This is a genomic window from Nocardioides lacusdianchii, assembly GCF_020102855.1.
Lineage (GTDB): Bacteria > Actinomycetota > Actinomycetes > Propionibacteriales > Nocardioidaceae > Nocardioides > Nocardioides lacusdianchii.
Map to the genome: position 1 here is coordinate 1 of NZ_JADHZD010000006.1, position 225,861 is coordinate 225,861.

Here is a 225,861-nt window from a genome sequence, read left to right on the forward strand (position 1 = left end):
AACTCCGAGTCAGCCCGACTCGCGGCTCTGCCAGCATGGGTCCACGAGTACAACCACCACCGGCCCCACTCAGCAATCGGGAAGGCCACACCCATCACCAGGTTGGACAACCTGGCTGGGCATCACAACTAGCTCGCGCAGGGCGGCGCCCCAGGGGTAGCGCGCGACGACGATCGCGTCGAGCTCCGGCACGATCCGGGTCAGCGCGCGCAGCTCCTCGTCGCAGAACCACGCCGCGCGCAGCCGACCGCCGGGGGTGCGGTTGAGCGCGTCGACGGTGTTGGCCACGCGGTAGCGGAACGTGCTGGTGTCGGGGGTGCGGTAGAGGAAGGCCACCCGGTGCTCGCCGTCGAGCATCGTGCCGACGCGCTCGGCCATCGAGCTGTCCCAGAGGTCGCGGACCTCGTCGGGGGGCTCGGGCAGGTCAGTGAACATCCGGGACGATGCTCTCTTCGCCGGCGCCCTCGGGACCGATCACGGTGCGGAAGCGCCTCTCCACCCAGTCGACGACCGGGACGAGCGTGGCCTCCCAGTCGCGGTTGATGTGGTCGGCGGCGACGTTGGCGGCCCGCTGCTCCGGGTCGCGAGCGAGCTCGACCATCTCGCGCAGGCCCTCGAGCAGCCCGTCGACCGTCGACGGCGCGACGACGATGTTGTCCGAGATGTCGGACAGGTCGGTCTTGATGCCGTGGGAGTTGGTGAGCACCGCGGCGCCCACCGACGCGAGGTCGTAGGGCGGGTACGACGGGTGCGGGGTGTCCATCAGGACCAGGGCGGCGTCCATCGAGGCGACGAAGTCCTGGTAGTCGGTCCAGCCCATGCCCTCGGTGATGGTGACGTGGACGTCGCGCGGCAGCGTGAGGTCGGGGGTGCCGCGACCGACGAAGTGGAACTCCCACTCGTCGGGGTCGAGGATCCGGGCCTCGACCGCACGGGCGATGACCTGGGCGCCGCGCCAGAACAGGTTGCGGGCGTTGAGCGGGCGGGAGTAGAAGAACAGGTTGCGCTTCGCGGTCCCGGAGCCCGCGGGCACGACCGAGGCGTCACGCGTGGGGAAGGCCGGCTCGAGCGCGATGGCGCTCTCGCGCAGGTGCGGCAGGCCGCCGGGGCCGGAGAGGTGCTCGAGCAGCCGCGAGGTGTTGACCACGACCGCGAGGTCCGGCTCGGCGAGGGTCTCCTGGCAGAGCAGGCGCTCGTCGCCGTAGGCGTAGAACATCCGCTCGTCCTCCTGGAGCAGGTAGAGCACCTGCTCGCGGGGGATGTCGCTGTCCAGCACCGCGCGGGTCGTCCACCACGACGTGGTCATGACGATGTCGCGGTCCGTGAACTGGAGCCGCTGGCTGCCGTCGACCGAGACCTGCTCGAGCTCGAGGATGCCGTCGAGGCGGATGCCGGTGGCCTCCTCCAGCAGCGCGATGACCTGGCCGTCGGGCTCGTCGGTGCGCGTCACCAGGCGCAGGGTGCCGTTGCCGAGGCGGTTGGCGATCTGGACGCCCAGGATGATCGCGGTGCCGACGCCGCCGAAGAGGCTGTGCGGGGCGACGCTGTCGGTGACGATGCTGATGCGGTGCTCGCCACCCGGCAGCCGGGTCACCGGCATCGGGGCGATGGCCTGCCAGCGCTCGGCGTAGAGCGCGTCGACGTACGGCTCGCGCAGGGCGCCGCGGGGGGCGATGCGGCCCTCGGCGCGGCCGTGGCGCAGGTAGTGGACCAACGGGTTCCAGTGCGTCTTCGCGACGTCCGGGTTCTGGCGCATGTAGCCGGAGGTGGAGAACTTCTCGCTGGGGTCGAGGCCCTCGCGCGCGCCGAAGCGGATGAAGTGCTTCACCACGTCGCGGTCCGCCGGGAGGTCGGGGCGGAAGTGGCGGTAGTAGTCCTCGTCGAAGAAGCCGGACTCGCGCACCAGGCGGGCGTCGTCCTCGGCGGGGTTCAGCGAGCGGCCCTGCGCCTTGCCGTGGCGCAGGTAGTGCACGAGCGGGTTCATCTCGCCGACGTCGGGGTTGCGACGCAGGTAGGCGTTGGTCGAGAACTCCTTCGACGGGTTGCGTCCGTCGCGGGCCCCCTGGCGCAGGTAGTGCAGGACCGGGTCGATGCCGGACGTGCGGACGTCGGGGTTCTTCCTGAGGTAGAACTCGACGTCGAAGAGATCGGATGCGCGTACCAGGTCGGCGTCGCTCGTCTTGTCGCTCAAGTCCTGCCCTCCCGTGGCCTTCACGTGCCGGGCGAGCATAGTCGAACCCCGGGTCGGTCCTGTCAGTCGATGGCGTCGAGGAGCGCGGGCTCGAGGTAGGGCGCGAGCGTCGTGACGTAGGTCGCCGACAGGTGGTTGTAGTCGGCCCACACGATGACGCCGCCCACCACCGGCTGGCAGGTGTCGGGCTCGCAGACGTGCTCGTTGAGGTCGAGCGTGCTGACGGCCGGGTCGTCGAGGGCGACGGCGGCATCGGTGAGCGGGTCCTGGCGGATCCAGTCGGCCGGGCTGCCGGCGCAGGCCTCCGGGTCGTCGAGGTGGTAGGCCAGGCAGGTCGGCGTGTCGTTGGCCGGGTCGAGCGGCGCGGGGGTGTCGCGGACGACGAGCACCTCGCGGCCGGCGTCGACGAGCTTCTGGAGCGTGCGCTCGTAGACCGCCGGGTCGGCGGTGTCGTGGTCCATCGTCGACATCACCACGAGGTCGTACGGCGTCTCCGCGATCGTGTCGAGCACGTCGGCCTCGAGCCGGTCGCAGTTGTCGATCTCGCTGGGCATGACGCTCGGGGTGAGGTCGTTCTCGGTCGTGGGCTGGCACACGCCCACCACGAAGGTGTCGACCTGCCACTGGTTCTCGCCGGCGATCCGCTCGAGTGCCGGCTGCCACTGCCCGGCGTGGGAGTTGCCGTAGAGCGCGATGCGCACCTTCGGGGCCTCGGTCTCCCCGAGGGAGCACGACACCACCTCGCCGAAGGGGGGCCAGTTGAGGCACTGGCCGACCCTGACGCTGCTGGGCAGGTCGGTCTTGGCGAACTCGGGCGTGGTGACCAGGTCGGGCTCGGCCGGGCAGTCGAGGGAGTCGTCGAGCGCGCCGGCGCCCAGGCAGGTCACCTCGAGGCCCGAGGTCGGCAGCGCCTCGACCGCGCGGGCGTTCGCGCCGGTGGCGAGCTCGACCCGCAGCAGCATGGCCGCGCAGAGGGCGACCACGACGACCGAGGAGACGCCCCAGACCTTGCCGGCCCGCCGCAGCAGCCCGGCGCTGTCGCGACCGGGGCGCAGCGGGTTCTCGACGAAGGTCGTGCTGAGCCACGACAGCACCAGCGCGATCGGCAGGAGCAGCAGGGCCAGCCACCACGTGCGCTCGACGCGCAGGCACAGCGGCACCAGCACCAGCAGCGGCCAGTGCCAGAGGTAGATGGCGTACGACGTGTCGCCGACGAGCTGCACGGGCCGGGCGTGCGTCACCGGTCGCAGCGACCAGCGCCCACCCGGGTCGGCGGCAGCGATGAACAGCACGGCACCGACGGTCGGGAGGAGGGCGTTGTAGCCGGGGAAGACCGACTCGCCCGACAGGACGAACCCGGACGCCAGCATCATCGCGACACCCAGCAGCGCGACGGCGTTGCGGCGCGCTGCCGAGCCGAGCCGCTCCGCCACGGTGGCGCCGCTGACCGCGAGGAGGCCGCCCAGGCCCAGCTCCCAGACGCGGGCCGGGGTGGAGAAGTAGGCCAGCGAGGGGTTGGACCACGAGATCGACAGGCCGTAGAGGAAGGACGCGACCACGGTCAGCGCGACGCCCGCCAGCAGGGTGCGCCGCAGGTCCAGGCCGGCGCGCCTCGCGAGCAGGGTCAGCAGCCCGATGACCAGCGGCCAGCCGACGTAGTACTGCTCCTCGACCGAGAGCGACCAGAAGTGCTGGAAGGGCGGCTCGGCACCGTTGGCGGCGAGGTAGTCGGTGGAGATCAGCACCAGGTGCCAGTTCTCCAGGTAGAACATCGACGCCAGCGCGTGGCGACCGCCCGAGCGCCACTCCAGCAGCGGCAGGAAGGCCGCGATCGCGACGAGCGACACCACCAGGGTGAGGACGACCGCCGGGACCAGCCGCAGGATGCGCCGCGCCCAGAACTCGGCGAGGTGGCGCCACCGCGACGGCGGGCGGCGTACGAGCGCGCCGGTGATGAGGAAGCCGGAGATCACGAAGAAGATGTCGACCCCGACGAAGCCGCCGGGCAGCAGCGAGGGCCAGAAGTGGTAGACCACGACCATCGCCACCGCCAGTGCGCGGAGCGCCTGGATGTCGAGGCGCGGGGCGTGGCCGTCGCGCTCGACGGCCGAGGCGTGGTGCGCGTCGACCGGCTGGGGCGGGTCCGGGTGCGGCGAGGGCTGGACGTGGGTCACACGCGCTCCTCCGCGTGGCGGCCCTCGGGGGCGTGGTCGGTGGTGGCGGGCGAGGGCACGGCCACGAGCGGGCGCAGCACGGCCCAGGTCACGGCGGCGAAGCACGCCGAGCCCACGAGCCAGAAGAGCGTCGGGGTGGGCAGGCCGTCCCACCACCACTCCTGCTGCTTGCCCAGCCGGAGCCACGAGACGTCCTGGCCGGAGATGTAGCGCCGCATCTGCACGTGCAGCGCGAGGGAGTGGGCCACGCCGAGGGCGGCGACCGCGGCCCACAGGCCGGCGGGCGTGAGCCGCAGCGCGACGCCGCGCGGGGCGAGCAGGACCAGGCCGGTCAGCAGCACGAGGAGCGGCAGCAGGTAGCGCGGCTGGACCGCCTCGCCGACCAGGACGTGGGTCTGCACGAGCAGGTAGAGCGGGTGGACGAAGAGCGCGGCCACGACCAGTCCGACGCCGAGCGCCTTCGCGGGGAACATCCGTCGCAGTCCCTGGGCCACGACGAGGAACCACACCGCGATCACCAGGACCGGCACCAGCTGGGGGAAGCCGGTGTCGAGCCAGCCGGCGCGGCCCATCGGGCCGGCGGCGAAGCTGCCGAGCCAGAGCACGGGCAGCGCCCCGGTGTTGACCATGACGAGCTGCCACTTGGTCAGCACCGCCGCCGCGGTCTCGGCGGCACGCATGTCGCCGTTGATCACCACGGCCTGCCCGGCGCTGAGGAAGTAGTAGGCGGAGATGCCGAGCGCGACGAGCGAGGCGGCCACCAGCACCGGCGACGTACGCAGGTGGCGCACGCGCAGCATCAGCACGAGCACCACCGACATCGCCGCGAACAGGCATCCGTCGGCGCGCGCACCGCTGGCCAGCGTCGCGGAGAGCACCGCCACCGCGGCCAGGCCCCACTGGCGGGGGCCGCGGGTCTCGAAGGCGACGTAGAGCGCCGGCCAGAGCGTCGCGATGCCGAGGATCGTCCAGCCGCTGGGGTTGGTCGAGGGCAGCAGCGACATGCCCAGCGGGATGCTGGTCAGCAGCAGCGGCACCGTCGCGAGCGGGCGGCGGCGCCGGGGCAGCAGCCCGGCGAGGAGGGCGACGAGCCCGACGGCCAGGGCGGAGGCCACCAGCCGCATGACGACGATCGCGCGGGGCACGTCGACGCCCACGAAGGTCGACATGAACTCGTAGTAGAGCGGGGGATAGGCGCCGGTCCAGTTGCCGTGGACCGCCGGGTAGTCGGCGCCGGAGTCGGGGAAGGCGTCCTGGCAGGCCGCGCTCGCCGACGGGTCCGTGGCGTAGCAGAGGCTCGCGCCCGACGCCCGCGTCGGGACCACCCGCACGTCGTCGGTGTCGCCGGCCTCGCAGCGGCCGGCCTCGAAGCCGTCGGCGCACCAGATCGACGCCATGTGGTAGTCGTCGTCGGGCGAGGAGCCGGGCGGGGAGGCGAGCGACCAGGCCGCCAGGCAGCCCCACGCCGCCAGCGTCACGAGGATCCAGGGCAGGACGCGACGCACGGACATGGCGGGCACACTAACCGCTGACGCGCGACCGACCGGAAACGCCGGGACCCCCGATCCGCCTAGGATGAGCGCGACGACGGGTCCGTCGACCAGGAAGGCCACACCTCCATGTCCTCACGCTGCCGCGTGTGCCGCACCGCGACCGTGCCGTTCGCCGAGGGCCAGGTGCTGGGCCACGTCGAGGTGACCTACGAGCGGTGCCCCGCGTGCGGTCTCGTGATGGCCCTCGAGCCCACGTGGCTGGAGGAGGCCTACGGCTCGGCCATCGCCAAGCTCGACATCGGTCTGCTCGACCGCTGCCAGATCCTCGCCAACGTCACCGGCACCGTGCTGCGCGCGGAGCGGTTGCGCGGCGGTCGCTTCCTCGACTGGGCGGGGGGCTACGGCACGCTCACCCGCCTGATGCGCGACCGCGGCTACGACTTCACCCATTCCGACCCGCTCGCCTCCAACGTCTTCGCCGAGGGGCACGAGACCGCGGCCGTCGCCGGCGAGCGCTTCGACCTCATCACCGCCTTCGAGGTGCTCGAGCACCTCGTCGACCCGGTCGAGGCGCTGGCGGACGTCGCCCGGGCGACCGATCGGCTGCTGGTGACCACCCAGGTGCTGCCCGACCCGGCACCACGGCCGGGGGAGTGGTGGTACTACACCCCCGAGTCCGGCCAGCACATCACCTTCTACACCCCCGCCTCGCTGCAGGCGCTCGCGCGCGAGCTCGGCTTCGACGGCGTGGTCACCAGCGACCTCGTCCACTACTTCTTCCGCGGCAAGGCCTCGCCCGTCACGCGTGCGGCCGTGCGCCGCCCGGCGGTGGCCTACGGCGTGGGGCACCTCGCCGCCGTCCTCGACCGCCGTCACTCGCTGCTGCAGTCCGACCTGACCCGGATCACGGGCTGAGCGCCCCCGGAGGGCCGTCCGAGCCGGTGCCGACGCCCGGCCTAGGATCTTCTCCCGTGCCCCACGACGCCCCGGCGCGCCCCCGCTCGACGCTGTCGGTCCTGGCGGCCGCAGTCACGAGCGGCCTCGCGGGATACGTCGTCCTGGTGCTGGCCGCGCGCGGCCTCGAGCCGGCCGTCAATGCCCAGTTCCTCGTCTTCTGGGGCGCGGTCTTCGGGTTCTTCGGCGTGCTGATCGGCGTCACCACCGAGACCACGCGCACCGTCTTCGCCAGCCGTGGCACCACCGGGACCACGCGGGTCTTCCCCGTCGTGCTCGGCGCCGGCGCGGTGCTGGTCGCCGTCGTCGCGGCGTTGGGCCCGGTCTGGGCGCCGCCACTGTTCGGCGACCCGTGGCCCGGCCTGCTGGCACCCGTCGTCGTCGGCATCGTGCTGTTCCTCGTGCACGCGACGGTCGCCGGTGCGGCGGCGGGCACCGGGCAGTGGGACTCCTACGGGCTGCTCGTGGGCCTCGAGTCGGTGGCGCGGCTGGTCGCCGTCGCCGCCGCGGTGGCCCTGGGCGCGCACGTGGTCGGCCTCGCCTGGGCGGTGGTCGGCGCCTGCGGCACGTGGCTGCTGCTGTGGCTCGCCTCCCCGCGCCAGCGCGCCCTCTGGCACGTCCGCGCCGACGTCACGCCGGGAGGGCTCGTACGACGCCTCGCCGCCGCCGCGACCGCGTCCGGCGTATCGGCGCTGCTGCTGGTGGGCTACCCGGTGCTCCTGAAGCTCACCACGCCCGAGGACGTGTTCGCAGGCGCCGCCCCGATCATCCTGGCCGTCTCGCTGTGCCGCGCGCCGCTCATGGTGCCGCTCGGCGCCTACCAGAACGTGGTCGTCACGCGGGTCGCCGCGCACGGCGTACGCGCCCTGGTGCCGGTCGCGACGGGACTGGGTGTGCTCACGGTCGTGGGGTCGCTCGCTGCGTGGCCGATCGGCCCGTGGGCCCTGCGGGTCGTCAACCCGGCCTACCACGTCGACGGGCCGGTCTTCGCGGGGCTGGTGCTCGGTGCCGGCCTCGTCGCGCTGCTCACCGTGACCGGCGCCGCGGCCGTCGCGCTCGACCACCACACCGTCTACCTCGTCGGCTGGGTCTGCGCGACGCTGGCCGCGATCGCCGTCCTGCTCACGCCCTGGTCGCTGGAGACCCGCGTGGTGGTCTCGCTGCTCGTCGGTCCCGTGGTCGGGGTCGCGGTGCACCTCGCGCTGAGCCGCCAGCGGATCGGTTAGGCTCGCGCACCCTGCACCCACCCGGGAGGAACCACCGGTGCCGAAGCGCCCCCTCGTTCTCGTCGACATGCTGTCCTACACGGGCACCAAGGGCGGGATGGAGACCTACACGCGCGAGCTCTACCGCGCCCTCGGCCGGATGGACACCGGGCTCGACTTCGTCGCGCTGGCCAGCAAGGAGGGCGCGCGCCTGGACCTGTCGTGGTTCCCCGGCGAGGTGATCGAGTCGCGCATCAGCGGCGAGAACCGCTTCGTGTGGGCCTTCGGCGAGCTCGTCGCCTCGAGCTGGACGGCCCGGCGCCGCCGCGCCGACCTCGTGCACTCGCCGGCCACCCTGGGGCCGGCGTGGACCTCGATGCCCACCGTGATCACCATCCACGACATGCTCTACTGGAGTCACCCAGAGCTGATGACGACCCCGCTCTACACGCGGCCGGTCATGTGGATGGAGAAGCGCGGAGCGGCCAACGCCGCCCACGTCATCACCGACAGCCAGGTCTCGGCCGACGAGATCGTGAAGTACCTCGGCTTCCCGCGCGAGCGGCTCCACGTCGTTCTCCTCGCCGCCGAGCACCCCGCGACGGACCCGGTCGTCGCGCCGCGGACCGAGAACCTCGTCGTAGCCAGCGGCCAGCGCCGTCCGCACAAGAACTGGGACCGCCTCATCCGCGCGCTCGCCCTCGTCGAGGAGGACGTGCGACCTCGGCTGGTCATCACCGGCGCCCGCGGGGAGGACCCGCTGGCGCCCGTCGTCGCCGAGACCGGCATGGGGGACTGGGTCGAGCTGCGCGGCTGGGTGGACGACGCCGAGCTGGCCGACCTGCGCTCGCGCGCCCGGGCGATGGCGTTCCCGACGCTCGCCGAGGGGTTCGGCCTGCCCATCCTCGAGGCGATGGCCGAGGGCCTGCCGGTGATCGCCTCCGACCTGCCGGTGCTCCGCGAGGTCGGCGGCGACGCCGCCCTGTGGTTCGACCCGCTGGACCTGCACTCGATCGCCGACGCGCTGCGCACCGTCGCGGTCCGCCCCGAGGTCCTGCCCGGCATGGCCGCGGCCGGCATCGAGCAGGCCCGCCAGTTCAGCTGGGAGCGCGTCGCGCGCGAGACGCTCGAGGTCTTCCGGACCGCGCTCGCCACGTCCCGCTAGGAGCTCAGCGCTCCAGCGCGTGCGCGAGCAGGGAGCGTACGGCGGTGCGCTCGCGGCGACGCGCGGCCGTGGGCAGCAGCGTCACGGCGTGCAGCCGTGAGGTCCAGCGGATGCGCGCGGTCCGCGCGGCGCGGGTCCAGCCCCGTCCGGCGGCCTGCTCGGCAGCCGCGGCGTAGTAGCGGCGCTCGTCGGAGAAGCGGTTGCCGTGCAGCAGGCTGGTGGCGGACGCGCTCTGCGTGTGGCGGCGGTAGGAGAAGCACACCGTCGGGTCGACGACCAGCGTCTCCCCGGCCACGGTCATGTCGATGAGCAGGGCGAGGTCCTGGATGATCGGCAGGCCCTCGCGGAACGGGTAGGCCCGCACCCGCTCGGTGCGGAACACCAGGGCCGGCCAGTAGTGCCACGCGCCGCGCAGCAGGCTCGTCGCGAGCGCCTCGCCGCCGAGCTCGGTGCGCTGCGTGATGCGTCCCCGCACGGCCCGCTTGACCTTGTCCGTCAGTGGGTCGATGGGGGCGTCGTGCTCGTCGATGACGCGTACGCCGACCTGGATCGTCGCCGCGTCCGGGAACTCGCGGTGGGCGGCCTTCACGGTCTCCACGAAGGTCGGGTGCATCAGGTCGTCGCAGCCCATGAACATCATCAGCTCGCCGCTAGCGAGGTCGCGGCAGCGCTGGTAGTTGTCGGTGATGCCGAGGTTGGTCTCGTTCCGGACGTAGCGGATCCGGGGGTCGGTCTCCGCGGCGAAGTGCTCGGCGACCGAGGGGTCGGGGTAGCAGTCGTCGACGACCACCACGGTCCACTCGGGGTCGGTCTGCGCCTTGACGCTCTCGACCGTGGCGTAGAGCAGCGCGGGGTCGCCCCAGAACGGGACGAAGACCTCCAGCGGCCCGGGGTCCGGCGCGCTCACTCGCTGCGCTCGTCGGTGGGCTCGACGGGGCGTACGCCGCCCGTGGCGTGGCGGTGCTCGTCGATCTCGAGGCGCAGGAGCGCGATCTCCTCGGCGAGGGTGCGGGTGCGCTCCTCGAGCCGGCCGAGCTCGGAGCTGTGCTGCAGCGTCAGCACCATGATGACCATCGAGGCGACGAAGAAGAGCAGGTTGGCCGGCACCTCGAGGCCGATGGCCTCCGAGACGCGGATCAGCAGCGACGGGAAGGCGGCCACGGTCACGATCGCCAGCGCGACCAGCGCCCAGATCAGGGCGTACTTCTCGCGCAGGCGGTGGCGGCGCATCATCTCGAAGAGCGCGAGCAGGATGAGGACCGAGCCGGTCAGGCCCAGGATCGTGACGCCGCTCATCGGCCGACCTCCCCGGTCGCGATGTCGACGAGCGCCTCCTCGGAGGTGCCCTCCTCGAGCTGGGAGGGCCAGTCGCGCACGAGCGCGAGCAGCAGCGCCACGATGGCGCGGAAGAGGTAGACGGTGGCCTTGATGGGGGAGTGCGAGGCGCGTCCGGCCACGCGGGCGCGCATGGTGACCGGCTCCTGCGTGATGACGAGCCCGGCGCGCGCGGCGATCACCAGCGACTCGACGGTGTCGCCGAGGTACTCGGCCGGGTAGTGGGTGGCGAAGACCGAGATGGCGCGGCGGTTGGAGACCCGGAACCCCGAGGTCACGTCGGTGAGGCGGGTGTGGGCGAGCCGCGAGAGGACCCACGCCAGCAGCACCATCGCCCAGCGGCGCGGCCCGCGGACCTTGTAGGGGTCGTCGGGGGTGGCGAAGCGGGCGCCCACGACGATGTCGGCCTTGTCGTGGCCGTCGAGGCGCTCGAGCAGGCGCGCGAGGTAGCGCGGGTCGTGCTGGCCGTCGGCGTCGATCTGCACGGCGGCGTCGTAGCCGTGGCGCAGGGCGTAGCGGTAGCCGGTGCGCATCGCACCGCCGACGCCGAGGTTGAAGGGCAGGGGGCACACCGTCGCGCCGGCCTCGCGGGCGCGCTGCGCGGTGCGGTCGACCGAGCCGTCGTCGATGACCAGCAGGTCGGCGTCGGGCACCACGGCCCGGATCTCGCGGATCGTGCCGGTGATGGCGTCCTGCTCGTTCCACGCGGGGACGATGATGAGCACGCGATGACGTGAGGGACCCCCGGACATGCGCCCGATGCTACTCGCGGCGGGCCGTCCGGCTGGTGTCGGGGACGCGCGCCGCCCGTGCGCGTCGGGGCCGCCGCCCCTGCGTGCCTATAGTGACGCGTCCGTCCGCGCGCTGAGGAGCTGAACAGGTGTCGATCGACCGCCCCGCGGAGGCCGGGACCGTACGCCGCAGCCTCGCCGCGACGCGCTGGGAGGTCGTCGTCCCGATCGTCCTCTACGTGCTCGTCTCGCTCGCCGGGATCTCCCTGTCCTCCATCGGCATCTCCGAGCTGCGCGAGGACCCCGCCGAACCCACCGGCGTGATGCTGGGCGACGCCCAGGCGATCCGCGCCGACGAGTTCCTGACCGGCACCCCGATCCTGCTCGGCGTCGAGGCCACCGGCCGCACCGACGACCTCAACCCCCTGACCGCGCCCCAGCAGCTGCTGGCCGTGCTGCCGGCGGGGCCGGTGACGTCCGTGCTCTACCCCGACGGCACCGCCCTGCGCCTGGGGCCGTACCTCCCCGACAGCGTGCTGCACTCGGCCCGCGCCTGGCTCGGCACCCTCCTGCTGCTCCTCGCCGCGCCGGCGTGGTTCCGCCGGCTCACCGGCAGCCGGTGGATCGGCTGGTTCGCCGTCGCCCTCGTCGTCTTCTCGCCGGCCAACGCGTGGTGGTCCAACAGCCACGCCTCGATGCTGGGCTTCGCCTTCGCCGGCGCGCTCGCCCTGGCCAAGGCCGTGGACGCCTCGCGCGCCTCGCGGTGGCCGGTGGCCGCCGGGTGGGGCCTGCTGAGCGCCGCGCTGCTGGTGCGTACGCCGCTCATGTACCCGCCGTGGGCCGTGGTCCTCGTGCCGACCGTGGTGCTCGCGACGGTGGCCGCCTGCCTGGCCCGACCCGAGGCGCGCCGCCGGACCGTCGCCACGATCGCCGCCGTGGGCGCCCTCACGCTCACCTTCCTCGCGCTCGTGCTGTGGGAGAGCTCCGCAGCCCTCGAGGCGGCCGGCGGCACCGTCTACCCCGGGGACCGTGCCTCGTCCGGGGCGGCGAGCGCCTTCCAGCTGCTCTTCGGTGCGACCAGCCTCGACGAGCTCGCCGACGGCGCGGCGGTCGTCGGGTCGAACGCCTCCGAGATCTCGTCGGGCTTCACGATCGCGCTCGTCCTGGCCGTCCTCCTGCTGGTGCGGGGGATGCGCTGGCAGGTGCCGGGCCAGCACTCGGCCGTGGTGGCCGCGGCGGTGCTCACCGGCTTCTGGACGCTGTGGGCCACGGTCGACCTCGGCGACCTCGGCGCCCGGATCCCCGGCATCAACATCGTCCCGCCCGCCCGCGACGCGCAGGTGCTGGGCCACCTCGGGGTGATCCTCCTGTGCCTGGTGCTCCCGGCGGCCCAACGACGCGCCTCGCTCGCCGTGGCCGCCCTCGCGGGCGGCACGACAGCCGTCGTCGCGGCGCACGCAGGGTCGCTGCTGCGCACCCAGAACCTGCCGGAGATGTCGCTGGCGGACGTGTGGCTCGCCGCCGCAGCGGTGGGCGTGGTCGTCCTGGTGCTCGTGCGGTGGCCGCGGCGACCCGCGGGCTACGTCCTCGGCTCGGTCCTGGCCCTGTCGCTGGTGTGGAACGTCAACCCGGTGCTGTTCGGCCTCGGCGACCTGCGCGGCACGGAGGCGGCCGACGCGATGCTTGCCGACGGCGAGGACGCCCGTGCCGACGGCACCGTATGGGCCTCGGACCACTACTCGGTCGACGCCCTGATGATCGCCACGGGGGTCCCTGCCCTGTCCGGGCGGCAGATGTCGGGGCCTGACCGTGCCGTGTGGGAGCGGCTCGATCCCGGGGGAGTCCACGAGGAGGTGTGGAACCGCGGCGGCGCCTACATCTGGTTCTCCTGGTCCGGGCGCAAGGAGCTGGTGATGGACAACCCCAGCCCCGACGTCATCCACGTCACCGGCTCGCCGTGCGAGGTCGCCGAGCGGCTGCCGCGGCTGGGCACGATCGTCGCCCGCCAGGAGCTCGACCTCGACTGCTTGCGCCCGGACGGCACCTTCACCTGGGGGGGCGCGACCCGCTGGGTCTACGCGATCGACGGCTGACCGCGTCCGCGGCGACGGCCCCGGATACGGTTGCGCGGTGTCACGTCAGCAGCCCGAGCAGCAGGCCCCGCCCGTCCAGCGCCTCCGGGTGCGCTACGCCAAGCGCGGCCGGCTCCGCTTCACCAGCCACCGTGACTTCAGCCGCGCCTTCGAGCGCGCGGTCTTCCGCGCGCGGATCCCGATGGCGTACTCCTCGGGCTTCAACCCGCACCCGCGCATCTCCTACGCCGGCGCCGCCCCGACGGGCTCGGCCAGCGAGGCGGAGTACCTCGAGCTCGCGCTCGCCCAGGTCGTGGTGCCGCGCGACGTCCACGCGATGCTCGACGAGGCGCTTCCGCCCGGCCTCGACGTCCTCGAGGTGGTGGAGTCGTCCGGCGGGTCGCTGTCGGACCTGCTCGAGGGCAGCCGCTGGCGCATCACGGTCGACGCCGACTCGGCCACGGCGACTGACGCGGTCAGTCGCTTCCTCGCTGCCGACGAGGCGCTCGTGGAGCGGATGACCAAGAAGGGCATGCGCGAGTTCGACGCCCGCGGCGCCGTGGTGTCGCTGGTGGTGCTGGACCCCGAGAAGGGCGACGCCGGGCGTACGACGCTCGACGTGGTGCTGCGCCACGGCACCCCCTCCGTACGCCCCGACGACGTGCTGCGCGGGCTCGAGACCGTCGCCGGGCTGGTGGCGGGGGAGGCTCCGCTGATGACCCGGCTGGCCCAGGGGCCGCTGCTCGACTCCGGCGACGTCGGCGACCCGCTGGCGCCTCGGGCATAGCGCCGGGCCGGGGTCGGTGTGCGATACTCGCCACGTTCGACGCCCTGGCAACCGTCAGGATCCGTCGAGCCGACGACGTTCTCGCCGGTCACTCCGATGTGGTCGGCACCCCGGGTGGGTGGACGTCACCGGACCGCGACGCGGCCACTGAGTCGGTGACAGCGACTCAGCAGTGGCCCGGCGACCGCGGCAGGTGGCGGACAGCCTCTCGGAGACGCACACGCGGAGGGTGTCGCCGCCACAGAAGCTTTGCGTCTCCCGTGATCGCCGATCGAGAGCGGTGGACGCCGTATCGGCACCACCTCGGTGCCCGAGGAGCACCACATGCTCGATGACGACCAGCCCGACCGCACCACTGAGACCGGCGCCGACACCGGCGCGAGCACCCCGGAGGCGCCACCCGCGCCCGTGGTGACGAGGCGTACGCGCAAGGCGCCCGTCAAGAAGGCCGCTGCCGCGCCTGCGGCCGCTGCCCCGGCCGAGGCCGCTGCGCCCGCCACCGAGCCCGCCGTCGAGGCGGCCGAGGCCTCCCCCGAGGCCCCGGTGGTGAAGAAGACCGCACGCCGGGCGCCCGCGAAGAAGGCCGCGCCCCGCAAGGCGGCCGCGAAGAAGACCGCCGCCGACGAGGCGCCGGCCACCGAGGCCGCTGCGCCCGAGACCGCTGCTGCCGGCGACGAGGCCGCTCCTGCGGTCGCCCCTGCCAAGCGCGCCCCGCGCAAGCGCGCCGCCAAGAAGACCGCCGCGCCTGCCGCGGAGTCCGCTGCTCCGGCCGACGCCCCTGCCGCCGCCGAGGAGTCCGCCGACGACGCGGCCCCCGCCGTGCTGTTCCAGGCCCCGGTGGTCACGACCACCACGCGTCGTACGCGCAAGAAGCCCGCGCCCGCTCCCGTCGAGACGGTCGAGGGCGACGAGCCCGCGACCGCCGAGGCCGGCGAGGCCCCCGCCGAGGAGGCGGCCGCCCAGCGCCCCGCCAAGAAGGCGGCAGCCAAGAAGTCCACGAGCAAGGCCGCCGGCAAGAAGGCGTCCGGGTCCGGCAAGGGCAGGGGCAAGGCCGCGGAGCCGGTCGCCGAGGCCACCGCTGCCGAGGTGCCCGAGGACGAGGAGGCGACCGAGGAGGCCGCGGCCGCCGAGGGCGTGACCGAGGAGACCACCGAGGAGACCACCGCTGCCGACACCGACCAGTCGGCCTCGGTCGACGACGGTGACGACGGCGAGGGCGGTTCCGCCCGCCGCCGCCGGCGCCGCGGTGGCCGTCGCCGCCGCAAGTCGTCGGACTCCTCCGCCGACAACGGCGACACCGGCGACCAGGACGCATCCGACTCCTCCGACGACGCAGGGGACGCCACCGCGTCGGGCGACGGGGACTCCGGCTCCGACTCGGGCCCCGACTCGGGCCAGGACTCGGGCGAGGGCAACGGCGAGGGTTCCTCGCGTCGCCGTCGTCGTCGCCGCCGCTCGGGTGACGACGGCGAGTCGTCCGACGACGAGCCCAACACCGTCACGCGCGTGCGCCGTACGCGCTCCGCCGAGGACCAGATCACCTCCGTCCAGGGCTCCACCCGTCTCGAGGCCAAGAAGCAGCGTCGCCGCGAGGGCCGCGAGGCCGGTCGCCGCCGTGCGCCCATCGTGAGCGAGGCCGAGTTCCTGGCCCGCCGCGAGTCCGTGGAGCGCGTCATGGTGATCCGCCAGCGCGAGGACCTGACCCAGATCGGCGTGCTCGAGGACAAGGTGCTCGTCGAGCACTACGTCGCCCGCGAGTCGCAGACCTCGATCATCGGCAACGTCTACCTCGGCCGCGTGCAGAACGTGCTGCCGTCGATGGAGGCCGCCTTCATCGACATCGGCAAGGGCCGCAACGCCGTCCTCTACGCCGGTGAGGTCAACTGGTCGGCGCTCGGTCACAAGGAGGGCGCGCCCCGCAAGATCGAGTCCGTGCTGTCCAGCGGCCAGATGATCCTGGTCCAGGTCACCAAGGACCCGATCGGCCACAAGGGCGCCCGCCTCACCAGCCAGGTCAGCCTGGCCGGCCGCTTCCTCGTCTACGTCCCCGACGGCACTACCTCGGGCATCTCGCGCAAGCTGCCCGACACCGAGCGCAACCGCCTCAAGAACCTCCTCAAGGAGATCGTCCCCGACACCGCCGGCGTGATCGTGCGCACCGCGGCCGAGGGTGCCAGCGAGGAGGAGCTCACCCGCGACGTCGAGCGGCTCAAGGCGCGCTGGGAGGACATCGAGAAGAAGTCCTCCAACCGCGGCTCCGGCCCGCAGCTGCTCTACGGAGAGCCCGACCTGACGCTCAAGGTGGTCCGCGACCTCTTCACCGAGGACTTCGCCAAGCTCGTCATCGAGGGCGAGGCTGCCTGGGAGACCGTCTCGGCCTACGTCGAGTCGGTGGCCCCGGACCTCGCCGAGCGTGTGCAGCGCTTCGAGCGCGGCAGCACCGGCGGCGACATCTTCGCGACCTACCGCGTCAACGAGCAGATCCAGAAGGGCCTGGACCGCAAGGTCTGGCTGCCCTCCGGCGGCTCGCTGGTCATCGACCGCACCGAGGCCATGACGGTGGTCGACGTCAACACCGGGAAGTTCACCGGCTCCGGTGGCAACCTGGAGGAGACGGTCACCAAGAACAACCTCGAGGCGGCCGAGGAGATCGTGCGCCAGCTCCGGCTGCGCGACATCGGCGGCATCATCGTGGTCGACTTCATCGACATGGTCCTGGAGTCCAACCGCGACCTCGTCGTGCGTCGCCTGGTCGAGTGCCTCGGCCGTGACCGCACCCGCCACCAGGTCGCGGAGGTCACCTCGCTCGGCCTGGTCCAGATGACGCGCAAGCGCATCGGCACCGGCCTGCTCGAGTCGTTCAGCGAGAACTGCGAGCACTGCCACGGCCGCGGCGTCGTCATCAAGGACCAGCCGGTCGACCCCGACGCGAAGTCCGACGACGGCGAGGGCCGCCGCAGCGGACGCCGTCGCGGTCGCCGCGGCGCCAACGACGACAACGGCAACGGCAACGGCGGTGGCAACGGGGGAGGCAACGACTCGTCCTCCGACCAGCACAGCCACGCCCCGTCGCCCAAGGACGTGGCCGCGATGGCGCGCCACGAGAAGCCTGCGGACGACCAGCCCGAGGACGAGAAGCCGGCTGACGAGAAGCCGGCCGACGAGCCGGCTCCCTCCGCGGAGGAGCCGACCGTGGCCACCGCTCCCGAGGCTGCTCCCGAGGTCCCGGCCGAGGCCGCCGCTGAGCCTGCTGCCGAGACCCCTGACGAGCCGGCTGCCGAGACCCCGGTCGAGGCGCCTGCCAAAGGGGCTGCTGAGGAGCCTGCTGCGCCGGCTCCCGTCGAGGACGAGAAGCCGCGCGTCGTCACCCGCACCCGACGCCGCTCCGCGAGCCGTCCGGCCGGTCCGCCGGCCGCCGTCGCAGTGACCGAGCCGGTCACGGTCCCGGGCGTGCTCTCCGGCGCTGCCGGCACCGTCCCGGAGTCGGGCGCGGTCGAGCCCGGCACCGCCGACTCCGAGCCCGGCGACGCACCCGTTGTCGAGCACGTACCGGTCAAGAAGAGGGGCTCGCGCAAGCGCTGAGCACCGGGGGACGGGGACGGCCGGACGTCGTTTTGCCGGTCGTCACCCGATCCCGTAGTCTTGACCCTCGGTGTTCGACACACCATCCCTGCGCGCCCGCCACGCGGCGTACTCGCCCTTCCAGGCGGTGTCGTGCGCAGGTAGAAGTTCCCCCAGTTTTCCGCAGTCTGATGAGGAGAGTGGCCGTGTACGCGATCGTGCGCGCTGGCAGCAAGCAGCAGAAGGTTGCCGTGGGCGACGTCATCGAGATCGACGCGATGGGCGCCGCGGGCGACACCCTCACCCTTCCGGTGGTGATGGTCGTCGATGGCGAGAAGGTCACCGCGACCGGCCTCGACAAGGCGAGCGTGACCGTCGAGGTCACCGGCCGGACCAAGGGTCCCAAGATCATCATCCAGAAGTACAAGAACAAGACCGGCTACAAGAAGCGCCAGGGTCACCGCCAGAAGTACACCCAGGTCAAGGTCACCGACATCTCCCTCTGAGCGTTCGCTCGAGGTCGACACGTCTCCCAGCTCAATTCGTCAAAGGACTGAACAATGGCTCACAAGAAGGGTGCCGCGAGCACCAAGAACGGTCGTGACTCGAACTCGCAGCGCCTCGGCGTGAAGCGTTTCGGCGGCCAGGTCGTCGGCGCCGGCGAGATCATCGTCCGCCAGCGTGGCACCCACTTCCACCCGGGCACCGGTGTGGGCCGTGGCGGCGACGACACCCTGTTCGCCCTGCAGGCCGGCGCCGTCGAGTTCGGCACCCGCCGCGGTCGCAAGGTCGTCAACATCGTCCCCGGCGAGTGACCTCCCCGCGACACTGAGCACTTCTGCGAAGGGCGTCCCGATTCCGGGGCGCCCTTCGTGCTTTCACCCACCGATGCAAGGAATCTGATGGCCATCCCCACGTTCGTCGACCAGGTCACGCTGCACCTCGCGGCCGGACGAGGTGGCAACGGCGTGGCCTCCGTCAAGCGCGAGAAGTTCAAGCCGCTCGGCGGTCCCGACGGCGGCAACGGCGGCCAGGGCGGATCGATCATCCTGCAGGTGGACACCAGCGTCACCACGCTCGTCGACTACCACCACAGCCCCAAGCGTCGGGCCGACAACGGCGGCCAGGGAGCCGGTGACCACAAGAACGGCGGCAACGGCAAGGACCTCGTGCTCGTCGTCCCCGACGGCACCCTGGTCAAGGACGCCGACGGCAACGAGCTCGCCGACCTCGTCGGCCACGGCACGACGATGGTCGTCGCCCAGGGCGGCCGCGGTGGCCTCGGCAACGCGGCGCTGGCCTCCTCCAAGCGCAAGGCCCCCGGCTTCGCGCTGCTGGGCGAGCCCGGCGACGAGCTCGTCGTACGCCTCGAGCTGAAGGTCGTCGCCGACATCGGCCTCGTGGGGTTCCCGAGCGCCGGCAAGTCCTCGCTCATCGCCGCGATCTCGCGGGCCCGGCCCAAGATCGCCGACTACCCCTTCACCACCCTGATCCCCAACCTCGGCGTGGTCACCGCGGGCGAGACCACCTTCGTGGTCGCCGACGTCCCCGGCCTGATCGAGGGTGCCGCGGAGGGCCGTGGCCTGGGCCACGACTTCCTGCGCCACATCGAGCGCTGCGCGGCCCTGGTCCACGTCGTCGACACCGCGTCCATCGAGCCCGGCCGCAACCCGCTCGACGACCTGGAGGTCATCGAGGGCGAGCTGGCCCGCTACGGCGGTCTCGAGGACCGCCCGCGCCTGGTCGCGCTCAACAAGGTCGACGTGCCGGACGGCCAGGACATCGCCGACATGGTGGTCGAGGAGCTGCGCGGCCGCGGGATGCGTGTCTTCGAGGTCAGTGCCGCGTCCGGTGCCGGCCTGCGCGAGCTGACCTTCGCGATGGCCGAGATCGTCGTCGCGTCGCGCGAGGTCGCGCCCGACGCCGCGCCCGAGCGGATCGTGCTGCGGCCGAAGGCCGTCGATGCCAGTGACGACTTCGAGGTCGTCCGGACCGACGACGGGTGGCGCGTGCGCGGCACCAAGCCCGAGCGCTGGGTGCGCCAGACCGACTTCAGCAACGAGGAGGCGGTGGGCTTCCTCGCCGACCGTCTCAACCGGCTCGGCGTGGAGATCAAGCTCGCGCGCATGGGTGCCGAGGAGGGCGACGCCGTCATCATCGGCCCGGAGAACAACTCCGTGGTCTTCGACTTCAAGCCCAGCATCGAGGCGGGCGCCGAGATGCTCGGTCGCCGTGGCGAGGACGAGCGGCTCCGGGAGAACCGCCCGGCTCGTGAGCGCCGCCGCGACATCGCCGAGGCGATGGAGACGAAGAGCGAGGAGGAGGCGCGCGCCGACGTCGCCCGCCGCCTCGACGAGGAGCGCAAGAAGAAGGGCCCCAACCGCAGCAGCGGCAGCTCGGGAGTCGGTCCCATGTCCTACGAGATCGGCAGCAAGGACGACCCCGACTGGGACGGCAGTGACGACTGACCGCTCGACCCTGGTCCGCGCCGCCCGGCGCATCGTGGTCAAGGTCGGGTCGTCGTCATTGACCACGGCCGCGGGCGGGATCGACCCCGCTCGCGTACGCCGTCTCGTGGAGGTCCTCGCGACGGCGCGAGGCACCGGCGCCGAGGTGGTCCTCGTGTCGTCGGGCGCCATCGCGGCAGGCCTCGCGCCGCTCGGTTTCAGTGCCCGCCCGCGCGCCCTGGCGGCGCAGCAGGCGGCGGCGTCGGTGGGGCAGGGCCTGCTGGCCCACCGCTACCAGGAGGAGTTCGCCCGGCACGGCATCGTGACCGGACAGGTGCTGCTCACCGTTGACGACGTGGTGCGCCGTGCCCACTACCGCAACGCCCACCAGACCCTCGCCAAGCTGCTCGAGCTCGGGGTGGTACCGATCGTCAACGAGAACGACACCGTCGCCACGTCCGAGATCCGCTTCGGCGACAACGACCGGCTGGCCGCGCTGGTGGCGCACCTGGTGCACGCCGACCTGCTCGTCCTGCTCTCCGACGTGGACGGGCTCTACGACGGTCCGCCGAGCCGTCCCGGATCGACGCTGCTGCCCGTGGTGCGCTCCGAGGACGACCTCGCGTCGGTGACCATCGGCGCGGCCGGTTCGTCCGGCGTCGGCACCGGGGGCATGACCACCAAGGTCGAGGCTGCGCGGATCGCGACCGGCGCCGGCATCCCGGTCGTGCTGACCTCTGCCGAGCAGGGTGCTGCGGCGCTCGCGGGTGCCGAGGTCGGCACCCTCTTCGAGGCCACCGGCAAGCGTCGCCCGGCACGTCAGCTCTGGCTGGCGCACGCCACCACGGGCCTCGGCTCGCTGACCCTCGACGCCGGAGCCGTACGCGCCGTGGTGTCCCGCGGCGCCTCGCTGCTGCCCGCCGGCATCACGTCCGTGGCCGGGAGCTTCGTGGCCGGTGACCCGGTCGACCTGCTCGACCCGGACGGGGGAGTGGTGGCCCGGGGCCTCGTCAACTTCGACGCCGACGAGCTGCCCGCCCTGCTGGGGCGTTCGACCGGTGACCTGAAGGAGTCGCTCGGAGCGGCGTACGAGCGCGAGGTCGTGCACCGCGACGACCTGGTGCTGCTGCGCTAGCAGGCTGCATCACTCACGTTCGTCACCGCGGGTGAGCCGTCCACGTGCCGCTCCCGGGATCGGGCAGGGCGAGGTCGTCGGGCAGGGTGTCCGTGGTGGACGGGTCGAGGCAGTAGTCCGAGTAGACGGCGAAGCCCTCGTGCGGCCGCAGCGCGAGCAGCGTCTGCTTGACCCGGTCGAAGGCCGCGTCGACGCTGCCGTGGGCGACGCTGAACATGTCGCCCACTGCTCCGGCGTCATCACGATGGTCACCGGTCGGCGTCCGCCACCGTCCTTCGGTATCAGCACCCGGATGCGCCCGGGTGCCACCTCGGTCGCGGAGGACCATCCGTCGAGGTCGCGGACGAGACGTCTCCAGTACTTCATGGGGTCCACATGAGAAGCATGACGGATGTGCGGCGGATCCCGATGGGTTCTTGATCGAACATGTGTTCTATGTATGCCTTGGGTGGCGTAGGGTGGGCGTCACGTTCCACAGTCACCGGGTAGTCGTGATGCCGAGCTGGTGGGGCGAGTTGCGAGGGTGAGTAATAGTCCGGTGATCCGGGCCTCCAGGAGCGACGACCGTTGGTTCTCACGCATGTGCGTGAGCCGAGTCGTCGTCGAGAGGAGGCAGTCCGTGAACCACCCGATCTTGGCTGCTGCCTCCGACATCCGGAGTCTGCTGAAGGGCGTGGCGGGTGCAAACCCGACGTTCATGTCCACGACCGACAAGGCAGCAGCACTGCGTGAGCTGGTCGCAGCGGAGGCGCAGCTGGTGGAGCTGCGGTTGCGGGTCCTGGCCGACGCCGGCGACCTGGCCGACGCCACCGGCGCGAAGGACGCCGCGGGGTGGCTCGCGCACCAGACGCGTACGCGGTTCGCTGACGCGCGCGCCGATCTCGCGCTCGCGTGTGCGCTGGATCGCGAGCGGCCGGTGCTCGCGTCGGGGATGCGCCACGGCTCCGTGACGCTGGCTCAGGCGCACGTGATCCGCCGGTCCCTCGATGCACTTCCTGCGGCGGTGGATGCGGACACGGTCGACCGTGCGGAGGTGCACTTGGTCGTGTGTGCGGGTGAGTTCGGGCCGAAGGAGCTGGGTCGGATCGGGCGTCGGGTCCTCGACGTGGTCGCCCCGGAGGTCGCCGAGCAGGCCGAAGCGACCCGGTTGGCCGACCTCGAGACTGCCGCGGCGGAGCGGACGCGGATGACGATGCGTCGCCATGGTGACGGCACCACCCGCATCAGCGCGCTGGTGCCGGATGCGGTCGCGACCCGGCTCGCGACCTACCTCGAAGCGTTCGCCAACCCCCGCGCCCAGCGAGACACGACCCTCAGCAGCGAGATCCAGGACGCCGGGGATCCGTTCATCCGGTTGCCCTACCCGCGCCGCATGGGCGAGGCATTCGCCCGCTTCCTCGAGACCGCCGACCCCACCCGGCTCCCGATCCACGGCGGCGACGCCACCACGGTCATCGTGACCATCCCCCTGGCCTCCCTGCGCGCTGAGCTCGCGACCGCCGACCTCATCGGCGCCGGACTCGTGTCCGGTGATGACCTCACCGGCGACCGCATCACCGCCAGCGAGGCGCGCCGGCTCGCGTGCACCGCGAAGGTCCTGCCCGCGGTCCTCGGCGGCACGGGCCTCCCGGTCGATCTCGGACGTGCGAAGCGGCTGTTCACCCCGACCCAGCGCAAGGCGCTGCTGATCCGCGACCGCACCTGCCGAGCCGAGGGCTGCGACACACCCGGCACGTGGTGCGACGCCCACCACCTCGATCCCTGGCACAACAACGGTCCCACCGACCTCGACAACGGGATCCTGCTCTGCCCGCACCACCACCATCGAGCCCACGACACCGGCTACCGCACCGACCGCCTCCCCAACGGCGACCTCAGGGTTCCACCGACGGACGTAGGAGCCGGCCTTCCTGCGGAGATCTATCGGCTCGTCCGCGGATCAGCGCCGGCCGCAGCTGGCATCCGGCTTGAATTAGTCTCACCTTGTGAGCGAATTCATCTCGAACAGTGGTCACCAAGGTCGATACACGCACGGTCATGAGCAGGCCACGCTCGCATCGCACGGTGCCCGGACTGCCGCAAACTCCGCCGCATATCTTCTCCCGGTCCTCAAGCCGGGAATGGCCTTGCTTGATGTGGGGTGCGGTCCTGGGACGATCACTCTTGACCTCGCCGAGGCCGTGGGTCCGGGGATCGTGATCGGAGTTGAAGATGTCGAGGAGCCGCTGACGGCTGCACGAAACGCAGCGACGCGACGAGGGGACCAACGAACTCGGTTCGAGCTGGGCGACGCAATGGCACTGCCGTTCGAGGACGACTCCTTTGACGTGGTGCACGCCCATCAGGTACTCCAGCACCTGGCTGATCCGGTCGGGGCGCTGAGGGAGATGGTGCGCGTCTGCAGGCCCGGTGGCTGGATTGCGGCCCGCGATGCCGACTACGCCGCCATGACCTGGTTCCCAGAACTGCCCGAGCTCGAGGAGTGGCGCACGATCTACCGAGCCGCAGCTCGGGCGAACGGCGCTGAGCCTGATGCTGCGCGCCGCATGCGCACGTGGGCCATGCGTGCAGAACTGTCGAGTGCTCGCTACACCTCCAGCGTGTGGAACTATGCCGACTCAGAGATGTGCCGCTGGTGGGGCTACAGCCAGGCGGACCGTCTGGTTGGGACAACCTTCGCCCAGCAGGCGGGCGAACAAGGAGCCACGTCGCTCGACCTTCAGCGGATCGCCGACGGATGGCGAACGTGGGGAGACGCTCCCGACGCCTGGTTTGCCATCCTCCATGGCGAGGTTCTCGCGCAGTTGCCCGCCTGAGGGTCGTCGCGCGCTGTAGTCAGTCCGCTGGCGCCGACAGGCTCTCCTCGAGCTCGTCCATCGTCGAGGTGAAGGCACCGGCGAGGTCGACGTCGTACGCGTCGGCGAGCGTCAGCACGCTCCACAGGCAGTCGGCCAGCTCGTGGGCGAGTGCCTCGTCCAGGTCCTCGCGCGGGCGCACGCCGGCCTTGCCCTGCACGAGCTTGGCGAGGTCGCCGACGTCGCCGAGGAAGCCGAGCATGATCTCCTCGGTGGTCCACGAGCGGCCGTAGGTGGCAGCCTCGGCCTCGGCGTAGCGCGAGCGGACGGCGCGGGCGCGGTCCTGCATCTGGTGGAAGTCCATGCCGCGATCCTGCCTCAGGCGAAGGTGCGGGGGAGGCCGAGCGCCCCGGCGAGCCGGTCGGCGTACGGCTCCCGTTCCTGCGCCGTCACCCACCGCGTCGAGCGGTGCTGCTCGTAGAGCCGGTCGTCGCCGTGGCGCGGGAAGACGTGGACGTGCAGGTGCCACACGTCCTGGTTGCCGGCGGGCTCGTTGTGCTGGCGCGTCGAGGTGCCCTCACAGTCGTACGCCGTCCGCATCGCGACCGCGACCCGCTGGGTCAGGTCCCAGACGGCGTGGCCGACGTCGGTGGGGATGGAGTAGAGGTTCTCGTGGTGGCCGCGGGGGATGACCAGCGCGGCGCCGGGGTTGCCCGGCCACCACTTCGGCGAGATCCGCGCGTAGGCGAGGTCGGTGACGGCGACGACGTCCCCGGGCTGGTTGTGCTCGTCGTGGCCGCCCCGCTGGATCCGGCAGAAGGGGCAGTCGTAGTCGTCGGGCTCGTGGGTGCGCACGCAGAGACCCTGCCACGGCGTCGACCGCTAGCGTCGGCGCATGGACGACGCGCGCGAGCCGCTGCAGCGGACAGCGGAGGAGATCGCGGAGGACGAGGAGTTCTTCCGCCGGTACGGCCCGTGGGCGCCGCTCGACCCGGACGGACTCGTGGACTTCATGGCCGGCTTCGACCGTCCGTGGTGGATCGTCGGCGGCTGGTCGATCGAGGCCTTCACCGGTGTCCGGCGCGAGCACGAGGACGTCGACCTGTCCCTGCTGGCCTGCCACCTGGGGGCGTTCCGCGAGCACGTCGGCGACCGGTGGCACCTCTGGAGCAACCACGGTGGCACGCTGCGTCCCTTCGACGACCGCCACCCCGAGGTGCTCGACGTACGCAGTCAGGTGTGGGTGCGGCGCAGTGCGCTCGACCCGTGGGTCATCGACCTGGTCATCACGCCCGACCGGGACGGGCTGTGGACCAGCAAGCGCGACCCCGACCACGTGGCGCCCCTCGACGACGTGACGTGGGTCGACGACGGGGGAGTGCGCTGGCTGAGGCCGGAGATCGCTCTGCTCTACAAAGCCGCGCTGCACCGACCGAAGGACGACCGCGACCTGGCAGTGACCTGGCCGCTGCTCGCGGCGGCCGAGCGGGAGTGGCTGCGTGAGGCCGTCGCACGGCTCTACCCCGGGCACCTGTGGCTGGAACGGATCGGGTGAGCCGGCTCAGGCGGACCGGGCCCAGGCCAGGGCCTGGGTGCTGAGCTCACCGGTCGAGAGGCCGAGCTCGCGCCGCACGACGTCCTCGGACTCCGCCCACGGGGAGAACCGCGCGGTGCGGAAGGTGCGGACGAGGTCCCACAGCACCGCCTCGCCGCGGGTGGTGGCGAGGTAGTCGCACACGAGCGAGGCCAGTGCGTAGTTCACGAGCGGGTCGCGGGTGTAGAACCGTTGGCTCGCCTCGAGCGTGCGACCGACGACGCCGCCGAGCTCGAGGGCCGCGATGCGGCGCCGGTCGTCGACCGGGAACGTCGAGCGGGCGACGTACTGCGCGACCCCCTCCACCAGCCAGAGGGGGGACCGGTCGTCGGTGGTGCCGAGGGCCACGTGGACCAGCTCGTGCCGGAAGACCTCGCCACGCGAGATGACGTCGCCGACCACGGTCGGGTTGACGGCGAAGCGGTAGGCCACGACCGGTCCGCGCTCGTCGGCCATCACCGGGAACGCCACGGCGGCGGTGTCGTCGACCGTCATCGCGCTCATCCGGTCGATCGCGGTCACGTCGGAGATGCCGTAGGCCACGAACTTCCCCGACCACTGCGGCAGGTGGCGGCGCACGACCCGGGTCGCCTCGGCGAGGTCGCTCATCACGTAGGTGCCGTGCTCCGCGGTGTCCTCGTCGAACACCGCGAGGATGCCACCGGAGCGGCGTACGTCGATGTGGGCGAGGTCCCACGGCGCCGGCGTCCAGCCGGTCTGCGCGTCGATCTGGGTGTTGCGGTCGTCGACGAGGAGCGCCTCGTCACCGCTGCGGACGAAGGTCCACACCATCCGCTGGGTCACCGGCCGCCGGTCGAAGCCGCGCAGCCGCATCGTGAAGTCGACCGGGAGCTGGAGGTCGCCCTCACCGGAGACCCGCGTCATCACGTCCTCGTCGCCGAGCTCGTAGGACACGTCGGTCACCGGCAGCTGCGCCAGGTTGTCGAACCAGCGCGCCTGCGTGGCGGAGAAGCCGAGCTCGTCGGGGTCGACGGTCGCCAGGAACGCCTCCCGGTCACCGGCGACGAGCGCGCGCTCGCGGGCCTCGACGACCTCGAGCGCGGCGTCGCGCAAGGATTGGTCCATCCCGGCCGGTGCCCCGCTGCTGTCCGGCAGGTCGCGGGGCGAGGGACCGTCGTCGGCGGGTGCCTGCGCCTGGCAGGCCAGCAGCGGCACCAGCAGGAGGCTGCTCAGCCAGGCCCGGGACATGCGCACGCCGCGAGCCTAGGCGCAGGCGGGGACATGCGGGGCGGGTTCGCGCAGGGAGGCCCCGTAGGCTTGGCAGGTCATGACCCAGCCGCTCGTCTACCTCGACCACGCCGCGACCACGCCCATGCTGCCGGCCGCGATCGAGGCCATGACCCGGCACCTGACCGGCGTGGGCAACGCGAGCTCGCTGCACGCGTCGGGGCGCGGGGCGCGACGGATCGTGGAGGAGTCGCGCGAGACGATCGCGGGCGTCGTCGGCGCGCGGCCGGGCGACGTGGTCTTCACCTCCGGCGGCACCGAGTCCGACAACCTCGCGCTGAAGGGCATCTTCTGGGCCCGGCGCGAGCAGGACCCGCGCCGCACGCGCATCCTGTCCACCGCGATCGAGCACCACGCCGTGCTCGACCCGCTGGACTGGCTGGCGACCTACGACAACGCCGACGTCGAGCTGCTGCCCGTCTCGTCCGAGGGGATCCTCGACGTCGAGGCGCTCCGCGCCTCGATCGCAGGCGACCCCGAGTCGGTTGCCCTCGTCTCGGTGATGTGGGCCAACAACGAGGTGGGCTCGCTCCAGCCGATCGACGAGGTGGTCGCGATCGCGGCCGAGCACCAGGTCCCCGTGCACACCGACGCCGTGCAGGCGCTCGGGCAGGTGCCGGTCGACTTCGCCGCCTCGGGCGTCGACGCGCTGACCTTCACCGGCCACAAGGTCGGCGGTCCCTACGGCGTGGGCGCGCTCGTCGTACGCCGCGACCTGGCCGTCAGCGCGCTCGTGCACGGAGGCGGGCAGGAGCGCGACATCCGGAGCGGCACCCTCGACGTCCCTGCGATCGCGGGCCTCGCGGCCGCGGTGGAGGAGTCGGTGAAGCACCAGCACGACCATGCCGCCCGCGTCTCCGCGCTGCGCGACAACCTGCTGCGCCGGGTGGTCGAGGTCGTCCCCGACGCCCACCTGCACGGCGCTCCGACGGGCCCGCTCCGCCTGCCCGGCAACGCCCACGTCGGCTTCCCCGGCTGCGAGGGCGACTCGCTGCTGATGCTGCTCGATGCGCGCGGCATCGAGTGCTCCACGGGGTCGGCCTGCTCGGCTGGAGTCCCACAGCCCTCCCACGTCCTGCTCGCGATGGGGTGCGACGACGACCAGGCCCGCCACTCGCTGCGCTTCTCCCTCGGCCACAGCACCACCCCCGCCGACATCGACCGCCTCGTCGAGGCGATCGGCCCCGTGGTGGAGCGCGCGCGGGCCGCCCGGGCCCGATGAGGGGGCTCCGATGAGGGTCGTCGCCGCCATGTCCGGCGGGGTGGACTCCGCCGTCGCCGCGGCGCGTGCCGTCGAGGCCGGCCACGACGTCACCGGCGTGCACCTGGCGCTGAGCCGCAACCCCGCGTCGTACCGCTCCGGCGCGCGCGGCTGCTGCACGATCGAGGACAGCAACGACGCCCGGCGCGCGGCCGACGTCATCGGCATCCCGTTCTACGTCTGGGACCTGTCCGAGCGCTTCCACGAGGACGTCGTGGAGGACTTCATGGACGAGTACGCCGCCGGGCGCACGCCCAACCCCTGCCTGCGGTGCAACGAGAAGATCAAGTTCGCCGCGGTGCTGGACCGGGCCCTGGCGCTGGGCTTCGACGCGGTGGCGACCGGCCACTACGCGCAGCTGCGCACCGGCGCCGACGGCCTCGTCGAGATGCACCGGGCCACCGACCACGGCAAGGACCAGTCCTACGTCCTCGGCGTGCTCGACCAGCAGCAGCTGCGGCACTCGCTGTTCCCGTTGGGCGACACCGCCAAGCCCCTCGTGCGCGAGGAGGCCGCCCGGCGCGGGCTGCTCGTGGCCGACAAGCCCGACTCCCACGACATCTGCTTCGTCGCCGACGGCGACAACGCCGGCTGGTTGCGCGAGAAGCTCGGCGACCGGGCTCCCAACCACGGCGGCGACATCGTCGACGCCACCACCGGCGAGACCGTGGGCACCCACACCGGCACCTACGGCTTCACCATCGGCCAGCGCCGCGGCCTGCGCCTCGGCACCCCGGCCCCCGACGGCAAGCCCCGCTTCGTGCTCGACATCGAGCCCGTCAGCGGCACCGTGACCGTCGGTCCGCGCGATCAGCTCGCCGTCGACCGCGTCGAGGGCATCCGGCCGCGCTGGTGCGGGACGGTACCCGAGCGGGTCGAGGGCACCGTGCAGCTGCGCGCCCACGGCGCCGAGCACCGCGCGGTGGTCGTCGTCGAGGGTGACCACGTCGTCGTCGACCTCCTCGACCCCGCCGAGGGCATCGCCCCCGGGCAGGCCGTGGTGATCTACGACGGCACCCGGGTCGTCGGCTCGGCCACCATCGCCGCCACCCGCCCCGTGGGGGCCCGCGCGTGAGCGCCCTGGGGGAGAGGGCCGGTGAGCTGCTCGGACCGAAGCACACGACGTACGTCGTCGCGCGGGTCACGCCTGCCGGCGCCGAGGTCGACGCGGTGGGCGCGGGCGTGCACGACGACGTCGAGCTCGGGTCGGTCTCCAAGGGCGTCACCGGATTCCTGTGGCGCGACGCCGTCGCCCGCGGGACGCTCGGCGAGGAGGCGCGCCTGGGCGAGCACCTCGCCGTCCCGCCGGCGCTGGCGGACATCCGGCTGTCCTCTCTGGCCACGCACACCTCCGGGCTGCCCCGCCTGGCGGGCGGCTCCGAGATGCTCCGGCGCACCTGGGACCTCTGGCGCGCCGGGCGCAACCCCTACCGCGAGGACCTGACCGGCCTGCTGGCGCAGCTCGACGGCGTGAAGCTCGGCAAGCCCAGGCCGGCCTACTCCAACCTCGGGTTCGAGCTGCTCGGGCACGCGGTCGCGTCCGCCACCGCGACGCCCTACCCCGACCTCGTCGCCCAGCGGATCGCCGAGCCGCTCGGCCTGGTCGACACCTACGTCCCGACCTCCGCCGACCGGCTGCGCCCGGGCGCGGTCACGCCGCGCAACCGCGGTGGCCGCGTGGTCGAGCCGTGGGCCAACGAGTCGATCGCCCCGGCCGGCGGCGTACGCGCGTCGGCCACGGACCTGGCGATGCTGCTGCGCGCGATGCTCGACCGCGAGGTCGCTGGCGCCGAGGCCCTCGAGCCGGTGGCGCCGTTCGTGGGCAAGCAGCGGATCGGGGCGGGCTGGCTCACCGGGCCGATGCTGCGCCGCACCGTCACCTGGCACAACGGCGGGACGGGTGGCTTCCGCTCCTTCGTCGGGATCGACCGCGACCACGGCGTCGGCGTCGCGCTGGTCAGCGCCTCGACCCGGTCCGTCGACGGCGCCGGGGCGCGGCTGCTGGCCGAGGCAGGTGACGCATGAGCACCGCGACCGGCGTCGGGTCCATGCCCGGCACGTCCGACGACGACTTCGCCGAGACGACGCGGCTCGTTCTCGGCGAGCTGCCCGGCCTCCCGCACGTGCCGGAGCTGCCGGGCCGTGGGGTGGGCGCCCAGATGACCGGTCGCAGCCTCGCCGTGGTGGCGGGCCTGGCTGCCGACCTCCAGCCCGCCGGCTGGCGGCTGACCGACGCCAGCGGTGCCGACCACCGCCGCGCGCGCTCGCTGCTCGCCCAGGACCTCGACACCGTCGAGGAGCTCGCGCAGGACTACGTCGGTGCCTTCAAGACGCAGGTGGCCGGGCCGTGGACGCTCGCGGCCACCGTCGAGAAGCCGCGCGGCGACAAGGTCCTGAGCGACCACGGCGCTCGCCGCGAGCTCGCCCAGGCGCTGGCCGAGGGCATCGGCGAGCACCTCGCCGACCTGCGCCGGCGCCTGCGCGGCGTCGATCGCTGGGTGGTGCAGGTCGACGAGCCCGCCCTCGCTGCAGTCGTCCACGCCCAGGTCCCGACCGCCAGCGGGTTCGGTCGTCACCGCAAGGTCGACCTCCCCGAGACGTCGGCCCACCTGGAGTGGGTCGTCTCGGCGATCATCGCCGCCGGTGCCGAGGCCTGGGTGCACTCCTGCGCGCCGCAGGTGCCGTGGTCCCTGGTCGCCGGCACCGGGGTGAGCGGGCTGTCGGCCGACCTCGACATGCTCGGGGCGGTGGACCTCGACACCTTTGCGAAGGTGCTCGAGTCCGGCGGGACGGCCGTCCTCGGCGTGGTGCCGTCGGCCGACCCCGGGGCGACGCCGTCCGACGCCCGGATCACCGGGCGGGTCCAGCGCTGGCTCGACATGCTGGGCCTGGACCCGGAGGTGGTGGGGGAGCAGATCGTGGTCAGCCCCACCTGCGGGCTCGCGGGGGCGACACCGACCTGGGCGGCTCAGGCCGTACGCCTCTCCGCGACGGTCGCGCGCAACCTCTGACCGGTCGAGGAGCCTGACGGAACGGGTGACGCCCGACCCGGACGTGCGTCAGTGCTCGGGCGAAGGGACGTGGCTGCCCAGCACGTCGAGCGTGGCCCCGATCGCCCAGTCGTGCCACCGGCGAGAGCCGGTCAGCATGTAGTGGCCCAGGGCGCCCATGTCCTGGAGGTCGGCGCCGACGGCGACGGACCGCGCCCGCTCGACGTAGCGGGCGGTCTCGTGGAACGACGTGATGCGGTCGCGGCGGCCGTGCGCGGCCCGGAGCGTGCGCCCGGCGAGCGTGTCCACCGGGTCCTCCGCCGACCACCACGGGGCCAGGCCGACGACGCCGACCACGGACGGGTCGTCGGCGACGTGCACGGCGACCCGCGCGCCCATCGAGTGGCCCAGCAGCACGACGGGAACCTCGCCGTGCGCCTCGCGCACCGCGTCGAGGGCCCAGCGGGCGTCGGCCGCACGGTCGACACCGCCGTTCCAGCCGCGCTGGCGGTAGCGCACGAGCCAGACGCCGGCCCCGGCCTCGTGCGCCCGGTCGGCGATCTCGCGCTGCAGCCACAGCGCACGACGCCACGACGCGCTGCGCCCGTCGATCGACTGCGCCGAGCGCGGCTTCCCGCCGTGGAGCACCAGGATCATCGCGCGGGCGCGTCCGTGGGCGTCGTACGTCGTCAGGTGCGGGTCGGTCACGACTCTCCTTCGGTGCCGATGGCCGGTCGGATGGGGAGCGACGACGCCGACCCGCCCGCGCGTGGCGAGGGGTCGGCGTCGGTCGCGTGGGTGCTCAGCCGACGTGTACGCCCTCCGGGCCGTCGGTCGCCAGCTCCTGGTGCTTGACGTCGAGGAAGACCCAGATCACCACGGACGCCGCGAGCATCAGGATCGAGCCGACCAGGAAGGCCTGCGTCGATCCCTCGGTGAAGATCTGGTTCTGGGCGATCAGCTGGAGCTTCTCGAGCTGCTCGGGCGACGGCTGCGGGCCGCCCGCCTGCGCACCGGCCTCGGCGAACTCACGGCCGCGGTCGGTGAAGGTCTGCGTCGCGACCGTTGCGAGGACCGCGAGGCCGAGGGCGCCGCCGACCTGCTGGGCGGTGTTGAGCACGCCCGACCCGATGCCGGACTCCTCCGAGCGGAGGTGGTGGACGGCTGTCAGGGTCACCGGCACGAAGGTCAGGCCCATGCCGAAGGCCATCAGGACGATGAAGGGCATGATGTCGGTGACGTAGGTCCCGGTGACCTCGGTGGCCGGGAACGTGGTGTCGTAGGGCAGCCGGGAGAAGCCGAACAGCGCGCCGGCCGCGAGCAGCGTGCCCACGCCCGAGATGTAGCGCGGGTCGATCCGGTTCACGAGGTTGGATGCCAGCCCGGCACCCACCACGATGCCCACGGTGAAGGGCAGGAACGCCACACCCGCCTTGAGCGGGCTGTAGCCCATGACGTTCTGGATGTACTGGCTGAGGAAGTAGAACATCGCGAACATCGCCGCAGGAGCGAGGAACATCGCCACGAAGCTGGAGGCGCGGGTGCGGTTGGTGAAGATGCGGAACGGCAGCAGCGGGTGCTGGACGCGCATCTCGACCACGATGAAGAGTGCCAGCAGCGCCACGCCCGCGACGAGGCTCGCCACGGTCCAGGTGTCGGACCACCCTTCGGTGCCCGCGCGGGTGAGGCCGTAGACGATGCCGAGCAGGCCGAGGGTTCCGGTGACCGCGCCGGGCAGGTCCAGCTCGCCCTCGTGCGACTCCGACTCGTTGAGGAAGCGCGGCGAGAGCAGGGCGGCGACCACGCCGATCGGCACGTTGATGAGGAAGGTGAGGCGCCAGCCGTCGATGCCGAGCGGTTGGTCGAGGCCGGTCAGCCAGCCACCGAGGATCAGACCCACCGCGGCGCCGGCGCCGGACATGGCGGCGTAGACCGCGAAGGCCCGGTTGCGCGCGGGGCCGGCCGGGAAGGTGGTGGTGATGAGCGCGAGTGCCGCGGGAGAGGCCAGCGCGGCACCGAGGCCCTGCAGGCCGCGAGCCGCGAGCAGCAGCGGCTCGTTGGTGGCCAGACCGCCCAGGAGCGAGGCCACGGCGAAGATGACCAGGCCCACCATGAAGATGCGGCGGCGGCCGTAGAGGTCGGCAAGGCGCCCACCCAGGAGCAGCAGGCTGCCGAAGGCCAGGGCGTAGCCGGTGACGATCCACGACAGGTTGGCGTCGCTGATGTCGAGGTCACGCTGGATGTAGGGGAGGGCGATGTTGGCGATCGTGGCGTCGAGCACGACCATCAGCTGCGCGATCGAGATCAGGACGAGCGCCCACGTGAGGTTGAGCTCACGCTGGGGCGGCGAGACCGCTCCCGGGGGCGGGGTGGTGCTGTCGGTGCTGGTCATGGGAATCCTTCGGAGGAGCGGGTCGGGTACGAGTGGAGCAGGAGGGTCCGACAGTCGGTCGGACCACGTGGTCAGGCGACGGGGCCGTGGAGGGCGGCGGGAAGGATGACCTCGTCGAGGATGCGGCCGACGAGGTCCGGGGTGACCTGGTCACCGAGCAGGAACGCGCGGTGCAGCACGATGCCGGCCAGGGACGGGGCGAGGATCTCGAGGTCGGAGTCCGGGTGCACCTCGCCGCGGACGCGGGCCCGTTCGTAGATGACACGCGAGACCGCGACCTTGGGGCCGATGAAGTCACGTCGGTAGACCTCGGCGAACTCCGGGTCGCGTCCCATGGCGATGACGACGGCCGAGAGCACGGACTGCGCACGACGATCGTCGATGCCGCCGGTGCCGCAGTAGGCCGCGAGCAGGTCCCCGCGGAGGGTGCCGGTGTCGGGCACCTCTGCGGTACCGCTGTGGTGGCACATCACGGCTGCCACGACGAGCTCGGGCTTGCCGCGCCAGCGTCGGTAGAGAGTCGCCTTCGACGCCTTCGCGCGGGTGGCGACGGCATCCATGGTCAGCAGGTCGTAGCCGACCTCGGCGAGCACCTCGAGGGTGGCGGCCAGGATCTCCTGCTCGCGCTCACCCTCCACGCGCGGTCGCGTGCCGGCCTCGGTCGGGGTCATGTCTTCCTCTCGGGCTCTCCAGGTGACGATGGTCACGATGGAACGAAACGGTTTCGTTCCCACCAACAGGACGGTAGCCCGATCTATTCCGATGGAACAAGGGAGTTTCATCCGGTCCAGACCGGCCTCGCGGCGCGCGGCCGGGCCCGCCGGTTAGTGTCGGTCGCGACCGGCACAATGACCGCATGAGCACGTCCGACGCAGCTGACCGCGACACCACCGTCGCCTCCGCTCCTCCCGAGGCTCGTGAGCGCCACCGGGAGCTCAGCGAGCAGGTGGACGACGCCCGCTGGCGCTACTACGTCCTCGACGACCCCACCCTGTCCGACGCCGACTTCGACGTGCGCCTGCGCGAGCTCGAGGCGCTCGAGGACGACTACCCCGAGCTCCGCACCCCCGACTCGCCGACGCAGAAGGTCGGGGGAGCGGTCTCGACGGAGTTCACCGCGGTCGACCACCTCCAGCGCATGGAGTCCCTCGACAACGCCTTCTCCTTCGACGAGCTCGCCGCCTGGCACGCGCGCATCCTCCGCGAGGGCATCGACGCCCCTGCCCTGCTGTGCGAGCTCAAGGTCGACGGCCTCGCGATCAACCTCCTCTACGAGCAGGGCCGCCTCGTGCGTGCGCTGACTCGCGGCGACGGGCGTACGGGTGAGGACGTGACGCCCAACGTCAAGACGATCGCCTCGGTGCCGCACCGCCTCACCAGCACCGACGAGCACCCCGTCCCGGCGCTCGTCGAGGTCAGGGGAGAGGTGTTCCTGCCCACCGACGCCTTCGAGCGGCTCAACGCCTCGATGGTCGAGGCAGGCAAGCCGATGTTCGCCAACCCCCGCAACGCCGCCGCCGGCTCGCTGCGCCAGAAGGACCCGCGCGTCACCGCGACGCGCGACCTCGGCATGGTCTGCCACGGCATCGGTGCGCGCGAGGGCTTCGAGCCCACGGCGCAGAGCGCGGCGTACGACGCCCTGGAGGCCTGGGGGCTCCCGACCTCCGAGCAGGTCCGGGTGGTCGCCACGCTGGCGGAGGTCGAGGAGTTCATCACCCACGTCGGGGAGCACCGCCACACCATCGTCGGCCACGAGATCGACGGGCTCGTGGTGAAGGTCGACGACGTCTCGCTGCAGCGCCGACTCGGATCGACCAGCCGGGCGCCGCGGTGGGCGATCGCGTTCAAGTACCCGCCCGAGGAGGTCAACACGCTGCTCAGGTCGATCGAGGTCAACGTCGGCCGGACCGGCCGCGTCACCCCCTACGGCGTCATGGAGCCGACGAAGGTGGCGGGCTCGACGGTCGAGAACGCGACCCTCCACAACGCCCACGAGGTCAAGCGCAAGGACGTGCGCCCCGGCGACACGGTGATCCTGCGCAAGGCCGGTGACGTGATCCCCGAGATCCTCGGACCGGTGCTGGCCCTGCGACCCAAGGGGCTGCGGCCCTGGCGGATGCCGACGAGGTGCCCCGCCTGCCGCACCCCGCTGGCCCAGCAGAAGGAGGGCGACAAGGACCTCCGCTGCCCCAACCACGAGAAGTGCCCGGCGCAGGTGCGCGAGCGGGTCTTCCACGTCGCGGGCCGGGGTGCGTTCGACATCGAGGGCCTCGGCTACGAGGCGGCGGTCGCGCTGCTCGATGCCGGCGTGATCACCAACGAGGGTGACCTGTTCGACCTCGACGAGGCAGCCCTGCTGCGGGCGCCGCTCTTCACCCGGGCACCGAAGAAGGGCGAGGAGGGGCAGCAACTGTCGGCCAACGGTGCGCGCCTGCTCGCCAACCTCCGCGAGCGCAGGGCCGCCGTGCCGCTGTGGCGGGTGCTGGTGGCGCTCTCGATCCGCCACGTGGGACCCACGGCGGCCCGGGCGCTGGCCACCGAGTTCGGCTCGATGACCGCGATCCGCGAGGCGTCGGAGGAGGCGCTGGCGGCGACCGACGGCGTCGGGCCGACCATCGCGGCGTCGGTGCGGGAGTGGTTCCACGGCGCGAGCGTCGGCGACGCCGAGTCCGAGGAGGTCGGTGACAACGCCGACTGGCACAACGCGATCGTCGACGCCTGGGCCGCCGCCGGGGTCTCGATGGCAGACGAGCGGGACGAGTCGGTGCCCCGCACGCTCGAGGGCCTGACCATCGTCGCCACCGGCTCGCTCGAGCACTACACGCGCGACTCGGTCAAGGAGGCGATCATCAGCCGCGGCGGCAAGGCGGCCGGGTCGGTGTCGAAGAAGACCGACTACGTCGTCGTCGGCGAGAACGCCGGTTCGAAGGCGGACAAGGCCGAGCAGCTCGGGGTCCCGGTGCTCGACGAGGACCGGTTCACGGTGCTGCTGGAGCAGGGGCCCGCGGGCCTGGGGTGAACCGGACCCGGATCCGAGGGCCGATCGAGGTTTGGGACGGCGCCATCGGGGTCAGGAGACCCTGAACGATCCAATCAACGGGAGTCAGCATGCGCATCGTCCGATCACTCGTCCCGGCCCTCGTCGCTGCGGCCGGCCTCGCCGCCCCGCTCGCGGTCGTCCCGGCCGCGCAGGCGGCCGTCACCTGCGGTGGCCTCAAGGCGACCATCGTGGGCAACAACAAGGCCAACGTCCTCACCGGCACGGCGCGGCGCGACGTGATCGTGGCCCGCGGCGGCAACGACACCATCCGTGGTCTCGGCGGCAACGACGTGATCTGCGCCGGTGACGGCGCGGACACCGTCAACGGGGGCGACGGCGACGACCGCCTCTTCGGCGAGACCGACTCCCTGCGCATCGACCAGTTCGGCCGGGTGCTCAAGAAGGGCGACACGATCACCGGCGGCGCCGGCGACGACACCATCGACCTCGGCTACGACCCGCGGGCCGCCTCCGACGGGACCCGGGTGGTCCTCGACGGGGTGTCGTACGCCGACGCCCCCGCCCCGGTCGTGGTCGACTTCCGGGCCGCCACCACCGTCCCGATCGCCGCCGACGGCAACGACACCGTCACCGGCTACAACGGTGGCGTACGCATCGTCGGGACCGCGCTCGGCGACACGATCAAGGGCACCAACTCCGACGACGCGATCTTCGTGCGCGGCGGTGACGACACCGTCTTCGGCCGTGGCGGGGACGACACGATCGCGGCCGACGCGTCCGGGGCCACCGGCAACGACCGGCTTTACGGCGACGCCGGGGACGACGACCTCAGCGGCACCCTCGGCAACGACCAGTTCGTCGGCGGCAGCGGCAACGACACGATCACCTCGGCCTCCGAGCTGCACCAGGTGATGCGGGGCGGGAGCGGCCTCGACACGATCACCTTCCCGATCCCGGCGGAGTCCGGCTTCATCGCCAAGGGCTACGGCGGCCAGGACAAGCTGCGCCTGCTGCCCAACTCCAACCCGGCGATCAAGCCCACGGTGCGCATCGACCAGACGAAGAAGACCAGGATCAGCGACCTGCCCTTCACGATCGAGGGCGTCGTCAACGGCTTCAGCGACGTGGTCCTGCCGGCGCGGGCGCTGTCGATCTTCAAGGGCAGCAACGAGTCCGAGGTCGTCACCGCGCACCCCGACTACCGCGCGATGATCTACGGCCGCGGCGGCGCGGACGTGCTGACAGGCTCGGACGAGCCCGACCGCCTCGAGGGGGGCAACGGCTTCGACATCGTCCGAGGCCGCGGTGGCAACGACACCTGCAAGTCGGCCGAGAAGCGCTCCAGCTGCTGAGCCGCGCCGGTGCCGCGCCACGGCACCGGAGCGGCGTACGCCCCTCCGCCCGGGTCCCCGCGGGAGACCCGGGCGGAGCCGCGTCGCGAACCTCCCTAGGATTGGCCCCATGCCCGAGATCACTCGCGAGGAGGTGGCCCACCTGGCCACCCTCGCCCGCATCGACCTCTCCGACGCCGAGCTCGACCACCTGGCGCCCCAGCTGAGCGTCATCCTCGAGTCCGTCGCCTCCATCAACGGGGTCGCCGGGGACGACGTGCCGCCGACCTCGCACGCGATCCCGCTGACCAACGTCTTCCGCGAGGACGTCGTCGTGCCCGGCCTCAGCGCCGAGGAGGCACTCTCCGGCGCACCGGCCGTGGAGGAGCAGCGCTTCTCGGTCCCGCGGATCCTGGGCGAGGAGGCCTGATGAGCACCCACGACAGGACCCGATCGACCGCGGCCGAGCTGGTCGACGAGCTCGCCGCCGGCACCGTGACCTCGGTCGAGCTGACCGAGGCGCACCTCGACCGCATCGACGCCGTGGACGGCGCGGTGCACGCCTTCCTCCACGTCGACCGCAACGGCGCGCTCCTCCAGGCTGCTGCCTCCGACGAGCGTCGCGAGCGTGGCGAGGCCCGCGGTCTCCTCGACGGCGTACCGATCGCCGTCAAGGACGTGCTGGCCACCCGCGGCCTGCCGACCACCTGCGGCTCGAAGATCCTCGAGGGCTGGATCCCGCCCTACGACGCGACCGTCGTCGAGCGGCTGCGCGCAGCGGGCCTGCCGATCCTCGGCAAGACCAACATGGACGAGTTCGCGATGGGCTCCTCCACCGAGCACTCCGCCTATGGCCCGACCCGCAACCCGTGGGACCTCGACCGCATCCCCGGCGGGTCCGGCGGTGGCTCCGCGGCCGCGGTCGCCTCCTTCGAGGCGCCCCTGGCCATCGGCACCGACACCGGCGGCTCCATCCGCCAGCCGGGTGCCGTCACCGGCACCGTCGGCGTCAAGCCGACCTACGGCGGGGTGTCGCGCTACGGCCTCGTCGCGCTGGCCAACAGCCTCGACCAGGCCGGACCCGTCACCCGGACCGTCCTCGACGCCGCGATGCTGCACGACGTCATCGGCGGGCACGACCTGCGCGACTCCACCTCGATCAAGACCGAGTGGCCCTCCTTCACCGAGGCCGCGCGCCACGGTGCCACCGGCGACATGACCGGGGTCAAGGTCGGTGTCATCACCGAGCTGGCCGGCGACGGTTGGCAGGCCGGGGTGATGAACCGCTTCGACGAGTCGGTCGAGCTCCTCGTGCAGGCGGGAGCCGAGGTCGTCGAGGTCTCGTGCCCGTCCTTCGTGCACGCGCTCGCCGCCTACTACCTGATCCTGCCGGCGGAGGCGTCGAGCAACCTCGCGAAGTTCGACGCGATGCGCTTCGGCCTGCGGGTCACCCCGGAGGGCAACCCCAGTGCCGAGGAGGTCATGCGCGCCACCCGCGACGCCGGCTTCGGCGACGAGGTCAAGCGTCGCATCATCCTGGGCACCTACGCGCTGTCCAGCGGCTACTACGACGCCTACTACGGCCAGGCCCAGAAGATCCGCACGCTCATCAGCCGCGACTTCGACGCCGCCTTCGCCCAGGTCGACGTCCTGGTCTCGCCGACCGCGCCGACCGCGGCCTTCCGGATCGGCGAGAAGCTCGACGACCCGATGGCGATGTACCTCAACGACCTCGCCACCATCCCCGCCAACCTCGCCGGCGTGCCGGGCATCTCGGTGCCGAGCGGTCTGGTCGACGAGGAGCCGCTGCCCGCGGGCTTCCAGGTGCTCGCCCCGGCGCTCGCCGACGACCGCGTCTACCGCGTCGGCGCCGCGCTGGAGAAGCTGCTGACCGACAGGTGGGGCGGACCGCTGCTCGACCGGGCGCCCGCCCTCGACACGAATGAGGTCGTGCGATGACCGAGAACCTGATGTCCTTCGACGACGTGCTGGCGGCGTACGACCCGGCGCTGGGCCTGGAGGTCCACGTCGAGCTCAACACCGCGTCCAAGATGTTCTGCGGCTGCCCGGCGACGTTCGGCGGCGAGCCCAACGCGGGCGTGTGCCCGACCTGCCTGGGCCTGCCCGGCGCGATGCCGGTGGTCAACGCCAAGGCCGTCGAGTCGGCGATCCGGATCGGCCTCGCACTGCACTGCGACATCGCCGAGTGGTGCCGCTTCGCGCGGAAGAACTACTTCTACCCGGACATGCCGAAGAACTTCCAGACCTCGCAGTACGACGAGCCGATCTGCTTCGACGGCTGGATGGACGTCGACCTGCCGACCGACGACGGCGGGACCGAGACGTTCCGGGTCGAGATCGAGCGCGCCCACATGGAGGAGGACACCGGCAAGTCGCTGCACGTCGGCGGCTCCACCGGTCGGATCCACGGCGCCGACTACTCCCTCGTCGACTACAACCGCGCCGGCATCCCGCTCATCGAGATCGTCACCCGCCCGATCATGGGCGCGGGGGAGCGCGCACCCGAGGTCGCCAAGGCGTACGTCGCCCAGCTCCGCGAGCTGATCGTGGCGCTCGGCGTCTCCGAGGCCCGGATGGACCAGGGCAACCTGCGTGCCGACGTCAACCTCTCGCTGGCCCCCAAGGGCAGCGGCACCCTCGGCACGCGCACCGAGACCAAGAACGTCAACTCGTTCCGGTCCGTCGAGCGGGCCGTGCGCTACGAGATGCAGCGCCACGGCGCGATCCTCAGCGGCGGCGGCACGATCCTGCAGGAGACCCGCCACTGGCACGAGGACACCGGCATCACCACCAGCGGGCGCGAGAAGTCCGACGCGGAGGACTACCGCTACTTCCCCGAGCCCGACCTGGTGCCGGTCGCCCCGAGCCGCGAGTGGGTCGAGGAGCTCCGCGGCACGCTGCCGGAGAACCCGACCGCCCGTCGCGCGCGGCTGCAGGCCGAGTGGGGCTTCAGCGACATGGAGATGCGCGACACCGTCGGTGCCGGTGCGCTCGGGCTGGTCGAGCAGACCATCGCCGAGGGCGCGGCCCCGCAGGCCGCCCGGAAGTGGTGGCTCGGCGAGCTGGCCCGCCGCAGCAACGAGGACGGGGTCGACATCGTCGACCTCCCCATCACGCCCGCCCAGGTCGCCCGCATCCAGGCGCTGGTCGACGAGAAGGTCGTCAACGACAAGCTCGCCCGTCAGGTCTTCGAGGGCGTGCTGGCAGGTGAGGGCAGTCCCGACGAGGTCGTCGAGAAGCGCGGCCTGGCCGTGGTCTCCGACGACGGCGCCCTGGGGGCGGCCGTCGACAACGCGATCGCGGCCAACCCCGACGTCGCCGACAAGATCCGCGACGGCAAGCACGCGGCCGCCGGTGCGCTCATCGGTGCGGTGATGAAGGAGATGCGCGGACAGGCCGACGCGGGCCGGGTGCGCGAGCTGATCCTGGAGAAGCTGGGCTGAGCCGACCCCCCGGGGGAACTTCTCGACCTGTCTAGACAACTTGTTAGGGTCGAGGCGAGTCACATTGGTCACATCACCAACCAACGCTCGCACCACCCGGGGGACGGCGGCGTCGTCAGACGTCGACGTGCGCCTTCCCCTCGCGAGCGGGAAGGACGTCATGCACCATCGCATTCGACCCATCCGATCGGCCGCGGTCGCACTGTCGACCGTCGCCCTGGGCGCCGGCCTGCTGGCCGCCCCGCCGGCCTCCGCGGAGCCCTCGCCGGCCCTGCGGTCCGCCAAGGCCGCCGTCAACACCGACAGCACGCCGTCGACCATCGCCGCCGAGTGGATGGCCGGGGAGCTCCAGAACGGACTGGTCGAGACCGGCTCCGGCCCGGACTTCGGCCTCACCATCGACACCGGCATGGCCCTGGCGACCGTGGCCGCCCAGAGCGGCACCGTCACGGCGATCAACAACTCCCTCGAGCCGCGCATCGCCGAGTACGTCGGCGACGGGACCAAGGAGTCCTACGCCGGCCCGCTGGCCAAGGCAGCGGCGTTCGCCCGGGTGGCCAAGAAGAACCCCACGAGCTACGGCGGGATCAACCTGATCACCCGCCTCGAGGAGCGCACCGCGGACGTGCCGGCCGACCCGGCCGCCGAGCCGCAGGCCGCCGCCTTCGCCGGACGGATCTTCGACAAGTCCGAGTTCGGCAACTTCGCCAACGTGATCGGGCAGTCCTACGCCGTGCGCGCCCTGACGCTCGCCCGGTCGACCGAGGCGGCCGCGGCGCGTGACTTCCTGCTCAAGCAGCAGTGCGCCGACGGCTTCTTCCGCGCCGGGTTCGACAAGGCCGACGTGCCCAACCAGTCGTGCACCCAGGGAGTGGCCGGGAGCGAGGCCGACCCGGACACCACCGCACTCGCGGTGATCAACCTGGTCGAGTCGGGTGACAAGAGCCCGGCCGTGGCGGGCGCCCTCGCCAAGGCCGGCACCTGGCTGGCCGACCGGCAGCGCAACAGCGGTGCCTTCCGCGCCGCTGCGCCGGTCAGCAAGATCAACACCAACTCGACCGCGCTCGGTGGCTACGCCCTCGGTCTGCTGAAGAACCGCGACGCCGCCCTCAAGGCAGCGCTGTGGATCCGCAAGAACCAGCCGGTCGACAAGTACAAGTGCCGCACCGCCCTCACCAAGGACACCGGAGCCGTCGCCTACCGCAAGGACCGGGTCAAGGACTCCTCCACGACCGGGATCCCGGCCGCGGCCCGTGACGAGTGGCGCCGCGCCACCGCCCAGGCCATCCTCGGCCTGCAGTTCGCGCCGGCCAGCAAGGACGACCTCAAGATCGTCTCGGTGCGCAAGAGCGCCCGTGCCGGTGAGCGCGTCCAGTTCCGCGTCTTCGGCCTGGCTCCCAGCGAGAGCGCCTGCATGCAGGTCAAGGGTGACTTCGTCCGCGTGAAGGGCAAGAAGTCCGGCGAGAAGATCGTGCGCAAGCTGCAGCTGCCTGCCGGCAACCAGCGACGCGTCGGGCTCGTCAAGACCTCGGACGACGAGGCGCGTACGTCCCTCCGGGTCCGCAACTGACCCACCTGCTCCACCTGTCACACCGCCTCGGCCCGGCGTCCACTGGTTTCATCCCGTGGCGCCGGGCCGAGGTGCGTCCGGGGCAGGACGGGGGTTACGCTGCGACCGTCGCACCCGTCCGGGTCGGCACCACACACGCCCGAGGTGGGGAAAGCCGGTCCGAATCCGGCGCTGACCCGCAACCGTAGGCACGGGAGAGATCCCGTGCGAGCCGGAACACCCGCCCCGACGCGTCATGACCACCATCGCTGTCGAGGAATGCAGCGGGGCAGACCGGCGCACGCCGTCCTCCCTCGCTGTCGCAGCGAGGAAGGAACCATGAAGCTCACCTCGTCGTCCGTGCTCCGTCGAGCCGGCGCACTCGTGGTCGCCACTGCGATCACCTCCACCACCCTGCTCGCCGGCACCGCCCCGGCGCAGGCGCACCCCGCGGGTACGCGCGCCCTCAACGTCGGCGGGGCGTGGCTCGCGGCCCAGCTCGAGGACGGCCTGCTCATCGGGGAGTTCGGCCCGGAGTACGGCCCCTCGATCGACGCCGGCCTGGCGCTCGCCGAGGCCGGCAACGCGACGGGCCTGTCCGCCGTGGACACGGCCCTGCGCGGCGCCATCACCAGCTACATCACCGGCGAGGCCTACGGCGACGTCGGCAGCACCTACGCCGGCGCGACCGCCAAGGCCGCGACGTTCGCGACGGTCGCGGGTTCCGACCCGGAGTCGTACGGCGGCGTCGACCTGGTCTCCCGTCTCGAGGACGTCGTCAGCACGACGGCACCGATCACGGGGCGCATCGAGGACGTGTCGTCCTACGGCGACTACGCCAACGTGATCAGCCAGTCCTTTGCCTCCCGCGCCCTGACGACGGTCGGCTCGGACCTCGCCGACGAGGCGACCGCCTTCCTGCTCGACCAGCAGTGTGGCGCCGGGTACTTCCGCTTCGGCCTGACCACGGACAAGACCAGCCCGCAGCAGGGCTGCGTCGCGGGCGCCGCCGACAGCGCCGCCGATCTCGACGCCACGTCGATCACCGTCATCAACCTGCTGTCGACGCCCGGGGCCTCCCCGGACGCGATCGCGGCCGCCCGCTCCGGCGCGGCCTGGCTCGAGACCCAGCAGGCGGCCGACGGCTCGTTCGGCGCGGGCTCCGACGACGGCGTCAACGCGAACACGACCGGCCTGGCCGGCTGGGCGATGGGCGAGGCCGGCAAGGCCTCCGCTGCGACGGCTGCGGCCGGGTGGCTGCGGGGCGTCCAGGTCGCGGACCTCGCCCCCTGCGCCACGACCCTCGCGGCTGACAACGGCGCCATCGCGCCGAACCCCACCGATCTGGCCGCGATCCGGACCGCCGGTGGCATCCCCGTCGAGAAGCGCTTCACCTATGCCTTCGCGACCGCGCAGGCACTGCCCGCCCTTGGCAACGTGCCCAGTGGTGCGGCCGTCGCCCTGTCCGCCCCGTCCACCGCGGTAGAGAAGAGCGCCGTCACCGTGACCGTCACCGGCCTCGGTGCAGGCGAGCCCGGCTGCGTCACCTTCGGCTCGGACGCGAAGAAGGTCACCGGCACGGGCTCGCCCGTCCCGGTCACGTTCGCGCTGCCGGCGGGTGCGGCCACGCACACGTTCCGCGTCGCCACGCTGACCGGTTCCACCACCGCCACCACGGTTGCGACCCTCACCCCGGTAACGCCCCCGGCGCCGGTGGAGCCCACGGTCGGTGACCTCGCCGTCGCGAAGGTGGTCAAGGTAGGCAGGAAGAACACGCTCAAGGTCGCGATCGACTGCGACTCGACCGTGGACTGCGTCGGCAAGGTCAAGGTCCGCACGGTCGGCAAGATCATGCGGCCCAATGGCAAGAAGAAGGTGCTGCTCGTCGCGAAGTCGGCGTACAGCGTCGACGCCGGTGACACCGCGAAGCTCACCCTGAAGCTCACCAAGCCGGCGCGAGCCGTCCTCGGGAAGAAGCGGATCCGCGTGGTGGCCACCCAGTCCGTCCGCGGTGCCGAGCCCGTCGCCACGAAGTTCTGGCTGCGTCGGAAGTGACATCGATGGGTGCCCTCGTCCGGCGGGTCGCCGCCACCTTCACCGTCCTGGCCGCGGGCCTGGTCGGTGGCGGCGTGGTGCTCGGTCTCGGGCCGGTAGCCGTCCTGCCCGCGGCCGGAGCGGCCACCTGCACCTCCGGTGGGGGCGTCAGTGTCGTCGTCGACTACCGCGAGCTCGGCGGGGGAGCGACGGCGGCCTGCGCAGCGGACGGCGGCGGCAAGAGCGCCACGGCGATCGTCGCGTCCGTCGGGGTGAGCCTGACCTACGCCCAGCGCCAGCCGGGGTTCGTGTGTCGCGTCAACGGCGTCCCGACCAGCGACCCCTGCCAGAACGCCTCGCCGGCCGACGCCTACTGGGGCCTGTGGTGGTCCGACGGGACGTCCGGCTCGTGGGTCTACTCGTCCTCCGGCTCGGGCTCCCTGACCGTCCCGGCCGGGGGCTCGGTCGCCTGGGCGTGGAAGCAGGGCAGTGGCAGCGCCGCACCACCTGCCGTCGCCCCGCCGGTGTTTGCGGCCTCTCCGTCGCCGACACCGTCTCCGTCCTCCGCGCCGACGAGCGCGCCGTCCTCCTCGCCCACGTCCTCGCCCACGTCCTCGCCCACGTCCTCGCCGACGTCGGGCAACGGCGGCTCGAACAGCGGGCCGGGGGGCGGGTCGCAGTCCAGCAGTCCGTCGCCCAGCGCACCGACCTCGGCGCCCGCGGCGACGCCGTCGGAGTCCGCAGCAGCCGACCCGTCCGAGTCGCCCCTCGCCCCTGAGTCTCCCAGCGACTCACGCACCGAGAAGGGCTCCGAGAAGCGGTCGGAGAAGGAAGGGCGCGAGGGTGGCGAGAGCCCGAGCGCGGACCCCGAGGACCCCGAGGTCGGGGCTGAGTCTCCTGGAGACTCAACCCCGAGCGGCCCCGCCGACGCGGCCGCGCCGACCGCCGACCAGCCGGCCCGCGTGCCGGCCGCGGTCACTTGGGGAGTCGTCGCCCTGATCGCTGTTGCGATCGCGGTCAGTGGCGTCGTGGCGCGTCGCAGACGGGGGGTCTGACGCGTCGTGACCGGACCGGCTGCGCCGTTGTCGGGGCTGCCGCGTGACCTGCACCCGATCGCCTGGTGGACCTGGGCGATCGGGCTGGCCACTGCGGCATCCCTGACGACCAACCCGCTGTTGCTGCTCCTCGTCATGGGGTCGGTCACGGTCGTGGTGATGGCGCGCCGGTCCGGTCATCCGTTCGGCCGCTCGTTCCGCCTCTACGTCTGGCTCGCCGTGCTCACCGTCGTGCTGCGGGTGGTCTTCCGCATCGTCTTCGGCGGCCAGGAGCTCGGTCACGTCCTGCTCGACCTGCCGGAGGTCCCGCTGCCGGACTGGGCTGCGGGCGTGCGACTCCTGGGGCCGGTGACGCAGGAGGCGCTGCTCGCGGGGCTGTACGACGGGCTCCGGCTCGCCGCGGTCATCCTGTGCGTCGGGGCCGCCAACTCGCTCGCCAACCCCAAGCGCCTGCTGGCCTCCGTGCCGCCCGCGCTCTACGAGATCGGCACCGCGCTCGTGGTCGCCGTGACGATCTTCCCCCAGCTGGCCGACAGCGCCCGACGCGTCCGGGCCGCCCAGGCGCTGCGCGGAGGTGCGACCTCCGGCGTCGGTCGGCTGCGCCGATTCCTCGTCCCGGTGCTCGAGGACGCGCTCGAGCGCTCCCTGTCCCTGGCCGCGGGCATGGACACCCGCGGCTACGGTCGCTCCGGCGGAGCGACCCGGAGCGAGCGCCGGGTGACGGGCTCGCTGCTCCTGCTCGCGCTCATCGGCATCTGCGTGGGGACGTACGCCTGGCTCGACCCGACCGCGCCGCAGGTGCTGGCCCTGCCCATGCTGGGCGCCGGGGTCGTCGTCGCGGTCCTCGGCATGCTGAGCGCCGGGCGTCGCGTGCACCGCACCCGCTACCGACCCGACCCCTGGCGTACGCCGGAGCTGCTCACCGTGGGCACCGGCCTGGTGGTCGCCGTCCTCGGCTGGTGGGTCGGGCACGCTCAGGTGGTCGTGGCCTACCCCGGCGTGGACGTCGCGCCCTACCTGTCGCCCGCCGCGCTTCTCGTCGGCGTCCTCGGCATGGTCCCGGCGGTCGCGACCCCGGTCCCCGCCAGCGCCCCGACCCGTGCGCCGGTCCGCCGGGAGGCGCTCGCATGATCGAGCTGCGCGGCATCGGCCTCCGCTACGACGAGCGCGAGGTGCTCCGCGACGTGGACCTCACCCTCGAGGAGGGCGAGCTGGTCCTCGTCGCCGGGCGCACCGGCGTCGGCAAGTCCACGCTGCTCGGGGTCGTGACCGGGCTGGTCCCGCGCTTCACCGGCGGCGTGCTGACCGGGGACGTGCTCCTCGACGGCACCAGCATCGTCGAGCAGCCGCCGCGCGAGCGCGCGCACCTCGTGGGATACGTCGGTCAGGACCCGCTCGCCGGGTTCGTGGCAGACACCGTCGAGGAGGAGCTCGCCTACGGGATGGAGCAGCTCGCGATCGCGCCGGAGACGATGCGCCGCCGCGTCGAGGAGACGCTCGACCTCCTCGGCATCGCCGACCTGCGCTCGCGCGACCTCCGCACGCTGTCGGGAGGGCAGCAGCAGCGAGTCGCGATCGGCTCCGTGCTGACCACCCACCCGCGGGTCCTGGTGCTCGACGAGCCGACGTCTGCCCTCGACCCCACGGCGGCCGAGGACGTGCTGGCCACCATCACCCGCCTCGTCCACGACCTGGGCCTGACCGTCCTGCTGGCCGAGCACCGCCTCGAGCGGGTCGTGCCGTTCGCCGACCGGATCGCCCTCGTCACCGGTGACGGGAGCATCCGCGTCGGCGCCCCCGAGCAGGTGCTCGCCGACTCGCCCGTCGCCCCGCCGCTGGTCGAGCTCGGCCGGCTGGCCGGCTGGGAGCCGCTCCCGCTGACCGTGCGCGACGCCCGGCGTCGTGCACGCGAGCTCCCGCCGCTGGCCGCACCGGAACCCGTCGCGGCCCGCGAGTCCGCACCGCTCCTGACCGCCGCAGGTGTCACCGTCGTCCACGGCGGCCACGTCGCGGTCCGCGAGGTCGACCTGACCCTGTCGGTCGGACAGGTCACCGTGCTGATGGGCCGCAACGGCTCGGGCAAGTCGAGCCTCATCTGGGCGCTGCAGGGGACCGGCCGGCGCTCCTCCGGCAGCGTCGACGTCCACGGCGAGGACCCCGCCGCGCTGGCGCCGGCGCAGCGGCGTACGCACGTCGGGCTGGTCCCGCAGACCGCCGCCGACCTGCTCTACCTCGAGACCGTCGCCGACGAGTGCGCTGCCGCCGACACCGGCGCAGGATCCGCGCCCGGCACCTGCCGCGGGCTCCTCGACCGCCTCGCGCCCGGGATCAACAACGCCACCCACCCGCGTGACCTCTCCGAAGGCCAGCGCCTGGCGCTCGCGCTGTCGATCGTGCTCACCGCGCGTCCCCCGGTCGTGCTGCTCGACGAGCCCACCCGCGGGCTCGACTACGCCGGCAAGGCCGAGCTGGCGCGGATCGTCGCGGACCTGGCCACCCACGGCCGCGCGGTCCTGGTCGCCACTCACGACGTCGAGTTCGCCGCCCACGTCGCCGACGAGGTCGTGGTCCTGGCCGACGGTGAGATCGTGTCCAGCGGTCCGCCGCGCCGGGTGCTCGCCGAGTCGCCGTCGTTCGCCCCACAGGTCACCAAGGTGCTCGGCCCCCCGTGGCTGGTCGTCGAGGAAGTGGCTGCCGCCCTCGCAGGAGGTGCCCGATGAGTGCGCTCCAGAACCGCCCGAAGACCCTCACCGACGTCGCGATGCCGATCGGACCGCGGACGGCGGCCGTGCTCGTCGTCGCCTCGCTCGCCGGCCTGATGATGCTCTGCTGGCCGCTGCTCCTGGTGGCACAGCCGGGCGAGCGGGTCGAGCCGCCGTTCCTCTTCCTGGCCCTGCTCCCGCTGGTCGTCGTGGTGGTCCTCGCCGAGATGGGGGAGGGCGGCATGGACTCCCGGGTCCTGGCGGTCCTGGGCGTGCTGTCGGCGATCAACGCGGTCATGCGCGGGCTGGGCGCGGGGACCGCCGGCATCGAGCTGGTCTTCTTCCTGCTGGTGCTCGGCGGGCGCGTGTTCGGGGCCGGCTTCGGCTTCGTGCTCGGCTGCACGTCGCTGTTCGCGTCGGCGCTGCTGACCGCCGGGGTGGGCCCGTGGCTGCCGTTCCAGATGATCTGCGCCGCGTGGGTCGGGATGGGCGCCGGCCTGCTGCCGCGGCGGGTCGGCGGACGTGCGGAGATCGCGATGCTGGTCGCCTACGCGGTCGTGGCCTCCTACCTCTACGGCCTGCTGATGAACCTCAGCTCCTGGCCGTTCGCGTTGGGCATCGTGGTGCCCGGCCACGAGGGCTCGCTCGCCTACGTCGCGGGCGCACCGGTGCTCGAGAACGCCCACCGGTTCCTCGTCTACACCCTGCTGACCTCGACCGGCGGCTGGGACACGGGCCGCGCGATCACGACGGGGGTCGCGATCGTCGTGCTCGGACCGGCGATCCTCACCACGCTGCGCCGGGCGGCGCGTCGCGCGGTCGTACGCCCGGGCTGAGCCCGTCCGGCCTCGTCAGGGTCGGACGAGGATGATGCGGTCGTCGGCCGGCGTCGGCTCGCCGCGTCCGTCCTGGTTGGACGTGGTGAGCCACAGCAGGCCGTCGGGCGCGGTGACGACGGTGCGCAGGCGTCCGTAGTCCTCGGTGAAGAAGGCGGTGGGGGCCGACGCGCGGCCGCGGGCCGAGACGGCGATGCGCCACAGCCGCTGCCCGCGGAGCCCGGCCATCCACAGGTGCCCGTCGGCGTACGCCAGTCCGCTGGGGGAGGCGTCCTCGACGGGCCAGACGACCTGCGGGTCGACGAAGCGCTCGTCGTCGCCCTTGCCCTCGACCTCGGGCCAGCCGTAGTTGCCGCCCTTCTCGACGAGGTTGAGCTCGTCCCAGGTCGAGTCGCCGAACTCCGAGGCCCACAGCCGCCCCTCGTCGTCCCATGCCAGGCCCTGCACGTTGCGGTGACCGAGGGAGTAGACGGGGGAGTCGGGATCGGGGTTGCCGGGAGCGGGCTCGCCGTCGGGCGTGATGCGGAGGATCTTGCCCGCCAGGCTCTCGGGGTCCTGGGCCAGCGCGGGGTCGCCCGTCTCGCCCGTGGTGACGTAGAGGTGGCCGTCGGGTCCGAAGGCGATGCGGCCGCCGTCGTGGATGAAGCCGGCGGGGATGCCGTCGAGGACGACCGTCGGCGTCGCGAGCGACGACCCGTCGAGCTCGGCGCGCACGACCCGGTTGTCGGTGCCGGTCGTGAGGTAGAAGAAGAGCGCGCGGTCCTGCTCGAAGTCCGGGGAGACCGCCACCCCGAGGAGCCCGGCCTCACCCTGCGGGACGACGGCACCGATCGCCCCCAGCCGGCCTAGGTCACCGTCAGACGTGACGCGCAGGACCCGACCGGTCATCCGCTCGGTCACGACCGCCGCTCCGTCGGGGAGGAAGTCGACGCCCCACGGCACCTCCAGCAGGTCCACGAGTGTGCCCTCGGCGCGCGGCGGGCCGTTGCGTCCGCCGCCGTCACCCTCGGTCTGCTCGGGCTGCTCGGTCGGGGTCGGCTGGCTGGGCAGGTCGGTGGGCTGGGTGACGCGGGGGATCGGCTCCTGCGTGTTGCCGGAGCAGCCGGTCGCGGCGAGGGCGACCAGCGTCAGCGAGCACAGGGCCAGGCGCGGTCTCATGTGGCGATTGTGCCGTGCGCCGCCGAACGGTCCTCGTCCGTGGCCCCCGGTGGCTCGCCCGGCGAGGCTCCCGAGCGGGTCGCCCCGATCGACGCGGCCACCACGCAGGCGATGGCGAGCCACTGGAGCGTCGAGAGGTGCTCCTCGAGCACGACGATCGCCGCCAGCGCGGCGGCGGCGGGCTCGAGGCTCATCAGGATGCCGAACACGGCGGGCCGCAGGCTGCGCAGCGCGACGAGCTCGCAGCTGTAGGGGATCACCGAGCTCAGCAGGCCCACGAGCGCACCGATCAGCAGCACGCGGGCGTCCCAGAGGCCGGCGCCCGCGCTGATGAGCGCAGGGAGCGTCATCGCCGTCGCCCCGACGATGCTCGCGACCGCCAGCCCGTCGAAACCGGCCCAGCGCCGACCGGTGCTCGAGCTGAGCAGGATGTAGGCGGCCCACGCGACGCCGGCGAGCAGGGCGTACGCCACGCCGACGAGGTCGAGGTCGCTGCGCTGGAAGCCGAGCAGGGCGACGCCCACGGCGGCGAGCCCCACCCAGACGACGTCGCGGGCGCGTCGCGAGCCGAGGACGGCCAGCGTCAGCGGTCCGATGAACTCGATGGTGACCGCGATGCCGAGCGGGATGCGCGCGAAGGACTGGTAGATCGCCCAGTTCATCGTGGCCAGGCTGGCGCCGAAGCCGAGCACGACGACCCAGTCCTGCCGGCTCCGGCCGGAGAGCCGTGGCCGGGCGAGGGCGGCGAGGACGAGTGCGCTGGTGGCCAGGCGCAGCCACACCATCGCGGTCGGGGAGATCTCCCCGAAGAGGCCCTTGGCGATGGCGGCGCCGATCTGGACCGACAGGATGCCGACCAGCACCAGGCCCACGGGGCCGAGCAGGGCGGAGCTCGGTCGGGTCGTCACCACGCCAGCCTAGGCAGTGGCGTCGGTGTCCCCGGGACCGGTCTCACCGAGGCTCGCCAGGGCCCGGTGCGTGTGCCGGCGCTCGGCGTCGAAGTAGTCCAGCCCCCACTCGGCGACCAGCGACGGGAACCTGAACGGCTGTCCCGGCTCGTCAGCCCCGCGCAGGCTCTCGCGCACCTGGCCGAGGTCGACGAGCGCCTGGTCGAGCTCGGCGACGTACTCGCGCAGCATCTGGCGGGTCTGCTCGGGCTCGGTCACGTGGCCGACCAGCAGTCGGAGCAGCACCGGGTGCTTGAGGACGGGGAAGCCGGCCGGGGTGGTGTCCATCCATGCGCGCAGCGCGGCCTGGCCTGCACCGGTGATCGCGTACGTCGTCACGTCCCGCCCGCCGTCGGTGCGGACGTCGGCCGTGACGAGGCCGTGGTCGCTGAGCCGCCGGAGCTCGGTGTAGATCTGGCTCATCGCGGGGGAGACCCAGTAGAAGCGGAGCGTGACGTCGGCGCGCTGCTTGATCTCGTACCCCGTCAGCTCGTCGCCGAAGGTGAGGAGGCCGAGGATCGCGTATCCGGTCACCGGGATGTCTTGACTCATCTCCCGTCGAGAGTAGTGTTCCTAATCGGAATAGTCACGGCGGCTCCCCGCTCAACCCGGTCCTGGAGGTCCGATGTCGCGCACGCTGCTCATGGTCGGGACCCGCAAGGGCATGTGGCTCGGCACCTCCGACGAGGCGCGCACGTCGTGGGAGTGGAGCGGTCCGCACTTCCCGATGGAGGAGGTGTACTCCGTCATGGTCGACACGCGCGGCGGGGCTCCGCGGCTGCTGGCAGGGGCGTCGTCGAGCTGGCTCGGTCCGCAGGTGTGGCGCTCGGACGACCTCGGGGCCACCTGGGACGAGACCCCCAACGGTGCCGCCCGGTTCCCCGAGGACACCGGCGCGACGCTCGCGCGGGTCTGGCAGCTGCAACCCGGCCTGTCCGCGGACGGCGGCGACGAGGTGGTGTGGGCGGGCACGGAGCCCGGAGCGGTCTTCCGGTCCGACGACCGTGGGGAGACCTTCTCCCTCGTCCGCGGGCTGTGGGACCACCCGCACCGCGAGGAGTGGAACGAGGGCTTCGGTGGCCAAGCCTTCCACACGATCCTGCCCCACCCGAAGGACCCCGACCGCGTGCTGGCCGCGCTGTCCACGGGCGGCGTCTACGTCACCTCCGACGGTGGGGAGAGCTGGACTGCCTCCAACACCGGGGTGAGGGCGGAGTTCTTCCCCGGCGAGCGCAACTACCCCGAGTTCGGTCAGTGCGTCCACAAGGTCGCCCGCGACGCAGTCGACCCCGAGCGGCTCTACCTGCAGAACCACGGCGGCGTCTACCGCTCCGACGACGGCGGTGCCTCCTGGCAGGACATCGCCCCCGGGCTGCCCACCGAGTTCGGCTTCGCGATCGTGGGGCACCCCCACCGCGCCGACACGGCGTACAACTTCCCGATCACGGGCGCCGAGGCGCGCTGGCCGGTCGACGGCAAGGCGCGGGTGTACCGCACCACGGACGCGGGCGCGTCCTGGGAGCCGCTGGGCGAGGGCAACCTCCCCGACGGCTACTACGCCGCCGTCATGCGCGACGCGATGTGCACCGACGACCACGAGCAGGCCGGGCTCTACTTCGGCGGACGCAACGGCGGCGTGTGGGCGTCCCCGGACGAGGGCGCCACGTGGCGCGAGATCCACAAGGACCTGCCGGACGTCATGGTGGTCCGCGCCGCCCGGATCGACTGACGACCGAATGGCCGACTTCTCCCTCTCCCGCAGCACCCGCGTCCGCGCCGACCCCGCGATGGTCCACGCCCTGGTCGATGACTTCCGAGAGTGGACGAAGTGGTCACCCTGGGAGAACGTCGACCCCGACCTGCGGCGCGACTACACCGGCCCCGTGAGCGGAGTCGGATCGACGTACAGGTGGTCCGGCAACCGCAAGGCGGGCGAGGGCATGATGCGCATCACCGGGTCGACGCCCACCTCCGTCGTGGTCGACCTCGAGTTCCTCAAGCCGTTCAAGGCCACGAACGTCACCACCTTCGGCCTCGTGCCGGCCGGCGATGCCACCGACGTGACGTGGACGATGACCGGGACCCGCAATCCGGTGATGGGTCTGATGGGCAGGCTCTTCTTCGACAAGGCCATCGGCCGGGACTTCGAACGAGGTCTCGCCTCGCTCAAGGCCGAAGCCGAGCGAGCCTGATCCAGCCCGGCCCTGTCTGGGCTCGGACGGCTTCTCGCCTGCTCCTCCCTGCAGCTCCGGGTCGAGTCGCTCAGAGACTCAACCGCCAGTGGGGCGAGTCGCGCTGACGCCCGGCCGTGTGTGACCACGAACCGTCCACAGGCTGGCCGTTCCCCGCGCGGGCAAGGCGGCCTGTGGACGACGAGCGCGACGTTGTCGCCACCCCTCGCTGGGATGGAGGGAACGACACACACGCGACCAGCCAGGGGGCAACGATGGACACGACGGGGACCGTCACGCAGTTCGCGACGAAGGAGGAGCTCGAGTGGCTCGAGATGGGGCCGTTCGACGGGGGCATCCCCGGGCTCGTACGCCGGATCAGGCGGATCCTCGACGTGTCGCAGCGGGGGCTGGCCGCGCGGATCGACGTCTCCCAGTCGGTCGTGGCGCGGTGGGAGACCGGGCGCACCAGCCCGCGGGCGAGCGTGCTGCACGCGCTGCTGAGGCTTGCCGGTCTGGTGCCGAGTGTCCACAGCGCCGAGACCGGGGAGGAGGTCGGGCCGATGCGCGACGACGGTGCCCGGCAGCACGGCGGCAACAGGTACCCCGCCCACACCGACCTGCGGGTGACCGGGTGGTGGGTGCCGTCCGGGGTGCCGTCGACGTCGAGCAGCTACTACGACTGGATCGACCGGTCTCGGGCGGCGAAGGACCCGATGATCAGGTTCCGCACCTGCGCCCACGACCGTCGGCTCGAGCGCATGGTCCGGGGTACGCCGGTCGACCATCCGTCGCTCCGCCAGCTGGCGGCCGAGGCGGAGCACCTGGACGAGCAGCGGGAGTCCATGCGAGCCGTGTGGGCCCGCAAGGCGCCTGCGGCGTGAGCGCACGTTGAGACGCTGCTCCCCGGGCCGGGAGCCGCGCACTAGCCTGACGGCATGACCCATGCCGCCAACGGACCCGACATCAAGCCCCGCAGCCGCGCCGTCACGGACGGCCTGGAGGCGACCGCGGCACGGGGCATGCTCCGCGCGGTGGGCATGGGTGACGACGACTGGGAGAAGCCGCAGATCGGCGTCGCGTCGAGCTGGAACGAGATCACTCCCTGCAACCTGTCGCTCGACCGGTTGGCCAAGGCAGTGAAGAACGGCGTGCACGCGGCCGGCGGCTACCCGCTGGAGTTCGGCACCATCTCGGTCTCCGACGGCATTTCCATGGGCCACGAGGGCATGCACTTCTCCCTGGTGAGCCGCGAGGTGATCGCGGACTCGGTGGAGACGGTGATGATGGCCGAGCGACTCGACGGGTCGGTCCTGCTGGCCGGGTGCGACAAGTCGCTGCCCGGCATGCTGATGGCGGCTGCCCGTCTCGACCTGGCCAGCGTCTTCCTCTACGCCGGGACGATCATGCCGGGTCAGGTCGACGGCAAGGACGTCACGATCATCGACGCCTTCGAGGCCGTCGGCGCCTGCCTGGCCGGCAGGATCACCCGCGAGAAGGTCGACGAGATCGAGCGGGCCATCTGCCCCGGCGAAGGTGCCTGCGGTGGCGCGTACACCGCCAACACGATGGCCAGCGTCGCCGAGGCGCTCGGGATGAGCCTCCCGGGCAGCTCCTCGCCGCCGGCGGTGGACCGTCGCCGCGACGGGTTCGCGCACAAGTCCGGTGAGGCCGTCGTGGAGATGCTCCGCCAGGGCATCACCGCGCGCCAGATCATGACCAAGCCGGCCTTCGAGAACGCGATCGCGATGGCGATGGCCCTCGGCGGCTCCACCAACGCCGTCCTCCACCTGCTGGCGATCGCCCGCGAGGCGGAGGTGGACCTGACGCTCGACGACTTCACCCGCATCGGCAAGAACGTCCCGCACCTGGCTGACATGAAGCCGTTCGGCCGCTTCGTGTGGACCGACTTCGACCGCGTCGGCGGCATCCCGGTGCTGCTGCGCGCCCTGCTCGACGCCGGACACCTGCACGGCGACGTGCTCACCTGCACCGGCAAGACGATGGCGGAGAACCTCGCCGAGATCGACCCGAAGCCGCTCGACGGCGAGATCCTGCGCCAGCTCGAGCGCCCCATCCACGCGACCGGCGGTCTGACCATCCTCAAGGGCTCGCTCGCCCCGGACGGTGCTGTGGTCAAGAGCGCCGGGTTCGACGACTCGACCTTCACCGGCACCGCCCGCGTCTTCGACGGCGAGCGCAAGGCGCTCGACGCCCTGACCGAGGGGCAGATCAAGGCCGGCGACGTCGTGGTCATCCGCTACGAGGGCCCCAAGGGCGGTCCGGGCATGCGCGAGATGCTCGCCATCACCGGCGCGATCAAGGGCGCCGGCCTCGGCAAGGACGTCCTGCTGATCACCGACGGGCGCTTCTCCGGCGGCACGACCGGGCTCTGCGTGGGCCACATCGCCCCCGAGGCGAGCGACGGCGGCCCGATCGCCTTCCTCGTCGACGGCGACCAGATCACGCTCGACGTGGCCAACATGACGCTCGACGTCCACGTCGACGAGGCCGAGCTGGCCCGGCGGGCGGAGGGCTGGGAGCCGCTGCCGCCGAAGTACACCCGCGGCGTGCTCGGCAAGTACCGCAAGGTCGTGCAGTCCGCGGCCCACGGCGCGGTCTGCTACTGACGCGGGGCGGGACGTCGCGGCGTCGACGGATAGGTTGCGGAGCGTGAGCACCGCAACCGACCTCGACGTCGCCGACCCGTTGGCGCACTTCCGCGAGCGCTTCGTCGGCGCCTCCTCCGACCTCGTCTACTTCGACGGCAACTCGCTCGGACGTCCCGTCGCGGCCACGGCCGAGCGACTCGGCGCGTTCGTCGTGCAGGAGTGGGGCGGGCGCCTGATCCGCGGCTGGGACGAGCGCTGGATGGACCTCCCGACCACGCTCGGGGACGACCTCGCTCGCATCTGCCTGGGTGCCGCGGCCGGCCAGACGGCGATCGGCGACTCGACGACCGTCTGGCTCTACAAGCTGATGCGCGCGGCGGTCGACCACGTCGCTCGCACCGAGCCGTCCCGCACCGAGATCGTCATCGACACCGACAACTTCCCGACCGACCGCTACGTCGCCGAGGGGATCGCCGCCGAGCGCGGCCTGTCCCTGCGCTGGATCGAGGTCGACACCTCCGCCGGGGTGACGCCCGAGCAGCTGCGCGAGGTCGTGGGGGAGCGCACGGCCCTCGTCGTGCTCAACCACGTGGCGTATCGCTCGGCGTGGCTGGCCGACGCTCCCGAACTCACCCGGATCGCCCACGACGCGGGCGCGCTGGTCCTGTGGGACCTGTGCCACTCGGCCGGCGCCGTCGAGGTCGAGCTCGACGCGTGGGACGTCGACCTCGCCGTCGGCTGCAGCTACAAGTACCTCAACGGCGGCCCCGGCTCGCCCGCCTTCGGCTACGTCGCGGAGCGCCTCCAGGGCGAGCTCACCCAGCCGATCCAGGGCTGGATGGGCCACGCCGACCCGTTCCTCATGGGGCCGGGCTACACGCCGGCTGGCGGCATCAGGCGGTTCATCTCCGGCACGCCCCCGATCCTCGGCATGGTCGCGATGCAGGCGATGCTCGAGCTCGTCGAGGAGGCCGGCATCGAGGCGATCCGCGCCAAGTCCGTCGCGCTGACGTCGTACGCCGTCGAGCTCGCCGACGCACACCTGCCCGAGGTCACCCTCGCGTCGCCGCGCGACCCGGCCCGGCGCGGCGGCCACGTCACGCTCCACCACGACCAGATGCGCGAGGTCACCGCACGCCTGTGGGAGCGCGACGTCATCCCGGACTACCGGGACCCCGGCGGTCTGCGGATCGGCCTGTCGCCGCTGTCCACGTCGTTCGACGAGGTCGAGCGCGGGATCGCCGCGGTTGCGGAGGCACTGCGATGAGTCAACCCGTGGGAGTGCGGCTCTCGGCGACCCGGACCCGGAGCACCAACGACCACGGCCAGCGCATCGGCCGCCCCGTCGACTGGACCCCGGCGAGGGTCCCGGCCGGGGACACGGTCCTCGAGGGGCGCGGCGTACGCCTCGAGCCGGTCGGCCCCCAGCACGTCGACGACCTGTTCGCGGCCCTGTGCCGCTCCGACGACGACCCGGTCTGGACGTACCTCTTCTGGGAGCGCCCCCGCGACCGCGACGAGCTGGCGCGGATCCTCGACGCGACCCGCGAAGCGGGCCAGGTCACCTTCGCCATCGTGGCCGCCGAGACCGACCGCGCGGTGGGGTTCTGCTCGCTCATGCGCATCGATCCCGCGATGGGCTCGATCGAGGTGGGCGGGATCGCCTTCGGCCGCCAGCTCCAGCGCAGCCGTGCGGCCACGGAGGCGATGGCGCTGCTGATGCGCCACGTCTTCGACGACCTCGGCTACCGGCGCTACGAGTGGAAGTGCGACAGCCTCAACGCCCCGTCGCGGCGCGCCGCGATCCGGCTCGGCTTCATCTGGGAGGGCCGCTTCCGCAACGCCGTGGTCTACAAGGGCCGCAACCGCGACACCGACTGGTTCTCGATCACCGACCTCGAGTGGCCACGGGTCAGCAAGGCCCTCGACGACTGGCTCGACGACAGCAACTTCGACGACGCGGGACGCCAGCGCGCACGCCTCGCCGCACGCCCGCCCGAGAAGACGGAGGACTGACATGGACCAGCGCGTCAGCTTCATCACCCTCGCCGTGGCCGACCTCGGTGCCTCGCGGCGCTTCTACGTCGAGGGGCTCGGGTGGGAGCCCGAGATCGACGAGCCGGACGAGGTCCTTATGTTCCGGGTCGCCGACAAGGTCGTGCTGAGCCTGTGGGACGAGCGCGGCTTCACCGCCGAGATCGGGCACCCGCCGGCGCGCGGCGGCGTACCCCCGATCACGCTCGCCCACAACCTCGCCACCGCCCGCGGCGTCGACACGGTGCTCGAGCAAGCCCGGGTCGCCGGGGCGAGCGAGGTGGGCGAGGCCGCGGAGCGCGAGTGGGGCGGCTACACCGGCTACTTCGCCGACCCGGACGGCTTCCGCTGGGAAGTCGCCTACAACCCCGGCGAGATCGGGCAGTCTGTCCTCCCGTGAGCCAGCCCCCGACGGTCCCCGGCTGGGACGACTACTTCCTCGGCATCGCCTCAGCCGTCTCGGCGCGCGCGAAGTGCACGCGCCGCCGCGTCGGCGCGGTGCTGACGATCGAGCACCGCATCATCGCCACGGGCTACAACGGCGCTGCGCCCGGCGAGGACGACTGCCTGGCCGGCGCCTGCCCGCGCGGCCGCCTCGGGTACGACGACGTGCCCGGGCTGGGTGACTACGACCGGCCCGGCACGCCCGGGTTCTGCATCGCCATCCACGCCGAGGTCAACGCGCTGCTGTTCGCCACCCGCGACACCAAGGGCGCCACGGCCTACATCACCGACCCGCCGTGCCCCGGCTGCCGCAAGGCGCTCGCCGCGGCCGGCGTGGTGCGTGCGGTGTGGCCCGACGGGGAGCACGACCGCGAGGGCCTCACTGCCTGGTGACTACCGCACCCAGACCAGCTCGTCGGACTCCCACTTCGCCAGCGCCACCGGCACCAGGCTCGCCATCGCCTCGCCGGGGGTGAGCGGCCGGAGGTCGGCGGCGTGCTCGGCGCCGTAGGCCTGGCCGACCTCGTTGTTGTGCGCGTCCACCCGCGAGTCCTTCCGACTCGGAGTGCCGGCCTCCTGCGCGGCCGCGATCGTGCGGGCGGCGTCGAGCCCGAAGCGCGCCGTCAGGACGGCCTGCCACATGAAGTGCCGCATGGCGTTGGCGCGTCCGGGCACGCCCCGCCCGTGCTGGGCGGCGCTGGTCATCGCGTCGCGGGAGATGCGGAGCGCCTTGAGCGCGTCCGAGGTCCCCAGCCCTGCCTTCCGTGCGGCGACGTAGAGGCGCGGCACCGCGCTGGAGGAGTGGATGGCCTGGCCCAGGACGTCACCGAAACCCATGGACACAGGGTGGCAGACTCCGGGGATGGACATGCCGCTGCGCTTCCCGCGCCCGCTCCGTCCCGGCGACCGCATCGGTGTCACCTCGCCGTCGGCCGGGGTGGCGGGCGCTGCCGCTGCGCGCATCGACTTCTGCGTCGGATGGCTCCGCGAGCGTGGGTACGACGTCGTGGTGGGGGAGTGCATGGACGGCACCGGCCTGACGTCCGCGCCGGCGGCTGCGCGCGCCGCCGAGCTCACCCGGATGCTCGCCGACCCCGACGTCGCGTGCGTCGTCCCCCCGTGGGGCGGCGAGACCGCCATCGACCTGGTCGACCTCCTGGACTGGGACACCCTCGCTGCGGCCGAGCCGACGTGGCTGGTCGGCTTCTCGGACCTCTCCACGGTCCTGCTCCCGATCACCACCAGCCTGGGGTGGGCCACGGTCCACGGCGACAACCTCGCGGACACGCCGTACGCCGTCCCCGACGGGCTGCTGCACTGGCTCGACCTCGTCAGCGGCCCGGGCCCGTTCGTCCAGCGCGACTCAGGGGTCGTCACCGACTGGTGGCGCTTCGAGGAGGACCCGCTCGCCACGACGTGGAAGCACGTGGGCACGGGCGCCTGGGAGCTCCACGGGGGTGGCAGCCTCGACACGTCGGCGAGGCTCGTCGGCGGCTGCATCGAGACGATCGGCCACCTCGCCGGGACGCCGTACGGCGACGTGCGGGCCTGGGCGGAGGCGCTGGACGAGCCGACGATCGTCTACGTCGAGGCCTGCGAGGACCACGCCGTCGACATCTGCCGCTTCCTGCACGGCATGAGGCTGGCGGGCTGGTTCGACCGCGCAGCGGCGGTGCTGGTGGGCAGCACCAGGGCGCCCGACCACCCCGACCTCACGCAGCGGCAGGCGGTGCTCGACGCGTTGGGCCGGCTCGACCTGCCGATCGTGTGGGACCTCGAGATCGGGCACGTGCCGCCGCACCTGCCGCTGGTCAACGGCGCCCTGGCGCGCGTGGTGGTCGACGGTGACCGCCACGAGATCACCCAGACCCTGGCCTGATCCCGGCGGGGGTGGCCGCTGTCGGTGGCCCGTGGCAGGGTCGGTCCCATGAGCGACCCGACCGCTGACCCGAAGGCACGCCTGTCCCACGACGACCTCCTCGCGGCAGGCCTCGACGACTGGCGCGTGGTGCTCAACCGGCTCCGGGCACGCTTCCGCACCGGCGACTTCGCGACCGGTGTGGCCCTGGTGGACCGGATCGGCGCGGCCGCCGACGAGGCAGACCACCACCCGGACGTCTCGCTGACCTATCCCGAGGTGATCGTCACCCTGTCCAGCCACGACGTCGGCGGCATCACCAGCCGCGACGTCGACCTCGCGCGTCGGATCAGCGGCTTCGCCGCCGAGCTGGGCGCCACGGCGGACGTCTCCGGGCTGACCCAGGTCGAGCCCGGGCTCGACACCGTGGACGGCGAGCGGCTCGCTCCGTTCTACGCCGCGCTCATCGGTGGCGAGGTCAAGGACGGCGAGCCCGTCGACCCGAGCGGTCAGGTCTCCACGCTGTGGTTCCAGGAGCCCGCGACGAGCGAGGACGAGACCGGGCCCGAGCTGCCCGAGCAGGACCACGACCAGCGCTGGCACCTCGACGTCTGGGTGCCGCACGACGAGGGGGAGCGGCGGCTGCAGGCCGTCCTCGACGCCGGGGGACGGCTGGTCAGCGACGCCGCTGCCCCGTCGTACTGGGTGATCGAGGACGCAGACGGCAATCGCTCGTGCATCTGCACCCCGCTGGACCGCTGACCACGCCCGCCTTGCCACATCGTGGGACTCGTGTTCCACATGTTGGGACGACTGTCACACTTGCTTGACGCCGGAGGCTCCCGGCGACGACGGTTGTCGCATGCGCACCGAGATTCTTGTACGCACGCGACGCGTGAGCTGAGGCCCCAGGCCGCAGGCACACGCGTCACCCCTCGTCGCCCACCGGGCCGAGGGGTTTTTTGTTGGGCCGAACACGACGGAAGAAGAACCATGACGGAGCAGGGCGGACAGGGCAGCGGATCGGTCACGGGAGCGCAGAGCCTCGTGACGTCCCTGGAGGCGGCCGGCGTGACCGACATCTTCGGCATCCCCGGCGGCGCGATCCTCCCGGCGTACGACCCGCTGATGGACTCCACGCGGATCCGGCACATCTTGGTCCGCCACGAGCAGGGTGCCGGGCACGCCGCGCAGGGGTACGCCTCGGCGACCGGACGCGTCGGGGTCTGCATGGCCACCTCGGGGCCGGGCGCGACCAACCTGGTGACGCCGCTGGCCGACGCGCACATGGACTCGGTGCCGATGGTCGCCGTCACCGGCCAGGTCGGCGCCGCGATGATCGGCACCGACGCCTTCCAGGAGGCCGACATCCGCGGCATCACGATGCCGATCACCAAGCACAACTTCCTGGTCACCAACCCGGCCGACATCCCGCGCACCATCGCCGAGGCCTTCCACATCGCCTCCACCGGTCGCCCCGGCCCGGTGCTGGTCGACGTCGCGAAGTCGGCGCTGCAGGCGCAGACCACCTTCGCCTGGCCGACCGAGCTGCAGCTGCCGGGCTACCGGCCCGTCACCACGCCCCACGCCAAGCAGATCAAGGAGGCCGTGCGCCTGATCCGCGAAGCCCGGCGCCCGGTGCTCTACGTCGGCGGTGGCGTCATCCGCGCCCGCGCATCGCGCGAGCTGGCCCAGCTGGCCGCGCTCACCGGCATCCCGGTCGTCACCACGCTGATGGCGCGCGGCGCCTTCCCCGACAGCAACCCGCAGCACCTCGGCATGCCCGGCATGCACGGCACGGTGGCGGCGGTCGCAGGCCTGCAGAAGAGCGACCTCATCATCAGCCTCGGAGCGCGCTTCGACGACCGGGTGACGGGCAACCTTGACTCCTTCGCCCCCAACGCGCTGGTCATCCACGCCGACATCGACCCGGCCGAGATCGGCAAGAACCGCCACGCCGACGTGCCGATCGTGGGCGACTGCCGCGAGGTCATCGCCCAGCTCGTCGCGCTGCTGCAGGCCGAGGGCGCCGACGGTGACTACGAGTCCTGGGTCGCCTTCCTCGCCGGGCTGAAGAAGAGCTACCCGCTCGGCTACGACGCCCCCGCCGACGGCTCGCTGTCCCCGCAGTACGTCATCGAGCGGCTCGGTGCGATCGCCGGGCCCGAGACGATCTTCACCTCGGGGGTCGGCCAGCACCAGATGTGGGCGGCCCACTTCATCGACTACGAGCGGCCCAACACGTGGCTGAACTCCGGTGGGCTCGGCACGATGGGCTTCTCGGTGCCGGCGGCCATGGGCGCCAAGGTCGGGATGCCCGACTCCACGGTCTGGGCGATCGACGGTGACGGGTGCTTCCAGATGACCAACCAGGAGCTCGCTACCTGCGCGATCAACGACATCCCGATCAAGGTCGCGATCATCAACAACGAGTCCCTCGGCATGGTGCGCCAGTGGCAGACGCTGTTCTACAACGAGCGCTACTCCAACACCGACCTGCACTCCAAGCGGATCCCCGACTTCGTCAAGCTCGCCGACGCCTACGGCTGCGTGGGCCTGGCGTGCGAGTCTCCCGAGGAGGTCGACGCCACGATCGAGAAGGCGATGGCGATCGACGACCAGCCGGTCGTGGTCGACTTCCGCGTCCACCGCGACGCGATGGTGTGGCCGATGGTCGCCGCCGGCAGCAGCAACGACGAGATCCAGTACGCGCGCGACCTCGCGCCCCAGTTCGACGAGGATGACCTGTGATGAACAAGCACACCCTGTCCGTCCTGGTCGAGAACAAGCCCGGCGTCCTGGCCCGCATCGCGGGGCTGTTCTCGCGCCGCGGCTTCAACATCGACAGCCTCGCCGTCGGCCCGACCGAGCACCCGGAGATCTCGCGGATGACCATCGTGGTCAACGTCGAGGAGTCCCCGCTCGAGCAGGTCACCAAGCAGCTCAACAAGCTGGTCGAGGTCATCAAGATCGTCGAGCTCGACGGCTCCGCCTCGGTCAACCGCGAGCTCCTGCTCGTCAAGGTCCGCGCCGACGCCACCACGCGCGGTGCGGTCCTCGACGCCGTCCAGCTGTTCCGCGCCAAGGTGGTCGACGTGGCGCCGGACGCCGTCACCGTCCAGGCCGTCGGCAACGCCGACAAGCTCGCCGACCTGCTCCGCGTGCTGGAGCCCTTCGGCATCCGCGAGCTCGTCCAGTCCGGCATGGTGGCGATCGGTCGCGGCTCGCGCTCGATCAGCGAGCGCCCGCAGCGCACCGTCACCGTCCCTGCCCCCGTTTCCGCGATCACGATCGCTGGTTGATCCGATCTCCACACGCCGCTCCGCGCGGCTGCTCGATCACGAGTTCCACCCCAACCCATGAAGGAGAGCCCCCAGTGGCTGAGATGTTCTACGACGACGACGCCGACCTGAGCCTGATCCAGGGCAAGAACGTCGCGGTGATCGGCTACGGCAGCCAGGGCCACGCCCACGCGCTGTCCCTGCGCGACTCCGGCGTCGACGTCCGGATCGGGCTGCAGCCCGGCTCGAAGAGCCGCGACAAGGCCGAGGCCGAGGGCCTGCGCGTCCTCACGCCCCGCGAGGCCGCGGAGGAGGCCGACCTGATCGTCATCCTCGCGCCCGACCAGCACCAGCGGAAGCTCTACGCCGAGGAGATCGAGCCCGCCCTCACCCCCGGCGACACCCTCGTGTTCGGCCACGGCTTCAACATCCGCTTCGGCTACATCACCCCGCCCGCCGGCGTCGACGTCTTCATGGTCGCGCCCAAGGGCCCCGGACACCTCGTGCGTCGTGAGTACGTCGACGGGCGCGGCGTGCCGGTCCTCGTCGCGGTCGAGAAGGACGAGTCCGGCAAGGCCTGGGACCTGGCGCTGTCCTACGCCAAGGCGATCGGCGGCCTGCGCGCCGGCGGCATCAAGACCACCTTCACCGAGGAGACCGAGACCGACCTGTTCGGCGAGCAGGCCGTGCTCTGCGGCGGCGCCTCGCAGCTCGTGCAGTACGGCTTCGAGGTGCTCACCGAGGCGGGTTACCAGCCCGAGGTGGCCTACTTCGAGTGCCTGCACGAGCTCAAGCTCATCGTCGACCTGATGTACGAGGGCGGCATCGCCAAGCAGCGCTGGTCGGTCTCCGACACCGCCGAGTTCGGTGACTACGTCTCCGGCCCGCGCGTGATCACCCCGGACGTGAAGAAGAACATGGAGGACGTGCTCGCCGACATCAAGAACGGCGCGTTCGCCGAGCGCTTCATCACCGACATGGACAACGGCTCGCCGGAGTTCACCGAGTTCCGCAAGAAGGGTGAGTCCCACCCCATCGAGCAGACCGGTCGCGAGCTGCGCAAGCTCATGGCGTGGGTGAAGTCGCACGACACCGACTACGTCGAGGGCACCGCCGCGCGCTGACGCGACACCCGCGCACACCTCGTACGGCGCGCCGGGCAGGACCGACCTCCTGCCCGGCGCGCCGTCGTCGTACCCGGGCCTACGATTCAGCCATGAGCGACACAGCGACCAGCGGCACGGGCCTCGAGCAGACCCGCCGTCTCGGCTTGGAGACCACCGGGATCGAGATCATCGAGGAGTCGGCGCGGACCGCACGGCCCCGCGACCTGTTCTGGCCGTGGTTCGCCGCCAACGTGTCGGTCTTCGGCCTGAGCTACGCCTCGTTCGTCCTCTACTTCGGGATCTCGTTCTGGCAGGGCGTGCTGGTCTCGGTGGTCGGCATCGTGGTGTCCTTCGCCCTGTGCGGGGTGATCGCGATCGCGGGCAAGCGCGGGTCCGCGCCGACGATGATCCTGAGTCGCGCGGCGTTCGGCGTGCGGGGCCAGAAGGTGCCCGGCGTCATCTCGTGGCTGGTCTCGATCGGCTGGGAGACCTTCCTCGCCATCCTCGCGGTCCTGGCGACGTCGACGATCTTCACGCGTCTCGGGTGGGGCGGCGGCACCGGCACCAAGATCGTCGCGGCCGTCGTGGTCGCTTCGCTGATCGTCGCGGCGAGCGTCGCGGGCTACCACGTCATCATGCGGATGCAGTCGGTGCTGACGTGGATCACCGGCGCCGTGACCGTGCTCTACATGGTGCTCACCCTCGACGACATCGACTGGTCGGCGGTGCAGGCCATCCCGGCCGGCTCCACGCAGGCGGTGATCGGCGCGCTGGTGATGGTGATGACGGGCTTCGGCCTCGGCTGGATCAACATCGCGGCCGACTGGTCGCGCTACCAGAAGCGCACCGCCTCCGGGCCCTCGATCGTCGCGTGGAACACCTTCGGTGGCGCGCTGGCGCCGGTCGTGCTGGTGCTCTTCGGCCTCGCCCTCGCGGGCTCCTCGACCGAGATCCTCGACGGGGTCGCAGGCGACCCGATCGGCACGCTCGCCACCCTGCTCCCGACGTGGTTCCTCGTCCCGTTCCTGCTGGCCGCGGTCCTCTCGCTGGTCAGCGGCGCCGTGCTCGGCATCTACTCCTCGGGCCTCACGCTGCTCTCGCTCGGGGTGAAGCTCACGCGGCCCCAGGCCGCTGCCGTCGACGGCGTGCTGCTGACGCTCGGCACGTTCTACGTCGTGTTCGTCGCCGAGGACTTCGCCGGCCCGTTCCAGAGCTTCCTCATCACCCTCGGCGTCCCGCTCGCGGCCTGGGCCGGGATCATGATCGCCGACCTCGCCCTGCGTCGCCGCGACTACGACGACGAGGCGCTCTTCGACGCCTCGGGCCGCTACGGCGCCGTCGACTGGACCTCCATCGCCACGATGGTCGTCGCCTCCGTCGTCGGGTGGGGGCTGGTCATCAACTCGTTCAGCGACGACGCCTCCTGGAACAACTGGCAGGGCTACCTCCTCGGCCCGCTCGGCCTCGGCGGTCGCGACGGCGCGTGGGCCTTCGCCAACCTCGGCGTCCTGTTCTCGCTGGTCATCGGCCTGGCCGGGGGCTACCTCCTCCGTCGGCGCACCGTCGCCCGTCAGGAGTCCTGACCTCCGCCTCCCGGGCGCGACACGCCCGGGATACGGGTTGAGTCTCCCAGCGACTCAACCCCGAGGACGCGCGGGAACACCCGGGCCGACGCCGGTGTTGGGGCACACGTGTTGATCGAGATCTGGTCCGACGTCGTCTGCCCCTGGTGCTACATCGGCAAGCGCCGCATCGAGAACGCCCTGGCCGCGTTCGACCACGCCGACGAGGTGGAGGTGCGCTGGCGCTCCTACCAGCTCGACCCCGGCGCACCCACCGAGCCGACCGAGCGGGCGGTGGAGATGATCGCCCGCAAGTACGGCCAGTCGGCCGCCGGCGCACAGCAGATGCAGGACCGCGTCGAGGCCGTCGCGGCCGAGGAGGGGCTGGTCTACCGGCTCTCGCAGACCCTCCACCTCAACACCGTCGACGCGCACCGCCTGATCCACCTCGGCCACGCCGAGGGTGGCAACGAGCTGCAGGGGCAGGTGAAGGAGGCGCTGCTCGCGGCGTACTTCACCGAGGCACGCAACGTCGCCGACCACGTGGTGCTGCGCGAGGTCGCGGTCGGCGCGGGACTCGACGCCGCGCGCGTCGACGAGGTGCTGGCCTCGCGTGAGTTCGAGGCCGACGTGCACGCCGACGTCGAGCAGGCGCAGGCCTACGGCGCCAGCGGGGTGCCGTTCTTCGTCATCGACCAGAAGTACGGCGTCTCCGGGGCGCAGCCGACCGAGACGTTCACCCAGGTGCTCGAGCGGGCCTGGTCGGAGTCGCACCCCCAGATCGAGGTGCTCGCCGCCGGCGGCGACGGCGCCGCGGAGTGCGGCCCCGACGGCTGCCCCGTCTGAGGCACGGCCGAGGAGCCTAGGGGCGGGACTTCTCTCCCCGGGCCGCCTTCTCGGCCGTGGCGGCCACGCGCGCGGCCCGGGTCTCGGGACGCTTGGCCAGGACGACCCACGTCAGGATCATCTTCTGCGCGGCCGCCGACCACGAGTCCCAGTGCGCGCGCGAGCCCGGGTGGCGGTCGAAGGCCGCGGCCAGGTCGTCGGGCACGACGCAGTCCTCGACGGCGTCCATCAGCGTCCACATGCCCGTCTCCTTCGCCACGGTCACGGCAGCAGCACCGGCCGGCTCCATCAGTCCGGCCTCCTCGAGGCGCGCGACCCGGCCCTTGTTGATCCGCGTCCACATGCTGCCGGAGCGTCGTGGGGCGAACCACTGCATCGAGCGGTGCTCGTCGACGGGTCGGACGGTCGAGTCGACCCAGCCGAAGCGCAGCGCCTCCACCACGGCCGCCTCGTAGGAGAAGGGGCGGTCGCCGGCGCGGCGAGGGCTCACCAGCCACACCCCGGACGGCTGGGTGTGGTGGTCGCGCAGCCAGGCGCTCCACTGCTCGACCCCCGCCGGCTCGAGCTGCTCGGCGTCGTCCATCGCACCCATCCGGTCATCGTAGGAGCGCCCACCGACAGCGGTGCGGGACCGACATGACGGGCCCCGCGACCTGAGGAGTGGGACGGGTTCGGCCCGCACCGGACTCGCGGGTAGTGTGGGCCGGGCACAGCGTCGTGCAGTCCCGGATCTTCCATGATCGTCCGTGATCTTCCACTGAGGAACCCGCTGTGAACGCACCCGCCAAGCCCGTCGTACTCATCGCCGAAGAGCTGAGCCCCGCCACCATCGAGGCGCTCGGTCCCGACTTCGAGATCCGCCACTGCAACGGCGCGGACCGCGCCGAGCTGATCCCCGCGATCGCCGACGTCGACGCGATCCTGGTCCGCTCCGCGACCAAGGTCGACGCCGAGGCCCTCGCCGCGGCAGCGAAGCTCAAGGTCGTCGCCCGCGCCGGCGTCGGCCTCGACAACGTCGACGTCAAGGCCTCCACCCAGGCCGGCGTGATGGTCGTCAACGCGCCGACCTCCAACATCGTCAGCGCCGCCGAGCTCGCCGTCGCGCTGATGCTCGCCGCGGCCCGCCACATCAGCCCCGCGCACGCGGCGCTGAAGAACGGCGAGTGGAAGCGCTCGAAGTACACCGGCATCGAGCTCTACGAGAAGACCGTCGGCATCGTCGGCCTCGGCCGCATCGGCGTCCTGGTCGCCCAGCGCCTCAGCGCCTTCGGCATGAAGGTCATCGCCTACGACCCCTACGTCCAGGCCGGCCGCGCCGCGCAGATGGGCGTACGCCTCGTCGACCTCGACACGCTGCTCGCGGAGTCGGACTTCATGAGCGTGCACCTGCCCAAGACCCCCGAGACCGTCGGCCTCATCGGCGCCGAGCAGCTCGCCGCCGCCAAGCAGAGCCTCGTGCTGGTCAACGCAGCCCGCGGCGGCATCGTCGACGAGGCCGCCCTCTACGACGCCCTCAAGACCGGCCAGATCGCCGCCGCCGGCCTCGACGTCTTCGCCAGCGAGCCCTGCACCGACAGCCCGCTCTTCGAGCTGGAGAACGTCGTCGCCACGCCCCACCTCGGGGCGTCCACCGACGAGGCGCAGGAGAAGGCCGGCATCGCGGTGGCCCGCTCGGTGCGCCTCGCGCTCAGCGGCGAGCTCGTGCCCGACGCGGTGAACGTCCAGGGTGGCGTCATCGCCGAGGACGTACGCCCCGGCATCCCGCTGACCGAGAAGCTCGGCCGCGTCTTCACCGCGCTGGCCGGCGAGGTCGCGAGCGCGCTCGACGTGGAGGTGCGCGGCGAGATCACCGAGTACGACGTCAAGGTGCTCGAGCTGGCCGCACTCAAGGGCGTCTTCGCCGACATCGTCGAGGAGCAGGTCTCCTACGTCAACGCGCCGCTCCTCGCCGCCGAGCGTGGCACCGAGGTGCGCCTGGTGACGGAGTCGGAGAGCCCCGACCACCGCAACCTGATCACGCTGCGCGGCACGCTCGCCGACGGCACCCAGGTCTCCGTGAGCGGAACCCTCGTGGGTCTCGCGCAGAAGGAGCGCCTGGTCGAGGTCAACGGCTTCGACGTCGACATCGAGCCCACCACCCACCTGGCCTTCCTCACCTACGAGGACCGTCCGGGCATGGTCGGCACCGTCGGCGGCATCCTCGGCGCAGCCTCGGTCAACATCGCCGGCATGCAGGTGTCGCGCCAGGACAAGGGCGGCGCCGCCCTCGTCGCGCTCAGCGTCGACTCGGCCATCCCGGCCGAGACGCTGGCCGAGATCGAGACGGCCATGCAGGCCGCCTCGGTGCGCGCGGTCGACCTGACCTGACCTACGCGACCATCACCCGGCCGGCACCTTCGCGGCGCGAGCGGCTCGACGCCGGCCGGGTGGTGGTCGACACGTGCTCCCACGCGCCGGCAAGTCGGCGTACGGCCTCGGTGAGGGTCTCCGGCGACGCGGTCCACGGGATCCGGACGTAGCGGTCGAGGCCGCCCTCGACGGCGAAGACCGGCCCGGGGGCGACCACCACGCCCCGCCGCTCGGCCTCGGCCGAGGTCGCGGTGCCGAGCGCCTCGGGCAGCTCGCACCACAGGGCGAGACCACCGTCGGGGACGCGGAAGCGCCACTCTGGGAGGTGCTCGCGCACGGCCGCCACCAGCGCGTCGCGCCCGGCGACCAGGCGCTCGCGGTGCAGGGGGAGCACCTCCTCGGAGTGGTCCATCAGGTCCGCCAGCACGAGCTGCTCGAAGACCGGCGCGCCGAGGTCGAGGCCGATGCGGGCGTGGATGAGGCGGTCCATGTCGGCGAGCGGCGCGCGCACCCAGCCCAGCCGAAGCCCGCCCCAGAAGGACTTGCTCGCGCTGCCGATGGTGATCGCGTCGTCGGCGTACGCCGCCAGCGGCCGCGGCATCGCCGCCGCGAGCCCGGGCGTGAGCGCGAGGGCCTGGTGCGCCTCGTCGGCGACCACCACCGTGCGGGTGCGGGCGAGCGCTGCGGCGAGCTCCTCGCGCTGCGCCTCCGACATGAGGTGGCCGGTGGGGTTCTGGAAGTCGGGGATCAGGTAGGCCAGCCGCGGCGACGACTGCCGCAGCGTCGCCGCGAGCGCGTCGAGGTCCCACCCGTCGGGGTCCACCGCTGCGGGGACCAGTCGCGCACCCGCGTGGCGCACGGCCTGGGTGGCGTTGGGGTAGGTCGGCGACTCGACCACGACGCGGTCGCCGGTGGAGGTGTAGGCCTGCGCGACGATGGACGCAGCGGCGAGCGCGCCGGCGGTGACCATGACCTGCTCGGGCACCGTCGGCAGTCCGCGGGCGTCGTACGCCGCCGCGATCCGCGCCTGCAGCGCCGGCACGCCGAGCGGGAAGTACCCCGGGCCGCTGAGGTAGGCCGGCAGCTCCTCGGTCGCGCGCTGGTAGGCCTCCACGAGCCCGGGCGGTGCGGAGTGCGCGGCGCAGTTGAGGTCGATGATGTCCTCGCCGCCGGTCCCGGGCAGGAGCGATCGGTCGTGGGCGCGACGCTGCCCGCCCGGCACGGTGGTGAAGGTGCCCGACCCGCGCCGCGCCTCGGCGTACCCCGCCTCGCGCAGCACCTCGTAGGCCCGCGTCACCGTCGTGCGCGAGACGTCGAGCGCCCCGGTGAGCTCGCGCTCGCTCGGAAGCCGTACGCCGATCCCGATCCGTCCGTCGCCGATGAGCACCCGCAGGCTCTCCGCGAGGCCGAGGTAGGCGGGGGAGCGGGGGAAGTCGCCGGCCAGACTGGCTACGCGCTGGGCACTGATCACCGGACTCATGCAGGCCACTGTTCCACGATTGGCTATGTCGGACAAGGCCAATCGCGTCCATGATGGAGGCATGAGCACCACGCCCTGCGACGTCCCCACCGGCACCGTGATCGCCCCCCGCGGCGGGCTGGTCGACCTCGGCCCGCTCGCGCAGCTGCGCGCCGGACGACTGGCGCGACGCCTGCCCCAGCTCTACGTCGGGCTGTTCCTCTACGGCGTCTCGCTCGCGATGATGGTGCGCGGTGCCCTCGGGCTCGCGCCGTGGGACGTCCTGCACTCCGGCTTCGTGCGCCACGTGCCGATGTCGCTGGGCCTGGCCGTCGTGCTCTTCAGCTTCGTGGTGCTGCTGCTCTGGATCCCGCTGCGCGAGGTGCCCGGGCTGGGCACCATCAGCAACGCCTTCGTCGTCGGCCTCTCCGCCGACGCGACGCTCGCCGTGCTCGTCGAGCCCGACGCGATCGCGGCGCGCATCGCGCTCATGGTCGGCGGCGTGGTGCTCTGCGGGATGGCGAGCGCCCTCTACATCGGCGCCCAGCTCGGCCGCGGACCGCGCGACGGGCTGATGACCGGCCTGGCCCGTCGCACCGGTTGGTCGCTGCGGCTGGTGCGCACCGGTCTGGAGGTCACCGTCGTGGTGATCGGCCTGCTGCTCGGCGGGGTGCTGGGGATCGGGACCGTCGCCTACGCCCTCGCGATCGGTCCGCTCACGCAGCTGATGCTGCCGTGGTTCACCGTCGACCTGGACTGAGGCCTAGCGTGCCGCCCAGTGCGCCGCGACCCGGGTCGCCGGCAGGGTGGAGTGGTAGATCGCGACGTTGTCGAGGTCGCCGTTGAACGCCGGGGTGTTGAGCCACCCGATGCTTCCCTGCCCGACCCGCCAGAACCCGGAGTAGCTGAGCAGGGTGGACGTGGTGCCGCTCGCGACCGCGGCGCCGTCGACGTAGATCGTGGTGGCGCGGCCGGCCGTGCTCGTGACGACGAGGTGGTGCCACGCGCCGTCGTTGTAGGGACGCGGCGTCGTGATCGCCGTGCTGCGTCCGGGCCAGGTGCCGAAGGTGAGCCTCCCTGACGACTCCATGGTGACCGACCGGTCGGCCTCGGAGCCGAACAGCGAGTAGCTGGCGTCGCGGTCGTCCTCGAAGCCGGCGAGGTAGCTGCGCGACGTGGAGGTCGTGCGGAACCACAGCTCGATCGAGTACGCCGACGGCGCGGCGACCGCCTGCGTGCCGAGGACCGCCCGCCCGCCGGTGTTGTCGACCGCGGTGCCGGGGTTGCGAGGGAGCCCACCGGGGGTGCCGAGTTGGAGCGAGCCGTAGAACTGGCCGGTGCGGTTGTTGCCCGAGCGGTCGGCGGCGTAGGTGGCTCCGCGCGGCTCGTCCATCAGCCAGAAGCCGTACGGCGCGTCGGCGAGGACCGCGCTGACGTAGGGCTGCGCCCAGGGGCCGGCGGTCCACGTGGACCCGCTGTTGCGGGTGTGGCCGGTGAAGCCGGCGCTGGCGGTCGAGGCGAGCGTGCCGACGACGACCAAGGAGGCCACGGCCAGGAGCGGGGTGCGCGAGCGGCGTACGCCGTCCCGTCCGTGCGTCGTGGTCGCGGACCCGCCCGGACCCGACGGCCGGCCGGAGCCGGACGGCCCGTCGGGAGGGGGACGAGGGGAGAAGCGGTCGCGGACGAGCCGCAGCAGCCGCCACCGCGGTGGCTCGCCCTCCAGCCTCCGGCTGGCGAGCGCGAACGCCGCCGCCGTCAGCAGCAGCCAGGCGGCCAACGGGAGCCACTGGCCGGTCTGGAACCACGTCACGGGCAGGCCGACGTGCGGGACCAGGAGCACGGCGGTCGCGCGGATGTCGCTGCGGGGGAGCGGGGTGACGTCGGTGAGATCGTTGGCGTCGCCCGCGGTGGTGTAGTCGCCGTCGTCGCGCAGCTCCACGATGCGGTGGACCATCAGGTGCGGTGTGGTCGCGGCGGGGGCGTCGTAGACGAAGACCCGCCCGACCCGGACGCGCTGGTCCTCGGTCCAGGGCTTGGCGACGACGACGTCGCCGACCTGGATGGAGGGCTCCATCGACCCGGACCGCACGACGTAGGACCCCCACCCGAGCACGACGGGAGCGACCGCGATGAGCGCCAGCCCGAGCAGGAACGTCCGGTACATCCGGGCCAGGAGCACCGCCGCGAGACGGGTCCAGTCGCGGACCTCCGACGCGTGCCGCGGCGTGGCGGCAGGGCGCTGGAGGTCCGCGTCGAGGACGGACGTGGCGGTCATGGGAACGTCAGGGCAACGGGCGCGGTGCCGGTCAGTTGCTCTGCATCTCCCACTGCATGTCGATGCCGGTCTTGGCTCCCTGCATGGCGTCGACCTGGGCCTGGGTCATGCCCTCGGTGTCGAAGCGCCACGTCAGGCGGTAGGTCTTCGACGAGACGCCCGTGGGGACCGCCCAGCCGCCGAAGCCGGCCTCGAAGGTGTTCACCTGCGCGATGCTCGACAGGGGGACGTCGCTCACGTGGGGTGCGCCGACCGCGGCGAAGCCGGTGCAGTCGGCGAACGACCCGCCGTTGCCGGACTCGATGGTGACCTTGACCCGGTCCTCGAGCTTCGCGGTCGACGTGACGGGGTTGATGGCGTAGCCCTTGACGGTGCTCGGGACCGAGGCGTCGGCGGTGACGGTGATGCACTTGGTCTGGGTGTCGCCCGGCAGCATGTTGGCCACGCGGAAGCGGGCGGCGCCGTTGTCGTCGTCGGTCAGCTTCACCGAGCCGGTGGCCCACTCGTTGCCCGAGTTGCGGGTCTGGCCGGTGAAGGCGGCGTACGACGCCTGGTAGACGGACGCGCCGAGCGCGACGAGGGCGAGGGGGGTGGCGACGACCGCGAGGACCTGGGTCGTCTTCTTGCCGGGGGACTTCATGGTGGCGGATTCCTTCGTGACGCGGATGGCGGCAGCCGGTGCTGCCCGCCGGGGCAGCCACACCCTAGGAACGGGACGGCAAATAAATCCGCCGAATGAGTAATAAACGTCACATCGGACTTGACAACGACCCACCCGGTCCGGCGAGCCCGGGTCGCGGGTGCTAGCGGCGGATGAGCCGGGACACGCCCTCGCGCCGCGGGTCCGCAACCGCTTCGAGGTGCCCGTCGGCGCCCGTGAGCGCCGCGCCCACCCCGCCGTAGTACATCGACGGCTCGTCCTCGACGCGCACCTCCTCGTCGGGCAGGCCGGCCCGGTGGACGTGCACGCGCGGGTGCGCGACGGCGGCCGCGAGGTCGAGGCCTCCGTTGACGAAGCCCGCGAGCGCCGACACCACGGCCGTCGTGATCCGGTCCGCACCCGGCGAGCCGATCGCCAGGGTGGCGCCGTCGTCGTGCCGGCCGACGGTGGGCGCCATGTTCGACAGCAGCCGGGACCCGGGTGCCACCGGGCGTCCGGGCGGGTTGAGCTCCTGCTCGCCGAGGCAGTTGTTGAGCCAGATGCCGGTGCCGGCGGCGATCATCCCGGCGCCGTAGCCGGACGACACGGTGATCGAGCAGGCGGCCCCCTCGGCGTCGGTGACCGACACGTGCGCGGTCGAGCCCGACTCCAGCACCGCCCGGTGGTCGGCGTCGACGCGGTCCAGCCACGCCCGCGACGCCGCGTCCAGGTCGGACGCCGTCTCGAGCACCTCGCGTCGGTGGCCCAGCACCGCGCGCTGCACCCGCACGAGGTGCGCCACGTCGGCGTCGTCCCACCCGGCGAGCGGGTGGCCGTCGAGCAACCGCAGCATCGAGGCCACGACGACGCCGCCCACCGACGGGGGAGGGGTGGTGGCCAGGCGCCAGCCGCCGACGCGGGTCGTCAGTGGCGCGCGCACGACGGGCGCGTACGCCGCCAGGTCGGCCGCGCCGAGCAGCCCACCGCGTGCCTGCAGGTCCGCGGCGAGGAGAGCGGCGAGGTCGCCCTCGTGCATCGCGCGGGCCCCGGCGTCGGCGACGTGCTCGAGCGTGCCGGCGAGGTCCGCGACCACGACCCGGTCTGCGGTCACGCGTCCGTCGGCGTCGTGCAGCGCGTCGTGGCTGGCCGGGTCCCAGCCGAAGACGGTCTCGTGGACGTGGTCAAGGTAGTAGCGCGACGCCGAGCCCAACCGGAAGCCGCCGCGGGCCACGTCGACGGCGGGCGCGACGAGCTCGCGCCACGGCAGCCGTCCGTCCCGCGCGTGCGCCTCGCCGAAGGCAGCGAGGGAGCCGTGCGTGGCGACCGACCCCGGTCCGATCGTGATCGTCACCCCGCCGCCGTACGCCGTCGTCACGTCCCAGGTGCGCGCCTTCTCCGCGTCGGGCGCCCGCCCGATCCCGGGGCGGTCGACCCAGCCGTCCACGGTGTACGCCGACCCTCCCGCCGGCTGGACGGCGACGAAGCCGCCCGAGCTGAGCGAGACGAGGCCGACCTCGTTGACCATCGCGACCAGTGCGGCGGCGATCGCGGCGTCGACCGCGGAGCCCCCGGCCCGCGCGACCTGCTCGGCGGCGTCGGCCGCGGCGGGGTTGGGGGCAGCGATGGCCAGCCCGGTCATGGTCCGGTCACGGTGCGGTCAGCGACGCGTCGCGATCACGGCCGAGGCGTCGGGGGCGACCATCACCTCGACCGCGGTGAAGCGGTCGTCGGTGAGCCACTGCTCGCGCAGGGTGTCGACGCGGCCGTAGGTGATCGGCGGCCACGACTCGCAGGGCGCGAAGTCGTCGAGCACCACGATGCCGCCGGGCTCGACGAGGTCGATCACCGACTCCACGCCCACCTCGGACGGGGAGCCGGAGTCGAGGAAGAGCAGGGAGAAGGGGCCGCGGTCGCGCAGCACGTTCCAGTTGGCCGCGAGCACCTCGACCTTGGCGTCGTCGTCGAAGATCTTGGCCGCGGCGCCGGCGAGCGACTCGTCGAGCTCGGCGGTCAGGATCCGCGCCCCGTTGCGTACGCCGCTGCGCAGCCACGCGGTGCCGACGCCGCAGCCGGTGCCGAACTCGGCCATCGTGCCGCCGCGCGTCGCGGCGAGCGTGGCCAGCAGTCGACCGGTCTCGTTGCGGCAGAAGGCGACGTAGCCGGCCTGGCGGCACACGTCGAAGGCGCGCTGGACGACGTCGGGGAGATCCGGGGGAGCAGACATGAGGTCGCCGAGTCTGTCACCCATCAGCGCCCATCTCGGTGACCGGGCGTGAGTCTCACGATCTGACACATTCCCGGAAAACGGATGCGCGCGTCCGCTGGGCGGTCGTACAGTCGTCCCACCATGCGGAGCGTCTTCGTACTTATCGTTCGCCGCGGCGGGGCCTGACAGAAGGCCACCTCGTCGCGGTGTTCGGCGTTGACGAGGTTCCGCCGCCCGGCCTTCTTCGACTCAGTCGAGCTCGAAGCCGCCGCCTCTGCGGCGGGTCCGCCAGTCACGCGTGATCCGCCCTCCTGCCGGCCGGCAGCCGGGTGTCCGGGCGATCCCCGCACTCCCGCTCCCTCACCCGCCGCGGTGTCGGTGGCTTCGGGCTCACGACCTTCCAGGAGTGAGACCCATGTACGACCTGTATCCCGACGCTTGGGGCCCGGCGGCCCACGACCCCGAGAACCCGCGCAGCCTCGAGAACACCGCGGCCGCGCTGCAGACCGCGCTTGACCTGCGAGACAACGGCGGCATGCGCCCGGACGACAACTAACGTTCGCCGCATGCCAGACACCCCGCAGACCGTGTCCGACACCGACAGCCCCCGGAGCCAGACCCTCGCCGTCATCCCCGGCGACGGGATCGGCCCGGAGGTGACCGCCGAGGCCCTCAAGGTCCTCGAGGCGGCCTCCCCGGTGACGTTCGAGTCCACGCGCTACGACCTCGGCGCGGAGCGCTACCTCGCCACCGGCGAGGTGCTGCCCGACTCGGTGCTCGCGGAGATCCGCGAGCACGACGCGATCCTGCTGGGAGCCGTCGGCGGCAAGCCCAACGACCCGAACCTGCCTCCCGGCATCCTCGAGCGCGGGCTGCTGCTCAAGCTGCGCTTCGAGCTCGACCACTACGTCAACCTCCGCCCGTCGCGGCTCTACCCCGGCTCGGCCTCACCCCTGGCCGACTCCGTCCTTGAGCGCGGCGAGATCGACTTCGTCGTCGTGCGCGAGGGCACCGAGGGCCCCTACACGGGCAACGGCGGTGCCCTGCGCGTCGGCACCCCGGCCGAGATCGCCACCGAGGTCTCGGTCAACACGGCGTACGGCGTCGAGCGGGTCGTCCGCGACGCCTTCGCCCGCGCCGAGAAGCGGCCGCGCAAGAAGGTTACCCTGGTCCACAAGACCAACGTGCTCACCAACGCCGGCTCGCTGTGGTGGCGCCTGTTCCAGTCGGTCGCCGCGGAGCACCCCGACGTGACGACCGACTACATCCACATCGACGCGGCCATGATCTTCATGGTCACCGACCCCGCCCGCTTCGACGTGATCGTCACCGACAACCTCTTCGGCGACATCGTCACCGACCTCGCCGCCGCCATCACCGGTGGCATCGGGCTGGCCGCCTCCGGCAACGTCAACCCCGACCGGACCGCGCCGTCGATGTTCGAGCCCGTCCACGGATCCGCCCCCGACATCGCCGGGCAGCAGAAGGCCGATCCCACCGCCGCGATCCTCTCCGGCGCGCTGCTGCTCGACCACCTCGGCCACCCCGAGGCCGCGGCGCGGATCGAGACCGCCGTGCTTGCCGACCTCTCCGAGCGCACGCCCGGCACCACCCGGCGTACGAGCGAGGTCGGGGACGCCATCGCCGCCCGAATCTAGGCATCGTCGGTCGAGTGGCCCGAGGAACGAGGGCCGTATCGAGACCAACACCCTTGGAATAGGTTGATCCCCATGCAGATCAGCACCACCGCGACCACCACGCCCGTCGACGACGCCCGCCTGGCCGAGATCCTGGCCAGCCCGGGCTTCGGCCAGCACTTCACCGATCACATGCTCACTTATGTGTGGACGCCGGAGCAGGGATGGCACGACGCGCGCATCACGCCCTACGGCCCCCTGACGCTGGACCCCGCGACCGCGGTGCTGCACTACGCGCAGGAGACCTTCGAGGGCATGAAGGCCTACCGCCACGACGACGGCTCGGTCTGGACCTTCCGTCCCGAGCAGAACGCCGCGCGGATGGTGCGGTCCTCGCAGCGCCTGGCCTTCCCCGAGCTGCCGGTAGACGACTTCGTGGAGTGCGTCGACGCGCTCGTGGCGGCCGACCAGCGGTGGGTGCCGGGCAGCGAGGGCGAGAAGTCGCTCTACCTGCGGCCCTTCATGTTCGCCTCCGAGACCTTCCTCGGGGTGCGCCCCGCGCAGCACGTGACCTTCATGGTCATCGCCTCGCCCGCTGGCGCCTACTTCAAGGGCGGCGTCAAGCCGGTCAACCTCTGGCTCTCGGAGACCTACACGCGTGCGGGTCGCGGCGGCATGGGCGCGGCCAAGACCGGTGGCAACTACGCCGCGTCGCTGGCCGCGCAGCGCGAGGCCATCGAGCAGGGCTGCGACCAGGTGGTGTTCCTCGACGACCAGGAGTTCCGCTACATCGAGGAGCTCGGCGGGATGAACCTCTTCTTCGTCCACGCCGACGGTCACATCGTCACCCCGGAGACCGGCACGATCCTCGAGGGCATCACCCGCGCCTCGATCATCGAGCTCGCAGGCAAGCTCGGCCACGCGGTGGAGGAGCGGAAGTTCTCCCTCGACGAGTGGCGCGACGGGGTCGCCTCGGGCGAGATCACCGAGGTCTTCGCGTGCGGCACCGCCGCCGTCGTGACCCCGGTCGGTGAGCTCCGCTCGCCGCAGGGCGTGACCCCCGCGCCGGCCAGCACCGAGCTGACGATGCGGATCCGCGAGGCGCTGGTGGGGATGCAGTTCGGCCGCGCCGAGGACACCTTCGGCTGGATGCACCGGGTGGTCTGACCCCCGGGCCTGCCCCTCGGCGGTCGAGGTGCGAGCGGAGCGAGCCTTGAAACCACCTCGTCCGATCGGCCGATCCTCCTCCGGCCTCGAGGCCGATGCGCCGTACGCCGGTCGCGACGAGGCTCGTCGGTATGACGACCACGACCGCCCGCCCCACCACCCCTACCCGCGCCCGGCGCGACTGGTGGATCCCGGCGAGCCTGCTGCTGCTCGCCGCGGTGCCGTCGGCGTCCGGCGTCGCCCGCCTGGTCGACCTGTCGGGCGGGCGGACCGAGGAGAACGCGCGCTTCTTCGACCTGCCGCTGCCGATCCTCGTGCACATCCTCGGCGCGACGACCTACCTCGTGCTGGGCGCCTTCCAGCTGATGCCGTCGCTGCGGCGCAGGAGGCCGCGCTGGCACCGGTGGAGCGGCCGGGTCCTCGTCCCGGCAGGCGTGGCCGGCGGGCTGAGCGGCATGTGGATGGCGGCGTGGTCGGACCTCCCGGCCTACGACAACGAGGCACTGATGTGGCTGCGGCTGCTCTTCGGCGCGGTCATGGTCGGCGGACTGGTGCTCGGTCTCCTGGCGATCCGTCGCCGTGACGTGCGCACGCACCAGCGCTGGATGGCACGGGCGTACGCCGTCGCGCAGGGTGCCGGGACCCAGGCGCTCGTCCTCGGCCCGGTCGTCGTGGTCGCCGGCCAGCCGAGCGGCAACCTGAAGGCCGTGGGCATGGGTGCCGCATGGGTGATCAACCTCGCCGTCGCCGAGTGGCTGGTGCGGAGGTCGGAGGCGAGCCGCCGGGGCTGACGGGCCGGGTCAGGCGCCGTCGTCGGTCAGGGTCGTGGCCGGGAGCCAGTCGGCGCCGAGGAGCCGGGCGACGTCGGCGAGGCCGGTGGTGTCGCCGCCCACGGTGTCGGAGGCCGCGGCGATCCGCTCCACCATCACCTTGCCGACCTGCTCCTCGACGGTGCCCTCGGCATAGGCGATGTGCCACGGCGAGACCTGGTGGTCGCGGTGGGTGCGGCCGGTCACCTGCCGGCCGGCGATGCCCGAGAAGCGGGCCTGGTGGAAGACACCGACCCGCGGCTCCCCGGTTGCCCGGCGACCGTCGGCGAGGGTCTCGCCGGCGTGCAGGCTCATCGACGCGACCGCGGTGAAGACGCACACCTTCGCCTCCCCGGTCTGGAACCGGAGCCGCTCGGCCTCCGGGTCGAACCGGTCACGGCCGTAGATCGTGGCGACCTCGATGCCGGAGTCACGCAGCCGGTCGGCGATCGGGTCGGCAGCGGTCCCCACGAACTCGACCGAGCACGCTACCTGGCGCTCAGCCTCGACCTGCTGGGCGATCCACGCGACCGTCGAGTCGACGCGCAGCAGCCCGGCCTTCTGCCGGAAGCGCAGCAGCGCGGCCCGTCCCTTCGCGACGTTGCGCCCCCGTCGGGCGATGTCCATCTCGCGGCAGAACTCGCCCCACTCCGCCTCGTACGCCGTGCGCTCCGACGGCGTGAGCGTCACCGGCATCCCGGAGATCGGCACCGGACCCCACGGTGCCGCCCGGTGCAACATCGCCGCGGGCCGCTCGTCGGCCAGCCACCCGCGCACGAGCGTGAGGTCCGCGGCACGGCGCTCGGGGTCGGTCGTCCACGCGGCGCCGTAGCGTCCGCGCTCCACCCCGACGCCGTGCCGTTCGAGCGCGTCGGCGAACGCCTCACCCGGCCTGGTCGCGGAAGTCCACTCCTTCACCGGCTCGCCCAGCACCTGGGCGTACGCCGGGGCGAGGTAGGGCAGCTCGAGCGGCGTGTGGCCGGGCGTCGCGGTGGTCGCGATGACGAACGGCGCCCGGTCGTGCGGCTTCCCGTGCCCGGAGATCCGTGCCCACAGCTTCCACCGCTTCGTCGTCGTACGCCGCAGGGCGTGGGCCTCGTCGGCGATGATCACGTCCCAGGCGTGGTCCACGACCTTGTCCAGCCGGTCCCACGTGATCACCACCCACTCCAGTCCGCCGCTGCCGAGCGCGGTGATCGTGCGGCACCAGTGGCCGATGGTGATCGCCGCTGGCCGGTCGGCCACGACGAGCACCCGCCGCGCGCCGCGGAGGTCGCCGACCGCCGTCGCCCCGAGCACCGCAGAGATCGTCTTGCCCACGCCCGGCTCGTCGGCGAGCAGGAAGGCCCGTCCGCCCGCGGCGGCACGCTCCGCGATCGCGTCGGCCGCCTCGAACTGGATCCTCCGCGGCTCGAGCGCGTCGGTCGGCTCCGGCTCGGGTGTCGGACTGTCGGGGTTCAGGGCGTTCTCGACGAAGCGGCCGAGCGTCCAGGGGCCCGGGGCGTAGGGCTGGAGGTGCGAGGGCAGCGCCCGCCCGACGTGGAGGTGGGTCCGGACTGCGGGGTGCCAGGTGGCGCCGTCGACCTGCGTCCCGTAGGGGACGTCGAGCACCCACAGCCGCTCGCCCGGCCCGGCGACCGGCAACGGCCGATCCTGCCGTCGGCTGCCGCCTCGTCGAGCCGTGGTTCGCCGGGAGCTGGTTCGCCGGGAGCTGGGCACCCGCGGACGCTACCGGGCCCGGCTGCGGGGCGAGGGGCGGCTCACCCGGCCGCCGCGCAGCGGATGCAGAGCCGCGCAGCCGGGAGCGCGTCGAGCCGGGCGGCGCCGATCGGTGCGCCGCAGCGCTCGCACGTGCCACAGGTCCCCGCGTCGACCCGCTCGAGCGCCGCGTCGACCTCCGCGAGGTGGTGGCGCACCTGTCGGGCGAGGGAACCGATCTGCGACCGCTCGAAGGCGATGGTGGCGCCCTCGGGGTCGTGCTCGTCGTCGGCGTTGGTGTCCAGCGACGCCGCGACCACGGCGTCGTGGTCGGCGGTCAGGCTCGCCAGCCGCGCGAGGGTCGTGCTGCGCTCCTCGGCCAGGCGTCGGCGTACGTCGTCCACGACCCCATCCTCGCGCGCCCCTCCGACAGTGGTCACGGCGACAGCGCGCCGGATGAGGGGCTCCGGGGCCCTCCGGCCGTATCCTCGTGGGCGTGACGACGTCCCCGAAGGCGCCGCCGCCGGGTCTGACCGTGGGCGGCTACGCGCTGCGTGCCCGCCTCGGCGAGGGCGGCATGGGCGTGGTGCACCTCGGGCAGAAGCCGGGGGAGCGGCCTGTCGCGATCAAGGTGCTCCGCCCGCACGTCGTCGGTGACGACGAGGCCCGCCGCCGGCTGGCCCGCGAGGTCAGCTCGCTGACCCGGGTCCGCAGCCGCCGCATCGCCGAGATCGTCGACGCCGACCCGTGGGGCGAGATCCCGTTCGTCGCGACGCGCTACGTCCCCGGCCTCTCGCTGCACGACCACGTGCAGGAGGAGGGCGCGCTCGCCGGCGACGACCTGCTGTGGTTCGCCGACTGCCTCGCCGAGGCCATCGAGGCCGTCCACGCCGTCGGCGTCCTGCACCGCGACATCAAGCCCTCCAACGTGATCATGGAAGGGCGCACCCCGATCCTCATCGACTTCGGGCTCGCCCGCGTCGCCGAGGACTCCCGCATCACCATGAACGGCTGGCTGCTCGGCACCCCGGGCTACCTCGCCCCCGAGATCCTCTACGGCGACGACGCCTCGGCCGCCTCCGACGTGCACGCCTGGGCCGCGACGGTGGCCTACGCCGGCACCGGCCGCGCACCGTTCGGCCGCGGGCCGTCCGTGGCGATCATGGACCGCGTGCGCCGCGGCGAGCACGACCTCTCGGGCCTCGACCCGCAGGTGCGGCCGCTGGTCGAGGAGGCGCTCGCCCCCGCCGCCGAGGACCGCCCGTCGCTGGAGGAGGTCCGCGACTGGCTCGAGGACCTCGCCGACCCCGAGGCCCTGGTCGAGGACGACCGGCCGCGCGAGCGCTTCGCCGCCAGCCCCGTCACGCTGCCGTACGCCGCCGTGGCGCACGAGGACGCCGCCGCCCCGACCCGCATCGGCACGGGCATCGTGCCCCGCGAGGCAGGACCTCTCCCGTCCGAGCCGGTGCACTGGTCGGACGAGTGGGACGAGCAGGACGACGACACCCACCACGACCTCCCGGCCCACGGCTGGGGTGACGACGGGACGGTCCCGCACCGCCAGACCCGCGTGCTGCCCGACGGCACCACCGAGTACGTCACCGACTACGGCCCGCCGCCGCGCGAGCGTGCCCCGGCAGGCGAGCGGCTGCGCCGTTCCGGCACCCTGCTCGCCCTCGGCGGGGTCGTCGCGGGCGGCATCACCGTCGCCCCCTACGTCGCGCTCGCCGTCCTCTTCATCGGCGTCTGGCTGCTGCGCAGCGGGTCGATGGCGGCCAGCTCGGTCGGCAACCGCCGCAGCCGCCGCGGGATCAAGTGGTACGACGGCATCCAGCTGCTGCTCGCCGCGCCGTGGCACGTGGTGGCCGGCCTCGGCGGGACCGTGCTGCTCTTCCTGTGGAGCCTGGGCATCGCCGCCGCGATCGCCCTGCTCTGCTTCGCCGCGTCCCTCTCCATGCTCACCTCGCTCGGCGCCATCGGGGTCTCCTTCGCCGTCGGCCTGTGGTGGGGCCCGGGCTCGGAGCGGCTGCGCTCGCCGGTCCACCGGGTCGTCGACCCGCTCGCCCGCCAGGGCGTCCCGTGGCTGCTCGTCACCCTCCTCGTCGCCGCCGGTGCCTCCGGGCTCGGAGCCGCCGCCTCGGCGCAGGGGACCTCGTGGGCACCGGACGACGCGGCGCCGCTCAGCGACGTACGACTGCCCGGCTGGCTCTGAGCCGGTGGCGGCGCGCAACAGCCGACAGGTGCGATCGGCCCGGCGCCGCAAGCGGCGCATGGACAGCGTGGTCCACGACCTGGGCGTCGATCAGTGGGAAGCCCTCCAGGCGGCGTGGGTCGGCTGCGCCTACTGCGGCAGCACCGACGGTCCGCTCCAGCGTGACTGCGTGCTGCCGATCTCGCGCGGCGGGCGCTACACGCTCACCAACGTCGTGCCGGCGTGCCGGTCCTGCAACGCCAGCAAGTGCAACGACGAGGTCACCGGCTGGCTGCGTCGCAAGAAGCTCGACGAGCGGGCCTTCCTCGTGCGTCACGCCGAGATCCAGGCCGGTCTGCGTGCCTGAGGTGGCGATGAAGAAGGCGCTCTACGGCGACAGCACGTCGGAGACGCTCAACATCTACTCCGCATCCCTCGGGCAGTCGCTCCTCGGCTGGGCCTACTTCCCGTCCGACTTCGACTCCGAGTACACCAAGGGCAACCCGCTGCCGCAGTACCGCGACGGTGTCGTGGTCGACTTCCGCAGCCTGCCGACGGTGCCCGGCGACAGCGGTGACAGCTCGGCCTACGCCATCTACGGCGAGGGCGACACCGCCACGCACGAGGTCGGCCACTGGCTCGAGCTGTTCCACACGTTCCAGGGTGGGTGCGAGGGCGGCGGTGACTTCGTCGACGACACCGCGCCGGAGGCGTCCCCGGCGTTCGGGTGCCCGGAGGACCGCGACACCTGCGAGGGCGGCGGGCTCGACCCGATCACCAACTTCATGGACTACACCCAGGACTCCTGCATGACCGAGTTCACCCCGGGCCAGGCGGCGCGCATGCAGATGGCCTGGACGGAGTTCCGCGCCCTCGGCTGAGGCCTCCGCGATGCGGTCCCGACGCAGCCGTCGGGACCGCATCGCGAGACGCGCGTCTCAGCGCGGACGCTCGAGTGGCACGATTCCCTCGTGAGCACCAGCACGACCATCATTTCCTAGCGCGACGGGACACCCCGTCGCGCCGACCTCCTGCACCCCAGGAGGTCTTTTTGTTTCCCGAGCACGCAGCAGCCCGACCGAGAGAAGACCGATGGACCTCCACGGCGCGTTCCACGTCTACGACACCACCCTGCGCGACGGCGCCCAGCAGGAGGGACTCAACCTCTCGGTCGCCGACAAGCTGGGCATCGCCCGGCAGCTCGACGACCTCGGCGTGGGCTACATCGAGGGCGGCTGGCCGGGCGCCAACCCCAAGGACACCGAGTTCTTCCGCCGCGCCGCAGCCGAGCTCGACCTGCGGCACGCGCGGCTCGCCGCCTTCGGCGCGACCCGTCGCGCGGGCGTACGCGCCGCCGACGACCCGCTCGTCGCCGCGCTGCGCGACAGCGGCGCCGGGGTGGTCACGCTGGTCGCGAAGTCGCACGACCGCCACGTCGAGCTCGCGCTGCGCACCACGCTCGAGGAGAACCTCGCGATGGTGCGCGACACCGTGACCCACCTGCGCGAGGAGGGGCAGACGGTGTTCCTCGACGCCGAGCACTTCTTCGACGGCTACCGCGGCAACCGGGCGTACGCCCTCGAGGTGCTGCGCACCGCCGCCGAGGCCGGCGCGGAGGTGGTGGCGCTCTGCGACACCAACGGCGGCATGCTGCCCGACTGGGTCTCCGACGTGGTGCTCGACGTGATCGAGACGACCGGTGCGCGCGTGGGCATCCACGCCCACAACGACAGCGGCTGCGCGGTCGCCAACTCACTGGCCGCGGTCGCCGCCGGTGCGACGCACGTGCAGGGCTGCATCAACGGCTACGGCGAGCGCACCGGCAACGCCGACCTCGTCACCGTCGTGGCCAACCTCGAGCTCAAGCTGGACCGCCGCGTCCTGCCCCAGGGCCTGCTGCGCGAGGCGACCCGCATCGCCCACGCCGTCGCGGAGGTCACCAACGTCCCGCCGGCCTCGCGCCAGCCGTACGTCGGCACGTCGGCCTTCGCGCACAAGGCCGGGCTGCACGCCAGCGCGATCAAGGTCGACCCCAACCTCTACCAGCACATGGACCCGGTCGGTGTGGGCAACGACATGCGCCTGCTCGTCTCCGACATGGCCGGTCGTGCGTCCATCGAGCTCAAGGGCAGGGAGCTCGGCTACGACCTCTCCGACGGCTCGCCCCGCATGAAGGAGCTCGTCACCCGCGTGACGGCCCGCGTCAAGGAGATGGAGCAGAACGGGCACACCTTCGAGGCCGCCGACGCGTCCTTCGAGCTGCTGCTCGCCGAGGAGGTCGAGGGCGCGCGGCCGTCGTACTTCGACGTCGAGTCGTGGCGCGTCATCACCGAGACCCGCACCGACGGCGAGGCCATCTCCGAGGCGACGGTGAAGCTGCGTGCCGAGGACGTGAGGTACGTCGTCACGGGCGAGGGCAACGGTCCGGTCAACGCGCTCGACGCGGCCCTGCGCGAGGCCATCGGGCAGGCGTTCCCCGAGGTCGCCAAGTTCGAGCTGATCGACTACAAGGTGCGCATCCTCGACCAGGGCCACGGCACGGACGCGATCACGCGCGTGCTCATCGAGACCACCGACGGCGAGTCCTCGTGGGTGACCGTCGGCGTGGGAGCCAACGTCATCGAGGCGTCCTGGGGCGCGCTCGTCGACGGACTGACCTTCGGGCTGCGTCGCCACCACCGCTGAATGACCTAGGGTCGCGGACGTGACCGAACAGACGACGTACGCCGACGAGGCACCCGCGGTCGCGCCCGTCGACCGCGTCGTCACCGTCCTGCTCCTCGTCGGTCTCGCGGTGCTCGTGCCGATCTCGGGCTTCATGGGCCTGCTCACCTCGATGGCCTCCGACGGCTGCATGGCGAACGCCTGCAACGCCGACCTGATGTCGGTGGGGATCTTCACCTCGGCGCTCTCGCCTGCGGTGGTCTTCCTCGTGGCGCTCGCGTGGGTGGTCAAGCGGTGGCGCCGCGGTCGCTCGACGTGGTGGATCCCGCTCGTCGCAGTGGTGGCAGGCGTCGTCGTCTGGTTCGGTGGCGCGCTGATCACCTTCAGCGCCGTCGGCTGAGGCGGGGCCTCAGCCCACCACGCGCCGGACCAGGTCGTCCCAGCCGGCCTCGATGCGCTCGAGCGAGATGTCGTCGGCCTGCTGTTGCTCGACGACCACGACGTCGAGCGGGGCCAGGAGTGCGATCGAGAGCAGGAGCAGGTCGCCGCTGACCCCGAGCTCGCCGAGCAGGTGGCGCACGTGCATCACCGCGAAGGACGCCGCCGCCCGCGAGCGCGCCGAGCTCGACCCGGTCGCGGCCTTGATGAGCGCGGCGTGGGTGACGTTGGTGCGCAACCGGGAGTGACCGAAGGCCAGCAGCCGTTCCAGCGGCGGAGCGCCCGGTCCGAGCGGCGGAGGACCGGAGATCACGCTCGCCTGCCACGCGGTCTCGGACTCGTTGAGCAGGGCCGCCATCAGGCCCTCGCGGGTCTCGAAGCGCCGGAAGACGGTGCCCTTGCCGACGCCCGCCTCGGAGGCGACCGTCTCCATCGTCACGCAGTCGACCCCCCGTGCCTGCACCAGGCGCAGCGCCGCTGCGAGGATGGCCTCGCGGTTGCGCGCGGCGTCGGCCCGCTCGGGAGCGGGCTCGCCGGCCATGGGGAGCAGTCGGGTCACACGCGCCAGCCTAGGTGGAGCAATCCCGCAGCCGGCGGAATAGAAGCGGACCGCGGTCCGTTTAGGCGGTCATGACCACTGACAAGCAGACCCGCGTCGCCGTCCTCCTGGGCTCCACCCGCGCCGGGAGCCTCAACCGCCGCATCGCCGAGCACCTGCGCGACCACGCGCCCGCCGGCGTGACCGTCGACGTCGTCGAGGGCCTCGACGCCGTCCCGTTCTACAACGAGGAGATCGACGGCGAGACCGCTCCGGCCAGCGCCACCGCGCTGCGCGAGTCGGTCGCATCCGCCGACCGCGTCCTCGCCGTCACCCCGGAGTACAACGGCACCATGCCCGCGGTGCTCAACAACGCCATCGACTGGCTCTCGCGCCCCTACGGCCAGGGTGCCATCGTCGGCAAGCCCTTCGCGGCCATCGGCGCCACCCCCACGCCGTACGGCGGCAAGTGGTCGCACGAGCACGCCCGCCACTCCGCCACCATCGCCGGCGCGGTCGTCGTCGAGGGCATCGTCGTCGACGAGTCGGCCGTCGCGGGCGACCCGCTGGAGGACGAGGCCGCCGTGCAGCGCTTCCGCGGTGCGCTCGACGCGCTCGTCGCGCACGAGGTCGAGGTCGCAGCCTGACGTCCCCGGGTCTCGATACGCTCGTCCCTCGCTACTCGACCACCGAAAGCGAGGGGCGCACGTGCTCCACGACCTGACTGCGCTCGAGCAGGGCGACGCCGTGCGCAACGGTGACGTGTCGCCACTCGAGCTGGTCGAGCACTACGCCCGGCGTGCCTCTGATCCCGTTCGTGGGGCCGTGGGTGCGTTCACCACGACCACCCACGACCAGGCACGCGAGCACGCCCGCCGACTGATGACGGCGGGACGCCCCACGGACGCAGGTCCGCTCTGGGGCGTCCCGACCGGCATCAAGGACCTCCACCCCACCGCGGGGGTGCGCACCACCTTCGGCTCGGCGGCGTACGACGACTTCGTGCCCGACGCGTCCGACGACCTCGTCCTCACCGTCGAGGCCGCCGGGATGCCGAGCCTGGGCAAGACGAGCACGCCGGAGTTCGGGTCGCCCTGCTACACCGAGCCCGACGTCGCCCCGCCGTCCGTGACGCCGTGGGACACCTCCCGCACCGCCGGTGGCTCGTCGGGCGGGGCCGCCGCCGCGGTCGCCGCCGGCCTGCTGCCGGTCGCGCCCGGCTCCGACGGCGGCGGGTCGATCCGGATCCCGGCCTCGTGCTGCGGGCTGGTCGGGCTCAAGCCCTCACGCGGGCGGATCAGCGGCGCACCCCGCTACGGCGACCCGGTCGGGCTCGCCACGCCCGGCACGCTCGCCCGCACCGTCCGCGACGCCGCCGCGCTGCTCGACGTGCTGGCCGGCCGGCGGGTGGGCGACCCCTTCTGGGCGCCACCGCCCAGCGGCACGTTCCTCGAGGCCTGCGACCGGGAGCCGGGCCGCCTGCGCGTCGCCCGCTTCGTCGCCCCCGTCATCGCGGACGTCGAGGTGCATCCCGCGTCGGTGACCGCGTGGGACGACGCCTCCCGGCTGCTCGAGCGCCTCGGCCACGACGTCGAGGACGTCCCCGTGCCGATCCCGCACGACGCGGTCGCCGACTTCGAGACCTGCTGGGCGGTGCTCACCGCCCTGTCCGCCGCACCTCCCGGACGCGAGGACCGGCTGCGTCCGCTGACCCGCTGGCTCTCCGCGCGGGGCCACGCCGTCAGCGGCCCGGAGTTCGGCCTGGCCATCGGCCGGCTGCGCCAGCATGCCGCTGCGGCGCTCGCTGCGCTGGCGGCGTACGACGTCGTCCTCACGCCCACCCTCGCGAGCCCGCCCGTGCTCGTGGGGGCGCTGCGCGACGACGCCGACCCCGAGCGCGACTTCGAGGCGCAGAAGGCCTTCACCCCGTGGACCAGCGCGTGGAACGTCACCGGCATGCCGGCGGTCTCACTGCCGCTGCACTGGACCGCCGACGGCCTCCCGGTCGGCGTGATGCTGGCGGCCCGTCCGGCCGAGGAGGAACTGCTGGTCTCGGTCGCCGCGCAGGTCGAGGCCACGGCGCCGTGGGTGGACAGGCGTCCGCCGGGCTGGTGAGGTGCCGTCCCGGTGCATTTCCACGCGTACGAGTGGAAGTTCCGGCCAGGATCCCGGCGTCCACGCTCGACCCAAGATGAAGATCCACGCGCACGAGTGGAAGTCCATCGCGACCTGCGGGCAGGACCCTCAGTCGTCGCCGATCCCGCGCGCGTGCAGCGCGTCGCCCGACTCGTGGGCGCGGGCGACGACCCGGATGACGAAGGGGGAGAGGTACGCCCGGGGGTTGCGGTCGAGGCCGCGTGCCCGCGCCGCGTCGCGGGTCTCCCGCGCGATCGCGATCGTGCCCGGCAGGGCCCCGATCGTCAGCGCGACGGTCAGCGCCACGCGGTCGGGGTCGACCCCGAGGACCCGCAGCGGTCGCGCCCACCGGGCGAGGGCGTCGACCATCTCGTTGACCTCGGTGGTGGCGGTCAGCGCCAGCGCGGCCAGGCCCAGGCTGAGCAGGTCGAGGAAGGTCTCCGCGGCCTTGGCGCCGCCGTACCACCACCACTGCAGGAGGCCCGCGACCACCGCGATCACCAGCACGCCCCGCGCCGCGCGCCACACCGACCGCAGCGGCACCCGGGCGAGCGCCGCGAGCAGCAGCGTGACGACCAGGAATAGCGGGGCGGCACGGACGTCGCGCACCACGACGATGGCCAGGCTCAGTGCCGCCAGCCCGAGGACCTTGGCGCCCACGGGGAGGCGGTGCAGGACGGTGTCGCCCGGCTGGTGCAGCCCGGCCATGAGGTCCGTCATGAGGTGCTCATCGGTCGACCAGGCCGGTGTAGTGCGCGATGGAGTCGGACGGTGGGCCGTCGGCGACCACGCGCGCCGCGTCGACCACGAGCACCCGGTCGCAGCGCGCCGCGAGGTCGAGGTCGTGGGTGACGAGCACGAGCTGCTGGTCGAGGCCGAAGAGGGTGTCGCCGACCCGGCGGGTGTTGGCGCGGTCGAGCAGCGTGGTCGGCTCGTCGGCGACGACGACCGTCGGCTCGAGGGCGAGCACGCCGGCGAGGGCCAGGAGCTGGCGCTGGCCGCCGGAGAGCGAGTGCACCGAGTCGTGCGCATGGTCGGCCAGGCCGTTGGCGGTGAGCACCTCCATTGCTCGCGCGCGCCGCGTCGACCCGTCGGCGACGCGGCGGCGCAGCGAGAGCTCGATGTCCTCCACGCACGTCGGCATCACCAGCTGGGCGGCCGGGTCGGTGAAGCAGAAGCCCACCAGACGTCGTACGGCCGCGCCCTCGCGCACCACGTCACGGCCCCCGACGCTCACCCGGCCCGAGGTGGGCCGGACCAGTCCGTTGAGCAGTCGCGCGAGCGTCGACTTGCCCGAGCCGTTGGCGCCGATCACCCCGATCCGACGCTCGGTGAGCGTCAACGTCGTGGGCGCGAGCACCTCGCGCTCGCCGCGACCCGGCAGAGGGACCCGGACGCTGGCCTCGTCGAGCTCGATCGTGGGCAAGGACGTTCAGCCGCGCTGCAGCAGCTGCGGGAAGGCGCGGTGCACCTCGGCGGCGATCATCGCCACGAGCGACGTCTTCACCACGTCGCCCAGCCAGAACGGCATGTCCCACGCAGCGGCCTCGAGGAACGAGACGTCGAAGTGCAGCATCATCCCGAGGATCCCGAGCGGGTGGATCACCAGGATGCTCGCGGCGATGGAGCACGCGAAGACGACCAGCGCGCGCGTACGCCGCTCGCGGGCGACGTGGGCCACCAGGAACCCGCCGAGCGCCGCGGCGATCGGGAACGACAGCAGGTAGCCGCCGCTCGGGCCGGTGAAGACGCCGATGCCCGAGGAGTGCTCGGCGAAGACCGGCAGGCCGACCGCGCCGAGCGCGAGGTAGAGGGTGACGGCCGAGAAGCCGCGGACCGGGCCCAGGATGCAGCCGGCCAGCATGACCGTCAGGGTCTGCAGGGTGATCGGCACGCCGGCGCTGCCGACCGGGATCGCTCCGACGTAGGCGCTGGCGCTGATGAGCGCGGCGAACGCGGCGACCAGGGCGATGTCGCGCGTCGGCGACGAGGACCCGCCGGTGGTGTCGGGGCGGGTCTCGGGCTGGGTGGTGGCAGTCATCGGGGGGTCCTTGCTGAGCGCTGCGGGCAACCTGAACGGTGTTCAGGTTAGAGTGGCGGCGAAGCCAGCGTCAACGTCGTCCGAGGACCGGGAGGGTGCGTGGCCCACCACCGCAGCGACGTGCTCGCCCACGCCGTCACGCTGCTCGACACCCACGGCCTCTCGGCGCTGACGATGCGCCGCCTCGGCGCCGAGCTCGGCGTCCAGCCGAGCGCGATCTACCACCACTTCGCCAGCAAGCAGGCCCTGCTCGCCGCGGTCGCCGACGAGATCCTCGCGCGCGGGGCACGACCGCGGCAGGCGGTGGCGTGGCCCGACCGCCTGCGCGAGGTGTGCGCCGAGTTGCGCCACGCGATGCTCGCCGTGACCGACGGCGCCGACGTCGTGGCCACCGTGTGGGCCTTCGGGCTCGGCGCCGCCGCACCGGTGACGGAGATGGAGGAGGTCCTCGCCGACGCCGAGGTGCCCGACGAGCTGGTCGCCGTCGCGTCGCGCACGCTCGTCCACTACGTCTTCGGCCACGCCTTCGAGGAGCAGACCGCGCGGCAGGCGGTGAGCCTCGGCGCGGTCGAGCGCTCGCTGGAGTCGCTGCCCGACTTCGACCTCGGGCTCGACCTCGTCATCGACGGCCTGCGGGCGCGCCTGTCCTGAGCCGGGCTCAGGTGGAGGTGTCCACGTCCGCCCCGTGCAGCTCGGCCAGCAGCACCGCGCCCGCGAGGTCGAGGTGGGTCCGCTTCAGCACCGCGGACGCGAGGTCCACGCCGTCGAGGCTCGCGCCCCGCAGGTCGGTGCGGTCCAGCACGGACTGCCGCAGCAGCGCGCGGTCGAGCCGCGCCCGGGCCAGCGAGGTGAGGGTGAGGTCCGACATCGAGAGGTCGGCCTCGCGGAGGTCGACCCCGGCGAGGTCGAGCCGGGAGAGGTTGGTGCCGCGGATCGTCACCCCGAGCCACGAGCCGCCGATGACCGTGAGCGGTCGCATCGTGCACTCGGAGAAGGTGCTGCCGACCAGCTTGCAGCCGTCGAGCGTGGTGTCGAAGAACGACGTACGCCGGAAGTCGCAGCCCACGAACGCGGTGGCGGTGTGGGTGGAGGCGTTGAAGCGACCGCCGTGGAAGGTGCACCGCTCGAAGACCGCCCCGGAGGTGGTGGCCTCGGACAGGTCGACGTCGGTGAAGGTGCACTCGACGAACCGCGCGGCGCCGAGGTCGTCGCCCCACCAGTCCTCGCCGCGGAAGTGGGTGCCTGTCGATGTCTGGGCCTCGGTCACGGCAGCCACCGTATCCGCGGCCGGACGGATAGGGTTCTGCCCGTGATCGCGTCCCACCAGCACCGCTTCATCTTCCTCAAGACCCGCAAGACCGCGGGCACGAGCGTGGAGATCGCGTTGTCGAAGGTGTGCGGGCCCGACGACATCATCACCGAGATCAGCCCCGAGGACGAGGCGCTGCGCGCCGCCGCCGGGGGCCGTGCGCCGCAGAACTTCGCGTCGCCGCCGCTGCCGCGCAAGGCGTACAACCACATGGGCGCCAAGGCCACCCGCGACCTGGTCGGGGCGCAGGCCTTCGACGACTACTACACCTTCGCGATCGAGCGGAACCCGTGGGACGCGGTGGTCTCGCTCTACTTCTGGAAGTACAAGGACCGCCCCGAGCTGCCGGACTTCGAGGCCTACGTCCAGGAGATCTGGATCGAGCAGCTCGCCAACAACCGCCGCCTCTACCGCATCCGCGGCCAGATGGTGCTCGACCGGGTCCTGCGCTACGAGAACCTCGACGCCGAGCTCGGCGAGGTCTGGGACCAGCTCGGCCTGCCGGGGGAGCCTGACCTGCCGCGCGCGAAGGGCAACGCCCGCCCCGCCGGGCACTACCGCGAGCTCTACTCCGACGCCTCGCGCCAGCGGGTCGCCGACGTCTTCGCCGACACGATCGAGGCCTTCGGCTACGAGTTCTGACCCGCTCCTGGGTCGAGGCCGCCCCACCGCCGGGGCCGGGGGACGTCGCGGGCACCTAGAGTCCGCACCATGACTCCGTCCGCCAGGCCGCAGGGGCTCACGACGTGGGCCGTCCTCGCAGCGATCGCCCTGCTCTTCGCCGCGGCCACCCCGCTCGTGCTGGCACTCGACTCCCGCATCGACCGGACCCGGCCCATGCACCACGACCGGGTCGAGATGCTGTGGCTGCAGCACCTGGCCGTGCAGACGACCGGAGGTTCCGTGCCGGTCGAGCTGTCCGACGACGAGTCGGTGGAGCTCGCGGGCGAGACGTTCACGCCCTCGGAGGGGGTGAGCGTCGAGGTGCGTGCGGACGAGCCGACGCGTCCCTGCGTCCGCACCAGCAACGAGCACGGCGACGTCACCGAGTGGGCCTGCCTCGACCCGGCCGCCCCGCCGGCCGACCCGGACCCCGAGGACCCGGACCTGGGCGTCGGTTAGCCGCCCGCGCGGTCCGCCGCGGCGAGCAGGCGCTCGCACTCGGCGACCAGTCGCGCCCGCAGCGGCGCGCCGCGCTCGGCGAGCCCGCGCTGCGCCTCGACGTACGCCGCCTTGCCCTCGGCCGTCTCGATCCGCACGGGCTCGAAGCCGAGGTCGGCTAGGTCGTACGGCGCCGCGCGCATGTCGAGCACCCGGATGTCGCGGGCCAGCTCGAAGCAGTCGGCGACCAGGTCGCTGCCGATCATCGGCGAGAGCCGGAAGGCGTGCTTGTAGAGGTCCATCCCGGCGTGGAGGCAGCCCGGCTGCTCGAAGGCCGGCCGGTCGTCGCGGCCGGGCTGGAGGGTGTTGAGGCCGCGCGCCGACGGGGTGAAGAAGCGGAAGGCGTCGAAGTGCGAGCAGCCGATCCGGTGTGACTCCACGACGGCGTCGGTGCCCTCCTGGCCGAGCCGCAGCGGCCAGTCGTGGCGGGTGCCGTACTCCGCGGCGCGGTGCACCATCGCCCACTCGTGCAGGCCGAAGCAGCCGAGCTGCGGCGCCCGGGCGGCAGTGGCCGACAGCAGGGTGTGCAGCTGGGTGAGCAGCGAGCGCTGCGAGACGACGTACGCGTCGAGGACCGCGACCGGGTCGGCTCCGTAGCCCTTGAGGCCTGCGTGGTCCGGGGCGTCCTCGAGCGCGACGCCGAAGCCCGGGTGCCAGCGGCGCAGCTGGGCGGGGCGGTGGGAGTAGTAGGTGAAGAGGAAGTCGTGGACGGGGTGCTTGACCTGCTCCGAGCGCCGGGCGAGGTGCGGCTCGACGAACGCGTCGACGCGCGCCGCGTGGGCGTCGGCCAGGGGACGCCACTCGGTCGCGGGAAGCACCTTCACCGGCCCGAGGGTAGTGGCGCCACCGCCACGGCCCACCCTCGACGACGTCGATCGTCCGTCTCGATGCGCTGCGGCGCGCGGCCGCTCGATAGGCTCGGTGCATGCGCATCTGTCGGTTCAGCACGGGCGAGGAGCCGCGGTTCGGCGTCGTCACGGGGGAGGTCGACGAGTTCGGCCAGCCTGCCGAGGACTCCGTCGTCGTCGCCCTCGCCGGCGACCCCCTCTACGTCGGGATCAAGGTGCTCGAGGAGCAGTACGCGCTCAGCGACGTACGCCTCCTCGCGCCGATCATCCCGCGCAGCAAGGTGGTCGGGATCGGCAAGAACTACGCCGCCCACGCAGCCGAGATGGGCGGGGAGGTGCCGGCCGAGCCGCTGATGTTCCTCAAGCCCAACACCACCGTCGTCGGGCCCGGCGACCCGATCCAGTACCCGTCGCAGACCAGCGACCTCCACTACGAGGGCGAGCTCGCCGTCGTCATCGGGCGCATCTGCCGCGACGTCCCGGTCGAGCAGGCCACCGACGTGATCTTCGGCTACACGATCGCCAACGACGTGACCGCACGCGACCTGCAGAAGTCGGACGGGCAGTTCACCCGCGCCAAGGGCTTCGACTCCTTCTGCCCGCTGGGGCCGTGGATCGAGACCGACCTCGACCCGCAGGACTTCGTCGACGGTCGTGCCGTGCAGACCTTCCTCAACGGCGACGTGGTCCAGGACGGCACCACCGCCGACATGATCTTCGACGTGCCCGCGCTGGTCGCCCACGTCTCGTCGGTGATGACGCTGCTGCCCGGCGACGTCATCCTCACCGGCACCCCCGAGGGTGTCGGCCCCATGCAGGTCGGTGACGAGGTCGAGATCTCGATCGCCGGCATCGGCGCCCTGACCAACACCGTCTCCAAGAGGAACTGACACCCCATGACGAGCCCCGTCCGCGTCCGCTTCTGTCCCTCGCCCACCGGGTCGCCGCACGTCGGCCTCGTGCGCACCGCCCTGTTCAACTGGGCCTTCGCGCGCCACCACGGCGGGTCGATCGTCTTCCGGATGGAGGACACCGACAAGGAGCGCAGCACCCAGGAGTCGTACGACGCCATCGTCGAGCTGTGGCGCTGGCTCGGCCTCGACTGGGACGAGGGCATCGAGGTCGGCGGTCCGCACGGCCCCTACAAGCAGAGCGAGCGCGGCGACATCTACCGCGACGTGCTCGCGCAGCTGCGCGACTCGTCCTACTCCTACGACTGCTTCTGCACGAACGACGAGGTCACCGCCCGCCGGCAGGCGTCGGGCTCGAAGATGCAGGGCTACGACGGCTTCTGCCGCGACCTGTCCGCCGAGCAGTGCGCCGCCTTCGAGGCCGAGGGTCGTGCGCCGATCGTGCGGTTCCGGATGCCCGACGGCTCGATCACCTGGACCGACGCGGTCCGCGGCGACATCACCTTCGAGACCGAGAACGTCCCCGACTTCGCGCTCTCGCGCGCCAACGGGGACCCGCTCTACACGCTGGTCAACCCGATCGACGACGCGCTGATGGAGATCACCCACGTCCTGCGCGGCGAGGACCTGCTCTCCAGCACCCCGCGCCAGCTGGCGCTCTTCGAGGCGCTGGTCGCCCTCGGCGTCGCCAAGGAGGTGCCCGTCTACGGCCACCTGCCCTACGTCATGGGCCAGGGCAACAAGAAGCTCTCCAAGCGCGACCCCGAGGCGCACGCGCTGGCCTACCGCGAGCAGGGGTTCCTGCCCGAAGGCCTGCTCAACTACCTCGCACTGCTCGGCTGGGCGATCTCCGGCGACCGTGACGTCTTCTCGATGGCGGAGATGGTGGAGGCGTTCGACATCAAGGACGTCAACCCCAATCCCGCCCGCTTCGACCTCAAGAAGGCCGAGGCGATCAACACCGCCCAGATGCGGCTGCTTCCGCTCGACGACATCACCCACCGGGTGCTGCCGTTCCTCAAGGACGCCGGCGTCGTCGGGGACCCGGTCAACGACGCCGACACGCAGCTGCTGGAGCTGGCGATGCCGCTCGTGGGCGAGCGCATCAACAAGCTCACCGAGGCCGCTCCGATGCTGGGCTTCCTCTTCGTCGACGAGGCCGACTTCGGGCGCGACCCCGACGACGTCGCCAAGCTGCTCGACGAGACCGGCCGCGGCGTCGTCCGGGCGGCGTACGACGCCCTCTCGGGGCTGCACGAGTGGTCGACCGCCGCCATCGAGGAGGCGCTGCGCGTGGCGCTGATCGAGGGCATGGAGCTCAAGCCTCGGGTGGCCTTCGGGCCGGTGCGGGTGGCGGTGTCCGGCAAGCGCATCAGCCCGCCGCTGTTCGAGTCGATGGAGCTGCTCGGCCGCGAGCGCAGCCTGTCGCGGCTGCAGTCCGCGCTGGCGTGACGACGTCATGACCACTGAGCTCGCGCCCGACTTCCGGCCGCGCTACCACGAGCTCCACCGCGTCGGGCGCGGCGGCTGGTGGCGCTCCCTGGTCGGGTCCGCGGTGCTCCTGGTGATGGTCTTCGGGATCGTGCCGGCCGTGCTCGGCCTGGTCGCGCTGGTGGCCCTGATCGCTGGTGGCACCAGCGTCGAGGACGCCGGGTCCCTGCTCGACGTCACCCAGGGGGTCACGCCGATGGGCCTGGCGGTGCTCAACCTCCTGCTCGGCTCGGCCATCGCGTCCAGCTGGCTCGTGCTGTGGCTCTTCCACCGGCTCAAGCCGCGCTGGCTCTCGTCGGTGGCGCCGCGCCTGCGCTGGCGCTTCCTGCTGGCCTGCCTGCCGCTCTCGGTGGTCGCCCTGGTGGCCAGCCTGGGTGTGGCGCTGTTCCTGCCGGTGGCGGACGGCGCCGAGCCCGTGGGGGCGGTCAACGACTTCACGACCACCACCCGCGACTTCCTGCTGGTGATCGCCCTGCTCACGCCCCTGCAGGCAGCGGGGGAGGAGTACGTCTTCCGCGGCTACCTCACCCAGGCGTTCGGCTCGCTGCTGCGGTGGCGGCGAGTGTCGCTCGTGCTGGCGGTGGTCGTCCCGTCGCTGCTCTTCGCCCTCGCACACGGCGTCGGGCAGAGCGCCCCGGTCTTCTTCGACCGGTTCGCCTTCGGCGTGGTGGCGGGCATCCTCGTCATCCGCACCGGTGGCCTCGAGGCGGCCATCGCGATGCACGTGCTCAACAACTTCCTCGCCTACGGCATGGCGCTGGCGTTCGGCGACATGACCGAGGCGCTCAACGCGACGGGGCCGGCGAGCCCCTGGATGATCGTGTCCACGCTGGTCCAGTCGCTGGTCTACCTCGGGCTCGCCTCGTGGGTCGCGAAGGCGATGGGCCTGGTCGACGTCGGGCCGCCGGTCGGGGGAGTGCCCGCCCGTGCGGAGGACCCCGTTTTGGAGGGCTCGCCCCCGCGCGTGTAACGTTCGGGATCGGTTCCGCAAGGAACTGCGTGGTGGTCGGGATGATCGCAAGCGATCGACTCGATACCCCCATGGGGTATGGTGTAATTGGCAACACGGCTGGTTCTGGTCCAGTTGTTCTAGGTTCGAGTCCTAGTACCCCAGCGAATTCGGACCGCAAGGCCCGGATTTGGAGCGGGACATCATCTTCGATAATGTTCTCTCCGCCGCTCAGTGAGCGGCATCTGCAAGCCCCCGTCGTCTAGCGGCCTAGGACGTCGCCCTCTCACGGCGGTAACGCCGGTTCAAATCCGGTCGGGGGTACCAACGCAGAACGAAGGGCCCGGTCTTCGGACCGGGCCCTTCGTCGTTGGTCGACCTTCCTCCGCGCTGCCGCCCTGGTCCCGCGCTTCGCCCGAAGCACCGCCTACGTTGGCCCCGTGACCCAAGAGACGAACCCCACCGCGCCAGCCCGACTGCGACTGGGCATCGCCGTCGCCGTCGTCGCGTCGATCGCGCTGCTCGCCCTGGCGGTGACCGTCGCCCTCGTCGGTGGCCGCGACCCGGAGGTCGCGGGATCGTTCGTCCTGACCTTCCTGGCGTTGCTGCTGCTCTCCGGGGCGGCGATCGGGGTGGCACGGCTGAGCCACGGCGACGACCCCGAGACGGTCGACGTGGCCGCGGGGAGGGCCACGACGAGGCGGCTGTTCGGTGCGATCGCACTCCTCGGTGGCGTGCTCACAGCGTTGCTCGCGATCCTGACGCCCTTCCCGCACGTGCTCGCCGCGGCCATCCCGCTCGTCATGGTGGTCGTGCTGGCCCGCGGGGCGCTCGCGCGCACGGAGCCCGGCTGAGGTCGTCGGCACACCGAGGACGCACGAACGAAGGGCCCGGTCACCAGACCGCCCCTTCGACGTCGCGCAGCAGGAGCGATCAGTGCGGAGGCTTGACCGCCAGCACCGCGCACTCGGCACCGAGCAGGATGCGTTGCGCCACGCTGCCCATGAGCAGCTTGCCCACCGGCGAGCGACGGCGCAGGCCGATGACGATCAGGTCGGCGGACACGTCGCCGGCGACGGCGAGCACCTGGTCGCCGACGTCGGCGCCCATCGAGCGGCGTACGTCGACCTCGACGCCGCTCGCGGCCAGCTCGGTCGCCAGTCGGGCGAGCTGGTCCTCGTCGGCGTAGCGGTCGTCGACGAGCGCGTCTCCGCGGGTGGCGTTGACGACCACGACCCTGCCCTGGCGCAGCCTCGCCTCCTCGACGGCCCGCGCCAGCGCGGCCTCCCCGAACTCGTCGGGGGACCAGCCCACCACGATCACGGTCGCACGGTCGTTCATCGCACCTTCTCCTCTTCGTCGACGGACAGGTCCAGGTCCTGCGCCACGGCGGCGGGTGCCGGCCGGACGGAGCGGACCACGATCGGCGCGATCACGAGGAGCGCCACGATCACGTAGATCACCACGGCCAGCGGCTCGCTCCACAGTGCCGAGACGTCACCGCCGGAGATCGCCATCGCCTCGCGCAGCCGGAACTCCATGAGTGGGCCGAGGATGACACCGAGGATCAGGGGCAGCACCGGGAGGCCGAAGCGCCGCATCAGCAGCCCGAGCAGGCCCAGCACGAGCAGCAGGAACAGGTCGAACGCCTCGAGGTTGCTGGCGTAGGCGCCGAGCGTGGCGAAGAACAGGATGCCTGCGTAGAGCTGGGGCCGCGGGATGCGCAGCAGCTTGGCCCACACGGGGGCGAGCGGCAGGTTGAGCACCAGCAGCAGCAGGTTGCCCACCAGGAGGCTGGCCAGCAGGGCCCACACGAGCTCGGGCTGGTCGGTCATCAGGCTCGGGCCGGGCTCGATCCCGTAGCCCTGGAAGGCGGCCAGCATGACGGCGGAGGTCGCCGTCACCGGCAGGCCGAGGGCGAGCAGCGGCACGAACGTGCCGGCGGCCGAGGCGTTGTTGGCCGCCTCGGGTCCCGCGACGCCCTCGATCGCCCCTCGGCCGAACTCGTCCTGGCCGCGACGGCCGGCGAGCCTCTTCTCGGTGATGTAGGACAGGAAGGTCGGGATCTCCGCTCCACCCGCGGGGATCGCGCCGAAGGGGAAGCCGAACGCAGTCCCGCGGAGCCAGGGCCCCCACGAGCGCTTGAGGTCGGTGCCGCTGAGCCACGGCTGTCCGACCGGGATGATCCGCACCGGGCTGCGGCGCAGGTGGGCAGCGACCCAGAAGGCCTCGCCGAGTGCGAAGATCGCCACGGCCACGACGACGACGTCGATGCGTCCCGCGAGCAGCGGCTGGTCGAAGCTGAGCCGCGTCTGACCGGTGTTGAGGTCGAGCCCGACGAGGCCGATGGTGAGGCCGAGGAACAGGGCGATGAAGCCGCGCAGCGGCGAGCCACCGAGCACGCTGGTCACCGAGACCATCGCCAGCACCATGAGGGCGAAGTAGGACGGGGCGCCGATCTCGACCGCCACCGACGCGAGCGCCGGAGCGAAGAAGGCGACCAGCATGGTGCCGATCGTGCCGGCGATGAAGGATCCGATGGCGGCGGTGGCCAGGGCTTGCGAGGCACGCCCCGCCTTGGCCATGAGGTTGCCCTCGAGTGCCGTCATCACGGAGGCCGACTCACCCGGGGTGTTGAGCAGGATCGCGGTGGTCGAGCCGCCGTACATGCCGCCGTAGTAGATGCCGGCGAACATGATGAACGCCGGGATCGGGTCCAGGCCGTAGGTGACGGGCAGCAGCAGCGCGACCGCCATGGCCGGGCCGATGCCCGGCAGGACGCCGACGAAGGTGCCGAGCAGCACGCCGATCGCGGCGAAGAGCAGGTTCTGCGGGGTGAGGATCGAGCCGAAGCCGTCCATCAACAGGTTGAGGCTGTCCATCAGAGCACCCCGTCCAGGATCCCGGCGGGTAGGATGACACCCAGCACCTCGTGGAAGAAGTACCAGCTGCTCACCGACAGGACGAGCCCGACGATGACGTCACGCACCAGCGTGCGGCTGCCGAGGGACCAGGCGGAGCCGACGAAGAGCACGGCCCCGCTGAGGGCCCAGCCCACGAACGAGATGGTCAGCACCGTGAAGAGCAGGACGCCGACCAGCTTGAGGACGGTGACCCAGTCAGCGGGCTGGCGCAGGTCGATGTCCTCGCCGCCCTCGGCCTGGGGGACGTCGCCGCGGAAGGTGGCGACGACGAGCAGCAGCCCGAGCAGCACCGTGACCGCGCCGATGACGTAGGGGAACAGGCGCGGGCCGACCGGGTCACCGAAGCCGATCCGGAGGGTCGTGGCCTCGTAGAAGGTGTAGGCGCCGACCACGACGAGCATCGCGGCGAGGCCGAGCTGCGCCATGTCGCGGTCCGGGGGCGTGTGCTCCGCGGACGTGCGAGCGTCAGGGGTTTCCAGTGATGTGCTCACAGCAGGTCCAGCTCCTCGAGGGTGGTGGCGACGCGCTCGTCCTGCTCCTGCAGGAACGTCGTGAAGTCGTCGCCGGTCTTGAACTCGTCGATCCAGCCGTTGTCCTCGAGGGCCTGTTGCCACTCGGGGGTCTCGTGCATCTCCTCGAGCATCGCGATCAGCTCTTCTCGACGCTCGTCGCTGATGCCGGGGGGCGCGAAGACGCCACGCCAGTTGGTGAAGACCAGGTCGATGCCCGACTCGGTGAGGGTCGGGGCGTCGCTGATGCCCGCGCCCTTCAGCCGCTCCTCGCCGGACACGGCGAGCAGCCGCAGCTCCCCGGAGGACAGCTGTCCGGTGAACTCGCCGACGCCGGAGAAGCCGACATCGATCTTGCTGCCGAGCAGCGCGCTGGTGAGCGGGCCGCCGCCGTCGTACACGACGTAGCGCACGTCGCGGGCGTCGATGCCGACCGCCGTGGCGAGCTGCATCGGGAAGAGGTGGTCGGGACCACCGGGCGAGGATCCGCCGCCGACGACGATGGACGACGGGTCGTCCTGCCAGGCCTTCACCAGGTCCTCGATGGACTGGTAGGGCGAGTCGGCCGGGACCAGCACGCCCTCCTGGTCCTCGATGAGCTGCGCGAGCGGCGTGGCGTCGTCGAGCTTGTAGGGGGCGCCGAAGGAGTAGAGCGAGCCGACGACGCCGAGCCCGGCGGTCATCATGGTGCGCTCGTCGCCCTCGGCGTTCATCAGCCGGGTCATCGCGACGGAACCGCCGGCGCCGATGACGTTGGTGACCTCGAAGGAGCCGCCGGTGATGTCGTCGTTCTCCATCACCGCGATCGCGGCCCGGCCGGTCTGGTCGTAGCCGCCGCCGGGGCTGTTGGGGATCAGCATCGTCATGTCGTTGCTCGCCGCACCGCGGGTGACCCCGCAGCCGGTGGCGAGCAGCAGCGCGCTGCTGAGGGCCACGACGGTGGCGACCACCCGCCTCGTCCTTCGGCGCATCATGTGCACTCCGATCTCTCAGGTCTCTCGGGCCGGTCCCGGCAGGGGCCGACCCGTCGATGGTGGAGACTGCGTGTGGTGCTCGTCACGCTTGGGAAAGCAATGGAGGTTGTGGAACTTGTGGTCACGCTCGCGGCTGTGGCCGGCGACCCTCGCCGGCCAGTTCCTCGTGCTGCAGCTGACGGTGTTGCTCGTGGTCGTCGCCGTCGCGAGCGTCGTGTCGGTGCAGCAGAGCGACGCCGACTTCCGTGACACCCGCGGGGCGGCGCTGCGGGAGGACGCCGAGAACCTCGCCAACACCAAGATCGTGCGCCTCTCCTTCCGCACGGGCACGGTCGAGACCAACCGCTCCTCGCTCACGTCGTCGACCCAGCGCTTCCAGGCCAGCGGCGTCTACCTCACCGATCCCGATGGCGTGGTGCTGGTCAGCAGCGACTTCGACGGCCGCGGCCGCCGCATCGACCTGTCCGGCAGCACCGTGCAGCGGTTGCGTGCGTGGACCGGCGACGTCGACGACTTCGGTACGCCGTCGATCGCCGCGCAGGTGCCGATCATCAACCGCAAGCTCGAGCTGGTCGGCATCGCGATGGTGGCCGAGGAGTACCCGACGTGGGGCGAGCGCGCCCGCAGCATCCTGCCCGACCTGCTGACCTTCGCGGGCCTCGGGCTCGGCCTCGGGATGGCCGGCTCCTTCCTGCTCTCGCGCCTCATCCGGCGGCGTACGCGCGGCCTGGAGCCTGCCGACATCGCGGCGCTCGCCGACCAGCGCGAGGCACTCCTGCACTCCATCCGCGAGGGCGTGGTCGCCGTCGCGGACGACGGCACCATCACGGTGCTGAGCGACAGCGCGCGCGAGCTGATCGGACTCGAGGGCGACGTCGAGGGACTCCGGGTCGACGACCTGGCCCTCGACCCGGCGATCCGCGCGCTGCTCGCCGACGACGCCGAGATCCGCGACCACGTCGTGGTGATCGGTGACCGGGTCCTGGTGGTCAACCGCAACCCCGTGGTCGAGCGTGGCCGTCGCGTCGCGTCGGTGACCACGCTCCGCGACCGCACCGAGCTGCTCGCGCTGCAGAGCGAGCTCAGCGCGCGCCAGTCCATCACCAACACCCTGCGCGCGCAGACCCACGAGTTCCACAACCAGCTCCACACCATCTCCGGCCTGGTGCAGCTGGGGGAGTACGACGAGGTCTTGCGGCTCGTCGGCACCCTGAGCCGCCGTCGTGCCGAGATCTCCGACGCGGTGCTCGCCCACGTCGAGGATCCCGCCGTGGCTGCGCTGCTGATCGCCAAGACCAGCCTCGCCGCCGAGCGCGGGGTGGACCTCCGCGTCCGCAAGGACAGCGACCTGCCGCGTCTGGACCCGGAGTCCTCCACCGACGTCGGGACGGTCCTGGGGAACCTCGTCGACAACGCGGTGGACGCCTCGGTCTCGGTGGGCGGCGCGAGCGTCGAGGTCGCCCTGCTGCTCGGCGACGACGCGGTGCAGATCACGGTGGCCGACACCGGCCCCGGCGTCCCGGCGGACCAGGTCGGCGCGATCTTCGAGCGGGGCTGGAGCTCCAAGGCATCCACTGACGAGGGACGGGGTGTCGGGCTGGCGCTCGTGCAGGTCGTCTGCGAGCGTCGAGGAGGCGCGGTCACCGTCCGCGCCGGTGCCGACGGCACGGGCGCGGTCTTCGAGGCGGAACTGCCCGGGGCGCAGGCAGGGATCCGGACAGGCGTGGAGGCGACGTGAACGAGGTCGGCGTGCTGGTCGTCGACGACGACTTCATGGTCGCGCGCATCCACACCCAGTTCGTCGAGCGCACCTCCGGCTTCCGGGTCGTCGGGGTCGCCAGCAGCGGCCAGGCCGCGCTCGCCGACATCGCCCGGCTGCGGCCCGACCTCGTCCTGCTCGACGTGCACCTGCCCGACATGACCGGCATCGAGGTGCTGCGCCGCCTCCGCGCCGACGGCGACGACGTCGGCGTGCTCGTGGTCACTGCGGCCCGCGAGGCCGACACCGTGCGCGCGGCGGCGTCCGGGGGAGCGGTCCACTACCTCGTCAAGCCCTTCGACTACGACGACCTGCGGGTGCGCCTGGAGTCCTTCCGGTCCGCTTACCTGGCCCTGTCGGGGTCGGCCGCACCGGGGCAGCAGGACATCGACGCCGTCTTCGGGGTGGCCGCGCCCGCACCCGCGGCGACGCTGCCGAAGGGACTGAGCCCGCAGACGGCCGACCTGGTCGCGTCGGCGCTGGAGGAGGCCGGTGAGCTCTCCGCGGCCGAGTGCGCCGACGTCGTCGGCATCTCCCGGGTCTCGGCCCGGCGCTACCTCGAGCACTTCGTGGCCCGCGGGTCGGCGTCGGTGCGCCTGCAGTACGGCGGCGCCGGGCGTCCTGAGCGCCGCTACCGCCCCGGCGCCTGAGCGCAGACGGCCGTGTCCGATTTCCGCTGGTCTCTCATGCCCCGAGTCGTCAGACTCGGGGCATGACGCCGTCCGGACACCTCGACACCGACGCGTGCTACCGCGCGGTGCAGAGCCGGGACCGGCGCTTCGACGGCGTGTTCTACACGGCCGTCCGCACCACCGGGATCTACTGCCGGCCCTCCTGCCCGGCGCGCACACCGGCGGTCGCCAACGTGACCTTCCACGCCACGGCCGCGAGCGCCCACGCCGCCGGCTACCGCGCCTGCAAGCGCTGCCTGCCCGACGCCACACCGGGCAGCCCCGAGTGGGACGTCGCCGCCGACGTCGCCGGGCGCGCGATGCGGCTGATCGCCGACGGGCTCGTCGACCGCGAGGGGGTGGACGGCCTGGCCCGTCGGGTCGGCTACACCCCGCGGCACCTCGGCCGGCTGCTCAGCCAGGAGCTGGGTGCCACGCCGCTCGCCCTGGCCCGCGCCCGTCGTGCCCAGACTGCGCGGATCCTGCTCGAGACCACCGACCTGGCCATCACGGACGTGGCCTTCGCGGCCGGATTCGCCAGCGTGCGGCAGTTCAACGAGACGGTCCGCGAGGTCTACGACGCCTCACCGACCCTGCTGCGGGGGAACCGGCGCACACCGCGTGACGGCCGGGCGTCGGGCTCCCTGGCCATGCGGCTGGCCGTGCGCACGCCCTTCGCCGGGGGACGGCTCCTGGACTTCCTCGCCTACCACCTCGTCCCGGGTGTCGAGGTGGCCGCACCCGGCTGCTACGCCCGCACCCTGGACCTGCCGCACGGGCCCGGCACGGTCCGTCTCCACCTCGAGGACCTGCCGGGCGAGGGCGGCACCGGCTTCGTGGAGGCCGAGTTCTGGCTCGCCGACCTGCGCGACACCGCCGCGGCCAGCGAGCGCGTACGCCGCCTGCTCGACGCCGACTGCGACCCCGGGGCCGTCGACGCGCACCTCGGCGCCGACCCCGTGCTCGGCGACCTCGTCCGCGCCACACCGGGGTTGCGCGTCCCGGGCCAGGTCGACGGCGACGAGACCGCCGTGCGCACGGTCATCGGCCAGCAGGTCAGCGTCACCGGCGCGCGCACCGTGGCCGGGCGCATCGTGGCCGCCCACGGCCGCCCGGTCGACTCGCCCGTCCCGGGCCTCACCCACCTGTTCCCCGATGCCGTCACGCTGGCCGGCGTCGACCCGAAGACCCTGCCGATGCCACGGGCGCGCGGTCGCGCGCTCGTCGGGTTGGCGAGCGCCCTGGCGGGCGGCGAGGTCGTGCTCGACCGCGGCCCCGACCGCGACGACGTACGCCGCGGGCTGCTCGCGCTGCCCGGGATCGGGCCGTGGACCGCGGACTACGTCGCCATGCGGGCGCTCGGCCACCCCGACGTCTTCCTGCCCACCGACCTCGCCGTGCGGCGGGTGCTGGCGGACCTGGCTGCCGGCGGCACCGCGCCGGACCCGCACGCCTGGCGACCGTGGCGGACCTACGCCCTGATGCACCTGTGGAACCCGCTCATGCCGCCGACCCCTGCACCCGACCACCATCCGACCGCGGCGCCCCGCCCGGCGAAGGAGACCTGACATGTGGACCGTGCTGCCCTCGCCCATCGGCGACCTGCGCGTGGTCGAGCGCGACGGCTCGATCGTGGCGATCGAGTTCTCGCCCTTCCGCCCGCCCGCCGACGGGCGCCCGCTGGGAGCCCGGTCGGACGACGAGCCCGTGCTGGCCGAGGCGACGCGCCAGCTGACGGCGTACTTCGCCGGTGAGCTCACCGACTTCGACCTGCCGCTCGCGCCCGTCGGCACCGACTTCCAGCAGCGGGTGTGGGACCAGCTGGGCCGCATCGGCTACGGCGAGACCGCGTCCTACGGCGAGATCGCCGGACGTCTCGGCATGACGAACGCTGCCTCGCGCGCCGTCGGCCTGGCCAACGGGCGCAACCCGATCCCGATCGTGGTGCCCTGCCACCGGGTGATCGGTGCCAACGGCACGCTCACCGGCTACGCCGGCGGGCTCGAGCGCAAGCAGCAGCTCCTGGAGCTGGAGCAGGATGCTCTCTTCTGAGCTGCGAGCTCCTCACTCCGAATTGCGCGACCTGTCGCCGAGCGCTGCGCCCAGAGCAGCAGGTAGGAGGACGAGGCCCGCGGTGAAGACCACCAGGAAGGCGTCGAGCCTGAGCCGCTCGGACAGGGACACGCTGTCGTCCGCCTCGAGGGTGGCGAGCCCGACGAGCCACAGCACTCCGAACGCGACCGCGACGATCGCCCAGGTTGCGACCGTGGACGACGATCCGCGGCGTCGGGCGTCGGCGAAGGCCCAGCCGAGGCTCACCACGACGATTCCGGCGAACGCGAGCAGGCCGGCCCCGATGTTGGCGTCGTTGGAGCCCGGGAAGAGAGCGGGCAGGGCCGCGTAGTAGGCGGCCAGGCCGGCTCCCATGACGACCAGTCGGACAATGGCAGCCAGGAGGAGTCTCATGGACTCATCCTCACGCGGACGATCGGGCGCGGCACAGAGCAGCGGTGCTCAGCCGCCTCACTCAGCCGCAGCGCGGCGCAACGACTCCGAGAGCCGGTCGGCGGCGGCGAGCACGGCGGGGGCGTGCATGCGGCCCGGCTGGCGCGAGAGGCGCTCGAGCGGACCGGAGACCGAGACGGCGGCGATGACCTTGCCGCCGGGGGAGCGGACCGGGGCCGAGACCGACGCGACGCCCTGCTCCCGCTCGCCGACGGACTGCGACCAGCCGCGACGGCGGATGCCGGAGAGCGCGGTGGCGGAGAAGGCGGCGTTCTGGAGGCCGCGGTGCATGCGCTCGGGGTCCTCCCATGCCAGCAGTATCTGCGCGGCCGACCCAGCGTTCATCGTCAGCTGCGAGCCGACCGGGATGGTGTCGCGCAGGCCCGAGGGGCGCTCGGCGGCGGCCACGCAGACGCGGTGCTCGCCCTGGCGGCGCCAGAGCTGGGCGGACTCGCCGGTGATGTCGCGCAGCCGTGCCAGCACGGGCCCGGCGGCGGCCAGCAGGCGGTCCTCGCCGGCGGCCGCGGAGAGCTCGGAGAGGCGGGGGCCGAGCACGAAGCGGCCCTGCATGTCGCGGGCGACGAGGCGGTGGTGCTCGAGCGCGACCGCGAGGCGGTGGGCGGTCGGGCGGGCCAGCCCGGTGCCGGCGACGAGCCCGGCGAGGGTGGCCGGTCCGGCCTCGAGGGCCGCGAGCACGAGGGCGGCCTTGTCCAGCACGCCGACACCAGATCCGTTGTCCATATGCCGATATTCTCATCTCAGAGAGTGGGATGCAAGATGTAGCGTCGTCCTACCGCAATGGAGCAGAAGGAGTTTGTGTCATGGGCAAGACCCTGTCCGAGAAGGTCTGGGACGAGCACGTCGTCCGGAGCGCCCCGGGAGAGCCCGACCTGCTCTACATCGACCTCCACCTCCTCCACGAGGTGACCTCGCCGCAGGCCTTCGACGGCCTGCGCCTCGCCGGTCGCACGGTCCGCCGCCCCGACCTGACGCTGGCCACCGAGGACCACAACGTCCCCACGGTCGACTGGGACAAGCCGATCGCCGACCCGGTGAGCCGTACGCAGGTCGAGACGCTGCGCAAGAACTGCGCCGACTTCGGCGTACGCCTCCACCCGCTCGGCGACGTCGAGCAGGGCATCGTGCACGTCGTCGGTCCGCAGCTCGGCCTGACGCAGCCCGGCATGACGATCGTGTGCGGCGACTCGCACACCTCCACGCACGGCGCCTTCGGTGCGATCGCCTTCGGCATCGGGACCTCCGAGGTCGAGCACGTCCTCGCCACCCAGACCCTGACCCAGGCCCGTCCGAAGACAATGGCCGTCACGATCAACGGCAGCCTGCCCGAGGGCGTCACCGCCAAGGACATGGTGCTCACCCTCATCACCCACACCGGCACCGGTGGCGGCCAGGGCTACATCGTGGAGTACCGCGGCCAGGCCATCGAGGAGCTCTCCATGGAGGGCCGGATGACCGTGTGCAACATGTCGATCGAGTGGGGCGCCAAGGCGGGCCTCATCGCGCCCGACCAGACGACCTTCGACTACATCGAGGGCAAGCCCGAGGCGCCGAAGGGCGCCGACTGGGACGCTGCCGTCGCTCACTGGAAGACCCTGCGCACCGACGACGACGCAGTCTTCGATCGTGAGATCGAGCTCGACGCGTCCACGATGACGCCGTTCGTCACGTGGGGCACCAACCCCGGCCAGGGTGCGCCGCTGGGCGCCACCATCCCGAGCCCCGACGACTTCGACGAGCCCAACGACAAGGTCGCGACCGAGAAGGCCCTGCACTACATGGGTCTCGAGGCCGGCACGCCGCTGCGCGAGGTCAAGGTCGACACCGTTTTCGTCGGCTCCTGCACCAACGGCCGCATCGAGGACCTGCGCCTGGCGGCGTCGATCCTCGAGGGTCGCCACGTCGCCGACGACACCCGCCTGCTGGTGGTGCCCGGCTCGGTGCGCGTACGCCTCCAGGCCGAGGCCGAGGGCCTCGACAAGGTCTTCCTCGCCGCAGGCGCGGAGTGGCGCGGGGCCGGCTGCTCGATGTGCCTGGGCATGAACCCCGACCAGCTCGCCCCGGGTGAGCGGAGCGCCTCGACGTCGAACCGCAACTTCGAGGGACGGCAGGGCAAGGGCGGTCGTACGCACCTGGTGTCCGTGCCCGTCGCCGCCGCCACCGCCGTGCGCGGCACCCTCTCGTCGCCCGCCGACCTGGCTGCGCTGGCCTGATCTCGATACGCCGCCTCGTTCCTCGGCGGCTACTCGATCTCCGAAAGGTTTCCCATGGACAAGTTCACCACCCACACCGGCGTCGGCGTCCCGCTGAAGCGCAGCAACGTCGACACCGACCAGATCATCCCCGCGGTCTACCTCAAGCGCGTGACCCGCACCGGCTTCGAGGACGGGCTGTTCGCCGCCTGGCGCAACGACCCGGACTTCGTGCTGAACGACCCCACCTACGCCAGCGGCTCCGTGCTGGTCGCGGGTCCTGACTTCGGCACCGGCAGCTCGCGAGAGCACGCCGTGTGGGCCTTGCAGAACTACGGCTTCCGGGCCGTGATCTCCTCGCGCTTCGCCGACATCTTCCGCGGCAACTCCGGCAAGGCCGGGCTCGTCGCGGCGCAGGTCGACGAGAAGGTCGTGCAGCGCCTGTGGGACTGGCTCGAGGACAACCCGGGCGGCGAGGTCACCGTCGACCTGGAGAGCCGTACGGTCCGCGCCGGTGCCGGCGAGGACGCCGTCGAGGACTCCTTCGACATCGACGACTACACCCGCTGGCGCCTGCTGGAGGGCCTCGACGACATCGGGATCACCCTCGGCCACGACGCCGACATCACCGACTTCGAGGCGTCGCGGCCGAGCTGGAAGCCCGTCACGGCCTGAAAAAGCCCCACAAACAAGGGCGATGGTGATTGTCCTCACCCTCCCATGTGCCTAGCGTGCCTTGCAGAAGGTCGAGCACGAGCTCGGCTCAGGTTCATTGGGAAGGGAAGCTAGTGAACAAGTCAGAGCTCATCGACGCGCTCGCCGCGCGTTACGAGGGGAACCGCAAGCAGGCGGCCCACGCACTGGAGTCGGTGCTCGACACCATCACCCGTGAGGTGGCCAAGGGCGAGAAGGTCGCCATCACCGGCTTCGGCTCGTTCGAGAAGGCCGTCCGCAACGCGCGCTGGGTCCGCAACCCGCAGACGGGTGAGCGGATGAAGTCCAAGAAGAAGGCCGTGCCGAAGTTCTCCGCGGGCAAGGAGCTCAAGGACGTCGTCGCCGGCGCCAAGAAGCTGCCGAAGCTGACGGCCGCCACGATGCCGAAGCCGCCGGCCAGCGTGCGCGCGGCTGCTGCCGCCGTCACCGGTGCCGCGACCAAGAAGGCGACGCCGGCGAAGAAGGCTGCACCGGCCACGAAGACGGCCGCCAAGAAGGCGCCCGCCAAGAAGGCGACGCCGGCGAAGAAGGCAGCGCCCGCCAAGAAGACCGCCGCCAAGAAGGCCCCTGCCACCAAGTCGACGGCGTCGAAGACCACCACGGCGAAGAAGGCGACGCCCGCGAAGAAGACGACGGCTGCTTCCACGTCGCCTGCGAAGAAGGCAACCCCGGCCAAGAAGACGGCCGCCAAGTCGACTGCGAGCAAGTCGACCGCCACGAAGGCTCCCGCCAAGAAGGCGACGCCGGCCAACAAGACTGCGGCCAAGAAGACTGCCAAGAAGTCCTGACGCTCCAGCACTCCTGGACCGCGACGAGGCGGGTCACCCCAGCGGGGTGGCCCGCCTCCCGCTTGCCCGGGTGGTGTGCGGTCCCACGCCGCCGACGAGGACGGCGCCGAGGTCGACCATGTCGTCGACGTCGGCACGCAGGCTCCGCGCGGAGGCGCCGACCTCGACCGCCCCCGACGCCGCGTGGCGCTCCGCCGAAGCCATTCCGAACTGCGGCGCGAAGTGTGCGGCAGGAGCGGCGTACGTCGTCGTGCCCGTGCCGGCGCGATCCCTCACGAAGGCGGCGTCACCGGCATCCACGCGTGCCACCACGTCCACCAGGACCGCGGCGAGCTCGGCGGAGCGCAGGCCGGGCAGGTCGGCGCACAGCGCGACGGGCACCGCGCCCGGCCAGCGGCGTACGACCTCCGCGACGGCCTGCACGAGGGTCTCGTTGAGGTCCTCGCTGGCCCCGTCCGGCATCACCTCGGCGCCGAGGGCGCGCATCGGTGCGACCAGGCGGAAGTCGTCGGTGACCACGAGGACGCGTGCGACGCCGGGCGTCGCGACGGCGGCCTGCACGGTGTCGAGCGCGAACGCCTCGGCCAGCTCGCGACGCTGCTCGTCGTCGAGCCCGACGAGGCGGGACTTGCCGTGCGCCGGCGGCTTGACGGGTACGACGACCACGCAGCGCGGCGCGTCGGCATCGGTCGGCAGGGAGCTGGACATCACCACGGATCCTGCCACCCGGGACCAGCGTGCCGCTGGGGTCCCGGGGGGCGGGTGACCGAGTAGCCTGCTCGCGACGCAGGGAGCGTCCGGGCGTGGCCCGTGGGAGCGGGAGGTGACGGTGCGCGTCAGGAAGCTGGAGCAGCCGCGCGGCTGGGCGATCACCTTCGCGGCCTCGATCCTCAAGCCGACCCTGCTGACGGCCACGTCGCGCACCTGGATCGACGGCGAGAAGATCCCCGCCACCGGCGGCTGCATCATCGCCCTCAACCACATCTCCCACGTCGACCCGCTGCTGTCCGCGCACTTCGTCTACGACCACGGACGGGTGCCGCGCTACCTCGCCAAGTCGGGGCTGTTCAGGAACAAGTTCCTCGGGGGTCTCCTCTCCGCTGCCGGGCAGATCCCCGTCGAGCGGCTCACCCGCAACGCGGTCGGTGCCTACGACGCCGCGGTGAGGGCGATCGGTGAGGGCGAGTGCATCGTGATCTACCCCGAGGGCACGCTGACCCGCGACCCGCACCTGTGGCCGATGAAGGGCAAGACCGGCGCCGCGCGCATCGCGCTGGCCACCGGCTGCCCGGTGATTCCGGTCGGCCAGTGGGGCGCGCACGAGGTCCTGCCGCCCTACACCAAGCGCCCGCACCTCGTGCCGCGCAAGAACATCCAGATGTTGGCGGGTGACCCGGTGGCCCTCGACGACCTGGTCGCCGGCCCGCACTCGCCGGAGACGACGGCGCAGGCCACCGAGCGGATCATGACGGCCATCACCGCCCTCGTGGCCGACCTCCGCGGCGAGACGCCCCCGACCGACCGGTTCGACCCGCGCCGCAGCGGCGTACGCGAGACCGGCAACCCGTACGACCCCCACCGGACGAAGAGGAAGCACACCCGATGACGAAGATCGCAGTGTTCAGTGCCGGATCGTGGGGCACCGCCTTCTCGCTGGTCCTGGCCGATGCCGGCAACGACGTGTCCCTGTGGGCGCGCCGCGACGAGGTGGTCGAAGCGGTCAACGAGCGCCGCGAGAACACCGACTACCTGCCCGGCATCGAGCTGCCGCCCTCGATCCGCGCGTCGACCGACCCCGAGGAGGTCGCCGCCGATGCCGACGTCGTCGTGCTCACCGTCCCGTCGCAGTCGCTGCGCGAGAACCTCACCGCCTGGGCGCCGATCCTGCCCGAGAAGGCGACCCTGGTGTCGTTGATGAAGGGCGTCGAGCTCGGGACTCTGATGCGGATGAGCGAGGTCATCCAGGAGGTCACCGACGCGTCCGCCAACCGCATCGCGGTCATCAGCGGACCCAACCTCGCCCGCGAGATCGCGCGCCGCGAGCCGGCCGCGTCCGTCGTCGCGTGCGTCGACGAGGAGCGCGCCAAGCACCTGCAGGCGATCACGCACGGCCCGTCGTGGCGGCCCTACACCTCCGTCGACGTGCTCGGGTGCGAGATCGGCGGCGCCTACAAGAACGTCGTCGGCCTCGCGGTCGGCATGGCCGTCGGGCTCGGCTTCGGCGACAACACCACCGCTTCCGTCATCACCCGCGGACTCGCGGAGACCGCGCGCCTCGCCACGGCGCAGGGCGCCAATCCCCTGACGCTGATGGGCCTCGCGGGTCTCGGCGACCTCGTCGCCACCTGCTCCTCGCCGCTCTCGCGCAACCGCACCTTCGGCGAGCGCCTCGGCCAGGGCATGACGACCGAGGAGATCTACGCCTCCACGCGGCAGGTCGCCGAGGGCGCCAAGTCCTGCAAGTCGCTGCTCGCGCTGGCCGACAGCGTCGGCGTCGACGCCCCGATCGCGCAGGCCGTCGACGCCGTCGTCGACGGCCGGATGACCGCGCTCGACATGATGAACTCCTTCATCGCGCGCGACACCAAGCCCGAGCTGCACTGAGCGACGAAGGAGCTCAGGGCAGCTCATCGGTGGTCGAGTGGCTCCCGGTGCTGAGGAACGAAGCCCCGACGGAGCTGTATCGAGACCTGCCCGATGCGACGCAGGAGCTCAGGGCACCTCATTCGGTGGTCTAGCCGCGTCGAGCCCGCTCGCTCGGTGGGTTTTGCACAACGTCATGAGAACTGGTGGTTCCAACCGCCAGCTCTCATGACGTTGCCAGATCGCTCTCAGCCCGCGCCTGGCACAGGCTGACACTGACGGACCGGACCGCTCGCGACCTCGGCGGACACCGAGGAGCTCGTGCCCTCCACCACCCGCTGGTCGTCACGCTCGGCCACCTCGGCGAGCTCGTCCTGCGTCATCGCCTCCACCGACAGCACCATCACGAAGGTCTCGCCGTCACGGACCGCGCCGGGCGGCAGGGTCACGCGCACGAGGTCCTCGCCGATCGACAGTGACAGGCCGACCTCTCGGTCGACCTCGGTGAAGCGGCCGGAGGCGCACTCTTGCAGGTCCGGCAGGTAGGTGATGTCCGCCGCGACTCCGCGTTCACCGAGCGCCTGCTCCAGCCCTGCGGCGTCCTCGGGACGGTTCACCTCGACCACGATCTCCCCGGCATTGCCCTCCTGCACCGAGTACGCCGGCGTGGTGCCGAGGCCCGGCACGAGCACGACGCCGACCAGTGCCGAGGCGGCGACCGCCGCAGCGACGGCGATCGGGCGACGCGTACGTCGACGCGCGGGCGCTGCAGTGACCGCCTGGCGCAGCTCTGCGAGCAGCCGGTCCTCGAAGGGATCGAGACGGGGTTCGGACAGGGGGCTCATGCGATCACCTCGAAGGGGCTGGGAAGGACTTCCTGGAGCCGGGCGCGCGCCCGGTGGTAGCGCACGCGCGCGTTGCCGGCCGAGATGCCGAGCGCCAGCGCGGCCTCGGTGAGGCTGAGCCCGTCGACAGCGACGAGCTCGACGACCGCGCGCTGATTGTCCGGAAGTGCCTCGAGCGAGCGGTAGAGCTCGCGTGCCAGGCGCTCACCGTCGATGCGGTCCGAGATGAGCTCGGCGGAGTGTTCATCGAGCAGGGCCCGGCCGCTGATGCGGGCGTGCGCGCGGCCCTCGCGGGCACGGCGACGATGGTGGCCGGCGACGACGTTGCGCGAGATCCCCGCTAGCCATGCCGTAGGGCTGCCGTGGTCGGGCCGGTAGCCGGCCGCGCCGTCGATGACGGCGAGGAAGATGTCGGCCGTCAGGTCCGCGGCGGTGTGCGGGTCGTCGACGCGACGCGCCACGAATCGACGTACCCACGGCAGGTGCTGACGGTAGAACGCGTCGAGGGCGTCGGGATCCCGGCCGATGGCGGGGATGTGGGGTGGTGGCTCCATGCCCATTCTTCGCCCCATGGCGCCGAAGCGTTACACGGAGGTCACGGCCGCCTCAGCCGACGCACCCGTCGAGCGCGTCGCGCAGGTCGTCCCACAGGTCCTCGACGTCCTCGACGCCGACCGAGAGGCGCACCAGTCCCTCGGGGATGGTCGCGGCCTCGGCCTTCCAGCGGCGGCGGCGCTCGAGCGTCGACTCGACACCGCCCAGCGACGTGGCGTGCACCCACAGGCGGGTCTTGCGGCAGAGCAGGTCGGCCGCCATCTCGCCCTGCGCGAGCACGATGCTGACGATGCCGCCGAAGCCCGGGTAGCGGACCTCCGACAGTGAGGGGTGCTCCCCGAGTCGGCGTACGAGCTCCTCGGCGTTGGACTGGGCGCGCTCGACCCGCAGGTGCAGCGTGCGCAGGCCGCGCAGTGTCAGCCATGCCTCGAAGGGCCCCGGGACCGCACCGACGAGGTCGCGCCGGCCCTTGAGCACCGTCCAGAGGTCGTCGTCGCCGGTGACGATCGCGCCCATCTGCACGTCGGAGTGGCCGGCGAGGTACTTGGTCGCGGAGTGCACGACGAGGTCGACGCCGTGCTCGAGCGGGCGCTGGAGCAGGGGAGTGGCGAAGGTGTTGTCCACCACGACGTAGGCGCCGGCCTTGTGGGCGGCGGCGGTGATGGTCGCGATGTCCGCGACCTCGAGCGCCGGGTTGGTGGGCGACTCCAGCCACACGAGGGCGGCATCGGCGCAGGCGGCGACCACGGCCTCGGTGTCGGTGATGTCGACGAGCTCGGCGCGCAGCCGGCCGCGCGACTCGAGGTCGCCGAGCTGCATGATCGTGCCGGTGTAGGCGTGCCGCGGCACCACGACCTTGCCGTCCGCGCCCACGAGGTCGAGCACGGTCGCCACGGCCGCGAGGCCGGAGGCGAAGGTGAGGCAGCGGCCACCCTCGAGCGCGCCGAGCGCGTCCTCCAGCGCCGTCCAGGTCGGGTTGCCGTAGCGGCCGTACTCGACCTCGCCGCCCGCGACGTAGGTCGCGGCCATGGTGATCGGGGTGTTGAGCGGTGCGTCGGGCGCCTTGTCGGGGCGCCCGGCCGTCACAGCGATGGTGCCGGGCCTGTGCTGCGGGTCGTGAGCCATGTCGGCAAGCGTAGGTGGATAGGGTCGTGCCGATGAACGACACCTCCTCGCACAAGACCGGTCGCAAGCCCCGGGTCGCCGTCGTCTTCGGCGGGCGCTCCTCCGAGCACGGCATCTCGTGCGTCACCGCGGGGAGCGTGCTCGCCGCGATCGACCGCGAGGCGTACGACGTGGTGCCGGTCGGCATCGCCGCCGACGGACGATGGGTGCTCGAGGTCGACGAGCCGGGCCGCCTCGCGATCCACGGCAGCGACCTGCCTGCCGTCGACGGCGCACGTTCGCCGGTCGCGCTGATGGGCGCCACCACCGGCACGGACCTCGTGGTCACCGAGCCGGCCAGCGTCCCGTCGGTCATCGGTGAGGTCGACGTCGTCTTCCCGCTGCTGCACGGCCCGTGGGGCGAGGACGGCACCCTGCAGGGCATGCTCGAGATGGCGGGCGTGCGCTACGTCGGCTCCGGCGTGCTGGCCTCCGCGGTCGGCATGGACAAGGCCTACATGAAGGTCGTCCTCCAGGCCGCCGGCCTCCCCGTCACCCCCGGCATCGTCGTGACGCGCTCGGAGTGGGAGCAGGACCCGGTCGGCGCTCGTTCGCGGATCGAGGACCTCGGCTTCCCGTCCTTCGCCAAGCCGGCCCGCGCCGGGTCGAGCATGGGCATCAGCAAGCTCCACGACGCAGGCGAGGTCGAGGCGGCCCTCGAGGAGGCCTTCCGCCACGACCCGAAGGTCCTCGTCGAGCAGTCGATGGAGGGCGGGCGCGAGGTGGAGTGCGGTGTGCTCGGCACGTTGGAGGGACCGCCGGAGACGTCGCGGCCCGGCGAGGTCCGCACGGGCGGCGACCACGAGTTCTACGACTTCGAGGCCAAGTACCTCGCCGACCAGCACACCGAGATCGACATCCCCGCGGTGCTCCCCGCCGAGACCGAGCAGGAGCTGCGGGCGATGGCCGTCCGCGCCTACGAGGCGCTCTCCTGTGAGGGCCTGGCCCGCGTCGACTTCTTCGTGATGCCCGACGGCTCGCTGGTGATCAACGAGCTCAACACCATGCCCGGCTTCACGCCGACGTCGATGTACCCCCAGCTCTGGGCGGCCACCGGGATGACCTACCCCGAGCTCGTCGACCGGCTGCTCCAGCTCGCGCTGCGCCGCGACACCGGCCTGCGCTGAGGCGCGCTAGGTCCTAGAGGCAGGGCACGCCCTCGTCCAGGTGCTCCTCCAGGAGCGGCGCGAGCTCGGCGAGAGCGCGGTCGATGCCCTCGGTGCGGTAGTCGGCCGGCACCCGCACCTCGACGTAGGGCGTACGGGTCAGCGCGATCGGCGTCGCGTCCTCGGACTGGTCGGTGAGCTGGTCGTCGGTGACGTACCACCCCACGCCGTTGATGACGCTGCACTCGGCCGTCGGCTCGTAGTCCTCGGGCTCCGGGACGCCGCACGTGAGGACGTACGCCGGATCGCCCCACGCCGCACCGGGCCCGCCGCCGGGCTCGACCTCGGCCCGCGTCTCGCCGGCAAGGGTGTCGGGCAGGTCCGCGACCAGTGCCTCGCACGCGGCACGGTCGGCACCGGAGAGGTCGTGCTCCTCGATGCTGGTGGTCCCGGGACTGCAGGCCGTGAGGGCGAGGCAGGCGGCTGCGGACGCGACGACGCCCCGGCCCGTGGAGGGGCCGAGGCGTCGGCGGGGGTGCACGTGATTCGTTGTGGGACGGGTCAGATGTGGACGACCGGGCAGGTCAGCGTGCGGGTGATGCCGTCGAGGTTCTGGACCTTCGACACCACGAGCTTGCCCAGCTCGTCGACGTTCTTCGCCTCGGCGCGGACGATAACGTCATAGGGACCGGTGACGTCCTCAGCAAGCGTGACGCCGCTGACCTGCGCGATGGCCTTGGCCACCTCGGCGGCCTTGCCGACGTCGGTCTGGATCAGGATGTAGGCCTGGACGACCATCGTGGACTCCTCGGTCTCGTTCAGCGGGTGTGTCCGGGCCAACCTACCGCGCGGCGCGGGCGGGCCGACAGGGGATGGGTCACTGTGATCACCGTGCTGTCTGGTGGGATGGAGCCATGGCCCTCACTCCGGACGCGACCCTCGGCGAGGCAGGTGAGTTCGGCCTGATCTCCGAGCTCGTGAAGATCTTCGAGGGCGACGAGCACGTGCTCGTCGGACCGGGCGACGACGCCGCCGTCCTGCGCATCAAGCACGGCCACGTGGTGGTGTCGACGGACATGGTCGTCGAGGGCCGCCACTTCCGCCGCGACTGGGCCAGCGCCTCCGACATCGGCCACCGAGCCGCGGCGCAGAACCTCTCCGACATCAACGCCATGGGCGGCACCGCACGCCACCTCACGATCGGCCTGGCGGCACCGGCGGACCTCCCCGTGGCATGGGCGCTCGACTTCGCGCGCGGGTTCGCCGAGGAGTGTGCGAGCGTCGGCGCCACTGTCGTCGGCGGCGACCTCACCCGCGCCGACCAACTCGTGATCGCGGTGACCGTGCTCGGCCAGTGCACCCAGGCGCCGGTGCTGCGCTCGGGAGCGCAGCCCGGCGACGTCCTCGCGCTGGTCGGCCGGCAGGGCTGGGCCGCAGGCGGCCTGGCCGTCCTCGGGCGCGGGTTCCGCTCGCCGCGGGTGCTCGTCGAGGCCTACCGCCGCCCGGAGCCGCCGTACGCCGCCGGCAAGCAGGCTGCCGAGGCCGGCGCGACGTCCCTCATCGACATCTCCGACGGCCTCCTCGCCGAGGCCGGCCACCTCGCCGAGTCCAGCGGAGTGGCCATCGACGTGCGCACCGACGCCTTCGCGATCCCCGAGCCGCTGCAGGCCGTCGGCGCGGCACTGGGGGCGGACCCGATGAAGTTCATCCTCGGTGGGGGAGACGACCACGCGCTGCTCGCGACCTTCCCCGACGCGGCCGCGGTGCCCGCCGGCTGGCAGGTCGTCGGCGAGGTGCGAGAGGGCGAGGGCGTGACGGTCGACGGTGCGGCGTACGACGGCCCCACCGGCTGGACCCACTTCTGAGCCGCGCTCGGGGCTGAGTCTCCAGGAGACTCAACCGCCAGGGCGGGTCCCACCAGCAACTCGAGCCACGGGGGTGGGGGAAGTCCGGCGCGGTCGGGCCGTTGCAACGGCCGGTCCGCGCGGGAGTCACCGCTCAAGCGGTGACTCATGCAACGGCCCCCACAAGCACAAGACCCCCGCCGCAGAGCGACGGGGGCCTTGCAGAAGTCTGGTCAGGTCAGCGGGAGACCTTGCCGGCCTTGAGGCAGCCGGTGCAGACGTTGAGGCGCTTGGGCGTGCCGTTCACGGTCGCCCGGACGCGCTGGATGTTGGGGTTGAAGCGACGCTTCGTGATCTTGCGCGACCAGGGACGGTTGTTTCCGAAGCCCGGCTTCTTGGCGCAGATGTCGCAGACGGCAGCCACCGTGCACTCCGATCCGTTCGAGGTTGATAGAGAGATCCACAGCCTGCACACCGCCAGGTGGCAGCAACAGGCAACCGCAGAAGAGTAGCCGAGGACCGTCCGGGGGAGGAAATCGCAGGCACGGTCGGACCGGGGCACTACCCTGTGGCGCGCGACACATGGTCGCACCAGCCAGGCCCAGCACACCAGACACGACCGACCCGCACGGCGGCCGGAGCACACCCGGGAGCACACCGACTCGATGGAGCCAGTCACCCACGGCATCACCCTCGAAGCGGTCGCCCGGTTCGTCGACATCGCCACCGATGCGCTGTCCTCGGCGCGCGAGGAGATCGACGCGCTCAACGTCTATCCAGTGCCCGACGGCGACACCGGCACCAACATGTTCCTCACCGTCTCCGCGGCCCGCGACGAGCTGCGCGCGGCCCGTGCCGCCGACCCCGACCTGGGTCTCGAGGCCGGCATGGCGCTCCTGGCGCGCGCCGCGCTGATGGGGGCGCGTGGCAACTCCGGCGTGATCCTCAGCCAGATGCTCCGCGGCTACGTCACCCACCTCGCGGCCGCAGGGCTGGAGGACCGTCGCGCGCAGACCATCGCCGCGGCGATGGCCTCGGCCACGGACGCCAGCTACGCCGCGGTCGGCGTCCCGGTCGAGGGGACGATCCTCACCGTCGCGCGTGCCGCCTCCGACGCCGCGCTGGCGGTGGCCGAGCGCCCGGGTGCCCGCGCCCGCGACGTCTTCACCGCGGCAGCGGCAGCGGCCCGCACCGCCCTCGCCCGTACGCCGGAGCAGCTGGCCGTGCTGGCCCAGGCGGGCGTCGTCGACGCGGGCGGTCGCGGTCTCACGGTCGTGCTGGACGCGGTCGAGACCACCGCCACCGGTCGCCGGCCGATGCCGTGGACCACCCCCATCGGCACGCACCTCATCCCAGTCGCGGCCGCTGCCGTGCCCGGTGACGACCTCACCGAGGACGGCCCGGGCTACGAGGTGATGTACCTCCTCGACGTCGGCGCCGAGGTCGAGGACGAGCGCATCGGCGAGCTGCGCCGGACCCTCGCCGGCTTGGGCGACAGCCTCGTCGTGGTCGGCGGCGACGGGTTGTGGAACGTCCACGTGCACGTCGACGACGTCGGGGCCGCGATCGAGGCCGGGATCACGGCCGGCCGGCCGCACCGGATCCGCGTCACGCACTTCGCCGAGCAGGTGGCCGCCGCGCGCCAGCGCACCTCGGACCGCACCGGGCGCCGGGTCGTCGCCGTGGCGGCCGGCCCCGGCCTGGCCGAGCTCTTCGAGTCCGCGGGCGCCGTCGTCGTGGAGGGCGGGCCGGGCCAGCGTCCCTCGACCGGACAGCTGCTCGAGGCCATCACCGGGTGCGGTGCCGCGGAGGTCGTCGTCCTGCCCAACGACAGCGACACCGTCCGCGCCGCGGAGATCGCCGCGCGCACCGCCGAGGCCGAGCACGACATCTCCGTGGAGGTGATCTCCACCCAGGCGCAGGTGCAGGGGCTCGCCGCGATCTCGGTGCACGAGCCCGGCCGCGCCTTCGACGCCGACGTCCGGGAGATGACCGCCACCGCCCGCCATGCCCGCCACGGCGCGGTCACCGTCGCCGCCCGTCAGGCCATCACGATGGCCGGCCCGTGCGAGCCCGGTGACGCGCTCGGCGTGGTGGCCGGCGACTTCGCCGTCGTCGGCTCCGACCTCGAGGTGGTGGCCGACGAGGTCCTCGAGCGCCTGCTCGCCGGTGGCGGCGAGCTGGTCACGATCGTCTCCGGCGAGGGCGGGGTCGAGCTCGCTGCGGCCGTCGCCGCCCACGTGGAGGAGCGCCACCCCCACGTCGACGTCGCCGTCCACCACGGAGGCCAGCCCCGCTACCCGCTGCTCGTCAGCGTCGAGTGAGCGCCGTCCATGGTCGCCATCACGCCGGACAGCCCGATCGGGGCGGTCTTCGGGAGCTCGCACAAGAAGCGCAAGCTCGCCGAGGAGGGCCTCGGCCTGCGCTCGGTCGGTGACCTCCTGCGCCACTTCCCGCGCCGCTACGTCGCCGCGACCGAGCTCTCCGAGGTCGCCACCCCGGTCGTCGGCGAGCAGCTGACCATCGTGGGGGAGGTGCGCTCGTGCTCCAGTGCCCCGTTCAGCGCCGGCAACCGTCGCCAGTGGCGTACGACGATCCGCCTGCGCACCGACGGCCCCGACTTCTCCGTGACGCTGTTCAGCCCCTACAAGAACCTCGCCGACCGGCACGAGGCCGAGTTCGGGTGGGGGAGCAGGGCGCTCTTCACCGGCAAGGCCAAGCAGTTCCGCGGCAGCTGGCAGCTCGAGCAGGCCCACGGCTTCGCGCTCGACGGCGACGAGGGGGCGATGCTCAGCAAGCTGATCCCGGTCTACCCGCTCACCGCCAAGCTCTACACGTGGGACCTCCAGAAGGTCATCGCCGCGACCCTCGACCTCGTCACCGGCGTGCCCGACGTCTTCACCCCCGAGCTCCGCGAGCGCTTCGAGCTGCTCACCGTCATGCAGGCGCTCCGGTGGATCCACGGCCCCGACGACTGGAGCCAGCTCGGTGCGGCGCAGAAGCGCTTCCGCTTCGAGGAGGCGCTCGTGCTCCAGCTCGTGCTCGCGCGGCGCCGCGCCGCGCACCGCGAGCAGGGCGCCCGATCACGTGCCGGTCGGCCCGACGGGATCCTGGCGGCCTTCGACGCCCGGCTGCCGTTCGAGCTCACCGGGGGACAGCGTGAGATCGGCGAGGTCGTCGCCGGAGAGCTGGCCCGCGACCACCCGATGAACCGCCTCCTCCAGGGCGAGGTCGGCTCCGGCAAGACCCTGGTCGCCCTGCGCGCGATGCTCCAGGTCGTCGACTCCGGCGGGCAGGCAGCGCTGCTCGCCCCGACGGAGGTCCTGGCCCAGCAGCACCACCGCTCCATCTCCGCGATGCTCGGCGACCTCGCGCAGGGCGGGATGCTCGGCGGGGCCGCCGAGGCCACCGGCGTCGTGCTGCTCACCGGCTCCATGGGTCGCGCGGCCCGCCAGGAGGCCATGCTGCGCATCGTGACCGGCGAGGCCGGCATCGTCATCGGCACCCACGCCCTGCTGCAGGACAACGTCGAGTTCGCCGACCTCGGCCTGGTGGTCGTCGACGAGCAGCACCGCTTCGGCGTGGAGCAGCGCGCCGCGCTGACCGACAAGGCCGGCACCCCGCCCCACGTGCTGGTGATGACGGCGACGCCGATCCCGCGCACCGTCGCGATGACCGTCTTCGGTGACCTCGAGACCTCCGTGCTGGCAGAGCTGCCCGCGGGTCGCGCCCCCATCCAGACCAACGTCGTCCCGCTGGCCGACCAGCCCACCTGGATCGAGCGGGTGTGGCAGCGGGTGCGCGAGGAGGTCGAGAAGGGCCACCAGGTCTACGTCGTGTGCCCGCGCATCTCCGGCGACGCGGGCGAGGAGGGCGAGCGCGACCAGCTCGACCTCGACGAGGACGGCGCCGAGATCGCCCCGAAGCGCTCGCTGGCCGCGGTCGAGGAGGTGCACGCGGAGCTCTCCGCGGGGCCGCTCGCGGGACTGCGCACCGCCGTGCTCCACGGCCGCCTGGCCCCCGACGACAAGGACCGCACGATGCGCGCCTTCGCCGCGGGCGAGGTCGACGTGCTCGTCTCCACGACCGTCATCGAGGTCGGCGTCGACGTGCACAACGCCACCACGATGGTGCTCCTCGACGCCGACCGCTTCGGCGTCTCCCAGCTGCACCAGCTGCGCGGTCGCGTCGGTCGCGGCGGCCTGCCGGGGCTGTGCCTGCTGGTCTCCCACGCCGAGCTCGGCTCGCCCGCGCGCGACCGGCTCGACGCCGTCGCGTCCACCACCGACGGCTTCGAGCTGAGCCGCGTCGACCTCGAGCAGCGGCGCGAGGGCGACGTGCTCGGCGCCAGCCAGTCCGGCTTCCGCTCGGGGCTGGTCTCCCTGCGCGTGCTGCGGGACGAGAAGACGATCGTGCGTGCCCGCGAGGCCGCGGAGGCGCTACTCTCCGAGGATCCTGCGCTGGCGCAGGCGCCCGACCTGGCCGACGCCGTCGCCGAGGTCGAGCGCTCGGCGGCGTCGGAGTTCATGGAGAAGGGCTGAGCACGGGCAGATGACTCGCATCATCGGGGGATCGGCCGGGGGTCGGCGTCTGGAGACGCCCCGCGGCCAGACGACGCGACCCACGAGCGACCGGGTGCGTGAGGCGCTCTTCTCGGCCGTCGAGTCGCGCACCGGCTCCCTCGACGGGCTGCGCTTCCTCGACCTCTACGCCGGCTCCGGAGCCGTCGGCCTCGAGGCGTGGTCGCGCGGCGCGGGCGTGGTGACGATGGTCGAGCAGGACCGGCGTACGGCCGCCCTCATCACCCGCAACGCCGCCACGCTCGGCTTCTCCCGGGCCCGGGTGATCGCCGGCACGGTCGCCACCGTGCTCGCCTCCCCGCCTGCGGCCCCCTACGACGTGGTCTTCTCCGACCCGCCCTACCCCATGCCCGACACCGACGTGACCGCCGACCTCACCGCGCTCGTCGACCACGGGTGGCTCGTGCCCGGCGCCCTCGTGATCGTCGAGCGGGCCGCCAAGCGCAGCCAGGTCACGTGGCCCGACGGCATCGAGGAGGACCGCACGAAGCGCTACGGCGAGACCGCGCTTTGGTACGGTCACGCCACCCCGGCGCCCTGACCGGGACCGCTCCACGACGGGAAGGACGCCTGTGCGTCGCGCTGTCTGCCCCGGGTCGTTCGACCCGGTGACCAACGGCCACCTCGACATCATCGGGCGGGCCGCCCGGCTCTTCGACGAGGTCGTGGTCGCGATCGGCGTCAACATGAGCAAGAACCGGCTCTTCACCCCCGAGGAGCGCATCGCGATGCTCGAGGAGGCCACCTCCTCGATCGCCAACGTCCGGGTGGCCGGCTTCGACGGCCTGATCGTCGACTTCTGCCGCGAGAGCGACGCCGTCGCGATCGTCAAGGGCCTGCGCGGTGCCGTCGACTACGAGTACGAGCTCCCGATGGCCCAGATGAACTCCCACCTCACCGACGTGGAGACCGTCTTCCTCCCCGGTGCGGTCGGCAACGCGTTCGTGTCCTCCAGCCTGATCAAGGAGGTCGCGGCGCTGGGTGGCGACGTACGCGGTCTGGTGCCCGAGCCGGTCCGCGAGCAGCTGGTGCGCCGGCTGGCCGAGCGCCGGGGATGAACGCCCCGTCCCGCACCCGTTTTGCCCCGCCACACCGTGACGGATACGATTCTCCGGTTGTGTCTGTGTCCAGTAGTGGGAGTTCGTCTTGACCAGCCTGGACCCGAAGGCGCCGCTCGTGCTCGACACCCGCGAGCTCGGCCGCCGTCCGGGGTCCCAGCGTGAAGTCGAGCTGACAGTTCCGGCACCGGCAGAACTTGGCATCGAAGTCCTCTCTGTCCCCGAAGGATCGCCGGTCGACCTCGACCTGCGCCTGGAGGCGGTCATGGAGGGCGTGCTGCTCACGGGCACGGCCACGGCCACGCTCGCGGGGGAGTGCGTACGGTGCCTGGAGCCGATCGAGGACGAGATCCACGCGCGGCTGCAGGAGCTCTACGTCTACCCCGACCAGCACGACAAGGCCGCGGAGCACGACGACCGTGACCTCGACGACGAGACCAGCCGGCTCGAGGACGACCTGGTCGACCTCGAGCCCCTGCTGCGGGACGCGGTGGTGCTCGCACTGCCGTTCCAGCCGCTGTGCTCCGAGGACTGCCCCGGACTGTGCACCGAGTGTGGTGCGCGGCTCGCGGACGACCCGGACCACTCGCACGACGCACCGATCGACCCGCGCTGGGCGGGACTGCAGGACCTCCAGCAGGACACCGAGCAGGACACCCAGCACGACCAGGACTGACTCCACCGGGAATCCCCGGCCGGAGACGCAAGGCCAAGCAAGCCGACGTAAGTAGGAGACACACCATGGCTGTTCCGAAGCGGAAGATGTCGCGCAGCAACACGCGTCACCGCCGTTCGCAGTGGAAGGCCGTCGCGCCTGCCCTCGCGACCTGCGCCAACCCCGCCTGCGGTGCCAAGCACCTCCCGCACCGTGCGTGCGGCCAGTGCGGCCAGTACGGCGCCAAGGCCGACCGTCGCCAGGTCCTCTGACCACCGACGAGCTCCGCGCAGCGCTCGGTGATCCGGTCCTGGATCCCGAGCTGCTGCAGCGTGCCCTGACGCACCGCTCGTTCGCCTACGAGAACGGGCAGATCCCGACCAACGAGCGTCTGGAGTTCCTCGGGGACTCCGTGCTCGGGATCGTGGTCACCGAGACGCTCTACCGCGCCCACCCGGACTTCTCCGAGGGCCGGCTGGCCAAGCTGCGCGCGGCGGTCGTCAACGCCCGCGCGCTCGCCGACGTCGCCCGCGAGATCGGCCTCGGCCAGCACATCATGCTGGGTCGCGGCGAGGAGACCACCGGCGGTCGCGACAAGGCCTCGATCCTCTCCGACACCGTCGAGGCGGTCATCGGGGCGATCCACCTCAGCGGCGGCATCGACGAGGCGGCCAAGGTCGTCCACCGGCTCTTCGATCCGGTGATGGAGGCTGCCGCGTCCATGGGCGCCGGCCTCGACTGGAAGACCTCCCTGCAGGAGCTCTCGGCCGACCTCGGCCTCGGTGTCCCGGAATACCTCATCGAGGACGACGGCCCCGACCACATGAAGACCTTCGTCGCGCGCGTCCGCGTCGGCGAGCAGGTCCTCGGCAACGGCACCGGCCGCTCCAAGAAGGAGGCCGAGCAGGGCGCCGCCGAGACGGCGTACCGCGAGATCGAGGCCGCCCGCCCGGTGGTCCCCGTGGACGCCACCACCGCCGACGCCTGAGACGTGCCCGAGCTCCCCGAGGTCGAGGTCGTCCGCGCCGGTCTCGAGCGCCACGTCGTCGGCGCGACGGTCGAGGCCGTCGAGGTGCTGCACCCGCGGCCCGTACGCCGTGACCACCGCGGCTCCACCGGCTTCGTCGCCGCCCTCGTGGGTCGCCGCATCGAGGCCGTGCGGCGCCGCGGCAAGTACTTCTGGATCGCGCTCGACAACGGCGACGCGCTCCTCGGCCACCTCGGCATGAGCGGTCAGATGCTGCTGCACGAGCCCGGCGCTCCCGACGAGCGGCACCTGCGGGTGCGGTTCGCTCTCTCCACCGCCGAGGCACGAGCGCTGGAGATGCGCTTCGTCGACCAGCGCATGTTCGGCGGCCTCGCCGTCTCCACCGGCGGCGCCGAGCTGCCGACCGAGATCGTGCACATCGCCCGCGACCCGATCGACCCCGACTTCGACGACGCCGAGTTCGTGCGCCGCGCGCGGTGGCGTACGTCCGCGATCAAGCGGCTGCTCCTCGACCAGGGGCTCATCTCCGGGGTCGGCAACATCTACGCCGACGAGGCGCTGTGGCGCGCGCGGCTGCACGGTGAGCGGCCGGGGGACCGGCTCACCGGGCCGGTGCTGCGCGAGCTGCTCGGCCACGTCCGCGACGTGATGGGGGAGGCGCTCGCCCAGGGCGGCACGTCCTTCGACGCGCTCTACGTCAACGTCAACGGGGAGTCGGGCTACTTCGACCGCTCGCTCGACGCCTACGGCCAGGAGGGCGAGCCGTGCCGGCGCTGCGGGACCCCGATCCGTCGGGTGGCGTTCATGAACCGCTCGTCCTACTTCTGCCCCCGCTGCCAGCGACCCCCGCGCCGTCGCTGACGGGCTGCCCGCAGCGTTGACCCGCCGCGGCAGGGGTGGGACTCTGGTAGACGGCCGGATGTCGCGGCCGTCGAACCCCGGTCGTGGAAAGGCTCCCCATGGCGAAGGCGCTGTTGGGCCATGTGAACAGTGATGCGCGGACCACCTCGGTCCTCGCGGTGGAGAACCGGCGCCTGCGCCGGCGCGTCGAGGACCTCGAGTCGCTGGTGCTGCGCCTCCAGGCCGACAACGACCGCCTCGCCGCTGCCGTGCGTGACGACCGCCTGGCGGCCGAGGACCTCCAGCCGGTCTGAGAAACCCGCGTGCGCGCGCCCCGTGGGGCGCCGTAGGCTCCCGCGCTTGTGAGCAGGCTCGGCGAGACGATCATCCCGTCACGCCTGGGACCCCGTTTCCGCTGGCTTCTCGTGTCGTCGTGGACGACCAACATCGGCGACGGCATCGCCATGGCGGCAGGCCCGCTGCTCGTCGCCTCGCAGACCGACGACGCGCGGCTGGTGGCGCTGGCGGGGCTGCTGCGCGGCCTGCCGTGGTTGCTCGTCGGGCTGTACGCCGGAGCGCTGGCCGACCGGCTCGACCGGCGTACGGTCGTGGTGGTGGCCAACGCGGTCCGCAGCGTCGTGCTGGCCCTGCTGTGCGGCTCGATCGCCACCGGGCACGTCTCGATCGGCGTGGTGCTGGTCGCCGTCTTCGCGCTGGGCATGGCCGAGGTGTTCGCCGACTCGACCTCGAGCACCCTCACGCCGATGTTCGTCGAGAAGTCCGACCTCGGCATCGCCAACTCGCGCATGCAGGCCGGCTTCCTGACCGCCAACCAGCTGGTGGGTCCGCCTGTGGGGGCCTTCCTCTTCGCCGCCGGGATGGCGTGGCCCTTCGTCACCCAGCTCGTGTGCGTCGTGCTGGGCGTGGTGCTGGTGGCGCGCATCGGCTCCACGCGCGAGCAGGTGCCGGCGTCGGTCGACACCCACGTGCGGCAGGACATCGTCGAGGGCATCCGCTGGCTCTGGAGCCACGCGGCGATCCGGACCCTGGCGATCGTGATCCTGACCTTCAACATCACCTGGGGTGCCGCCTGGTCGATCCTCGTGCTCTGGTCGCTGGACCGGGTCGGGATGGGTGAGGTGGGGTTCGGCCTGCTGACCACCGCGTCCGCGCTCGGCGGGATCGTCGGCACGGCCTGCTACGGCTGGCTCGAGCGCCGCTTCGACCTCGCGGTCCTGATGAAGACCTGTCTGCTCCTCGAGGTGCTGATGCACCTCGCGCTCGCCCTGACCACGGTGCCGTGGCTGGCGCTGCTCATCATGTTCGGCTTCGGTGCCTACGCCTTCGTGTGGTTCAACGTCTCCCAGGTCGTGCGCCAGCGGGCGGTGCCGTCCGAGTTCCAGGGCCGCGTGGGCTCGGTCTACCTCATCTTCGTCTTCGGCGGGATGGTCATCGGGCAGGGCATCGGCGGTCTCATCGCCGAGCAGTGGGGACTGGCCGCGCCCTTCTGGTTCGCCTTCGTCGGCTCGGGGATCACCCTCGCTCTGGTCTGGTCGCGGCTCTCGAGCATCGCGCACGCCGACGAGTCGACCTCCGCCGCCTGATCGGAGCAGCGGCGTCGGCACGAGGTCAGCGACCTCGGCCGCGCCCGAGGCGTCGTCCCAGCCGCGCCACCACTCCGGGGTCGCCGGTGGAACCGACCGTGACCGCCTCGGCACGACCCCGGTCGCGCTGCCGTCGTGCCCGGTCGCGGGCAGCGCGCACCCTGGTGAGCCGCTCGCGCGTCTCGGCCAGCTGCTGCTCGAGGTCAGCGACCACGTGACCCGGCACGAGCCCACCGTCGCCGTCACGGGGCGCCGGCGACTCGTCGGGGAGGTCGGACCGCATGCGGGCCAGCGCGACGCGCGCTTCCTCGATCGCCACCGACGGCTCGCGAGTGCGGTCGAGTCGCCGCAGGGTCGCGTAGAACTCCTGCTCGCCCACCCGTGTCGCGGTGAGGCGCTCGACGGCGAAGTCCACCTCGCCGAGGGCGAGGAGGTCGTCCATGAGGTCGGCGAAGCCGCGTGGCGTCAGCGGCCAGACGTGGCAGTCGACGTAGTCGCCGGCCTGCTGTCGTGCGACGTGGCGCCGGACGTCGTCGATCGGGTGCGAGCCCTGCGTGGGGGGCTGCTCGCCGGCCCACGCCTGCTCGGCCGAGTAGTCGACGGCCTTCATGAAGTGGTCGAGGACCGCTCGCACCGACGGCGTCCGGTCGCCGTCGAGGTGCGCCTGGAGCACCTGCCCCACCGTCGCGGGGGTGCGGTGCACGTCGAAGCAGTAGCGGCGGTCGGGGACCGCCAGCACCAGTGCGCCGTCCCCGGTGAGCACCTGCGCGACGTCGCGCAGCCAGCCGACCATGTCGGGCACGTGCTCGATGACGTGGCTGGCCACGACGTGCTGGTAGGGCGCGTCGGCCGCGACCGCCTCCGCGAGCGTCGACACGGTGCCGTCGGGCCGGGTGAGCCAGAAGTGCGGCTCGGGGATCGCCTCGGGATCGACCGCCGGGTTGCCGTCGTAGTGGGCGAGGAGTCCCGCTCGGTCGACGACGTCGACGTAGCGGACGTCGGCGACGTCCGGGTCGACGACCGGGTTGGCCAGTGGGCCGATCTCGAGGCAGCGGCCTCGACGGAGGTCGATGTCCCCCACGATGCGGGCTCGGCGTGCTGCTCTCATGGCTGACGACCCTAGGTCGTCACAGCGCCCGGCCTCCGGCGGGCGTGCCACGATGGGCCGATGGATGTCGTCGCCGAGCTCGTGGAGTCCCTGCCCGACGGAGTCGTCGCGACCGACCCTGCCACCGTGGCGAACTACCGGTTCGACTGGTCGAAGGACGCAGGCGCCGGCACGCCGGTGGCCGTGGTGCGGGCGGAGGACGCCGAGCAGGTGCAGGTCGCGCTGCGGTGGGCGGCCAGGCACGGCGTACCGGTCGTGCCGCGTGGAGCCGGGTCCGGCCTCTCGGGAGGCGCCAGCGCCGTGGACGGCGGAGTCGTGCTCAGCCTCGAGCGGATGCGGGCCATCGAGATCGACCCCGACTGCCAGGTCGCCGTCGTCGAGCCGGGTGCCTTCAACGCGGAGGTGAAGGCCGCCTCGCGGGAGCACGGCCTCTGGTACCCGCCGGACCCGTCGTCGTACGAGATCTGCTCGATCGGCGGCAACGTCGCCACCAACGCCGGTGGGCTGTGCTGCGTGAAGTACGGCGTCACCACCGACTACGTCCTGGGCCTCGACGTCGTCCTCGCCGACGGCACGCTCGTCACGCTCGGCGGCAAGCGGATCAAGGACGTCGCCGGCCTCTCGCTGCTCAAGCTGTTCGTGGGATCGGAGGGCACGCTCGGCATCGTCACGCGAGCGATCCTGCGCCTGGTGCCGCTGCCGCTGCCACCCGCGACGCTGGTCGCGTCCTTCGCCTCGGTGGTGGCGGCGGCCGAGGCCGTGGTCGCCGTACGCCGCACGCTCCGTCCCTCGATGATGGAGCTGATGGACAGGGCCACCATCAACGCGGTCGAGGACTTCTCGCCGCGCGGCCTCGACCGGACCGCAGGGGCGCTCCTGATCGTGCAGTCCGACGCGCCGGGCGACGCGCGGGTCGCCGAGATCGCGGCCGTGGAGGCGGCGTGCGTCGCCGCAGGTGCGACGGAGGTCGTGGTCACCGACGACCCGGCCGAGGGGGAGATGTTCGTCGAGGCGCGGCGCATGGCGTTCCCGGCCGTCGAGGCGCGCGGCAGCCTCCTGCTGGAGGACGTGGGCGCAGCCGTGCCGCTGCTCCCCGAGCTCCTCGCCGCCGTCGCGGCGATCGCTGCGACCCACGACCTCGAGATCCCCACCGTCGCCCACGCCGGCGACGGCAACACCCACCCCATCATCGTCTACGACGCCACCGACCCCGACTCCGAGCGGCGGGCCCGCGCCGCCTTCGACGACATCCTCCGGGCCGCCATCCGGCTCGGCGGCACCATCACCGGTGAGCACGGCGTGGGGCGCACGAAGAAGGCGGCCCTGCCCGACCAGCTCGGCCAGGACGTGATGGCCCTCTCGCGCCGCATCAAGGACGCCCTCGACCCCGACGGCATCCTCAACCCCGGAGCGGTGCTGTGACATCCGGGCATTGGTTACCGTCGACCCCATGATCCGCGAGCGCCACCTCTTCGGTCCCGGTCCGTCCAACCCCTACCCCGAGGCCACCCGCGCCCTGGCCGACCCGCTGCTCGGCCACCTCGACCCCGAGTTCCTGCGGATCATGGACGAGACCTGCGAGATGCTGCGCGAGGCGTGGGGCACCTCCAACGCGCGCACCCTCCCGCTCAGCGCGACCGGGTCGGCCGGCATGGAGGCGGCGTTCGTCAACACCGTCCACCCGGGCGACGTGGTGGTGGTGGCGGTCAACGGTCTCTTCGGGCAGCGGATGACCGACGTCGCGGCGCGCTGCGGCGCCGAGGTGGTGGCGGTCGAGCACGAGTGGGGCCAGCCGGTCGACGTCGACCGGGTGCTGGCCGCCCACCCGTCGCCGGCGATCATCGCCGCTGTGCACGCCGAGACGTCGACGGGTGTCCGGTCCGACATCGCCGCGCTCGGTGCCGGCAAGGGCGACGCGCTGCTGCTCACCGACGCGGTGACCTCCATCGGCGGTATCGAGCTGCGCGCCGACGACTGGGGCGTCGACATCGGCTACGCCGGCACCCAGAAGTGTCTCGGCGTGGCGCCGGGCCTGGCGCCCTTCACGATCAACGACCGCGCCTTCGAGCGTCGGGTCGAGACGCCGCGGTCGTGGTACCTCGACCTCGGCATGCTCGGCGGCTACGTCGGCGAGGCCGGGCTGAAGGAGGGCGGAAAGGCCCAGCGGACCTACCACCACACCGCACCCACGGCGATGGTTGCCAGCCTGCATGCCGGGCTCACCCGCATCCTCGGCGAGGGGCTGGAGGCCGTGTGGGCGCGGCACCAGGCCGCGGGCGACGCACTCCAGTCGGGCCTGGAGGAGATGGGGCTCGAGCTCTTCGCCGCCGAGGGCCACCGGCTGCCCGACCTGACGACCGTCCGGGTCCCCGAGGGCGTCGACTCCGCCGCGGTGCGCCGCGAGCTGCTCGATCGCCACGGCATCGAGATCGGTGCCGGCGCCGGGGCGTACGCCACCAGCGTGTGGCGCATCGGGCTGATGGGCCACAACGCCCGACCCGACGCAGTGCTCCTCGTGCTCGCCGCTCTCGAGGACGCCCTCGGTCGCTGAGGGGTTCGGGCAGTCCTCGTCGGTCGTGCCACCGAGTCGGCGAAGTCGCCACGCGGGGGTCGGGCGCGGGACTAGCCTTGGGCCATGACCATGCCGTACGGCGCGCCCGGGGCGGGCGACGAGGCCTACCGCCACTGGCTGCGCTCGCAGGGCGAGGCCGACGCCGCCCGCGACGCGCTCCTCGCCTCGGACACCGAGCGCGACCAGGTCTGTCGGCGGCTGGCCTCCGCGTTCAGCGAGGGCCGGATCACCTCCGCCGAGCTCGACGAGCGCACCTCGCAGGCACTGGCCGCACGCACCCACGGCGACCTCGACGCGGTGTTGCGAGGTCTGACCGTCCCCGCGGTGCCCGCTCCACCCGTGCCGCCGGCCCCCCTCGGCTACGTCCCGCCGGCCGCGCCGGCCCCGCGGGGAGTGAACCCGCGGATGGTGTTCTGGATCGTGTGCTTCTTCATGGCACCGTCCCTCCTCACCGGGCTCTCCTCACAGGGGCCCACCGGGCTCATCCCGGTCCTGGTCCTCGGGCCCATCCTCTACCTGGTCTACCGGCGCCTCTACCCGCGCACCTGAGCCCCCCCGGCACGCCTGTCGGCGCGCTCGCTCAGCGCAGCCGGTCGGCGGCCAGCTCGCCCAGCGTCACGACCCCGGCCTTCGGCGGCCGGTCGTCGGTGAAGTCGACGTCGAGCACCGACACCGTCCGCCCGACGCGCACGGCCAGCACCCGCCGCCAGTCGACCGAGCCGCCCGAGAACCAGCCGACCAGCATCCCGGCGGACTGGTCGCCGACACGCGGCGGGAACCAGGCCCGGTTCTTGAGCAGGACCCGGCCGCCCTCCCCGTCGTCGGTGCGTACGTCGCCCACGCACTCCTTGCTGAAGAGGCGGTAGCGGCGGACGAGTGCGCGCGCCTCCCGGCGGGAATCGAAGCGCACCAGGTTCTGGTCGATCAGCGCGACCGACCGGCGGCGTACGCCCGGCGAGACGCTGCCCTGGATCCGGCTGCTGCCGCGCACCACGACCGCCCGGTCGTCGCACGCACGCGGCGCGAAGAGCGGCGAGCGGAGGACCGACCGGGAGGGGTCGCGCATGTCGGGGTAGACGCTCACGTAGTCGTCGCTGGTGAGCAGGTGCGTCCGGGTGAGCGGGTCCTCCGGTGCGGCACCGGCCGCGACGGGAGAGGGGGCGACGAGCGCACCCACGGAGACCACGACAGCGAGCGTGCGGGCGAGCGTGCGGCGCATCTGCTCAGCATGGGCCGTGGCACGCGTCGCGCGCAACGGTTCCGGCGGCGGCGGGTGTCGTAGGGTGAGCCGCGCTGAGCTTCCCCAGTTTTCAGTGGCCCGTCGCGAGGGCCTGGCCATGACCCGGTGAGGAGCACGCGTTTGTACCTGAAGAGCCTGACCCTCAAGGGGTTCAAGTCCTTCGCCTCCTCGACGACCATGCAGCTCGAACCGGGCATCACGTGCATCGTCGGGCCCAACGGCTCGGGCAAGTCCAACGTCGTCGACGCCCTCGCCTGGGTGATGGGCGAGCAGGGCGCCAAGAGCCTGCGCGGCGGCAAGATGGAGGACGTCATCTTCGCCGGCACGTCCGGCCGTCCGCCGCTCGGCCGCGCCGAGGTGCAGCTGACCATCGACAACTCCGACGGCGCGCTGCCGATCGACTACGCCGAGGTCACGATCAGTCGCACGATGTTCCGCAACGGCGGCTCTGAGTACGCCATCAACGGCAGCGGGTGCCGGCTGCTCGACGTCCAGGAGCTGCTCAGCGACTCCGGCATCGGCCGGGAGATGCACGTGATCGTCGGACAGGGCCAGCTCGACTCGATCCTGCACGCCACCCCCGAGGACCGCCGCGGCTTCATCGAGGAGGCCGCCGGCGTCCTCAAGCACCGCAAGCGCAAGGAGAAGGCGCTCCGCAAGCTCGACGCCACCGACGGCAACCTGACCCGCCTGGCCGACCTGCTGTCGGAGATCCGCCGCCAGCTCAAGCCGCTCGGGCGCCAGGCCGAGGTCGCGCGCCAGGCGCAGACCGTGCAGGCCGACGTCCGCGACGCCCGCGCCCGCCTGCTCGCCGACGACCTCGTCACTGCGCGCACCGCGCTGGAGTCCGAGCTGGCCGACGAGTCGGTGCTGCTGGAGCGGCGCGAGGAGGTCGAGGCCGCGATCGCCCAGGGCCGCGAGCGCGAGGCGGCCCTCGAGGCGACGCTGCGAGACGACCTGCCGCGGCTGGCCGCGGCGCAGGAGACCTGGTTCGCCCTCTCGGGGCTCAAGGAGCGCCTGCGCGGCACCGCCTCGCTGGCCGACGAGCGGATCCGCAACGCCGCCGGTGCCGCGGAGGGCGACACCGTCGACTCCGGTCGCGACCCCGACGACCTCGAGGCGCAGGCCGAGCGCGTGCGACGCCAGGAGGCCGAGATCGCCGAGCAGGTCGCGCAGCACCGCACCGCCCTCGAGGCCGCGGTCGTGGCCAAGCGCACCGCCGAGGAGGCGGCCGCCGAGGAGGACAAGCGCATCTCCGGGCTGCTGCGTGCCGCCGCCGACCGCCGCGAGGGCCTGGCCCGGCTCGCCGGCCAGGTCAACGCCCTCACCTCGCGCGCCGAGGCGGCCGACGCGGAGATCCAGCGCCTGACCGAGGCCCGCGAGGAGGCCGCGGCCCGGGCCGAGCGCGCCCAGCGCGACTTCACCGCCCTCGAGACCCGCGTCGCCGGCCTCGACGCCGGCGAGGAGGGCCTCGACTCCGAGCACGAGGACGCCGTCGCCGTGCTCGACGAGGTCGACGAGCAGCTGGCCCGCGCCCGCGAGGACGCCCAGCAGGCCGACCGTGAGCGGGCCGGCCTCACCGCCCGTCGCGATGCCCTCGAGATCGGCCTCAACCGCAAGGACGGCGCCGGGGCGCTGCTCGCGGCCACCGACTCCGTCGACGGGCTGCTCGGCTCCGTCGCAGCGCTGCTCGACGTCGAGCACGGCTACGAGACGGCCGTCGCTGCCGCGCTCGGCAGTGCCGCGGACGCCGTGGTGGTCACAGGCTCGCAGGCCGCGGTCGACGCGATCACCCACCTCAAGCACGACGACCTCGGACGCGCCGGGCTCCTGCTCGGCGGTGCACCTGCTGCGGACCGCGACTGGCCCGCGTTGCCGGACGGGGCGGCGTACGCCGTCGACGTGGTGTCCGCGCCCGCCGACGTACGCCCTGCGCTCGCGCGCCTGCTGGAGCGGGTCGCCGTCGTCGACGACCTCGCGGCCGCACGCCGCCTGGTCGCCGACCTGCCCGACGTCGTCGCGGTGACCCGCGACGGCGACATGCTCGGCACCCACTTCGCCGCCGGGGGCTCCTCCAGCCAGCCCAGTCTCATCGAGGTCCAGGCCGCCGTCGACGAGGCCACCGAGCGCCTGGCCGCCGCGACCGCGACCACCGAGCGGCTCGGCTTCGAGATCTCCCGGCTCGAGGCCGCGCGCCACGACGCCCTCAAGCGTGTCGACGTCGCGCTGGCTCGCCTCCACGAGTCGGACGCGACGCTGGCCGCAGTCGCCGAGGAGCTCGGCCAGTACGGCTCGCAGGCGCGCGCGGCCAAGGGGGAGGCCGACCGCCTGGAGCGGGCCATCGTCACCGCCCGCGAGGCCCGCGAGGCCGACCTCGCCGGGCTCGCGGACCTCCAGGCCCGCCTCGCCGCGGCCGAGGACGTCACCGACGAGGAGCCCGACACCTCCGAGCGCGAGCGCCTCGCCGAGGCCGCACGCGAGGCCCGCCAGGGCGAGATGGACGCACGGCTCGCCCTGCGCACCGCCGAGGAGCGCGCCCGCGCGCTGCACGGTCGCGCCGACTCGCTGCTGCGCGCGGCACAGGCCGAGCGCGAGTCCCGGGCGCGCGCCGCCGAGCGCCGCGAACGACTGATCCGTGAGGGCCGGGCCGCGCAGGCGGTGTCGGTGGCCGTACGCCTCGTGCTGCACGAGCTCGAGCGCTCGGTCATGGAGGCCGCCGACGAGCGCGCCGCCGTCGAGGAGTCCCGGCAGGGCAGCGAGCAGCAGCTCATGGCCGTCCGCACCCGCCTGCGCGACCTCGGCCGGGAGCACGACGAGCTGGTCAGCTCGGTGCACCGCGACGAGATGGCGCGCACCCAGCAGAAGATGCGCATCCAGCAGCTCGAGGAGCGTGCCCTCGAGGAGCTCGGGCTCGATGCCGACGGGCTCGTCGCCGACTACGGCCCGACCACGCTGATCCCCTTCAGCGGTGAGGTCCCCGAGGGCGAGGAGCCGCCCGAGCCGGCCGCGTTCGTGCGCGAGGAGCAGGTCAAGCGGCTGCGCACCGCCGAACGCGCCCTCTCGATGCTGGGCCGGGTCAACCCCCTCGCGCTGGAGGAGTTCTCCGCGATGGAGGAGCGGCACAAGTTCCTCACCGAGCAGCTCGAGGACCTCAAGCGCACCCGCAAGGACCTGCTCGACATCGTCCGCGAGGTCGACTCCCGCGTGGAGCAGGTCTTCACCGAGGCCTACGCCGACGTGGAGAAGGCCTTCGACTCGACCTTCGCCCGGCTCTTCCCCGGCGGCGAGGGCCGCCTCGTCCTCACCGACCCCGGCGACATGCTCAACACCGGCATCGAGGTCGAGGCCCGGCCGGCCGGCAAGAAGGTCAAGCGGCTCTCGCTGCTCTCCGGTGGCGAGCGGTCCCTCGTCGCGGTGGCCTTCCTGGTCGCGCTCTTCAAGGCGCGTCCGTCGCCGTTCTACATCCTCGACGAGGTCGAGGCGGCGCTCGACGACACCAACCTGGGCCGACTGCTGGAGATCTACGAGGAGCTCCGCGAGAACTCCCAGCTCCTCGTGATCACCCACCAGAAGCGCACGATGGAGGTCGGTGACGCGCTCTACGGCGTCACCATGCGCGGTGACGGTGTGTCGGCCGTGATCAGCCAGCGCCTGCGCGACGCGGAGCCGGCATGAGCGCGTACGCCTTCGACGACCTCGCCGAGCCCGAGGTGCGCGCCGTGCTGGCCGAGTGCCTCGACGTGGAGCGGTTCGTCGAGCAGGTGCTGGCCGGTCGTCCGTACGGCGACGCCGACCGGGTCCGCGCGGCCGCGTCCGCGGCGGCGTCCTCGCTCGACGACGCCGAGCTCGAGCGGGCGCTGGACCGTCACCCGCGGATCGGCGAGCGGGCGCAGGCCGCCCGGCACGACGCCGCCCACTCCGCTCGCGAGCAGTCCGGCGTGGACCGCGACGACGCCGACCTGGCCGCGCGGCTGCTGGCCGGCAACCGGGCCTACGAGGAGCGCTTCGGCCGGGTCTTCCTGATCCGCGCCGCCGGCCGCAGCGGGCCCGAGATCCTCGCCGAGCTCGAGCGTCGGCTGGGCAACGACGACGTGACCGAGCGCGCCGAGACGCTCGAGCAGCTGCGCCAGATCGCGCTGCTGCGCCTCGAGCCGCACCTCGGCTGAGGCCGGGGCCACTCCGTCGTACGCCACACGCGCGTAACAGGAGCGGTCTAGGGTCCCGTCCGTGACCACCGCCCTGATGGAGGCCTTCTGGGCCTACGAGCGCGCGTTGATGACCGACGACGTCGCCGAGCTCGACCGCCTCTTCGCGCCCGGGCCGGCCACGCTGCGCGGCGACGCCGAGGGCCTGCTGGTGGGCCACGACGCCATCGCCGCGTTCCGTGCGGTGCGAGGCGGCGCTCCGGCGCGGCGCATCGTCGCCACCCACGTGCGCACGATCGACGACGACCACGCCCTGGTCGTCGCGGTGACCGAGCCCGAGCGGGGCGGCCGCGGGCAGCAGACCCAGCTGTGGGTGCGGGGCGCGGCCGGCTGGCAGGTGGTCGCCGCACACGTCTCGGGTCCCACGCCGGCCCTGGACCGGCGCGTGTGGCGCGTGGTCGGCGACCCGCTGGTGCCGGCGACGGCCTCCGGTCCGCTCGACGGGCTCCGGGTCGCGGTCAAGGACCTCGTGGCCGTCGCCGGCCACCGCATCGGTGCCGGCAACCCCGCCTGGCTCGCGGGTGCCGGACCCGAGGCCGCCCACGCGCCCGTCGTCGCCGCGCTCCTGGCCGCGGGCGCCGACGTGGCCGGCATCGCCCGCACCGACGAGCTCGCCTGGAGCCTGGCGGGCACCAACGTCCACACCGGCACCCCGCCCAACCCGCGGGCGCCGCACCGGATCAGCGGCGGCTCCAGCTCGGGGCCGGCCAGCGCCGTCTCGCTCGGGCACGCCGACATCGGCCTCGCCACCGACACCGGGGGATCCATCCGCGTCCCGGCGGCCTACCAGGGCCTGGCCGGGCACCGGCCCACCCACGGCGCGGTGTCGGCCCAGGGCGTCCTCCCTCTCGCCCCGAGCTTCGACACCGTGGGGTGGCTCACGCGGGACCCGGGGCTGCTCGCCGCGGTCGGCGACGTGCTGCTGCCCGCCGACACCGCGGACCTGGCCCCTGAGCCGGACCTGGTGCACGACGCGGGCCTCACCGCGCTCGCTGCGCCCGAGGTGGCGCAGGCGGTCGGCTCCTGGGCGGCCGCCCGGGGCGTCCGGCGGCTCGACGGCCCGCTCGGTCCGGTCGAGGAGTGGCGCGCGGCCTTCAGCACCCTCCAGGGATGGGAGGCGGTCCGCGAGCACGGCGAGTGGGCAGCCGCGCACGCAGCCGACCTCGGCCCGGACGTCCGCGCGCGCTTCGAGCGCGCCGCCCGCACCACCTCGGCTGAGGCGGACCGTGCCCGCGCCGTCGTGGCCTCCGCGCGTGCGCTGCTGCGGGAGGTCCTCGGTGACCGGGTGCTGGTGCTGCCGGCGGCGCCCACCACCGCGCCCCGCCTGGGCGCCGACCTCGCCCCGGTGCGCGAGGCGACCCTCGCCCTCACCTGCGTCGCGGGCGTCGCCGGGCTGCCTGCGGTGACCCTGCCGCTGACGGCGGCCGACGGCCTTCCGTGCGGGGTCAGCCTCGTCGGACCCGCCGGGAGCGACCGCGCCCTGCTGGCCCTCGCGACGCGGCTCGCCGCGACGGCCCGGACCGGGACGTAGCATCCGCCCATGACCAGCACCTGCTCGACCCACGTGCTCGACTCCGCGCGCGGCAGGCCCGCCGCCGGCATCGGCCTGCGGCTGCTCGACGCCGACGGCGCGACCGTCGCCGACACCCGGGCCGACGACGACGGCCGGGTGCGGTTCGAGGGCCAGGTCGCGCCGGGCCGGCACACGCTGGTCGTGGACTCCGGCGCCTACTTCGCCGCGCAGGACCTCGACACCTTCTACCCCGAGGTCGTCGTCGCCTTCGACGTGTCACCGGGGGAGCACCACCACGTGGCGGTGCTGTTGGCGCCGTTCGCCTACACGACCTACCGAGGGAGCTGAGTTGAGCGAGCAGCGGATCGTCCTGGGGGACAACCAGTACGGCAAGGCCGAGTGCCGGCTGGTGCGCGTCACCCGTGACACCCCCGTGCACACCGTCGCCGACCTCAACGTCACCAGCCAGCTGCGCGGCGACTTCGGGTCTGCGCACACCGACGGCGACAACTCCCGGGTGGTGGCCACCGACACCCAGAAGAACACCGTCTACGCGTTCGCCCGCGAGCACGGGGTGGGGAGTCCCGAGTCGTTCCTGTTGCGCCTGGCCGCGCACTTCACCGGTCACTTCGACTGGGTGACCGGTGGTCGCTGGTCGGCCGAGCAGTACGCGTGGGACCGCATCGTGACCGGCGACGGCCCGCACGACCACGCCTTCGTCCGCAGCGGTCGCTCCACACGTACGGCACTGGTCCACGTCGACGAGGCCGGCACCACGGTGCTCGCCGGGCTCCGGGACTGCACGGTGCTCAAGAGCACCGGCTCGGAGTTCCACGGGTTCCCGCGCGACCGCTTCACCACCCTCGCCGACACCGACGACCGGGTGCTCGCGACGTCGGTGACCGCGTGGTGGCGCTACGCCGACGCCGACCCCGCACGCGACCACGACGCCCTCCACGCCTCGGTCGAGGCGCTGCTGCTCGCCACCTTCGCCGAGGTGCGCTCGCTCGGGCTCCAGCAGACGGTGCACGCGATGGGTCGGGCCGTGCTGGAGGCCCACCCGGAGATCGTCGAGATCCGCATCTCGTGCCCCAACAAGCACCACTTCCTGGTCGACCTCGCGCCCTTCGGCCTCGACAACCCCGGCGAGGTCTTCTTCGCCGCCGACCGGCCCTACGGGCTGATCGAGGCCAGCGTGACCCGCGAGGGCCAGCCGCCCGCGCCGGCCGCGTGGGCGTCGGTCACCGGGTTCTGCTGATGCGACTGGACGCCGTGGTCGCCGATCGGGTGCTGGTCGGCGACGACGTACGCCCCGCGACGCTGCTGCTCGCGGACGGCAGGGTGCGCTCGGTGGCGCCCGTCGACCACCCCGTGGCGGGCGAGGTGCTGCGGGTCGGAGCGTCGTCGATCGTGCTGCCCGGTGTCGTCGACACCCACGTGCACGTGAACGAGCCGGGCCGCACCGAGTGGGAGGGCTTCGCGACCGCCACCCGTGCCGCCGCCCTGGGCGGGGTCACCACCCTGGTCGACATGCCGCTGAACTCCGTGCCGCCCACCACGACGCTCGCGGGCCTGGCCGCCAAGCGCGCGGCCGCAAACTCCCAGCTCGCCGTCGATGTCGGGCTGTGGGGTGGCGCGGTGCCCGGCAACCTCGACGAGCTCGAGCCGCTGTGGGAGGCCGGCGTCTTCGGCTTCAAGTGCTTCCTGTCGCCCTCCGGCGTGGACGAGTTCCCCCCGCTCGACCCGGCCGGCTTCCGCGCAGCCCTGGCCCGGGTCGCCGACCTCGGCGCGCTGATGGTGGTGCACGCCGAGGACCCCGACGTGCTGGACGCAGCCCCGCACCCGCCGAGCCGGGCGTACGCCGACTTCCTGCTGTCGCGTCCCGACCGGGCCGAGACCGAGGCCGTCACGCGGGTCATCGAGGGAGCGCGGGAGAGCGGCGCCCGGGTGCACGTGCTCCACCTCTCGAGCGCACGTGTGCTCGACCTGCTCGCCGACGCGCGGGCGGAGGGTCTGGCCGTCACCGTCGAGACCTGCCCGCACTACCTCTGCTTCGACGCAGCGTCGGTCCCCGACGCCGCACCGGAGTTCAAGTGCTGTCCGCCGATCCGCGACGCGGGCAACCGCGAGGCGTTGTGGCAGGGCCTCCTCGAGGGTGTCGTCGACATGGTCGTCACCGACCACTCGCCGGCCACCGCGGCGGAGAAGGGGCGCGGTGACGGCGACCTGCAGCAGGCGTGGGGCGGCATCGCCGGGCTCCAGGTCGGTTTCACGGCCGTGGTGGACGAGGCGCGCCGTCGCGGGATCGGACCGGAGGTGGTGAGCCGCTGGATGTCGCGCGCGACCGCCGACCTGGTCGGTCTGGCAGCCAAGGGCCGGATCGAGGCCGGGGCCGATGCCGACCTCGTGGTGCTGGACGAGGCGGCGACCACCGACGTCGACGTGTCGAGGCTGGCGCACCGCAACCCGATCTCGGCCTACGACGGCCGGTCGCTGGCCGGGGCGGTCACGACGACCGTCCTGCGCGGCGAGCTGCTCGACCGCGACGACCATGGACAGCGGATCGGACGGCTGATCGTGCGTCCCGGCGCATGAAGCGTGACGCGGATGAAACGCTGTTGAAACAGATGTTTCAGTAGCATGCGGGAATGACGTCGTCCCCGCCGCTCGTGCCGCCGCCCCGCCTCCTGATGGGGCCGGGCCCGATCACCGCCCATCCCCGGGTGCTCCAGGCGATGTCGCAGCAGCTCGTCGGGCAGTTCGACCCGGCGATGACGGGCTGGATGAACGACACGATGGAGCTCTACCGCCAGGTCTTCCGCACCGCCAACGAGCAGACCTTCCTCGTCGACGGCACGTCGCGCGCCGGCATCGAGGCCGCGCTGGTGAGCCTCCTCGAGCCCGGCGACCGCCTGCTCGTCCCGGTCTTCGGCCGCTTCGGACACCTGCTCCGCGAGATCGGGGAGCGGTGCGGCGCCGAGGTGCACACCATCGAGCGCCCCTGGGGCGAGGTGTTCGACGTCGAGGAGATCACGTCCGCGGTCGCCCGTGTCCGGCCCAAGGTCCTCGCCCTCGTCCAGGGTGACACCTCCACCACGATGAACCAGCCGCTCGCGGGCCTGGCCGAGGCCCTGGCCGGTCACGACGTGATCGTCTACTGCGACGCCACCGCCAGCCTCGGTGGCAACGAGCTGGCGACCGACGCGTGGGGCCTGGACGTCGTCACCGCAGGCCTGCAGAAGTGCCTCGGCGGCCCGTCGGGCAGCGCTCCCATCACCATGTCGCCGCGTGCCGTGGAGCTCGTCCAGGGGCGCCGCCACGTCGAGGCCGGCATCCGCGAGGACGGTGACACCGCGCGCGGCACGCGCATCGCCAGCAACTACCTCGACCTCGCGATGCTCATCGACTACTGGGGCCCGCGCCGACTCAACCACCACACCGAGGCCACCACGATGCTCTACGGCGCGCGGGAGTGCGCCCGCGTCCTCCTCGACGAGGGGCTCGAGCAGTCGGTCGAGCGGCACCGCCTCCACGGCGCGGCGATGCTCGCCGGCGTGCAGGGCCTGGGGCTCACCGTCTTCGGCGACCAGGCCCACAAGATGCACAACGTGGTGGCGGTGGAGATCCCCGACGGCGTTGACGGTGACGCCGTGCGCGCCGGCATGCTCACCGACTACGGCATCGAGATCGGTACCTCGTTCGGTCCGCTGCACGGACGGGTGTGGCGCATCGGCACCATGGGCTGGAATGCGCGGCGCGACGCGGTGCTCACCACGCTGGCCGTCCTCGAGCAGGTGCTCCGCCAGGCCGGTGCGGCGATCACCGCCGGCGGCGGCACGGGTGCCGCGCACGAGGTGTACGCCGGATGAGCGACCCAGCCGGCGCCGCGCGGGTGCTCGAGCGCTGCGCCGACCTCGAGCTGGTCAGTGCCCGGCCCGGAGTCCTGGAGCGCACCCACCTCACTCCCGAGCACGCCCGGGCCAACCAGGCCGTGGCCGAGTGGCTGCGGGCGGCCGGTGCCACCTCCACCTGGCAGGACGCCGCCGGCAACCAGTGGGGCCGCCGCGAGGGCCGTCGGCCTGGCCTCCCGGCGCTCGTGCTCGGGTCGCACGTCGACACCGTCCCCGACGCCGGCAGCTTCGACGGCATGCTCGGCGTCCTCATGGCCGTCGAGGTGCTCGAGCGGCTGGGCGACCGGGGCGACGGGTTGCCGTTCGCGCTGGAGGTGGTGGCGTTCAGCGACGAGGAGGGGACGCGGTTCGGCTCCGCCCTGCTCGGGAGCAAGGCCGTCGCGGGGCTGTGGGACGAGGCCGACTGGGACCTGCGCGACCGCGACGGCATCACGCTGCACCAGGCCTTCCTCGACTTCGGGCTCGACCCGCGCGCCGTGGGTGACGCGGCCCGCGACCCCGCCAGCATGGTCGGCTACCTCGAGGCGCACATCGAGCAGGGCCCCTACCTCGAGGCCGCGGGCGCCTCCCTGGGCAACGTCACCTCGATCGCGGGCGCGCGACGCTTCCGGCTGGTCTTCACCGGCGAGGCCCGGCACGCCGGCGGTACGCCGTACCCCCGGCGTCGCGACGCGCTGGTGGGCGCGTCCGAGGCGATCGTGGCGATCGAGCGGATCGCCCGGGAGCGCGACTGCATCGCGACCGTCGGGCGGATCGAGGTGTCGCCCGGAGCGGTCAACGTCATCCCCGGTCGAGCGGTGATCAGCCTCGACCTTCGCGCCGAGGCCGACGCCGAGCGCGACGCCACCTGGGCCGAGCTCGAGCGGGTGCTGGGCGAGATCTGCGGGCGTCGCAACCTCGAGCTCGACGTGGTGGAGGCCCACCGTGCCGACTCCGCCCCCTGCGCGCCCTGGCTGCAGGAGGCCGTCACCGCCGGCATCCGCGCCACCGGCGACGACGCACCGATGGACCTCTGGAGCCGCGCCGGCCACGACGCGATGGTCATGGCATCGGTGGCCGACATCGGCATGCTCCTCGTGCGGTGCGCCGACGGCATCAGCCACCACCCCGACGAGGACGTCCGTGCGGTGGACGTGGAGGCCGGCCTCCACGCCCTCGAGCGCGCGGTCCTCGAGGTGGCCGCCGCGGTGGAGGACCGGACGTGAGCGCGACCGAGGTCGAGCTCCCGGCCGGTCCGCGCATCGACGAGCGGATCGCCCGGCACCACGCGCACCTGTCCCCGCAGGAACAGCGCGCCGCCGCGACGCTGCTCGAGCACCTGGACGACCTCGCGACCTACCGCGCCTCGGAGCTCGCCGACATGGCCGGTGTGTCCAAGGCGACGATGAGCCGGCTCTTCCGCAGCCTCGGCTTCGCGGGCTTCGACGAGGTGCGCGACCACCTGCGCTCGCTGCGCTCGGCGGGGGAGCCGCGCCGCGTCGACGAAGGTGGCACCCCGGCGGAGCAGGCTGAGTCGGACGCCTCGGCGATCGCCGTCGCGCTCGGCCAGCCCTCCATCGCCCGCGCGGTCGAGCTGCTCGCCGATGCCGACCGGGTGCTCGTCGTCGGCTGGCGCAACGGCCACGTCGTCGCGCTCCACCTGCGGCAGCAGCTCGCGCAGGTCCGCCCCGACGTGCGCCTCGCCCCCCTCCCCGGCCAGGTGGTCGGCGAGGACCTCGCCGACCTCGGGCCGCGCGACGTCGTGGTGCTCATGGGGTTCCGGCGCCGGCCGCGCGGGTTCTCCCTGCTGCTGGAGCAGGCGGGTGCGACGGGTGCCGGGGTCGTCCTCGTCGCCGACCCGACCGCCACCGGGCACGCATCCGCCGCGACGGTCTTCCTGGAGTGCCCTGTGCACAGCGGACTGGCCTTCGACTCCTACGCCGCGGCGATGAGCCTGGTCAGCGTCCTCGCCGACGGTGTCCTGCGCCGCGTCGGCCGCGCCGGCTCCGAGCGCACGGCCCGGATCAGCCGGGCCTACCAGGACCTGCGGGAGGTCGAGTGAGCCGGCCGCACGACCACCCGCACAACCACCCGCACGACCACCCGCCCGCACCCCGTCCCGGCCACCCGGGTCCTGCCCAAGGAGCACCTAGCCTGTGACGATGGAGATGCACGTGAACGGCCGGCAGCGCGAGCTGCCCGCCCGGCCGCACGTCAACCTGCTCGACTACCTGCGCGGCCTGGGGCTGACGGGTGCCAAGGAGGGGTGCGCCGAGGGGGAGTGCGGTGCGTGCGCCGTCCTCGTCTCCCGCCCCACCGCCGACGGTGACGGTGCGACCTGGACCGCCGTCAACTCCTGCCTGCCGGCGAGCGTCGCGCTGGCCGGCCAGGAGGTCGTCACGGCCGAGGGCCTGGGGTCACCGGCGGCGCTGCACCCCGTGCAGCGCGAGATGGCCGAGCGAGGAGGGTCGCAGTGCGGCTACTGCACGCCCGGGTTCGTGTGCAGCATGGCCGCGGAGTTCTACCGGGCCGACCGCACGCCGGTCGACGAGGGGCACGAGCCGCAGGAGGAGCACGGACCCAACGGCTTCGACCTGCACGCCCTCTCGGGCAACCTGTGCCGCTGCACCGGCTACCGCCCGATCCGCGACGCGGCGTACGCCCTCGGGGAGCCGTCACCGGGCGACCCGCTCGCCGAACGCTGCGCGGCACCGGCCCCCGGACCGGTCGTCACCGACGCCTCCGACGACAGCGGCCGCTACGTGCGACCCGCCTCGCTCAGCGAGGTCCTCGACCTGCTCGCTGGCGACCCCACGGCCGTCCCGGTGGCCGGGGCGACCGACCACGGCGTCGAGGTGAACCTGCGGGGCCGCCGCGACCGCCTGGTCGTCGGCATCGACCGGCTGGCCGAGCTGCGCGGGCTCGAGGTCACCGACCACGCCGTCGAGATCGGAGCCGCGCTCACCCTCACCGAGGTCGAGGAGCGACTGGCCGGCCGGGTCCCGCTGCTCGACGCGCTCGTGCCGCAGTTCGCGTCCCGGCTGATCCGCAACGCCGCGACGCTCGGCGGCAACCTCGGCACCGCCTCGCCCATCGGCGACGCCGCGCCCGTCCTGCTCGCTCTGGACGCCTCCCTCGTGCTGACGCACGCCGACGGCGAGCGGGAGGTGCCGCTAGCCGACTACTTCACCGGCTACCGCGAGACCGTACGCCGACCCGGTGAGCTGATCCGCGCCGTCCGGGTGCCGCTGCCCACCGCGTCGCTGACGGCGTTCCACAAGGTCGCCAAGCGACGCTTCGACGACATCTCCTCGGTCGCGGTGGCCTTCGCCCTCGACCTCGGCGCGGACGACGACGGCGCGCCCGTCGTACGCCGTGCCCGGATCGGTCTCGGCGGCGTGGCCGCAGTGCCGCTGCGCGCGCTGGCGACCGAGCAGGCGCTCGAGGGCCGTCCCTGGACCGAGGAGACCGTCGCGCACGCTGCCGGCGTGCTGCGCGGCGAGGGAACGCCGCTCAGCGACCAGCGCGCCAGCGCCGACTACCGCAGCGCCATGCTCGGCAACGCCCTGCGTCGCCTGTGGGCGGAGTCGCAGGAGCCAGGGCCCACCACCGCGGGCGGGGGAGCAGGCCGATGAGCGAGCTGTCCCGCCGTCCCGACGAGGGCGTCGTCGTGGGCCGGGCCCTGCCGCACGAGAGCGCCGGCCTGCACGTCACGGGCCACGCGCTCTACACGGACGACCTCGTGGCGACGCGCTCCGACGTGCTCCACGCCCACCCCGTGCCCGCACCGCACGCGCACGCGCGGGTGCTCCGCCTCGACGCAGCCCCGGCCCTGGCCGTGCCCGGTGTGGAGCGCGTGCTCACCGCCGCCGACGTCCCCGGCACCAACGACTCGGGCGTCAAGCACGACGAACCCCTGTTCCCCGACATCGTGATGTTCCACGGCCAGGCCGTGGCCTGGGTGCTGGGGGAGACCCTGGAGGCGGCGCGGCTCGGCGCGGCCGCGGTGGTGGTCGACTACGACCCGCTGCCCGCGGTGCTGACCCTCGCCGAGGCGATCGAGGCGGGCTCCTACCAGGGAGGCCGGCCCACGGTGGAGCGCGGTGACGTCGAGCGTGGCTTCGCGGAGGCGGCCCACGTGTTCAGCGGTGTCACCGAGATGGCGGGGCAGGAGCACTTCTACCTCGAGACGCACGCCTCGCTGGCCGTCGTCGACGAGGCCGGGCAGGTGTTCGTCCAGTGCAGCACCCAGCACCCGACCGAGACCCAGGAGATCGTCGCCCACGTCCTGGGGCTGCGCAGCCACGAGGTCACCGTCCAGTGCCTGCGGATGGGCGGCGGGTTCGGTGGCAAGGAGATGCAGCCGCACGGCTACGCCGCCGTCGCCGCCCTCGGCGCCGTGCTGACCGGGCGTCCCGTGCGGCTCCGGCTCACCCGGCAGCAGGACGTGACGATGACCGGCAAGCGCCACGGCTTCCACGCCGAGTGGCGTGCGGGCTTCGACGCCGAGGGCCGATTGCTCGCCCTCGACGCCACCCTCACCTCCGACGGCGGGTGGAGCCTCGACCTGTCCGAGCCGGTCCTGGCCCGGGCGCTGTGCCACGTCGACAACGCCTACTGGCTGCCGCACGTACGCCTCCACGGCCGGGTGGCCCACACCCACAAGACCTCCCAGACCGCGTTCCGTGGCTTCGGCGGTCCGCAGGGGATGCTGGTCGTCGAGGACGTCATCGGACGGTGTGCGCCGCTGATCGGGCTCGACGCGCGTGAGGTGCGTCGCCGCAGCTTCTACGTCGACGGCCAGGAGACGCCGTACGGCCAGCCGGTCCGGCATGCGGATCGGCTGGCAACCGCGTGGCAGCAGCTCCACGACGAGGCCGACGTCGCACGACGCCTCGAGGAGGTCGCGGCCTTCAACGCCGCGCACCCCCACACCAAGCGGGCGCTGGCGCTCACGCCGGTGAAGTTCGGCATCTCCTTCAACTTCACCGCCTTCAACCAGGGCGGCGCCCTCGTCCACGTCTACAAGGACGGGTCGGTGCTGGTGAACCACGGCGGCACCGAGATGGGCCAGGGCCTGCACACCAAGATGCTCCAGGTCGCCGCGACCGCGCTCGGCGTGCCGCTCGAGCTGGTGCGCCTGGCCCCCACCCGCACCGACAAGGTGCCCAACACCTCCGCGACCGCCGCCAGCGCCGGGGCCGACCTCAACGGCGGCGCCGTCAAGGACGCCTGCGAGCAGATCCTGCGCCGCCTGGCGGAGGTCGACGCGGGCCGCGGGCTGCCGTGGCGCGACCTGGTCCAGGCGGCCTACTTCGCGCGCGTGCAGCTCTGGGCGGCCGGCTTCTACCGCACCGAGGGACTCCACTGGGACTCCACCGCGATGCGCGGGCACCCCTTCAAGTACTTCGCCTACGGCGTCTGCGCCGCCGAGGTGGAGGTCGACGGCTTCACCGGAGCCCACCGGACCCGGCGCGTCGACATCGTCCACGACGTCGGCGACTCCCTCTCGCCGCTCGTCGACCTCGGCCAGGTCGAGGGCGGCTTCGTCCAGGGGGCGGGGTGGCTGACCCTGGAGGACCTGCGCTGGGACACCTCCGCGGGGCCGCAGCGCGGACGGCTCGCCACGCAGGCCGCCTCGACCTACAAGCTGCCCTCGTTCTCCGAGATGCCCGGCGACTTCCGGGTCTCCCTGCTCCAGCACGCCCACGAGGACGGCGCGGTCTACGGCTCCAAGGCCGTGGGCGAGCCGCCTGTGATGCTCGCGTTCGCGGTCCGCGAGGCGTTGCGGTCCGCTGCCGCGGCCTTCGCCCCCGACGGCGGCGCCGGGACCTCGGTCGACCTGGCGTCTCCCGCGACACCGGAGGCCGTCTTCTGGGCGGTCGAGGACGCCCGGTCCGGCGACCCCGACCGCGCCCGCCTGGTGCGGGGCGGGACCGGTGTCGTGCCGGACCAGCCCGGTCCCGAGGAGCCGGCACTGCACCCGCGCTCCGAGCAGGTGCAGCGCGACCTGCTCGGCCGTGAGCCTGGCTCCGACGGCTCCCGGTCCGCGCCGGTGGAGGCCTGATGTCCTGGATCCGTGCCGTCGCGGCCCTGCGCGAGCAGCGGCTGCCCGGGGTGCTCGTGACCGTCGTCGCGGTGCGCGGGCACGCCCCGCGCGACCCGGGGGCGCGCATGGTCGTCGGGCCGGACCGGGCCTGGGGCTCGGTCGGCGGTGGGAACCTCGAGGCGACCGTCCTCGACCGCGCCCGGGAGCTCCTGGCGTCCGGCTCGACGGCGGTGGAGCGATGCCGGTTCGACCTCCACGAGCGGGCCCGCACCGACCACGGCCGGCAGTGCTGCGGTGGCGAGGTCGAGGTCCTGCTCGAGCCGCTCCCGGTCGTGGCCTCGGTCGCGGTGGTCGGCCTCGGCCACGTCGGCCTCGAGCTCGCGCGGCTGCTCTCGCGCCACGACATCGACCTGCACCTGGTCGACTCGCGTGCCGCCCACGTGGACGCCGTACGTGACCACCCGGCCCTCGCGGACGCGGAGGCCGCAGTGCACCTCCACCATGCGCCCCTGCCCGAGGTGGCGCTTGGGCTGGTGCCGGCCGGCACCCACCTGCTCGTGATGAGCCACGACCACGCCGAGGACCTCGCGGTGTGCGACGCGGCGCTGCGCACCGGTCCGGGCCACCTGGCCTCGATCGGCGTCATCGGCTCCGCCGCGAAGGCCCGCAGGTTCGCCAAGGCGCTGCGCGAGGAGGGACACCCGCCCGACGTCGTCGCGCGGGTCCGGTGCCCGATCGGGACCCCGGGGCCCGGCAAGGAGCCGGCGGTGATCGCCCTCGGCGTGGCAGCCGACGTGCTTGGACTCACCGGAGCGGCGGTCACGCGGTGACCCTCTTCCGGGCCCGCGTGCTCGACACGCCGGAGGACCCGTTCGTCGGCGACCCCCGCGACCCGTCTCACCTCCGGGCCGGCGAGGACGTCGGGATCGTGGTGGAGGACGGCACGATCACAGAGCGCGACGACTTCGGCGTCGTCCGCGCGGCGCACCCCCACGAGGCCGTGATCGACCTGCGCGACGGCTGGCTGCTGCCCGGCCTGGTCGACACCCACGTCCACTACCCGCAGGTGAGGGTGATCGGCGCCCTCGGGATGCCGCTGCTGGAGTGGCTCGAGCGCTGCGCGCTGCCCGAGGAGCAGCGGCTGGCCGACCCCGCCTACGCCGCAGAGGTGGCCACCGAGTTCGTCGGCTCGCTCGTCGCGGCGGGCACCACGACAGCGCTGGTCTTCGGCTCGCACTTCCCGGCCGCCGTCGACGCCTTGTTCACCGAGGCGGCCCGCTACGGCCTCCGGATCACCAGCGGCCTCGTGGTCTCCGACCGCGGCCTGCCGGAGCCGCTGCTCGTCGACCCGCGCCGCGCGGCGGCCGATCAGGCGATGCTCGCGGCGCGCTGGCACGGTGTGGGCCGGGCGCGCTACGCCGTCACACCGCGCTTCTCCTACTCCGCCTCGGACGCCATGCTCGACGCCTGCGCGGAGGCCGCGGCCTCGGTGCCCGACGCGTGGTTCACCTCCCACGTCAACGAGAACCCCGCCGAGGTGGCCGAGGTCGGGCGCCTGTTCCGCAACGCCGAGCACTACGTCGACACCTACGACCGCCACGGCCTCCTCGGGCCGCGGTCGGTGCTTGCGCACAACGTCCACGCCAGCGACGCGGAGCTCGCCGTGCTCGCGGCGGCCGGCAGCGCCGTCGCGCACTGCCCGTCGTCGAACTCCGCCCTGGGCTCGGGGCTGTTCCCGATGCGCCGGCACCTGGCCCACGGCGTCACCGTCGCGCTCGGCTCGGACGTCGGGGCCGGGACCGGCTTCTCGATGTTCAAGGAGGGCCTGCAGGCGTGCTTCGTGCAGGGGCTGCTGGGCGCCGAGGGCGTGGCGCTGTCGGCGGCGCAGCTGCTGTGGCTCGCCACCCGCGGCGGTGCCCGCGCGCTCGGCCTCGACGACCAGGTGGGCGACCTGTCGGTGGGGCGCCAGTTCGACGCGATCTGCGTACGACCCCGCGGGGGCACCGCGCTCGACATCGGCCTGCGGCATGTCGGGTCGCCCGCCGAGGCGCTGGGCAAGATCTTCGCCCTGGCCGGTGACCCCGACGTGGCGGACGTGTGGGTGGGGGGCGAGCAGGTCGCCGCCGCGGGGTTGCGCCGTCCGGCTCACGTCGGGGGACGACCCGCTGGCTAGGGTGCCGCGCATGAGCGGGACGACGGGTGACCAGGGCCAGCGGCGCGTGCCCACGCGCGAGTCGTACGTCGTGTGGCGCACCGCCACGACCCGCTGGCGCGACGACGACGCCTACGGCCACCTCAACAACGCCACCTACTACGAGCTCTTCGACACGGCGGTCAACGCCTACCTCTACGACGCCACCGGTGTCGACGTCCGCGCGCTGCCGCAGATCGGCGTGGTGGCCGAGACGGGCTGCCGCTACTTCCGCGAGATCGGCTTCCCCGAGCCCATCGAGATGGGGCTGGTCGTCGACAGGGTGGGGACGAGCTCGGTGGTCTACCGCATCGGCCTGTTCCAGGGCAGCTCGGAGCAGGCGGCGGCCGAGGGGCGCTTCGTCCACGTCTACGTCGACAACTCCCGCGGCGCCGGCGACCGGCCGGTGACACCGATCCCGGACGTCGTCCGCGACGCCGTCGTACGCCTCCTGCGACCGGACGCACCCCCGGAGGGGTGACGGTCACCACCCCGACGCGCCGGTGCCGGACGGCGATGCCAGCAGCCGCCGCGCGGTGTGTCATGTTGGGGACGACCTGACCGGACCACCTCGGAGGAACCCGTGCTCGCGATCATCCTGATGATGACCCTCGGCGTGCTCGTCGCCGCAGCCGTGGCCGTCTACGTCGCCTACCCCCACCGCGGCGAGCAGATGCCGGTCGTCCCGCAGCTGGGCGACGCGATGCGCAAGGGCGTCGACTCCCTGCCGACCCTCGAGGACTCCGAGTCGCGCGGCTGACGTCGCACGACCTGCCACATCGATCGACCGTGCTCAGCCCCGCGGGACCAACCGGGCGCTGCGCACGAGCGCCATCAGGACGTCGTCGCGGGCGGCCCGCCGCTCGAGCGCGCGCTCCCCGTCGAAGGTGCTCGCCTGGCCGACCACCCAGGTCCCGTCGACCTGCCGGAAGAGGTAGCGCTCGAGGGCGCCGGGCGAGTCGTCCGAGCGGTCGCCGGCGAACAGCATGGATCCGTCGCGCTCGACGTTGACCTCGTGCACCGGCCCACCGTCGACCCGGTAGGTGCGCCTCAGCACGACCCGTACGCCCGGGTTGGAGCTCAGCCACTCCACGACGTCGTCGGGACGGGGACGCAGCTCCTGGGTCTCGGGGTCGTGCACCTGGGTGGGGGTGTAGAGGAAGAGGTCCGCCCACGGGACGTCCTCGGCGCCGGTGCCCGCCACGCCGAGCAGGTGGAGGCGTCCGGCGTAGGCGGCGTCGACGCGGAACCGCTCGGCTCCGTCCAACGTGGTCCGGATGGTGTGCCTCGGCGTCGTCACCTCGAACGTCTTGCGCTGGGGTGCTGCCGCCTCGGTGGTCGGGGTCTCGACCTCCGCGCTGGACGCGGACGGGCTCGGCGTGGACGTGGGCGTCGCTCGTGGAGTGGCGTCGGCTGCGTCGTCCGCGCACGCGCCCAGCGAGAGCACCGTCGCGAGTGCGGCCAGGGTGGCGGCGCCACGGGTGTGGATGTTCATGGGAGGGGCCTTTCGTCGAGTGAGGCGATCAGGGCGCTCGCGGCGCCGCCGGGTCCCGAGGCACGCTCGGGGTAGGCGACGACCAGGACCGTGCGGTCCGTGTCGTCGACGGGCACGTGGATCAGTGCTCGCTCGGAGGCGAGGAGCTCAGCGGGTTCGATGCCGGTGCGGCCGAGCAGGACACAGGGCGAGGAGCCGCACTCGGGCGGTGGGGTGGTCAGGGGCGTCCCCACGCCCACCTCGAGCACCCGCCACTGCTCGCCAGCGACGACGACCGTCCGCTGGGAGCGGACGTCGAGCCGGGGGTGGCTGGTGAGCCAGCCGACCAGGTCGGTCGGGACCTCCAGCGCATCGGCCTCCTCGGGGCGTGCCGCGGCCGGGTCGTAGACGGCGTCCCACCGCTGGATGTTCAGGCGGGTGCTGCCCCGGTGGAGCGAGAGCCAGCCGGGCTCCCGTGCGGCGAGGGTCCACCGGGAGTCGGTCGTGGAGAACCGGTAGGGCAGCCCGAGGACCGCGGCGTCGTACGTCCGGTCCGCGAGGAGGGGCCCGGGGTAGGGCGGCAGGGGCTCGGCCGGGACGAGCTCCGGCGTCATCACCGGTTGCGGGGGCGTGGGCGGCCCCAGGTCCGCGACTGCGCCGACCACGGCGACGACGGCGGCCGCCACGGCCGCGGCCGCTGCGCTGCCGGCCAGGCGCCGCCGCCGTCGTACGCGGACCGCGCGGCTCCAGGCTGCCTGCATGTCCGGAAGGCCGGTCGTCACGTCGGCGCCCTGTCGCAGGACGTCCGCCAGGTCAGGCATGGGGGACCTCCAGGTCCTCGATGGCGAGGAGGACGCGCAACCGGTCCACCCCACGCGCGGTGAGCTTCTTGACCGCGCTGGGACTGACGCCCATCAGGTCGGCCACCTCGTCGACCGGCAGGTCCTCGAAGTAGCGCAGGATGACGGCCGTCCGCTGCCGCTCGGGCAGCGATGCGACGGCTGCGCGCACCATCCAGCCCTCGTCGTCGCGCACGGACGTCGGGCTCGTGTCGCCGCCGGTGTCGGCGGTGTGGCGACGGCGTACGGCAGAGCGGCGGTGGTGGGACGTGGCCAGGTTCAGCGCGACGCGGGTGACCCACGCCTGGGGAACCTCCAGCGACCGCACCTTGCGCCAGTGGACGCAGACCTTCACCAGGGTCTCCTGCGAGAGGTCGCGAGCCGTCTCGACGTCGCCGGTGTGCAGGCTCAGCAGCCGCACGAGCCGAGGGTGCTCGGCGTGGCAGAACGACTCGAGGTCGAGGGGCGGCTGCGTGTCGCGGGTGAACACGGGTGCTCCTCTCGTCCGGATGAATCGTCACACCTCATGACGCGCGGGGCAGGCGGCCCGGACACCCCCACGCAGCTGGACCAGACCACCTCGTGCGCCGCTGCGCCCGACCTCCCTCGCCCGCGGCGTGGCACCGCGCACGGGCGCCGCCGAGGGCTAGCGTGCAAGGCGTGACCGGCTCACGGCACGACCAGCACCGGGCCTACTGCGCGGCCTGCGGGACGCGCGTGACCCGGGAGTTCCGCCCTGGGCCGAACGGACGCCCGGGGGCGAAGTGCCCGAGGTGCGGGAGCCTGGAGCGGCACCGCTTCCTGTCGCTGCTCCTCGGCGCGCTCGGACCCGACCTGCGCGACCTCGACACGGTGGTGGAGATCGCGCCGTCGCGGCAGTCCACGCCACTGATCGACCGGCTGGGCGCCCGGAGGCGGGTGCGCCTCGACCTCGGCCACGACAAGCGGGACGTCGACGCGCTCGCCTGCCTGACCGCGCTGCCGCTGCGCGACGCATCCGTGGACCTCCTCGTCTGCTACCACGTCCTCGAGCACGTGCCGGACGACCGCGCGGCCATGGCCGAGATCGCCCGCGTGCTCAGTCCGCGCGGGCTCGCGCTGCTCGAGGTGCCGCTCAGGACGGGCGTGGCCACCGACGAGGACCCGACCGCATCGCCGGAGGAGTGCCTGCGCCGCTTCGGCCAGGCCGACCACGTGCGGTGGTACGGCGACGACGTCGACGAGCGGTTCTCGCAGGCCGGGCTGGCGACCCTGCGGGTCACTCCGCCAGCGCTGCTCGGTGAGGCGGCGGTCGAGTGGTTCCACCTGATGCCGCACGAGGTCGTGTGGATCGCCCGGCCCGGAGAGGGAGCGGCGTCACCGATGACGGCGTGCGGCACGTCGGGACTGTCGGCGGCCTTCGACGCGGTCCTGGGCGAGCTGGGGCGCACGCGCGAGCAGCTCGAGCGGGCGCGGGCCCGCGGCGAGCGGCTCGCGGACGAACGGGACGGGCTGCGCGCCCGGCTCGACCAGGTGCCGGCCCCGCACGAGCCCACGGTGCTCTCCCGACTTCGGCGCGTGGCCCACCTCTGATTGGATTGGCCCCATGGGTGCCCTGGGTGAATGGCTCTATCTGATCGTCGCCATCGCGGTCGTCGGCGTGCTGACGCTCGCCGGCCTGCTGACCGCGGGTCGACGCCGTCGCGTCGAGCCGCCAGCGGGCGGCACCGACGTCATCGCGCCGCCGCCGACCGAGGGCGAGGTCGCCACCGAGGCGCCCCCGGAGCCGGCGGTCGACACGGCGGAGCCGTCGGTCGAGGCGCCCGCGCTGGAGAAGCCCGAGGGCACGGCGTCGCGCATCGTGCGCCTGCGCCAGCGCCTCTCCCGCTCGCAGGGCGGCCTCGGCAAGGGCCTGCTGGCCCTGCTCAGCCGCGACCGCCTCGACGAGGACACCTGGGAGGCGATCGAGGACACCCTCCTCACCGCCGACATCGGCGTCGCACCCACGCAGGCCCTGGTGGAGCGGCTGCGTGAGCGGCTCCGCGTGGAGGGCGGGCAGGCGCCCGACCCGCGCGCGGTGCTGCGCGAGGAGCTCATCGAGCTCGTCGGCACCGACATGGACCGTCGCGTCCAGGTCACCGGCACCGACGGCAAGCCGGGCGTGGTGCTCGTCGTCGGCGTCAACGGCGCCGGCAAGACCACCACGGTCGGCAAGATCGCGCGCATCCTCGTCGCCGAGGACCTCACCGTCACGCTGGGCGCGGCCGACACGTTCCGCGCCGCTGCGGTCGACCAGCTCGCCACGTGGGGCGAGCGCGTCGGCGTCGAGGTGGTCCGCGGGCCCGAGGGCGGCGACCCCGCGAGTGTCGCCTTCGACGCGGTCAAGCACGGCGTCGACCACGGCGTCGACACGGTGCTCGTCGACACCGCCGGCCGCCTGCAGAACAAGGCTGGCCTGATGGACGAGCTCGGCAAGGTCAAGCGCGTCATCGAGAAGCAGGCGCCCGTCACCGAGGTGCTGCTGGTCCTCGACGCGACCACCGGCCAGAACGGCCTCATCCAGGCCCGCGTCTTCAGCGAGATCGTCGACGTCACGGGCATCGTGCTGACCAAGCTTGACGGCTCCGCCAAGGGCGGCATCGTGGTGCAGGTCCAGCGCGAGCTCGGAGTGCCGGTCAAGCTCGTCGGCCTCGGCGAGGGTGCCGACGACATGGCGCCGTTCGACGCTGCGGCCTTCGTCGACGCCCTCCTCGGCTGACCGGGCACTTCCTCGCGCCACACGACGCTGACCGGGCACTTCGTGCCGCAAGGCGGCGCCGTGTCGCGCGGAACGAAGTGCCCGGTGAGCGCCTGTGTGCGGAACGAAGTGCCCAGTCAGCGGCGGGCGAGGATCGCCCGCACCGCGTCGTCGATGAGCGTCTCGGCGCGCTTGTCGAAGCTGTGCTCGGCGATGATCCGGGTGGCGATCCGGCGCCGGGCATCGTCGTCGGGGAAGGCGTCGTACGGCGGCTGCACCAGGCGGGCCAGCTCGTGCTCGTTGTCGAAGGGGACCACGAGCCCGGAGAAGGTCTCCTCCAGGCCGTCGATGCGGTCGCTGAGGATCCGGGCGCCGCAGGCCGCGGCGTCGAAGAGCCGGTTGGAGGCGAAGCTGTCGCGACGCATGTCGAGGTGGTGGTCGTTGAGCACGATGCCGGCCGAGGCGTAGAGCGCACCGACCTCCTCGTTGGCCACGCCGCCCGACGCGATCTGCTCGCGCTCGACGAACTCGGTCCAGTCGTTGCCGTGGAGCGTGAGGTCGGCACCGATCGCGAGCGCACTGCGGACGGCGTAGCGGTAGACGCCTCGCGAGTTGCCGACGAACAGCAGCGCGGGACCGGTGTCGGGCTCGGCGCGGTCGGGGTGGAACCAGCGGGTGTCGGTGCACTGGAGCAGCGGCTCGATCCGCGGGCCCCAGGCGCGCGTCATCCGCTCCGACCAGCTGGTGCTGGCGGCGTAGACCAGGTCGAAGGCCGCGACCTCGTCGGGGTCGATCATGTCGGGGTGGCTGATGATCCACTCGACGTTGAGCAGCCCCGGCCTCGGCGTGACCCGGTCGAGGCCGCGCAGGACCAGCAGCACGTCGTCGTGGTCGCGGGAGTCGCGCTCGCGGGCGTCGCGACGGTCGATGGCCACGTGCTGGCCGCGCCGCTCCAGCGCGTCGGCGAGCGAGCGGGCGAAGTAGGTGTCGCCCCAGCGGTCGCCGCGCGGCGCGGCCGGCGCGGCGATGTCGACGGCCCAGCGCAGCCGCGGCGGTGACTCGTGGATGCCGTCGAGGGAGCGTACGACCAGCTGCGGCACCAGCACGGCGGGGGCGTTGCGGTCCTCGGGGTCGGCCGACACCCGGCGCTGGCGCTCGTCGGTGACTTCCAGCCCGGCGCGCAGCAGCAGCTCGGTCGCGAGGTCGGGCGAGTCGTGCGCCGCCTGCGCGGTCGGGCGCAGCGACGACAGTGCTCCGATGAGCTCCTCGGCCCCGGCGTACGCCGTGCGCGAGGTGATGACGGTGTCGGGCACGACCACGGCGTGACCGAGCCCGGCCTGCTCGGCCCGCAGGCCGAGGTCGGTCTCGGCGAGCACCGAGTGGAAGCGCGCGTCGAGGCCGCGCAGCGCGAGCACGGTGCTCGTGCGCAACCCCACCACGGGGGCGGCGGGGGCGGCGACGGCGCACTGCCCGATGCGTACGGCGTCGCTGGAGGGCAGGCCCGCGAGGAAGAGCTCGGGGTGGGGGTTGTCCGTGCCGAACCGCGCGCCGGCGCTCAGCACCACGCCGTCGAGGTCCACGACCAGGGGCTGGGCCACCGCGACGTCGTCCTCGCGGAGGACGTCGGCCAGGCGCTGGGCGATCGGCTGTCGCGGCGGCATCGCCTCGGGCCGGACCAGCAGCACCGTGCTGCCCGTCGCCTGCGCGAGCCCGACGTTGGTGGCTGCCGACATCGAGACCGCCGCCGGCACGGACACGAAGCGCGCTCCGGCGATGACCGAGGCGATCGAGGCCGCCAGGACGTGGTGGGCGCGGCGCAACCGGACCCCGACGAGGATCAGCTCGGCGCCCTCGCGCGGCACCGAGCCCAGCCACTCGACGGTGCGTCGCGGCTCGGGACCCACCGGCATGACGTGGCTGACCAGGTCCTCGGAGGTCTCGCGCGCCGCGGCCGCCTCCCAGTCGACCAGCTGGCGCTCGAGCACCACCGATCCCCAGTCGTCCCCGTGCCCGACCGGGACCGGCTCGGGCCGACGCAGCACGGGTACGTCGACCGCCACCGGCTCGCTCGTGCGCGTCAGGCGCAGCAGCAGGTCGCGCTCGACCGCGCCGCCGAGGGACTCGTCGAAGCCGCCCACGTCCGCGACCGCGTCGCGGCGCAGCAGGGCGGTGGTCAGGTCGACCGGGCGGCCGCCGAGCAGCTCGTGGCGCGAGCGGCCCACGGCGCCGATGCCGGCCAGGACGCATGCGGCTCCGGTCTGCCGGGCGTGCGCGAGCAGGTCGCCGAGCATGTCCGGCAGCCACTCGCGGCCCAGTGGGAGGAACGCCACGTGGTCGGCCGTGCCGTGCTCGAGGGCGACGTTGAGGGCGCGGGCCTCGCCGCAGCGCGACTCGCGCACCAGCGTGATGCGGTCGTCGAAGGCCGCCATGCCGTGGAGGACGGCTGCCGTGTCGTCCACCGAGCCGCGGTCCACGGCGACGAGGTGCCAGTCGGCGAAGGTCTGGGCCTGGAGCGAGGCGACCGTGCGGTGCACGAGGGGGCCGGCGTCCTGGGTGGCCATCACGACCGTGACGGCGGGCGAGGAGCCCGCGCCGGGCGTGAGGGCGGGCGTGGGGCCGACGAGCTCGGGTCGCTGCACCACGACCTCCTCGCGCCAGCCGGCAGCGGCTTCGATGGCGGCGGCCCGGTAGGTGCCCCACGACACCCGCTTGGGCAGGATGCGCGTCGGCAGGGGCGTCCCCGGTCCGGACACCGACAGCCAGTAGGACAGCGCGCCGTAGGGGTGGTGCCGCGCCTCGGGGTGGGCGGCGAAGATGATCCGCGGGTCGACCAGGGGGTGGGGGGCGATCCGGTTGCGGCGTCGGCGCTCGGCGACGTACCAGAGCGCCGGGTGCTGGCCCAGGCGCTGCCAGGAGCGGCGCCGGCCGATCCACTGCGCCTCGAAGAGCGGGTGCGGCGACACGTCCCCGGCCTCGACGACCGCGCGGGCGGCCTCCTCCGGTGAGTCGAAGGGGGTGCCGAGCTGCGCGGCGACGTAGTCGACGTCGACGAGCCCGGCCTCGACCATGACCTGCGCGGGGTCGTCGAACCTCACCTGCCCCGCGCGGCGACGATCACCGCGCATCCGAGTACCTCACCCGCGGGAAGAGCGGCTCGAGCGCCAGCGGCGTCGGCAGCAGCCGCTCGGTGTCGCGCAGCGGGTAGTGCTGGGCGGTCTCCTCGAGGAACTCGCGCACGCCCTCGAAGCGCTGGGGGAAGCGGCGCTCGCACAGCTCGAGGAGCCGGTCGGCGTCGAGGTTGTAGGGGTCGTAGCGCAGGGTGTCGATCTTGACGTAGGGCAGGCGGGCGTTGTCGAGGACGCGGTCGGCCAGGCTGCGGGCCGGGTTCCACGGCTCGTTGGCGCGCTCGCGCCACTCGCGCACCTCCGCGCGTGTCCGGGGGAAGTGGGAGCGGTGCGCGGCCCACCACCGCATCCGCTCGCGGGCGATGCGTCGGTCCTCGGGCGTCTCGACGAAGTAGGTGTCGGAGACGAACCCGGCGTCGTAGAGGCGCCGCGACATGCCGACCTCGTAGCGGCGGATCACCTGGCGGCGCTTGGAGATCGGCTCCATCTCCTCCCAGAAGGCGGTGAAGGCGCGCGAGTCGACCACCCACGGGCGGAAGGCGATGAAGAAGGACTGGATGTGCGGGGCGACGCGCTCGGCGCCGGTGAGGCCCCAGAAGTCACACGGCCGCGACGCCATCTCCTCGAAGACGCGGTCGTAGGAGTCGAGGGCGAAGACGTAGGTGTCGTTGCAGACCACCACCTCGTCGTACGCCGTCAGGTCGCCGGCGGCGTCGAGGCCGACCTTGTAACTGAAGAAGTCGTAGCCGTAGTTGGCCCGCTCCACCAGCACCGCGCGCTCGCTCAGCCAGGCGCGGGCGGAGTCCTGGAGCTGGGCGGTCGTGCAGACCAGCAGGGTGTCGACCGAGGCGGCCAGCGCCTCCACCTGCCCACGCACGTGCGGTCGCAGCTCCCCGGCGACGTCGTAGTGCGCCATCACGGCCAACCTTGACGGACGCTGTCTGGACACGGCCGAACACTAACAAGGCTGCTCCGCGGCCCGATCCGTTCACACACCCGTAACACGACGCATCATTCCGTTGCCTGCCCGCAACATCCGTCGCGGCCTCGTGAAACCTCCTCCCAGCAGGCTGCGGACCATCGCGTGGGCCCCGGCATGACAGCGGCGTCATGAGCCACGGGCCCACACCCTGTTCGTTTCCTGGAGGTTCTGTGGACGGCTATTACGCCTTCATGCTGGTGGCGACTGCCTTCGTCCTGATGATGACGGTGCCCGCCCTGGCCCTGTTCTACGGCGGCATGTCACGGTCGAAGTCCGTGCTCAACATGATGATGATGTCCTACGTCGCCGCGGCGATCGTCGGCATCCTGTACGTCGCTGTCGGCTGGTCGATGGGCTTCGGCGGGGACGGCACGTTCTTCGCCAACCCCTTCGAGCTGCTCTGGCTCGACGGCGTCTCGACCGGTGACTACATCTTCGTGATGTTCCAGATGACCTTCGCGATCATCACCGCCGCGCTCATCAGCGGCGCCGTCGCCGACCGGATGAAGTTCTCCGCCTGGGTGGTCTTCGTTCCGCTGTGGGCGGTCATCGTCTACTTCCCGATGGCCCACATGGTCTTCAGCTGCACCGAGGACTCCCTCATCTGCGGCCGCATCGGCGCGCAGGACTACGCGGGCGGCACCGCCGTCCACATCAACGCCGGCGTCGCGGCCCTCGTGCTCGTGCTGCTGCTCGGCAAGCGCATCGGCTGGCCGCGCGAGCAGATGCGCCCGCACAACCTGACGCTCACCATGCTCGGCGCGGGCCTGCTCTGGATGGGCTGGTACGGCTTCAACGTGGGCTCGATCGTCTTCGGCGACGACCCGGAGACCCAGTTCCCGCTCGAGACCGGTCGCACCTTCGCCACCACCACGCTGGCCACGATGGCCGCCATCCTCGGCTGGCTGGCCGTCGAGCGCCTGATCCACAAGAAGGCCACCTCGCTGGGCGCTGCGTCCGGCATCGTCGCGGGCCTCGTGGCCATCACCCCGGCCACGGGCGCGGTCAACCTGTCCGGTGCCGTCGCCATCGGCGCCATCGCCGGTGCGGTCTGCGCCTGGGCGGTGGGCCTGAAGTACAAGCTCGGCTACGACGACTCGCTCGACGTGGTCGGCGTCCACCTGGTCGGTGGCATCATCGGCACCGTGCTGATCGGCGTGTTCTCGACGTCCGAGGGCGCCGGCGGCGTCGACGGCCTGATCTACGGCGGCGGCTTCGGCTCGCTCGGCGACCAGGCCCTCGGTGTGGTCGTCGCGGTCATCTACTCCGGCATCCTCACCGCCGTCATCGCGCTGGCCATCAAGTACACGATCGGCCTGCGCCTCGACGAGGAGGACGAGGTCAACGGCATCGACCTCGTCGCCCACGGCGAGTCGGCGTACGACCTGCACAGCGGCACCAGCGGCGGCGGCAGCGTCCTCGCCGCCTCCACCGCCCCTGTCACCACCAAGGCTGAAGGAGCCAGCGCATGAAGCTCGTGACCGCGGTCATCAAGCCGCACAAGTGGGAGGACGTCCGCGAGGCGCTCGAGACCTTCGGGGTCGCCGGCATGACGGTCTCCGAGGTGAGCGGCTACGGCCGCCAGAAGGGCCACACCGAGGTCTACCGCGGTGCGGAGTACGACATCGCGCTGGTGCCCAAGATCCGCATCGAGATCGTGGTCGACGACGCGGACGCCGACGACGTGGTGGGGATCGTGGTCAAGACCGCGCAGACCGGTCGCATCGGCGACGGCAAGGTCTGGGTCAGCCCGGTCGACACCGTGGTGCGCGTGCGCACCGGCGAGCAGGACGCGTCCGCACTCTGATGGCGACCGTCTCGGGATCGCAGCAGTGACCGCAGCGCAGCGACAGACCAGGGCCACCTCGGCCGACGAGCTCTGCAGGGAGGCCTACGCTGCCTCCGCAGGGCCCGCCACCGGGGTGGCCCTGGTCGCGGTCGGCGGCTACGGCCGCGGCGAGCTGGCCCCGCACTCCGACCTCGACGTGGTGCTCGTCCACGACGACGGGGTGGACCTCGGGGAGCTCGGCAGCACGCTCTGGTACCCCCTGTGGGACTCCGGACGCCGGCTCGACCACTCGGTGCGCTCGATGGGCGAGGTGGTCGAGGCGGCCACCGACCTGCGGGTGGCGCTGGGCCTGCTCGACGCCCGGCACCTCGCGGGCGACCCGGGCCTCAGCCTGCGCCTGCGCACCACGATGCTCGCCGACTGGCGCCGCCAGGCCCGCACCCGCCTGCCGGAGCTCAAGGCGATGACCCTCAAGCGCCACGACGTGACCGGCGAGCTCGCCCACGCCTCGGTGCCCGACGTCAAGGAGTCCGAGGGCGGGCTCCGCGACGCCGGCGTGCTCAAGGCGATCGAGGCGAGCTGGCTCGTCGACGCCTCGACGCCCGCGCTGGAGGCGGCGCGCCAGATGCTGCTCGACGTGCGCGACGAGGTCCACGACCTCGCCGGCCGCCCCAGCGACCGGATCGCCCCCGAGATGTGGGGTCCTCTCGCGCAGCGGCTCGGGCTCGCCGACGCCGGCGCCGCGCAGCGCCACGTGCGCTCGCTCGGACGCCGGATCGCGCACCTCTCGCGCCTGGCCTGGCGGCGTACGGACGCGGTGATGTCCCGCACCACGGGGGAGAAGGGGCGGCGTACGCCTGCCCTGGAGCGCATCGCGCCCGGCATCGCCGTCTCGCGCGGCGAGGTGGTCCTCGACGCGGGCACCCGTCCCGGCGACGACCCGACGCTGCTGCTGCGCGCCGCCGCGGAGGCCGCCGAGCGCGACCTCGTGCTGGCCCCCTCCACCGCGGCCCGCCTGGTCCGCGAGGGCGCCGAGCTGCCCGTCCCGTGGCCGGCCCCCGCCCGCGACGCGCTCGTGCGCCTGCTCGCCAGCGGCGACGGCCTGCTCCCGGTCTGGGAGACCCTCGACGAGATCGACGGCATCGAGACCTTCCTGCCCGAGTGGGAGCAGATCCGCCTCCTGCCGCACGCCTCGGCGATCCACCGCTTCACCGTCGACCGCCACGTGGTGGAGACCTGCGCGGAGGCCGGTGCGCTGATCCGGGGCGTACGCCGTCCCGACCTGCTGCTGGTCGCGGCGCTGCTCCACGACATCGGCAAGGGCTCGCTGCACGACCACTCCGTCGCGGGGGAGCCGCTCGCCCGCAAGATCGTGGCCCGGATGGGCTTCACCGACCTCGATGCCGAGGTGGTCGCCTCCCTCGTGCGCTGGCACCTGCTGCTGGCCACCCTCGCCACGACCCGTGACCCCGACGACCCGGCGACCACTGCCGAGCTCCTCACCCACGTGCCCGACGGCGCCAGCCTCGAGCTGCTGCGCGCCCTCACCGAGGCCGACGCCCGTGCCGCGTCGCCGGCCGCGTGGACCGCCTGGCGGGCCTCGCTCGTCGACCGGCTCGTCGCGCGAGCCGGCACCGCGCTCGGGGCGGAGATCTCCCACGTCGTCCCCGTCGAGACACTGCCGGTGCCCGACGCCGTACGCCGCGACGCCACCGCCGTCTCCGTCGACGTCGCCCCCCACGAGGTCGGCGCGACCGTCACCGTCATCGCCGCCGACCGGGTCGGGCTGCTCGCCGACGTCGCCGGCGGCCTCGCCGCGCTGCGGGTGCCGGTGCACGCGGCCCGCGCGTGGTCGCAGGTGGACGCCGAGGGCGAGTGGGGCGTGAGCGCGTGGGAGGTGCCCGACGCCTACCTCGACGCCACGGTCGTGCGGGAGCGGATCCGCCGGGTCGTCGAGGGCAGCCAGCGGCTCCCGGACCTGGGGGCGCGCCCGGACGACGAGCTGCCCCCGATCGTCGAGGTGCGCCCGGACGCGTCCCGCGCCTCGCTGGTGCTGGAGATCCGAACCTCCGACCGCCCCGGGGTGGTCCACCGGGTGCTCACCACGCTCGCCCGGCTCGGGCTGACCGTCGCGTCGGCGCACGTCTCCACGCTGGGGCCGCAGGCGGTGGACGTGTTCTACGTGCAGGAGGTCGGCGGGGTGCGCCCCACCGAGGAGCGCGCCGCTGCCGCCGCGCACGCCGTACGCACCGCGCTCGGCGGCTGAGCGCCCGGCGGCCGGACGCGGCTCCCGGCACGGGCGTCGCCGAGGCGGGACGCGGCGGGTCCGGCGGCTAGGCTTGCTCGTCGTAGCACCCTGATCCAGCCATCGATGCGAGGGATTGACCCACACCGTGTTCGCCACACTCTCCGACCGCCTTGCCGACACCTTCAAGAACCTGCGCGGCAAGGGACGGCTCTCCGAGGCCGACATCGACACGACCGCGCGCGAGATCCGCATCGCGCTGCTCGAGGCCGACGTCGCGCTGCCGGTCGTCAAGGAGTTCGTCGGCGCGGTGAAGGAGCGGGCCCGCTCCGAGGAGGTCAGCGGGGCGCTCAACCCGGCCCAGCAGATCATCAAGATCGTCCACGAGGAGCTCGTGACGATCCTGGGTGGCGAGACCCGACGGCTGCGCTACGCCAAGTCCGGTCCCACGGTCATCATGCTCGCCGGCCTCCAGGGTGCCGGCAAGACGACGCTCGCGGCCAAGCTCGCGCTCTGGCTCAAGGAGCAGGACAAGACCCCCATGCTGGTCGCGGCCGACCTGCAGCGTCCCAACGCGGTGCAGCAGCTCCAGGTCAACGGCGAGCGTGCCGGCGTCCCGGTCTTCGCACCGTCGCCGGGCAACGGCACCGGTGACCCCGTCGAGGTCGCCCGCGCCTCGATCGAGGAGGCCCGCCGCAAGCTCCACGACGTCGTCATCATCGACACCGCGGGCCGCCTCGGCGTCGACCAGACCCTGATGCAGCAGGCCGCCGACATCCGCGACGCGGTGCAGCCCGACGAGGTGCTCTTCGTCGTCGACGCGATGATCGGCCAGGACGCGGTCACCACCGCGCAGGCCTTCCTCGACGGCGTCGGCTTCGACGGCGTCGTGCTCACCAAGCTCGACGGCGACGCCCGCGGTGGTGCGGCCCTGTCGATCCGCTCGATCACCGGCAAGCCGGTCATGTTCGCCTCCAGCGGCGAGAAGATGACCGACTTCGACACCTTCCACCCCGACCGGATGGCCTCGCGCATCCTCGACATGGGCGACATGCTCACCCTGATCGAGCAGGCCGAGAAGGCCTTCGACTCCGAGCAGTCGATGAAGGCGGCCGAGAAGCTCGCCACCAAGGGCGGCTTCACCCTGGAGGACTTCCTCCAGCAGATGATGCAGATCCGCAAGCTCGGCTCGATGACCAAGATCATGGGGATGCTCCCGGGCATGGGGCAGTTCCGTGACCAGCTCGAGAACTTCGACGAGCGCGAGATCGACCGCATCCAGGCGATTATCCAGTCGATGACGCCCGCCGAGCGGGAGAACCCCAAGATCATCGACGGCTCGCGCCGCGCGCGCATCGCCAAGGGCTCCGGTCGCCAGGTCTCCGACGTCAACCAGCTCGTCGACCGCTTCTTCGAGGCGCGCAAGATGATGGAGTCGATGGCTCGCGGCGGCGGGATGCCGGGCATGCCGGGGATGCCCGGACTGCCGGGCGCGGGCGGCAAGCGCGCCGGCGCCAAGCAGGTGGCCAAGGGCAAGAAGGGCAAGAAGCGCGTCTCGGGCAACCCGGCGAAGGCCGCCCAGCAGAAGGCCGCCGAGCAGGCGGCAGCGGCCGAGAAGGCCGGCAACCCCTTCGGCAACCCCGACGGCGCCGAGGTCGACTACGAGAAGGCTGCCGAGCAGCTCAACCTGCCCAAGGACTTCTCGCAGTTCCTCAAGTGATGAGACGCCCAGTCGTCTGCTAGCGCAGCGAGCAGGCGGCGTGGGGGCGGCCAGATTGAGCAAGCGACGCGACTGAGGAACGAAGTCGCACGAGCGCGTCGAAATCCACCGAGGGAAGGGATGATCGTGGGATCGACCCTGGTCGTCGACGGCGCCAACGTCGTCGGATCCGTGCCCGACGGCTGGTGGAAGGACCGCGCGGGTGCCGCGCGGCGCCTGCACGAGCGCCTGCTGGTCGCCGACACGGCGTACGACGAGATCGTGCTGGTGCTGGAGGGGCAGGCCAAGGGCGGCGTCCGCGCGGGCCGCGATGCGCACGTGACGACGGTGCACGCCCCGCGCGACGGCGACCGCGAGATCCGCGAGCAGGCTCGGGTCGCGGCGGAGACGGGCGCGCGGGTCACCGTGGTGACCGCCGACCGGGCGCTGGCGGCGAACGTCTCGCCGGCTCAGGTGCTCAGCCCGTCGTGGCTGCTGGACCGGATCTGAGACGAGATCGGTCCCGGGTGGTGGCGCCGCCCCCCAGGCCGGCGCCACCGATGGTGACTGGTGCGGTCAGACCCCGAGGTTCAGCGCGGCGAGGATCTGGTTGAGCAGGGTGGTGAGCTGGCCCAGGATGCCGGCGAGCAGGCCACCGTCGAGCAGGCCGGCAACGGCGCAGAGCAGGTTGCCGAGCAGCTGCCCGGCACCCGTCACGGCGACGATGTCGAGCACGACGCGCTGGAGGCTCACCTGGAGCCCCAGCACGTTGAGGTCGAGCGGGCCGAGCACGAGGTTCAGCACGTCGCAGGCCGCAGCGCGCGACGACGTCCGTGCGTCGGTGGCCGACTGGCCGTTGATCTTCTTGACCGGCATCTTCTTGATGCCGCTGAACTTCGTGACCTTGCCGTTCTTCTCGACGATCTTGCCCTCGAGGAACCCCTTGGCGTAGAGCGCGCCGTCACGCTCGACGAAACGGGTCGGGGTGAAGGTGCCCTTCACCTTGTCGCCCTCGGACGTGCGCCCGATGACCTTGCTGGTGATCTTCCCCTGGTCGGACTTGCCCACGACCGACTTCGGCGAGGGGGTGCCCGGCGCGGCGGAGGCCGCTCCGATGCCGACCGACGTGAGGCCCACGGCCATCACGAGGGCGAGGACGCCGGTGGTGAGCGCCGTGGAGATGCGGCTGGAGATGCGGCTGGACGTGCTTCGTGCGTTGTTCGTCATGCGTGTTTTCCTCCCAAGACGACGCCCGTCGCGACCGGCTGGGGGCCTGGTCGTCCGGTGCCGGGTTCCTCCCCGATCGGGGTGGCTGGCACCCCGGGCATCGGCTCGACGCTAGGTGGTCTGGACCACATCCCCCACACCCGTGCGGGTGCCTGACTAGGGTCGGCCGCATGACTGCCCAGCGCTTCCGTGGCCCGGTCCTGCCCGACGGAGAGGCTCGCGACCTCTATGTCGTCGACGGCCGGATCACCTACGAGCCGCAGCCCGGCGCCGACACCGCGGCGGAGGGGTGGATCGTGCCGGGGCTGGTCGACGCGCACTGCCACCTCGGGCTCGACGACTTCGGTGCGACCGGCGACGAGGCCACCGAGCAGCAGGCGGTCGCCGACCGCGACGGGGGAGCACTCCTGATCCGCGACGCGGGATCTGCCGCCGACACGCGCTGGATCCACGACCGTGACGACCTGCCCCGGCTGATCCGCTGCGGGCGCCACATCGCCGCGACACGGCGCTACATCCGCGGCTACGCCCACGAGGTCGAGCCCGCGGACCTGGCGACGTACGCCGCGCAGGAGGCGCGCAACGGCGACGGCTGGATCAAGCTGGTCGGCGACTGGATCTCCCGCGACGAGGGCGACCTCGCACCGTCGTTCCCCGCGGAGGCCTTTGCCGCCGCGATCGACGCGGCCCACGCCGAGGGTGCGAAGGTCACCGCGCACTGCTTCGGCCACGGCGTGCTGCCCGGGCTGATCGAGGCGGGCATCGACTGCATAGAGCACGGCACCGGCCTCACCGAGGACCTCATCGACGCGATGGTCGAGCACGGCACCCGCCTGGTGCCGACGGTCATGCAGCTCGACAAGTTCCCCGAGCACGCGGCGGCGGGCGCCGAGAAGTTCCCCGCCTACGCCTCGACGATGACCGACCTCTACGCCCGGATGCCCGCCACGATCATGGCCGCCCACGAGGCGGGCGTGCCGATCTACGCCGGCTCCGACGGGGGCGGGATCAGCCGGCACGGCAACATCGCGGGCGAGATCGAGGCGCTCGTGCGCATCGGGATGTCGCCCCACGACGCACTCGGGGCGGCCAGCTGGCGCGCCCGCGAGTGGCTCGGGGTCGACGGCCTGACGGAGGGCGCCTCCGCGGACTTCGTGGTCTACGACCGCGACCCGCGGGCGGACCTGTCGGTGCTGCGTACGCCGTCCGCGGTCGTGCTGCGCGGCGTCAGCCGAGGTCGATGACCTCGACGTCCGGCCCGGGCTCGTAGACCACGAGCGCGCAGTTGCTCTTCACCAGCTCCTCGCCGACCTGCTCGCCGGTGCGACGGTCCAGCACGCGCCGCCAGACCTGGTTGCGGCGGTAGACCCGGTCGTCGAGGCGCACGAACTGCTCACCGCGCGCCTCGACGGCGTACGAGTGCGCGGGAGGCACGTCGGTGCGCAGCTGGCCGTGGAGGTAGCGGTCACCGACCCACGCCCGCAGCTGGAAGGGGTGCGCGGTGTCGTTGCGCACGACCAGGTCGACGTAGTTGTAGACGATCGAGCAGCCCACGCCCCACGGCAGCACCCGCCCGGTGTCGGGGAAGGGGTCGAAGGAGTGCTCGGAGCGCTCCACGACCGTCAGCGGCGAGTGCAGCACCATCCAGTGGACGAGGTTGGCCAGCTGGCAGATCCCGCCGCCGAACCCGGCCTCGGCGACGCCGTCGGCCAGCCGCATCCCGTCGACATAGCCCTTGCGCCGGGTGCAGTTGCCCACCACGCGGTTGAAGGAGAAGGTCTCGCCGGGACCGATCACGATCCCGTCCAGCCTCCCGGCCGCGAGTCGGAGGTTGGTCACCTTGCTGTGCTGCAGCCCCATCTGGTCGGGCGCGAGCTCGCGCAGCAGCAGTGAACCGTGCTGCTTCACCCGCACGGGCAGGTCCTCGGAGTCGCGGCGGGCCGCCCACACGACCCGGCCCGACCAGCCGTCCCGCACCCACTGCGTACGCCGTCGCGTGCGGTGCACGACCTTGGCGACGGGCAGCAGCCACGGGTGGCGCTGGGTCGGGCGCGGGGGAGCGGTGAGGCGCGCCGGCAGCGGCAACGGCTCGGTCGGCGCGGTGGTCATGCTGGGGAGACGCTGCGGGAGGCGATCTGGTTGCGTCCAGGCCGGCTGGTCCGGACGTCACGACGGGCGACCATCCCCCCAGGGCCGGGCCGCCCGTCGTGGCACGGGGGACCGGTTCTCGCGCACGGTCTCGAGCCCGATTCTGGCGCAGGGTGCGGGTGGGCGAGCATGCGAGGATCGGTCGCGATCCATGGTCATTTCGGGCCATGGAGCCACCGGCAGGTATTGCATTTGTGTCCCGGCCCGGTCAGCCGGTGGGATGGGGCCATGACGACCGCGACTGACCTGTTCCCGCCCATGGGGCTGCGCGTGGTCGCGGGCCCGCTGGAGCTGCGTGGCCTGACCGACGAGCTCGTCGTCGAGCTGTGCGACCTCGCCGAGGCCGGGATCCATCACCCCGACGAGATGCCGTTCTACTTCCCGTGGACCGCGGCCCCTCCCGGGCAGCTCGCGCGCAACACCGCCGCCTATCACTGGGGCAAGCGCGCCACCTTCTCTCCCGACGACTTCTGCCTCGACCTCGCGGTCCTCCTCGAGGGGCGGGTGATCGGCTGCCAGGGCGTGGCGGCCAGGCACTTCCCCGTGACCCGCACCGGCGAGACCGGGTCGTGGCTCGGGCGTGAGTTCCAGGGCCGCGGCCTCGGCACCGCGATGCGCCGCGCGATGTGCGCCCTGCTCTTCGACCACCTCGGCTTCGAGGAGATCACCTCCGCCGCGTTCCTCGACAACCCCGCCTCGCTCGGCGTCTCGCGCAACGTGGGCTACCGGCCCACCGTGGTGAGCCGGATCAAGCGCCGCGAGGGTGAGCTCGCGCTCAACCAGGGCCTGGTGCTGACGCCGGAGACGTTCGTCCGCGGCGACGTGGCGGTCGAGGTGACCGGCGCCGCCGCCGTACGGTCCTTCATCGGCCTCGACGCGGCCTGAGACGGGCGATTGGTGGCCCGCGGCGTACGTCTGGCAGAATCCCTCCTCGTGTCCTGCGCGCCCGGACCCTCTCATCCGTGCGACGCAGCGCCCATCGAGCGACCAGACCCGGTCCCCACCTGGCGAGGGTCGCTCACCCACGACAATTCCTGAGGAGACACCACAAACGTGGCCGTCAAGATTCGTTTGAAGCGCCTGGGCAAGATCCGGGTGCCGCAGTACCGCATCGTCGTCGTCGACTCGCGCAAGAAGCGCGACGGTCGGGTGCTCGAGGAGATCGGCAAGTACCACCCGAAGGAGGAGCCCTCCTTCATCGAGGTGACCTCCGACCGGGCGCAGTACTGGCTCGGCGTGGGCGCGCAGCCCTCCGAGGCCGTCGAGGCGATCCTCAAGGTCACCGGTGACTGGCAGAAGTTCAAGGGCCTGCCGGGCGCCGAGGGCACCCTCAAGGTGAAGGAGCCCAAGCGCTCCAAGCTCGACATCTTCAACGAGGCCCTCAAGGAGGCCGCCGCCGAGCCCAAGGGCGCCGCGACGACCTCCAAGAAGAAGGCCGAGAAGCCTGCCGCCGAGAAGCCTGCCGAGGTCCCGGCCTCGGAGACGCCTGAGGGCGCTGCCGACGCCGCGGAGGCCACCGAGACCGTGACCGCCGAGGACGCCGGCAAGAGCGAGGCGTGAGCGACGTGCTGGCCGAGGCTCTCGAGCACCTGGTGCGCGGCATCGTCGACCACCCCGACGACGTCGTCGTCCGCGACAAGCAGATGCGTCGTGGCTCGATCCTCGAGGTCCGGGTCCACCCCGACGACCTCGGCAAGGTGATCGGCCGCAACGGCCGCACCGCCACTGCCTTCCGCACCGTCGTCTCGGCCCTCGCGGGCCGTGGCGGGGCCCGGGTCGACTTCGTCGACACCGACCGCCGCCGCTGAGCGACGTACGCACGCACTGATCGTCGGGCGCCACCCCACCCGGGGGGGCGCCCGACGTGCATTTCCTGTCGACGGGAGCGATAGCCTCGCCCCGTGAGCGACAAGCAGCCCGGCGAGATCGAGGTCGTGGTCGGCCGCATCGGCAAGCCCCACGGCATCCGCGGCGAGGTCACCCTCGACGTCCGCACCGACGAGCCCGACCGCCGCTTCGCCCCGGGTACGACGCTGCGCGCCGAGGCCCCGGCCGGCGCCGACCGGCGGCCGGCGAGCCTCACCGTCGCCCGCGCCCGCTGGCACCAGAGCACCCTCCTGGTCACCTTCGAGGAGCTCACCGACCGCAACGCGGCCGAGGCCGTGCGCGGCACGGTCCTCCACGCCACCCTCGGGCCCGACGACGTGCCCGAGGACCCGGACGAGTACTACGACCACCAGCTCGTGGGCCTCGACGTCGTCGACCTCGACGGGACCCACCTGGGGCAGGTGAAGGCCCTCGTGCACGGGTCCGCGCAGGACCTGCTGACCGTGCGCACCCCCGACGGCCGCGACACGTTGGTGCCCTTCGTCTCCGCGCTCGTGCCCGAGGTCGACCTCGACGCCGGCCGGATCGTGGTCGCCGACCGGCCCGGGCTGGTCACGCCGTTCCCCGACGACAGCGACGGGCAGGACCCCGCGCCGTGAGGATCGACGTCGTCACGATCTTCCCCGACTACCTCGCCCCCCTCGAGCTCAGCCTGCCGGGCAAGGCCCGGGCCAAGGGGCTGCTCGACGTCGCCGTGCACGACCTGCGCCAGTGGACGACCGACCGCCACCACACCGTCGACGACACGCCGTACGGCGGCGGTGCCGGGATGGTCATGAAGCCCGAGCCGTGGGGCCAAGCGCTCGAGGCCGTGGCGCGTGACGCCACGATCATCTTCACCACGCCCAGCGGCGAGCCCTTCTCCCAGCAGCTCGCCCACGAGCTCAGCACCCACGAGCGCCTCGTGTTCGCGTGCGGGCGCTACGAGGGCATCGACCAGCGCGTCATCGAGCACGCCGCCACCGTCGGCACGGTGCGGGAGGTCTCGCTGGGGGACTACGTCCTCAACGGTGGCGAGGTCGCTGCCCTGGCGATCACCGAGGCGGTCGTACGCCTCCTCCCGGGGTTCATGGGCAACGCGGAGTCCCTCGTCGAGGAGTCCCACGCCGACGGCCTCCTGGAGTACCCCGTCTACACCAAGCCGGCGTCGTGGCAGGGCCGCGACGTGCCCGACGTGCTCCTCTCCGGCGACCACGGCCGCATCGCGGCCTGGCGCCGCGAGCAGGCCGAGCGCCGCACCGCCGAGCGCCGTCCCGACCTGCTCCCGTCGACCGGCACGGTGCGCGGCCTCGGCGACCTCGACGTACGTCCTGCGGTCCTCGCCGACGCCGGCGAGCTCTACACCCTCCAGCGGGCCTGCTGGCTCCAGGAGCTCGTCGCCAACCCCGGCGTGGAGATCCCGGCGCTCACCGAGTCGCTCGACGACGTACGCCGGGGGCTGGGGGAGTGGACCGTGATGGTCGCGCGCGACCCGGGCTCCGGGCGGCTGGTGGGTGCGGTCCGCGGCCGCCTCGACGTCCACGACGAGTGGGACATCGGCCGGATCATGGTCGCCCCGGACCTCCAGGGCCGCGGCCTGGGCCGCGCGCTGCTAGAGCTGGTCGAGGACCTCGCGCCGCGCGAGGCGCGGACCTTCGTGCTCTTCACCGGCGCGGGGTCGGTGGACAACCTGCGGATGTACAAGAAGGCCGGCTTCCGGCTCCGCCCCGACCGCGAGGCCCCGCCCGGCGCCGTCGTGCTCTCCAAGAAGGCCGGCCAGCGGATTTCCCGCTGACGACACGCTCTGGCAGACTTCTGCACTGGTCCGCTCGAGGCCAGGGTCGCCCGGACGCATCCCAGATGCACCGCCCCGGGGTCCCGTCGAACCGCACCTGCCACAGGGGGCGCGCCGGCCGGCCACGTCGAGCACCAGCCGAATCCACCCCACCGAAGATTCCGCGGTTGACCTGTGGCACTCGCGAGGAGCACGTCATGACCAATGTCATCGCCGAACTCGGCAACTCCCTCAAGCGTGACGACGTCCCGGCCTTCCGCGCCGGCGACAACATCAAGGTCCACGTCAAGGTCATCGAGGGCAGCCGCTCCCGTGTCCAGGTGTTCCAGGGCGTCGTCATCCGCATCCACGGCTCGGGCGTCGGCCGCACCTTCACCGTCCGCAAGGTCTCCTTCGGCGTCGGTGTCGAGCGCACCTTCCCGCTGAACTCCCCGATCTTCGAGAAGATCGAGGTCGTGACCCGCGGTGACGTCCGTCGCGCCAAGCTCTACTACCTGCGCAACCTGCGCGGCAAGGCTGCCAAGATCAAGGAGCGCCGCGAGGCGTGAGCTGGTGGGTCGCGCGCCTGACGCGTGGCTTCGCCCAGTGACTGGTTAGTCTCTGCGAGTGACTTCTGATGACCGCGGTTCCACGTCGATCTCCACCGACGAGGAACCGCGGTCGTCGCGTTCTGGGGTGACCCGCTCGGGAAAGCCCAAGCGCAAGCAGCTGCCGCTGTGGCAGGAGACCGTGCTGCTGCTGAGCGTGGCGCTCGTGCTGGCGGTGGTCATCAAGACGTTCTTCGTCCAGGCCTTCTACATCCCCTCGGAGTCGATGGAGCCCGGGCTCATCCTCAACGACCGGATCCTCATCCAGAAGGTGTCCTACTGGGGCGGTGAGCCCGAGCGCGGCGACGTGGTCGTCTTCAAGGACCCGGGCGGCTGGCTCCCGCCGATGGACAGCGCCGGTCCCACCAACCCGATCGCGAAGGGGATGGCCAAGATCGGCCTCTACCCGACCGGCGGGCACCTGGTGAAGCGCGTCATCGGCGTCGCAGGCGACACGATCGAGTGCTGCGACGACCAGGGCCGCCTCCTGGTCAACGGCGAGCCCCTCGTCGAGGGCGCCTACGTCAAGCGCGGCGGGAAGTCGTGCGCGGGACCGATGCCGACGGATTGCAACGAGGACTGGGAGGTCGGCCCGATCCCCGAGGGCCACGTCTTCGTGATGGGAGACAACCGCTCCCAGTCGGCGGACTCCTCGGCCAAGATGTGCCGCCCCGACGCGACGGAGTGCGTGCCCGGCGACGAGTTCGTCCCGGTCGACCTCGTGGTCGGCAAGGTGTTCGTGCTGCTGTGGCCGGCCGACCGCTTCCGCTGGAACACCCGCCCAGACACGTTCGAGGACGTCCCGGACCCGTCGTGAGCCAGCCGCCCCCCTCCCTGCAGGGCGGCGTGACCGTACGCCGCGACGCCGGGCTCTACGGCTACGAGCGGGCCCTGCGGCGCGCCGGTCTCGAGCCGATCGCCGGCGTCGACGAGGCCGGCCGGGGAGCCTGTGCCGGACCGCTGGTCGCCGGTGCGGTCGTGCTGCCACCGGGCCGGGCCGGCATCGTGCCGGGCCTGGCAGACAGCAAGCTGCTCACCGAGGCGGCACGTGAGCGGGTCTACGCCCAGGTCGTGCGCCGCGCACTGGCGTGGTCGGTCGTGGTGATCGACAACGAGGAGTGCGACCGGCTCGGCATGCACGTCGCCAACGTCGAGGCGCTGCGACGCGCGGTCGCCCGGCTCGGCACCCGTCCGGCGTACGTCCTCACCGACGGCTTCCCGGTCGACGGGCTCGGCGTGCCGGGCTTGGCGGTGTGGAAGGGCGACCGCGTCGCCGCCTGCATCGCCGCCGCCTCGGTCATCGCCAAGGTGACGCGCGACCGCCTGATGGTGGGGCTGCACGACGACTGGCCGGCCTACGACTTCGCGACCCACAAGGGCTACATCACCGCCGAGCACGAGGCCGCCCTGGCCGTGCACGGACCCTCGCCGGTGCACCGCATGCGCTTCGTCAACGTACGCCGCGCCGCCGGCCTCGAGCCGGCGCCGGATCCGCGGCTGGATCCGGCCACTAGTCTCGGGCCGGGGTCGCCGGTCACACCCGGCGGCGAACCGGAGCCGGACACGACGGAGCCGGACACGACGGAGGAGGACGCATGAGCGCCGAGGATCTCGAGAAGTACGAGACCGAGATGGAGCTCACCCTCTATCGCGAGTACCGCGACGTCGTGGGGATCTTCAAGTACGTCGTGGAGACCGACCGACGGTTCTACCTCTGCAACCAGGTCGACGTGAAGGCGCGCTCGGAGAGCGGCGACGTCTTCTTCGAGGTGTCGATGACCGACGCCTGGGTGTGGGACATGTACCGCCCCGCCCGCTTCGCCAAGAACGTCAAGGTGCTCACCTTCAAGGACGTCAACGTCGAGGAGCTGGCGCCCCAGGAGATCGACCCGCCCAAGGACTGACCGCCGGACGCGGGCCACCAACCGTCCACAGGCGACGTCCTGCAGCCGTTGTCCACAGCCCCGAGCCCGCGGCCCTCACCAGTGTCGGCTCGCCGATGTGTGCTGGTGCCTTCCCGATCTGCCCGACCGGAAGGCACCCACGATGGCCCGCACCGCAGCCGCCTCACCCTTCGCCCCCGATCCTGCCGCCGAGCACCGTCGCCTGCTCGGCGAGCGCGGCGAGACCATCGCCGCGCGTCACCTGACGCGCCTGGGCCTGGTGCTCCTCGACCGCAACTGGCGCTGCGACGCCGGTGAGATCGACCTCGTCCTGCGCGACGGCGCGGTCCTGGTGATCTGCGAGGTGAAGACCCGCACCTCGACCGACTACGGCGACCCGCTCGAGGCCGTCACGCCGGCCAAGGTGGCGCGCCTGCGACGCCTCGCCGCGCGGTGGCTGCGGGTCCACGACTGCCACCCCGAGGACGTCCGCATCGACATGGTCGGCGTCCTGGCCCCGCCGGGTCGCCCGGTCGAGGTCGAGCACGTGGAAGGCATCGGCTGATGGCCTTCGCGACGGCCCGCTCGCTGGCCCTCAAGGGACCGGACGGGCACGTGATCGACGTGCAGGTCGACGTCTCACCCGGCGTCGTCGGCACCACCCTGGTCGGCCGCGTCGACAAGAGCCTGTCCGAGGCCCGCGACCGGGTGCGGATGGCGATCAACAACGACTGCGGCCGGTTCCCGGCCACCAAGCGGGTCACGATCCTGCTCTCGCCGGCCGACCTGCCCAAGGGTGGCACCCACTACGACCTGGCCATCGCCGTCGCGGTGATGGCGGCCGACAAGTCCCACAAGGAGCTCACGCCCGAGCTGCTCGACGGCTGGGCCTTCGTCGGGGAGCTCTCCGTCTCGGGGGGCCTCCGCCCCGTGCCGGGGGTGCTCCCGATGGTCATCGCCGCAGCCTCCCACGGCATCACGCGCGTCTTCGTGCCGGAGCCGCAGGCGGCCGAGGCCGGACTGGTCCCGGGGATGACGGTGTTCGGCGTGCGTTCGCTCGCCCAGGTCTCCGCGGTGCTCCGCGGCGTCGAGGTGCCGCAGGCGCCTCCCGTGGTCGGGCCCTCGGGCAGCCCGCTGGCCACCTGGCGCGGCGAGGACCGCCTCGACGACCTCGACCTGCGCGACCTGGACGGCCTCGAGGACGTCCGCTACGCCGTCGAGGTCGCGGCTGCGGGCGGGCACCCGCTGATGCTGGTCGGGCCTCGCGGGACCGGCAAGACGTCGATCGCCGAGCGGATCCCGACGATCCTGCCCGACCTGACCACCGAGCAGTCCCTCGAGGTCTCCGCGCTGCACTCCGTGGCCGGCATCCTGCCGCAGGGGGCCGGGCTGCTGCGCCGCCCACCGTGGTTCGCCCCCCACCACGGCGCCTCGGCTGCGAGCGTCCTCGGCGGTGGGTCAGGGCGGGTGCACCCCGGTCAGGTGAGCCTGGCGCACCACGGGGTGCTCTTCCTCGACGAGTTCCCGCACTTCCGCACCGACGTCATCGAGGCGATGCGCCAGCCGCTGGAGTCGGGAGAGGTGACGATCGCCCGAGGCGACGAGTCCGCCACCTATCCCGCCCGGTCCCTCGTCGTGCTCGCCGCCAACCCGTGCCCCTGCGGCAACTTCCACGCGCAGGCGCCGCAGGCGTGCGACTGCACGGAGGTCCAGCGCTCCCACTACCAGCGCAAGCTCAGCGGCCCGATCCTCGACCGCGTCGACATCTGGATGGAGGTGCGTCCCCAGCTGGGGCCGCGCGGCCAGGGCTTCGGGCCGGCCCCGGAGTCGTCGGCCGACGTCCGGGCCCGCGTCGAGGACGCCCGGCTGCGCCAGGCCCGGCGGTTCCGCGACTGCTCCTGGCTGGTCAACGCGTCCGTGCCCGGACCGGTGCTCGCCGAGAGGTGGCCGTTGGAGCCCGACGCCCAGCGACTCGTCGACGACCAGCTGAGCGCAGGGACGCTCACCCGCCGCGGCCTCACCCGGGTCCAGCGCCTCGCGTGGACCGTGGCCGACTGTGCTGGTGTCCCGCGCCCGGGCGTCGCGGAGGCGACGCTCGCGCTGGCGCTGCGCTCCAGCAGCGCCGCCTGCGCCCTCCCCGCCCGCGTGGTGACGGCGGCCGCCTCGTGAGCGCGGTGGACAGCGCGGTGAGCGAGGACGATCGCCTGGCCCGCGTGGTGCTCAGCTGCGGAGTGGAGCCGGGGGACCGCACCACCTCGTCACTCATCCGCCAGCTGGGCGCACGTCGGGCGCTGGAGGTCCAGCTGGTGCCCAAGCCCGGCAGCGGGCTGGCCGAGCGCCTGTCGGTCGTCGACCCTGTCCGACAGCTCGAGCAGGCGGCACGCTGCGGCATCCGCTTCCTGGTCCCCGGCGACCCGGAGTGGCCGGTCGGGCTCGACGACCTCGACCACGGCACCGAGGTCCAGGAGCTCGGCGGCACCCCGCCGGGCATCTGGGTCAGGGGACCGATGCCCCTCACCGCGCTCACCGGCTCGGTCGCCGTGGTGGGTTCGCGCTCCGCCTCCACCTACGGGGCCGAGGTCACCCGCAGTGTCGCCGGGCACCTGGCGGGCGCCGGGGTGCCCGTGGTCTCGGGCGGGGCCAAGGGCATCGACTTCGTCGCCCACGACGCCGCGCTGCTCGCCGGGGGCGCCTCCGTCGCCGTGCTCGCCTGCGGCGTCGACCGGGTCTACCCCGAGCAGAACCGCCGCCTGCTGGCCCACCTCGCGGCCGAGTTCGCGGTGGTCTCGGAGCAGCCGCCCGGGTCGGCGCCCACCCGCATCCGCTTCCTCGCCCGCAACCGGCTCATCGCGGCCCTCACCCGGGGGACCGTGCTGGTCGAGGCCGCGCTGCGCAGCGGCGCGCTCAACACCGTCGCCTGGGCCGAAGGGCTCAGCCGTCACGTGATGTGCGTCCCCGGGCCCGTCACGAGCTACACCTCGCAGGGCGTGCACCACTGGTTCCGGCGTGGCAACGCCACCCTCGTCACCCACGGGGCGGAGGTGTTGGAGGTCGTGGGCGAGGCAGGTGAGCACCTCGTGGTCGACCCGCGCGGTCCCGAGCGCCCGCGCGACCGGCTCACCTCGGTCGAGCGGCGGGTGCTGGAGTGGGTGCCGGTCAGCAGGCCTGCCGAGATCGACTCCATCGCCCGTCTGAGCGACGTCCACGTCCGCGACGCGGACCCGACGCTGCGACGCCTCGAGAAGGCGGGCTTCGTGTGCGCCGTCGACGGAGGGTGGCGACTCGCAGGTGCCGGGTGAGGAGGCGCGCCACACCTAGGATCGGAGCGTGGACGACGAGCGGGCGGCGGAGCAGGCGGAGCCCGAGGGTCTCCCGGAGCCCTTCGTCCGGCTCCTGGGCGACTACGAGCGCCACCTCGTCTCCGAGCGCGACCTGGCTCCCCACACGGTGCGCGCCTACCTCGGCGACGTCTCCGGCCTGCTCGACCACTGCGGGCGCCTCGGCATCGACGACGTCACCGAGCTGGACCTCCGCGCGCTGCGCAGCTGGCTGGCCCGCCTGCAGACCACCGGTCGCAGCCGTACGACGATCGCCCGGCGCGCCACGGCCGCCCGGGTCTTCACCGCCTGGCTGCACCGCACCGGCCGGGTGCCGACCGACCCGGGCGCCGCCCTGGGATCTCCGAAGAAGCACAAGACGCTGCCGCCGGTGCTGCGTGCCGACGAGGCCGAGGCGCTCATCCGCTCGGTCGCCGACCTCGCTGACGACGGCACCCCGGTCGGCCTGCGCGACGTGGCGATGGTGGAGCTGCTCTACGCCACCGGGATCCGGGTGGGCGAGCTCGTCGGCCTCGACATCGACGACGTCGACGCCGAGCGCCGGGTCGTGCGGGTCTTCGGCAAGGGCCGCAAGGAGCGCGCCGTCCCCTACGGCGTCCCCGCGGGCCGGGCGGTCGAGCGCTGGCTCGCCACCGGCAGGCCCTCGCTGCGGGTCGAAGGCTCCGGGCCGGCGCTGTTCCTCGGCGTGCGCGGACGCCGCATCGACCAGCGCGCGGTCCGCGACCTGGTGCACCGCCGGATCGCCGACGTCCCGGGCGCGCCCGACATCGGCCCTCACGGGCTGCGGCACACCGCCGCCACCCACCTCCTCGAGGGCGGGGCTGACCTGCGCTCGGTGCAGGAGCTGCTCGGCCACGCCTCCCTGGCCACGACGCAGCTCTACACCCACGTCACCACCGACCGGCTCCGCAAGGCCTACCAGCAGGCCCACCCGCGCGCCTAGCGGAGACGCGCCGGCAAATCCGCTGATGGTGGTCGAGTGAGCCGCGCCGCCGAGGGACGAGGCGGCGACCGGCTCGTACCGAGACCTGGTCAGGGGAGTGAGTCGACCGGTCGCCTCCAGCGCTCCAGCGGGGGAGCCCACGGGGTCCGTGCCGACACCGGCTCGTCGCGCCACAGCGGCAGCAGGCGCACCGGGCCCCCGCCGACCAGTGTCAGCGGGTCGGCGTACTCCTCCTCGGCGCCCGTGCCCTCGATCAGTCCCCAGTGCAGGCACGCGCCGGGGAAGCAGTGGCTGTCGGTCACCACGAGCCGCCCGAGCACGTCGCCGGCCGCCACCTCGTCGCCGCGCGTGACCGACGCGACGACCGGTTCGTAGGTCGTACGCCGACCGCCGTGCAGCACGGTCACGACCGGCTTGCCCGCGATCGACCCGGCGAAGCCCACCGTGCCGGCAAGTGCCGCGCGCACCTGTTGGCCGGGGTGCCCGGCCAGGTCCACGCCCCGGTGGCCCGGGGCGTAGGGGTGCGGGGGCGGCGAGAAGCCCTGCACCACCTCCGGCTCCGGCTCGAGGGGCCACACGCCGACCGGCTGCTCGGGAGCTGCCGCAGCAGGGGGCAGGCCCGAGGGGGAGAGGAGGTCGGGGAGGCCGAGGACCAGGACGAGCAGGAGGGCACCGACGACGGATCGCATCCGGCGATGCTGGCCTTCCCGGGGCCCGGTCGACAGTGGCCCGGGCGACGCCTGTGGACGAGCGTCCCGGGACCCGGGCTGTGGACGATCCGTGGCCGCCGATCCACGCGTGGCCCACGCTCGCGCGAGGACGTCCGCAGCGGATTCGCCGCGTGTCGAATCCGTGGCCTACGATGTCCGGAGCAGTCCTCATGGACTGACTTCGCACGTCCACCGGCCACGTCGGGATGCATCCCTGGTCCCGAGTCACCCGTGGGCGTCGGCCCTCAGTTCCGCGCCAGCTCCAGGTCCATCGGAGTGGGCGCGGGTCGGACCGGCGTGTGGACGTCAGGGCTCCCGGCACCCGTCGGGCGCAGCAACTGAAACCAACAGGAGTCACGCTCCCGGCCCGCACCTGCGTCAAGGTCGGGCACAACGGCGAGCGCCTCCGTCACCACAGGAGAACCCATGGCAGTCGTCACCATGCGCCAGCTGCTCGAGAGCGGCGTCCACTTCGGTCACCAGACCCGTCGTTGGAACCCCAAGATGAAGCGCTTCATCATGACCGAGCGCAACGGCATCTACATCATCGACCTGCAGCAGTCGCTGGCCTACATCGACCGCTCCTACGCCTTCGTCAAGGAGACCGTCGCCCGCGGCGGCGTCGTGATGTTCGTCGGCACCAAGAAGCAGGCCCAGGAGGCCATCGCCGAGCAGGCCACCCGCGTCGGCATGCCCTACGTCAACCAGCGCTGGCTCGGCGGCATGCTCACCAACTTCCAGACCGTGCACCAGCGGATCAACCGCCTCAAGGAGCTCGACGACGTCGACTTCGAGACGGTGGCCGGCTCGGGTCGCACGAAGAAGGAGCTCCTGCAGATGAAGCGGGAGCACACCAAGCTCGAGAAGACCCTCGGCGGCATCCGCGAGATGACGAAGGTCCCCTCCGCGGTGTGGATCGTCGACACCAACAAGGAGCACCTCGCCGTCGAGGAGGCGCGCAAGCTGCGGATCCCGATCATCGGCATCCTCGACTCCAACTGCGACCCCGACCTCGTCGACTTCCCGATCCCGGGCAACGACGACGCCATCCGTGCGGTCGGCCTGCTGACCCGCGTGGTCGCCGACGCCGTGGCCGAGGGCCTGATCGCCCGCTCGGGCGCCAAGGGCGGCGACGCCGACGCGACCGTCGGTGCCGAGGAGCCCCTCGCCGAGTGGGAGCGCGAGCTGCTCGAGGGCGACGCCGAGAAGACGGCTGCGGCCGCCACCGGTGACGCCACCGCCGAGACCCCGGCCTCCGAGGCCACCGGCGCGTCCTCCGAGGCCCCCGCGGCCGAGGCTGCCGCCGACGCCGCGACCGAGGCCCCCGCGGCCGAGGCCACCGAGGCTGTGACCGAGGCCCCCGCCGAGGCCGAGGCTGCGACCGAGGCCCCCGCCGAGGCCGAGGCTGCGACCGAGGCCCCCGCCGAGGCCGACAAGAAGGACTGATCGCGGTACGCCGGTCGCGGGCCCTGCCCGCGACCGGCCCCCCGTGCTGCTCGTTCCACCCACCGCCCGCACTCCGCCCCGATCTGACCCCGATCCCGGAGCCGGGCCCCTGACACCAAGGAAGAGGGACCATGGCCAACTTCACCGCTGCTGACGTCAAGAAGCTCCGTGAGCTGACCCAGGCCGGGATGATGGACTGCAAGAAGGCGCTGACCGAGAGCGACGGCGACTTCGACAAGGCCGTCGAGCTGCTCCGCGTCAAGGGTGCCGCCAAGGCTGCCGCCCGCGGTGCCGAGCGCGAGACCGCGGCCGGCCTCGTCGCCACCGCCGGCAACGCGCTGGTCGAGCTCAAGAGCGAGACCGACTTCGTCGCCAAGAACGAGGACTTCATCGCCAAGGCGCAGCAGATCGCCGAGGTCGCCAACGAGGTCAAGGCCGCCGACACCGCGGCGCTGAAGGCCGCCGAGCTCGACGGCAAGACCGTCGGCGAGGTCGTCGAGGACCTGGCCATCACCATCGGCGAGAAGATCGAGCTGGGCGAGGTCGCCTACTTCGAGGGCACCACCGTCACCTACATGCACAAGCGTGCCGCCGACCTGCCGCCCGCCGTCGGCGTGCTCGTCGAGTTCGAGGGTGACGAGGCCGCCGCCCGCGCCGCTGCGATGCAGATCGCTGCGATGAAGGCCCAGTACCTCACCCGCGACGAGGTCCCCGCGGACGTCGTCGAGTCCGAGCGCTCGATCGCCGAGCAGAAGACCCGCGAGGAGGGCAAGCCCGAGCAGGCGATCGCGAAGATCGTCGAGGGTCGCCTCGGTGGGTTCTACAAGGAGATCGTCCTGCTCGAGCAGGAGTCGGTCACCGAGTCGAAGAAGTCGGTCAAGGCCGTCCTCGACGCGGCCGGCACCACCGTGAAGCGGTTCGCCCGCTTCGAGGTCGGCGCCTGACCCGTTCCACCCCAGCACCCGACAGGGGCCCGTACGCCTGGCGTACGGGCCCTTGTGGCATCTCCCGTCACACCTCGGGGTGTGTGGGTTCGACCGGTGAGGTCCGCGGCCGGTAGGTTTCTCGCCGACCGCGTGTGTGTGCGAAGGGAACCAAGTGACGGCCTACAACCGAGTCCTCCTCAAGCTCTCCGGTGAAGTGTTCGGTGGCGGTGAGGTCGGACTCGACCTCGACGTCATCAACGCACTGGCCGCCGAGGTCGCCGAGGTCGCCAAGTCGGGCGTGCAGATCGCCATCGTCGTGGGCGGGGGCAACTTCTTCCGCGGCGCCGAGCTGCAGCAGCGCGGCATGGAGCGCGCCCGCGCCGACTACATGGGGATGCTCGGCACGGTGATGAACTGCCTCGCGCTCCAGGACTTCGTCGAGAAGCACGGCGTCGAGACGCGCGTGCAGACCGCGATCACGATGGGCCAGGTCGCCGAGCCCTACATCCCGCGCCGCGCGATCCGCCACATGGAGAAGGGCCGCGTCGTGATCTTCGGCGCCGGCGCCGGCATGCCGTTCTTCTCCACCGACACGGTCGCTGCCCAGCGGGCGCTCGAGACGCGCTGCGAGGTCATCCTGATGGGCAAGCAGGGTGTCGACGGGGTCTACGACTCCGACCCGAAGACCAACCCATCAGCGGTGAAGTTCGACACGCTGACCTACGACGAGTACCTCGCCCGCGACCTCAAGGTCGCCGATGCCACCGGCATCGCGATGGCGCGCGACAACAAGATGGACATGGTCTTCTTCAACCTCTCCACGCCGGGCACGATCGTGCGCGCCGTGCGGGGTGAGAAGATTGGCACGCTGGTGACCAGCGCGACCTGACGCAGGCCGCACCGCACCCGCACCCGGACGTACGAGGAGAGAGAGCCGCTGTGATCAACGACGTCATGAACGATGCCGACGCCAAGATGGGCAAGTCCGTGGAGGCGACCCGTGAGGAGTTCGCCACGATCCGCGCCGGTCGCGCCAACCCCGCGATGTTCGCGAAGATCACGGCCGACTACTACGGCACCCAGACCCCGCTGCAGCAGCTCGCGAGCTTCACCTCGCAGGACGCGCGCACGATCCTGATCCAGGTCTTCGACCAGGGCGCGATGCCGGCGGTGGAGCGGGCCATCCGCGACTCCGACCTCGGCGTCAACCCGGCCAACGACGGCAAGGTGCTGCGCTGCGTGTTCCCCGAGCTCACCGAGGAGCGGCGCAAGGAGTACATCAAGCTCGCCAAGGGCAAGGCCGAGGACGGCCGGGTGTCGGTGCGCAACATCCGGCGGACCGCCAAGCAGGCCCTGGAGAAGCTCGAGAAGGACGGCGAGGTCGGCAAGGACGACGTCACGGGCGCGGAGAAGCGCCTCGACGTGATGACCAAGACCCACACCGACAAGATCGACGACCTCCTCAAGCACAAGGAAGCAGAGCTGCTCGAGGTCTGAGCATCCACCCATGACCTCCTCCGACCCGTCCGCCTCGGGCGCACCCCAGCCGCCGTCCGAGGCGATCAAGAAGGACCACGGCCGTGCCGGCCGCGACCTTCCCACCGCCGTCGGCTCCGCCGTGGTGCTGGTCGGGGCGATCCTGCTGTCGCTGCTGTTCTGGAAGACCGCCTTCATGGCGATCGTGGCCGCGGCCGTCGTCGTGGCGATCTGGGAGCTGCACAAGGGTCTCGGGGCCAAGGACATCGACATCCCCGAGCAGCCGCTCATGCTCGGCGGCGTCGTCATGGTGGTCGTGGCCTACTTCTGGGGCGCCCCCGCGCTGGTGACCGCGACGGCGGTGACGGCGCTGGTGATCATGCTGTGGCTGCTGCGGCGCGGGGTCGACGGCTACGTCAAGAACGCCACCGCCGCGGTCTTCACGCTGGTCTACGTCCCGTTCCTGGGCTCGTTCGTCGCGCTGCTGCTCTCCGAGGGTGGACACTTCCCGGCGTTCGGCTTCGACGTCGACGACAACGGCGTCCGCGCGATCATCGTCTTCATCGCCATCACCGTCGCCTCCGACACCGGCGGCTACGTCGCAGGCGTGCTGTTCGGCAAGCACCCGATGGCGCCCGTGATCTCGCCGAAGAAGTCGTGGGAGGGCTTCGCCGGCTCGATCGTCGCCACGATCGTCGTCGGCGTCTGGCTGGTCACCTCCTTCCTCGGGGGTGACTGGTGGGTGGGCGTGCTGCTCGGAGTCATCGCCGCCGTGATGGCCACCCTCGGCGACCTCTGCGAATCGGTCATCAAGCGCGACCTCGGTATCAAGGACATGAGCCAGGTCATCCCCGGCCACGGCGGGCTGATGGACCGCCTCGACTCGCTGCTCGCGACGGTCGCGCCGATCTGGCTGGTCCTCTACTACCTCGTCTTCTAGAGGCCTGCGTGACGCTCCACCTCGTCCGCCACGGACGCCCAACGATGACGTCCGGCGTCCCTGCCGCGGAGTGGCACCTCGACCCGGAGGCGTACGACGACGTATGGGCGCTGCGCGTCTCGGGTCGCCTGCCAGCACGTGCCGCGTGGTTCACCTCGCCGGAGCCGAAGGCGGTGCAGACCGCCCAGCTGCTCACCGACGCGCAGGTCGGCGTGCTGCCGGACCTGCACGAGCACGAGCGGACGGGGGAGCGGGTCGAGGACTTCCACCGTGCGGTACGTCGCGCCTTCGCGCGGCCCGACGAGCCGGCCGTCGCCGGGTGGGAGCCGCTCGCCGCGTGCCGCGGGCGCGTCGTCCCCGCCGTACGCCGAGTGCTGGACGTGCACGGCGACGACGACGTCGTGCTGGTGGGCCACGGGACGGCCTGGACGCTGGTGGTGGCCGAGCTGACCGGGCAGCCACCGGACCTCGATCGCTGGGAGTCCCTTGCCATGCCCGACCTGCTGACCGTCGCGACCTGACAAACCGGTCGACCTCGAGGGTCACCGCGTGCCCCGTCCGACTCCGTGCCGAGGAGCACCTAGGGTGGTGCCGTGGAGACCGAACAGGCCCGGGAGTCCGAGGCGGAGCAGGGTGAGCGGCTCGGCTGGTGGCACCACAGCCACCCGACCTTCGCCGGCATCACCGGCTTCTTCGCCGGCATGCTCTTCGTCACCGCCCTGCCCGGCGCCTTCGCCGGCCTGCTGCGGCTGCTCTTCCCCTACGACACCGCGGAGAAGCTCTTCCCCTTCGTGCTGCTCGCACTGGCGCTGCCGATCGCGATGCTGGTCAAGCGCAAGACGCGTCGCTTCGCGCAGTTCATGTTCGTCGGGATGGTCGTGACCGCGCTCGTCGTCCTCGGCGTCGCGTCGCTGGTGCTCTACTTCATGGTCGACGGCTGAGCCGCTGAATCGACCGGCCGTGGCCCGGGATGGGAGGATCGACCCGATGTCCGACTCCACTCCCCATGCGGCCCCCGAGCCGATCAAGACGCTGCCGCTCGTCTTCGACGAGCCCCGCGGGCGCAAGAAGCCGCCGCGGCACCTCGCCGACCTCGACGAGGCCGGCCGCAAGGCCCTCCTCGAGGAGATGGGCCTGCCTGGCTTCCGCGCCAAGCAGCTCTCCACGCACTACTTCGGGCGTCTCGTCGACGACCCGGAGCAGATGACCGACCTGCCTGCCGGCCAGCGCGACGACCTCGTGTCCGCGCTCCTGCCCGACCTGATGACGCCGCTGCGCACGATGGAGGCCGACAAGGGCACCACGCGCAAGACGCTGTGGAAGCTCTTCGACGGCGCGCTCGTCGAGTCGGTGCTGATGCGCTACCCCGACCGCGCCACCGTCTGCGTCTCCAGCCAGGCCGGCTGCGGCATGGCGTGCCCGTTCTGCGCGACCGGCATGGGCGGGCTCCAGCGCAACATGTCGACCGCCGAGATCGTCGAGCAGGTCGTCGCCGGTGCGCGCACGATGGCCCGCGGCGAGGTCCCCGGAGGCCCCGGCCGCGTCTCCAACGTCGTCTTCATGGGCATGGGCGAGCCCCTCGCCAACTACAAGGCCGTCATCGGAGCCGTACGCCGCCTCACCGACTCCGCTCCCGCCGGTCTCGGCATGAGCGCCCGCGGCATCACCGTCTCCACGGTCGGCCTGGTGCCGCGCATCCGCCAGCTGACCGAGGAGGGCATCCCGGTCACGCTCGCGCTGAGCCTCCACGCGCCCGACGACGAGCTGCGCAACGAGCTGGTCCCGATCAACACCCGCTTCTCCGTCGCCGAGACCGTCGAGGCGGCGTGGGACTACGCCCGCGTCACCAAGCGACGGGTGTCGATCGAGTACGCCATGATGCGCGGCATCAACGACCAGGCGTGGCGCGCCGACCTGCTGGGCGACGTGCTCAACTCCTACGGAGACTGGGGCTGGGTGCACGTCAACCTGATCCCCCTCAACCCCGTCGAGGGCTCGAAGTGGACCGCGTCCGACCCGGCCGACGAGCGCGAGTTCGTCCGCCGGCTCGAGGCCAAGGGCATCTCGACCACCGTCCGCGACACCCGCGGCCGCGAGATCGACGGTGCCTGCGGTCAGCTGGCCGCCAAGGAGTAGCGGGGGCGCACCGCCGCGTCGCGGAGCGTTCACGTGTCGTCCCCTCGGGACGGGGCGTGTGTTGCGGCGCGCTCCCTAGCGTCCGCGGCATGGACCTGCTCGAGAGGCGCCGTCGCAGCCGCACCGCCCCGATCCACCTCCCCGCTCCCTCCCTCCCGCAGACACCGGCGCCGCGCCTGCGGGTGCTCGTCGTGGCCGAGTCGTTCCTGCCCCAGGTCAACGGCGTCACCAACTCCGTGCGCCGGGTGCTGGAGCACCTCGCGGCCGAGGGCCACGAGGCCGAGCTGGTCGCGCCGACCGGCCCCGAGACGTACGCCGGCTTCCCGGTCACCCACGCGCGCGGCGCGAGCCTGCCGTTCTACGCCGACTTCCGGATCGGCCTGGAGACACGACGCCGGCTCCGCACCGTGATGGAGCGCTTCCGCCCCGACGTCGTCCACGTCGCCTCGCCGGCCACGCTCGGCTACCAGGCGGTGCGCGCTGCCCGTTCGCTCGGCATCCCGACCGTCGCGATCTACCAGACCGACCTCGTCGGCTTCGCTGACCGGTACGCCGTGCCGGGCGGCGCGCGGGCGATGGAGTCGCTCACCCGCCGCATCCACCTGGGCGTCGACCGCACCCTCGCCCCGTCGACCGCGAGCATCGACCAGCTCCGCCGGCTCGGGATCCCCGACCTGGCCCGCTGGCCCCGCGGCGTCGACCAGGAGCTCTTCGAGCCGGGCAAGCGGGACGAGGCGTTGCATGCCGAGCTCGCCCCGGACGGCGAGGTGCTGGTCGGCTACGTCGGTCGGCTGGCGCCGGAGAAGGAGCTGGAGCTGCTCGCGCACGTCGACCGGCTGCCGGGCACCCGCCTGGTGCTGGTGGGCGGCGGTCCCGAGGAGGCCCGGCTGCGCCAGCTGCTGCCCCGGGCCGCGTTCCTCGGCGTGCTGCACGGCGACGAGCTCGCCCGGGCGTACGCCACCCTCGACGTCTTCGTGCACACGGGGCGGCACGAGACCTACTGCCAGTCCGCGCAGGAGGCGCTCGCCAGCGGTGTGCCGGTCGTGGCCCCGCGGGCCGGGGGACCGGTCGACGTCGTCGACGACACCGTCGCGGGCTTCCTCTACGAGCCCGGTGACGCCGATGAGCTGGTCGCCCACGTCGAGCGGCTCGTGACCCGCCCGGTGCTGCGACGCCGGATGTCGCTGGCGGCTCGCCGCAGCGTGCAGGGTCGCACCTGGCAGTCGGTCAACGACCTCCTGCTGGGCCACTACCGCGAGGTCAGCGCCCCGGCCCCGAGCCGTCGTCGCGCCGGCTGAGCCGGATCACGGCGACGGCCTCCTCGAGGCTGTCGACCAGGTGGATGTGCGGCTCCATGGCGCGACCGCGCGCCAGGGCCTGCAGCAGCGGCCACGCGGGCACGTCCTCGGTCCAGTGGCGTACGCCCACCAGCACCATGGGGGCGATGGTCGAGGGGTCGCCGTAGTAGTTCTCGCACGCGTCCTGGAAGACCTCCTGGACGGTGCCGGCCGCGCCGGGCAGGAAGACGATGCCGGCGTCGCACACCTCGAGCAGGATCGCTTCGCGGGTGGCGTTGCGGAAGTACTTCGCGATCGCGGTGGCGAACGGGTTGGGCGGCTCGTGGCCGTAGTGCCAGGTCGGCACGCCGAGGGACTCGTGGCCCGGGTGGGCGTCGAGGACCTCGAAGGCGGTGCGCGCCCAGGCGCCGATGTCGTGGCGGAACGACGGCACGGTCGCGAGGCGTGCCAGCGCGTCGTCGACGGCCGCGGTCGGCTCGTCGGCGAGGAAGGCGCCGAGGTTGGCGGCCTCCATGGCGCCCGGCCCGCCGCCCGTCGCGACCGTCAACGCGGAGCCCAGCCCGTGGCCGAGGCGCGTCGCGGCGGCGTACTGCTCGCTCCCGCGCTCGAGGGAGTGCCCGCCCATCACGCCCACCACCGACCGCCCCTGCAGCCACGCGGTGAGCGCGGCGTCGACGGAGTGGTCGTGCAGGTCCATCGCGAGCTGGTCGTCGGTCCCGGTGTGCCCCTGCGACCAGGCGTACGCCCTTGCGTCGAGGGAGTCGCGGTAGTGCGGGGTGTCGTAGAGCTCCCGCGGTGCGTAGAGCGACGGTCGGTAGGGGTCGACCGGAGCGTCGGGGATGGTCGGCAGCACCACGCCACCGGCGCGCTGGACCGCCTCGGCGTCCCCGTCGCCGAAGGTGCAGCCGAGGAAGAGCGTCTCCTCCACCGAGCGGTCGAGCAGGGTGGCGGCCCGGTCGGTGAGGTCGAGCCGGACCAGCCGCCAGCCCGCGAGTGAGCGTGCGCCGCCCGCGAGCCGGCGGTCGAGGTCGTCAAGGGTGGTCACGTCGACGACGCGACCTCGGGTGTGCTTCACGCGCACAACCTATGTGGCCGTGCTCAGATCTCGATACGGTCCTGACGCGGCCTCGTTCCTCAGCCGCGGGACCACTCGATCTGGCCGGGCCCACACTGCGACCTCGTCCCTCGGTCGCCGTTGCCCGGCTCAGAACGCGTGCGCCATCAGCTCCCCGAACAGCTCCTGCTCGTCGACGTCGAGCCCGCGCGAGCGGAACCAGGCGCACATGTTGGCGCAGTCGCGCAGCAGGAAGTCCATGCCGCGCGGGTTGCCGACCAGGTCGACCACCTGCGGGAGGTCGATGATGACGAGCCGGTCGCCGGCGGCGAGGGTGTTGTAGGGCGACAGGTCGCCGTGCACGATCCCTGCCTGCACCATCGTGGCGAGGGCGTCGCGCAGCTGGTCGTAGTAGCCCTCGACGACGGCCCGCTCCGGGCGGACCTGCGAGACCCGCGGCGCGGTCTCGACCTCCCCGTCGACGGTGTGGGTGATCCACTCCATGAGGATCTCGGTCTCGTCGATCTGCACGGGATAGGGGACCGGCAGGCCGAGCTCCCAGCAGCGGCGCAGCGCGTTCCACTCCGAGATCGCCCACTCGCCGGCCGCGACCTGGCGGCCCCACGTGGACTTCCGCTTGAGGGCGCGCTCGTCGCGCGAGCGCTTCATCGAGCGGCCCTCGGTGTAGGCCGCGGCCCGGTGGAAGGTGCGGTGGTCGTTGTCGCGGTAGCGCTTGGCAGCCATCACGACCGCGCCGTCGGGGTGGTGCGGGTCGGCGCGCTCGAGGAGGAAGACGTCGGCCTCCTTGCCGGTCTTGAGGACGCCGAGGTCGGTGTCGATCGCGCCGCTGGAGGTCACGACCCAGTCGGGGCGTGGCTCGGGGCCGCGCATCAGGGCCTCGAGGTCCTCCCAGCGCGACCAGCGCTGGCCGTCGCCGAGCTCGTCGGCATAGGTGTCGTAGTCGAAGACGAACGACGCGTCGATCCCCTCGAGGGGCGCGCGGTCGTCAGGCCGGAGGAAGTCCTCCGGAAAGCGTGGGTGCATGTCGTGCGACAAGGCGGGTGCTCCGTGTGTGTGAAAGGTGGTCGGCGGGCAGGCCGAGGACAGTGATCGACATGTCACGGCTCCTTTCACGACGGGCACGGCGTGCGGGCAGCACGACGCGGGCGGGACGCCGTGGCCATCGTCGAGGACGCGGCCCCGGCTGCGCAACGCATTTGTCCGGACCTGCCACGCGCTAGGTTCGGGGGGTGACCACGCGAACTCTCTCTCGGACCGTGCTCGCCGCCGCCCTCGTCGGTGCCCTCGCCGTCGGGCTCACCGGCGCGACCGCGACCGCGCGCACCTCGGCCCCGGTCGACGGCGCGCCTGGCATCGGCGACCCCTACTGGCCGCTCGACGGCAACGGCGGCATCGACGTCGCGTCGTACGCCATCTCCCACCGATACGTGCTGGCCACCGAGCGGCTCAGCGGCCGCACCCGCATCGAGCTCACCGCCACGCAGGACCTGCGGAGCTTCTCGCTGGACTTCCTGCTGAAGGTCTCGAAGGTCACCGTCGACGGCGAGCCGGCGGCGTACGTGAAGACGGACGGAGGCCACGAGCTGCGGATCACCCCGGCCCAGCCCCTGGCCGCGGGCACGAAGCACCGCGTCGTGGTGACGTACGCCGACAAGCCGGGCAGGTACGGCTACGCCGGGGAGCGCAACTGGCTGGCCAGCTCGCGCGAGGTGGTGACGATGAACGAGCCGCACATGGCGCCGTGGTGGTTCCCGGCCAACGACCACCCGCTCGACAAGGCGTTGGTCGACGTCAGGGTGCAGGTGCCGCGGGGACGCGAGGTCATCTCCAACGGCGAGCTGAAGGGCCGTGAGGTCGGCAAGCGCTGGACCACCTGGCACTGGCGCGCCGACGAGCCGATGGTGCCCTACCTCGCCTTCTTCGCCGCCGGCGACTTCGCCATCGAGAAGGGCACCCGCCGTGGACTGCCGTGGCTCGTGGCGGTCTCGGAGCTGCTCAGCCCGCGCGACCAGCGGGCCAGCATGCGGCTGATGAAGCGGACCCCGGAGGTCGTGGCCGCGCTGGAGAAGGACCTCGGCGACTACCCGTTCTCGGTCGTCGGCGGGATCACCACAGGCCTCGACCCGGGCTTCGCGCTGGAGAACCAGACCCGACCGACCTACCCGGCCGTCGGCGGCAGCTACGTCAGCCTCGTCGTCCACGAGCTGGCCCACCAGTGGTTCGGCGACGACATCGCGGTCCAGCACTGGCGCGACATCTGGCTCAACGAGGGCTTCGCCAGCTTCATGGAGTGGCGCTGGGCCGAGACCCACGGGGGTCGCTCCGGCGCGGAGACCCTGCGCAGCTACTACGACGGCGTCGCCGCCACCTCGGGCTTCTGGGACGTCGTCGTCGGTGACCCGGGCGCCGAGCGCGTCTTCGACCCGGCGGTCTACGGCCGCGGTGCGATGACGCTCCAGGCGCTGCGCAACCGCGTGGGCGACGAGGTCTTCTGGCGGCTGCTGCGCACCTGGATCCGCGAGCAGCGCGGCGGCAACGGGTCGAGCGCGGAGTTCGAGGCGCTGGCCGCGCGCGTCAGCGGCCAGGACCTCACGTCGTTCTTCCAGGCCTGGCTCCGGACGCCCGAGAAGCCGGCCGCCACCGCCGACAACGGGCTGGCCTGAGCGATGGTGGACGTCCCCTGGTTCCGCGCGCCCGCCGACGGTGATCCGGGCACCCTCAACGCCTGCTACGTCGCACTCGACCTGCCCGTGATCCGCGGTCGCGCCGACGAGGTCGCACTCGTCCTCGACGGCACCGACCACACGTTTGCCCGGCTGCTCACCGAGGTGGCGGCCTGCGCCGGGGTGCTGTGCGCCTTCGGCGTCGAGGTGGGCGATGAGGTCGCACTCGGCCCGCTGCCGGCGGAGACGGCGGTCGTCGCCGCCCTCGCGGTGGCGCGGGTCGGCGCGGTGGCGTCGTACGACGAGTCCCCGAGCCCGTCCGCGAAGGTGCGGCTCACCGCGACGGACGCCGGTGTCGTCCTCGTCGCCGGTGGTGACGAGGTGGCGTGGGACGTCGCGATGCGGGCGGGTCGCACCGATCCGGCCGGCTGCGCCGACGTCCCCGGCGACGCGGTGCTGGCCCGCCGCGGCGACCAGGTGCTGCCGGTGCTGGCGGCGCTCGGCTCGTCGGTCGAGGGGACGTCGCCGGTCCCGGAGGGCCTGACCCTCGTCGAGGTGGTCGGCGTCGCGGTCTGGACGTCCCAGGCGCCGCGCCCCACGGCATGAGGACGGTCTGAGCGCCGCCTGCGACACTGGCCGGCGTGACCGTCCGTGACATCGTGATCCTCGGCTCGACCGGGTCGATCGGCACCCAGGCCCTTGACCTCGTCCGCGCCCACCCCGACCGGTTCCGCGTGGTCGGACTGACCGCCGGCGGGTCGAACCCCGACCTCTTCGCGGCGCAGGTCGAGGAGTTCGGCCCGGCGTTCTCCGGACTGGGCGAGGAGGCCTCGACCGAGGCGGCCGCCCGTCCGTGCGACGTGGTGCTCAACGGCATCACCGGGGCGGTCGGGCTGCGGCCCACGCTCGCCGCGCTCGACGCCGGCACCACGCTCGCGCTGGCCAACAAGGAGTCGCTGATCATCGGCGGCCCGCTGGTCAGGGAGCGCGCCCGCCCGGGGCAGATCGTGCCCGTCGACTCCGAGCACAGTGCGATCGCGCAGAGCCTGCGCGCCGGCAGCGCCGGGGAGGTACGCCGACTCGTGCTGACCGCGTCGGGCGGCCCGTTCCGCGGCCGCAGCGCCGCCGAGCTCGCGGACGTCACGCCCGAGCAGGCGCTGGCCCACCCCAACTTCTCGATGGGCCGGGTGATCACGACCAACTCCGCGACCCTGGTCAACAAGGGCCTCGAGGTGATCGAGGCGCACCTGCTCTTCGACGTCCCCTTCGACCGCATCGACGTGGTCGTGCACCCGCAGCAGCTCATCCACTCGATGGTCGAGTTCGTCGACGGAGCCGTGGTCGCCCAGCTGGGCCTGCCGACGATGCTCGTGCCGATCTCGCTCGGCATGGGGTGGCCGGACCGGGTGCCCGACGCGGAGACCCCGATCGACTGGACGAAGGCGGCCGACTGGCGCTTCGAGCCGCTCGACGACGAAGTCTTCCCGGCCGTCACGCTGGCCCGGACGGCGGGGGAGCGAGGCGGCACCGCCCCGGCGGTCTACAACGCCGCCAACGAGGTGGCCGTCGACGCCTTCCACGAGGGGCGGCTCCGCTTCCCCGACATCGTGGCCACGGTTTCGCAGGTCCTGGCCGCCCACGACGTACCATCGAGGGAGCACCTCACGGTGGACGACGTCCTCGCCGCCGATGCCTGGGCGCGTGCCGAGGCCTCCGAACTGATCCGGCAGCCCTGATCTGAGCCCTCCCCGCACCCCGCCCCAGCCCCACATCCGAAGGACCTGCCTGCATGACCGCCCTGCTCTACACCCTGGGTGTCGTCGCCTTCGTGGTGTCGATCCTGGTCTCGATCGGGCTCCACGAGTTCGGTCACCTCGTGCCGGCCAAGAAGTTCGGCTGCAAGGTCCCGCAGTGGTTCATCGGCTTCGGTCCGACCGTGTGGAGCAAGCAGATCGGCGAGACCGAGTACGGCATCAAGGCCATCCCGCTCGGCGGCTACGTCAAGATCGTCGGGATGCTCCCCCCGGGTGCGGAGGGACTCGTCGACGAGACGACGTACGACGAGGACGGCGAGGCGGTGCACAAGGTGCGCCGCTCCAACACCGGCATGTTCACCCAGCTGATCTCCGACGCGCGCGCCGCTGAGTGGGAGTACGTCAAGCAGCACGACACCGACCGCCTCTTCTACCGCCTGCCGTGGTGGAAGAAGGTGATCGTGATGGCGGGTGGTCCGATGGTCAACATCGCCATCGCCTTCTCGCTCTTCGTGCTGCTCTTCGCGACCTACGGCAACCCGCGCGACGAGGTGGTCGAGCCCACCGTCGCCGGCGTGCCCGAGTGCGTGATCCCGGTCGAGGAGCTGCCGCGCGACTGCACGACCGAGGACCCGCCGACTCCCGCCAAGGAGGCCGGCCTCCAGCCGGGCGACGAGATCCTCAGCTTCAACGGCACCCCCTTCAGCGACTGGGACAGCTTCCAGTCGCAGATCCGCGGCAACGCCGACGGCGACGCGGTCCTCGAGGTGCGACGCGGCGACGAGCAGCTGACCCTCACGACCAACACCACCGTCACCCTGCGCCAGACCTCGCTGGAGGACCAGACCCTCACCGAGGTCGGCTTCCTCGGCGTGCAGCCGGTGACGCGCCTGGAGACCGGCGGCGTGCTCTACACCGGCAGGCAGATGGGCACGATGACGGTCGAGACCGCCCAGGCCCTGGCCCAGCTGCCGGTCAAGGTCTACGAGGTCGGCCGCGCGATCGTCGGGCTCCAGGAGCGCGACCCCGAGAGTCCCGTCTCGATCGTCGGCGGCGGCCGCTTCGCCGGCGAGGCAGCCTCCAGCGAGGCCTTCCCGCTGACCGAGAAGATCGTCACGCTGCTCTTCCTCATCGCGAGCTTCAACTTCTTCATCGGCATGTTCAACTTCGTGCCGCTGCTGCCCCTCGACGGTGGCCACATCGCCGGTGCCCTCTACGAGGGTGCCAAGCGCGGCGTGGCCCGGCTCCGCGGACGCCCCGACCCCGGGCACGTCGACGTCGCCAAGCTGTTGCCGGTGGCGTACGTCGTGGGGTTGGCGATGCTCGTGATGGGCGTCGTGCTCATCGTGGCCGACATCGTCGTGCCGCTGCGCCTGAGCTGAGCGGCGTACGGCTGACCGAGCGGTGTCCCAAGCGGCTTCTCGTCCGTTCGAATGCCCCTCACCCACCGCTGGCGGGCGGGTCGTTGCGCGTCGCGGCGCTGGGCGGTGCGTGACGCGGATTGCAGCCCTTCGGATTCCTCCTCACTCACCGCCCTCGCGGGGCCAACCGCGCCGCGGGGACCTGACGCCCCGGCCCGTACGATGGGAGCCATGACCGCCGTCGGCCTCGGCATGCCTGCCCTCCCGCCCCCCGTCCTCGCTCCGCGTCGCAAGACCCGCCAGATCAAGGTGGGCTCGGTGGGGGTCGGCAGCGACTCCCCGATCTCGGTGCAGTCGATGACCACGACGCTCACCTCCGACGTCAACGCCACGCTCCAGCAGATCGCCGAGCTCACCGCCACCGGGTGCGACATCGTCCGTGTCGCGTGCCCGAGCCAGGACGACGCCGACGCACTGCCCGCCATCGCGCAGAAGTCGCAGATCCCGGTCATCGCCGACATCCACTTCCAGCCGAAGTACGTCTTCGCGGCGATCGACGCCGGCTGCGCCGCGGTCCGGGTCAACCCCGGCAACATCCGCAAGTTCGACGACCAGGTCAAGGAGATCGCGCGGGCCGCCAAGGACCGCGGCACCTCGATCCGGATCGGCGTCAACGCCGGCTCGCTCGACAAGCGGATCATGGACAAGTACGGCAAGGCCACGCCCGAGGCGCTCGTCGAGTCGGCCGTCTGGGAGGCGAGCCTCTTCGAGGAGCACGACTTCCACGACTTCAAGATCTCGGTCAAGCACAACGACCCCGTCGTGATGGTCCGCGCCTACGAGCTGCTCGCCGAGGCCGGCGACTGGCCGTTGCACCTCGGTGTCACCGAAGCCGGCCCCGCCTTCCAGGGCACCATCAAGTCCTCGGTCGCCTTCGGCCACCTGCTCAGCAAGGGCATCGGCGACACCATCCGCGTCTCGCTGTCCGCGCCGCCGGTCGAGGAGGTCAAGGTCGGCCTCCAGATCCTGGAGTCGCTCAACCTCAAGCCGCGCCGCCTCGAGATCGTCTCCTGCCCGAGCTGTGGTCGGGCCCAGGTCGACGTCTACAAGCTCGCCGAGGAGGTCACCGCCGGCCTCGAGGGCATGGAGGTGCCGCTCCGCGTGGCCGTCATGGGCTGCGTCGTCAACGGCCCGGGCGAGGCCCGCGAGGCCGACCTCGGCGTCGCCTCCGGCAACGGCAAGGGCCAGATCTTCGTCAAGGGCGAGGTCATCAAGACCGTCCCGGAGTCGCAGATCGTGGAGACCCTCATCGAGGAGGCACTGCGCCTCGCCGAGGGCATGGAACCGGTCGATGGCTCCGAGGCGTCCGTCACCGTCAGCTGACGCCCATCCCGTGGTCCGACGGGCGCGGTGACCGCCACGGCCCTAGGCTCACAGCGTGCTGAGGACCCGCGAGCTGGAACAGGTGCGCGTGCTGGGCCCGGGTGACCGGGACCGGTTCGTCGCGCTCGCGGAGCAGGACCCGGTGGTCAACGTCTTCGCCGACTACCGCGCGCGCCTGACCAACCTCGACGAGCGCTGGCTCGGCGGGCAGGTCTGGGGCCGCTTCGACGGCGAGGAGCTCGTCGCCGGGTGCCACCTCGGCGCCAACCTGGTGCCGGTGCAGTGCACGCCCGACGACGTCGGCGTCTTCGCCGACGCCGCGCTGCGCCGCCGCGGCCACGTCGGCACGATCGTGGGCCCCAGCGACGTCGTCTCCGCGCTGTGGGAGGTCCTCGAGCCTCGCTGGGCGCGGCCGCGCGAGGTGCGGCTGCGCCAGCCCCACCTCGAGATCGACCACGTGCCCGACGTGGCGCCCGCGACGGACGTACGCCTCACGAACCCGGGCGACCTCGAGGTGCTCTACCCGGCCTGCGTCGCGATGTACACCGAGGAGGTCGGGGTCTCGCCGGAGAACGACGCCGGCGGCGGGGACCTCTACCGCGCCCGTGTGCAGCAGCTCATCGGGCGGGGCTGGTCGATGGCGAGCTTCGACGAGGCCGGGGTGGTCTTCAAGGCCGAGATCGCCTGTGTGACCCCGTACGCCGCCCAGGTGCAGGGCGTGTGGGTGCGACCCGACCGCCGGGGCGAGGGTCTCGCCGTGAGCGGCATGGCCGCCGTGGTCGCGCACGTCCTCGGCTCGGGCGTGGCGCCGGTGGTCTCGCTCTACGTCAACGAGTGGAACACGCCCGCGCGTGCGGCGTACGCCCGTGTCGGCTTCGAGCAGACGGCGACCTTCGCGACCCTGATGTTCTAGACCGGGGAGACCGGCAAAAGAAAATCCGGCCGGGACGTATCAGCACGGCGCGTGCCCCCTCCTGAGAAGACATGGGGACAATGGTCACCATGTCAGAGGACCGAAGGGCTGAGGGGCAGCCCGACCAGTCACCGTGGGACATGGCCAGTGGGGCGTTCATCGCCTGGCGTGCAGGGGACGCCAGTGCGGTGGACGAGCTGGTTGCCGCGATGACACCGGTGCTCTGGCACGTGGTGAGGGCATACGGGCACGACCGACAGTCGGCCGAGGACGTGATCCAGGCGACCTGGCTGGGATTCGTGCGGCTCCACCAAACCATCGAGGACCCCCAGGCGGTCGCGTCCTGGCTGATCACCTCAGCCAGGCGCGGCGCAGCCGCACACGCCCGGACCGCACGCCGTGCGGCACCGGTCGAGGACGAGACGCTGCACGCCGTGCTCCCGGACGCGGAGTCGGCGGAGGCGCTCGCCCAGCGTGACGACGAGGCGGCACGGCTGTGGGGAGCCGTGGCGTCGGTCGACGAACGATGCCGCAGGCTGCTGAGGGTCGTGGCCTTCATGGACCGGCCCGACTACCAGTCCCTGAGCCGGGAGCTCGACATGCCTGTCGGGAGCATCGGGCCCACGCGGGCGCGGTGCCTGGCCAAGGTCCGATCCGCCCTGATGAGAGGAGGCGAGCGATGACCACCGACGACGATGCCGCTCTCCTCGAGGAGCTGCGAGCCATGTGGACGACCTACGACCCGCCGCCGCCCGGACTGACGCAGACGATGATCGCCGTCGTCGCGGCCGCCGACCTCGACCCGGAGTGGGAGATGCTGGTCCTGGTCCGCGACTCCGCCCACGAGGCGCTCGCCCAGGTCCGCGGCCTGGCCACGGCCCGGATGCTGTGGTTCACCGCGGCCGAGGGCTGGTCCCTGGAGGCCGAGGTCGACGGCCATCAGGTGCGCGGGCAGGTGCTCGACCTCGATGGCGACATGGGGGCCGTCGAGGTCACGGTCGAGACCGCGGACGGGCGGTCGTGGACGACCGGCGTGGACGAGGTGGGGTTCTTCGCGATCACCGCCGAGCCCACCGGCTCGGTCCGCTTCACCGTGCGGATCGGCCAGACGTCGTCCAGCAGCCGATGGGTCGAGCTCTAGAGCAGGTCCAGCTCGTGGTGCGGGCCGACCATCGGGTCGGAGTCGTACCTCGCGCGGGCCAGCACGGCGTCGCGGGCGTCACGCGCTGACGACCCGGTCTCGGAGATCTCGCGGGCGATCCGCCCGGCGACGTAGGGGGCGGCGAACGACGTGCCGCTCCACCGTGCCATGCCGGTGCTGAAGACCCGTACGTCGCCCTTGTCGGGGCTCTCGTGGCACGTGAACGTCCCGTCCGGGAACGCGTTGACGTGGTTGCGGCCGAGGGCGTAGACGTCCGCGGACACCCCGAAGTTGGAGAAGTCCGAGACCCGCTCGTCGCGGTCGATCGAGCCGACGCCGACGCACCAGTCGAAGGCGGCCGGCCAGAACGGTGCCGCCCAGGAGTCGTTGCCTGCCGCGGCCACGAGCACGCAGTCGCGGTCGCGCAGGTGCTTGCGGTGGAACTTCTCCAGCGCGATCGAGGGCAGGTCCATCCGGGTGCGGCAGCCGGCCGACAGGTTGATCACCTGCGGGTCGTGGTCGAGCGCCTTCTCGAGATGGTGCACGAGGTCCGACTCGAGGACCCCGCCACCGCCGAGCCCGCCGATCGCGAAGCCCTGGACGAAGACCTTCGTCTCCGGCGCGACGCACCGCACGACGCCCGCGATGAAGGTGCCGTGGCCGGCGTAGGGACGCAGGTCGGGGCCGTTGAGCTCGTCGTCACCGTGCACGCCGTGCAGCCAGGGCGTACGCGGGTCGCTCCCCGACGCAGGGTTCCAGCCGGTGTCGATCACCACGACGCGGACGTCACACGCAACCTTGTGCTGGGGGACCAGCGGGGGCCACGGCTCGACCAGCCCGGTCTCCTCGGGCTCGATCGCCGGGCACAGGGTCCCGCCGCCTCCGCCACCGGGTGCGACGTGGACCCAGTGGTCGGGTGAGGCGGCGCCTCGGCGCAGGCCGCTCGCCTCGAGCAGGTCGAGGACGTCGGGCACCGACTCGCCGCCGGGTCGCTCGCCGAGCAGGTAGCGGACCAGCTCGCCGTCGAGGAGGCGTACGTCGTCGCGCTGCGGCGGGTCGCCCAGCACGCCCTTGTCGAGCCGGGCCACCGCGGCCTCGAAGTCCTCGACCTCCTCGACGCGCACCAGCACGCGGTGCGGGTGGAAGACGTAGGTGAAGTCCGCCGGGGCCTCGGTGTCCCAGGCCACCGCACCGTCGTTCGCCTCGCGGAAGTCGCGGAGCTGGTCGGTGGTGCGTCGTCGTGCGTCGTTGCCGATCTTCCAGTCGTTCGCCATGGAGTCGACGCTAGCCCTGTGAGGTCACCGTCAGGGGTGGAATCCGCACAAGTCTCCAACGGGATCGGCAAGGATGGCCGACGTGGATCGCGACGAGGCGGAAGAGCTGCTGCGCACGCTCTTCACCGATCCCGAGGCGGCGCGGCTCCAGGCGGAGCAGGACCTCGTGGCTGACCCCGACCCGGCGATCGCCTCGATCGGGCACCAGGTGGTCGGCATCGTGCTGCGGGACCGCGGCGAGACCGAGGCGGCGCTGCGTGCGCTGAGGACCTCGGTCCGCTGCGCCCGGCGCTCGGCGGACGAGCACCGGGTCGCCGACGCCCGGGCCACGCTGGGCGGCTCGCTGGCCACCGCGGGACGGGTGCGCGAGGGGCTGGGTCACCTCGACGCCGCGGCCGGCGTGCTCGACGGGGTGCCCCTGGGACGCGTCCTGGTGCGGCGCGCCTGGGTGTCGAGCTACCTCCTCAGTCGCTTCGAGGACGGTGCGGACGACCTGGCCCGTGCCTCACAGATCTTCGACGGTGCCGGCGACACCGTCTGGGAGGCCCGCGCCCTGCGCCTGACCGGCATCACGCGGATGGGGCTCGGCGACCTGGTCGGTGCGCGACACGCGTTCCGGCAGGCCCGCGCCGTGTGGGCGGGGATCGACCACGGCTGGGACGTCGCCGCCTCGGTGCACGCCGAGGGATGGGTCGACTTCCTCGAGGGCGACCTGCCTCGCGCCCTCGAGCAGCTCGCCGACGCGGCGGCACGGTTCGAGGTGCTCGACATCACCAGCGTGGAGCTCCTCACCGACCAGTGCGCCGTCTACCTCGCGGGCGGCCTTGCCCAGGACGCGCTCGCCGTCGTGCACGAGGCACTCAGCGCGCGTCCCCTCCAGATCCGGGAACGCTCCGACGTGCTCTGCGCCGAGGCGACGGCGGCACTGGCGGCGGGTGACCTCATGCGCGCGGCCGCGGCCGCGGACGAGGCGCGCCGCCTCTATCGCTCCCACGGCCAGGAGGTGGACGAGCTTCGGGCGGAGCTGCTTGCCCTCACCGCTCGTGCCGACGCGGGCCACCCGGCGAGCCGCCTGCTGCCGCGCGTCGAGGCCCTCGTCGAGTCGTCCCGCCGGACCGGGGACCGCGACCTCCCGCGCGTGCTGCTGCTCGGCGCTCGCGTGGCGCAGGCCTCACGGGCGACTCGCGCACCCGCGCTGTCCGACGCCTGGCTGGGCGAGGCCGCGAGCTTCCGTCACGCCTCGACGGCGTCCACGCGTGCGCTCGGCTGGCTCGCCCTGGCCCAGAAGCGCCACCTCGCCGGTGAGGTCGGAGGCGTGCTGCGCGCGTGTGACCGGGGTCTGGCAGCGCTCGCCGACCACGCGACGACGCTGGGCAGCCAGGAGCTGCGGGCGAGCGTGTCGGGCCACGGCGCCCAGCTGGCCGCCCTCGGCACCCGCACGGCACTGACGTCGGGCGATCCCCGACGGATGCTGCGCTGGTCCGAGCGCTGGCGAGCGACCTCCCTCGCCACGGCCGTGCCCAGGAACACCCGCGACCACGAGACCTCCACCGAGCTCGCAGCGCTGCGCGCCCTGCACCACCGCCTCGCTGAGGGGAACGTCTCCGGAGACGCTGCCGAGCACCTGCGAGCGCGCGTGGCGCGACTGGAGCAGTCCGTCCGCCACCGGCTGCTGCGCACCCGCGGCGAGGGCGCGACCTCGTCGTCGCTGGACGTCAGCGAGCTCCTCGAGTCACTGGCCGAGGACGACACCGTGCTGGTCGAGCTGACCGAGATCGACGGTGTGCTGCACGCGCTCGTCGCGGGTCGTGGACGCGTACGCCATCTCGTGGTCGGCGACGCGGCCGCGGGCGCAGCAGCGGTCGACTTCTCGCTGTTCACCCTGCGCCAGGCGGCGCGCGGGCGTCGCTCCCAGCTCGACGTCGCCGGCGCCCGGCTGGAGCGGTCGCTGTTCGGGGCGGCGCTCGACGGGGTGGGGGAGTCCCGTGTCGTCGTGTCCGGCACGTCGGCGTTGCAGGGCGTCCCCTGGGGCCTGCTGCCGTCGCTGGCGCACCGGCCCGTCAGCAGTACGCCGTCCGCGCGGCTGTGGCTGCGGTCCCGAGCCGCTGCTCCGGCCGAGGACTCCCGTCGCGTGATGCTCGTCGGCCCGGGGCTCGGCAGCGGTGGTGCGGAGGTGCCTGCGGTCGCGGCCCAGGACCCCCAAACAGAGGTGTTGGACGGCGAGTCGGCGACGGTGGCGGCAGCGCTCACCGCGCTGGACGGCGCCTCGCTCGCGCACGTCGCGGCCCACGGTCACTTCCGCGAGGACAGCCCGCTCTTCTCCTCGCTGACGCTCGCAGACGGGCCGCTGCTGGTCCACGACCTCCAGCGCCTCGAGCGTCCGCCGCACCGCGTCGTGCTGTCGGCCTGCGAGTCCGGCGTGATGGCGCCCGTGGGCGACCAGGAGCTGCTCGGGCTGGCCGCGGCGCTCCTGTCGATGGGCACCGCCGGTGTCGTGTCCAGCCTCGCCGAGGTCGACGACGCCGCGACGGTCGAGGTGATGGTGGCGCTGCACGCCCGGCTCCGCTCGGGCGGCGGGCTCGGCGACGCTCTGCTCGCGGCGCGGGACGTGGCCGCAGGCGACCCGGTGCTGGCCGCGACGGCAGCGTCGTTCACGGCGCTCGGCACCTAGCCGAAGCGGTCAGCCGGGGTCGGTGAACGAGACCGGCTTCCCGGTCGCGCGGGCGTAGGCGACCTCCCGGCTCGTCGACTCACCGACGTAGCCACCCGGGTTCACCACCAGGACCCGGTCGGCCAGGTCGATCTTGCGCAGGTGGAGCTCGTCCAGCGCCGCCTTCTGCTCCGGCGTTATCGAGGCGTCCGCGCCGCGGTCCTCCACGCGCAGGAAGACGCCCGGCGCGAGGACGATCGCGCCGCCGAAGGTGAGGTCCCGGTTGGCCGTGGCCATCTCGTCGACGAAGCGGGTGGAGCCGCAGATGCAGACGATCTCGGGGCGCTGGGGCACGGCTCGGTCCTTCGGGTTCGGACGGCAGGGGAGCCGGCAGTCTAGGCACCGGCGAATCTGGTGTGCGGTGCCGCGCGGCGCGCACCTATCCTTGCGCCCATGACTGGCCGCCTCCTCCGCATGTCGACCCTGTTCGTGCGCACCCTGCGCGACGACCCCAACGACGCCGAGGTCCCGAGCCACCGCTTGCTGGTCCGCGCCGGCTACATCCGCCGCGTCGCGCCGGGCATGTACACCTGGCTGCCCCTGGGCCTGCGCGTCCTGCGCCGGATCGAGACCATCATCCGCGAGGAGATGGACGACATGGGCGCCCAGGAGCTGTCGTTCCCCGCGCTGCTGCCCAAGGAGCCCTACGAGGCGACCGGCCGCTGGACCGACTACGGCCCCAACATCTTCCGCCTCCAGGACCGCAAGGGCGCCGACTACCTCCTCGGCCCCACGCACGAGGAGATGTTCACCCTCGTGGTGAAGGACCTCTACTCCTCCTACAAGGACCTGCCGCTCTCGATCTACCAGATCCAGACGAAGTACCGCGACGAGGCCCGCCCGCGCGCCGGCCTCCTGCGCGGGCGCGAGTTCGTGATGAAGGACTCCTACTCCTTCGACATCGATGACGCCGGGCTCGAGAAGTCCTACCAGCAGCACCGCGACGCCTACATCCGGATCTTCGACCGGCTCGGCTTCGACTACGTCATCGTCAAGGCGACCTCCGGCGCGATGGGTGGGTCGGCGAGCGAGGAGTTCCTCGCCAAGGCCGAGGTCGGTGAGGACACCTACGTCCGCTGCACCGCGTGCGACTACGCCGCCAACGTCGAGGCGGTCCGGGTGCGCGCCCCCGAGGCGATCCCGTACGCCGACGCGCCCGCCGCGCACGCGGAGGACACCCCTGACACCCCCACCATCGACACGCTCGTCGACCACCTGAATGCCACGTTCCCGCGCGACGACCGGCCCTGGGCCGCCGGCGACACCCTCAAGAACGTGCTGGTCTCGCTCGTGCACCCCGACGGCACGCGCGAGCCGCTCGCCATCGGCGTGCCCGGGGACCGCGAGGTCGACCAGAAGCGCCTCGAGGGCCAGCTCGAGCCCATCGAGGTCGAGCCCATGGACGAGGGCGAGCTCGCCAAGCACCCCGCGCTGGTCAAGGGCTACATCGGCCCCGAGGTTCTCGGCGAGGAGTCGAAGTCCGGCATCCGCTACCTCGTCGACCCCCGCGTCGTCGAGGGCACCCGCTGGGTCACCGGCGCCAATGTCTCCGGCTCCCACGTCGTCGACCTGGTCGCGGGACGCGACTTCACCCCCGACGGCACCATCGAGGCCGCCGACGTGCGCGACGGCGACGAGTGCCCCAACTGCACCGAGGGCACGCTCGAGTCGGCGCGCGGGGTGGAGATGGGCCACATCTTCCAGCTCGGCCGCAAGTACGCCGAGGCGCTCGGGCTCAAGGTGCTCGACGAGAACGGCAAGCTCGTCACCGTCACCATGGGCTCCTACGGCATCGGTCCCTCGCGTGCCGTGGCCGCCATCGCCGAGGGCACCCTCGACGACATCGGACTGTGCTGGCCGCGCAACGTCGCGCCCGCCGACGTGCACATCGTGGCCGCCGGCAAGGAGGACGCGATCTTCGAGGCCGCCGAGAAGCTCGCCGCGGACCTCACTGCCCAGGGCGTCGAGGTGCTCCTCGACGACCGTCGCGGCAAGGTCAGCCCGGGTGTGAAGTTCAAGGACGCCGAGCTCATCGGCGTACCCACGATCGTCACCGTGGGCCGCGGCCTGGCCGACGGCACCGTCGAGGTGCGCGACCGCCGGACCGGCGAGCGCGAGGAGGTCGCGGTGGACGCGGCCGCGGCGCACGTGGTCGAGGCCGTCAGGTCGTGACGTGACGGGCGGGTCGTGGCGCGAGCACCTCGCCGTGATCCGCCCCGACGCCGGCGACGTCAACCGGCAGGCGTGAGCGACACCGCGATCCGGAAGTCCTCGAGGTGGAGGTAGGTGCGCGGTCCGGCCTGCGTGACGTGCCGGACGTTCTCGAGGATTGCGGTGAGGGGCGCCGAGCGCCCACACCCCGGTTCGTTCCGGTACTCGACCTCGAAAGGGGTGGTCAGGGCGAAGGCGCCGTCCTCGAGGCGGTAGCCGGCACCCAGGTCGCGGCAGCCGTCGTGGACCTGCAGCGTGGTCCGGTAGAACGTGATGCGCAGGGCCACGTCGCGGAACGTGTCGTACTGCTCCCCGCCCCCGCTGCTGATGCCCGCGATCAGCGCCGACCAGTCGCCCTCCACGTCGATCGCGTCCGCGCCGCCGGCGGGTGCGGGTGGATCCGTCACTCCGTCGGCGACCGTGGTGCCGGGTGACTGCGTGAAGGTGTCGATGCGGGTGAGCCCGTCGGACTCGTAGACCGGCGTGGAGCGCAGGCCGGGAGCACCGGCGCCGGGCTCCCACGGGGGCTGCTCCTCGAAGGCGTCCCGCTCGATGTAGCCGGTACGTCCGCAGTCGCCGATGGCGGCGACCAGGTCGGGCTGCCGCGAGTTGTCGCGCGCGCTGCCGTAGGTCTGGCCCGAGGCGTTCGTGGGGTAGTCGGGGCCGCTCGGGACCGGCTCGGAGGGCGGCTGCGGGTCCTGCCTGTCGCAGGGAGCAGCCGGAGCGGTGTCGGCGATCCGTTCGGTCGAGCGTTCGACCCCGGGCAGGACCTGTTGCGCGGCGATGCCTCCTGCGCCAGCCAGGACCAGCGCCCCCGCGGCCAGCGCGACGTTGCGGCGCGTACGTCGCCGGCGTCCCGCGCGGGCCGCGCGCACGAGGTCGGGGAGAGGTGCAGGTCGCTCGGGGAACGTCTCGGCCAGTCGCTCGAGCATCCGGGTGGTGTCGTGGGTCATCGCGTCGTCCCGTCGCGGAGCGTGGTGAGGTGCTCGTCGTGGGCCAGCCGGTCGTGGGCACGGGACAGGCGGCTCTTGACCGTGCCGATCGCGATCCCCAGGGCGTCGGCGATCTCCCGGTCGCTGAGGTGGGCGTAGTAGCGCAGCACCACGACCTCGCGCTGCCCGTCACCGAGGCCGTCGAGGGCACGAGCCACCGCGTCGGCGCCGTCGACGCGGTCTGCCGTGCCCGGGTCGCCGCGCTCGGGGAGCACGGCGGTGGGGCGCTCCTGCCACCACCGGCGTCGCCGCGAGCTGCGGAACTCGTTGAGCAGGATCTTCATGACGTACGCGTCCGGGTGGGTCGCGGCACTCACCTTGGCCCACGAGACGTAGCACCGCATGAGCACGGTCTGCGCCAGGTCCTCCGCCTCGTGGTGACCGGCACCGAGGAGCACGGCGGAACGCGCGAGCACCAGCCAGCGCGCGCTGGCGAACTCGGCGAACGCGTCGTCGCGGTCCTGTGCCACCGTGCCCCCTTCCTGCTCCTGAGATGACCACGGAGCCCCGAAAGGTTCCCGTCCGGCTCGGATAGGTTCGCGCACATGACGATCAGGGCAGTGATCTTCGACTGGGGCGGCACGCTGACGCGCTGGCACGACATCGACTTCCACGCCGAGTCGCTCGCGCTCGCCCAGGCCGTACGACGGACGCCGAGCACCGACGACGACCACCACGCGCACGCCGCGCGGCTGCACAGCGCGGGCGACGTGGTCTGGGGGCGCAGTCGCGACCGCCAGCAGAGCGCGACGATCGCGCACCTCTTCGCCGAGGCCGGCCTCGACCACGACCCCGACCTCCTGGCGGCCTACTACGAGTTCTGGGAGCCGCACACCCAGACCGACCCCGAGGTGGGGCCGATGTGGGAGGAACTGCGGGGGATGGGCGTGAAGGTGGGCGTGCTGTCCAACACCCTGTGGCCGCGCGAGTGGCACCGCGGGTTCTTCGAGCGCGACGGCGTGCTCGACCTGCTCGACGGGGACGTCTACTCCAGCGAGATCCCGTGGACCAAGCCGTCCCCGCACGCGTTCGCCGCGGCGATGGAGGCCGTCGGGATCACCGAGCCCGCGGCCTGCGTCTACGTCGGCGACCGGCTCTTCGACGACGTCTGGGGCGCCCACAACGCCGGGCTGCGTGCGATCCACGTGCCGCACAGCACCATCCCGCCCGGCCAGGTGGGGCACACCGAGGGCGAGCCCGATGCGACCGTCCACTCGCTCGCCGAGATCCCTGCCGTCGTGCGTGCCTGGAGCGCGGCCTGAGCCCGACGTCCGAACGGACCGGCCTGCAAGTTTGTGCGTTGCAGGAACATGCAAGTTGGATGTGCTTTCGCTACCCGTCAATCGAATGCATGATTGTGCATGTGGCCACCACTACCCCACAAGTGGGCCACACAGGGTGATGCTGACCAACCCCATGTAGCGGTCCGCGTCCTCGGCCTTTGGGAGAGATCTCGGGACTTTCCCAAAGGCTGAGGCCGCGGGCCGTTTCCCTTTTTTGGGGGTCGGCGCTCAGCCGAGCTCGGGGGCGCCGGGCCAGGCCTGCGGTTCGCCGCCCAGCTCCAGCTGCCACGACGCCGACCACGTCGCCTCTGCCATGGCCCACTCGCGCACGGTGCCGGTCGACCTGGCCACCAGGGCCAGCATCGTTGCCACGCCGGCCACCTCGAGCTCCAGCGCCGCGGCCTGCAGCTTCGCGGGGCGCAACGGTCGACCGTCCAGCTCGTACGCCGCCGCTGCCGCCACGGGCTCGCCGCCGGCCTCTGCGACCAGGAGCCGCAGCCGGTCGCGACGCGCGCGGTGCCGGCGGTAGCCGGCGGTGAGGACGTCGTACAGCTCGGGCGACGCGGCCTGCGAGGTGCGCGCGCCCAGCACGCCGTAGGTGTAGAGCGCAGCGTGCTCGGCGGCGAGCGTCTCCTGCAGGGCGTCGAGGACCGTCATGGTGTCGTCCCGGTGCCCAGGACGGTCGCGGGCAGGGCGGCGGAGTGCTGGGCGGTCGACGCGGCCGCGCTGGCCAGCACGCGCGCGAGGTCGCCGCTGGCCGCACCGACGCAGGCCTCGCGCAGCTGTCGCAGCAGCCGCTGCTCGGAGCGGCGTACGGCAGCCAGTGCCCGGTCCGGCGCGTCCGGGACGCGGGCGGGGGAGGCGTCGGGCAGCTCGGCGTCGGCGACCGCTCCCACGAGCAGCTGGCGGTGGGCGGCGTGCGCGGCGGCCAGGGGCGCGAGCCGGGCGGTGAGCCCCGAGGCCGCGGCGGCTGCCAGCACGCCCTCGGCGCGCTCCAGCTCGACGACGACCGAGGTCACCAGCTCGGCGTCCTCCGGGGGTGGCGGCGAGGCGGGCGAGGCATCGTCGCGGGCCGGTGGGTCGATGTCGCACGCCGCGAGGACCAGGGGTGCCGCGAGTGCCGAGCCCACCGCCGTACGGCGGGAGAGGGGGCGGCCGGGCACCCCCGCACCCTACCTACCACCCGCGGCGGTCCGGACCGGTCGGCGGTGGATGAGCCGGCTCCGGCACCGGCCGCTAGGGTGATCCTTCGACAACAGCACAAGGAGGTCGCACCCGATGAGCACACCCCGTCAGGACGCCACCCGGGACCGCATCGAGGCGGAGCTGGTCGACCCCCTGAGCGTGATGGGCCTCGACGTCGAGGCCGTCGAGGTCACCCCCGCCGGCAAGCGACGCGTGCTGCGCGTCGCCGTCGACAAGGACGGTGGCGTGACGCTCGACGACGTCGCCGACGCCACCCGCGAGGTCTCGCGGGTGCTCGACGAGTCCGACGTCATGGGCGAGATGCCCTACACGCTCGAGGTCACCTCCCGAGGTGTCGACCGCCCCCTGACCCTGCCGCGCCACTGGCGCCGCAACTCCGACCGGCTCGTGAAGGCCACGCTGGCCGACGGCACGACCGTGACCGGCCGTATCACCGACTCCTCCGAGGACTCGGTGACCCTCGACGTGTCGGGGGAGACCCACGTGGTCGCCTACGCCGACGTCGCGAAGGCCTTCGTGCAGGTCGAGTTCAACCGCAAGAGCGAGAAGAAGGACGACTGATGGACATCGATCTGAGCATCCTGAGGATGCTGGAGCGCGAGAAGGAGATCTCCTTCGAGGTGCTGGCCGAGGCCATCGAGCAGGCCCTGCTGACCGCCTACCAGCGCGCCACGGAGTCCCAGCACCCCGCACGCGTCGAGCTGGACCGCAAGAGTGGCCACGTGACCGTGTGGGCCCGCGAGGTCGACGAGGACGGCGTGGCCGGACCCGAGTACGACGACACCCCCGCCGGCTTCGGCCGGATCGCGGCCACCACCGCCAAGCAGGTCATGCTCCAGCGGCTGCGTGACGCCGAGGACGAGAAGACCTTCGGCGAGTTCTCCGGCAAGGAGGGCGACATCATCTCGGGCATCATCCAGCAGGGTCGCAACCCCGACGACGTGATGGTCGACCTCGGCAAGCTCGAGGCGATCCTGCCGATCAGCGAGCGCGTGCCGGGGGAGAGCTACGTCCACGGCGAGCGCATCAAGTGCCTGGTCATCTCCGTGCGCAAGGGCATGCGCGGCCCGCAGGTCACCCTGTCCCGCTCGCACCCCACGCTGGTGAAGAAGCTCTTCGCGCTCGAGGTGCCCGAGATCGCCGACGGCACCGTGGAGATCGCCGGCATCGCCCGCGAGGCCGGCCACCGCACCAAGATCGCGGTCCACTCCACGATCCCGGGCGTCAACGCCAAGGGTGCCTGCATCGGTCCGATGGGCCAGCGGGTGCGCAACGTGATGAGCGAGCTGCACGGCGAGAAGATCGACATCGTCGACTGGGCCGAGGACCCGGCCGAGCTGGTCGCCCACGCGCTGTCGCCGGCCCGGGTCAACTCCGTGGAGATCGTCGACCTGGCGGCGCGGTCCGCGCGGGTGGTCGTCCCGGACTTCCAGCTGTCGCTCGCCATCGGCAAGGAGGGGCAGAACGCCCGCCTCGCCGCCCGGCTCACCGGCTGGCGCATCGACATCCGGAGCGACGAGGCTCCCCACCCGGACCAGGCGGCGGAGTGAGCCTCAGTTCGTAAACCACTGGCCCCACGCAGTAGAGTGACTCACAGTGGCCACCACGTCTGACACCCCTGCGCCCGGACCCGTCCGGACCTGTGTGGGTTGCCGGGCCAGGGCCGCTGCGAGCGAGCTGCTGCGAGTGGTCGCAGGCTCGGACGCCGGGGGCACGCCCGCCCTGGTGCCCGATCCGGACCGCCGGGCACCCGGTCGTGGGGCGCACCTGCACCCCACGCTCGAGTGTTGGGAGCTCGCGGTGCGACGGAGAGCATTCCCCCGGGCCCTGCGCTCGGGAGTCCCGCTCGCCGGAGCGCCGGTGGAGGACCACCTCGCCTCGCTTCACCACCATCCCGATCCACAGCACGACCGACCAGAAACTGGAGCACGCAGCTCATGAGCACTCGATGAGTAACTCGTAATGAGTGTGCACACCCACTAGCTGTTCCGTTTCCCCTCCTTCTGGGGTCACGGACCAGAAGGAGTAGTTACCAACCGTGGCAAAGACCCGAGTCCACGAACTCGCCAAGGAGTTCGGAGTCGAGAGCAAGTTCGTTCTCGAGAAGCTCAAGGAGATGGGTGAGTTCGTCAAGTCGGCATCGTCGACCGTCGAGCCCCCCGTCGAGATGCGCTTCAAGAAGCAGTACGGCGACGAGCTGAAGGCCGCTGCGGCCTCCGCCCCCGCCGCCGACACCGCGACCGAGGCGCCGGCCAAGAAGGCCGCACCCAAGCCCGGTCCCAAGCCCCCCGCCGCGCCTGCCGCGACCGAGGCCCCCGCCGAGACTCCCGCCGAGGCTCCTGCTCCGGCGCCCGTCGAGGAGGCAGCCCCGGCCGCCAAGCCCGGTCCCAAGCCCGGCCCCAAGGCACCTGCCGCCGAGCCGAAGGCCCCGGCCGCCGAGCCCGAGCCGCCCGCGGCCCCGGCTGCTCCGGCTGCCAAGTCCCCGTCCCCGGCACCGCGCCCCGTGGGTCGCCCCGGCGCCCCGCGCCCGGGCAACAACCCGTTCGCCCCGAGCCAGGGCATGGGCTCGCGCCCGGCCCCGCGCACGCCCGGCGACGACAACCGTCCGCCGCGTCCGCCGGCCGGCGGTGGCGACGCACGCCCCGGCATGCCGCGCCCCAACCCGGCGATGATGCCGAAGTCGCCCGCTGCCTTCGGCAACGGTCCCGGCGCCCGTCCTGCTCGCGGTGGCCCCGGTGGCGGCCCCGGTCGTCCGGGTGCCCCCGGTCGCGGCGCTCCGGGTCGTCCCGGTGCCGGTGGCGGTGCTCCCGGCGGCGCTCCCGGTCGTCCCGGTGGCTTCGGCCCGTCCGGTGGCGGTCGCCCCGGTGGCGGTCGTCCCGGCCAGCGTGGCCAGACCCAGGGTGCCTTCGGGCGCGCGGGTGGTCCGTCGCGTCGAGGTCGCAAGTCGAAGCGTGCGCGTCGTATGGAGTTCGAGGCCATGGAGGCCCCGACCATCGGTGGCGTGCGCGTCCGCAAGGGCAACGGCGAGACCGTCCGCCTGCCGCGGGGCGCCTCGCTGACCGACTTCGCCGAGAAGATCAACGTCGACGCCGCTGCCCTGGTGCAGATGCTGTTCTCGCTCGGCGAGATGGTGACCTCCACGCAGTCGGTGGGTGACGAGACGTTCGAGCTGCTCGCCGAGGAGCTCAACTACGTCGTGGTCATCGTGTCCCCCGAGGACGAGGACCGCGAGCTGCTCGAGACGTTCGACCTCGAGTTCGGCGCCGACGAGGGTGACGAGTCCGACCTGGTCATCCGCCCGCCGGTCGTCACCGTCATGGGTCACGTCGACCACGGAAAGACCAAGCTCCTCGACGCGCTGCGCAACGCCAACGTCGTCGACAAGGAGGCCGGTGGCATCACCCAGCACATCGGTGCCTACCAGGTCCACACCGAGGTCGACGGCGACGACCGTCGCATCACCCTCATCGACACCCCCGGTCACGAGGCGTTCACCGCCATGCGTGCCCGTGGTGCCCAGGCCACCGACATCGCGATCCTGGTCGTCGCGGCCGACGACGGCGTCATGCCGCAGACGGTCGAGGCGCTCAACCACGCCAAGGCAGCAGGCGTGCCGATCGTGGTCGCGGTCAACAAGATCGACAAGCCGGAGGCCGACTCGACGAAGGTCCGCGGCCAGCTCACCGAGTACGGCCTGATCCCCGAGGAGTACGGCGGCGACGCGATGTTCGTCGACGTCTCGGCCAAGGCGGGGCTCAACCTCGACAAGCTGCTCGAGGCCGTGGTCCTGACCGCGGACGCCTCGCTCGACCTGCGTGCCAACCCCACGCAGGACGCCCAGGGCCTCGTGGTCGAGGCGCACCTCGACCGCGGTCGCGGTCCGGTCGCCACGGTCCTCGTCCAGCGCGGAACCCTGCGCGTGGGCGACTCGATCGTCGCCGGTCCCGCCCACGGTCGTGTCCGCGCCATGCTCGACGAGCACGGCAACGAGATCACCGAGGCAGACCCGTCGCGTCCCGCGATGGTGCTGGGCCTGAGCGCCGTCCCCGGTGCGGGCCAGAACTTCATCGTGGTCGAGGACGACCGCATGGCCCGCCAGATCGCCGAGAAGCGGGAGGCGCGCGAGCGTGCGGCCATGCAGGCCAAGCGTCGCGTGCGTCGCAGCCTCGAGGACTTCATGGCCTCCATGGAGAAGGGCGAGAGCCAGGAGCTCAACCTCATCCTCAAGGGCGACGTGTCCGGTTCGGTCGAGGCCCTCGAGGACGCCCTGTCGCAGATCGATGTGGGCGAGGAGGTCTCGCTGCGGGTCATTGACCGCGGTGTCGGTGCGATCACCGAGACCAACGTCGACCTGGCCGCCGCCTCGGACGCCATCATCATCGGCTTCAACGTCCGCCCCCAGGGCAAGGCGAGCCAGATGGCCGACAAGGAAGGTGTCGAGATCCGCTACTACTCGGTCATCTACCAGGCGATCGAGGAGATCGAGGCCGCGCTCAAGGGCATGCTCAAGCCCGTCTACGAGGAGTCGACCCTCGGCCAGGCGGAGATCCGCGAGATCTTCCGCTCGTCCAAGGCCGGCAACATCGCAGGCTGCATGGTCACCTCCGGCCTCATCCGCCGCAACGCCAAGGTGCGCGTGCTGCGTGACGGAGCCGTGGTGGCCGACAACCTCGACCTGTCCTCGCTCCGCCGGGAGAAGGACGACGCCTCCGAGGTCCGCGAGGGCTTCGAGTGTGGTCTGGTGCTCAAGAACTACCAGAACATCCAGATCGGCGACATCGTCGAGTCCTTCGAGATGCGCGAGATCCCGCGCGGCTGATCGTCGAGCGGGCACTTGCTCGCGCTGAACAGAGTCGACCGGGCGGTTCCTCGCGCTACACCGCGAGGAACCGCCCGGTCAGCACGTCTCAGCGCGAGGAAGTGCCCGGTCACTTCGTTTGAGAGAGTGAACCCATGAGCAACCCCCGCGTCCGCAAGATCGCCGACCGGATCCAGGTCATCGTCGCCGAGATGCTCGAGCGTCGGATCAAGGACCCGCGCCTCGGCTTCGTCACCGTCACCGACGTCCGCGTCACGGGCGACTCGCAGCAGGCCTCGATCTTCTACACCGTCCTCGGTGCCGAGGAGGAGCGCGCCAGCACCGCCGCCGCGCTCGAGTCGGCCAAGGGCGTCATCCGCTCCGAGGTCGCCAAGCAGCTCGGCATGCGCATCGTGCCGACCCTCACCTTCATCCCCGACGCCCTCCCCGAGAGCGCCCGCGAGCTGGAGGAGGTCTTGGCCCGCGCGAAGCAGCAGGACGAGGAGGTCGCGGCCCGCCGCGTCGAGGCGTACGCCGGCGAGGCCGACCCCTACAAGAAGCCCCGCGTGATCGACGAGGACGACGACCTCGACGACGACGAGGACGACCTCGAGGACGAGGACGACCGCGCCTGATGGTCGACCCCGGACTGGTCGTGGTCGACAAGTCCCCGGGCATGACGTCGCACGACGTCGTGGCGCGGGTGCGTCGGCTGGCAGGCACCCGCAAGGTGGGGCACGCCGGCACCCTCGACCCGATGGCCACCGGCGTGCTGGTGCTGGGCGTGGACCGCGCCACCCGGCTGCTCGGGCACCTGATGCTGACCGAGAAGGCGTACGACGCCACGGTGCGGCTGGGCGTCACCACGACGACCGACGACGCGGAGGGTGAGGTCGTCCAGGTCAGCGACATCGGCGCCGCCTTCCACCAGCCGGGTCTGGTGCAGACGGAGTTCGAGGAGCTGGTCGGGGAGATCCAGCAGGTCCCCACGGCCGTCTCGGCCATCAAGGTCGACGGCAAGCGCGCCTACCAGCGCGTGCGTGACGGCGAGCAGGTCGAGCTGAAGGCCCGGCCGGTGACGATCCACGCGCTCGAGGTCCACGACCAGCGGGTCGTGGGGGAGTTCCTCGACGTCGACATCTCGGTGCGCTGCTCCTCCGGCACCTACATCCGGGCCATCGCCCGTGACGTCGGCGCCGCGCTCGGGGTGGGCGGGCACCTGACCGCGCTGCGGCGTACGGCAGTGGGCCCGTTCGACCTCGGCGTCGCACGCACCCTCGACGAGCTGTCCGACGACTTCTCGGTCGTGCCGATCGCGGTGGCCGCCCGGGCGAGCTTCCCCGCGGTCGACCTCGAGGAGGAACAGGCCGCCGACGTACGTGTCGGGCGCGCACTGGACCTCACCCTCTTTGCGGACGCACCGCACGCGGTGTTCGCGCCGGACGGACAGTTCCTCGCGCTCTACGAGCAGCGCGGCGAGCGGGCCCGCGCCGTAGCCGTCTTCGTCTGAGCGGGGGACCGGCCGGACCTCGCGTCGTGCGCCAGTAGGCTGCCGCCGTGCAGATCTGGCGAGACGTCGACGACGTGCCGGCCGACCTCGGCCGCACGGTGGTCAGCATCGGCAACTTCGACGGCGTGCACCTGGGCCACGCCCACGTGCTGCGCGAGGCCCGTGAGACCGCCGAGCGCCTCGGGGTCGACACGGTGGTCGCGGTCACCTTCGACCCCCACCCGATGGCGGTGCTTCGCCCGGAGCACGCGCCGCCGACGCTGACCTCCATCGGCACCCGTGCCCGCCTGCTCGAGCACTCCGGGGTGGACGCGATCCTCGTGGTCGGCTTCGACCGGGAGGTCGCCGGCTGGTCGCCGCAGGACTTCATCGACCGGATCCTGGTGGACGCCCTGCACGCCGCGGCCGTGGTCGTGGGTGCCAACTTCCGCTTCGGCGCCAAGGCGGCCGGCGAGGTCGCGACCCTGGTCGAGGCCGGCGCGGCGCGCGGCTTCGAGACGATCGGCGTGGCGCTCGACGGTGGCCCGCAGGTGTGGAGCTCGACCTACGTCCGGCAGTGCCTGGCCACCGGCGACGTGGCCGGCGCCTCCGAGGCGCTGGGGCGCCCGTTCACCGTGCGCGGCACCGTCGTCGAGGGTGACAAGCGCGGCCGCGAGCTGGGCTACCCGACCGCCAACGTGCCGGTTCCACCGGTCGACGCCGCCCCGGCCGACGGCGTCTACGCCGGCTGGCTCACCCGGCTCGACACCGGCGAGCGCTATCCGGCCGCCATCTCGGTCGGCACCAACCCGACCTTCGACGGCGAGCGCGAGCGGCGCGTGGAGTCCTACGTGCTCGACCGCGACGACCTCGAGCTCTACGGCGTCGAGGTCGAGGTGGCCTTCGTCGACCGGCTGCGCGGGATGGTGAAGTTCGAGGGCATCGAGGCGCTCGTGGAGACCATGCACGACGACGTACGCCGGGCGCGCGAGGTCCTGGGTGGCTGAGCACCCGCACCAACCGGCCGTCGAGTCGTGGTTCCTCGCCCACGGACTGCCCTACTTCGTCGCCGAGGAGCGGGCCGCCGCACGGGAGGGGCTCCGGCCGCGGCGGCTCGTCCTGCTGGTCGTCGCGCTCGCGGTGCTGGGGGCCGTGGCCGGCGTGCTGGTGTGGCTCACGCCGACGTCCGAGACCGCCGGTCCCGCGCTGTGGTTCTCGGTCGCGGGCCTCGCGGTGCTCTGGTACGCCGTGACGGCCCTGCGCGCGCGTCCGATCCTCGGTTTCGCGCTCTCGCGCACCCTCGGCAGCCTGCGCTACCTCGCGCCGATGGTCTCGCGCGCGCTGCCGCTGCTGCTGGTCTTCGTCACCTTCCTCTTCGTCAACGCCGAGGCGTGGGAGATGACGACCAACCTTCCCTTCGGGCTGCTGTGGCTCACCGTGCTGATGATGTTCGGCCTGGCCGTGCTCTTCCTGCTCGTGCGGCTCCCGGAGGAGGTCGACCGCGTCGACGACGAGGTCGACGACGACTTCATCGTCCGCGCCTGCGCCGGCACGCCGCTCGAGGCCGCGAGTCGCGAGGTCGCCGCCGATCCGGCCGTCGATCCGCAGTCCTACGCCCAGGTGGCGGGCTTCGAGCGGTGGAACCTGATCCTCGTGCTGCTGGTGATCCAGGCGGTGCAGGTGCTGCTGCTGTCGGTCACGGTCTTCGTGTTCTTCATGCTGTTCGGGTCGCTGGTGATGGAGCCGGAGACGCAGGCCTCGTGGATCGGCAAGGACGTCTCCGACCTCAGGAACGCGCCGGTCATCTCCAGCGTGTCGGTCTCCCTGATGAAGGTCTCGCTCTTCCTGGCCTCGTTCAGCGGCTTCTACTTCACGGTGTCGGCCGTCACCGACGACACCTACCGCCGCCAGTTCTTCTCGGTCGTCGAGAGCCAGCTCGAGCGCGCGGTCGGGATGCGGGCGGTCTACCTGGCCACGCGCGAGCGCCGCTGACCCTCTGGGCGGTGCGTGAGGGGGACTCGGCGGCAGTGGCCCCCGACCGAGCCACCGCGCGTACGTCCGACGCGCCGCACATGCAGATGGGCGGTGCGTGAAGCGGTTCCCGAGTCTCCGGAACCCCCCTCACGCACCGCCCACCGCAGTGCTCGGTCAACCTCAGGCGTCGAGGTCCTGCTCGACGAGCGCAGCGATCGCGTCGACGGCGGCCTGGTCGTCGCCGGCCACCTCGACGGTGTCGCCGTTGCCGGCTCCCAGGGTCATGATCATCAGCGAGGAGCTCGCGTCGACACCGTTGATGGTGACGTCGGAGCCGAGCTCGCCGGCCTTCTCGGCGATGATCGCGGCGGGACGGGCGTGGAGGCCGACGGCGGAGCCGACGACGACGGACTTGCTGGGCATGGTTCTCCTTCAGGTGGGCTGGTCGTAGGACGGGTGATGGTCAGACGGTAGCGACGTCGGCCTCGGAGCGCCCGACGCTCTTCAGCACCACGACGAGCGCAGCGCTCACCAGGACGCCGGCGACCAGGGCGATGACGAAGCCGAGCACCCCGTCCACGGCGAAGAGCACGAAGATGCCGCCGTGGGGGGCACGCAGGCCCACGTCGAGGCCCATCGACAGGGCTCCGGTCACGGCGCTGCCGGCCATGATCGAGGGGATGACGCGCAGCGGGTCGGCCGCGGCGAACGGGATGGCGCCCTCGGTGATGAAGGAGGCTCCCATCGCCCAGGCGGCCTTGCCGTTCTCGCGCTCGGGAACGGTGAACAGGCCGGGACGCACGACGGTGGCCAGCGCCAGTGCCAGCGGCGGCACCATGCCGGCGAGCATGACCGCTGCCATGACCTTGAGCTCCGGGGCGTCGGTCGCGGTCGCCGCGGCGCCGAGGCCGGTGGTGGCGAAGGCGTACGCCGTCTTGTTGAGCGGTCCGCCCATGTCGAAGGCCATCATCAGGCCGAGGATGACGCCGAGGATGATCGCCGAGCCGCCCTGCAGGCTGTTGAGCCCGTCGCTGAGGCCCTCCATGAGACGCCCCAGCGGCTTGCCGAGGATGACGACCATGACGAAGCCGGAGATCAGGGTCGCCAGCAGCGGGATGACCAGCACGGGCATCAGCCCGCGCATCCAGGTCGGCACCTTCCAGCGGGTGATCCAGAGGGCCACCATGCCGGCGAGGACGCCGCCGACGATGCCGCCGAGGAAGCCGGAGTTCAGGGTGCCGGCGATGGCGCCCATCACGAAGCCGGGGGCGATGCCCGGGCGGTCGGCGATGGCGTAGGCGATGTAGCCGGCCAGGGCCGGCACCAGGAAGCCGAAGGCGGCAGCGCCGAGGGTGAAGAGCAGTGCACCGAGGTAGGCGAAGAACGCGCTGCCGAAGAGCGCGTGGTCGAGACCGAGCGCGTCGACGTCGGGGAGGTTGAAGAAGGTGTTGTCGACGGCGATCGTCTGTCCGTCGTTGACGATCTCGTAGCCGCCGAACAGGAAGCCGAGCGCGATCAGCAGGCCGCCGGCGGCGACGAAGGGGATCATGTAGGACACGCCGGTCATCAGGACCCGGCGGGCGGTGGCGCCGAAGGACTGCTTGCCCTCCGCGGTGTCACCGGTGTCGCTGGCGGTGCCCTCGACGCGCGGCGCGCTCGACGGGTCCGCGGCGTAGCGCAGCGCCTCGGCGATCATCGCGTCGGCGTCGTCGATCGGGCGCTTCACGCCGGAGCTCACCATCGGCTTGCCGGCGAAGCGGGACCGGTCGCGCACGCCCACGTCGACGGCGAAGATCACGGCGCCGGCGCCGGCGATCGTCTGGGGGGACAGGGGCGTGGAGCCCGCGGAGCCCTGGGTCTCGACCTGGAGGTCGACACCGGCTCGCTCAGCGGCGGCCTCGAGGGCCTCGGCCGCCATGTAGGTGTGCGCGATGCCGGTCGGGCACGCGGTGACCGCGACGAGCGACGGCTTCGTGCTCGAGGCCTGCGCGGGAGCGGCAGCAGCGGGAGCGGCGGCGGGAGCAGCAGCGGGAGCGGCGGTGCCGGACGGGCTGCCCGAGGCGGGAACGCCTGCCTTCGCGGCCGGAGCGGGCTCGCCGAGCTCGTGGGCGATGAGGTCGACGACCTCCTCGTCCGTCTCGGCGGCGCGCAGCGCGTCGGTGAAGGCGGGCTTCACGAGAGCGCGGGCGAGCTTGGTGAGGATGGTGAGGTGGTCGGCGTCGCCACCGGCGGGTGCGGCGATGAGGAAGGCCAGGTCGGCCGGGCCGTCCTTGGCGCCGAAGTCGACCGGCGGCTCGAGGCGGGCGAAGGCCAGGGTCGGCACCTCCACCCCCGTGGTGCGGCAGTGGGGGATCGCGATGGCGCCGGGCAGGCCGGTCGCGGACGTCGCCTCACGGGCGAAGGCGTCCTCGACGAGCTGGTCGACCGACGTGGCGCGGCCGGCGTCGCCGACGACGGCCGCGAGCGCGCGGATCACGTCGTGCTTGTCGGACCCCCAGTCGGCACTCAGCCGGACGAGGTCGGTGGTGATGAGGGCGGTCATGCGGTGCCTCCGAGTGGAGTGACGCCGACGAGCTCGGTGCGCAGCTGCGACGGCTGGGGGATGGTGGTTCCTGGTAGTCCTGCGGCGGCGCTGCCGTAGGCCACGGCCAGTGCCAGGCGCTCCGGGGCGGGCAGGCCCCGGATGTCGCCGAGCAGGTAGCCGAAGAGGCTGGAGTCGCCCGCACCGACGGTGCTCACGACTGTGGTGGGGGGAGGGGTGGCGTGCCAGGCGCCCTCGGGGGTCACGAGCACGGCGCCGTTGCCGCCGAGCGTGGCGAGCACGGCGCCGACGCCGCGCTCGAGCAGCTGCCGGGCGGCCGCGGCGGTGGCGGACGGGTCCGCCTCGAGCTCGTCGGGGTCGCCGCCGGTGAAGGAGGCCAGCTCCTCGCCGTTGGGCTTCATCAGGTCGGGCGCCGCCTCGGGCAGGGCGTCGACGAGGGCGCGGAGCGGGGCGTCGCTGGTGTCGACGGCGACGTGCCCGCCGGCGGCGCGCAGGCGGCGTACGAGGTCGGCGTAGAAGTCGACCGGGGCGCCGGCCGGCAGCGATCCCGCGAGCACGGTCCACGAGGCGTTGCCGGCGCGGGCCAGCACGGCCTCGGCCATCCGCTCGAGGTCCTCGCGCGTCACCTCGGCGCCGGGGGAGTTGAGCTTGGTGGTGGTGCCGTCGGGCTCGGTGATGGTCAGGTTGACGCGTACGTCGCCCGCGGGCCGCACCGGGCGGCAGTCGATGCCGGCGCCGAGCAGCTCCAGCACGAAGGCGTCGTCCTTGTGGGCCGGTACGACCGCGATGCTGGGGATGTCGGCGCTGACGGCCGCGCGGGAGATGTTGACCCCCTTGCCACCTGCCTGCGAGGTCACCGAGAGGACCCGGTGGACCTGGCCGCGGGCCAGTTCGCCGTCGAGGGCGACGGTCCGGTCGAAGCTGGGGTTCGGCGTCAGCGTCAGGATCATGCGACCACTACCTCTATTCCGGCGGATTCCAGCGCGCGGCGGTCCGCGGCCTCGATGTCGCTGTCGGTGACGAGCACGTCCAGGCTGTCGAGCGTCGCAAAGCGCACGGCCGTCTCCACGCCGAGCTTGCTCGAGTCGGCCAGCACGACCGTGCGGCGCGCGCACGCGATCATGGCGCGCTTGCTGGCCGCCTCGTCGCTGTCGGGGGTCGTCAGGCCGTGGCCCACGGTGAGCCCGTTGGTCGCGATGAACGCCACGTCCGCGCGGAGGTCGGCGAGGGCGGCGACGGTGTCGGAGCCGACGGCGGCGTGGGTGGTGGGGCGCACCTTGCCCGGGAGCAGGTGCAGCTCGATCTGGGGGAGGCCGGCGAGCCGGGTCGCCACCGGGACCGCGTGCGTGATCACGATCAGGCGGTGGTCGCGCGGCAGGGCGGCGGCGAAGCGCGCCGTGGTGGTGCCGGCGTCGATGACGACGACCGAGTCGGGCGGGGGGAGGAGCGCGACGGCGGCGTTGGCGATGGCTTCCTTGGCCTGCGTGTTGGACTGGTCGCGCTCGACGATGCCGGACTCGATGACCGTGAGGGAGCCCGCAGGGACGGCGCCTCCGTGCACGCGGCGGACCAGTCCCATGCGGTCGAGGGTGGAGAGGTCGCGGCGCACCGTCTCGGTCGTGACCTCGAACTCCTCGGCCAGCTGGACCACCGACAGCCGCCCGCGGCGGCTGATGAGGTGGGCCATCGCCTGCTGGCGTTCCTCGGCGTACATCGGTCCCCTCTCGGCGAATCTGTGTATGTGTTGTTTTAGTCCCGAATGTGTTGCTTGTCAACAATGTCGTGATCTACGGTGTGTCCATGACCACAGCCGAGCACGTCCTGAGCGGGACCCCGGTCGTGCCGGGTGTCGCCGCGGGCCCCGTCCTCCACGTCCGTGGCGAGGTCTCGCCCGACGCGATCGCACGCTACGGCGACGGTGACTTCGCCGACGCCGAGGCCGCGCTGGCGGCGTACGACGACGCCGCTGCGGCCGTGGCGGAGACGTTCTCCACCAAGGCGGCCGCTGCGCAGGGTGCCGCCGCCGAGGTGCTCACCGCGAGCGCCGGCCTCGCCCGTGACAAGGGATTGCGCTCGGGGGTGGCCAAGAAACTCCAGGCCGGTCAGGGTCCGGTCGCGGCCGTGCAGGGCGCGGTGGAGCAGTTCGTCACGATCTTCACCAACATGGGCGGGCTGATGGCCGAGCGGGTGACCGACCTGCGCGACATCGAGCGCCGCGTGGTGGCCCACCTCGTCGGTGAGCCCGCACCGGGCGTGCCGACGCCGACGGAGCCGTCGATCCTGGTGGCCGAGGACCTCGCGCCCAGCGACACCTCCGGCCTCGACCCCGAGCTCGTCACCGCGCTGGTCACCGAGCGCGGCGGGGCCACGAGCCACACCGCGATCATCGCCCGCCAGCTCGGCATCCCCTGCGTGGTCGGGGCTGCCGGCGTCATGGAGCTCGCCAGCGGGACGTTCGTCGTCGTCGACGGCGAGACCGGCTCGATCGAGCAGGGCGCCGACCCCGAGGAGGCCCGCGCCCGCGTCGAGGAGAGCCGGCGGCTGCGCGAGGAGCTGGCCCACTGGAGCGGTCCGGCCGCCACGGCGGACGGCCTGCCGGTCAAGCTGCTCGCCAACGTCGCCGACGGGCCCTCGTCCGCCTCGGCCGGCACCGAGCCCGTCCAGGGCGTGGGCCTGTTCCGCACCGAGCTGTGCTTCCTCAACCGCAAGGACGAGCCGAGCGTGGAGGAGCAGACGGACATCTACGCGAGCGTCCTCTCGCCCTACTCCGACGGCCGCTACGTCGTCGTGCGTACCCTCGACGCAGGCTCCGACAAGCCGATCGCCTTCGCGACCCAGGAGGGGGAGGAGAACCCCGCCCTCGGCGTCCGCGGCCTGCGGCTCAGCTTCGGCAACCCCGGCCTGATGGACCGCCAGCTCGACGCGGTCGCCGCCGCGGCGGAGCGCACCGGCACCGAGACGTGGGTGATGGCGCCGATGGTCGCCACGGTCGCCGAGGCCGCCGACTTCGCCGCCAAGGTGCACGCCCGCGGTCTCAAGGCCGGCGTGATGGTCGAGATCCCCAGCGCTGCGCTCCTCGCGCACCGGATGCTGGAGGTCGTCGACTTCCTCTCGATCGGCACCAACGACCTCACCCAGTACGCGATGGCCGCCGACCGCATGGCCACCGACCTCGCGCACCTCACCGACCCGTGGCAGCCCGCGGTGCTCCAGCTGATCGCGATCACCGCGCACGCCGGCACCGAGGCCGGCAAGCCGGTCGGGGTCTGCGGCGAGGCGGCCGCCGACCCGCTGCTCGCCACGGCGCTGATCGGCATGGGCATCTCGTCGCTGTCGATGGCCGCCCGCGCCGTACGCCCCGTCGGTGCGCAGCTCGGCAGGGTGACCCTCGAGACCTGCGAGGCCGCCGCCGAGGCGGCCCTCGGTGCCGCGGACCCGATGGCCGGACGTGCCGCGGTCCGCGAGCTGCTCGGGCACTGAGCCCGACCCCCGGACATCCACCACCTCACCACGGAGGAAGCATGACCTCACAGTACGACCGCTACCGCGCCGCCGACCTCGACGTCCCGGAGCAGGGCTGGGCCTGGCACCTGTGGGGCGCGGGCGAGGACAACATGGGCAGGGACGACCAGCCCGAGCTCGTGCCGGTGCCCCGACCCGATGCCGACCACATGCTGGTGCGCATCGACAGCGTGGGGCTGTGCTTCTCCGACGTGAAGATCATGCGACAGGGCGGCAGTCACCCGAAGCTCTACGACCGCGACCTGTCCGCCGAGCCCACCCGGCTCGGGCACGAGGTGAGCCTCACCGTCATCGAGGTCGGCGAGAACCTCCAGGACCGCTACCACGCCGGCCAGCGGCTGGCCGTGCAGCCCGACATCTACCAGGACGGGAAGAGCACGGCCTACGGCTACACCATCCCCGGCGGCCTCATCCAGTACCACCTCATGGGCGCGGAGATGCTCGAGACCGACGACGGTGCGTGCCTGCTGCCCCTGCCCGACACCATGGGCTACGCCGAGGCCTCCACCCTGGAGCCGTGGGGGTGCGTGATGGCCGCCTACACCCAGCGTCGCCGCCTGGAGCCGAAGGCCGGCGGGACGATGTGGATCATCGGTCGCCCCGGCGACGAGCGGGACTACGAGTTCTCCTCCGGGCTGGACGCCCCGGCCACCATCGTGCTCACCGACGTGCCCGCCTCGGTGGCGAGGCTCGTGGAGGGGACGTCGGCCACGACGGTCGTGCGCGACGGCCTCGGCCCCGACGACTTCCAGGCGCTGGTGGACGAGCTGACCGATGGTGCCGGCTTCGACGACATCGTGATGCTCGACCCGCGGTCCGCGGCGACGGCGGGTGCCGTGGCCACGCGCATCGCCCGTCGCGGCACCCTCAACCTGGTGGGGGAGACCGCCCTGGACGGGCTGGTGGACCTCGACGTGGGCCGTCTGCACTACGACTACACGGCCTACATCGGTGGCCGGGGACCGGACATCGCGGCGTCGTACGGCGAGGCGCGCAACCGCTGCGACCTGCGCCCGCGGGGCACCACCGTCTTCGTCGGCGCCGGCGGCCCCATGGGCCTGATGCACGTCCAGCGGGCCATCCAGCAGCCCGACGGGCCCCGCACGATCGTCGCCACCGAGGTGAGCGACGAACGGCTGCAGAGCCTCCAGGAACGCCTCGCCCACCTGGCGGAGGCCAACGACTGCGAGCTGGTGACCTTCAACTCCCAGACCTCCGAGCAGTCCCTCCACGACTTCGTCATGGGGCTCACCGACGGCCGGGGGGCCGACGACGTGGTGGTCAGCGTCCCCATCGCCGACGTGATGGCCGAGGCCGACACCCTGATGAACCCCGACGGCATGCTCGTCTTCTTCGCAGGCGTGCCCAACGGCACCCTGGCGCCGTTGAACCTGAGCGCGGTCTACCTCGACAACGCGCAGTACACCGGGACCTCGGGGCTGACGATCCACGACCAGCAGCAGGTGGTGGACCTGGCCAACCGCGGTGAGCTCTCCCCGGGATCCATCGTGGGTGCCGTCGGCGGCATGCGGGCGGCCAAGGACGGCCTGCGAGCGCTCGTCGAGGGCAGCTACTCCGGGAAGGTCCTCATCTTCCCCCAGATCCACGACCTCCCCCTGATGGGGCTCGACGAGCTGGAGGAGACGCTGCCGCAGGTCGCCGAGAAGCTGTCACCCGGCGGTACGTGGAACGACGAGGCCGAGAAGGCGCTCTTCGAGAGCCAGCTGAAGAGCTAGTGGTGATCCTCCAGGTGCGGTAAAGCCACAGACTCGGGCACGAATCATGCCCGAATGCTTGGCAACGTGCCCGATCGTGAGGTTTAATCACGACATCATGTGATGGGGGTCACCCCGAGCACAATCTGGAGGACATCAGCATGGCGACGACATCCACACCCGCG

General features: G+C 72.6%; 221 protein-coding genes, 2 tRNA genes, 1 pseudogene and 1 riboswitch (1 of these 225 only partly in view). Of the genes and pseudogenes, 157 read left to right on the forward strand and 67 right to left on the reverse strand.

The window, feature by feature from the left end; translation table 11 throughout:
- On the forward strand, positions 1-132 hold a 132-nt coding region (locus IRX98_RS10280; RefSeq protein ID WP_224276818.1), incomplete at its 5' end, for an integrase core domain-containing protein.
- On the opposite strand, the gene IRX98_RS10285 is transcribed toward IRX98_RS10280, so the two are convergent.
- The 4 genes from IRX98_RS10285 to IRX98_RS10300 form a co-directional block, all read right to left on the reverse strand.
- Complete coding sequence (locus IRX98_RS10285) at positions 70-435, reverse strand: hypothetical protein (protein WP_224276433.1); 366 nt, start codon at positions 433-435, stop codon at positions 70-72. The two genes, IRX98_RS10280 and IRX98_RS10285, sit on opposite strands and share 63 nt — an antisense overlap.
- Entirely contained in the window at positions 425-2,191 is a 1,767-nt protein-coding gene (locus IRX98_RS10290; RefSeq protein ID WP_224276435.1) for a rhamnosyltransferase WsaF family glycosyltransferase, read from the reverse strand. The genes IRX98_RS10285 and IRX98_RS10290 overlap by 11 nt, the downstream gene beginning before the upstream one ends.
- A 62-nt stretch (positions 2,192-2,253) precedes the next feature.
- Positions 2,254-4,365 carry an acyltransferase family protein gene (locus IRX98_RS10295; RefSeq protein ID WP_224276437.1) on the reverse strand — a complete coding sequence of 704 codons (2,112 nt, stop codon included), beginning with the start codon at positions 4,363-4,365 and terminating at the stop codon, positions 2,254-2,256.
- Positions 4,362-5,876, reverse strand: a complete 1,515-nt coding sequence (locus tag IRX98_RS10300; RefSeq protein WP_224276439.1) for a DUF2142 domain-containing protein — start codon at positions 5,874-5,876, stop codon at positions 4,362-4,364. Before IRX98_RS10300 ends, IRX98_RS10295 begins: the two co-directional genes overlap by 4 nt.
- A 108-nt stretch (positions 5,877-5,984) precedes the next feature.
- Between IRX98_RS10300 and IRX98_RS10305 the strand changes: the two genes are divergently transcribed.
- The 3 genes from IRX98_RS10305 to IRX98_RS10315 are packed head-to-tail and all read left to right on the forward strand — an operon-like array spanning position 5,985 to position 9,182.
- Positions 5,985-6,773, forward strand: a complete 789-nt coding sequence (locus tag IRX98_RS10305) for a class I SAM-dependent methyltransferase (RefSeq protein ID WP_224276441.1) — start codon at positions 5,985-5,987, stop codon at positions 6,771-6,773.
- 56 nt (positions 6,774-6,829) lie between these two features.
- On the forward strand, positions 6,830-8,038 hold the full coding sequence (locus IRX98_RS10310; RefSeq protein WP_224276443.1) for a hypothetical protein: 1,209 nt from the start codon (positions 6,830-6,832) through the stop codon (positions 8,036-8,038).
- Positions 8,039-8,075: 37 nt separating this feature from the next.
- On the forward strand, positions 8,076-9,182 hold the full coding sequence (locus tag IRX98_RS10315; protein WP_224276445.1) for a glycosyltransferase family 4 protein: 1,107 nt from the start codon (positions 8,076-8,078) through the stop codon (positions 9,180-9,182).
- 4 nt (positions 9,183-9,186) lie between these two features.
- Here the strand turns inward: IRX98_RS10315 and IRX98_RS10320 are convergent, their stop codons facing one another.
- Genes IRX98_RS10320 through IRX98_RS10330 form a run of 3 tightly spaced genes read right to left on the reverse strand, consistent with a single transcriptional unit; the run spans position 9,187 to position 11,269 of the window.
- Positions 9,187-10,089, reverse strand: coding sequence for a glycosyltransferase family 2 protein (locus tag IRX98_RS10320; protein ID WP_224276447.1), 903 nt, complete (start codon positions 10,087-10,089; stop codon positions 9,187-9,189).
- Positions 10,086-10,478 (reverse strand): DUF2304 domain-containing protein, encoded by a 393-nt coding sequence (locus IRX98_RS10325; RefSeq protein ID WP_224276449.1) that lies wholly within the window; start codon positions 10,476-10,478, stop codon positions 10,086-10,088. The genes IRX98_RS10320 and IRX98_RS10325 overlap by 4 nt, the downstream gene beginning before the upstream one ends.
- Positions 10,475-11,269 (reverse strand): glycosyltransferase family 2 protein, encoded by a 795-nt coding sequence (locus IRX98_RS10330; RefSeq protein WP_224276451.1) that lies wholly within the window; start codon positions 11,267-11,269, stop codon positions 10,475-10,477. The genes IRX98_RS10325 and IRX98_RS10330 overlap by 4 nt, the downstream gene beginning before the upstream one ends.
- A gap of 128 nt (positions 11,270-11,397) precedes the next feature.
- Between IRX98_RS10330 and IRX98_RS10335 the strand changes: the two genes are divergently transcribed.
- From IRX98_RS10335 to proB, 7 genes and pseudogenes are all read left to right on the forward strand, one after another.
- Positions 11,398-13,341 carry a DUF7657 domain-containing protein gene (locus tag IRX98_RS10335; RefSeq protein WP_224276453.1) on the forward strand — a complete coding sequence of 648 codons (1,944 nt, stop codon included), beginning with the start codon at positions 11,398-11,400 and terminating at the stop codon, positions 13,339-13,341.
- A gap of 37 nt (positions 13,342-13,378) precedes the next feature.
- Positions 13,379-14,107 (forward strand): TIGR03936 family radical SAM-associated protein, encoded by a 729-nt coding sequence (locus tag IRX98_RS10340; protein ID WP_224276455.1) that lies wholly within the window; start codon positions 13,379-13,381, stop codon positions 14,105-14,107.
- 837 nt (positions 14,108-14,944) lie between these two features.
- Positions 14,945-17,098 (forward strand): annotated as a pseudogene (locus tag IRX98_RS10345) (Rne/Rng family ribonuclease); the annotation flags it as partial.
- A 776-nt stretch (positions 17,099-17,874) separates the two neighbouring features.
- Positions 17,875-18,174, forward strand: a complete 300-nt coding sequence (gene rplU / locus IRX98_RS10350; RefSeq protein WP_207082116.1) for a 50S ribosomal protein L21 — start codon at positions 17,875-17,877, stop codon at positions 18,172-18,174.
- Positions 18,175-18,228: 54 nt separating this feature from the next.
- Positions 18,229-18,483: a 50S ribosomal protein L27 gene (gene rpmA / locus IRX98_RS10355; protein WP_135840891.1), complete on the forward strand. Its 255-nt coding sequence runs from the start codon at positions 18,229-18,231 to the stop codon at positions 18,481-18,483.
- 87 nt (positions 18,484-18,570) lie between these two features.
- Complete coding sequence (gene obgE / locus IRX98_RS10360) at positions 18,571-20,136, forward strand: GTPase ObgE (RefSeq protein ID WP_224276457.1); 1,566 nt, start codon at positions 18,571-18,573, stop codon at positions 20,134-20,136.
- Positions 20,126-21,250, forward strand: coding sequence for a glutamate 5-kinase (gene proB, locus IRX98_RS10365; RefSeq protein WP_224276458.1), 1,125 nt, complete (start codon positions 20,126-20,128; stop codon positions 21,248-21,250). Before obgE ends, proB begins: the two co-directional genes overlap by 11 nt.
- A gap of 22 nt (positions 21,251-21,272) precedes the next feature.
- Here the strand turns inward: proB and IRX98_RS10370 are convergent, their stop codons facing one another.
- A complete protein-coding gene (locus IRX98_RS10370; RefSeq protein WP_224276459.1) occupies positions 21,273-21,467 on the reverse strand; it encodes a hypothetical protein in 195 nt (64 codons plus the stop codon).
- 402 nt (positions 21,468-21,869) lie between these two features.
- On the opposite strand from IRX98_RS10370, the gene IRX98_RS10375 reads away from it, so the two are divergent.
- Together IRX98_RS10375 and IRX98_RS10380 are read left to right on the forward strand one after the other, a co-directional pair.
- Complete coding sequence (locus IRX98_RS10375; RefSeq protein ID WP_224276460.1) at positions 21,870-23,291, forward strand: HNH endonuclease signature motif containing protein; 1,422 nt, start codon at positions 21,870-21,872, stop codon at positions 23,289-23,291.
- On the forward strand, positions 23,236-24,066 hold the full coding sequence (locus tag IRX98_RS10380) for a methyltransferase domain-containing protein (protein ID WP_224276461.1): 831 nt from the start codon (positions 23,236-23,238) through the stop codon (positions 24,064-24,066). The genes IRX98_RS10375 and IRX98_RS10380 overlap by 56 nt, the downstream gene beginning before the upstream one ends.
- 19 nt (positions 24,067-24,085) lie before the next feature.
- Here IRX98_RS10380 and IRX98_RS10385 read toward each other — a convergent pair whose 3' ends face one another.
- Together IRX98_RS10385 and IRX98_RS10390 are read right to left on the reverse strand one after the other, a co-directional pair.
- The gene (locus IRX98_RS10385; protein ID WP_224276463.1) at positions 24,086-24,409 is read right to left on the reverse strand and encodes a MazG nucleotide pyrophosphohydrolase domain-containing protein; all 324 of its coding nucleotides are present in this window, start codon (positions 24,407-24,409) and stop codon (positions 24,086-24,088) included.
- Between the two features lie 14 nt (positions 24,410-24,423).
- Entirely contained in the window at positions 24,424-24,900 is a 477-nt protein-coding gene (locus IRX98_RS10390) for an HIT family protein (RefSeq protein WP_224276465.1), read from the reverse strand.
- A 40-nt stretch (positions 24,901-24,940) separates the two neighbouring features.
- On the opposite strand from IRX98_RS10390, the gene IRX98_RS10395 reads away from it, so the two are divergent.
- Positions 24,941-25,600 carry a nucleotidyltransferase domain-containing protein gene (locus IRX98_RS10395; RefSeq protein WP_224276467.1) on the forward strand — a complete coding sequence of 220 codons (660 nt, stop codon included), beginning with the start codon at positions 24,941-24,943 and terminating at the stop codon, positions 25,598-25,600.
- A gap of 6 nt (positions 25,601-25,606) precedes the next feature.
- On the opposite strand, the gene IRX98_RS10400 is transcribed toward IRX98_RS10395, so the two are convergent.
- Positions 25,607-26,854 carry a hypothetical protein gene (locus IRX98_RS10400; protein ID WP_224276468.1) on the reverse strand — a complete coding sequence of 416 codons (1,248 nt, stop codon included), beginning with the start codon at positions 26,852-26,854 and terminating at the stop codon, positions 25,607-25,609.
- Between the two features lie 73 nt (positions 26,855-26,927).
- On the opposite strand from IRX98_RS10400, the gene IRX98_RS10405 reads away from it, so the two are divergent.
- The 4 genes from IRX98_RS10405 to IRX98_RS10420 are packed head-to-tail and all read left to right on the forward strand — an operon-like array spanning position 26,928 to position 31,159.
- The gene (locus IRX98_RS10405; protein WP_224276469.1) at positions 26,928-28,109 is read left to right on the forward strand and encodes a cysteine desulfurase family protein; all 1,182 of its coding nucleotides are present in this window, start codon (positions 26,928-26,930) and stop codon (positions 28,107-28,109) included.
- Between the two features lie 10 nt (positions 28,110-28,119).
- A complete protein-coding gene (gene mnmA / locus IRX98_RS10410) occupies positions 28,120-29,223 on the forward strand; it encodes a tRNA 2-thiouridine(34) synthase MnmA (RefSeq protein ID WP_224276470.1) in 1,104 nt (367 codons plus the stop codon).
- Positions 29,220-30,173, forward strand: coding sequence for a serine hydrolase domain-containing protein (locus tag IRX98_RS10415; protein WP_224276471.1), 954 nt, complete (start codon positions 29,220-29,222; stop codon positions 30,171-30,173). The genes mnmA and IRX98_RS10415 overlap by 4 nt, the downstream gene beginning before the upstream one ends.
- The gene (locus tag IRX98_RS10420) at positions 30,170-31,159 is read left to right on the forward strand and encodes a uroporphyrinogen decarboxylase/cobalamine-independent methonine synthase family protein (protein ID WP_224276472.1); all 990 of its coding nucleotides are present in this window, start codon (positions 30,170-30,172) and stop codon (positions 31,157-31,159) included. Before IRX98_RS10415 ends, IRX98_RS10420 begins: the two co-directional genes overlap by 4 nt.
- Before the next feature lie 48 nt (positions 31,160-31,207).
- Here the strand turns inward: IRX98_RS10420 and IRX98_RS10425 are convergent, their stop codons facing one another.
- From IRX98_RS10425 to IRX98_RS10435, 3 genes are all read right to left on the reverse strand, one after another.
- The gene (locus IRX98_RS10425; RefSeq protein WP_224276473.1) at positions 31,208-31,846 is read right to left on the reverse strand and encodes an alpha/beta hydrolase; all 639 of its coding nucleotides are present in this window, start codon (positions 31,844-31,846) and stop codon (positions 31,208-31,210) included.
- Positions 31,847-31,940: 94 nt separating this feature from the next.
- The gene (locus IRX98_RS10430; RefSeq protein WP_224276475.1) at positions 31,941-33,530 is read right to left on the reverse strand and encodes an MFS transporter; all 1,590 of its coding nucleotides are present in this window, start codon (positions 33,528-33,530) and stop codon (positions 31,941-31,943) included.
- Between the two features lie 71 nt (positions 33,531-33,601).
- Positions 33,602-34,201 (reverse strand): TetR/AcrR family transcriptional regulator, encoded by a 600-nt coding sequence (locus IRX98_RS10435; RefSeq protein WP_224276477.1) that lies wholly within the window; start codon positions 34,199-34,201, stop codon positions 33,602-33,604.
- Between the two features lie 185 nt (positions 34,202-34,386).
- Between IRX98_RS10435 and ligA the strand changes: the two genes are divergently transcribed.
- The 11 genes from ligA (at position 34,387) to IRX98_RS10490 (ending at position 49,502) form a co-directional block, all read left to right on the forward strand.
- The gene (ligA, locus tag IRX98_RS10440) at positions 34,387-36,549 is read left to right on the forward strand and encodes an NAD-dependent DNA ligase LigA (protein WP_224276479.1); all 2,163 of its coding nucleotides are present in this window, start codon (positions 34,387-34,389) and stop codon (positions 36,547-36,549) included.
- An 89-nt stretch (positions 36,550-36,638) separates the two neighbouring features.
- Positions 36,639-37,883 (forward strand): calcium-binding protein, encoded by a 1,245-nt coding sequence (locus IRX98_RS10445; RefSeq protein WP_224276481.1) that lies wholly within the window; start codon positions 36,639-36,641, stop codon positions 37,881-37,883.
- 109 nt (positions 37,884-37,992) lie between these two features.
- The gene (gene gatC / locus IRX98_RS10450; protein WP_207082100.1) at positions 37,993-38,292 is read left to right on the forward strand and encodes an Asp-tRNA(Asn)/Glu-tRNA(Gln) amidotransferase subunit GatC; all 300 of its coding nucleotides are present in this window, start codon (positions 37,993-37,995) and stop codon (positions 38,290-38,292) included.
- On the forward strand, positions 38,292-39,821 hold the full coding sequence (gene gatA / locus IRX98_RS10455) for an Asp-tRNA(Asn)/Glu-tRNA(Gln) amidotransferase subunit GatA (RefSeq protein WP_224276483.1): 1,530 nt from the start codon (positions 38,292-38,294) through the stop codon (positions 39,819-39,821). The genes gatC and gatA overlap by 1 nt, the downstream gene beginning before the upstream one ends.
- A complete protein-coding gene (gatB, locus tag IRX98_RS10460) occupies positions 39,818-41,326 on the forward strand; it encodes an Asp-tRNA(Asn)/Glu-tRNA(Gln) amidotransferase subunit GatB (protein WP_224276485.1) in 1,509 nt (502 codons plus the stop codon). The genes gatA and gatB overlap by 4 nt, the downstream gene beginning before the upstream one ends.
- Positions 41,327-41,486: 160 nt before the next feature.
- Positions 41,487-42,896: a prenyltransferase/squalene oxidase repeat-containing protein gene (locus tag IRX98_RS10465; protein ID WP_224276487.1), complete on the forward strand. Its 1,410-nt coding sequence runs from the start codon at positions 41,487-41,489 to the stop codon at positions 42,894-42,896.
- 103 nt (positions 42,897-42,999) lie between these two features.
- Positions 43,000-43,138, forward strand: a riboswitch (cobalamin riboswitch).
- Positions 43,139-43,214: 76 nt separating this feature from the next.
- Positions 43,215-44,930 carry a hypothetical protein gene (locus IRX98_RS10470; protein WP_224276489.1) on the forward strand — a complete coding sequence of 572 codons (1,716 nt, stop codon included), beginning with the start codon at positions 43,215-43,217 and terminating at the stop codon, positions 44,928-44,930.
- A 5-nt stretch (positions 44,931-44,935) separates the two neighbouring features.
- The gene (locus IRX98_RS10475) at positions 44,936-45,964 is read left to right on the forward strand and encodes a hypothetical protein (protein WP_224276491.1); all 1,029 of its coding nucleotides are present in this window, start codon (positions 44,936-44,938) and stop codon (positions 45,962-45,964) included.
- A 6-nt stretch (positions 45,965-45,970) separates the two neighbouring features.
- Positions 45,971-47,095: an energy-coupling factor transporter transmembrane component T gene (locus IRX98_RS10480; RefSeq protein WP_224276493.1), complete on the forward strand. Its 1,125-nt coding sequence runs from the start codon at positions 45,971-45,973 to the stop codon at positions 47,093-47,095.
- Positions 47,092-48,684 carry an ABC transporter ATP-binding protein gene (locus tag IRX98_RS10485; RefSeq protein ID WP_224276495.1) on the forward strand — a complete coding sequence of 531 codons (1,593 nt, stop codon included), beginning with the start codon at positions 47,092-47,094 and terminating at the stop codon, positions 48,682-48,684. Before IRX98_RS10480 ends, IRX98_RS10485 begins: the two co-directional genes overlap by 4 nt.
- The gene (locus IRX98_RS10490; RefSeq protein ID WP_224276497.1) at positions 48,681-49,502 is read left to right on the forward strand and encodes an ECF transporter S component; all 822 of its coding nucleotides are present in this window, start codon (positions 48,681-48,683) and stop codon (positions 49,500-49,502) included. The genes IRX98_RS10485 and IRX98_RS10490 overlap by 4 nt, the downstream gene beginning before the upstream one ends.
- A gap of 15 nt (positions 49,503-49,517) precedes the next feature.
- Here IRX98_RS10490 and IRX98_RS10495 read toward each other — a convergent pair whose 3' ends face one another.
- The 3 genes from IRX98_RS10495 to IRX98_RS10505 are packed head-to-tail and all read right to left on the reverse strand — an operon-like array spanning position 49,518 to position 52,159.
- Positions 49,518-50,660, reverse strand: coding sequence for a PQQ-dependent sugar dehydrogenase (locus IRX98_RS10495; RefSeq protein WP_224276499.1), 1,143 nt, complete (start codon positions 50,658-50,660; stop codon positions 49,518-49,520).
- Positions 50,657-51,568, reverse strand: a complete 912-nt coding sequence (locus IRX98_RS10500) for an EamA family transporter (RefSeq protein ID WP_224276501.1) — start codon at positions 51,566-51,568, stop codon at positions 50,657-50,659. The genes IRX98_RS10495 and IRX98_RS10500 overlap by 4 nt, the downstream gene beginning before the upstream one ends.
- 9 nt (positions 51,569-51,577) lie before the next feature.
- A complete protein-coding gene (locus tag IRX98_RS10505) occupies positions 51,578-52,159 on the reverse strand; it encodes a helix-turn-helix transcriptional regulator (RefSeq protein WP_224276503.1) in 582 nt (193 codons plus the stop codon).
- A 73-nt stretch (positions 52,160-52,232) separates the two neighbouring features.
- Here IRX98_RS10505 and IRX98_RS10510 point away from each other — a divergent pair, with 73 nt between their 5' ends.
- From IRX98_RS10510 to IRX98_RS10545, 8 genes are all read left to right on the forward strand, one after another.
- Positions 52,233-53,336, forward strand: a complete 1,104-nt coding sequence (locus tag IRX98_RS10510) for a WD40/YVTN/BNR-like repeat-containing protein (protein WP_224276505.1) — start codon at positions 52,233-52,235, stop codon at positions 53,334-53,336.
- Positions 53,337-53,343: 7 nt separating this feature from the next.
- Positions 53,344-53,799 (forward strand): SRPBCC family protein, encoded by a 456-nt coding sequence (locus tag IRX98_RS10515; RefSeq protein ID WP_224276507.1) that lies wholly within the window; start codon positions 53,344-53,346, stop codon positions 53,797-53,799.
- Positions 53,800-54,053: 254 nt separating this feature from the next.
- On the forward strand, positions 54,054-54,662 hold the full coding sequence (locus IRX98_RS10520) for a helix-turn-helix domain-containing protein (protein ID WP_224276509.1): 609 nt from the start codon (positions 54,054-54,056) through the stop codon (positions 54,660-54,662).
- Positions 54,663-54,716: 54 nt separating this feature from the next.
- Positions 54,717-56,408: a dihydroxy-acid dehydratase gene (gene ilvD, locus IRX98_RS10525; RefSeq protein ID WP_224276513.1), complete on the forward strand. Its 1,692-nt coding sequence runs from the start codon at positions 54,717-54,719 to the stop codon at positions 56,406-56,408.
- 43 nt (positions 56,409-56,451) lie between these two features.
- Entirely contained in the window at positions 56,452-57,657 is a 1,206-nt protein-coding gene (gene kynU / locus IRX98_RS10530; RefSeq protein ID WP_224276515.1) for a kynureninase, read from the forward strand.
- Positions 57,654-58,406 carry a GNAT family N-acetyltransferase gene (locus IRX98_RS10535; protein WP_224276517.1) on the forward strand — a complete coding sequence of 251 codons (753 nt, stop codon included), beginning with the start codon at positions 57,654-57,656 and terminating at the stop codon, positions 58,404-58,406. Before kynU ends, IRX98_RS10535 begins: the two co-directional genes overlap by 4 nt.
- A gap of 1 nt (position 58,407) precedes the next feature.
- Positions 58,408-58,824 carry a VOC family protein gene (locus tag IRX98_RS10540; RefSeq protein WP_224276520.1) on the forward strand — a complete coding sequence of 139 codons (417 nt, stop codon included), beginning with the start codon at positions 58,408-58,410 and terminating at the stop codon, positions 58,822-58,824.
- Positions 58,821-59,261 carry a deoxycytidylate deaminase gene (locus IRX98_RS10545; RefSeq protein ID WP_224276522.1) on the forward strand — a complete coding sequence of 147 codons (441 nt, stop codon included), beginning with the start codon at positions 58,821-58,823 and terminating at the stop codon, positions 59,259-59,261. The genes IRX98_RS10540 and IRX98_RS10545 overlap by 4 nt, the downstream gene beginning before the upstream one ends.
- Here the strand turns inward: IRX98_RS10545 and IRX98_RS10550 are convergent, their stop codons facing one another.
- Positions 59,262-59,705, reverse strand: a complete 444-nt coding sequence (locus IRX98_RS10550) for a DUF6973 domain-containing protein (RefSeq protein WP_224276524.1) — start codon at positions 59,703-59,705, stop codon at positions 59,262-59,264.
- 25 nt (positions 59,706-59,730) lie between these two features.
- On the opposite strand from IRX98_RS10550, the gene IRX98_RS10555 reads away from it, so the two are divergent.
- The 7 genes from IRX98_RS10555 to IRX98_RS10585 all read left to right on the forward strand — a co-directional run bounded on the left by IRX98_RS10555 (position 59,731) and on the right by IRX98_RS10585 (position 67,521).
- A complete protein-coding gene (locus IRX98_RS10555; protein ID WP_224276526.1) occupies positions 59,731-60,747 on the forward strand; it encodes a S66 family peptidase in 1,017 nt (338 codons plus the stop codon).
- Between the two features lie 48 nt (positions 60,748-60,795).
- A complete protein-coding gene (locus IRX98_RS10560; RefSeq protein WP_224276528.1) occupies positions 60,796-61,488 on the forward strand; it encodes a 4a-hydroxytetrahydrobiopterin dehydratase in 693 nt (230 codons plus the stop codon).
- A 231-nt stretch (positions 61,489-61,719) separates the two neighbouring features.
- Positions 61,720-63,477, forward strand: coding sequence for an acetolactate synthase large subunit (locus IRX98_RS10565; RefSeq protein WP_224276530.1), 1,758 nt, complete (start codon positions 61,720-61,722; stop codon positions 63,475-63,477).
- Positions 63,477-64,028, forward strand: coding sequence for an acetolactate synthase small subunit (gene ilvN, locus IRX98_RS10570; RefSeq protein ID WP_224276532.1), 552 nt, complete (start codon positions 63,477-63,479; stop codon positions 64,026-64,028). Before IRX98_RS10565 ends, ilvN begins: the two co-directional genes overlap by 1 nt.
- Positions 64,029-64,102: 74 nt before the next feature.
- Positions 64,103-65,131: a ketol-acid reductoisomerase gene (gene ilvC, locus IRX98_RS10575; RefSeq protein WP_277988306.1), complete on the forward strand. Its 1,029-nt coding sequence runs from the start codon at positions 64,103-64,105 to the stop codon at positions 65,129-65,131.
- Positions 65,132-65,223: 92 nt separating this feature from the next.
- Positions 65,224-66,696, forward strand: coding sequence for a purine-cytosine permease family protein (locus tag IRX98_RS10580; RefSeq protein WP_224276534.1), 1,473 nt, complete (start codon positions 65,224-65,226; stop codon positions 66,694-66,696).
- Between the two features lie 108 nt (positions 66,697-66,804).
- A complete protein-coding gene (locus IRX98_RS10585) occupies positions 66,805-67,521 on the forward strand; it encodes a DsbA family oxidoreductase (protein ID WP_224276536.1) in 717 nt (238 codons plus the stop codon).
- A gap of 16 nt (positions 67,522-67,537) precedes the next feature.
- Here the strand turns inward: IRX98_RS10585 and IRX98_RS10590 are convergent, their stop codons facing one another.
- Positions 67,538-68,113: a YdeI/OmpD-associated family protein gene (locus IRX98_RS10590; RefSeq protein WP_224276538.1), complete on the reverse strand. Its 576-nt coding sequence runs from the start codon at positions 68,111-68,113 to the stop codon at positions 67,538-67,540.
- A gap of 179 nt (positions 68,114-68,292) precedes the next feature.
- Between IRX98_RS10590 and serA the strand changes: the two genes are divergently transcribed.
- Positions 68,293-69,888, forward strand: a complete 1,596-nt coding sequence (gene serA, locus IRX98_RS10595; RefSeq protein WP_224276540.1) for a phosphoglycerate dehydrogenase — start codon at positions 68,293-68,295, stop codon at positions 69,886-69,888.
- A 1-nt stretch (position 69,889) separates the two neighbouring features.
- On the opposite strand, the gene yczR is transcribed toward serA, so the two are convergent.
- Positions 69,890-71,350, reverse strand: coding sequence for a MocR-like transcription factor YczR (yczR, locus tag IRX98_RS10600; protein WP_224276542.1), 1,461 nt, complete (start codon positions 71,348-71,350; stop codon positions 69,890-69,892).
- 61 nt (positions 71,351-71,411) lie between these two features.
- Here yczR and yczE point away from each other — a divergent pair, with 61 nt between their 5' ends.
- Positions 71,412-72,089 (forward strand): membrane protein YczE, encoded by a 678-nt coding sequence (yczE, locus tag IRX98_RS10605; RefSeq protein ID WP_224276544.1) that lies wholly within the window; start codon positions 71,412-71,414, stop codon positions 72,087-72,089.
- A 3-nt stretch (positions 72,090-72,092) separates the two neighbouring features.
- On the opposite strand, the gene IRX98_RS10610 is transcribed toward yczE, so the two are convergent.
- The 4 genes from IRX98_RS10610 to IRX98_RS10625 form a co-directional block, all read right to left on the reverse strand.
- The gene (locus IRX98_RS10610) at positions 72,093-73,604 is read right to left on the reverse strand and encodes a signal peptidase I (RefSeq protein ID WP_224276546.1); all 1,512 of its coding nucleotides are present in this window, start codon (positions 73,602-73,604) and stop codon (positions 72,093-72,095) included.
- A 31-nt stretch (positions 73,605-73,635) separates the two neighbouring features.
- Positions 73,636-74,244 carry a hypothetical protein gene (locus tag IRX98_RS10615; protein ID WP_224276548.1) on the reverse strand — a complete coding sequence of 203 codons (609 nt, stop codon included), beginning with the start codon at positions 74,242-74,244 and terminating at the stop codon, positions 73,636-73,638.
- Between the two features lie 163 nt (positions 74,245-74,407).
- The gene (locus IRX98_RS10620) at positions 74,408-75,883 is read right to left on the reverse strand and encodes a gamma-glutamyltransferase (protein WP_224276550.1); all 1,476 of its coding nucleotides are present in this window, start codon (positions 75,881-75,883) and stop codon (positions 74,408-74,410) included.
- 18 nt (positions 75,884-75,901) lie between these two features.
- Complete coding sequence (locus IRX98_RS10625) at positions 75,902-76,492, reverse strand: O-methyltransferase (RefSeq protein WP_308044694.1); 591 nt, start codon at positions 76,490-76,492, stop codon at positions 75,902-75,904.
- Between the two features lie 373 nt (positions 76,493-76,865).
- Between IRX98_RS10625 and IRX98_RS10630 the strand changes: the two genes are divergently transcribed.
- The 4 genes from IRX98_RS10630 (at position 76,866) to IRX98_RS10645 (ending at position 80,045) form a co-directional block, all read left to right on the forward strand.
- A complete protein-coding gene (locus IRX98_RS10630; RefSeq protein ID WP_207082070.1) occupies positions 76,866-77,006 on the forward strand; it encodes a hypothetical protein in 141 nt (46 codons plus the stop codon).
- A gap of 10 nt (positions 77,007-77,016) precedes the next feature.
- Entirely contained in the window at positions 77,017-78,108 is a 1,092-nt protein-coding gene (locus tag IRX98_RS10635) for a 3-isopropylmalate dehydrogenase (protein ID WP_224276552.1), read from the forward strand.
- A gap of 72 nt (positions 78,109-78,180) precedes the next feature.
- Positions 78,181-79,254, forward strand: a complete 1,074-nt coding sequence (locus IRX98_RS10640; protein WP_224276554.1) for a branched-chain amino acid aminotransferase — start codon at positions 78,181-78,183, stop codon at positions 79,252-79,254.
- Between the two features lie 131 nt (positions 79,255-79,385).
- Positions 79,386-80,045, forward strand: a complete 660-nt coding sequence (locus IRX98_RS10645; protein WP_224276556.1) for a DUF2306 domain-containing protein — start codon at positions 79,386-79,388, stop codon at positions 80,043-80,045.
- A gap of 9 nt (positions 80,046-80,054) precedes the next feature.
- On the opposite strand, the gene IRX98_RS10650 is transcribed toward IRX98_RS10645, so the two are convergent.
- Together IRX98_RS10650 and IRX98_RS10655 are read right to left on the reverse strand one after the other, a co-directional pair.
- Positions 80,055-81,707 carry a DEAD/DEAH box helicase gene (locus tag IRX98_RS10650; protein WP_224276557.1) on the reverse strand — a complete coding sequence of 551 codons (1,653 nt, stop codon included), beginning with the start codon at positions 81,705-81,707 and terminating at the stop codon, positions 80,055-80,057.
- 116 nt (positions 81,708-81,823) lie between these two features.
- A complete protein-coding gene (locus IRX98_RS10655; protein WP_224276559.1) occupies positions 81,824-82,165 on the reverse strand; it encodes a TraR/DksA family transcriptional regulator in 342 nt (113 codons plus the stop codon).
- A 92-nt stretch (positions 82,166-82,257) separates the two neighbouring features.
- Here IRX98_RS10655 and IRX98_RS10660 point away from each other — a divergent pair, with 92 nt between their 5' ends.
- The 5 genes from IRX98_RS10660 (at position 82,258) to IRX98_RS10680 (ending at position 87,016) form a co-directional block, all read left to right on the forward strand.
- Positions 82,258-83,973, forward strand: a complete 1,716-nt coding sequence (locus IRX98_RS10660; RefSeq protein WP_224276561.1) for a serine/threonine protein kinase — start codon at positions 82,258-82,260, stop codon at positions 83,971-83,973.
- 58 nt (positions 83,974-84,031) lie between these two features.
- Positions 84,032-84,319, forward strand: coding sequence for an HNH endonuclease (locus IRX98_RS10665; protein ID WP_224276563.1), 288 nt, complete (start codon positions 84,032-84,034; stop codon positions 84,317-84,319).
- Entirely contained in the window at positions 84,312-84,833 is a 522-nt protein-coding gene (locus IRX98_RS10670; protein WP_224276565.1) for a zinc metalloprotease, read from the forward strand. Before IRX98_RS10665 ends, IRX98_RS10670 begins: the two co-directional genes overlap by 8 nt.
- Before the next feature lie 211 nt (positions 84,834-85,044).
- On the forward strand, positions 85,045-86,637 hold the full coding sequence (gene cimA / locus IRX98_RS10675; protein ID WP_224276567.1) for a citramalate synthase: 1,593 nt from the start codon (positions 85,045-85,047) through the stop codon (positions 86,635-86,637).
- 19 nt (positions 86,638-86,656) lie between these two features.
- Complete coding sequence (locus IRX98_RS10680) at positions 86,657-87,016, forward strand: DUF6264 family protein (RefSeq protein WP_224276569.1); 360 nt, start codon at positions 86,657-86,659, stop codon at positions 87,014-87,016.
- Between the two features lie 9 nt (positions 87,017-87,025).
- On the opposite strand, the gene IRX98_RS10685 is transcribed toward IRX98_RS10680, so the two are convergent.
- On the reverse strand, positions 87,026-87,613 hold the full coding sequence (locus IRX98_RS10685) for a TetR/AcrR family transcriptional regulator (RefSeq protein ID WP_224276571.1): 588 nt from the start codon (positions 87,611-87,613) through the stop codon (positions 87,026-87,028).
- 71 nt (positions 87,614-87,684) lie between these two features.
- On the opposite strand from IRX98_RS10685, the gene IRX98_RS10690 reads away from it, so the two are divergent.
- Positions 87,685-88,239 (forward strand): NAD(P)H-dependent oxidoreductase, encoded by a 555-nt coding sequence (locus tag IRX98_RS10690; protein ID WP_224276573.1) that lies wholly within the window; start codon positions 87,685-87,687, stop codon positions 88,237-88,239.
- 61 nt (positions 88,240-88,300) lie between these two features.
- Positions 88,301-89,707, forward strand: a complete 1,407-nt coding sequence (locus IRX98_RS10695; RefSeq protein WP_224276575.1) for an amidase — start codon at positions 88,301-88,303, stop codon at positions 89,705-89,707.
- Positions 89,708-89,836: 129 nt separating this feature from the next.
- Here the strand turns inward: IRX98_RS10695 and IRX98_RS10700 are convergent, their stop codons facing one another.
- The 3 genes from IRX98_RS10700 to IRX98_RS10710 are packed head-to-tail and all read right to left on the reverse strand — an operon-like array spanning position 89,837 to position 91,769.
- Positions 89,837-90,448 (reverse strand): CbiQ family ECF transporter T component, encoded by a 612-nt coding sequence (locus IRX98_RS10700; protein ID WP_224276576.1) that lies wholly within the window; start codon positions 90,446-90,448, stop codon positions 89,837-89,839.
- A gap of 7 nt (positions 90,449-90,455) precedes the next feature.
- The gene (locus IRX98_RS10705; protein ID WP_224276577.1) at positions 90,456-91,154 is read right to left on the reverse strand and encodes an energy-coupling factor ABC transporter ATP-binding protein; all 699 of its coding nucleotides are present in this window, start codon (positions 91,152-91,154) and stop codon (positions 90,456-90,458) included.
- 6 nt (positions 91,155-91,160) lie between these two features.
- Positions 91,161-91,769, reverse strand: coding sequence for a biotin transporter BioY (locus tag IRX98_RS10710; protein WP_224276578.1), 609 nt, complete (start codon positions 91,767-91,769; stop codon positions 91,161-91,163).
- A 99-nt stretch (positions 91,770-91,868) separates the two neighbouring features.
- On the opposite strand from IRX98_RS10710, the gene IRX98_RS10715 reads away from it, so the two are divergent.
- Positions 91,869-92,420 carry a TetR family transcriptional regulator gene (locus IRX98_RS10715; RefSeq protein WP_224276579.1) on the forward strand — a complete coding sequence of 184 codons (552 nt, stop codon included), beginning with the start codon at positions 91,869-91,871 and terminating at the stop codon, positions 92,418-92,420.
- A gap of 7 nt (positions 92,421-92,427) precedes the next feature.
- Here IRX98_RS10715 and IRX98_RS10720 read toward each other — a convergent pair whose 3' ends face one another.
- Positions 92,428-93,036, reverse strand: a complete 609-nt coding sequence (locus IRX98_RS10720) for a pentapeptide repeat-containing protein (RefSeq protein WP_224276580.1) — start codon at positions 93,034-93,036, stop codon at positions 92,428-92,430.
- Between the two features lie 42 nt (positions 93,037-93,078).
- Here IRX98_RS10720 and IRX98_RS10725 point away from each other — a divergent pair, with 42 nt between their 5' ends.
- Together IRX98_RS10725 and IRX98_RS10730 are read left to right on the forward strand one after the other, a co-directional pair.
- Entirely contained in the window at positions 93,079-93,720 is a 642-nt protein-coding gene (locus IRX98_RS10725) for a sulfotransferase family protein (RefSeq protein WP_224276581.1), read from the forward strand.
- Positions 93,721-93,789: 69 nt separating this feature from the next.
- A complete protein-coding gene (locus IRX98_RS10730; RefSeq protein WP_224276582.1) occupies positions 93,790-94,200 on the forward strand; it encodes a hypothetical protein in 411 nt (136 codons plus the stop codon).
- Here the strand turns inward: IRX98_RS10730 and IRX98_RS10735 are convergent.
- Positions 94,197-95,063, reverse strand: a complete 867-nt coding sequence (locus tag IRX98_RS10735; RefSeq protein WP_224276584.1) for a 3-methyladenine DNA glycosylase — start codon at positions 95,061-95,063, stop codon at positions 94,197-94,199. The genes IRX98_RS10730 and IRX98_RS10735 overlap by 4 nt on opposite strands.
- Before the next feature lie 101 nt (positions 95,064-95,164).
- Here IRX98_RS10735 and IRX98_RS10740 point away from each other — a divergent pair, with 101 nt between their 5' ends.
- The 6 genes from IRX98_RS10740 to IRX98_RS10765 all read left to right on the forward strand — a co-directional run bounded on the left by IRX98_RS10740 (position 95,165) and on the right by IRX98_RS10765 (position 99,292).
- Positions 95,165-95,977 carry a fumarylacetoacetate hydrolase family protein gene (locus tag IRX98_RS10740; RefSeq protein ID WP_224276586.1) on the forward strand — a complete coding sequence of 271 codons (813 nt, stop codon included), beginning with the start codon at positions 95,165-95,167 and terminating at the stop codon, positions 95,975-95,977.
- Positions 95,978-95,983: 6 nt separating this feature from the next.
- Positions 95,984-97,450: a glutamate--tRNA ligase gene (gltX, locus tag IRX98_RS10745; protein ID WP_224276588.1), complete on the forward strand. Its 1,467-nt coding sequence runs from the start codon at positions 95,984-95,986 to the stop codon at positions 97,448-97,450.
- Between the two features lie 7 nt (positions 97,451-97,457).
- Entirely contained in the window at positions 97,458-98,459 is a 1,002-nt protein-coding gene (locus IRX98_RS10750) for a CPBP family intramembrane glutamic endopeptidase (protein WP_224276590.1), read from the forward strand.
- A gap of 72 nt (positions 98,460-98,531) precedes the next feature.
- Positions 98,532-98,603 (forward strand) — tRNA-Gln (locus IRX98_RS10755).
- Positions 98,604-98,689: 86 nt separating this feature from the next.
- Positions 98,690-98,765 (forward strand) — tRNA-Glu (locus tag IRX98_RS10760).
- A gap of 113 nt (positions 98,766-98,878) precedes the next feature.
- Positions 98,879-99,292: a hypothetical protein gene (locus IRX98_RS10765; protein WP_224276592.1), complete on the forward strand. Its 414-nt coding sequence runs from the start codon at positions 98,879-98,881 to the stop codon at positions 99,290-99,292.
- A gap of 79 nt (positions 99,293-99,371) precedes the next feature.
- Here the strand turns inward: IRX98_RS10765 and IRX98_RS10770 are convergent, their stop codons facing one another.
- The 4 genes from IRX98_RS10770 to IRX98_RS10785 are packed head-to-tail and all read right to left on the reverse strand — an operon-like array spanning position 99,372 to position 102,821.
- Positions 99,372-99,779 carry a universal stress protein gene (locus IRX98_RS10770; RefSeq protein ID WP_224276594.1) on the reverse strand — a complete coding sequence of 136 codons (408 nt, stop codon included), beginning with the start codon at positions 99,777-99,779 and terminating at the stop codon, positions 99,372-99,374.
- Positions 99,776-101,320 carry a tripartite tricarboxylate transporter permease gene (locus IRX98_RS10775; protein ID WP_224276595.1) on the reverse strand — a complete coding sequence of 515 codons (1,545 nt, stop codon included), beginning with the start codon at positions 101,318-101,320 and terminating at the stop codon, positions 99,776-99,778. Before IRX98_RS10775 ends, IRX98_RS10770 begins: the two co-directional genes overlap by 4 nt.
- The gene (locus tag IRX98_RS10780; RefSeq protein ID WP_224276596.1) at positions 101,320-101,853 is read right to left on the reverse strand and encodes a tripartite tricarboxylate transporter TctB family protein; all 534 of its coding nucleotides are present in this window, start codon (positions 101,851-101,853) and stop codon (positions 101,320-101,322) included. The genes IRX98_RS10775 and IRX98_RS10780 overlap by 1 nt, the downstream gene beginning before the upstream one ends.
- Positions 101,850-102,821 (reverse strand): Bug family tripartite tricarboxylate transporter substrate binding protein, encoded by a 972-nt coding sequence (locus IRX98_RS10785; RefSeq protein ID WP_224276597.1) that lies wholly within the window; start codon positions 102,819-102,821, stop codon positions 101,850-101,852. The genes IRX98_RS10780 and IRX98_RS10785 overlap by 4 nt, the downstream gene beginning before the upstream one ends.
- A gap of 139 nt (positions 102,822-102,960) precedes the next feature.
- Between IRX98_RS10785 and IRX98_RS10790 the strand changes: the two genes are divergently transcribed.
- The 4 genes from IRX98_RS10790 to IRX98_RS10805 all read left to right on the forward strand — a co-directional run bounded on the left by IRX98_RS10790 (position 102,961) and on the right by IRX98_RS10805 (position 107,327).
- Complete coding sequence (locus tag IRX98_RS10790) at positions 102,961-104,583, forward strand: sensor histidine kinase (RefSeq protein ID WP_224276598.1); 1,623 nt, start codon at positions 102,961-102,963, stop codon at positions 104,581-104,583.
- Positions 104,580-105,254, forward strand: a complete 675-nt coding sequence (locus tag IRX98_RS10795; protein ID WP_224276599.1) for a response regulator — start codon at positions 104,580-104,582, stop codon at positions 105,252-105,254. The genes IRX98_RS10790 and IRX98_RS10795 overlap by 4 nt, the downstream gene beginning before the upstream one ends.
- A gap of 62 nt (positions 105,255-105,316) precedes the next feature.
- A complete protein-coding gene (locus IRX98_RS10800; protein WP_224276600.1) occupies positions 105,317-106,843 on the forward strand; it encodes a DNA-3-methyladenine glycosylase 2 family protein in 1,527 nt (508 codons plus the stop codon).
- A 1-nt stretch (position 106,844) separates the two neighbouring features.
- Complete coding sequence (locus IRX98_RS10805; protein ID WP_224276601.1) at positions 106,845-107,327, forward strand: methylated-DNA--[protein]-cysteine S-methyltransferase; 483 nt, start codon at positions 106,845-106,847, stop codon at positions 107,325-107,327.
- Positions 107,328-107,339: 12 nt separating this feature from the next.
- Here the strand turns inward: IRX98_RS10805 and IRX98_RS10810 are convergent, their stop codons facing one another.
- Together IRX98_RS10810 and IRX98_RS10815 are read right to left on the reverse strand one after the other, a co-directional pair.
- Entirely contained in the window at positions 107,340-107,741 is a 402-nt protein-coding gene (locus IRX98_RS10810) for a hypothetical protein (protein ID WP_224276602.1), read from the reverse strand.
- 57 nt (positions 107,742-107,798) lie between these two features.
- A complete protein-coding gene (locus IRX98_RS10815; protein WP_207082043.1) occupies positions 107,799-108,521 on the reverse strand; it encodes an IclR family transcriptional regulator in 723 nt (240 codons plus the stop codon).
- Between the two features lie 80 nt (positions 108,522-108,601).
- Between IRX98_RS10815 and leuC the strand changes: the two genes are divergently transcribed.
- The 3 genes from leuC to IRX98_RS10830 all read left to right on the forward strand — a co-directional run bounded on the left by leuC (position 108,602) and on the right by IRX98_RS10830 (position 111,492).
- A complete protein-coding gene (gene leuC, locus IRX98_RS10820; protein WP_224276603.1) occupies positions 108,602-110,011 on the forward strand; it encodes a 3-isopropylmalate dehydratase large subunit in 1,410 nt (469 codons plus the stop codon).
- A 54-nt stretch (positions 110,012-110,065) separates the two neighbouring features.
- Positions 110,066-110,665, forward strand: coding sequence for a 3-isopropylmalate dehydratase small subunit (gene leuD / locus IRX98_RS10825; protein ID WP_224276605.1), 600 nt, complete (start codon positions 110,066-110,068; stop codon positions 110,663-110,665).
- Positions 110,666-110,778: 113 nt separating this feature from the next.
- Positions 110,779-111,492: an HU family DNA-binding protein gene (locus IRX98_RS10830; RefSeq protein ID WP_224276607.1), complete on the forward strand. Its 714-nt coding sequence runs from the start codon at positions 110,779-110,781 to the stop codon at positions 111,490-111,492.
- A 33-nt stretch (positions 111,493-111,525) separates the two neighbouring features.
- Here the strand turns inward: IRX98_RS10830 and cofC are convergent, their stop codons facing one another.
- On the reverse strand, positions 111,526-112,200 hold the full coding sequence (gene cofC / locus IRX98_RS10835; RefSeq protein ID WP_224276609.1) for a 2-phospho-L-lactate guanylyltransferase: 675 nt from the start codon (positions 112,198-112,200) through the stop codon (positions 111,526-111,528).
- 115 nt (positions 112,201-112,315) lie between these two features.
- On the opposite strand from cofC, the gene IRX98_RS10840 reads away from it, so the two are divergent.
- Both IRX98_RS10840 and IRX98_RS10845 read left to right on the forward strand, forming a co-directional pair.
- A complete protein-coding gene (locus tag IRX98_RS10840) occupies positions 112,316-113,098 on the forward strand; it encodes a lysophospholipid acyltransferase family protein (RefSeq protein ID WP_224276611.1) in 783 nt (260 codons plus the stop codon).
- Positions 113,095-114,096, forward strand: a complete 1,002-nt coding sequence (locus IRX98_RS10845) for an NAD(P)H-dependent glycerol-3-phosphate dehydrogenase (protein ID WP_224276613.1) — start codon at positions 113,095-113,097, stop codon at positions 114,094-114,096. Before IRX98_RS10840 ends, IRX98_RS10845 begins: the two co-directional genes overlap by 4 nt.
- Positions 114,097-114,323: 227 nt before the next feature.
- On the opposite strand, the gene IRX98_RS10850 is transcribed toward IRX98_RS10845, so the two are convergent.
- The 3 genes from IRX98_RS10850 to IRX98_RS10860 are packed head-to-tail and all read right to left on the reverse strand — an operon-like array spanning position 114,324 to position 116,600.
- Positions 114,324-114,920, reverse strand: a complete 597-nt coding sequence (locus IRX98_RS10850) for a hypothetical protein (protein WP_224276615.1) — start codon at positions 114,918-114,920, stop codon at positions 114,324-114,326.
- The gene (locus IRX98_RS10855; protein WP_224276618.1) at positions 114,917-115,474 is read right to left on the reverse strand and encodes an RNA polymerase sigma factor; all 558 of its coding nucleotides are present in this window, start codon (positions 115,472-115,474) and stop codon (positions 114,917-114,919) included. The genes IRX98_RS10850 and IRX98_RS10855 overlap by 4 nt, the downstream gene beginning before the upstream one ends.
- Before the next feature lie 52 nt (positions 115,475-115,526).
- The gene (locus IRX98_RS10860; RefSeq protein ID WP_224276620.1) at positions 115,527-116,600 is read right to left on the reverse strand and encodes a trans-sulfuration enzyme family protein; all 1,074 of its coding nucleotides are present in this window, start codon (positions 116,598-116,600) and stop codon (positions 115,527-115,529) included.
- A 32-nt stretch (positions 116,601-116,632) separates the two neighbouring features.
- On the opposite strand from IRX98_RS10860, the gene IRX98_RS10865 reads away from it, so the two are divergent.
- A complete protein-coding gene (locus tag IRX98_RS10865; protein WP_224276622.1) occupies positions 116,633-117,766 on the forward strand; it encodes a D-alanine--D-alanine ligase family protein in 1,134 nt (377 codons plus the stop codon).
- 13 nt (positions 117,767-117,779) lie between these two features.
- Here the strand turns inward: IRX98_RS10865 and IRX98_RS10870 are convergent, their stop codons facing one another.
- Positions 117,780-118,286: a DUF3515 domain-containing protein gene (locus IRX98_RS10870; protein ID WP_224276624.1), complete on the reverse strand. Its 507-nt coding sequence runs from the start codon at positions 118,284-118,286 to the stop codon at positions 117,780-117,782.
- Positions 118,287-118,306: 20 nt separating this feature from the next.
- Entirely contained in the window at positions 118,307-118,543 is a 237-nt protein-coding gene (locus IRX98_RS10875) for an Lrp/AsnC family transcriptional regulator (protein WP_091196254.1), read from the reverse strand.
- A gap of 116 nt (positions 118,544-118,659) precedes the next feature.
- On the opposite strand from IRX98_RS10875, the gene IRX98_RS10880 reads away from it, so the two are divergent.
- Complete coding sequence (locus IRX98_RS10880) at positions 118,660-119,610, forward strand: thiamine-phosphate kinase (RefSeq protein WP_224276626.1); 951 nt, start codon at positions 118,660-118,662, stop codon at positions 119,608-119,610.
- A gap of 217 nt (positions 119,611-119,827) precedes the next feature.
- Here the strand turns inward: IRX98_RS10880 and rpmB are convergent, their stop codons facing one another.
- Positions 119,828-120,013, reverse strand: coding sequence for a 50S ribosomal protein L28 (gene rpmB / locus IRX98_RS10885; RefSeq protein ID WP_056602600.1), 186 nt, complete (start codon positions 120,011-120,013; stop codon positions 119,828-119,830).
- A 241-nt stretch (positions 120,014-120,254) separates the two neighbouring features.
- Here rpmB and IRX98_RS10890 point away from each other — a divergent pair, with 241 nt between their 5' ends.
- The 10 genes from IRX98_RS10890 to IRX98_RS10935 all read left to right on the forward strand — a co-directional run bounded on the left by IRX98_RS10890 (position 120,255) and on the right by IRX98_RS10935 (position 129,314).
- Positions 120,255-121,913 carry a DAK2 domain-containing protein gene (locus IRX98_RS10890; protein WP_224276628.1) on the forward strand — a complete coding sequence of 553 codons (1,659 nt, stop codon included), beginning with the start codon at positions 120,255-120,257 and terminating at the stop codon, positions 121,911-121,913.
- Positions 121,914-121,922: 9 nt separating this feature from the next.
- On the forward strand, positions 121,923-124,130 hold the full coding sequence (locus tag IRX98_RS10895) for an ATP-dependent DNA helicase RecG (protein ID WP_224276630.1): 2,208 nt from the start codon (positions 121,923-121,925) through the stop codon (positions 124,128-124,130).
- Positions 124,131-124,140: 10 nt separating this feature from the next.
- Positions 124,141-124,710, forward strand: a complete 570-nt coding sequence (gene rsmD / locus IRX98_RS10900) for a 16S rRNA (guanine(966)-N(2))-methyltransferase RsmD (RefSeq protein WP_224276632.1) — start codon at positions 124,141-124,143, stop codon at positions 124,708-124,710.
- A gap of 31 nt (positions 124,711-124,741) precedes the next feature.
- On the forward strand, positions 124,742-125,227 hold the full coding sequence (gene coaD / locus IRX98_RS10905; protein WP_224276634.1) for a pantetheine-phosphate adenylyltransferase: 486 nt from the start codon (positions 124,742-124,744) through the stop codon (positions 125,225-125,227).
- 88 nt (positions 125,228-125,315) lie between these two features.
- A complete protein-coding gene (locus tag IRX98_RS10910) occupies positions 125,316-125,903 on the forward strand; it encodes a YceD family protein (RefSeq protein ID WP_224276636.1) in 588 nt (195 codons plus the stop codon).
- A gap of 65 nt (positions 125,904-125,968) precedes the next feature.
- Positions 125,969-126,154 (forward strand): 50S ribosomal protein L32, encoded by a 186-nt coding sequence (rpmF, locus tag IRX98_RS10915; RefSeq protein WP_207082025.1) that lies wholly within the window; start codon positions 125,969-125,971, stop codon positions 126,152-126,154.
- Positions 126,109-126,870: a ribonuclease III gene (rnc, locus tag IRX98_RS10920; protein WP_308044723.1), complete on the forward strand. Its 762-nt coding sequence runs from the start codon at positions 126,109-126,111 to the stop codon at positions 126,868-126,870. Before rpmF ends, rnc begins: the two co-directional genes overlap by 46 nt.
- Positions 126,871-126,873: 3 nt before the next feature.
- On the forward strand, positions 126,874-127,731 hold the full coding sequence (mutM, locus tag IRX98_RS10925; RefSeq protein ID WP_224276638.1) for a bifunctional DNA-formamidopyrimidine glycosylase/DNA-(apurinic or apyrimidinic site) lyase: 858 nt from the start codon (positions 126,874-126,876) through the stop codon (positions 127,729-127,731).
- 98 nt (positions 127,732-127,829) lie between these two features.
- A complete protein-coding gene (locus tag IRX98_RS10930; RefSeq protein ID WP_207082022.1) occupies positions 127,830-128,024 on the forward strand; it encodes a hypothetical protein in 195 nt (64 codons plus the stop codon).
- 48 nt (positions 128,025-128,072) lie between these two features.
- The gene (locus IRX98_RS10935) at positions 128,073-129,314 is read left to right on the forward strand and encodes an MFS transporter (protein WP_224276640.1); all 1,242 of its coding nucleotides are present in this window, start codon (positions 128,073-128,075) and stop codon (positions 129,312-129,314) included.
- A 25-nt stretch (positions 129,315-129,339) separates the two neighbouring features.
- Here IRX98_RS10935 and IRX98_RS10940 read toward each other — a convergent pair whose 3' ends face one another.
- Positions 129,340-130,422, reverse strand: coding sequence for a class I SAM-dependent methyltransferase (locus IRX98_RS10940; RefSeq protein WP_224276641.1), 1,083 nt, complete (start codon positions 130,420-130,422; stop codon positions 129,340-129,342).
- 60 nt (positions 130,423-130,482) lie between these two features.
- On the opposite strand from IRX98_RS10940, the gene IRX98_RS10945 reads away from it, so the two are divergent.
- The 3 genes from IRX98_RS10945 to IRX98_RS10955 all read left to right on the forward strand — a co-directional run bounded on the left by IRX98_RS10945 (position 130,483) and on the right by IRX98_RS10955 (position 133,543).
- A complete protein-coding gene (locus tag IRX98_RS10945; RefSeq protein ID WP_224276642.1) occupies positions 130,483-131,844 on the forward strand; it encodes an FAD-binding oxidoreductase in 1,362 nt (453 codons plus the stop codon).
- A 28-nt stretch (positions 131,845-131,872) separates the two neighbouring features.
- Positions 131,873-132,973 carry a pyridoxal-phosphate-dependent aminotransferase family protein gene (locus tag IRX98_RS10950; RefSeq protein WP_224276643.1) on the forward strand — a complete coding sequence of 367 codons (1,101 nt, stop codon included), beginning with the start codon at positions 131,873-131,875 and terminating at the stop codon, positions 132,971-132,973.
- Positions 132,974-133,057: 84 nt separating this feature from the next.
- A complete protein-coding gene (locus IRX98_RS10955) occupies positions 133,058-133,543 on the forward strand; it encodes a DUF1707 SHOCT-like domain-containing protein (RefSeq protein ID WP_224276644.1) in 486 nt (161 codons plus the stop codon).
- Positions 133,544-133,574: 31 nt separating this feature from the next.
- On the opposite strand, the gene IRX98_RS10960 is transcribed toward IRX98_RS10955, so the two are convergent.
- Entirely contained in the window at positions 133,575-134,213 is a 639-nt protein-coding gene (locus IRX98_RS10960; protein ID WP_224276645.1) for a hypothetical protein, read from the reverse strand.
- 141 nt (positions 134,214-134,354) lie between these two features.
- Between IRX98_RS10960 and smc the strand changes: the two genes are divergently transcribed.
- The 15 genes from smc (at position 134,355) to IRX98_RS11035 (ending at position 152,842) form a co-directional block, all read left to right on the forward strand.
- Positions 134,355-137,909, forward strand: coding sequence for a chromosome segregation protein SMC (gene smc, locus IRX98_RS10965; RefSeq protein ID WP_224276646.1), 3,555 nt, complete (start codon positions 134,355-134,357; stop codon positions 137,907-137,909).
- Positions 137,906-138,400: a 2-oxo-4-hydroxy-4-carboxy-5-ureidoimidazoline decarboxylase gene (gene uraD, locus IRX98_RS10970; RefSeq protein ID WP_224276647.1), complete on the forward strand. Its 495-nt coding sequence runs from the start codon at positions 137,906-137,908 to the stop codon at positions 138,398-138,400. Before smc ends, uraD begins: the two co-directional genes overlap by 4 nt.
- A gap of 61 nt (positions 138,401-138,461) precedes the next feature.
- Entirely contained in the window at positions 138,462-139,970 is a 1,509-nt protein-coding gene (locus tag IRX98_RS23455; protein WP_224276649.1) for an AtzH-like domain-containing protein, read from the forward strand.
- A gap of 9 nt (positions 139,971-139,979) precedes the next feature.
- A complete protein-coding gene (uraH, locus tag IRX98_RS10980) occupies positions 139,980-140,300 on the forward strand; it encodes a hydroxyisourate hydrolase (protein WP_224276652.1) in 321 nt (106 codons plus the stop codon).
- Position 140,301: 1 nt separating this feature from the next.
- Complete coding sequence (gene pucL, locus IRX98_RS10985; protein ID WP_224276654.1) at positions 140,302-141,210, forward strand: factor-independent urate hydroxylase; 909 nt, start codon at positions 140,302-140,304, stop codon at positions 141,208-141,210.
- Positions 141,210-142,547, forward strand: a complete 1,338-nt coding sequence (gene allB, locus IRX98_RS10990) for an allantoinase AllB (protein ID WP_224276656.1) — start codon at positions 141,210-141,212, stop codon at positions 142,545-142,547. Before pucL ends, allB begins: the two co-directional genes overlap by 1 nt.
- Before the next feature lie 53 nt (positions 142,548-142,600).
- Positions 142,601-143,821, forward strand: coding sequence for a pyridoxal-phosphate-dependent aminotransferase family protein (locus IRX98_RS10995; RefSeq protein ID WP_224276658.1), 1,221 nt, complete (start codon positions 142,601-142,603; stop codon positions 143,819-143,821).
- Positions 143,818-145,068: an allantoate amidohydrolase gene (locus tag IRX98_RS11000; protein WP_224276660.1), complete on the forward strand. Its 1,251-nt coding sequence runs from the start codon at positions 143,818-143,820 to the stop codon at positions 145,066-145,068. Before IRX98_RS10995 ends, IRX98_RS11000 begins: the two co-directional genes overlap by 4 nt.
- On the forward strand, positions 145,065-145,904 hold the full coding sequence (locus tag IRX98_RS11005; protein ID WP_224276661.1) for a MurR/RpiR family transcriptional regulator: 840 nt from the start codon (positions 145,065-145,067) through the stop codon (positions 145,902-145,904). Before IRX98_RS11000 ends, IRX98_RS11005 begins: the two co-directional genes overlap by 4 nt.
- A 100-nt stretch (positions 145,905-146,004) precedes the next feature.
- Entirely contained in the window at positions 146,005-147,477 is a 1,473-nt protein-coding gene (locus tag IRX98_RS11010) for a xanthine dehydrogenase small subunit (protein WP_224276663.1), read from the forward strand.
- Complete coding sequence (locus IRX98_RS11015; RefSeq protein WP_224276665.1) at positions 147,474-149,909, forward strand: xanthine dehydrogenase molybdopterin binding subunit; 2,436 nt, start codon at positions 147,474-147,476, stop codon at positions 149,907-149,909. The genes IRX98_RS11010 and IRX98_RS11015 overlap by 4 nt, the downstream gene beginning before the upstream one ends.
- On the forward strand, positions 149,909-150,721 hold the full coding sequence (gene xdhC, locus IRX98_RS11020; protein ID WP_224276667.1) for a xanthine dehydrogenase accessory protein XdhC: 813 nt from the start codon (positions 149,909-149,911) through the stop codon (positions 150,719-150,721). Before IRX98_RS11015 ends, xdhC begins: the two co-directional genes overlap by 1 nt.
- Positions 150,718-152,064 carry a guanine deaminase gene (gene guaD, locus IRX98_RS11025; RefSeq protein ID WP_224276669.1) on the forward strand — a complete coding sequence of 449 codons (1,347 nt, stop codon included), beginning with the start codon at positions 150,718-150,720 and terminating at the stop codon, positions 152,062-152,064. The genes xdhC and guaD overlap by 4 nt, the downstream gene beginning before the upstream one ends.
- A gap of 10 nt (positions 152,065-152,074) precedes the next feature.
- The gene (locus IRX98_RS11030; protein WP_224276671.1) at positions 152,075-152,563 is read left to right on the forward strand and encodes an acyl-CoA thioesterase; all 489 of its coding nucleotides are present in this window, start codon (positions 152,075-152,077) and stop codon (positions 152,561-152,563) included.
- A 102-nt stretch (positions 152,564-152,665) separates the two neighbouring features.
- Complete coding sequence (locus tag IRX98_RS11035) at positions 152,666-152,842, forward strand: hypothetical protein (RefSeq protein WP_224276673.1); 177 nt, start codon at positions 152,666-152,668, stop codon at positions 152,840-152,842.
- A gap of 33 nt (positions 152,843-152,875) precedes the next feature.
- Here IRX98_RS11035 and IRX98_RS11040 read toward each other — a convergent pair whose 3' ends face one another.
- The 3 genes from IRX98_RS11040 to IRX98_RS11050 are packed head-to-tail and all read right to left on the reverse strand — an operon-like array spanning position 152,876 to position 154,885.
- The gene (locus IRX98_RS11040; protein ID WP_224276675.1) at positions 152,876-153,577 is read right to left on the reverse strand and encodes a hypothetical protein; all 702 of its coding nucleotides are present in this window, start codon (positions 153,575-153,577) and stop codon (positions 152,876-152,878) included.
- Positions 153,574-154,377, reverse strand: coding sequence for a hypothetical protein (locus tag IRX98_RS11045; protein ID WP_224276678.1), 804 nt, complete (start codon positions 154,375-154,377; stop codon positions 153,574-153,576). The genes IRX98_RS11040 and IRX98_RS11045 overlap by 4 nt, the downstream gene beginning before the upstream one ends.
- Positions 154,370-154,885, reverse strand: a complete 516-nt coding sequence (locus IRX98_RS11050) for an RNA polymerase sigma factor (RefSeq protein ID WP_224276680.1) — start codon at positions 154,883-154,885, stop codon at positions 154,370-154,372. Before IRX98_RS11050 ends, IRX98_RS11045 begins: the two co-directional genes overlap by 8 nt.
- Positions 154,886-155,055: 170 nt before the next feature.
- Between IRX98_RS11050 and IRX98_RS22635 the strand changes: the two genes are divergently transcribed.
- Both IRX98_RS22635 and ftsY read left to right on the forward strand, forming a co-directional pair.
- On the forward strand, positions 155,056-155,967 hold the full coding sequence (locus IRX98_RS22635; RefSeq protein WP_224276682.1) for a class I SAM-dependent methyltransferase: 912 nt from the start codon (positions 155,056-155,058) through the stop codon (positions 155,965-155,967).
- A 13-nt stretch (positions 155,968-155,980) separates the two neighbouring features.
- Positions 155,981-157,132, forward strand: coding sequence for a signal recognition particle-docking protein FtsY (gene ftsY / locus IRX98_RS11060; protein WP_224276684.1), 1,152 nt, complete (start codon positions 155,981-155,983; stop codon positions 157,130-157,132).
- A gap of 116 nt (positions 157,133-157,248) precedes the next feature.
- Here ftsY and IRX98_RS11065 read toward each other — a convergent pair whose 3' ends face one another.
- Positions 157,249-160,236 (reverse strand): glycosyltransferase family protein, encoded by a 2,988-nt coding sequence (locus IRX98_RS11065; protein WP_224276686.1) that lies wholly within the window; start codon positions 160,234-160,236, stop codon positions 157,249-157,251.
- Entirely contained in the window at positions 160,226-161,152 is a 927-nt protein-coding gene (locus IRX98_RS11070; protein WP_224276688.1) for a rhamnan synthesis F family protein, read from the reverse strand. Before IRX98_RS11070 ends, IRX98_RS11065 begins: the two co-directional genes overlap by 11 nt.
- A gap of 236 nt (positions 161,153-161,388) precedes the next feature.
- Here IRX98_RS11070 and IRX98_RS11075 point away from each other — a divergent pair, with 236 nt between their 5' ends.
- The 5 genes from IRX98_RS11075 to IRX98_RS11095 all read left to right on the forward strand — a co-directional run bounded on the left by IRX98_RS11075 (position 161,389) and on the right by IRX98_RS11095 (position 167,461).
- Positions 161,389-162,690 carry an ammonium transporter gene (locus tag IRX98_RS11075; RefSeq protein ID WP_224276690.1) on the forward strand — a complete coding sequence of 434 codons (1,302 nt, stop codon included), beginning with the start codon at positions 161,389-161,391 and terminating at the stop codon, positions 162,688-162,690.
- On the forward strand, positions 162,687-163,025 hold the full coding sequence (locus tag IRX98_RS11080; RefSeq protein WP_121138992.1) for a P-II family nitrogen regulator: 339 nt from the start codon (positions 162,687-162,689) through the stop codon (positions 163,023-163,025). The genes IRX98_RS11075 and IRX98_RS11080 overlap by 4 nt, the downstream gene beginning before the upstream one ends.
- 25 nt (positions 163,026-163,050) lie before the next feature.
- On the forward strand, positions 163,051-165,273 hold the full coding sequence (locus IRX98_RS11085; RefSeq protein ID WP_224276692.1) for a [protein-PII] uridylyltransferase: 2,223 nt from the start codon (positions 163,051-163,053) through the stop codon (positions 165,271-165,273).
- Positions 165,274-165,400: 127 nt separating this feature from the next.
- Positions 165,401-166,972 (forward strand): signal recognition particle protein, encoded by a 1,572-nt coding sequence (gene ffh / locus IRX98_RS11090; RefSeq protein WP_224276694.1) that lies wholly within the window; start codon positions 165,401-165,403, stop codon positions 166,970-166,972.
- 120 nt (positions 166,973-167,092) lie between these two features.
- Positions 167,093-167,461, forward strand: a complete 369-nt coding sequence (locus tag IRX98_RS11095; RefSeq protein WP_235745502.1) for a hypothetical protein — start codon at positions 167,093-167,095, stop codon at positions 167,459-167,461.
- 66 nt (positions 167,462-167,527) lie between these two features.
- On the opposite strand, the gene IRX98_RS11100 is transcribed toward IRX98_RS11095, so the two are convergent.
- Positions 167,528-168,178 (reverse strand): hypothetical protein, encoded by a 651-nt coding sequence (locus IRX98_RS11100; RefSeq protein WP_224276699.1) that lies wholly within the window; start codon positions 168,176-168,178, stop codon positions 167,528-167,530.
- A 170-nt stretch (positions 168,179-168,348) separates the two neighbouring features.
- On the opposite strand from IRX98_RS11100, the gene IRX98_RS11105 reads away from it, so the two are divergent.
- Positions 168,349-169,422 carry an amidohydrolase family protein gene (locus IRX98_RS11105; RefSeq protein WP_224276701.1) on the forward strand — a complete coding sequence of 358 codons (1,074 nt, stop codon included), beginning with the start codon at positions 168,349-168,351 and terminating at the stop codon, positions 169,420-169,422.
- Here IRX98_RS11105 and IRX98_RS11110 read toward each other — a convergent pair.
- Positions 169,406-170,287: a VanW family protein gene (locus tag IRX98_RS11110; RefSeq protein ID WP_224276703.1), complete on the reverse strand. Its 882-nt coding sequence runs from the start codon at positions 170,285-170,287 to the stop codon at positions 169,406-169,408. The two genes, IRX98_RS11105 and IRX98_RS11110, sit on opposite strands and share 17 nt — an antisense overlap.
- A 267-nt stretch (positions 170,288-170,554) precedes the next feature.
- On the opposite strand from IRX98_RS11110, the gene IRX98_RS11115 reads away from it, so the two are divergent.
- The 13 genes from IRX98_RS11115 to IRX98_RS11175 all read left to right on the forward strand — a co-directional run bounded on the left by IRX98_RS11115 (position 170,555) and on the right by IRX98_RS11175 (position 180,738).
- Positions 170,555-171,211, forward strand: coding sequence for a GNAT family N-acetyltransferase (locus IRX98_RS11115; protein ID WP_224276705.1), 657 nt, complete (start codon positions 170,555-170,557; stop codon positions 171,209-171,211).
- A gap of 168 nt (positions 171,212-171,379) precedes the next feature.
- Positions 171,380-171,886, forward strand: a complete 507-nt coding sequence (gene rpsP, locus IRX98_RS11120) for a 30S ribosomal protein S16 (RefSeq protein ID WP_224276706.1) — start codon at positions 171,380-171,382, stop codon at positions 171,884-171,886.
- A gap of 5 nt (positions 171,887-171,891) precedes the next feature.
- Positions 171,892-172,134: an RNA-binding protein gene (locus tag IRX98_RS11125; RefSeq protein WP_129473724.1), complete on the forward strand. Its 243-nt coding sequence runs from the start codon at positions 171,892-171,894 to the stop codon at positions 172,132-172,134.
- 93 nt (positions 172,135-172,227) lie between these two features.
- Positions 172,228-172,812, forward strand: coding sequence for a ribosome maturation factor RimM (gene rimM, locus IRX98_RS11130; protein WP_224276708.1), 585 nt, complete (start codon positions 172,228-172,230; stop codon positions 172,810-172,812).
- Positions 172,809-173,987 carry a tRNA (guanosine(37)-N1)-methyltransferase TrmD gene (trmD, locus tag IRX98_RS23460; RefSeq protein ID WP_224276710.1) on the forward strand — a complete coding sequence of 393 codons (1,179 nt, stop codon included), beginning with the start codon at positions 172,809-172,811 and terminating at the stop codon, positions 173,985-173,987. The genes rimM and trmD overlap by 4 nt, the downstream gene beginning before the upstream one ends.
- Before the next feature lie 197 nt (positions 173,988-174,184).
- Positions 174,185-174,535 carry a 50S ribosomal protein L19 gene (rplS, locus tag IRX98_RS11140; protein WP_207081987.1) on the forward strand — a complete coding sequence of 117 codons (351 nt, stop codon included), beginning with the start codon at positions 174,185-174,187 and terminating at the stop codon, positions 174,533-174,535.
- 127 nt (positions 174,536-174,662) lie between these two features.
- A complete protein-coding gene (gene lepB / locus IRX98_RS11145) occupies positions 174,663-175,391 on the forward strand; it encodes a signal peptidase I (RefSeq protein ID WP_224276713.1) in 729 nt (242 codons plus the stop codon).
- 29 nt (positions 175,392-175,420) lie between these two features.
- Positions 175,421-176,173 (forward strand): ribonuclease HII, encoded by a 753-nt coding sequence (locus tag IRX98_RS11150; protein ID WP_224276825.1) that lies wholly within the window; start codon positions 175,421-175,423, stop codon positions 176,171-176,173.
- Positions 176,170-176,478 carry a DUF2469 domain-containing protein gene (locus tag IRX98_RS11155; RefSeq protein WP_207081985.1) on the forward strand — a complete coding sequence of 103 codons (309 nt, stop codon included), beginning with the start codon at positions 176,170-176,172 and terminating at the stop codon, positions 176,476-176,478. The genes IRX98_RS11150 and IRX98_RS11155 overlap by 4 nt, the downstream gene beginning before the upstream one ends.
- Before the next feature lie 142 nt (positions 176,479-176,620).
- Positions 176,621-177,022, forward strand: coding sequence for a YraN family protein (locus IRX98_RS11160; RefSeq protein ID WP_224276715.1), 402 nt, complete (start codon positions 176,621-176,623; stop codon positions 177,020-177,022).
- Positions 177,022-178,626: a YifB family Mg chelatase-like AAA ATPase gene (locus IRX98_RS11165; RefSeq protein WP_224276717.1), complete on the forward strand. Its 1,605-nt coding sequence runs from the start codon at positions 177,022-177,024 to the stop codon at positions 178,624-178,626. Before IRX98_RS11160 ends, IRX98_RS11165 begins: the two co-directional genes overlap by 1 nt.
- Positions 178,627-178,643: 17 nt before the next feature.
- Complete coding sequence (gene dprA / locus IRX98_RS11170) at positions 178,644-179,756, forward strand: DNA-processing protein DprA (RefSeq protein ID WP_224276718.1); 1,113 nt, start codon at positions 178,644-178,646, stop codon at positions 179,754-179,756.
- Positions 179,757-179,784: 28 nt separating this feature from the next.
- The gene (locus tag IRX98_RS11175) at positions 179,785-180,738 is read left to right on the forward strand and encodes a tyrosine recombinase XerC (protein WP_224276720.1); all 954 of its coding nucleotides are present in this window, start codon (positions 179,785-179,787) and stop codon (positions 180,736-180,738) included.
- 89 nt (positions 180,739-180,827) lie between these two features.
- On the opposite strand, the gene IRX98_RS11180 is transcribed toward IRX98_RS11175, so the two are convergent.
- Positions 180,828-181,427, reverse strand: a complete 600-nt coding sequence (locus IRX98_RS11180; RefSeq protein WP_224276722.1) for a M23 family metallopeptidase — start codon at positions 181,425-181,427, stop codon at positions 180,828-180,830.
- Positions 181,428-181,874: 447 nt separating this feature from the next.
- Between IRX98_RS11180 and rpsB the strand changes: the two genes are divergently transcribed.
- The 9 genes from rpsB (at position 181,875) to IRX98_RS11225 (ending at position 189,670) form a co-directional block, all read left to right on the forward strand.
- A complete protein-coding gene (gene rpsB / locus IRX98_RS11185; protein ID WP_224276724.1) occupies positions 181,875-182,894 on the forward strand; it encodes a 30S ribosomal protein S2 in 1,020 nt (339 codons plus the stop codon).
- A gap of 131 nt (positions 182,895-183,025) precedes the next feature.
- Entirely contained in the window at positions 183,026-183,838 is an 813-nt protein-coding gene (gene tsf / locus IRX98_RS11190) for a translation elongation factor Ts (RefSeq protein WP_224276726.1), read from the forward strand.
- 154 nt (positions 183,839-183,992) lie between these two features.
- Entirely contained in the window at positions 183,993-184,709 is a 717-nt protein-coding gene (gene pyrH / locus IRX98_RS11195) for a UMP kinase (protein WP_224276728.1), read from the forward strand.
- A 53-nt stretch (positions 184,710-184,762) separates the two neighbouring features.
- On the forward strand, positions 184,763-185,317 hold the full coding sequence (frr, locus tag IRX98_RS11200) for a ribosome recycling factor (protein WP_224276827.1): 555 nt from the start codon (positions 184,763-184,765) through the stop codon (positions 185,315-185,317).
- Positions 185,318-185,327: 10 nt separating this feature from the next.
- On the forward strand, positions 185,328-186,236 hold the full coding sequence (locus IRX98_RS11205; RefSeq protein WP_224276731.1) for a phosphatidate cytidylyltransferase: 909 nt from the start codon (positions 185,328-185,330) through the stop codon (positions 186,234-186,236).
- Positions 186,237-186,244: 8 nt separating this feature from the next.
- The gene (locus IRX98_RS11210) at positions 186,245-186,757 is read left to right on the forward strand and encodes a histidine phosphatase family protein (RefSeq protein WP_224276733.1); all 513 of its coding nucleotides are present in this window, start codon (positions 186,245-186,247) and stop codon (positions 186,755-186,757) included.
- 72 nt (positions 186,758-186,829) lie between these two features.
- Positions 186,830-187,177 (forward strand): hypothetical protein, encoded by a 348-nt coding sequence (locus IRX98_RS11215; protein WP_224276735.1) that lies wholly within the window; start codon positions 186,830-186,832, stop codon positions 187,175-187,177.
- A 46-nt stretch (positions 187,178-187,223) separates the two neighbouring features.
- Complete coding sequence (gene rlmN / locus IRX98_RS11220; protein ID WP_224276737.1) at positions 187,224-188,372, forward strand: dual-specificity RNA methyltransferase RlmN; 1,149 nt, start codon at positions 187,224-187,226, stop codon at positions 188,370-188,372.
- Positions 188,373-188,461: 89 nt separating this feature from the next.
- Positions 188,462-189,670, forward strand: coding sequence for a glycosyltransferase family 4 protein (locus IRX98_RS11225; protein ID WP_224276739.1), 1,209 nt, complete (start codon positions 188,462-188,464; stop codon positions 189,668-189,670).
- Here IRX98_RS11225 and IRX98_RS11230 read toward each other — a convergent pair.
- Both IRX98_RS11230 and IRX98_RS11235 read right to left on the reverse strand, forming a co-directional pair.
- Positions 189,633-190,745, reverse strand: coding sequence for an LOG family protein (locus IRX98_RS11230; RefSeq protein WP_224276741.1), 1,113 nt, complete (start codon positions 190,743-190,745; stop codon positions 189,633-189,635). The genes IRX98_RS11225 and IRX98_RS11230 overlap by 38 nt on opposite strands.
- Before the next feature lie 129 nt (positions 190,746-190,874).
- Positions 190,875-191,768: a serine protein kinase RIO gene (locus tag IRX98_RS11235; RefSeq protein WP_224276743.1), complete on the reverse strand. Its 894-nt coding sequence runs from the start codon at positions 191,766-191,768 to the stop codon at positions 190,875-190,877.
- Positions 191,769-191,974: 206 nt separating this feature from the next.
- Between IRX98_RS11235 and IRX98_RS23465 the strand changes: the two genes are divergently transcribed.
- The 8 genes from IRX98_RS23465 (at position 191,975) to IRX98_RS11275 (ending at position 199,960) form a co-directional block, all read left to right on the forward strand.
- On the forward strand, positions 191,975-193,408 hold the full coding sequence (locus IRX98_RS23465) for a M1 family metallopeptidase (RefSeq protein WP_224276745.1): 1,434 nt from the start codon (positions 191,975-191,977) through the stop codon (positions 193,406-193,408).
- A 3-nt stretch (positions 193,409-193,411) separates the two neighbouring features.
- Positions 193,412-194,014 (forward strand): AMP-binding protein, encoded by a 603-nt coding sequence (locus IRX98_RS11245; protein ID WP_224276747.1) that lies wholly within the window; start codon positions 193,412-193,414, stop codon positions 194,012-194,014.
- A gap of 35 nt (positions 194,015-194,049) precedes the next feature.
- A complete protein-coding gene (gene dxr, locus IRX98_RS11250; protein WP_224276749.1) occupies positions 194,050-195,144 on the forward strand; it encodes a 1-deoxy-D-xylulose-5-phosphate reductoisomerase in 1,095 nt (364 codons plus the stop codon).
- 53 nt (positions 195,145-195,197) lie between these two features.
- Positions 195,198-196,544, forward strand: a complete 1,347-nt coding sequence (locus IRX98_RS11255; RefSeq protein ID WP_224276751.1) for a M50 family metallopeptidase — start codon at positions 195,198-195,200, stop codon at positions 196,542-196,544.
- 210 nt (positions 196,545-196,754) lie between these two features.
- Positions 196,755-197,906: a flavodoxin-dependent (E)-4-hydroxy-3-methylbut-2-enyl-diphosphate synthase gene (gene ispG / locus IRX98_RS11260; protein WP_224276754.1), complete on the forward strand. Its 1,152-nt coding sequence runs from the start codon at positions 196,755-196,757 to the stop codon at positions 197,904-197,906.
- Between the two features lie 55 nt (positions 197,907-197,961).
- Positions 197,962-198,819: a GNAT family N-acetyltransferase gene (locus tag IRX98_RS11265; RefSeq protein WP_224276756.1), complete on the forward strand. Its 858-nt coding sequence runs from the start codon at positions 197,962-197,964 to the stop codon at positions 198,817-198,819.
- An 89-nt stretch (positions 198,820-198,908) separates the two neighbouring features.
- Entirely contained in the window at positions 198,909-199,502 is a 594-nt protein-coding gene (locus IRX98_RS11270) for an RNA polymerase sigma factor (RefSeq protein WP_224276758.1), read from the forward strand.
- On the forward strand, positions 199,499-199,960 hold the full coding sequence (locus tag IRX98_RS11275; RefSeq protein WP_224276760.1) for a hypothetical protein: 462 nt from the start codon (positions 199,499-199,501) through the stop codon (positions 199,958-199,960). The genes IRX98_RS11270 and IRX98_RS11275 overlap by 4 nt, the downstream gene beginning before the upstream one ends.
- On the opposite strand, the gene IRX98_RS11280 is transcribed toward IRX98_RS11275, so the two are convergent.
- Positions 199,957-201,234 (reverse strand): S8 family peptidase, encoded by a 1,278-nt coding sequence (locus tag IRX98_RS11280; RefSeq protein WP_224276762.1) that lies wholly within the window; start codon positions 201,232-201,234, stop codon positions 199,957-199,959. The genes IRX98_RS11275 and IRX98_RS11280 overlap by 4 nt on opposite strands.
- An 82-nt stretch (positions 201,235-201,316) precedes the next feature.
- Here IRX98_RS11280 and IRX98_RS23470 point away from each other — a divergent pair, with 82 nt between their 5' ends.
- Complete coding sequence (locus tag IRX98_RS23470) at positions 201,317-203,905, forward strand: CHAT domain-containing protein (protein WP_224276765.1); 2,589 nt, start codon at positions 201,317-201,319, stop codon at positions 203,903-203,905.
- 9 nt (positions 203,906-203,914) lie between these two features.
- Here the strand turns inward: IRX98_RS23470 and IRX98_RS11290 are convergent, their stop codons facing one another.
- Positions 203,915-204,238, reverse strand: a complete 324-nt coding sequence (locus IRX98_RS11290) for a hypothetical protein (protein ID WP_224276767.1) — start codon at positions 204,236-204,238, stop codon at positions 203,915-203,917.
- 99 nt (positions 204,239-204,337) lie between these two features.
- Between IRX98_RS11290 and IRX98_RS11295 the strand changes: the two genes are divergently transcribed.
- The gene (locus IRX98_RS11295) at positions 204,338-206,116 is read left to right on the forward strand and encodes a proline--tRNA ligase (RefSeq protein WP_224276769.1); all 1,779 of its coding nucleotides are present in this window, start codon (positions 204,338-204,340) and stop codon (positions 206,114-206,116) included.
- 59 nt (positions 206,117-206,175) lie between these two features.
- Here the strand turns inward: IRX98_RS11295 and IRX98_RS11300 are convergent, their stop codons facing one another.
- A complete protein-coding gene (locus IRX98_RS11300) occupies positions 206,176-207,108 on the reverse strand; it encodes a chromosomal replication initiator protein DnaA (protein ID WP_224276771.1) in 933 nt (310 codons plus the stop codon).
- Entirely contained in the window at positions 207,105-207,617 is a 513-nt protein-coding gene (locus IRX98_RS11305; protein WP_224276773.1) for a SigE family RNA polymerase sigma factor, read from the reverse strand. Before IRX98_RS11305 ends, IRX98_RS11300 begins: the two co-directional genes overlap by 4 nt.
- 75 nt (positions 207,618-207,692) lie before the next feature.
- Here IRX98_RS11305 and IRX98_RS11310 point away from each other — a divergent pair, with 75 nt between their 5' ends.
- Complete coding sequence (locus IRX98_RS11310; protein ID WP_224276775.1) at positions 207,693-208,409, forward strand: HAD family hydrolase; 717 nt, start codon at positions 207,693-207,695, stop codon at positions 208,407-208,409.
- 249 nt (positions 208,410-208,658) lie between these two features.
- Here IRX98_RS11310 and IRX98_RS11315 read toward each other — a convergent pair whose 3' ends face one another.
- Both IRX98_RS11315 and IRX98_RS11320 read right to left on the reverse strand, forming a co-directional pair.
- Positions 208,659-209,087 (reverse strand): DUF4439 domain-containing protein, encoded by a 429-nt coding sequence (locus tag IRX98_RS11315; RefSeq protein WP_224276777.1) that lies wholly within the window; start codon positions 209,085-209,087, stop codon positions 208,659-208,661.
- A complete protein-coding gene (locus IRX98_RS11320) occupies positions 209,084-209,593 on the reverse strand; it encodes a hypothetical protein (RefSeq protein ID WP_224276779.1) in 510 nt (169 codons plus the stop codon). The genes IRX98_RS11315 and IRX98_RS11320 overlap by 4 nt, the downstream gene beginning before the upstream one ends.
- A 115-nt stretch (positions 209,594-209,708) precedes the next feature.
- Between IRX98_RS11320 and rimP the strand changes: the two genes are divergently transcribed.
- The 8 genes from rimP (at position 209,709) to IRX98_RS11360 (ending at position 217,915) form a co-directional block, all read left to right on the forward strand.
- Positions 209,709-210,197 carry a ribosome maturation factor RimP gene (gene rimP, locus IRX98_RS11325; RefSeq protein WP_224276782.1) on the forward strand — a complete coding sequence of 163 codons (489 nt, stop codon included), beginning with the start codon at positions 209,709-209,711 and terminating at the stop codon, positions 210,195-210,197.
- Positions 210,197-211,186, forward strand: coding sequence for a transcription termination factor NusA (gene nusA / locus IRX98_RS11330; protein WP_224276784.1), 990 nt, complete (start codon positions 210,197-210,199; stop codon positions 211,184-211,186). Before rimP ends, nusA begins: the two co-directional genes overlap by 1 nt.
- Before the next feature lie 94 nt (positions 211,187-211,280).
- Positions 211,281-211,577, forward strand: a complete 297-nt coding sequence (locus IRX98_RS11335) for a YlxR family protein (RefSeq protein WP_224276829.1) — start codon at positions 211,281-211,283, stop codon at positions 211,575-211,577.
- 97 nt (positions 211,578-211,674) lie between these two features.
- Positions 211,675-214,455 carry a translation initiation factor IF-2 gene (gene infB, locus IRX98_RS11340; RefSeq protein ID WP_224276786.1) on the forward strand — a complete coding sequence of 927 codons (2,781 nt, stop codon included), beginning with the start codon at positions 211,675-211,677 and terminating at the stop codon, positions 214,453-214,455.
- A gap of 134 nt (positions 214,456-214,589) precedes the next feature.
- Positions 214,590-215,069 (forward strand): 30S ribosome-binding factor RbfA, encoded by a 480-nt coding sequence (gene rbfA, locus IRX98_RS11345; RefSeq protein WP_224276788.1) that lies wholly within the window; start codon positions 214,590-214,592, stop codon positions 215,067-215,069.
- Entirely contained in the window at positions 215,069-215,944 is an 876-nt protein-coding gene (truB, locus tag IRX98_RS11350) for a tRNA pseudouridine(55) synthase TruB (RefSeq protein WP_224276790.1), read from the forward strand. Before rbfA ends, truB begins: the two co-directional genes overlap by 1 nt.
- 47 nt (positions 215,945-215,991) lie before the next feature.
- Positions 215,992-216,930 (forward strand): bifunctional riboflavin kinase/FAD synthetase, encoded by a 939-nt coding sequence (locus IRX98_RS11355; RefSeq protein ID WP_224276792.1) that lies wholly within the window; start codon positions 215,992-215,994, stop codon positions 216,928-216,930.
- Positions 216,923-217,915, forward strand: a complete 993-nt coding sequence (locus IRX98_RS11360) for a hypothetical protein (RefSeq protein ID WP_224276794.1) — start codon at positions 216,923-216,925, stop codon at positions 217,913-217,915. The genes IRX98_RS11355 and IRX98_RS11360 overlap by 8 nt, the downstream gene beginning before the upstream one ends.
- Positions 217,916-218,077: 162 nt before the next feature.
- On the opposite strand, the gene IRX98_RS11365 is transcribed toward IRX98_RS11360, so the two are convergent.
- The 4 genes from IRX98_RS11365 to IRX98_RS11380 are packed head-to-tail and all read right to left on the reverse strand — an operon-like array spanning position 218,078 to position 222,153.
- Positions 218,078-218,320, reverse strand: coding sequence for an HPr family phosphocarrier protein (locus tag IRX98_RS11365; protein ID WP_056602465.1), 243 nt, complete (start codon positions 218,318-218,320; stop codon positions 218,078-218,080).
- Positions 218,321-218,360: 40 nt separating this feature from the next.
- Positions 218,361-220,439 carry a PTS fructose transporter subunit IIABC gene (locus IRX98_RS11370; protein WP_224276796.1) on the reverse strand — a complete coding sequence of 693 codons (2,079 nt, stop codon included), beginning with the start codon at positions 220,437-220,439 and terminating at the stop codon, positions 218,361-218,363.
- Positions 220,436-221,389, reverse strand: a complete 954-nt coding sequence (locus IRX98_RS11375) for a 1-phosphofructokinase family hexose kinase (protein WP_224276798.1) — start codon at positions 221,387-221,389, stop codon at positions 220,436-220,438. The genes IRX98_RS11370 and IRX98_RS11375 overlap by 4 nt, the downstream gene beginning before the upstream one ends.
- Complete coding sequence (locus IRX98_RS11380) at positions 221,386-222,153, reverse strand: DeoR/GlpR family DNA-binding transcription regulator (protein ID WP_224276799.1); 768 nt, start codon at positions 222,151-222,153, stop codon at positions 221,386-221,388. The genes IRX98_RS11375 and IRX98_RS11380 overlap by 4 nt, the downstream gene beginning before the upstream one ends.
- 86 nt (positions 222,154-222,239) lie before the next feature.
- Between IRX98_RS11380 and ptsP the strand changes: the two genes are divergently transcribed.
- The 3 genes from ptsP to IRX98_RS11395 all read left to right on the forward strand — a co-directional run.
- Complete coding sequence (ptsP, locus tag IRX98_RS11385) at positions 222,240-223,919, forward strand: phosphoenolpyruvate--protein phosphotransferase (protein ID WP_224276800.1); 1,680 nt, start codon at positions 222,240-222,242, stop codon at positions 223,917-223,919.
- 41 nt (positions 223,920-223,960) lie between these two features.
- Positions 223,961-225,697 (forward strand): alcohol dehydrogenase catalytic domain-containing protein, encoded by a 1,737-nt coding sequence (locus IRX98_RS11390; protein WP_224276801.1) that lies wholly within the window; start codon positions 223,961-223,963, stop codon positions 225,695-225,697.
- Between the two features lie 140 nt (positions 225,698-225,837).
- On the forward strand, positions 225,838-225,861 hold the 5' portion of the coding sequence (locus tag IRX98_RS11395; protein WP_224276802.1) for a PTS mannitol transporter subunit IIBC. Its footprint extends 1,503 nt past the window's final position; only the first 24 of its 1,527 coding nucleotides appear in the window; its start codon is at positions 225,838-225,840; its stop codon lies beyond the right edge, outside the window.

Coding starts and splice junctions, on each gene's coding strand:
- IRX98_RS10285 (WP_224276433.1), bottom strand. CDS start 435: ATGTTCACTGACCTGCCCGAGCCCCCCGACGAGGTCCGCGACCTCTGG.
- IRX98_RS10300 (WP_224276439.1), bottom strand. CDS start 5,876: ATGTCCGTGCGTCGCGTCCTGCCCTGGATCCTCGTGACGCTGGCGGCG.
- IRX98_RS10305 (WP_224276441.1), top strand. CDS start 5,985: ATGTCCTCACGCTGCCGCGTGTGCCGCACCGCGACCGTGCCGTTCGCC.
- IRX98_RS10325 (WP_224276449.1), bottom strand. CDS start 10,478: ATGAGCGGCGTCACGATCCTGGGCCTGACCGGCTCGGTCCTCATCCTG.
- IRX98_RS10330 (WP_224276451.1), bottom strand. CDS start 11,269: ATGTCCGGGGGTCCCTCACGTCATCGCGTGCTCATCATCGTCCCCGCG.
- rpmA (WP_135840891.1), top strand. CDS start 18,229: ATGGCTCACAAGAAGGGTGCCGCGAGCACCAAGAACGGTCGTGACTCG.
- obgE (WP_224276457.1), top strand. CDS start 18,571: ATGGCCATCCCCACGTTCGTCGACCAGGTCACGCTGCACCTCGCGGCC.
- IRX98_RS10370 (WP_224276459.1), bottom strand. CDS start 21,467: ATGTTCAGCGTCGCCCACGGCAGCGTCGACGCGGCCTTCGACCGGGTC.
- IRX98_RS10385 (WP_224276463.1), bottom strand. CDS start 24,409: ATGGACTTCCACCAGATGCAGGACCGCGCCCGCGCCGTCCGCTCGCGC.
- IRX98_RS10395 (WP_224276467.1), top strand. CDS start 24,941: ATGGACGACGCGCGCGAGCCGCTGCAGCGGACAGCGGAGGAGATCGCG.
- IRX98_RS10405 (WP_224276469.1), top strand. CDS start 26,928: ATGACCCAGCCGCTCGTCTACCTCGACCACGCCGCGACCACGCCCATG.
- mnmA (WP_224276470.1), top strand. CDS start 28,120: ATGAGGGTCGTCGCCGCCATGTCCGGCGGGGTGGACTCCGCCGTCGCC.
- IRX98_RS10420 (WP_224276472.1), top strand. CDS start 30,170: ATGAGCACCGCGACCGGCGTCGGGTCCATGCCCGGCACGTCCGACGAC.
- IRX98_RS10430 (WP_224276475.1), bottom strand. CDS start 33,530: ATGACCAGCACCGACAGCACCACCCCGCCCCCGGGAGCGGTCTCGCCG.
- IRX98_RS10435 (WP_224276477.1), bottom strand. CDS start 34,201: ATGACCCCGACCGAGGCCGGCACGCGACCGCGCGTGGAGGGTGAGCGC.
- ligA (WP_224276479.1), top strand. CDS start 34,387: ATGAGCACGTCCGACGCAGCTGACCGCGACACCACCGTCGCCTCCGCT.
- IRX98_RS10445 (WP_224276481.1), top strand. CDS start 36,639: ATGCGCATCGTCCGATCACTCGTCCCGGCCCTCGTCGCTGCGGCCGGC.
- gatC (WP_207082100.1), top strand. CDS start 37,993: ATGCCCGAGATCACTCGCGAGGAGGTGGCCCACCTGGCCACCCTCGCC.
- gatA (WP_224276483.1), top strand. CDS start 38,292: ATGAGCACCCACGACAGGACCCGATCGACCGCGGCCGAGCTGGTCGAC.
- gatB (WP_224276485.1), top strand. CDS start 39,818: ATGACCGAGAACCTGATGTCCTTCGACGACGTGCTGGCGGCGTACGAC.
- IRX98_RS10465 (WP_224276487.1), top strand. CDS start 41,487: ATGCACCATCGCATTCGACCCATCCGATCGGCCGCGGTCGCACTGTCG.
- IRX98_RS10470 (WP_224276489.1), top strand. CDS start 43,215: ATGAAGCTCACCTCGTCGTCCGTGCTCCGTCGAGCCGGCGCACTCGTG.
- IRX98_RS10475 (WP_224276491.1), top strand. CDS start 44,936: ATGGGTGCCCTCGTCCGGCGGGTCGCCGCCACCTTCACCGTCCTGGCC.
- IRX98_RS10485 (WP_224276495.1), top strand. CDS start 47,092: ATGATCGAGCTGCGCGGCATCGGCCTCCGCTACGACGAGCGCGAGGTG.
- IRX98_RS10490 (WP_224276497.1), top strand. CDS start 48,681: ATGAGTGCGCTCCAGAACCGCCCGAAGACCCTCACCGACGTCGCGATG.
- IRX98_RS10495 (WP_224276499.1), bottom strand. CDS start 50,660: ATGAGACCGCGCCTGGCCCTGTGCTCGCTGACGCTGGTCGCCCTCGCC.
- IRX98_RS10505 (WP_224276503.1), bottom strand. CDS start 52,159: ATGAGTCAAGACATCCCGGTGACCGGATACGCGATCCTCGGCCTCCTC.
- IRX98_RS10510 (WP_224276505.1), top strand. CDS start 52,233: ATGTCGCGCACGCTGCTCATGGTCGGGACCCGCAAGGGCATGTGGCTC.
- IRX98_RS10515 (WP_224276507.1), top strand. CDS start 53,344: ATGGCCGACTTCTCCCTCTCCCGCAGCACCCGCGTCCGCGCCGACCCC.
- IRX98_RS10520 (WP_224276509.1), top strand. CDS start 54,054: ATGGACACGACGGGGACCGTCACGCAGTTCGCGACGAAGGAGGAGCTC.
- ilvD (WP_224276513.1), top strand. CDS start 54,717: ATGACCCATGCCGCCAACGGACCCGACATCAAGCCCCGCAGCCGCGCC.
- IRX98_RS10535 (WP_224276517.1), top strand. CDS start 57,654: ATGAGTCAACCCGTGGGAGTGCGGCTCTCGGCGACCCGGACCCGGAGC.
- IRX98_RS10540 (WP_224276520.1), top strand. CDS start 58,408: ATGGACCAGCGCGTCAGCTTCATCACCCTCGCCGTGGCCGACCTCGGT.
- IRX98_RS10550 (WP_224276524.1), bottom strand. CDS start 59,705: ATGGGTTTCGGTGACGTCCTGGGCCAGGCCATCCACTCCTCCAGCGCG.
- IRX98_RS10555 (WP_224276526.1), top strand. CDS start 59,731: ATGGACATGCCGCTGCGCTTCCCGCGCCCGCTCCGTCCCGGCGACCGC.
- IRX98_RS10560 (WP_224276528.1), top strand. CDS start 60,796: ATGAGCGACCCGACCGCTGACCCGAAGGCACGCCTGTCCCACGACGAC.
- IRX98_RS10565 (WP_224276530.1), top strand. CDS start 61,720: ATGACGGAGCAGGGCGGACAGGGCAGCGGATCGGTCACGGGAGCGCAG.
- ilvN (WP_224276532.1), top strand. CDS start 63,477: ATGAACAAGCACACCCTGTCCGTCCTGGTCGAGAACAAGCCCGGCGTC.
- IRX98_RS10580 (WP_224276534.1), top strand. CDS start 65,224: ATGAGCGACACAGCGACCAGCGGCACGGGCCTCGAGCAGACCCGCCGT.
- IRX98_RS10590 (WP_224276538.1), bottom strand. CDS start 68,113: ATGGGTGCGATGGACGACGCCGAGCAGCTCGAGCCGGCGGGGGTCGAG.
- yczR (WP_224276542.1), bottom strand. CDS start 71,350: ATGAGTCCGGTGATCAGTGCCCAGCGCGTAGCCAGTCTGGCCGGCGAC.
- yczE (WP_224276544.1), top strand. CDS start 71,412: ATGAGCACCACGCCCTGCGACGTCCCCACCGGCACCGTGATCGCCCCC.
- IRX98_RS10610 (WP_224276546.1), bottom strand. CDS start 73,604: ATGACCGCCACGTCCGTCCTCGACGCGGACCTCCAGCGCCCTGCCGCC.
- IRX98_RS10615 (WP_224276548.1), bottom strand. CDS start 74,244: ATGAAGTCCCCCGGCAAGAAGACGACCCAGGTCCTCGCGGTCGTCGCC.
- IRX98_RS10620 (WP_224276550.1), bottom strand. CDS start 75,883: ATGACCGGGCTGGCCATCGCTGCCCCCAACCCCGCCGCGGCCGACGCC.
- IRX98_RS10625 (WP_308044694.1), bottom strand. CDS start 76,492: ATGGGTGACAGACTCGGCGACCTCATGTCTGCTCCCCCGGATCTCCCC.
- IRX98_RS10630 (WP_207082070.1), top strand. CDS start 76,866: ATGTACGACCTGTATCCCGACGCTTGGGGCCCGGCGGCCCACGACCCC.
- IRX98_RS10635 (WP_224276552.1), top strand. CDS start 77,017: ATGCCAGACACCCCGCAGACCGTGTCCGACACCGACAGCCCCCGGAGC.
- IRX98_RS10640 (WP_224276554.1), top strand. CDS start 78,181: ATGCAGATCAGCACCACCGCGACCACCACGCCCGTCGACGACGCCCGC.
- IRX98_RS10645 (WP_224276556.1), top strand. CDS start 79,386: ATGACGACCACGACCGCCCGCCCCACCACCCCTACCCGCGCCCGGCGC.
- IRX98_RS10665 (WP_224276563.1), top strand. CDS start 84,032: ATGGACAGCGTGGTCCACGACCTGGGCGTCGATCAGTGGGAAGCCCTC.
- cimA (WP_224276567.1), top strand. CDS start 85,045: ATGGACCTCCACGGCGCGTTCCACGTCTACGACACCACCCTGCGCGAC.
- IRX98_RS10690 (WP_224276573.1), top strand. CDS start 87,685: ATGACCACTGACAAGCAGACCCGCGTCGCCGTCCTCCTGGGCTCCACC.
- IRX98_RS10700 (WP_224276576.1), bottom strand. CDS start 90,448: ATGACGGACCTCATGGCCGGGCTGCACCAGCCGGGCGACACCGTCCTG.
- IRX98_RS10710 (WP_224276578.1), bottom strand. CDS start 91,769: ATGACTGCCACCACCCAGCCCGAGACCCGCCCCGACACCACCGGCGGG.
- IRX98_RS10730 (WP_224276582.1), top strand. CDS start 93,790: ATGACTCCGTCCGCCAGGCCGCAGGGGCTCACGACGTGGGCCGTCCTC.
- IRX98_RS10740 (WP_224276586.1), top strand. CDS start 95,165: ATGCGCATCTGTCGGTTCAGCACGGGCGAGGAGCCGCGGTTCGGCGTC.
- gltX (WP_224276588.1), top strand. CDS start 95,984: ATGACGAGCCCCGTCCGCGTCCGCTTCTGTCCCTCGCCCACCGGGTCG.
- IRX98_RS10750 (WP_224276590.1), top strand. CDS start 97,458: ATGACCACTGAGCTCGCGCCCGACTTCCGGCCGCGCTACCACGAGCTC.
- IRX98_RS10770 (WP_224276594.1), bottom strand. CDS start 99,779: ATGAACGACCGTGCGACCGTGATCGTGGTGGGCTGGTCCCCCGACGAG.
- IRX98_RS10775 (WP_224276595.1), bottom strand. CDS start 101,320: ATGGACAGCCTCAACCTGTTGATGGACGGCTTCGGCTCGATCCTCACC.
- IRX98_RS10800 (WP_224276600.1), top strand. CDS start 105,317: ATGACGCCGTCCGGACACCTCGACACCGACGCGTGCTACCGCGCGGTG.
- IRX98_RS10805 (WP_224276601.1), top strand. CDS start 106,845: ATGTGGACCGTGCTGCCCTCGCCCATCGGCGACCTGCGCGTGGTCGAG.
- IRX98_RS10810 (WP_224276602.1), bottom strand. CDS start 107,741: ATGAGACTCCTCCTGGCTGCCATTGTCCGACTGGTCGTCATGGGAGCC.
- IRX98_RS10815 (WP_207082043.1), bottom strand. CDS start 108,521: ATGGACAACGGATCTGGTGTCGGCGTGCTGGACAAGGCCGCCCTCGTG.
- leuC (WP_224276603.1), top strand. CDS start 108,602: ATGGGCAAGACCCTGTCCGAGAAGGTCTGGGACGAGCACGTCGTCCGG.
- leuD (WP_224276605.1), top strand. CDS start 110,066: ATGGACAAGTTCACCACCCACACCGGCGTCGGCGTCCCGCTGAAGCGC.
- cofC (WP_224276609.1), bottom strand. CDS start 112,200: ATGTCCAGCTCCCTGCCGACCGATGCCGACGCGCCGCGCTGCGTGGTC.
- IRX98_RS10845 (WP_224276613.1), top strand. CDS start 113,095: ATGACGAAGATCGCAGTGTTCAGTGCCGGATCGTGGGGCACCGCCTTC.
- IRX98_RS10850 (WP_224276615.1), bottom strand. CDS start 114,920: ATGAGCCCCCTGTCCGAACCCCGTCTCGATCCCTTCGAGGACCGGCTG.
- IRX98_RS10855 (WP_224276618.1), bottom strand. CDS start 115,474: ATGGAGCCACCACCCCACATCCCCGCCATCGGCCGGGATCCCGACGCC.
- IRX98_RS10860 (WP_224276620.1), bottom strand. CDS start 116,600: ATGGCTCACGACCCGCAGCACAGGCCCGGCACCATCGCTGTGACGGCC.
- IRX98_RS10865 (WP_224276622.1), top strand. CDS start 116,633: ATGAACGACACCTCCTCGCACAAGACCGGTCGCAAGCCCCGGGTCGCC.
- IRX98_RS10875 (WP_091196254.1), bottom strand. CDS start 118,543: ATGGTCGTCCAGGCCTACATCCTGATCCAGACCGACGTCGGCAAGGCC.
- IRX98_RS10880 (WP_224276626.1), top strand. CDS start 118,660: ATGGCCCTCACTCCGGACGCGACCCTCGGCGAGGCAGGTGAGTTCGGC.
- IRX98_RS10890 (WP_224276628.1), top strand. CDS start 120,255: ATGGAGCCAGTCACCCACGGCATCACCCTCGAAGCGGTCGCCCGGTTC.
- IRX98_RS10895 (WP_224276630.1), top strand. CDS start 121,923: ATGGTCGCCATCACGCCGGACAGCCCGATCGGGGCGGTCTTCGGGAGC.
- rsmD (WP_224276632.1), top strand. CDS start 124,141: ATGACTCGCATCATCGGGGGATCGGCCGGGGGTCGGCGTCTGGAGACG.
- rpmF (WP_207082025.1), top strand. CDS start 125,969: ATGGCTGTTCCGAAGCGGAAGATGTCGCGCAGCAACACGCGTCACCGC.
- IRX98_RS10930 (WP_207082022.1), top strand. CDS start 127,830: ATGGCGAAGGCGCTGTTGGGCCATGTGAACAGTGATGCGCGGACCACC.
- IRX98_RS10940 (WP_224276641.1), bottom strand. CDS start 130,422: ATGAGAGCAGCACGCCGAGCCCGCATCGTGGGGGACATCGACCTCCGT.
- IRX98_RS10945 (WP_224276642.1), top strand. CDS start 130,483: ATGGATGTCGTCGCCGAGCTCGTGGAGTCCCTGCCCGACGGAGTCGTC.
- IRX98_RS10950 (WP_224276643.1), top strand. CDS start 131,873: ATGATCCGCGAGCGCCACCTCTTCGGTCCCGGTCCGTCCAACCCCTAC.
- IRX98_RS10955 (WP_224276644.1), top strand. CDS start 133,058: ATGACCATGCCGTACGGCGCGCCCGGGGCGGGCGACGAGGCCTACCGC.
- IRX98_RS10960 (WP_224276645.1), bottom strand. CDS start 134,213: ATGCGCCGCACGCTCGCCCGCACGCTCGCTGTCGTGGTCTCCGTGGGT.
- uraD (WP_224276647.1), top strand. CDS start 137,906: ATGAGCGCGTACGCCTTCGACGACCTCGCCGAGCCCGAGGTGCGCGCC.
- uraH (WP_224276652.1), top strand. CDS start 139,980: ATGACCAGCACCTGCTCGACCCACGTGCTCGACTCCGCGCGCGGCAGG.
- allB (WP_224276656.1), top strand. CDS start 141,210: ATGCGACTGGACGCCGTGGTCGCCGATCGGGTGCTGGTCGGCGACGAC.
- IRX98_RS10995 (WP_224276658.1), top strand. CDS start 142,601: ATGACGTCGTCCCCGCCGCTCGTGCCGCCGCCCCGCCTCCTGATGGGG.
- IRX98_RS11000 (WP_224276660.1), top strand. CDS start 143,818: ATGAGCGACCCAGCCGGCGCCGCGCGGGTGCTCGAGCGCTGCGCCGAC.
- IRX98_RS11010 (WP_224276663.1), top strand. CDS start 146,005: ATGGAGATGCACGTGAACGGCCGGCAGCGCGAGCTGCCCGCCCGGCCG.
- IRX98_RS11015 (WP_224276665.1), top strand. CDS start 147,474: ATGAGCGAGCTGTCCCGCCGTCCCGACGAGGGCGTCGTCGTGGGCCGG.
- xdhC (WP_224276667.1), top strand. CDS start 149,909: ATGTCCTGGATCCGTGCCGTCGCGGCCCTGCGCGAGCAGCGGCTGCCC.
- IRX98_RS11030 (WP_224276671.1), top strand. CDS start 152,075: ATGAGCGGGACGACGGGTGACCAGGGCCAGCGGCGCGTGCCCACGCGC.
- IRX98_RS11040 (WP_224276675.1), bottom strand. CDS start 153,577: ATGAACATCCACACCCGTGGCGCCGCCACCCTGGCCGCACTCGCGACG.
- IRX98_RS11045 (WP_224276678.1), bottom strand. CDS start 154,377: ATGCCTGACCTGGCGGACGTCCTGCGACAGGGCGCCGACGTGACGACC.
- ftsY (WP_224276684.1), top strand. CDS start 155,981: ATGGGTGCCCTGGGTGAATGGCTCTATCTGATCGTCGCCATCGCGGTC.
- IRX98_RS11065 (WP_224276686.1), bottom strand. CDS start 160,236: ATGCGCGGTGATCGTCGCCGCGCGGGGCAGGTGAGGTTCGACGACCCC.
- IRX98_RS11070 (WP_224276688.1), bottom strand. CDS start 161,152: ATGGCGCACTACGACGTCGCCGGGGAGCTGCGACCGCACGTGCGTGGG.
- IRX98_RS11080 (WP_121138992.1), top strand. CDS start 162,687: ATGAAGCTCGTGACCGCGGTCATCAAGCCGCACAAGTGGGAGGACGTC.
- IRX98_RS11095 (WP_235745502.1), top strand. CDS start 167,093: ATGATCGTGGGATCGACCCTGGTCGTCGACGGCGCCAACGTCGTCGGA.
- IRX98_RS11100 (WP_224276699.1), bottom strand. CDS start 168,178: ATGACGAACAACGCACGAAGCACGTCCAGCCGCATCTCCAGCCGCATC.
- IRX98_RS11105 (WP_224276701.1), top strand. CDS start 168,349: ATGACTGCCCAGCGCTTCCGTGGCCCGGTCCTGCCCGACGGAGAGGCT.
- IRX98_RS11110 (WP_224276703.1), bottom strand. CDS start 170,287: ATGACCACCGCGCCGACCGAGCCGTTGCCGCTGCCGGCGCGCCTCACC.
- IRX98_RS11115 (WP_224276705.1), top strand. CDS start 170,555: ATGACGACCGCGACTGACCTGTTCCCGCCCATGGGGCTGCGCGTGGTC.
- rplS (WP_207081987.1), top strand. CDS start 174,185: ATGACCAATGTCATCGCCGAACTCGGCAACTCCCTCAAGCGTGACGAC.
- IRX98_RS11155 (WP_207081985.1), top strand. CDS start 176,170: ATGAGCGCCGAGGATCTCGAGAAGTACGAGACCGAGATGGAGCTCACC.
- IRX98_RS11160 (WP_224276715.1), top strand. CDS start 176,621: ATGGCCCGCACCGCAGCCGCCTCACCCTTCGCCCCCGATCCTGCCGCC.
- IRX98_RS11165 (WP_224276717.1), top strand. CDS start 177,022: ATGGCCTTCGCGACGGCCCGCTCGCTGGCCCTCAAGGGACCGGACGGG.
- IRX98_RS11180 (WP_224276722.1), bottom strand. CDS start 181,427: ATGCGATCCGTCGTCGGTGCCCTCCTGCTCGTCCTGGTCCTCGGCCTC.
- rpsB (WP_224276724.1), top strand. CDS start 181,875: ATGGCAGTCGTCACCATGCGCCAGCTGCTCGAGAGCGGCGTCCACTTC.
- tsf (WP_224276726.1), top strand. CDS start 183,026: ATGGCCAACTTCACCGCTGCTGACGTCAAGAAGCTCCGTGAGCTGACC.
- IRX98_RS11205 (WP_224276731.1), top strand. CDS start 185,328: ATGACCTCCTCCGACCCGTCCGCCTCGGGCGCACCCCAGCCGCCGTCC.
- rlmN (WP_224276737.1), top strand. CDS start 187,224: ATGTCCGACTCCACTCCCCATGCGGCCCCCGAGCCGATCAAGACGCTG.
- IRX98_RS11225 (WP_224276739.1), top strand. CDS start 188,462: ATGGACCTGCTCGAGAGGCGCCGTCGCAGCCGCACCGCCCCGATCCAC.
- IRX98_RS11235 (WP_224276743.1), bottom strand. CDS start 191,768: ATGCACCCACGCTTTCCGGAGGACTTCCTCCGGCCTGACGACCGCGCG.
- IRX98_RS11245 (WP_224276747.1), top strand. CDS start 193,412: ATGGTGGACGTCCCCTGGTTCCGCGCGCCCGCCGACGGTGATCCGGGC.
- IRX98_RS11255 (WP_224276751.1), top strand. CDS start 195,198: ATGACCGCCCTGCTCTACACCCTGGGTGTCGTCGCCTTCGTGGTGTCG.
- ispG (WP_224276754.1), top strand. CDS start 196,755: ATGACCGCCGTCGGCCTCGGCATGCCTGCCCTCCCGCCCCCCGTCCTC.
- IRX98_RS11270 (WP_224276758.1), top strand. CDS start 198,909: ATGTCAGAGGACCGAAGGGCTGAGGGGCAGCCCGACCAGTCACCGTGG.
- IRX98_RS11275 (WP_224276760.1), top strand. CDS start 199,499: ATGACCACCGACGACGATGCCGCTCTCCTCGAGGAGCTGCGAGCCATG.
- IRX98_RS11280 (WP_224276762.1), bottom strand. CDS start 201,234: ATGGCGAACGACTGGAAGATCGGCAACGACGCACGACGACGCACCACC.
- IRX98_RS11295 (WP_224276769.1), top strand. CDS start 204,338: ATGACTGGCCGCCTCCTCCGCATGTCGACCCTGTTCGTGCGCACCCTG.
- IRX98_RS11300 (WP_224276771.1), bottom strand. CDS start 207,108: ATGACCCACGACACCACCCGGATGCTCGAGCGACTGGCCGAGACGTTC.
- IRX98_RS11310 (WP_224276775.1), top strand. CDS start 207,693: ATGACGATCAGGGCAGTGATCTTCGACTGGGGCGGCACGCTGACGCGC.
- IRX98_RS11315 (WP_224276777.1), bottom strand. CDS start 209,087: ATGACGGTCCTCGACGCCCTGCAGGAGACGCTCGCCGCCGAGCACGCT.
- rimP (WP_224276782.1), top strand. CDS start 209,709: ATGAGCACACCCCGTCAGGACGCCACCCGGGACCGCATCGAGGCGGAG.
- nusA (WP_224276784.1), top strand. CDS start 210,197: ATGGACATCGATCTGAGCATCCTGAGGATGCTGGAGCGCGAGAAGGAG.
- rbfA (WP_224276788.1), top strand. CDS start 214,590: ATGAGCAACCCCCGCGTCCGCAAGATCGCCGACCGGATCCAGGTCATC.
- truB (WP_224276790.1), top strand. CDS start 215,069: ATGGTCGACCCCGGACTGGTCGTGGTCGACAAGTCCCCGGGCATGACG.
- IRX98_RS11365 (WP_056602465.1), bottom strand. CDS start 218,320: ATGCCCAGCAAGTCCGTCGTCGTCGGCTCCGCCGTCGGCCTCCACGCC.
- IRX98_RS11370 (WP_224276796.1), bottom strand. CDS start 220,439: ATGACCGCCCTCATCACCACCGACCTCGTCCGGCTGAGTGCCGACTGG.
- IRX98_RS11375 (WP_224276798.1), bottom strand. CDS start 221,389: ATGATCCTGACGCTGACGCCGAACCCCAGCTTCGACCGGACCGTCGCC.
- IRX98_RS11380 (WP_224276799.1), bottom strand. CDS start 222,153: ATGTACGCCGAGGAACGCCAGCAGGCGATGGCCCACCTCATCAGCCGC.
- ptsP (WP_224276800.1), top strand. CDS start 222,240: ATGACCACAGCCGAGCACGTCCTGAGCGGGACCCCGGTCGTGCCGGGT.
- IRX98_RS11390 (WP_224276801.1), top strand. CDS start 223,961: ATGACCTCACAGTACGACCGCTACCGCGCCGCCGACCTCGACGTCCCG.